Origin of the sequence: Segetibacter sp. 3557_3 (genome assembly GCF_004354985.1) — a bacterium.
Taxonomy (GTDB): Bacteria; Bacteroidota; Bacteroidia; order Chitinophagales; family Chitinophagaceae; genus Segetibacter.
In genome coordinates this window covers 57,672-250,075 of the sequence record NZ_SMSK01000008.1, presented here as the reverse complement: position 1 = coordinate 250,075, position 192,404 = coordinate 57,672, and the positions used below count along the sequence as shown (strand labels likewise).

The 192,404-nt window shown below is 45.7% G+C and carries 151 protein-coding genes and 2 pseudogenes (1 of these 153 only partly in view); 58 read left to right on the top strand and 95 right to left on the bottom strand.

From position 1 onward, the window contains the following. Together EXU57_RS14325 and EXU57_RS14320 are read right to left on the bottom strand one after the other, a co-directional pair. Positions 1 to 1,952 (bottom strand): DUF6531 domain-containing protein (locus tag EXU57_RS14325; protein WP_243745599.1); only part of this gene is annotated, 1,952 nt, incomplete at its 3' end. Between the two features lie 696 nt (positions 1,953 to 2,648). Then, complete coding sequence (locus tag EXU57_RS14320) at positions 2,649 to 2,879, bottom strand: hypothetical protein (RefSeq protein WP_133268904.1); 231 nt, start codon at positions 2,877 to 2,879, stop codon at positions 2,649 to 2,651. Positions 2,880 to 3,351: 472 nt separating this feature from the next. Between EXU57_RS14320 and gcvT the strand changes: the two genes are divergently transcribed. From gcvT to EXU57_RS14305, 3 genes are read left to right on the top strand one after another with little or no spacing between them, the layout of a single operon-like run. After that, the gene (gene gcvT / locus EXU57_RS14315; protein WP_133268903.1) at positions 3,352 to 4,437 is read left to right on the top strand and encodes a glycine cleavage system aminomethyltransferase GcvT; all 1,086 of its coding nucleotides are present in this window, start codon (positions 3,352 to 3,354) and stop codon (positions 4,435 to 4,437) included. Positions 4,438 to 4,483: 46 nt separating this feature from the next. Then, positions 4,484 to 4,957 (top strand): SRPBCC family protein, encoded by a 474-nt coding sequence (locus EXU57_RS14310; protein WP_133268902.1) that lies wholly within the window; start codon positions 4,484 to 4,486, stop codon positions 4,955 to 4,957. A 54-nt stretch (positions 4,958 to 5,011) separates the two neighbouring features. Then, a complete protein-coding gene (locus EXU57_RS14305; protein ID WP_133268901.1) occupies positions 5,012 to 5,419 on the top strand; it encodes a septal ring lytic transglycosylase RlpA family protein in 408 nt (135 codons plus the stop codon). On the opposite strand, the gene EXU57_RS14300 is transcribed toward EXU57_RS14305, so the two are convergent. The 3 genes from EXU57_RS14300 to EXU57_RS14290 form a co-directional block, all read right to left on the bottom strand. Then, entirely contained in the window at positions 5,396 to 7,216 is a 1,821-nt protein-coding gene (locus EXU57_RS14300; protein WP_133268900.1) for a UvrD-helicase domain-containing protein, read from the bottom strand. The genes EXU57_RS14305 and EXU57_RS14300 overlap by 24 nt on opposite strands. Before the next feature lie 472 nt (positions 7,217 to 7,688). Beyond that, positions 7,689 to 8,414 carry a 2-phosphosulfolactate phosphatase gene (locus EXU57_RS14295; RefSeq protein ID WP_133268899.1) on the bottom strand — a complete coding sequence of 242 codons (726 nt, stop codon included), beginning with the start codon at positions 8,412 to 8,414 and terminating at the stop codon, positions 7,689 to 7,691. Positions 8,415 to 9,051: 637 nt separating this feature from the next. After that, positions 9,052 to 9,387 carry a single-stranded DNA-binding protein gene (locus EXU57_RS14290; RefSeq protein WP_133268898.1) on the bottom strand — a complete coding sequence of 112 codons (336 nt, stop codon included), beginning with the start codon at positions 9,385 to 9,387 and terminating at the stop codon, positions 9,052 to 9,054. Positions 9,388 to 9,562: 175 nt separating this feature from the next. On the opposite strand from EXU57_RS14290, the gene EXU57_RS14285 reads away from it, so the two are divergent. From EXU57_RS14285 to EXU57_RS14235, 11 genes and pseudogenes are all read left to right on the top strand, one after another. Beyond that, a complete protein-coding gene (locus EXU57_RS14285; RefSeq protein ID WP_133268897.1) occupies positions 9,563 to 9,937 on the top strand; it encodes a hypothetical protein in 375 nt (124 codons plus the stop codon). A 1,559-nt stretch (positions 9,938 to 11,496) separates the two neighbouring features. Continuing rightward, positions 11,497 to 15,639 (top strand): annotated as a pseudogene (locus EXU57_RS14280) (FG-GAP-like repeat-containing protein); the annotation flags it as partial. A gap of 1,744 nt (positions 15,640 to 17,383) precedes the next feature. Then, positions 17,384 to 21,142 carry a DEAD/DEAH box helicase gene (locus EXU57_RS14275; RefSeq protein ID WP_133268895.1) on the top strand — a complete coding sequence of 1,253 codons (3,759 nt, stop codon included), beginning with the start codon at positions 17,384 to 17,386 and terminating at the stop codon, positions 21,140 to 21,142. Positions 21,143 to 21,195: 53 nt separating this feature from the next. Next, positions 21,196 to 21,909, top strand: coding sequence for a 5-oxoprolinase subunit PxpB (pxpB, locus tag EXU57_RS14270; protein ID WP_133268894.1), 714 nt, complete (start codon positions 21,196 to 21,198; stop codon positions 21,907 to 21,909). Continuing rightward, positions 21,906 to 22,883 (top strand): biotin-dependent carboxyltransferase family protein, encoded by a 978-nt coding sequence (locus EXU57_RS14265; protein WP_133268893.1) that lies wholly within the window; start codon positions 21,906 to 21,908, stop codon positions 22,881 to 22,883. Before pxpB ends, EXU57_RS14265 begins: the two co-directional genes overlap by 4 nt. 209 nt (positions 22,884 to 23,092) lie before the next feature. Further along, positions 23,093 to 23,851: a 5-oxoprolinase subunit PxpA gene (locus tag EXU57_RS14260; protein WP_133268892.1), complete on the top strand. Its 759-nt coding sequence runs from the start codon at positions 23,093 to 23,095 to the stop codon at positions 23,849 to 23,851. Continuing rightward, entirely contained in the window at positions 23,814 to 25,013 is a 1,200-nt protein-coding gene (locus tag EXU57_RS14255) for an NRAMP family divalent metal transporter (protein ID WP_243745598.1), read from the top strand. The genes EXU57_RS14260 and EXU57_RS14255 overlap by 38 nt, the downstream gene beginning before the upstream one ends. Before the next feature lie 73 nt (positions 25,014 to 25,086). After that, complete coding sequence (locus EXU57_RS14250; protein WP_133268890.1) at positions 25,087 to 25,560, top strand: Mut7-C RNAse domain-containing protein; 474 nt, start codon at positions 25,087 to 25,089, stop codon at positions 25,558 to 25,560. Between the two features lie 266 nt (positions 25,561 to 25,826). Continuing rightward, positions 25,827 to 26,603, top strand: coding sequence for a TIGR04290 family methyltransferase (locus EXU57_RS14245; RefSeq protein WP_133268889.1), 777 nt, complete (start codon positions 25,827 to 25,829; stop codon positions 26,601 to 26,603). Positions 26,604 to 26,617: 14 nt separating this feature from the next. After that, a complete protein-coding gene (locus tag EXU57_RS14240) occupies positions 26,618 to 27,505 on the top strand; it encodes a glycosyl hydrolase (protein ID WP_133268888.1) in 888 nt (295 codons plus the stop codon). 46 nt (positions 27,506 to 27,551) lie between these two features. After that, the gene (locus EXU57_RS14235; protein ID WP_133268887.1) at positions 27,552 to 28,475 is read left to right on the top strand and encodes an ADP-heptose--LPS heptosyltransferase; all 924 of its coding nucleotides are present in this window, start codon (positions 27,552 to 27,554) and stop codon (positions 28,473 to 28,475) included. 434 nt (positions 28,476 to 28,909) lie between these two features. On the opposite strand, the gene EXU57_RS14230 is transcribed toward EXU57_RS14235, so the two are convergent. Next, positions 28,910 to 30,292 carry a Coenzyme F420 hydrogenase/dehydrogenase, beta subunit C-terminal domain gene (locus tag EXU57_RS14230; protein WP_133268886.1) on the bottom strand — a complete coding sequence of 461 codons (1,383 nt, stop codon included), beginning with the start codon at positions 30,290 to 30,292 and terminating at the stop codon, positions 28,910 to 28,912. After that, on the bottom strand, positions 30,289 to 31,407 hold the full coding sequence (locus EXU57_RS14225; RefSeq protein WP_133268885.1) for a polysaccharide pyruvyl transferase family protein: 1,119 nt from the start codon (positions 31,405 to 31,407) through the stop codon (positions 30,289 to 30,291). The genes EXU57_RS14230 and EXU57_RS14225 overlap by 4 nt, the downstream gene beginning before the upstream one ends. A 325-nt stretch (positions 31,408 to 31,732) precedes the next feature. Here EXU57_RS14225 and EXU57_RS14220 point away from each other — a divergent pair, with 325 nt between their 5' ends. Then, positions 31,733 to 32,335, top strand: coding sequence for an MSMEG_4193 family putative phosphomutase (locus EXU57_RS14220; protein ID WP_133268884.1), 603 nt, complete (start codon positions 31,733 to 31,735; stop codon positions 32,333 to 32,335). 842 nt (positions 32,336 to 33,177) lie between these two features. Next, positions 33,178 to 34,500, top strand: a complete 1,323-nt coding sequence (locus tag EXU57_RS14215; RefSeq protein WP_133268883.1) for an inositol-3-phosphate synthase — start codon at positions 33,178 to 33,180, stop codon at positions 34,498 to 34,500. A gap of 223 nt (positions 34,501 to 34,723) precedes the next feature. On the opposite strand, the gene EXU57_RS25135 is transcribed toward EXU57_RS14215, so the two are convergent. From EXU57_RS25135 to EXU57_RS14165, 12 genes are all read right to left on the bottom strand, one after another. Next, positions 34,724 to 34,894 carry a hypothetical protein gene (locus tag EXU57_RS25135; RefSeq protein WP_165958144.1) on the bottom strand — a complete coding sequence of 57 codons (171 nt, stop codon included), beginning with the start codon at positions 34,892 to 34,894 and terminating at the stop codon, positions 34,724 to 34,726. A gap of 154 nt (positions 34,895 to 35,048) precedes the next feature. Continuing rightward, a complete protein-coding gene (locus tag EXU57_RS25775; protein ID WP_262708555.1) occupies positions 35,049 to 35,174 on the bottom strand; it encodes a hypothetical protein in 126 nt (41 codons plus the stop codon). A gap of 61 nt (positions 35,175 to 35,235) precedes the next feature. Beyond that, positions 35,236 to 35,379 carry a hypothetical protein gene (locus EXU57_RS25130; RefSeq protein ID WP_165958143.1) on the bottom strand — a complete coding sequence of 48 codons (144 nt, stop codon included), beginning with the start codon at positions 35,377 to 35,379 and terminating at the stop codon, positions 35,236 to 35,238. A 156-nt stretch (positions 35,380 to 35,535) separates the two neighbouring features. After that, complete coding sequence (locus EXU57_RS14205) at positions 35,536 to 36,627, bottom strand: glycosyltransferase (protein ID WP_165958142.1); 1,092 nt, start codon at positions 36,625 to 36,627, stop codon at positions 35,536 to 35,538. Next, positions 36,624 to 37,712 (bottom strand): glycosyltransferase, encoded by a 1,089-nt coding sequence (locus tag EXU57_RS14200; protein ID WP_133268881.1) that lies wholly within the window; start codon positions 37,710 to 37,712, stop codon positions 36,624 to 36,626. Before EXU57_RS14200 ends, EXU57_RS14205 begins: the two co-directional genes overlap by 4 nt. Before the next feature lies 1 nt (position 37,713). Beyond that, positions 37,714 to 38,826 carry a glycosyltransferase gene (locus tag EXU57_RS14195; RefSeq protein ID WP_133268880.1) on the bottom strand — a complete coding sequence of 371 codons (1,113 nt, stop codon included), beginning with the start codon at positions 38,824 to 38,826 and terminating at the stop codon, positions 37,714 to 37,716. Positions 38,827 to 39,135: 309 nt separating this feature from the next. Next, positions 39,136 to 40,257 carry a glycosyltransferase family 4 protein gene (locus EXU57_RS14190; RefSeq protein ID WP_133268879.1) on the bottom strand — a complete coding sequence of 374 codons (1,122 nt, stop codon included), beginning with the start codon at positions 40,255 to 40,257 and terminating at the stop codon, positions 39,136 to 39,138. Beyond that, positions 40,241 to 41,236, bottom strand: a complete 996-nt coding sequence (locus EXU57_RS14185) for a Gfo/Idh/MocA family protein (RefSeq protein ID WP_243745601.1) — start codon at positions 41,234 to 41,236, stop codon at positions 40,241 to 40,243. Before EXU57_RS14185 ends, EXU57_RS14190 begins: the two co-directional genes overlap by 17 nt. 19 nt (positions 41,237 to 41,255) lie before the next feature. Further along, entirely contained in the window at positions 41,256 to 42,209 is a 954-nt protein-coding gene (locus EXU57_RS14180; protein ID WP_133268877.1) for an MDR/zinc-dependent alcohol dehydrogenase-like family protein, read from the bottom strand. Between the two features lie 219 nt (positions 42,210 to 42,428). Beyond that, positions 42,429 to 44,447, bottom strand: coding sequence for a GDP-mannose 4,6-dehydratase (locus EXU57_RS14175; RefSeq protein WP_133268876.1), 2,019 nt, complete (start codon positions 44,445 to 44,447; stop codon positions 42,429 to 42,431). Between the two features lie 55 nt (positions 44,448 to 44,502). Next, entirely contained in the window at positions 44,503 to 45,621 is a 1,119-nt protein-coding gene (locus EXU57_RS14170; protein ID WP_133268875.1) for an SDR family NAD(P)-dependent oxidoreductase, read from the bottom strand. Between the two features lie 818 nt (positions 45,622 to 46,439). Beyond that, the gene (locus EXU57_RS14165) at positions 46,440 to 47,939 is read right to left on the bottom strand and encodes a hypothetical protein (RefSeq protein WP_133268874.1); all 1,500 of its coding nucleotides are present in this window, start codon (positions 47,937 to 47,939) and stop codon (positions 46,440 to 46,442) included. Between the two features lie 159 nt (positions 47,940 to 48,098). Here EXU57_RS14165 and EXU57_RS14160 point away from each other — a divergent pair, with 159 nt between their 5' ends. The 7 genes from EXU57_RS14160 to EXU57_RS14130 all read left to right on the top strand — a co-directional run bounded on the left by EXU57_RS14160 (position 48,099) and on the right by EXU57_RS14130 (position 59,233). Beyond that, on the top strand, positions 48,099 to 48,653 hold the full coding sequence (locus tag EXU57_RS14160; protein WP_133268873.1) for a DUF1003 domain-containing protein: 555 nt from the start codon (positions 48,099 to 48,101) through the stop codon (positions 48,651 to 48,653). A 377-nt stretch (positions 48,654 to 49,030) separates the two neighbouring features. After that, positions 49,031 to 51,412, top strand: coding sequence for an ABC transporter permease (locus EXU57_RS14155; RefSeq protein WP_133268872.1), 2,382 nt, complete (start codon positions 49,031 to 49,033; stop codon positions 51,410 to 51,412). An 810-nt stretch (positions 51,413 to 52,222) separates the two neighbouring features. Continuing rightward, on the top strand, positions 52,223 to 54,658 hold the full coding sequence (locus EXU57_RS14150) for an ABC transporter permease (RefSeq protein ID WP_133268871.1): 2,436 nt from the start codon (positions 52,223 to 52,225) through the stop codon (positions 54,656 to 54,658). Between the two features lie 799 nt (positions 54,659 to 55,457). After that, positions 55,458 to 57,029, top strand: a complete 1,572-nt coding sequence (locus tag EXU57_RS14145) for a patatin-like phospholipase family protein (RefSeq protein ID WP_133268870.1) — start codon at positions 55,458 to 55,460, stop codon at positions 57,027 to 57,029. 33 nt (positions 57,030 to 57,062) lie between these two features. Then, positions 57,063 to 57,743, top strand: a complete 681-nt coding sequence (locus EXU57_RS14140; RefSeq protein WP_133268869.1) for a hypothetical protein — start codon at positions 57,063 to 57,065, stop codon at positions 57,741 to 57,743. A gap of 197 nt (positions 57,744 to 57,940) precedes the next feature. After that, positions 57,941 to 58,420 (top strand): DUF4126 family protein, encoded by a 480-nt coding sequence (locus tag EXU57_RS14135; protein WP_165958141.1) that lies wholly within the window; start codon positions 57,941 to 57,943, stop codon positions 58,418 to 58,420. A 42-nt stretch (positions 58,421 to 58,462) separates the two neighbouring features. Then, a complete protein-coding gene (locus EXU57_RS14130) occupies positions 58,463 to 59,233 on the top strand; it encodes an SDR family NAD(P)-dependent oxidoreductase (protein ID WP_133268867.1) in 771 nt (256 codons plus the stop codon). A 546-nt stretch (positions 59,234 to 59,779) separates the two neighbouring features. Here EXU57_RS14130 and EXU57_RS14125 read toward each other — a convergent pair. Both EXU57_RS14125 and EXU57_RS14120 read right to left on the bottom strand, forming a co-directional pair. Continuing rightward, entirely contained in the window at positions 59,780 to 60,418 is a 639-nt protein-coding gene (locus tag EXU57_RS14125) for a trimeric intracellular cation channel family protein (RefSeq protein ID WP_133268866.1), read from the bottom strand. Between the two features lie 69 nt (positions 60,419 to 60,487). Then, a complete protein-coding gene (locus EXU57_RS14120; protein ID WP_133268865.1) occupies positions 60,488 to 60,979 on the bottom strand; it encodes a DinB family protein in 492 nt (163 codons plus the stop codon). A 186-nt stretch (positions 60,980 to 61,165) separates the two neighbouring features. On the opposite strand from EXU57_RS14120, the gene EXU57_RS14115 reads away from it, so the two are divergent. After that, positions 61,166 to 61,390, top strand: coding sequence for a hypothetical protein (locus tag EXU57_RS14115; protein ID WP_133268864.1), 225 nt, complete (start codon positions 61,166 to 61,168; stop codon positions 61,388 to 61,390). A 695-nt stretch (positions 61,391 to 62,085) separates the two neighbouring features. Here the strand turns inward: EXU57_RS14115 and EXU57_RS25895 are convergent. The 3 genes from EXU57_RS25895 to EXU57_RS14100 form a co-directional block, all read right to left on the bottom strand. Next, entirely contained in the window at positions 62,086 to 62,424 is a 339-nt protein-coding gene (locus EXU57_RS25895) for a DUF3427 domain-containing protein (protein ID WP_133268914.1), read from the bottom strand. A gap of 681 nt (positions 62,425 to 63,105) precedes the next feature. Beyond that, on the bottom strand, positions 63,106 to 63,486 hold the full coding sequence (locus EXU57_RS14105) for a hypothetical protein (protein WP_133268863.1): 381 nt from the start codon (positions 63,484 to 63,486) through the stop codon (positions 63,106 to 63,108). A gap of 298 nt (positions 63,487 to 63,784) precedes the next feature. Beyond that, the gene (locus tag EXU57_RS14100; RefSeq protein ID WP_133268862.1) at positions 63,785 to 64,801 is read right to left on the bottom strand and encodes a hypothetical protein; all 1,017 of its coding nucleotides are present in this window, start codon (positions 64,799 to 64,801) and stop codon (positions 63,785 to 63,787) included. A 458-nt stretch (positions 64,802 to 65,259) separates the two neighbouring features. Between EXU57_RS14100 and EXU57_RS14095 the strand changes: the two genes are divergently transcribed. The 3 genes from EXU57_RS14095 (at position 65,260) to EXU57_RS14085 (ending at position 68,472) form a co-directional block, all read left to right on the top strand. Then, positions 65,260 to 66,210, top strand: coding sequence for an energy transducer TonB (locus EXU57_RS14095; RefSeq protein WP_133268861.1), 951 nt, complete (start codon positions 65,260 to 65,262; stop codon positions 66,208 to 66,210). Between the two features lie 275 nt (positions 66,211 to 66,485). Further along, the gene (locus EXU57_RS25415; RefSeq protein ID WP_133268860.1) at positions 66,486 to 67,235 is read left to right on the top strand and encodes a hypothetical protein; all 750 of its coding nucleotides are present in this window, start codon (positions 66,486 to 66,488) and stop codon (positions 67,233 to 67,235) included. Between the two features lie 406 nt (positions 67,236 to 67,641). Beyond that, the gene (locus EXU57_RS14085) at positions 67,642 to 68,472 is read left to right on the top strand and encodes an alpha/beta fold hydrolase (protein WP_133268859.1); all 831 of its coding nucleotides are present in this window, start codon (positions 67,642 to 67,644) and stop codon (positions 68,470 to 68,472) included. 425 nt (positions 68,473 to 68,897) lie between these two features. On the opposite strand, the gene EXU57_RS14080 is transcribed toward EXU57_RS14085, so the two are convergent. From EXU57_RS14080 to EXU57_RS14050, 7 genes are all read right to left on the bottom strand, one after another. Then, the gene (locus EXU57_RS14080; protein WP_133268858.1) at positions 68,898 to 69,587 is read right to left on the bottom strand and encodes an alpha/beta hydrolase; all 690 of its coding nucleotides are present in this window, start codon (positions 69,585 to 69,587) and stop codon (positions 68,898 to 68,900) included. Between the two features lie 252 nt (positions 69,588 to 69,839). After that, on the bottom strand, positions 69,840 to 70,841 hold the full coding sequence (recA, locus tag EXU57_RS14075) for a recombinase RecA (RefSeq protein ID WP_133268857.1): 1,002 nt from the start codon (positions 70,839 to 70,841) through the stop codon (positions 69,840 to 69,842). A 1,691-nt stretch (positions 70,842 to 72,532) separates the two neighbouring features. Then, positions 72,533 to 73,609: an iron-containing alcohol dehydrogenase family protein gene (locus tag EXU57_RS14070; protein ID WP_133268856.1), complete on the bottom strand. Its 1,077-nt coding sequence runs from the start codon at positions 73,607 to 73,609 to the stop codon at positions 72,533 to 72,535. A gap of 268 nt (positions 73,610 to 73,877) precedes the next feature. Continuing rightward, on the bottom strand, positions 73,878 to 74,621 hold the full coding sequence (gene kdsB, locus EXU57_RS14065; RefSeq protein ID WP_133268855.1) for a 3-deoxy-manno-octulosonate cytidylyltransferase: 744 nt from the start codon (positions 74,619 to 74,621) through the stop codon (positions 73,878 to 73,880). A 40-nt stretch (positions 74,622 to 74,661) separates the two neighbouring features. Further along, a complete protein-coding gene (locus EXU57_RS14060) occupies positions 74,662 to 75,489 on the bottom strand; it encodes a sterol desaturase family protein (RefSeq protein WP_133268854.1) in 828 nt (275 codons plus the stop codon). 90 nt (positions 75,490 to 75,579) lie between these two features. Then, on the bottom strand, positions 75,580 to 76,695 hold the full coding sequence (gene dnaN, locus EXU57_RS14055) for a DNA polymerase III subunit beta (protein WP_133268853.1): 1,116 nt from the start codon (positions 76,693 to 76,695) through the stop codon (positions 75,580 to 75,582). A gap of 108 nt (positions 76,696 to 76,803) precedes the next feature. Next, a complete protein-coding gene (locus EXU57_RS14050; RefSeq protein ID WP_133268852.1) occupies positions 76,804 to 77,226 on the bottom strand; it encodes a response regulator in 423 nt (140 codons plus the stop codon). A 100-nt stretch (positions 77,227 to 77,326) separates the two neighbouring features. Between EXU57_RS14050 and EXU57_RS14045 the strand changes: the two genes are divergently transcribed. Together EXU57_RS14045 and EXU57_RS14040 are read left to right on the top strand one after the other, a co-directional pair. Continuing rightward, on the top strand, positions 77,327 to 77,827 hold the full coding sequence (locus tag EXU57_RS14045; protein ID WP_133268851.1) for a regulatory protein RecX: 501 nt from the start codon (positions 77,327 to 77,329) through the stop codon (positions 77,825 to 77,827). A 560-nt stretch (positions 77,828 to 78,387) separates the two neighbouring features. Then, a complete protein-coding gene (locus EXU57_RS14040; RefSeq protein WP_133268850.1) occupies positions 78,388 to 80,838 on the top strand; it encodes an outer membrane beta-barrel protein in 2,451 nt (816 codons plus the stop codon). Between the two features lie 193 nt (positions 80,839 to 81,031). On the opposite strand, the gene EXU57_RS14035 is transcribed toward EXU57_RS14040, so the two are convergent. The 5 genes from EXU57_RS14035 to EXU57_RS14015 form a co-directional block, all read right to left on the bottom strand. Beyond that, positions 81,032 to 81,877 carry an AraC family transcriptional regulator gene (locus EXU57_RS14035; protein ID WP_133268849.1) on the bottom strand — a complete coding sequence of 282 codons (846 nt, stop codon included), beginning with the start codon at positions 81,875 to 81,877 and terminating at the stop codon, positions 81,032 to 81,034. Positions 81,878 to 81,940: 63 nt separating this feature from the next. Beyond that, on the bottom strand, positions 81,941 to 84,193 hold the full coding sequence (locus tag EXU57_RS14030; protein ID WP_133268848.1) for a helix-turn-helix domain-containing protein: 2,253 nt from the start codon (positions 84,191 to 84,193) through the stop codon (positions 81,941 to 81,943). 661 nt (positions 84,194 to 84,854) lie between these two features. Further along, the gene (locus EXU57_RS14025) at positions 84,855 to 85,586 is read right to left on the bottom strand and encodes an esterase family protein (RefSeq protein ID WP_133268847.1); all 732 of its coding nucleotides are present in this window, start codon (positions 85,584 to 85,586) and stop codon (positions 84,855 to 84,857) included. A gap of 13 nt (positions 85,587 to 85,599) precedes the next feature. Then, on the bottom strand, positions 85,600 to 86,130 hold the full coding sequence (locus EXU57_RS14020; protein WP_133268846.1) for an ABC transporter permease: 531 nt from the start codon (positions 86,128 to 86,130) through the stop codon (positions 85,600 to 85,602). Positions 86,131 to 86,142: 12 nt separating this feature from the next. After that, the gene (locus tag EXU57_RS14015) at positions 86,143 to 86,886 is read right to left on the bottom strand and encodes a ParA family protein (protein ID WP_133268845.1); all 744 of its coding nucleotides are present in this window, start codon (positions 86,884 to 86,886) and stop codon (positions 86,143 to 86,145) included. Positions 86,887 to 87,039: 153 nt separating this feature from the next. On the opposite strand from EXU57_RS14015, the gene EXU57_RS14010 reads away from it, so the two are divergent. Continuing rightward, positions 87,040 to 88,008 (top strand): c-type cytochrome, encoded by a 969-nt coding sequence (locus EXU57_RS14010; protein WP_133268844.1) that lies wholly within the window; start codon positions 87,040 to 87,042, stop codon positions 88,006 to 88,008. A 251-nt stretch (positions 88,009 to 88,259) separates the two neighbouring features. Here EXU57_RS14010 and EXU57_RS14005 read toward each other — a convergent pair whose 3' ends face one another. The 9 genes from EXU57_RS14005 to EXU57_RS13965 all read right to left on the bottom strand — a co-directional run bounded on the left by EXU57_RS14005 (position 88,260) and on the right by EXU57_RS13965 (position 100,781). Beyond that, positions 88,260 to 88,460: a hypothetical protein gene (locus EXU57_RS14005; RefSeq protein ID WP_133268843.1), complete on the bottom strand. Its 201-nt coding sequence runs from the start codon at positions 88,458 to 88,460 to the stop codon at positions 88,260 to 88,262. Between the two features lies 1 nt (position 88,461). Continuing rightward, positions 88,462 to 89,928, bottom strand: a complete 1,467-nt coding sequence (locus tag EXU57_RS14000) for a hypothetical protein (RefSeq protein WP_133268842.1) — start codon at positions 89,926 to 89,928, stop codon at positions 88,462 to 88,464. A 194-nt stretch (positions 89,929 to 90,122) separates the two neighbouring features. Further along, complete coding sequence (locus EXU57_RS13995) at positions 90,123 to 90,512, bottom strand: group III truncated hemoglobin (protein ID WP_133268841.1); 390 nt, start codon at positions 90,510 to 90,512, stop codon at positions 90,123 to 90,125. A gap of 245 nt (positions 90,513 to 90,757) precedes the next feature. Then, the gene (locus EXU57_RS13990; protein WP_133268840.1) at positions 90,758 to 91,414 is read right to left on the bottom strand and encodes a DsbA family protein; all 657 of its coding nucleotides are present in this window, start codon (positions 91,412 to 91,414) and stop codon (positions 90,758 to 90,760) included. Between the two features lie 67 nt (positions 91,415 to 91,481). Beyond that, positions 91,482 to 92,153, bottom strand: a complete 672-nt coding sequence (locus EXU57_RS13985; protein WP_133268839.1) for a uracil-DNA glycosylase family protein — start codon at positions 92,151 to 92,153, stop codon at positions 91,482 to 91,484. A 30-nt stretch (positions 92,154 to 92,183) separates the two neighbouring features. After that, positions 92,184 to 95,036, bottom strand: coding sequence for a DNA polymerase I (gene polA, locus EXU57_RS13980; protein ID WP_133268838.1), 2,853 nt, complete (start codon positions 95,034 to 95,036; stop codon positions 92,184 to 92,186). A gap of 358 nt (positions 95,037 to 95,394) precedes the next feature. Beyond that, complete coding sequence (locus tag EXU57_RS13975; protein ID WP_133268837.1) at positions 95,395 to 96,708, bottom strand: amidohydrolase family protein; 1,314 nt, start codon at positions 96,706 to 96,708, stop codon at positions 95,395 to 95,397. Between the two features lie 72 nt (positions 96,709 to 96,780). Then, positions 96,781 to 99,807, bottom strand: a complete 3,027-nt coding sequence (locus EXU57_RS13970; RefSeq protein WP_133268836.1) for an amidohydrolase family protein — start codon at positions 99,805 to 99,807, stop codon at positions 96,781 to 96,783. Between the two features lie 383 nt (positions 99,808 to 100,190). Continuing rightward, on the bottom strand, positions 100,191 to 100,781 hold the full coding sequence (locus EXU57_RS13965; RefSeq protein WP_133268835.1) for an adenylate kinase: 591 nt from the start codon (positions 100,779 to 100,781) through the stop codon (positions 100,191 to 100,193). Positions 100,782 to 100,981: 200 nt separating this feature from the next. Between EXU57_RS13965 and msrB the strand changes: the two genes are divergently transcribed. The 3 genes from msrB to pdxH all read left to right on the top strand — a co-directional run bounded on the left by msrB (position 100,982) and on the right by pdxH (position 103,084). After that, positions 100,982 to 101,476: a peptide-methionine (R)-S-oxide reductase MsrB gene (gene msrB, locus EXU57_RS13960; protein WP_207955480.1), complete on the top strand. Its 495-nt coding sequence runs from the start codon at positions 100,982 to 100,984 to the stop codon at positions 101,474 to 101,476. 168 nt (positions 101,477 to 101,644) lie between these two features. Next, positions 101,645 to 102,355, top strand: coding sequence for a UMP kinase (pyrH, locus tag EXU57_RS13955; protein WP_133268833.1), 711 nt, complete (start codon positions 101,645 to 101,647; stop codon positions 102,353 to 102,355). Between the two features lie 87 nt (positions 102,356 to 102,442). After that, entirely contained in the window at positions 102,443 to 103,084 is a 642-nt protein-coding gene (gene pdxH, locus EXU57_RS13950; protein ID WP_133268832.1) for a pyridoxamine 5'-phosphate oxidase, read from the top strand. Between the two features lie 44 nt (positions 103,085 to 103,128). On the opposite strand, the gene EXU57_RS13945 is transcribed toward pdxH, so the two are convergent. The 7 genes from EXU57_RS13945 to ybeY all read right to left on the bottom strand — a co-directional run bounded on the left by EXU57_RS13945 (position 103,129) and on the right by ybeY (position 108,639). Next, on the bottom strand, positions 103,129 to 103,248 hold the full coding sequence (locus tag EXU57_RS13945) for a 30S ribosomal protein THX (RefSeq protein WP_133268831.1): 120 nt from the start codon (positions 103,246 to 103,248) through the stop codon (positions 103,129 to 103,131). A gap of 204 nt (positions 103,249 to 103,452) precedes the next feature. Continuing rightward, on the bottom strand, positions 103,453 to 103,743 hold the full coding sequence (locus EXU57_RS13940; protein ID WP_262708557.1) for an HU family DNA-binding protein: 291 nt from the start codon (positions 103,741 to 103,743) through the stop codon (positions 103,453 to 103,455). A gap of 264 nt (positions 103,744 to 104,007) precedes the next feature. Further along, positions 104,008 to 104,313 (bottom strand): DUF4286 family protein, encoded by a 306-nt coding sequence (locus tag EXU57_RS13935; RefSeq protein WP_133268829.1) that lies wholly within the window; start codon positions 104,311 to 104,313, stop codon positions 104,008 to 104,010. Between the two features lie 85 nt (positions 104,314 to 104,398). Then, entirely contained in the window at positions 104,399 to 105,436 is a 1,038-nt protein-coding gene (gene dusB / locus EXU57_RS13930) for a tRNA dihydrouridine synthase DusB (RefSeq protein WP_133268828.1), read from the bottom strand. A gap of 136 nt (positions 105,437 to 105,572) precedes the next feature. After that, positions 105,573 to 107,441: a tRNA uridine-5-carboxymethylaminomethyl(34) synthesis enzyme MnmG gene (gene mnmG / locus EXU57_RS13925; protein WP_133268827.1), complete on the bottom strand. Its 1,869-nt coding sequence runs from the start codon at positions 107,439 to 107,441 to the stop codon at positions 105,573 to 105,575. A 55-nt stretch (positions 107,442 to 107,496) separates the two neighbouring features. Further along, complete coding sequence (locus EXU57_RS13920) at positions 107,497 to 108,195, bottom strand: CAP domain-containing protein (protein ID WP_133268826.1); 699 nt, start codon at positions 108,193 to 108,195, stop codon at positions 107,497 to 107,499. Between the two features lie 3 nt (positions 108,196 to 108,198). Next, a complete protein-coding gene (ybeY, locus tag EXU57_RS13915; RefSeq protein WP_133268825.1) occupies positions 108,199 to 108,639 on the bottom strand; it encodes an rRNA maturation RNase YbeY in 441 nt (146 codons plus the stop codon). A gap of 54 nt (positions 108,640 to 108,693) precedes the next feature. Here ybeY and EXU57_RS13910 point away from each other — a divergent pair, with 54 nt between their 5' ends. Together EXU57_RS13910 and nadD are read left to right on the top strand one after the other, a co-directional pair. Further along, positions 108,694 to 108,921 carry a ferrous iron transport protein A gene (locus tag EXU57_RS13910; RefSeq protein ID WP_133268824.1) on the top strand — a complete coding sequence of 76 codons (228 nt, stop codon included), beginning with the start codon at positions 108,694 to 108,696 and terminating at the stop codon, positions 108,919 to 108,921. Between the two features lie 4 nt (positions 108,922 to 108,925). Further along, the gene (nadD, locus tag EXU57_RS13905) at positions 108,926 to 109,492 is read left to right on the top strand and encodes a nicotinate (nicotinamide) nucleotide adenylyltransferase (RefSeq protein WP_133268823.1); all 567 of its coding nucleotides are present in this window, start codon (positions 108,926 to 108,928) and stop codon (positions 109,490 to 109,492) included. Here nadD and chrA read toward each other — a convergent pair. The 3 genes from chrA to recQ form a co-directional block, all read right to left on the bottom strand. Further along, a complete protein-coding gene (chrA, locus tag EXU57_RS13900; protein WP_262708556.1) occupies positions 109,489 to 110,682 on the bottom strand; it encodes a chromate efflux transporter in 1,194 nt (397 codons plus the stop codon). The two genes, nadD and chrA, sit on opposite strands and share 4 nt — an antisense overlap. 64 nt (positions 110,683 to 110,746) lie before the next feature. Next, a complete protein-coding gene (locus EXU57_RS13895; RefSeq protein ID WP_133268821.1) occupies positions 110,747 to 111,691 on the bottom strand; it encodes an isopenicillin N synthase family dioxygenase in 945 nt (314 codons plus the stop codon). A 279-nt stretch (positions 111,692 to 111,970) separates the two neighbouring features. Continuing rightward, positions 111,971 to 114,277: a DNA helicase RecQ gene (gene recQ / locus EXU57_RS13890; RefSeq protein WP_133268820.1), complete on the bottom strand. Its 2,307-nt coding sequence runs from the start codon at positions 114,275 to 114,277 to the stop codon at positions 111,971 to 111,973. A 323-nt stretch (positions 114,278 to 114,600) separates the two neighbouring features. Between recQ and EXU57_RS13885 the strand changes: the two genes are divergently transcribed. From EXU57_RS13885 to EXU57_RS13875, 3 genes are all read left to right on the top strand, one after another. Next, positions 114,601 to 115,566 (top strand): SIS domain-containing protein, encoded by a 966-nt coding sequence (locus EXU57_RS13885; RefSeq protein ID WP_133268819.1) that lies wholly within the window; start codon positions 114,601 to 114,603, stop codon positions 115,564 to 115,566. A gap of 55 nt (positions 115,567 to 115,621) precedes the next feature. Then, a complete protein-coding gene (locus tag EXU57_RS13880; protein WP_133268818.1) occupies positions 115,622 to 116,704 on the top strand; it encodes a mannose-1-phosphate guanylyltransferase in 1,083 nt (360 codons plus the stop codon). Between the two features lie 124 nt (positions 116,705 to 116,828). Continuing rightward, positions 116,829 to 117,596: a hypothetical protein gene (locus tag EXU57_RS13875; RefSeq protein ID WP_133268817.1), complete on the top strand. Its 768-nt coding sequence runs from the start codon at positions 116,829 to 116,831 to the stop codon at positions 117,594 to 117,596. Positions 117,597 to 117,720: 124 nt separating this feature from the next. Here EXU57_RS13875 and EXU57_RS13870 read toward each other — a convergent pair whose 3' ends face one another. Then, a complete protein-coding gene (locus EXU57_RS13870; protein WP_207955479.1) occupies positions 117,721 to 118,326 on the bottom strand; it encodes a fasciclin domain-containing protein in 606 nt (201 codons plus the stop codon). A 180-nt stretch (positions 118,327 to 118,506) separates the two neighbouring features. Between EXU57_RS13870 and EXU57_RS13865 the strand changes: the two genes are divergently transcribed. Beyond that, positions 118,507 to 119,847 (top strand): M23 family metallopeptidase, encoded by a 1,341-nt coding sequence (locus EXU57_RS13865; protein ID WP_165958140.1) that lies wholly within the window; start codon positions 118,507 to 118,509, stop codon positions 119,845 to 119,847. Between the two features lie 28 nt (positions 119,848 to 119,875). After that, positions 119,876 to 120,973 (top strand): magnesium/cobalt transporter CorA, encoded by a 1,098-nt coding sequence (corA, locus tag EXU57_RS13860; RefSeq protein ID WP_133268815.1) that lies wholly within the window; start codon positions 119,876 to 119,878, stop codon positions 120,971 to 120,973. 21 nt (positions 120,974 to 120,994) lie between these two features. On the opposite strand, the gene EXU57_RS13855 is transcribed toward corA, so the two are convergent. The 3 genes from EXU57_RS13855 to EXU57_RS13845 form a co-directional block, all read right to left on the bottom strand. After that, the gene (locus EXU57_RS13855) at positions 120,995 to 121,324 is read right to left on the bottom strand and encodes an MmcQ/YjbR family DNA-binding protein (RefSeq protein WP_133268814.1); all 330 of its coding nucleotides are present in this window, start codon (positions 121,322 to 121,324) and stop codon (positions 120,995 to 120,997) included. Next, the gene (locus EXU57_RS13850) at positions 121,325 to 121,831 is read right to left on the bottom strand and encodes a DUF2480 family protein (protein WP_133268813.1); all 507 of its coding nucleotides are present in this window, start codon (positions 121,829 to 121,831) and stop codon (positions 121,325 to 121,327) included. Positions 121,832 to 121,989: 158 nt separating this feature from the next. Further along, positions 121,990 to 124,101, bottom strand: coding sequence for a peptidylprolyl isomerase (locus EXU57_RS13845; RefSeq protein ID WP_133268812.1), 2,112 nt, complete (start codon positions 124,099 to 124,101; stop codon positions 121,990 to 121,992). Between the two features lie 573 nt (positions 124,102 to 124,674). On the opposite strand from EXU57_RS13845, the gene nadA reads away from it, so the two are divergent. Beyond that, positions 124,675 to 125,682: a quinolinate synthase NadA gene (gene nadA, locus EXU57_RS13840; RefSeq protein WP_133268811.1), complete on the top strand. Its 1,008-nt coding sequence runs from the start codon at positions 124,675 to 124,677 to the stop codon at positions 125,680 to 125,682. Between the two features lie 97 nt (positions 125,683 to 125,779). Here the strand turns inward: nadA and EXU57_RS13835 are convergent, their stop codons facing one another. Then, positions 125,780 to 126,781: an MBL fold metallo-hydrolase gene (locus EXU57_RS13835; RefSeq protein ID WP_243745595.1), complete on the bottom strand. Its 1,002-nt coding sequence runs from the start codon at positions 126,779 to 126,781 to the stop codon at positions 125,780 to 125,782. A gap of 278 nt (positions 126,782 to 127,059) precedes the next feature. Between EXU57_RS13835 and EXU57_RS13830 the strand changes: the two genes are divergently transcribed. Next, positions 127,060 to 127,617: a hypothetical protein gene (locus tag EXU57_RS13830; RefSeq protein WP_133268810.1), complete on the top strand. Its 558-nt coding sequence runs from the start codon at positions 127,060 to 127,062 to the stop codon at positions 127,615 to 127,617. Between the two features lie 85 nt (positions 127,618 to 127,702). Here EXU57_RS13830 and EXU57_RS13825 read toward each other — a convergent pair whose 3' ends face one another. From EXU57_RS13825 to EXU57_RS13805, 5 genes are all read right to left on the bottom strand, one after another. Beyond that, positions 127,703 to 128,443, bottom strand: coding sequence for a phosphatase PAP2 family protein (locus tag EXU57_RS13825; protein WP_133268809.1), 741 nt, complete (start codon positions 128,441 to 128,443; stop codon positions 127,703 to 127,705). An 87-nt stretch (positions 128,444 to 128,530) separates the two neighbouring features. After that, on the bottom strand, positions 128,531 to 129,346 hold the full coding sequence (locus EXU57_RS13820; RefSeq protein WP_133268808.1) for an N-acetylmuramoyl-L-alanine amidase: 816 nt from the start codon (positions 129,344 to 129,346) through the stop codon (positions 128,531 to 128,533). Positions 129,347 to 129,775: 429 nt separating this feature from the next. Further along, a complete protein-coding gene (locus EXU57_RS13815; protein ID WP_133268807.1) occupies positions 129,776 to 130,555 on the bottom strand; it encodes an enoyl-CoA hydratase/isomerase family protein in 780 nt (259 codons plus the stop codon). A 331-nt stretch (positions 130,556 to 130,886) separates the two neighbouring features. Then, a complete protein-coding gene (gene paaZ / locus EXU57_RS13810; RefSeq protein ID WP_133268806.1) occupies positions 130,887 to 132,932 on the bottom strand; it encodes a phenylacetic acid degradation bifunctional protein PaaZ in 2,046 nt (681 codons plus the stop codon). Between the two features lie 163 nt (positions 132,933 to 133,095). After that, positions 133,096 to 135,543: an AsmA-like C-terminal region-containing protein gene (locus EXU57_RS13805; protein WP_133268805.1), complete on the bottom strand. Its 2,448-nt coding sequence runs from the start codon at positions 135,541 to 135,543 to the stop codon at positions 133,096 to 133,098. A 269-nt stretch (positions 135,544 to 135,812) separates the two neighbouring features. On the opposite strand from EXU57_RS13805, the gene EXU57_RS13800 reads away from it, so the two are divergent. Beyond that, entirely contained in the window at positions 135,813 to 136,460 is a 648-nt protein-coding gene (locus tag EXU57_RS13800; RefSeq protein ID WP_133268804.1) for a DNA-3-methyladenine glycosylase family protein, read from the top strand. A gap of 242 nt (positions 136,461 to 136,702) precedes the next feature. Here the strand turns inward: EXU57_RS13800 and EXU57_RS13795 are convergent, their stop codons facing one another. The 7 genes from EXU57_RS13795 to lptB all read right to left on the bottom strand — a co-directional run bounded on the left by EXU57_RS13795 (position 136,703) and on the right by lptB (position 144,025). Next, entirely contained in the window at positions 136,703 to 137,368 is a 666-nt protein-coding gene (locus EXU57_RS13795) for a carbonic anhydrase (protein ID WP_133268803.1), read from the bottom strand. A gap of 113 nt (positions 137,369 to 137,481) precedes the next feature. Further along, positions 137,482 to 138,120: a carbonic anhydrase gene (locus tag EXU57_RS13790; RefSeq protein WP_133268802.1), complete on the bottom strand. Its 639-nt coding sequence runs from the start codon at positions 138,118 to 138,120 to the stop codon at positions 137,482 to 137,484. A gap of 4 nt (positions 138,121 to 138,124) precedes the next feature. Beyond that, positions 138,125 to 139,684, bottom strand: a complete 1,560-nt coding sequence (locus EXU57_RS13785; protein ID WP_133268801.1) for a SulP family inorganic anion transporter — start codon at positions 139,682 to 139,684, stop codon at positions 138,125 to 138,127. 280 nt (positions 139,685 to 139,964) lie between these two features. Next, positions 139,965 to 140,354, bottom strand: coding sequence for a hypothetical protein (locus EXU57_RS13780; protein ID WP_133268800.1), 390 nt, complete (start codon positions 140,352 to 140,354; stop codon positions 139,965 to 139,967). A gap of 18 nt (positions 140,355 to 140,372) precedes the next feature. Continuing rightward, positions 140,373 to 141,128, bottom strand: a complete 756-nt coding sequence (gene fabG / locus EXU57_RS13775; RefSeq protein ID WP_133268799.1) for a 3-oxoacyl-[acyl-carrier-protein] reductase — start codon at positions 141,126 to 141,128, stop codon at positions 140,373 to 140,375. A gap of 475 nt (positions 141,129 to 141,603) precedes the next feature. Continuing rightward, a complete protein-coding gene (locus tag EXU57_RS13770; protein WP_133268798.1) occupies positions 141,604 to 143,109 on the bottom strand; it encodes a GH3 auxin-responsive promoter family protein in 1,506 nt (501 codons plus the stop codon). A 76-nt stretch (positions 143,110 to 143,185) separates the two neighbouring features. Next, a complete protein-coding gene (lptB, locus tag EXU57_RS13765) occupies positions 143,186 to 144,025 on the bottom strand; it encodes an LPS export ABC transporter ATP-binding protein (RefSeq protein WP_207955478.1) in 840 nt (279 codons plus the stop codon). Positions 144,026 to 144,354: 329 nt separating this feature from the next. Here lptB and EXU57_RS13760 point away from each other — a divergent pair, with 329 nt between their 5' ends. After that, complete coding sequence (locus tag EXU57_RS13760; RefSeq protein WP_133268797.1) at positions 144,355 to 145,308, top strand: methylenetetrahydrofolate reductase; 954 nt, start codon at positions 144,355 to 144,357, stop codon at positions 145,306 to 145,308. A 79-nt stretch (positions 145,309 to 145,387) separates the two neighbouring features. Here EXU57_RS13760 and EXU57_RS13755 read toward each other — a convergent pair whose 3' ends face one another. Together EXU57_RS13755 and EXU57_RS13750 are read right to left on the bottom strand one after the other, a co-directional pair. Then, on the bottom strand, positions 145,388 to 147,319 hold the full coding sequence (locus EXU57_RS13755; protein ID WP_133268796.1) for a peptidylprolyl isomerase: 1,932 nt from the start codon (positions 147,317 to 147,319) through the stop codon (positions 145,388 to 145,390). 16 nt (positions 147,320 to 147,335) lie between these two features. Continuing rightward, positions 147,336 to 148,820 carry a TlpA family protein disulfide reductase gene (locus EXU57_RS13750; RefSeq protein ID WP_133268795.1) on the bottom strand — a complete coding sequence of 495 codons (1,485 nt, stop codon included), beginning with the start codon at positions 148,818 to 148,820 and terminating at the stop codon, positions 147,336 to 147,338. A gap of 291 nt (positions 148,821 to 149,111) precedes the next feature. Here EXU57_RS13750 and rlmD point away from each other — a divergent pair, with 291 nt between their 5' ends. The 5 genes from rlmD (at position 149,112) to cysS (ending at position 155,358) form a co-directional block, all read left to right on the top strand. Beyond that, positions 149,112 to 150,512 carry a 23S rRNA (uracil(1939)-C(5))-methyltransferase RlmD gene (rlmD, locus tag EXU57_RS13745; protein WP_207955477.1) on the top strand — a complete coding sequence of 467 codons (1,401 nt, stop codon included), beginning with the start codon at positions 149,112 to 149,114 and terminating at the stop codon, positions 150,510 to 150,512. Between the two features lie 41 nt (positions 150,513 to 150,553). Continuing rightward, positions 150,554 to 151,381, top strand: coding sequence for a rhomboid family intramembrane serine protease (locus EXU57_RS13740; protein WP_133268794.1), 828 nt, complete (start codon positions 150,554 to 150,556; stop codon positions 151,379 to 151,381). Positions 151,382 to 151,415: 34 nt separating this feature from the next. Beyond that, positions 151,416 to 152,339, top strand: a complete 924-nt coding sequence (locus tag EXU57_RS13735; protein WP_133268793.1) for a rhomboid family intramembrane serine protease — start codon at positions 151,416 to 151,418, stop codon at positions 152,337 to 152,339. Between the two features lie 242 nt (positions 152,340 to 152,581). Continuing rightward, the gene (locus EXU57_RS13730; RefSeq protein WP_133268792.1) at positions 152,582 to 153,688 is read left to right on the top strand and encodes an endonuclease/exonuclease/phosphatase family protein; all 1,107 of its coding nucleotides are present in this window, start codon (positions 152,582 to 152,584) and stop codon (positions 153,686 to 153,688) included. A gap of 155 nt (positions 153,689 to 153,843) precedes the next feature. Then, positions 153,844 to 155,358, top strand: a complete 1,515-nt coding sequence (gene cysS / locus EXU57_RS13725) for a cysteine--tRNA ligase (RefSeq protein WP_133268791.1) — start codon at positions 153,844 to 153,846, stop codon at positions 155,356 to 155,358. A 242-nt stretch (positions 155,359 to 155,600) separates the two neighbouring features. Here the strand turns inward: cysS and EXU57_RS13720 are convergent, their stop codons facing one another. Then, on the bottom strand, positions 155,601 to 155,993 hold the full coding sequence (locus EXU57_RS13720; protein WP_133268790.1) for a MerC domain-containing protein: 393 nt from the start codon (positions 155,991 to 155,993) through the stop codon (positions 155,601 to 155,603). 111 nt (positions 155,994 to 156,104) lie between these two features. Here EXU57_RS13720 and EXU57_RS13715 point away from each other — a divergent pair, with 111 nt between their 5' ends. Together EXU57_RS13715 and EXU57_RS13710 are read left to right on the top strand one after the other, a co-directional pair. Next, positions 156,105 to 156,734: an SCO family protein gene (locus EXU57_RS13715; protein ID WP_133268789.1), complete on the top strand. Its 630-nt coding sequence runs from the start codon at positions 156,105 to 156,107 to the stop codon at positions 156,732 to 156,734. A 35-nt stretch (positions 156,735 to 156,769) separates the two neighbouring features. Then, the gene (locus EXU57_RS13710; RefSeq protein ID WP_133268788.1) at positions 156,770 to 157,189 is read left to right on the top strand and encodes a Fur family transcriptional regulator; all 420 of its coding nucleotides are present in this window, start codon (positions 156,770 to 156,772) and stop codon (positions 157,187 to 157,189) included. A 70-nt stretch (positions 157,190 to 157,259) separates the two neighbouring features. Here EXU57_RS13710 and EXU57_RS13705 read toward each other — a convergent pair whose 3' ends face one another. Continuing rightward, on the bottom strand, positions 157,260 to 157,571 hold the full coding sequence (locus EXU57_RS13705) for a GNAT family N-acetyltransferase (RefSeq protein WP_133268787.1): 312 nt from the start codon (positions 157,569 to 157,571) through the stop codon (positions 157,260 to 157,262). 309 nt (positions 157,572 to 157,880) lie between these two features. Here EXU57_RS13705 and EXU57_RS13700 point away from each other — a divergent pair, with 309 nt between their 5' ends. The 3 genes from EXU57_RS13700 (at position 157,881) to EXU57_RS13690 (ending at position 160,300) form a co-directional block, all read left to right on the top strand. Next, positions 157,881 to 158,951 carry a hypothetical protein gene (locus tag EXU57_RS13700; protein ID WP_243745594.1) on the top strand — a complete coding sequence of 357 codons (1,071 nt, stop codon included), beginning with the start codon at positions 157,881 to 157,883 and terminating at the stop codon, positions 158,949 to 158,951. 84 nt (positions 158,952 to 159,035) lie between these two features. Continuing rightward, positions 159,036 to 159,719 (top strand): guanitoxin biosynthesis heme-dependent pre-guanitoxin N-hydroxylase GntA, encoded by a 684-nt coding sequence (gntA, locus tag EXU57_RS13695; protein WP_133268786.1) that lies wholly within the window; start codon positions 159,036 to 159,038, stop codon positions 159,717 to 159,719. Next, positions 159,716 to 160,300 (top strand): DUF1989 domain-containing protein, encoded by a 585-nt coding sequence (locus EXU57_RS13690; protein ID WP_133268785.1) that lies wholly within the window; start codon positions 159,716 to 159,718, stop codon positions 160,298 to 160,300. Before gntA ends, EXU57_RS13690 begins: the two co-directional genes overlap by 4 nt. 490 nt (positions 160,301 to 160,790) lie before the next feature. On the opposite strand, the gene EXU57_RS13685 is transcribed toward EXU57_RS13690, so the two are convergent. The 3 genes from EXU57_RS13685 to uvrB all read right to left on the bottom strand — a co-directional run bounded on the left by EXU57_RS13685 (position 160,791) and on the right by uvrB (position 165,313). Further along, complete coding sequence (locus EXU57_RS13685) at positions 160,791 to 162,509, bottom strand: M3 family oligoendopeptidase (RefSeq protein WP_133268784.1); 1,719 nt, start codon at positions 162,507 to 162,509, stop codon at positions 160,791 to 160,793. Between the two features lie 83 nt (positions 162,510 to 162,592). Beyond that, positions 162,593 to 163,180, bottom strand: a complete 588-nt coding sequence (locus EXU57_RS13680; RefSeq protein WP_165958139.1) for a DUF5606 domain-containing protein — start codon at positions 163,178 to 163,180, stop codon at positions 162,593 to 162,595. 99 nt (positions 163,181 to 163,279) lie between these two features. Beyond that, positions 163,280 to 165,313 (bottom strand): excinuclease ABC subunit UvrB, encoded by a 2,034-nt coding sequence (uvrB, locus tag EXU57_RS13675; protein ID WP_165958138.1) that lies wholly within the window; start codon positions 165,311 to 165,313, stop codon positions 163,280 to 163,282. A 998-nt stretch (positions 165,314 to 166,311) separates the two neighbouring features. On the opposite strand from uvrB, the gene EXU57_RS13670 reads away from it, so the two are divergent. Further along, complete coding sequence (locus EXU57_RS13670; protein WP_133268783.1) at positions 166,312 to 166,578, top strand: hypothetical protein; 267 nt, start codon at positions 166,312 to 166,314, stop codon at positions 166,576 to 166,578. A 73-nt stretch (positions 166,579 to 166,651) separates the two neighbouring features. Here EXU57_RS13670 and EXU57_RS13665 read toward each other — a convergent pair whose 3' ends face one another. Further along, complete coding sequence (locus EXU57_RS13665; RefSeq protein ID WP_133268782.1) at positions 166,652 to 168,277, bottom strand: hypothetical protein; 1,626 nt, start codon at positions 168,275 to 168,277, stop codon at positions 166,652 to 166,654. 52 nt (positions 168,278 to 168,329) lie between these two features. Beyond that, positions 168,330 to 169,559: a hypothetical protein gene (locus tag EXU57_RS13660; RefSeq protein ID WP_133268781.1), complete on the bottom strand. Its 1,230-nt coding sequence runs from the start codon at positions 169,557 to 169,559 to the stop codon at positions 168,330 to 168,332. Positions 169,560 to 169,903: 344 nt separating this feature from the next. Between EXU57_RS13660 and EXU57_RS13655 the strand changes: the two genes are divergently transcribed. Then, positions 169,904 to 170,533 (top strand): hypothetical protein, encoded by a 630-nt coding sequence (locus EXU57_RS13655; RefSeq protein WP_133268780.1) that lies wholly within the window; start codon positions 169,904 to 169,906, stop codon positions 170,531 to 170,533. A 919-nt stretch (positions 170,534 to 171,452) separates the two neighbouring features. On the opposite strand, the pseudogene EXU57_RS13650 reads toward EXU57_RS13655, so the two are convergent. The 11 genes and pseudogenes from EXU57_RS13650 to EXU57_RS13605 all read right to left on the bottom strand — a co-directional run. After that, positions 171,453 to 174,014: pseudogene (locus EXU57_RS13650) on the bottom strand (glycosyl hydrolase family 28-related protein); the annotation flags it as partial. Positions 174,015 to 174,726: 712 nt separating this feature from the next. Then, positions 174,727 to 175,950 carry an acyltransferase family protein gene (locus EXU57_RS13645; protein ID WP_133268778.1) on the bottom strand — a complete coding sequence of 408 codons (1,224 nt, stop codon included), beginning with the start codon at positions 175,948 to 175,950 and terminating at the stop codon, positions 174,727 to 174,729. 307 nt (positions 175,951 to 176,257) lie between these two features. Further along, positions 176,258 to 178,852, bottom strand: a complete 2,595-nt coding sequence (locus EXU57_RS13640) for a BamA/TamA family outer membrane protein (protein ID WP_133268777.1) — start codon at positions 178,850 to 178,852, stop codon at positions 176,258 to 176,260. A gap of 224 nt (positions 178,853 to 179,076) precedes the next feature. Next, on the bottom strand, positions 179,077 to 179,523 hold the full coding sequence (locus tag EXU57_RS13635) for a VOC family protein (RefSeq protein ID WP_133268776.1): 447 nt from the start codon (positions 179,521 to 179,523) through the stop codon (positions 179,077 to 179,079). A 119-nt stretch (positions 179,524 to 179,642) separates the two neighbouring features. Then, positions 179,643 to 180,677: an L-histidine N(alpha)-methyltransferase gene (locus tag EXU57_RS13630; protein ID WP_133268775.1), complete on the bottom strand. Its 1,035-nt coding sequence runs from the start codon at positions 180,675 to 180,677 to the stop codon at positions 179,643 to 179,645. A 6-nt stretch (positions 180,678 to 180,683) separates the two neighbouring features. Beyond that, positions 180,684 to 181,841 (bottom strand): ergothioneine biosynthesis protein EgtB, encoded by a 1,158-nt coding sequence (gene egtB, locus EXU57_RS13625; protein WP_133268774.1) that lies wholly within the window; start codon positions 181,839 to 181,841, stop codon positions 180,684 to 180,686. A 288-nt stretch (positions 181,842 to 182,129) separates the two neighbouring features. Then, positions 182,130 to 183,701 carry an ABC transporter permease/substrate-binding protein gene (locus EXU57_RS13620; protein WP_133268773.1) on the bottom strand — a complete coding sequence of 524 codons (1,572 nt, stop codon included), beginning with the start codon at positions 183,699 to 183,701 and terminating at the stop codon, positions 182,130 to 182,132. Beyond that, positions 183,694 to 184,656, bottom strand: coding sequence for an ABC transporter ATP-binding protein (locus EXU57_RS13615; protein ID WP_133268772.1), 963 nt, complete (start codon positions 184,654 to 184,656; stop codon positions 183,694 to 183,696). The genes EXU57_RS13620 and EXU57_RS13615 overlap by 8 nt, the downstream gene beginning before the upstream one ends. 6 nt (positions 184,657 to 184,662) lie before the next feature. Next, positions 184,663 to 185,184 (bottom strand): FAD-dependent oxidoreductase, encoded by a 522-nt coding sequence (locus tag EXU57_RS25770; RefSeq protein WP_262708554.1) that lies wholly within the window; start codon positions 185,182 to 185,184, stop codon positions 184,663 to 184,665. Next, positions 185,156 to 186,046 (bottom strand): FAD-dependent oxidoreductase, encoded by an 891-nt coding sequence (locus tag EXU57_RS13610; protein ID WP_262708553.1) that lies wholly within the window; start codon positions 186,044 to 186,046, stop codon positions 185,156 to 185,158. Before EXU57_RS13610 ends, EXU57_RS25770 begins: the two co-directional genes overlap by 29 nt. Before the next feature lie 6 nt (positions 186,047 to 186,052). After that, positions 186,053 to 186,334 (bottom strand): DUF427 domain-containing protein, encoded by a 282-nt coding sequence (locus EXU57_RS13605; RefSeq protein ID WP_133268771.1) that lies wholly within the window; start codon positions 186,332 to 186,334, stop codon positions 186,053 to 186,055. Between the two features lie 194 nt (positions 186,335 to 186,528). Between EXU57_RS13605 and EXU57_RS13600 the strand changes: the two genes are divergently transcribed. Both EXU57_RS13600 and EXU57_RS13595 read left to right on the top strand, forming a co-directional pair. Continuing rightward, a complete protein-coding gene (locus EXU57_RS13600) occupies positions 186,529 to 187,698 on the top strand; it encodes an AI-2E family transporter (RefSeq protein WP_133268770.1) in 1,170 nt (389 codons plus the stop codon). A gap of 267 nt (positions 187,699 to 187,965) precedes the next feature. Continuing rightward, positions 187,966 to 189,894, top strand: a complete 1,929-nt coding sequence (locus tag EXU57_RS13595) for a sensor histidine kinase (protein ID WP_133268769.1) — start codon at positions 187,966 to 187,968, stop codon at positions 189,892 to 189,894. Between the two features lie 144 nt (positions 189,895 to 190,038). On the opposite strand, the gene EXU57_RS13590 is transcribed toward EXU57_RS13595, so the two are convergent. The 3 genes from EXU57_RS13590 to ligA form a co-directional block, all read right to left on the bottom strand. Then, positions 190,039 to 190,716 carry a hypothetical protein gene (locus tag EXU57_RS13590; protein ID WP_133268768.1) on the bottom strand — a complete coding sequence of 226 codons (678 nt, stop codon included), beginning with the start codon at positions 190,714 to 190,716 and terminating at the stop codon, positions 190,039 to 190,041. A 64-nt stretch (positions 190,717 to 190,780) separates the two neighbouring features. Continuing rightward, positions 190,781 to 191,446 carry a DUF2461 domain-containing protein gene (locus EXU57_RS13585; protein WP_133268767.1) on the bottom strand — a complete coding sequence of 222 codons (666 nt, stop codon included), beginning with the start codon at positions 191,444 to 191,446 and terminating at the stop codon, positions 190,781 to 190,783. A 17-nt stretch (positions 191,447 to 191,463) separates the two neighbouring features. After that, on the bottom strand, positions 191,464 to 192,404 hold the final stretch of the coding sequence (ligA, locus tag EXU57_RS13580; protein ID WP_243745593.1) for an NAD-dependent DNA ligase LigA. Its footprint extends 1,258 nt past the window's final position; 941 of the gene's 2,199 nt are visible here — the last part of the coding sequence; the start codon falls outside the window, past its right edge; its stop codon occupies positions 191,464 to 191,466.

The following is a 192,404-nucleotide window of genomic DNA, read 5'->3' as shown; positions in this document are numbered from 1 at the left end:
TCTACCCTGTCCAGCTGATCGTAGTAGTAGCGTTCAGTGCTGCCTGCAGGATTGATTACCTGGGTACACCGTCCCCAGTTGTCGTACCCGTATCGGGCACGTGCACCCCCGGGCTGCACCACCGCAGTGAGGTTATAATCGGGATCGTATTCAAACAGGGTTTGCTGGTCCTTTTCGTTGCTGATTGCTGCAACCAGGTTATTGGGGTTGTACTTAAAGGAGGTCACGCTTTTGTCCGGTGAGGTAACCGAGGATAGTAGCCCCTGTTTGTTATAGGTGTATACGGTTACCTGATCCTCTGCATCCATTTTCAGCTGCAGCTGGTCATCCCTATTGTACAGCCAGGTGGTGGTGGACCCATCGGCCCCTTCCATTGTTGCCATGTTACCCCTGTCATCATAGGTATAGCCGGTGATGTTGTCTTCGGGGTCCACCTCGCGGTAGAGCTCCATATCGGGGGTATAAACATACTGGGTTGTTCCGCCAAGGGGATCGGTGAGGCTTGTACAGAGGTTTAGTTCGTTATAGGCGTAGACCGATGTTTCGCCAAGAGAGTTGGTGACCCTGTTATGATCCTGGTGGTAGGATATCCAGCCTTCCAGCAGTCCCCCATCTCCCCAGGTGTGCACACACCGGGCACCTGTTGAAAGGGCGTCGTATTCCCAGTAGAATGCCTGGCCATTACGGTCGGTCTTTTTTACCATCAGGTGGTTACGATAGACAATATGGGTGGTTTTACCCAGTGCATCGGTAATGGCACACAGGTCCCCATCGTCGTTATAATCATACCGGACCAGCTTTCTTGTTTCACCACGGTATACCGCAACAATCTCGGTGATCCGCTGCTCTTGATCAAGGCTGATCAGGATATCTCTGCCTACAGGGTCTACCATCTTTTCCAAAGTGCCTTGGGCATTATAGAAGAAAGCGATGCTAAAGCCTGCCCTGTCAAAGAGCCTTGTTGGCTTATAGAGATCTGGGGTTACAGGTTCAAATACCCAGGTCCGCTGTGCCTTATGGTCCGTCAGCTCGTAAGTCTTTCCCCGGCGGGTGAGGGTAAGTTTTTCAGGGCGGTTGTAAGTGCTTTGTCCATCGGGGATCAGCGGGAAAGCCGTTTCTCTGCCATCTGGGAGTACCACTGCGACCTGTTGTTCAACTTCGTCTGCAACCAGCGACAGGTCGTAGCAGCAGTGGGTACCATGGCCCATTGGTCCTTCATAGCCCGAGTCGGAGTACCAGCTTCTTTGCCAACTGACCGGCAGGGGACCTGCAAGTTCAAAGTCGCTACCCTCATAGATCACCCTTCCGGTAACCAGGTCAACGGGTTCAAAGCCCGTTTTGCACAGGTGATCGGCAAGTCCCCTTGTGCAGTTGAACCTCCGGCTGATCTTGTTTAGTGCCCTGCCTGCACCTTTAAGCAGTGCACCAAAGCCAAAGGACATGGCAAGCGTTCGCTGCATACTTTCAAAGTCGGGCACATAGGGTCCGCCTACCATTACGGGATTACCTGCAGGAATGGGAATGACCGTAGAAGTGGGCAGGTACAAGTGGGGCACAAGGTTCCATAGCTTCTTGCCTGGAGATACCGTAAGGGGCAGACCAATATCGCTGCAACTCATCACCATATAGCCCGCTGCACTAAAGAGGGCATCCTGCGCCTTTACCGTCAGGCTGCCAAAGAAGTTTACCGAATCATGTCCGATCAAAAAGGGCATTGCAAAGGGTCCACCCATGGGTATATGCGCACGAAGTGCAAGCATACCACTAACCGAGGAGTTACCCCTGGGCAGGCCATTGACGTTGATGGTGGAACCGATAAAAGGAATGTAGTCCGATATATCCAGCACCAGCCCGATAAAGGGATAGGGAACCGGGACAGGTACACCCCCGATCAAAACAATGTGTATGTCGATGCCGATAACAGGAAGGAGGTGTCTGTTGGCAGGAAGCATACACGAGGGTTTGTGGTGTATAGTAAAATACAAAAAGGGCTGAGAAATGCAAGAGCGTTAGTTTATGTTGAATGTTGTATGTTGAATGTTGTATGGGGCCTCCGAAGAGAAATGTGATATGAGCTGCGATTAGATTGCTGTTGAACGCAAAACCTTAAATGAGAAATGTCGAATGCCAATGTATTCTGTTTATGAACCAATCACACCCAACCCTGAAGGGGTTGAATTTGAATAGCCCCGGATGAAATCCGGGGAATAGCAAAAACATTTTTTACAATTGGGTAGGGGTTGAATTAAAAAAGCGTAGATGGAACGAGGTGGTATCAGTTAAGATTCGAGCATTATGAGTCGTCGTGTTATATTGAATGCTAAACCTGCATGCTAATGTGTTCGAGTTATGAATTAATCACACCCAACCCTGAAGGGGTTGCACTTCAATAGCCTAGGATGAAATCCGGGGAATAGCGCGGAACAATTTTTACATCGGGGGAAGGGTTGAATTAAAGGCGTAGAAGGAACAAGGAGTTATCAGTTAAGATTTGAGTGTGGATAGAGCGTATGATTTAGGTGGTAGACAAACACCATCAAATTGATGAATGCACTTCGAATTGGCACTGTTATAGACAAAAAAATCCGTAGTTAAATACTACGGATGGCCGGCTTCAAAGCCGTAAAGAGATGACAGATTTCCGACGATTAGATCACTTCTGTGGTTTTTAACCAAAATGTGCGAAGAGCATTTAATTGGTCAAAATCCAGGCCTTCCTCGATCTCGTCACGCGACCGGTCGTCTTCTACGTATACAAAGTTGTCGGCAACTTTATCGGTGTTCAATAACGAAAATGCATAGGTGCCCGGATCAGTTTGCGTTACTTTAACGTGGGTACCGCTTTCGAGCGTAAACTCCATCGGGAAGTCGTGTTTCATATGTGATTTTGTATCTAAGTTATAAAACTAATGTCCATGATCCAATTTGGTATGTGTAAAATCTATACCACCATACGCCGAAATACAAGTTTACTTAGGCCGGGTCAAACATCTTCGCTGACCCAATCATTAACAACAAACAAGTTGCTTAAGCCGCTGTTCCGGGCAGTTAACTTCATGACAGCACCGGATCTGATCCTCAAAGAACGGTCGTTGAACGGAGCGTCGCAAGCAAAGCTTCATCAGTGCTTTACTGCCGGTCACCAAAAGATAAAACCCAGGTTTAGCTCGGTCTTCAGTTACCTAGCAACCTGCTCTTCCCATTTAAACAATCGGCGTTTTGCTGCACGGTTAATTGTATCAGGCGCCTGGACACCAGCAATGATCATGTGTTTACACCCTGAACAATGATTTCATGAAAGCAACCATGCTTGCTAATTCTTTCTCCTATTTTTGCCCAAACATCGTTACTATGAAGAATACTCCGTTTACGGATAAACATATTGCTGCCGGCGCTAAGATGGCGGAGTTTGCCGGACACTATATGCCCATTAGCTACAGTGGAATTAACGATGAACACGCCACGGTGCGCAACAATGCCGGCGTTTTTGACGTGAGCCATATGGGTGAATTTATTTTGAAGGGCGATAAGGCCGTTGACCTTATTCAAAGAGTAACAACAAACGATGCGTCTAAGTTAACCTCGGGAAAGGCGCAATACAGTGCACTCACTAATGAACAGGGCGGTATTGTAGATGACCTTATCGTGTACTGTGTGGAAGAAAACAAAGTGTATATGCTTGTGGTTAATGCAAGCAATATCGACAAAGACTGGAACTGGATCAGCAGTTTTAACCACGACAAAGTTGAAATGCATAACATCAGTGAAAAGACATGTCTTTTGGCAATCCAGGGGCCTAATGCAACCCGGATTTTGCAGCCGCTGACCGACATGGACATCATGAATCTTAAATATTATACGTTTGTCAAAGGCAGGTTTGCAGGGGTTGAAAATGTATTGGTAAGTGCAACCGGGTATACCGGAAGTGGCGGAGTTGAAATTTACTTTGAAGATAAAAACGGGGATGCTGAAAAAATCTGGAACGCCATATTCGAAACGGGTACACCACAAGGATTGAAGCCGATCGGTCTTGGTGCGCGTGATACCCTTCGGCTTGAAATGGGTTATTGCTTATACGGCATGGATATCGACGATACTACCAGCCCGCTAGAGGGCGGTCTTGGATGGATCACTAAGTTTACAAAAAATTTTACCGCACGCGATATTCTGGAGCAACAGAAGGCACAAGGTGTCAGCCGTAAACTGGTTGGCTTTGAGATGCTGGAAAAAGGGATTCCGCGTCATGGCTATGATATTGTAAATGCTGCGGGCGAAAAGATTGGTGTGGTGACCAGTGGAACCCAGGCACCTTCACTGTCGAAAGCAGTTGGCCTCGGATATGTAACAAAAGAATATACCCCTATAGACGCTTTGATCTATATAAAAATCCGGGATAAGCAGGTGCAAGCGAGGGTAGCCAAATTTCCATTTGCTTAGCCACTGGCTTTTTACTTTTCCGTTCTAAAGATCATGGTGAACCCTTATGCCAACCATCAGGTTATCTACCCATATTAATGCTCCAATGAGTGTTGTATTCGACTTATCGCGCAACATCGACCTTCACCAGCGTAGTATGCGCCATACATCAGAAAAAGCCATTGGCGGAATTACCACGGGTTTAATTTGGCTCAATGAAACCGTTACCTGGCAGGCGAAGCACCTTTTTAAGCTGCGGACATTTACCAGCAAGATAACGGCATTTGATCCTTATGATTACTTCGAAGACCGGATGGTCGAGGGTGACTTCGTATCCGCTTGCCATGGGCACTTTTTCTCCAAAACACCTTCCGGCACGCTGATGAAGGACGTTTTTACATTTACAACGCCGTATGGTGTACTCGGACAAATCGCTAATGTTCTCTTTCTCCGTAGATATATGCGCAACCTCCTCAAAACCAGGAACCGGGTAATTAAACAATATGCAGAATCCGACAAGTGGAAGGAGTTACTTTGGTAACCAAGCCCCGGGGGAACAAACCCGGGCTCTTCTTTTCTAAATACTTATACAATCATGCGGGTAGCTGCTAACCAATCACTGCACATATTTGCTCTATTATTCTTGTTGATACTGGTATCGTCATGTGGAAGATCAGTGGTACAAACGGGACGGGCTTCGTATTATGCCGACAAGTTCGTTGGCAGGAAAACCGCAAACGGTGAGATTTTCCGCCAGCGCAAGAGAACGGCTGCACATCAAACCCTTCCTTTTGGAACGAGGGTTAAGGTCAAGAATCTTTCAAATGGCAGAACAGTAAAGGTTCGCATCAATGATCGCGGACCATTTGCAGGTGGTCGCATTATAGACCTGAGTAAAAAAGCCGCCCGAAAGCTGGGCATGGTACAAAAAGGGGTCGAAAACGTGCGCCTCAAATACAAAAAAAGAAAGGCAGGTTCCTTAATCTTCAGCCTGGTCTTTTAAGCGTAATTTTTTGATTCTTGCATTGATTGAACCATGGGTACGGCTTAGCCATTTTGCAATGCTGAATATACTTTCTCCCGACAGGTACATATTCGTTAGTTCTGCATCATCCGCTGCTGTCCAGGGCTGTCCGGCACTATTTTCTTTGCCCTTCGGAGTTCCCGTTTTATTTCCTTTGATAACCTTAAACTTAGGTGTTCCCAATTCTCTCTTTGTATAATAACTATTCTTGTCATAGCTATCGTACTCATAAGTCACATTCGATTTTTTCCGCTCTGGTTCAGGTTTCTTCAACACATGGATATCAGGAGAGGCTGAAACGTAGTTGTCCGGCAAAAGTGCTTCCGGAATATGTAGTATTTTCCGGGTTCGGGTAATGGCAACATATAACAAGTTCACTTCTTCCCGCAGACGGGCTTTGTTATTTTCTTCTTTGTTTTCGTTTACTGCTTTTTCCAGCCGCTCTTCGGTGATGAAATCACTTACGAGTTGCACCGCATCATACTCCATTCCCTTACACCGATGCACGGTGGTGAAGATCATCTCAGCTTTTTCCTTCTCATCGTTTGGCACATGTTTCTCTTTTATGTTCCTGATGATTTGCGGTATTTCTTTAACATACTCTTTTACGATCTCCACCATCATTCCCAGCTGAACATCTTCGGTTTTTTCGATGTATTCTTCAAGTTCATCCATGTTGCCCATTGCTTTAATGAGCTCATCTCTGATAAGGTTTCGTGAGCCGGTGTGCAGGTTTAGCACGTCGTAGAGCGATGCCCCTTCATCGGCATAGGTGTAGGAACTTATGTTTCCTTCGAAGTAAAGGTGTTTAAGGTCCTTCCGTTCGGTTGTGTATTGGATGGCCTTAAGCAGGACGCCCAGGTTGGTTCTCCCCAGAACCGCTTTAGTTTGTGCAGAACTGCTATTGCCACTACCCGTAATTGGAATCGGTCTGTAGTCTTCGAGGTGCGATTTCCAATTGAGAACCGAAGCAGCCAGATCTGCGATATCCTGCCTGAAGCGGAAACTCGTTGTTAGGTTATAGGTTTTGAAGTCAACTTTTTCAAGTGAGTTAACGGCGTACCGCCAGCCATAAATTTGTTGATGCGTATCGCCTACAATAACTTTTGTGGCGTCCTGTTTTAGAAAGATGTCCAGCATTGCAGAAGAGGCATCCTGGCCTTCATCAAAGAGAATGTATTCGTACGGTAGGGCGGGGTTTTGAAGTTGAAATTTCTTCAGGTAAAAATCGTGTGTGATCTCAATTTCCTGTTTTTCCATTTTAGCCAACAGTATCCGCGCCTGTCGTTCAATATAACTATAGAAAGCAGATACAAAGATGCGTGCTTTGGCATCTGATACGACATCAAGGTAATTCAACTCGCTTACGCGTTGTTTATCGCTGTTGCAGAAGTATGTAATAAACTTACTGATGTGATTAGCAGCGATGTACTCAGCATGTTTTTCACCGGTTCCTTCAAGGCCAAGCAGACCCGCAATTTCATGGGTTCGATAACCATGCGCCCTCACCTTGTAGTTGCTGCGGGCGACAACATACCTGAATGCTATTGAATGAGCCGTTTCAACATGCACATTAGTCATTCCCAGCTCGGCAAATTTTTTGGCAGCCTCTAGTTTCACCGATTTATTAAACGCGAGATACAATATGCGGGCGCTTGCCGGACGAGATTTGGCGTATTGAATAATCGTTGTTGTTTTGCCTGATCCCGCAACAGCATTGATCTTAATGTTGCCGGTGGAGTTAACGATTGCTTCTTGTTCTGCAGTTAATTTCATTTGCCAATCGCTACTATATTACCTCATTTTTACTGCAAGGTGGTTAGAAAACTTGTTCATTGTACTTAGAATCTTGACCTGGCAAAGAAGCGCAGCTTCAACCTGGTAAACGTACATTCTGTTTAAATACATGCCAATGTGGTTCCGTTTTTTGGTCCAATGCCCAGGCAATCTGTTTAAGCGTCCCGGTAGCTGCGAAATCATTGGTGCGCTGTCCGAAACTGATGGCTATTCACTGTTATCTACTTATCTATCCATGCATTCTTTCCTGGATCGAACAAGAGTCCAGTGCTACCTTCTGGTTTTTTTTGCTAGCCAGCCAGGGAACAATATTGGGCTCCGGTTGTCCGCCCGGATGAACCAGTTCGGTCGAGTGTCACTCACTTGTACGCTATAACCTTATTGCTCCTTTAACCAGTGCCAGTTTCCCGTGTGTTGCGTGCTATGCAAAGTTCTGCTTTGAATTTCGAAATTACAAAGCAAGGAGTTCACCGTCGCGATAAATGGGCACAACGTTGGCGATGTCGGGAGTCACACAATACTGAAGATCCTTTTCGAGTCCGTATGCAGAAAGCCGGTGCCAGTGGGTTGTTTTTTGAATAAATTCGAACATGTCATCTTTATGCCGATCGTACATGCTTTCTGCCATAAGGCTGCTATCGCAATGAATGGTAAAGTGTTCTTTTACTTCGCGGATGACTGCTCCTGCGAATAAAGTGTCTTCGAGGTTAAAACGATCTTTCCAGCCTGAACAGCCCAGTACAACATTTTTGTTCTCCTTCAACAAATGGGCGCAAACAGCAGAAAGGTTTGGGAAAGATCCTGTAATCACCTCTGAGCAACCGCTTTCCAGTGCCATATGCAACAGCTTGGTTCCATTAGTAGTAGTTAGCACAAGTGTTTTTCCTTGAATGAAGCTTCGCGGGTATTCCGCCGGTGAATTACCATATTGCAAGCCTTCGATCACCTTACCATCTCTTTCACCTGCCGTAATGCTGCCCACGATCTGCTTACCCATTGCGATGCAGTTTTCAACACCTGCAACTGGTATTACCTTAGCTGCTCCATTGTACAACGCGGTACAGATGGTCGATGTCGCCCTAAAAACATCGATGATCACGACGATTGAGTCTTTAAGATCATACAGGTGCAAAAGTGCAGGCGTAAGCGCGGTAAAAAGGGTGGGTTTGTTATTCATAAGCTGGCAAAGATAGGACCACGGGTTGAACCGTAAAACCATGATGATCCCCGTTTAACGCTCCTCTTCTCGCGGTCAACCATCATAGCACAACTATCGTGTCTCAAGATGTAAAGCTCACTATTCTTATCCTCGCTGGTCCAGATGCAATGTATGCTGCATATGGAGTGTTTCCGTCATTGCCGGAGGTTGGACATCTCGCAGGAAGGAGTTACGGCAGGTTCCATATTTACCGCCTTAAAAGTAAACGGCAGGGTGGCGGCAAACCAGCCACAAAAAGGGTTTTGGAACAGTAACTCCATTAACTAAAATGCGCCCACATCAGTGAGCCCCGATCGACAGCCCGGAAAGAAGGCACCCGCCGCACTAACCAAGTTTTGGGAATAAGGATCCTCTCTGCCCAGCAGCCCTTCAGAACACCAGACGCCTGTAATGCTTTGACGAAAACTAATTCTAGCTTTTCAACATCACCATCAGATCATATGCATGGATTTCCGTTACATACTTTTTGGCGCCGATCGACAGCCAGGAAAGAAGGGAACTCGCCGCCCAAAGCCGGTTTTGGGAATAAGGGCCGCCTCTCCGTAGCGGCCCTCAGAATACCAGACGGCTATAATGCTTTGCCTGAAAAAGGATACTATTTTTTCGACAACACCATCAGATCATATGCATGGATTTCGGTTACATACTTTTTATTGCCTTCTTTATCCTCGTAATTCCGGTTCACCAGTTTGCCTTCGATAATCACCTGTTGACCTTTATTGAAATACTTTTCCGCGATTTCTGCGGTTTTACCCCAGGCGATTATGCTGTGCCACTGGGTTTCCTCCACTTTTTCGCCCTTTGCGTTACTATAGGTTTCGTTAGTGGCGAGGTTGATTTTTGCAAGCTTTTTCCCGCCTTCAATGATTTTGATTTCAGGTCTTGCACCCAGGTGTCCGATCAGTTGTACTTTGTTCCTCATCGTGTTCATAATGGTAGATTTTGAATGATTTACGTATTTGTTTGTCAACCCTATGCAAAGCTGCGATGGGCGAGAAGGCAAAGACGGTTTTTAACCATTTAATCCCGTATCTAGGTGTTTGTAGGCGTTTGTAAATGGTTAATAGATTGTGTACATTGACGTGGAAACGCATAAATAACCGTGTATGCAGGAGGAACCAAAGCTTTGCCGGGAATGTGGCAAAACCTTAAAGGGTAGAACAGATAAGAAGTTTTGTGACGACTTCTGCCGGAACAGCTACAATAACAAGTTGAACAGCGACTCAAACGCTTATGTCCGCAACCTGAATAACATTCTTCGAAAAAATCGTCGGATATTGGAAGAACTCCTGCCAGGATCAGAGGAGATGGTAAAGACAACACGCAACAAATTATTTGAAAAGGGTTTCATATTTAAATACATCACCCATACCTATACCAATAAAAAAGGCAACACGTATTATTTCTGTTATGAATACGGCTATTTGCCACTCGAAGCCGATTGGTACCTGCTGGTGAAACGTAAGGAGCCGGGGTTATAACTTTGGAATTGGTTGAATACTGTTGACAAGGGTATCTGATGTTCCTGAATGTTTATCTTTATTAACAGCTCGTTCCGGAAAACCACTGATACCTCCGGGCCTTCGCTGATCTGCACTTCTCCATGATCCAACTTCTACCATCCGCAAAGCCCTACCTGATACCTCCCCTCACCTGTTAAACAACCACCTCGGAGCAACCTCTCCCTCTCCCTTCTCTGCAGTTCAAATCCGCAATCCGCCAATCCGCAATCCGCAATCCGCTCCCTCAATACCCAATACCTCAATACCTCTCTCCGTTCCGCAAATACGTCATATGGCAATACCACCCAACTCCCGTCCCATCCGGTCATTGCAAAAACTTCAACGCTTATATACATACTATAACGCACCGTAGTTTTGTCCCATCCAATTATCCTTTAGCCTTTCTGAAAGACCATATCCAACTATCCAAAACCACGTGTTGCCTTTGCCGCTGAAAACCAATAGCAACCGAAACACAAAAGATTGATCCCGCCTAACCGCGGGATATTTTTATTTAGGGTAAGCCCCAAAACATTAGTTCCCTTCAGCTTTTTGAAATCATTTGAAATTCGCAATTCGCCATCCGCAAATCCGAGTCAGCTTCAAACAACCACCTCCGCGCATCCTCCTTCTCCCCCTTCTCTGCGGTTCAATCTGCAAATCCACCAGTCCGCTCTCCCTTAATACCTCAATACCTAACTCAATCGCAATCCACCAATCCGCTCATCCTTAATACCCCAATACCTCAATACCTAATTCACTCCGCAAATACCTAATACGTCAATACACCCAACTCCCGTCCCATCCGGTCATTCCAAAAACTTCAACGCTTATATACATACTATAACGCACCGTAGTTTTGTCCTATCCAATTATCCTATAGCCTTTCTGAAAAACCATATCCAACTATCCAAAACCACGTGTTGCCTTTGCCGCTGAAAACCAATGGCAACCGAAACACAAAAGATTGATCCCGCCTAACCGCGGGATTTTTTATTTCGGTAAGTCCGAAACCCCCGCGAATCCCCTTGCTTTTCAAATCATTCGCCATCCGCTAATCCGTAATACGCTAATCCGCAAATCCGAATCAACTTCAACCAACCACCTCTGCGTATCCTCTCCTTCTCCCCTTCTCTGCGGTTCAAATCCGCAATCCGCAAGTATCCTCCCAAACAATCTTTTAAATACCAGCTCAACACCATAGGAACATACCTTTATTTAGGTATATTTAAACCCGGCAAGACAAACATGGTAGGCTAACCCTGTTTGCGACAGGAATTTCCACATCAGCAAGGTTACCTATAAAGGTCATAACACTCCCGCCGCTTTTATCCAATATCTTTCAGAACTGCTCTCCCCAGAGAAATCATCATTGCAATTCTTCTGTCCTGCGGTTACCCGTATGCTGCCCCCATGCACCGTACCCGCCATTAATCCATTTGCGTGTCCTCTCAGCCAGGCCTAAGAGCCTGCATTGCCGGGATATTATTGAAGAACTCCCGGAACCGTAACCCTTTACCGCTCAGCAAACATGTAAAATGTACCATATGAAACGCAACCCTTTACTCTTAGTGTTTTTTCTCACGGTTTTTCTCAAACCCACTTTTGCTCAACACTGGACAGAAATGATGAAAGATCACCGTCGATTTACTTTTCGTGAGGTGGTGCAGGCATTTGAAAAAGAACAGGCAAGGGTCGCCGCCGATAACCTCACCGTTCGCAAATCCGGCCCTGAAGGCAAGGAAGATGGCGAAGGAAAAGGTGGAGAAAAAATCTTCAGGCGCTACAAATGGTTTTGGGAACAACGCGTTGATCAAAACGGAAACTATCCCGACGAGCAAAGAGCGTTTAAGGAATGGAAGGCTTTTGAACAAACCAGTAATGGCGCAGCAAGGGGTATGGCAAATAGCCCTGCTTTTACTTCAAAGGGGCCAACCTCTCACCCGGGTGGCTATGGGGGACTAGGGCACATGAGACAAATTGCATTTCACCCAACGAATCCAAATATTTTCTATGCAGTTTCCAATGGAGGTCACGTATGGAAAACCACCAACGGAGGATTGAATTACGTCTCACTGACCGATTTTCTTCCGGCCATGTATATCGTGAAACTCATTGTGGACCAGCAAAATCCCGATAGGCTGGTTTTCATCAAGAATACGGGCCGCGAGATATATGAGTCACTGGACGGCGGTGCTACCTGGCACATCATCGACTCGCCATGGGTGTCTGGCTTTCAAGACCTCTACCAAAACCCCGACAAACCGAACCAATGGTTTCTGGTGGAAAACAATCATCTGCACCGAAGTGAAGATGGTGGAAGAACATACCTCAGGTCAGGTCCGATTGGCCCAAATGTAAACGGTGGAATAACCAACCTAATGGTCCGGCCCGGGTCAAACGGGAAGGTGCTGTATGGTACATTAGGGTGGGACCCCCTCTATTTCGTACGCAGTATTGATGGGGGCCTTACGTGGACGGCTACGGCGCAAATTGCTGTTGGGTCCGCTCGTGTGGCTGTATGCCCAACCGCCCCCAACCTGGTAATGGTTTGTGTATCAAACGGGGCGGCACTGGAGGGCATTTACAAGTCAACCGATGGGGGTTCCACATTCGCTAAAACTTATACCGCTACGCCATCGGGTAATTTATTCAGTCCCGATTATCCATCATTTAGTATGAACGGACAAGCCTGGTGGGGATTTACGTATGAAATCAATCCACTCAACCCAAACCAACACTTTTGTGGTTCCATCAATAACTACCGCAGTAACGATGGAGGCTTGACCTGGCAGATACTTACTACCTGGTACAATATGAACGTTGGGGCATCGGTAACCCATGCTGATAAACACTTCCTGAAGTACAACCCATTCGACCTCACAAAGCTGTATGAATGTAATGATGGCGGGATCTACCGGAGTTTAAATAACGGAACTACCTGGACGAACATCAGCAATGGACTGGTTACAAGCGAAATCTACCGGGTAAGTACGCCACATGCAAATGCTACAAATCCTTACCACATCATCGGTACCCAGGATAATGGCACAAAGATTCTTCAGGATAATGGAAACTGGTTTGATCAACTGGGCGGCGATGGAATGGATAGTCAGATTGACCCGGTAAACAGCAATACCTGCTATACTTCGTACCAGAACGGGGTTTTCGTGAGATCAGACCAGGCGAATAATAATTACGAGTATATTTCTAACAACATTCCCGGCGGCCGCCCAACGGGTGATTGGGTTACCCCGATCGCGCTGGATACGTCGTTTCGAACCTCTCCAACTCAGCCGGCAAGCGTATACCTGGGGTATGCCAATGGCATTTGGAAGTCGATGAATAAAGGCACGACCTGGCGACGCCTGCCAAACAACTATCCATCTATTATCCCTAAAATCTTAACTGTTGTTGACTCATCAAAAATCATTGTATCCGATGGCTACCGTTTTCTAAGAACCACCAACGGCGGAAACTCATGGGTGGCGGCAACCGGGCTGAACCAGGAACTCATGTGGCGGTTCGCATCCGTAGTGGTTGATCCTACAGACTTCGACAAAATGTGGGTAACCAATGGACATCCATATAATGGTAAAGTGTTCTTTTCGGATAACGGGGGAGTAAGCTGGCAGGATATCAGCTATAATCTTCCTTACGGAACGTACAATTCAATCGTAATCGATTTTGAGTCGCCTGCAAAAACAATGTACGTATCATCAGATAACGGGATTGCATACAAGGCCTTGAGTGATAATAGCTGGTCGGTTTATGGAACAGGTCTCCCATACGTGGGGATTAATGAAATTCAACTCGATCGCTACCATAAGCAATTGGTTGTTGGTACTTATGGCCGGGGCTTTTGGAGCGTTCCGCTGCCTGAACCACAAAATGAAAAACCCATACTCACGACTTCCGCAGGTATCACAAATTCAGCAGCCACAAACCTTGTTGATACCCTGGTTTCGATTGCTGATGTCAACAATACCACGCTTGCTTCGGCAACAATCGCTATCAGTAAAAACTTTTCAGCCGAATCCGACCAGTTGGGATTTGCCTATGGCGGTACCAATTTGCACGGAAATATTACATCAACTTATAACAGTGGATCGGGTGTGCTTTCACTCGTTTCAAACGGGGCCACGGCCACCCTGGTCCAATGGCAAAATGCCTTAAGATCAGTTTACCACCAATCTATTACGATAAGTCCCGCCGCCCGTCAGCTTACCATGAGCTTTGTGGTGAATGATGGCCATGCAGATAGCGATACGGCGTATAAAATATTTGAACTTGCCCCCGGTATCCTCGCCGAGGCCCCTGTGATCACCTCGGTTTCTCCGATCGCAGCTCCGAAGGGTACAAGCATTGAAGTATCCGGCACAAACTTCAACCAAGCAACCTCGGGGAACGTTGTGTATTTCGGGGCTGTTAGAGCACACGTAAGTAACGCCTCGCCAACAAGTTTAACAGTGTCCGTACCAACCGGAAGCATCCATAAACCCATTACTGTTCTCAACCACGATAATGGGCTAAGCGGCAGTTCTACCCGGTTTTTTGTGCCAACATTCAACAACCCTTTCACCACCGGTTTACCGGCGAATTTCTTCCAACCTAAATCAGATCTGCTAACCGGGTCAGACCGGTCGGTTGCAATTGGCGACCTCGACGGCGACGGCAAAGCAGAAGTTGTAACCCTTGGCTCAGGTGCGGTAAGAATACTTCGCAACATCACTACTGCGGGTAGTACTACACTGGGTGCGTCCGCTTTTGAACCTGCTGTGAACTTCCCGGTAAATTACAATGTTAACTACCAGAACTTATTCCTTGCCGATGTCGACGGCGATGGTAAGCTGGACATTATCGTTGGAAACCACAATGACGCAAGAATTGCGGTATTTAGAAATACCTCTACCCCGGGCGGAATAACCCCGGCTTCATTTGCTGCAAAAATTGAATATCCGGTTAACGGCAAGGTGGAGGCACTCGCCGTTTCAGACCTGGATGGAGATGGCAGACCCGACATTGTGGCTCTAACAAGAACAACCCTGTCGGTATTCAGCAACCGTACAATTAAGGGCTTAATAGACCCGGGTTCTTTTTACGAACAGATCATTTTCTCCGGTTTGCCTTTGAATGAGTTATGGAGAGCGGTCACGAAAGTCACCGATGTTGATGGCGACGGCAAACCCGACATTATCACTCATACGGGGGTCGTAAATGTGTTCAGGAACAACTCCGTCCGGGGGGTGATAAACGCTACATCTTTCCAGCCACCGGTCAATCTGAACCTTACCAGAGTAAAGAGTTTTGATATTGCTGATGTCGACCAGGATGGTAAGATGGATTTTGTTTGTATAACAGATTCCAGGCTGTCCCCCGATGGCCAGATCAGTGGCAGAATCCTCATTTCCCATAATGTTGCATCACCGGGCAACATTACTACGGCGTCCTTTTCTCCGCCTGTTGAATTTTTTACGCCTTATGAGCCCTGGTCATTCACCTTCGACGATTTCGATGGCGACAGTAAACCAGATCTTGCGATTAGCTGCAATTCAAAAATTGCACTTATGCGAAACACCTCGGTACCAGGGTCCATAACAACCAACTCGTTGGCTTATCCGGTAGACTTCAACGCAACCGTGTCAACTTTAGAAAGTGGTGACGTGGATGGGGATGGCATTCCGGAGCTTTTCTCAACAACGTGGATACCACAGGAGCTTCATGTTTACAAGATCAATAATGCCGCTAATGCCATCACCTTCAATGGCAAGGTGTTCCTCCAGGGCAATTTCAATGCGCTCACCGGTAACATGACCAACTCGCTGAATACACTAGGCATCTTAGCCGACTCCGCAAAATCACAGCCTTTTAATGATATGCTATTGAAATACTCCGGAACAGAGCATGCTACCCCCGACGTTTTTAAAGCGAGACCTGGCATTGTAGACTGGGTGCTGGTAGAGCTGAGGAGCACTTCAAGCCCTTCATTAGTATTGGGCAGAAGAGCTGCGCTTTTAACACAAAACGGAACCCTTGTAGATATCGATGGAGTTACGCCGGGCATTACCTTCCAGGGCTTTCTGCCCGGTGAATACCACGTTTCCATAAGGCACCGGAACCATTTGGGCATTCGCTCCGCAACTCCTCTTGATTTTACTTCAGGCTCTGCCGGTTACGACTTTACAACTGCGGCAGATAAGTGCTTTCAAAATCAACCCTATACTTCAACCGTGTCTATGGCTGGCGTATGGGCAATGCGGGCGGGTAATGCTAACGGAAACAACAACGTAAAATACAATGGCCCACAAAACGACCAGGACCGTATCCAGAACATCAAATTGGGCGGATCACTGAGCCTGGTTCAGAATCGTCAATACGCGCCGGAGGACATCAATCTCGACGGGACCATCAAAACAAATGGCCCCGCTAACGACCAAAACTTTTTGCTAAATGCAATACTTACGGGTTTGCTAAGCAGCATTTATACCGAACAATTGTAACAACATTGCCCGGGCCTGGTCCTTTTGCACAGGATTAGAATGCTAATTATTCACACGCGGAATAACATGAGTGATGTTGCCGTCCAAATGGGGTAATGTTTTTTGGGCGCATCCCCAAGCTGCGCAAGGGGTCGGGCTTTCCGCTCTTACTCCGCCGAAGGCCCAAACTGCAGTCCCCGTCGAGCGGGCATCCGGGCGGGCCTTCAGCGGGGTAACCGCTTCAATCCCTTGCGCAGCAATTCAGCCAATAAAAAGTGCTCAGCCTAACTAAGGCAAACAAGCAATTTAAAAAATATTCTACCCGCAGGCTGCGTTGTTAAACAGCCGTCCTGTACCGGTTTTAAAGTTCTTTGCCGGACTCCAGGTCAAAGCAACGGAACGCAGTTACAAAAAAGAGCAAGTTAGCCGCAGGAAAACCAACTGTACGGCCTTATTAAGCAAGGAATTGAGCGGTTTATTCGCCTGCTCTAGCCCGCAGATAACCATCAACCGTCGGTTGTTCAGGGTTCATCTCCCTTCACAAAAGGGTCCAATTTCCTACCAACTTAATGTGAAAAACGATTGGAGGTTAACTAAACAATTTCTTACACGTGCTTATCCGTCCTTCTCTACACTTGTTTTTAGCTACGCGATTTTAGGGCTATATTGCCCAACAAGTGTCTATTCGCGAAAAGCCGCTGCAACCCATGTTATAACAATAAGCCAGGGCAGGATTACGTCCCTTACTACTCCTTACTGTTTTCCGGTCTTATATGCGCACGTAAATAACCTCCAAAGCTTAACAAACTCTTCATTTCCCGCCCTTTTTTCTCCTCCAATTTGGCCGCTTTTCCGTTACTTTTGCAAATTGACCTTTTCTGAACGTTTGCCGGTTTTAGTCTGAAATATTACTTGTCCGGTACCCGATTTCAACAGTAAATATTTTATGGCTTTACCACACCTGATTAAACACGTATACAATAACGGAACCGACGAAGTAATACGACGCGGGAAAAAAATTCACTCGACCGGCAATGTTGAACTCATTGAATACGACGACCTTCTCGGAGCAGTTGTTTTCAGGGTAAAGGACGATATGTACTCCACCTACTACAAGGTGCAGATTAACAAATTCAAAGAAGCCAATAACCTCTCCATACGCTGCTCCTGCCCTTATAACCTGGGCGAAATATGCCGGCACGAAGCTGGTGCGCTATTCCAACTCCAGGAAATGCTCGACCGCAACATGCTGGGCGAAAAAGAAGTCGTTTACGACCAAAAGCATACGGTGGTGAAGATGAAACAGCTTGATCTTAAAATGATCAGGCTATTGGCCGCACAACAGTCCTACACCGATGCTGAAGAATACCTCCGGAACAATCAACCCACCATTCTTGAGGCTAAAGACGAGAAGGTTAAAGCTGAACTAACGTACGACAACGAGTTGTACAAGGTACTGATACAAAAAAACGAAGAGCGGAATTTCGATACCAGCTGCAATTGCAACAGCGATGATAAACACCCGCTATGTGTTCATAAAACGGTATTGTTTGTATACCTGCTCAGCAAATACGGGGTAAGCTACTTTGATAGTATTCGCAACTGGGATAAAGAAAAAAACAAATTGCTTGAAGCTTATGGCTTTTCTTTAACCGACGATTTAAAAGGGAAATTCGAGTTTGCCTATAAAGACAACAAGCCATTTTTAAGGGTTCTTGATACTTCTATCAAGCGGATTGCACCAACCATGAACGGGCTGCGTCCGAAGCCTGTCGAAGTGCCCGTAGCATCCACTATTGCTGAAGAAGAAGAGCTGCCCAAACCTGCAGCCATGCAATTGGGTTTGGTGTTCACCGAAAACGACGAACAGTACCCATTTATTTCCGTTGAAGCCGTTCAGGGTCAAACCAACGACGAACAAACTGCTTATGTGGGTAAGATAGAAAGGCTCGACCTGGGCAAATACATCAATACCGACGTCTTTAGCGAGGATGACAAAATGATGGTGCAGCAGCTCCGGAAACTGCAACCAACAGAGGTAAGCCGCTACTTAAACCGCAACTCTCCTTTCAGTGGTATCTGGGAAAACATCATTCAGCAACACAACGATGAGTTGCCCGAAGAGACCCGGCACCTGATTGTTGAATACCTGCACCCCAAGTATAAAAAGATCATCACGGAGGCAAACACCCATTTTGCATTTTACCTGCCGTTACGGAAGCCTTTTAATACCGCCAACCTGCAGGATGTGCACATGTCGCCCGACCCTGCGGTGGTTAACATCAACATCATTTACAAAGATGGGCGCTACGAGGTAGAATGTTTTGTAAAAGTAAACCACGCCGAATTGCCCCTGGGTGATAATGCGAGCCACACCTCTCTCCTATTCCTGTACGATAACACTTACCACCTCTGGCAGAACCCAAAAGATATTCTGCTGGTAGAGAAGTTTATGCCTACCGGCAAAATCGTAATAGAGGAAAAAGAGTGGGCCCAGCAGCTGCAGAAGTTCATACTGCCGCTTGCAACGGAATACAACGTACAGTTCAACAACGTTAAGCGCGAGGAAGTAAAGGACCTGAAACCCGACGTAAAACTCATGTTGCGCGAAAAAGGCGAATACCTCCTTTTTCAACCCATTTTTATATACAACGGCTACGAGATCAAGCCTAACGATAAAGAAAAAATTATTATTCCCCAGCAGGACAGGCTGTTGGTAATCCAAAGAAACCAGGAGGAAGAGAAAGCTTTTATCGACAAGATCGAAAAGCTGCACTCCCAGTTTATGCACCCCGATGATTCAAACAGCCTGGTGCTAAAGGGAAGTGATGTACTAAAGAACAACTGGTTTTTCCTTTTCGTTGATGCAATGAAGGAAATGGAGATCCCGGTTCATGGCTTTGAAGCACTGAAGAATTTTCGCTTTAACACATCTAAACCCTCCACCAAAATTTACATCAGTAGTCACACCGACTGGTTCGATGCAAAGGTGGAGATCCATTTTGGTGAGCAAAAGATTACGGTTGCCGACGTAAAAAAAGCGCTTGCAAACAAACAACAGTTTGTGCAATTGCAGGATGGCTCCCTCGGTATCTTACCAGAAGAATGGATCAAAAAATATGCACTCCTGTTTAGGGTTGGAGAAGGCAAGGCTGAAAAAATGAAGCTAAGCCGTTACCACTTCAGTGTCATCGAAGAACTTTACGAAGCCCGTGATGAAGAGGAACTTTTTTTCCAGCTTGAAGAACGCTACGATAAGCTCAAAGAATTCAGCAAGATTGAGCCTATTGAAGCTCCTGCACACCTTAAGCCCATTTTACGTCCATACCAGGAGTCTGGTTTTCATTGGCTCAACTACCTTAGCGAGGTTAAATGGGGCGGTATCCTGGCCGACGACATGGGTCTTGGTAAAACCATACAGGCGCTCTCATTTTTACACCACCTGCGGCATACCAACCACAGCCTGAAAGCGCTGGTTGTTTGTCCAACCACACTGATGTACAACTGGGAAAATGAGATCAAGAAATTTACACCCACGCTCACCTATTATATTCACCACGGCGGCGCACGTACTCGCGATACCGTAAAAGATCCGGCTGTAGACGTGATCATTACCACGTACGGCACCCTGAGGAGCGACATCAAAGTATTTGTAGATGTCGAATTTGACTACATCATCCTCGATGAAAGCCAGGCGATAAAAAATCCGTCAAGTAAGGTAACCAAGGCAGCAAGTCTTTTGCGCGCAAAAAACAGGTTGTGCCTCAGTGGTACTCCGTTACAGAACAATACTTTCGACGTATTTGCCCAGATGAATTTTCTAAACCCGGGCATGCTGGGCAGCATGGAGTTTTTTAAACAGGAGTTTGCTGTTCCGATCGACAAGTTTGGCGAACAGGAGCAGAAAGAACACCTTAGAAAATTGCTATACCCGTTTATACTACGCAGAACAAAGGAACAGGTTGCCAAAGACCTGCCGGATAAAACCGAAATGATCCTGTTCTGCGAAATGGGCGACGAGCAGCGAAAAATCTACGATGCTTACCGCAACGACTTCCGCGACAAGATCCTGGGTGTTGTAGAACAGCAGGGTATTTCAAAATCGCAGCTTACCATCTTGCAGGGCCTTATGAAGCTGCGCCAGATTTGCGATAGCCCCGCCATCATGAAGGAACAGGAGAAGTTTCCAAATGTATCCATCAAGCTGGATGAACTGGTAAGGGAAATCACCGAAAACATCAGTAACCATAAAGCACTCGTGTTCTCACAGTTTCTTGGAATGCTTGCACTCATTCGCGAGCGTTTGGAAGAAATGGGGATCAAATACGAATACTTTGATGGTAGCACTACGGCCCCGGACCGTGAGAAGGCGATCCAAAGTTTTCAAAACGACGATAGCTGCAGGGTATTCCTTATCTCGCTTAAGGCTGGTGGTGTTGGTTTAAACCTTACTGCAGCAGACTACGTTTACATCGTCGACCCATGGTGGAACCCTGCTGTTGAACAACAGGCGATCGACCGTACACACCGTATTGGCCAAACAAAAAACATCTTCGCTTACCGGATGATTTGTAAAGACACCGTTGAAGACAAAATATTAAAACTGCAGGATAAAAAACGTGCGCTCGCAGCCGACCTTATTACCGATGACAGTGGGTTTGTTAAGAACCTGACGAGAGAAGACCTTGAGTACTTATTCAGTTAGGGAAACAGGGTGGGTATTGCTAAGGGTTTTCGATTTTGCAATAGTGATATGCTATGACATTGACTAACCCTTATGAAATCTTTCAGGTTGGCGATCATGCCATCACTGTAGCATTTGGCAATGAGATCGATGCCCACATAAACGGGCTTGTCATCAACTTTTTCGATGAGCTTAAGGCAAATCCCATCCCATGCGTAGTCGACCTCATTCCGGCTTATGCTTCTTTAACCATCGTGTACGATATCGTAAGCATATGGCAGGTTCAACAACAACGTTCCGCAAGCGAATGGATCAAAGCTGATGTGCTCAACCGGTTAAGTCACCTTACCGATGCATATCGCCCTGCCGGTTCACTCAAAAGAATACCGGTTTGTTATGCCCCATCTTTAGCCCCCGACCTTGACTATGTTGCAAGCACCCATCAACTAACTACCAACGAAGTTATTACCCTTCATACTGCCCACGTTTACCGGGTGTATATGCTTGGCTTTCTGCCGGGTTTTCCCTACCTGGCAACTGTTCATCCCAAAATTGCAACTCCCCGGAAAGCACAGCCCCGAAAGCTCGTACCAGCCGGAAGCGTCGGCATTGCAGGTGAGCAGACGGGCATCTATGCGCTGCCTTCGCCCGGTGGCTGGCAGCTGATCGGTCAAACACCGGTTCAGATGTTTAAACCAGACGGCGAGCAGCCCGTAGCCTTGTCACCTGGCGACCAGGTGCAGTTCTACTCCATATCACTGCAGGAATTCAACCACCTGAAAGCATGAGCCTCCGCATCATTAGAAAGGGCCTGCTCGATACCATCCAGGATGGGGGCCGGTTTGGTTTCCAGCATCTGGGTATAAATCCGGGTGGCGTTTCGGACCCGGTAGCACATTATGTTGCTAATGCTCTGGTTGGAAATGTTGCAGGAGAACCGGTACTTGAAATGCATTATCCCGCGCCGCAAATTCAGTTTCTGACGGATTGCATGATAGCTATTTCAGGCGCAAACTTTACCCCTTTGCTTAATGATACTGACGTTGAAAATGATTGTACGATCCTTATAAAAGCAGGAAGCATACTCAGGTTTGCCGGGCAGGTTTGGGGAGTGTGTGCCTGTCTTGCGGTAAGGGGCGGGTTTGCCGTAAAGCCTTGGTTAGCGTCTAAAAGCACCAACCTGAAAGCAGGTGCAGGTGGTTTTGCCGGCCGGGCACTCCTTACCGGCGACGTTCTCCCCTTTGCTAATTCCTTGCCGAACCACCTGGGCGGCAAGTCAGGCGCGGGTTCCTGGCGTGCGAACGTTTCAGCATTGTACAACAGGGGCAACATCCGGTGTGTAGCAGGAGCCGAGTATGATTTGCTTACCCCTGCAGCCAGGCAAAACCTTGATCGGGGTTCATTTGCCATTACCGGGCGAAGCGACAGAATGGGTTACCAGCTTGAAGGCCCTCCACTTTCAGTTCAAGTAGATACCAGTCTCATCTCCACAGGTGTAACAGGGGGAACCATTCAACTTCTTCCAAACGGCAGGCTGATTGTACTGATGGCCGATCACCAGACAACAGGTGGCTACCCAAGGATCGCCCATGTGATTAGGGCCGATTTGCCCTCCCTCGCACAAAAGCGTGCGGGTGAAGCGGTTCAGTTCGAATTTGTGGACATCGCCACGGCTGAACAAGCTCTTTTAATTCAACACCGGCATTTGTTGCAGCTCAAAAATGCCTGTAACTTCCGGCTGGCAGCGGCATTTGGAAATTGAAGCTCAGGCAAACGCATTCGGGACTTAGGATTGCCTTTAGAACAGCACCCTTCGGCTACCGGGTCGTTGTCCATATGGATTGGGTTTACCTTTTGGGCCCCAGGGCATGCAGGCCGAATAATGTGTTGCCGTACAAGCGAGCGTGGCAACGATGCTGCCATGCCTACCACTGCTGGTAGCAAAAAAAAACCTCAACCAAAACAGCACATATGATATCAGTAGACATCAACTGCGATATGGGTGAAGGCATGCCGAACGATGAAGCGCTTATGCCGTACATCAGTTCGGCCAATATTGCCTGTGGTTACCATGCGGGCGACGAGGCGCTGATGCAGAAAACGGTTGCGCTTGCATTACAACACCAGGTGGCCATTGGTGCCCACCCCGGTTTCGACGACAAACAAAACTTTGGACGAACCGAAATCCGGCTTTCGCCTGCAGAAATCTATGAACTGGTTTCTACACAGGTGCAGCTAATGCTAAAGGTTTGTAGCGCGGCAAACGCAACGTTATGTCACGTAAAACCACACGGGGCCTTATATAATATGGCGGCAAAGGATGCTGACACAGCAAGGGCAATCGCCGCTGCGGTGTTTAACATTAATCCGGATCTCGTGTTCTACGGGCTAAGCAATAGTGAACTGGTAAAACAAGCTGAAGCAGCGGGTTTAAAAACATTCAGCGAAGTTTTTGCCGATCGAACCTATGGCGACAACGGCTTGCTTACCCCCCGCTCGCAACACAATGCCCTTGTAGAGGACGAAGACAGTGCCATCCGGCAGGTGCTGCAGATGGTGAGCAGCGGAGTGGTAACCAGTTTGTCGGGCAACCTGGTTGCGATTAAGGCAGACACGATTTGTGTTCATGGCGATGGCACCCATGCAGTGGCTTTTGCAAAACGCATCCATACTCAATTACAACAACAGCATATTGAAATCAAATCAGCCTGCAAAAACCCCGTGGACTAGTGTTGGTCTTGGTGCCGCATTTCTCATGGCAACTTCCGCAATTGGGCCGGGGTTCCTGACGCAAACCACCGTGTTTACCAGTCAACTCTATGGTAGCTTTGGCTTCGTTATCCTGGTGTCGATCCTGCTTGATATCGGTGCGCAGCTAAACATCTGGCGCATTCTTGCGATAACGGGTCTTAAGGCCCAGGACCTGGCAAACTCCATGCTGCCCGGGCTCGGCTATGTGCTTGCAACCCTGATTGTAATGGGCGGGCTCGCGTTCAACATCGGCAACATGGGGGGCACGGGCCTGGGATTAAATGTGCTCACGGGTATAGAACCAGCCTGGGGTGCAGTCATCAGTTGTGCAATTGCCATCATGGTGTTTTGGATGAAAGAAGCAGGAAAGGCAATGGACACGTTTGCAAAACTCCTGGGCATGCTCATGATCCTGGTAACCATTTATGTATCGATAAGCTCGCAGCCACCCATGTTAACCGCCATAAGGCAAACCTTTGTGCCGGATCAGATCAGCACTGCGGCAATTATCACGATTGTAGGTGGTACTGTGGGAGGATACATCAGCTTTGCAGGGGGGCACCGGTTACTTGATGCCGGTATAAAAGGCCAGGCAGCTCTACCCCAGGTAACCCGGAGCGCAGTTACAGGTATTCTGATAACTTCCATTATGCGATACATCCTGTTTCTCGCTTCTTTTGGAGTTGTTGCAACGGGGGTGTTGTTGAACGCAAAGAACCCTCCTGCCGATGTATTCCGCATTGCAGCAGGAAATATGGGTTATTACTTTTTCGGGCTTGTCATGTGGTCCGCAGCAATTACTTCTGTTATTGGCTCTGCATACACTTCGGTGTCGTTTTTACGAACCCTTCATCCATGGGCCAACCGCAACTACCGGGGGCTCACTACGGCTTTCATTTTATTTTCTACAATGGTTTTTGCCCGGATCGGTCAACCGGTAAAAGTGCTGGTTGCCGTTGGTGCCATCAATGGACTCATCTTGCCGATTGCACTTTCGGTTATGTTGGTTGCTGCCTATAACAGGCGGCTGGTGGGCACTTACCGGCACCCAATCTGGATGACCATTGCCGGATGGCTGGTTGTTGCATTAATGGTTGTGCTCGGGTACAAAACCATTGTTGATACGCTGCACAAATTGTAATACACCTGTCGATAGATTACGTTAATGAACAACTAAGCGCCAGGCGCCAGACAGCCTGGTAATCCGAAAGCCGGTGGAAAATTTAAACCCATCATTTATTGCAGATGTTCATCTTGGCAAGCTCTCCCGACTTATGCGAATGCTGGGCTTTGATGTGTTGTATGACAAGGATAGTTCGCCGCATACCCTGGCGCAAACCTCGGCCAGCGAAAACAGGATCTTGCTTTCAAGAAGTGGATCACTTTGTGGGTCTGTTGCGCCAAGCCTGCGAATCATTAGTGAGCAACCGGACGAACAGGTAAAGCAGGTGCTGCATGGTATAGGCCTGATCCCTTTAATTGCGCCGTTTACAAGGTGCCTGGTTTGTAATGGCAAACTAATCTTAGTGCCGGTGGAAAAGATATTGAACGTGCTTCCGGCAAACACGGCCAGGTACATGAACACATTTTGGGAATGTAGCCATTGCTGCAGGCATTATTGGAAAGGCTCGCACTACAACAGGATGGAGAAGCTCGTAGAAGAACTGCGAAGTGAGCAGCCCGATTAATAAAGCATCAGTCCTGAACCACAGATTTATGCCCTGGCATATTAAGGAACAATCATTTGAACGGCTACATTTGCAACCCTGAGGTTGGTACGCGTACCCGGGAATAATTTTTATGGTACCACCAGCAGAACAATAAGTAAACAGCGCCGGTGCCCACGCCTAGCTTTTTGGCGGGCTACTCACGGGAGTTTTTGAGCATAGTAGACCAAGCACTTGCTGCTTGCAGAAACGGGAAGATTTGTAGATCACCAAAATTAACTTGTAAAATGAGCACCCCACTTAATGCTATTACGGCGTTAACTGCTGACGAGATTAGCGCAACTGTTCAGAAACTTGGTAAATGGTTCCATAATATTGATTTAGGTGGGGTACAAACCGCGCCTGATCATTTTCTAGGCGACTACCCGAGGGTGAAGTTCCAGGGATTCGCGAATGCGATACCGCAGGACCTCACCGGCAAAACAGTACTCGACATAGGCTGTAATGCCGGTTTTTACTCCATCGAAATGAAACGCCGTGGTGCTGCCAGGGTCGTTGGTATCGACTCCGATGAGCGTTACCTGGCGCAGGCGCGGTTTGCGGCAGAAGTGCTCGGGGCAGAAATTGAGTTTAAGAATATGTCGGTGTACGAAGTGGCCGGCCTCAACGAAAAGTTCGACGTAGTGATCTTTATGGGTGTATTGTATCATCTTCGACATCCTCTTTTGGCACTTGACCTCCTGTACGAAAATGTTGTGAAAGATGTACTCATCTTTCAATCGATGCAGCGTGGCAGCGACCAGGTTGATACACTGGAATATGACTACGACTTTTGGGAGACCGACATTTTTAATAGTCCAGGTTTCCCGGTGATGTATTTTATCGAAAACCGCTACTCTAACGATCCAACCAACTGGTGGATACCAAACCAGGCCGGTATGGAGGCAATGCTCCGCAGCGCCGGTTTCGAGATTACCGCCCACCCCGAAAAGGAAGTCTACATTACCCGGAAAGGCGAGATAAAAGACAAACAGCCCCGCGCCGTATACCCACCAAAACAATAAGCAAAGCGTAAAATATGATTGAAGCAGTTAAGTTCTGGAACGAACCCAATAACAAATCGCACTGGATTTTTGAAGCAGACCCTGAGTGGAAAATTTTCGGGGAAATGGTTAAGGTAGCCGCAAAAGCTGTTAAAGCTGAGAGTCCCGATATTTTGCGCGTGCTTGGCGGTATATCGCCGATTGATCCCACTTTTATTAACCGGCTTAAATCTTATAACGCACTCGACGACCTGGATGCGGTAGCTGTACATGGCTTCCCGCTTGACTGGAACCTGTGGCAAATTCACGAATGGAGCGATAAGATTGCCGAGATAGAGGCTGTTACGGATTTACCGGTGTGGGTAACCGAGGTTGGGGTTTCATCTTTTGGCGCGGAAGAGGTGCAGGAGTTTGGTCTTCGCCGTACTGCTGAACTGCTTACGGGTCGTGTTGATCGCATCCATTGGTACAGCCTGTACGACCTTCCAAAAGCATGGGAGGCTACCACCCGCCACCGCGAAGCGGAAGGCTCTTCTTATTACCGTCACTTCCATATGGGATTACTCCGCGAAGATGGTTCACCAAAACTGGCGGCAAAAATCTTTGCCGATTATACCCCCGAGTTTGGCATTTGCCAGTGGTTTCATTTCGAAGATCATCGCCTCGACTCCGCTGTTGAGTGGTTGCGTAAGCTGGGCGTCAAGCGCTTGCGTACAGGCTTAAGCTGGGCCGACTGGTACCGGCCAAACGCTGAGCAATGGTTCGACCGTATGATGAAAGCACTAGCTGAATTCGACCTTACCATAACCTTTTGTTTTACACCAGAGGCTAAAGGCATAGAACCACACCACACCAGCCCCCCGAAAGACGTGAACGAGTTTGCCGATTTTTGTGTAACCATGATGCGCCGGTACGCCAGGTGATAACCCATCTTATTGTAGCTAACCAAAGTGAATTAAAGCCATTTGCATGCGCAGCGAACAACAGGTAGAAACGCGTCCCGACTGGATGACGTATATGCGACGCGGGCAATTCGAAGAAGCGTGGAAGTTTAGCGATGAAGTTTTACAGTCGCGGGCAGGTACCCCATGCTGGCACCTGCCGCGGCACCTGCAATATGTTTGGGATGGCTCCTCACCTGAGGGTAAGCGCGTATTGGTCCGCTGTTACCATGGGCTTGGCGATACCATACAGTTTATCCGCTTTATGCCCATGCTGAAAAGCGTTGCAAAAGAAGTGATTGTTTGGGCGCAGCCTGATCTGATCCCCTTATTACAAACAGCCCCCGGCATCGATCAACTATTGCCCTTACACAATGGCAGCCCTGAAGTTGCTTATGATATGGATGTTGAAATTATGGAGCTCTCGCACCTCTTTCGAACCAACATCAATAGCTTACCTGCTGCCATTCCCTACCTGCACGTTCACCCCACGGACTTACCAGGTAAAAATGGGTTTTCTGTCGGACTGGTCTGGAAAGCTGGTGACTGGGATCAACGAAGAGGTATCCTGTTTCAAGCACTTTCTCCCCTTGCGGAAATCCCCGGGGTGGACCTGTATATTCTTCAGGGCGGTGCCGCAGACGCAGGTTGGCGCGAGGGCTTCGGCATAAACCCAGGTTCGATGGACCTTTTTAATTATGCCCGGTTCATTCGTAGCCTCGACATTTTGATTACCGTTGACTCTATGCCGGCGCACCTTGCAGGCGCAATAGGCACCCCGGTATGGAACCTGTTACATACAAAAGCCGACTGGCGGTGGATGGATGATCGTGAAGACAGCCCGTGGTACCCGACCATGCGGATATTCCGGCAAAGAACAGCAGGCGACTGGGATGAAGTGATCAGTCGTGTTAAGGTTGAACTTGATGATCTAAGTTCGAAGGCATATTGATGCAGGTATATGCTTAATCTCGGTCTAAAAAAGGATGAAGTAAACGTCAAAGGAGTGCTGTAAGGATGCCCTTGCTTCGATTATGGTACGGTGGTGATTGTTTGGGCGCAACCCCAAGCTCCGCAAGGGGTCGGGCTTTTCGCTACTACTCCGCCACAAAGCTATACCGCAAGGCTTCAGCGGGGTAGCCCCCGTCCGACTGGCGCGGCCGGGCGGGGGCTTCAATCCCTTGCGCATGACCTACGAAAAAAATAAACGCTCAACAACTAAAACAGCCGGCGACAAGAAATAAACACTAGTGGTAGAACCCGTCAGCAGCCTGGCTGGCTTGAACCATTGAAGCCGGTGTTACCACGTAGCATGAAAATTTCAAATTTTGCATACGGAATCCGCAAATCCGCTGATCCGGAATTCGCAAATCCGGGATCCCGGCGTTAAAACCTGCCGGTAAACCGCTTGAATATTTCACCCCATTTACCCTTGTGATACGCCCAGCCGTAATAAACAGCCCCTGCCATTCTGCCCCAGAGAATATACACCTTTGGTTGGTTAACCGCACGTGCAAACCGGAACACACGGTGACCCCAGGCCGAAATCTGGAACCGTAAACGGTAGATCAACTTCCGTTGTCTTGTCGGAGATTTTGCGTCGGGTGCAACACGTTTGGGTAACCGGATCCCTTTTCGCCACCAGGTTAAGCGGTAAGCAAGGCCTTCGCGGCGCTGCCTGAACCCGGCAGCCTGTGTTTGCTCAACGAATTTTGCGTCTACATTTTCCAATTGCAGCCGCCCCTGTTGTATAGCGTCTTGTATAAAGTTTTCTATCACCGTCGAACGAACCACCACAACGTTGGTTCCTCGTGGATCAGAAGAATATGGTTCAACCCAGGCGTCACCAAAAGATATGTCGGCCGTTTCGCCAACGACATCGTCGCAAAAGTTACAGGCTGAATTCATAAAAAACCCGGCTCCCCAATCACCGTCGGCAAGGTTCCACCAATCTTTGTCAACCGTTTGTCCATTCCGCAGGGTGAGCTTGGCATTATACCAGTTTGCCGGCCGGTTTGGATCCTTTTGGCGGAACTCTACCCGGCTTACCTCGGTTACCGGAACATTCATTTGCCAGGCGAAGCTTTCCACAAATCGTGCGCTTTTCATATGCCCGCAAAAAAGACCCAGCGTAAAAGGTATACGTTCCCGGATGTTGGGGTCCTCGCTCCGAAGCAGGTGAATAGCTTTGATAAAACAAGGAATACCTACCACAGCATACCGGCCCGGAACAGCGCGGATTAGTGCAAGTATCTCAGAAAGGTCAATTGGATAGTAACGGGACTTGGCTCCTTCGCGAATATGGGCTTCGGTTCGCGAAATGCGATAGCGAAAAAAACGCCCATCCTCCTGGGGGTTTTGGGTTGCAACTACATGAGCAACCCCGTCGATTAAACCCTGGCGGAGCAATTCGGTGGCAACCCAGCTCACCATTCCACCCGAGCTACCGTGGGTTCTAAAGTCTTCTTCGGCAACATAACCTACATAGGCAGTCTGGTAGCGGCCAACAGCATTGTCCTTATGTTCTGCCCCCGGGAAATTCAACGCTGCCAGCTGGTCTTCGTTTTTCGCTCCCGGCGAAAACGGGCAGGTTTGCGTAAACTGTTCTGTACGCGATCGATACCACTCCGCCGGTCCATGCGGCTTTAGCTGGCCAATTGGATCAAAGTCCATGTAAGTACCCCGTACAGCGGCCTGGGCAACACAACTGCCGCATCCTATACACAAACCAGAGTCAACAATATCTTTAGGACTTACCAGTTTATTCATGCGGGTAAACATTCAAGCAGCCCCGCCTTTTGTAGGTACGCGTTTGAAGCTTGGCGAAGGCGATTAATCTGGGTTAATATTTCAGGGTTCAGCGGCTCACCCAAACGGGCCGCAAAGTTCGCTGCCGGTGCATCTTCTGGCAGCAGGTGATGTTCACCACCGATCTTTGACATCAATCCTTTTAGTTTATTGGTGCGGTAAGGTGTTGTTTCGCAAACAAAAGGTTTTGCATTACGCAGTGCAAATACACAACCATGAAAAAAGTTTGTTGCAACTACCTGTGCATTGGCCATAAAATGTGCAAAGTCATGCGGGTCAGCAGTGAGCCACTGTTCATCTGCCCAGTCATTTCTATAGCCAATACTTACTAACGGAAGTCCTTTATCACTGGCCCATGAACGTATCTGACGTGCAAAAGCGTCAGTAAAGTTATGGCCATAAACGGCTACATAGGGTTCCTGCAAATGGGTATGCTCACGTGGGTCGGGTGCAAAGTCGAACTGCAGGCATGGATCGAGCACCATCGGCGGATCAATGCCAAGTGCATCTTGTATGATTTTCTTTGAATTATCGTCGCGAACGGATATCAGGTCGAAGTTCCTGAGTTTAGCTGCCCATAACGGGTCAAGTCCGTAATCAGCCGGCTGGTTGCCAAAACTTGCAGCATACGACACCAGGCGTTTTGCTTTTAAGCCATCACCATAAAACAAGGGGCACTTGCCATACCAGGGATGGAATAAGTTCCATACCTCATCGCTTCCAACAACAACCACATCGTACTCTTCCATAGCGTCGGGGTGATCGAGTTCAAACCGGGGTGATAACGGCATTGTTTGAAAAGTTTTAAAAAACTTGATCACCTTTTCGCGGTAAAGCGGCCTGTCTGATGGCGGAACGGCTGTCGGCAAAACCGGTTGGAAAGCACATTTCCATTCGGCAAAGTTCACGCGGCGCGACTCATGGTCGAGTAACACCGCATGGTTTCCACCTGCCTGCAGGCCTTCTGTTAGAGCACGTGCCTGCCAGTAGCTGCCATAATTTATACACCTGTGAAAAGTAAGCACACCGATTTTAAGGCCGGTATTGTTATTTGAAGGAGCTGGTTCGTAGATCATGAAACTTAGATCGGGTTATATTTTTTCGTTAGGCTGTTCTTCCGGGTTTTCTTTGCACGGCAACCCTTTGTTATGGAGGGTCAGTTGGCTAAAGGATTGCATTCAATTGCGTAACCGTTTGCTGTTTACCCGGAGCTGCAATGCTTTGCTTCAAAGCATGCTAAGCAAAGCCTGGGTGTAGGCTTACTTAAAAGTCTGCTTTCGCTTGTGATTACATAAATAAGGTGCCATACCAAAGTCGTCTCCTGGTTTATCAACCGGGTAAAGAATCAGATAAGGGGCAATATAAAAGATAAACAGGAACCAACATTATAAAACGAAGCTGATGACCAAATTTGTACTGATACGACATGCTACAACCGATATGGTAGGCAAAGTACTGGCCGGGAGGATGGAAGGTGTTTCACTTAACGAAAAGGGTTATGCCGAGGCCGAAGAACTTGCTAACCGCTTAGCCGGCTTAGCAATAGATGCCATTTACAGCAGTCCTTTACAACGTACAATGGAGACCGCGCAAGCAATTTCAAGGCGTGTTGGGGTGCAAACGGGGGTGGATGAACATTTCCTGGAAGTCGATTTTGGCGAATGGACCGGGCGAAAGATCGAAGATCTCCGGGATGAACCTGTTTTCAAGCACTTCAATTCGTTCAGGAGTTGCACCCGGATACCTGGTGGTGAGCTTATGACCGAAGCGCAGGCGCGAATGATTGCAGGTCTTGAGCAACTAAGAGCCAAACATAGGGGCGAAACTGTGGCAATTATTAGTCATTCAGACCTGATAAAAGCCACCCTGGCCTATTATGCGGGCATTCATCTCGATATGTTTCAGCGGCTGGAGATCAGCCCGGCATCGGTGAGTATCGTGGAAGTTTACGATGAGACTGTACGGATACTGGTGATTAATCACACCGGATCGATCGCTGGCTGACGGGAAATAAAGTCAAAATTCAAAAGTAAAAGTAAAAACTTCCAACCAGAAAGTGGGTTTGTGAATTGAATAGCTCATTCCTCAATCTGCAGTTCGTTCATCCAAGAACCCCTCTGCGTAAACTCCGCTTCTCCCCTTCTCTGCGGCTTCAAAATGTAAAATGAAAAATGCAAAATTTAAAAAAGGAAAAGTAGGGTGCACTAAACGTTATTCCCGATCTAAAACTAATCCGTAATCCGCCATTCGAAATTCGTTCATCCAAAAACCCCTCTCGTAAACTCCGCTTCTCCCCCTTCTCTGCGGCTTCAAAATGTAAAATGAAAAATGGAAAAATTAAAAGGAAACGCAGGCTGCACTAAACGTTATTCCCGATCTAAAACTAATCCGCCATCCGCCAATTCACAATTCGTAAATCCAAAGACCCCTCTGCGTAAACTCCGCTTCTCCCCTTCTCTGCGGCTTCAAAATGTAAAATGTAAAATGCAAAATTTAAAAAGGAAACGGAGGCTGCACTAAACGTTATTCCCAACCTAAAGTAATCCGCCAATTCGAAATCCGCCAATCAAATACCTTAATACCCAATACCTCAATACCCAATAACTAATCCGGCATCCGCCAATTCGCAATTCGCTCATCCAACACCACCCAAGCATCTTCTTCTTCTATGTAGATGATTGAAAGACAATTGGTTATAAAATTGCTCAGTTTCGAATACGTGTGAAATCACTTCACCATATTGTCTGGGATTACATGGTGTTTTAGCTGGTACTTAGCTTGTAGCAAACAGGAATAAGTGGTGATTTTCAGAAAACCACATCCAAACATTCATCCAAACGACATCCATGAACAATACTGTAGCAAAAGCCGAAGGCAAATTAGGTATACTTATTCCGGGTCTTGGGGCTGTCGCCACCACGCTCATCGCAGGGGTGGAGGCCGTAAAGAAAAACCTTGCGCAGCCCGTTGGGGCTTTAACCCAGATGGGCAACATTCGCCTGGGCAAACCAATTGAAGCGCGAAACACTGCCATAAAGGATTTTGTACCCCTTGCAAGTTTAACCGACATTGTTTTTGGCGGATGGGACGTTTACAGCGATAATGTTTTTGAGGCCGCCATGAAAGCAAAGGTGCTTGAGCCGATGATGTTGCATGCCGTTCGTCAGGAACTCGAGGTTGTCAGACCCATGAAAGCGGTATTCGACCAATGGTACGTTGCGAACCTCCACGGCGACAACATCAAAGAAGCACCAACAAAAGCAGACCTGGCTAAGTCGGTTATGGATGACATCGAAACGTTTAAAGAAGCAAACGACTGCTCACGCCTTGTGATGGTTTGGTGTGGCTCAACTGAAAAATATTTAGAGTCATCTTCGGTGCACGAGACCATTGCAAACTTTGAGGAAGGCTTAAGAAACAATGATCCTTTTATCGCCCCTTCCATGATTTATGCTTATGCAGCGATCAAGCTTGGCGTTCCGTTCATGAATGGTGCACCCAACCTGACCTGCGATATTCCGGCCCTGATCGAATTGTCGATGCAAACCAGTACACCCATCGGCGGCAAAGATTTTAAGACCGGCCAAACGCTCATGAAAACCATTCTTGCGCCGGGCTTGCAGGCGAGGGCGCTTGGGGTAACAGGTTGGTTTTCTACAAACATCCTTGGCAATCGCGACGGCTACGTGCTCGACAACCCGGATAATTTTAAAACCAAAGAAGTTTCAAAGCTGAGTGTATTGGAAGACATCCTTCAGCCGGAAATCAATCCTGAGCTGTATGGTGAGATCTATCACAAAGTCAGGATCAACTATTATCCGCCGCATGGCGACAACAAAGAAAGCTGGGATAATATCGACATTTTCGGTTGGCTGGGTTACGCCATGCAGATCAAGATCAACTTCCTGTGTCGCGACTCAATACTTGCGGCACCACTCGTCCTTGACCTTGCTTTGTTTAGTGATTTGGCTAAAAGAGCGGGCATGTCCGGGATACAGGACTGGTTGTCGTTTTATTTTAAGTCTCCCCAAACCGCTCCCGGCCTGCGGCCTGAACACGACATCTTCAAGCAGCTGATCGTATTGCACAATACCCTTCGGCATATGATGGGTGAAGAGCTGTTTACCCCAGATGGTGCGGATTACCAGCAGGAGGTTGAAACTCTGTAGGTAGGGGTCAGGTTTTAAAGTGGTAGTTGGGAGCGCACGGAATAAATACTTTATTGTAGGTCGGTTGCTTCCTTCGGCAACGAAGCAATCCCTTGGTGGCACCGTCAATGCGAGTGCAACGAAGCAATCTCTTATTGTAGCATCGGGTACTTCCTTCGTCTAAAGCACGATGCGTGATCCGCACGGGATGATGTTTTCTCTTCCAATCCTTGGGATTGCTTCCTTAGTCGCAATGAAGGGGGATCCCGAATTGCATAATGTTTTGTCTTCCAATCGTTGGATTGCTTCCTTCGTCGCAATGACGAATGGTGATCCGTACGGGATGATGTTTTATCTTCCAATCCTTGGGATTGCTTCCTTCGTCGCAATGACGAAGCGCGATTTCGCATCGCATAGTGTTTTCTCTTCCAATTATTGGGATTGCTTCCTTCGTCGCAATGACGAAGTATGACTCCGCATTGCATAACGTTCTGTCTTCCAATCCTTGGGATTGCTTCCTTAGTCGCAATGACGAAGGGCGGTTCCGCATTGCAAAAATGGTTTGTCTTCTAACCATTGGGATTGCTTCCTTCGTCGCAATGACGAATGGTGATCCGTACGGGATGATGTTTTATCTTCCAATCCTTGGGATTGCTTCCTTCGTCGCCATGACGAAGCGCGATTTCGCAGCGCAAAGTGTTTTCTCTTCCTTTTATTGGGATTGCTTCCTTTGTCGCAATGAAGGGGGATCCCGAATTACATAATGTTTTGTCTTCCAATCGTTGGATTGCTTCCTTCGTCGCAATGACGAATCGTGATCCGCACAAGATGATGTTTTCTCTTCCAATCCTTGGGATTGCTTCCTTCGTCGCGATGACGAAGGGTGATCCCGTATTGCATGATGTTTTGTCTTCCAATCGTTGGATTGCTTCCTTAATCGCAATGACAAAGGGTGATCCCGTATCGCATAATGTTTTGTCTTCCAATCGTTGGATTGCTTCCTTCGTCGCAATGACGAAAGCTACAATCGTGATTTAGCATTGTCGTTGCCGGACATTAAACCCCAACCTTCATGGCCATCGCCTCTTGGTAATAAGACTCGAGTTCGGTGGCGCGATGGGCGGCGGTATGGTGGGCCAATACTTTCCGGCGTGCTTTCTCGCCCATGGCTTTTCGCTCCCCGTCGCTGATCGTAGTCAAATAGTTCACGGTATCCTCTGCAGTATAGGAAATCAGGATCTCGGAACCGATTTCAAAGATGCTCTCAATTCCATCCCAGTAATCACTCATGATCGGCGTGCCGCAGGCCGCTGCTTCAAACAGGCGCACACTTGGCGAATAGCCCGCTTTGATCATGTCGGCGCGTGTGATATTCATTGCAAATCGTTGGCTGTTGTAAAAAGCCCGGTGCTCCGATGGCGGCAGGTGTTCTATACGATTTACGTTTGCTCCCCACAAGATATCATTAGGATATTGCGGTCCCGCAACCACAAAGCGTTGTTGGGGCAAAAGTTTGGCTGCATCCAACATGAGCTTTTGTAACGGAGGCTGGCGATCATCACTATACGTTCCCAGGTAGCCCAGATCGCAATTCAGTTGTTGCGGCTCAGCGAAATAAAGCTCCGGGTCAAAAGAGCAATAAAACGGTCGCGCAGCGGGAGAACCATAATGTTGTTCGATCCGTTTCAGAGTTGGGCCGCCGGTAAAGGAGAGGTATAGGTTGTATTTAGCGATCAAATCGGGGTGAAGGTATTCGAAGTCGCCCCTTTCAATTTTTGCGAGGGTGACGGGGGTGTCGATATCGTAAAAGGCAGTGATACCCTGCGCTGTTGAGGTTACAAATTCGCCAACCTGGACACCTTCGGGTACATACGAACCAACAATCACGAGGTCAGCACCGGCGACCAGTGACCCATATTTGTTACTAAGCTCTTCGATGTTGCTGTAGAGGATCGTTGTACAGAAAGGAGGATTTGGCATGTCGCGGTTAGACGCATACCAGGGTACATCGCGCTCAAGAAAAGTGACCCGGTGGCCGTTTTTATCAAGTTCGCGAATGAGACCACGAAAGGTAGTTGCATGCCCATTGCCCCATGATGAGGTAACAGACAAACCAAGAATAACAATGTTCAGGTTCGATTGACTCATACCACGGCTGTTGCTAACACAAATTGGTTTCTTAATATGCGGTCCAGTTCTGCTGCACGATGGGTATACGTATGTTCAGCCAAGACTTTCTTTAGTGCGGCCTGCCCGATAGCTTCTGCCTGTTCCTTTGAAAGACCGGCGAGTATTTCTTTTACTTCGTCCCCGCTGCGTGCAACCAGGATCTCTTTACCGGGTTCGAAAAACGTTTCTATACCGATCCAATAATCGGTGATAATGCAGGCGCCGGCACCGGCGGCTTCAAATACCCGGGTTGCGGGCGAAAACCCATATTTCGCCATGCTGTCGCGGCTAATGTTTAGCACTGCTTTAGGCGAGCAGTTCAACGCGTTGTGATCCCTTGTAAATACGTGGCCGATATAGTTGATGTTTGCCGACATTGGCTTATCGTGCCAACCATTGCCGCCTAAAATAAAACGGCATTCAGGCATTTGCGCAGCAGGTGTAAGAAAGAAGTCTTCAACCCGTTTTTCACGGTCGGGCAGGCGGTTACCTAAAAAGGCAAGGTCAGCATCAAATCGTTCTTCGCGAACAACGGGGTGATGTGTTGAAGGATCAAGTGCATTGTAAATCGGGAAGCAGTTTTTTGCACCGAGTTTTCGGTAGGCGTTAACAACAGGGTCGCCCCCTCCATAAGTAAGGATCAGGTCATATTGTGGAATCAGCTCTTGAAAGTAGTCACCCGATGCGTCATTTACCCGGTCGAGGGTTGCCGGTGCATCAACATCCCAAAAAATCACATACTTGTTCTGCAGCTTAAACTTCAGCACTTCCTTTTCCAGCAACTCATCAAAAACGCCTACTCCACTTGTTTTTATAATTACGTCTGCATGCCTGGCATCTTCCAGGGCTTTATACATCTCGGCCTCTGTAGCTGCATACACTTTGATCCTGGCCCATTCTGGATCGTCCATATCGCGGTTCTTCTGCCGGTCGTATGCATCAGGTTCATAAAAGGTAATCTCATGACCCCTTTCCTGCATGGCCCGGATGATACCACGATAGTACGTAGCCGCGCCGTTCCAGTAAGCTGAAACCAGGCTGGAGCCAAAAAAAGCAAACTTCATATTAAGCAATGTTTTGTTGAGTTAAGTTGTTTACACCAAGCTCGCCGCAGATCTTATAGAGTTCATCTACCCGGTGCGAACAGGTATGCCTTTGCTGAATGCTTGTGAGACCATTTTGCTTGAGCTGGCTTACAAAGCCTTCATCCTCTAGCACCCTTTGCATCAGGGTTTTCATTTTTTCTTTATTCCGGGCAAACACAAAGTCTTTACCGGGTGTGAAAAGATTTTCCGAGTCGTTCCAGGGCGAAGAGAGCAATGGGATCCCACAAGCAAGGGCTTCAAACGGCCGGATGGTTGGGATGCCTGGCAGCGATCGCACGTATGGTCCGCGAGGTACGTGTGCGGTAAAGCGATAGCGCGCAAAAACTTCCGGAGCCTTGTAATTGGGTAACCATCCCCCATAAGTGATACCTGCCTCTTCTAAAGCTTTCAAGGCATGTTCCGGATAACGAACCCCGTATATGGTGGCCTTTAATTTTAGCTCTTTTACGGGCTCAATCAGGAACTCAAAAAGTTCTTTTGTTCGTTCCTCATCTCCCCAATTGCCTATCCAAACAAGGTCGCCTTCATAACCATTCGCGGGCATTGGCTTGAATATTCTTGTATCAGCAGCCTCATGCCAGGTCCAGGCTCTTTTTGTCCAGTTTTCCCTCAGATAGATATCACTGATTACCTGGCCATAGGCTAATACCCCATCGTAAGCTGAAAGGTCATAAGCTTTCATACTGTCGATTTCTGTAGCAGCCCGGTGATGGGTATCGTGAAAGAGTAGTTTAAACGGAAGTGATTTTCGTTTTTCGCCAATCTTTTTCACCAAGTCGTGTTCGCTCCATTCGTGTACGATTACCAAGTCGGCATCGGCTAAAGCAGTATCAAGGTTTAGGTCAGGATGATATTGTACCGATTTTAGGAGTGGGTAGTATTGGTAAAATTCTTCAATCGCTTGCTCACCTTTTTCTTTAATGAGATTAGCTAAACTCCAGCCACCTTTTGGTTCGTATATGGTAACCTGGTTTCCTCTTGAAATTAATTCTGTGGCAATTCCACGAAGAAAATGCGCATTGCCATGGTTCCAGTCGGACAGCAGTGAATGATAAAAAAGTACGATGTTCATTAGTTAGTTCCCAGGTTTGTGATTGATGGCTGCAATCCATCAGCTAAATAGTTAATTCTTGTTCTTAATTGTGATAATGAGTTTCCTGGTAAGTTAGTGCAAAGCGACTTTAGCCATCTGTTATTAACCTTAATGTATAATTGTTACTGATACTTGCCGAATAGCATTATTACCGTACAAGGGAGTGACGATGTTCAATTTTATTCCTCAGCTCGCCACCAAAACTTCCTTACCTAAAAGCCATAGCTTGTATAAACTCGGCTCAATGGTGCACTTATGTCCAATAAAGAATATCGTTCCATTTGAAACTTAGTAAGCCATTGCCGCAGCTGGCCTACTTACCAATTGTTGATATAGGTTGAAATACTTGCCACCCATAACCGATGCGGTATACTGTTTTGCCTGGCGCCTGGAGCGCTGGACATACTCGATACGAACGGCTTCATCCACCATAAGATAATTCACTGTGTCGGCAAGACCGCCCGCATCGCTTGTATCAACGAAGAATGCCGAGTCGTTCCAGATTTCTCTTAGCGAACTGATGTCACCTAATATCAACGCACAACCACTTAAGGCTGCTTCAAGTATGGATAAGCCAAAGGGTTCGTATTTAGCTGGCAGTACATACACCGCAGCCGCTATAAGTTGTTTTGCAATTACCGCTGATGACAACCGGCCCATGTAGGTAATGTTTGTGCCCGAACTTGCACCATGGTTGCCGGCGAAACTTGCATCTCCGGCCAGCTTTATGGGGTAATCAATCGCTGGTGCAGCAGCTACCAACAACTGTATATTTTTTGCCTGGTCCCATAACCGCCCCATGCTAAAAATATGACGCTCTTTATCGGCATCCGGAAAAAAGCTTTCTGCGCTTGTTCCGTTGTAAACTACCTGACCGGGCTTATTGATACCGTATAACTCGCGGATATACTTCATCATGGTTGCCGACGGAGCAACCAGGTAGTTTGCACCCATGAGACCTGACCTTACATTTTGATAATATTTATCCCATGATGCGGGCGGGGCGCTATTATTTACCGAATGCCACCATGAGTAGACATCCGAATGCGCTACCACAATTACCGGCGCCTGCCATGCAAGCGCACCATAAGCATAACAGTTCAAATGAATGAGGTCAGGTTGCAAATCCTTCTCCAATTGCAACAACCACTTACCACCTTCTGCAATGCTCTCCCAAGGTTCCTCCATCCACTCAAGTTGAAAGCCAGCGTCGTAAACAGTAACATTTGCCAGGCTCTCCGCTTCCAGTTTTTGGGAAGCCTGCATGGGAGCTCCGGTGGTGACCAGATGAAAGTGCACATTGGAATCGCTTAGTGATGAGCATAACTGAATTGCATAGGTCCACACGCCACCAACAGTATCGGCAGTCATCAGTATACGCAATGGTTTATGATCAACTGATCCGGCCATAAATTTTGTCGAGAACGGCTGCCGATTTTAGGTATTCGTCGGCTTCCCTGTTGTATTCGTTGGTGCGCGATAGCCGTTGGATGAAGTCAACCAATGCTCTTCCACCCCAGTCGTCAGGGGGTCCTGCAAGCACTTCAGTGTTAGTGCCGTAGTAACGGCTTGCTTCAAAATCGTAAAAAGAACCGGATACATTTTTGATGGAAACACCACCGTTTGTTCCAAAAAAAGAAGCTTCTATAACCGCTTCACAGCCTGCCGACAAGTTCCAGGAGCAGGCAAGTTGTGCTGTTGCGTCGTTGTCCAACTCCATGAAAACGTTTGCATAATCTTCAACCTCGTTTCTGCCTTTAACGGAAACCCCTTTTGCCAGCAGGCTGCGCGAAACCGTTTTTACTTCCGGGAAGTCAAGGGCAAAAAGCATTAGATCAATCAGGTGAATACCAAGATCGAGAACACAACCGCCACCCGAAAGTGAAAGGTCGTAGAACCATGGCTTGTCGGGCCCATAAGCATTATGAAATTTTAAGTCGACAGCAAATATTTTACCCAGCTCACCAGACTTAATAACCGTATGGATCTTTTGAAAAGCAGTAGTATACCGGTAAGAAAAGTCGGCACCCAATAACCGGTTGCTTTTTCTTGCTGCATCAACAACCGCCTTTACTTCTTCCAGGTTCCGCCCGAGTGGCTTTTGACAAAATACGGCTTTGCCACTTTCGAAAGCCGCTACGGCTTGTTGCATATGAAGGGCACTTGGAGTAGCAATTACAACTGCATCAAGGTTTGCGTCGGACACAAGCTCTTCGAACTCGGATCCGGTAACACTCCCGGGAGCGATTTTGAGGGCTTCGTCTAAACAGGTTTCCGAAGGATCGTTTAAGCGGCTTATGCTTGCAAGATCACTTTCTACAACAGCTTTCAACCTGCTTCTTCCGATCCAACCTACACCGGCAAATCCCAGTTTTGGTTTTGTTACCACTGTTTCCAATACTACAATTTTAAAATTTGATTAATGCCTTCATGAAACCATCGGGCCGGCTACGCGTCATTTCAAATCCTTTGTTCAGTTCATCAATCGAAAGAATATCGGTGTACAAAAGTTCAGGATCCATCTGACCGTTTACAACAGCTTCTACAGCGTCCTGCATTCCTGAAAGGTATTTTCTGGGGTCGCGTTCATGTGCGTTAATTACGTCAATGCCTTTCCAGTTCCATTTTTGAAGGTTCACCTGCCTGAGTCCGTCCTGGTGGTAACCAGCGATTATCATTTTACCACCTTCAGCAACAATTTCGGTAGCGATATCTATAGCCTCCTGTTTGCCCGTAGCTTCGATAACCCTGGAGCAAAAAGCGTTGCCGGTCAGTTCTGCTACTTTGTTTGCAACCTCCCAGGTGCTGGTTAGCGGGATTACCTCATCTGCACCATACTTTTCAGCAAAACCAAGGGAATAACTCCTTCGGGAAATGGCAATGACTTTCGCACCACGTTCTTTTGCCAACTGGCAAAGAAGTGCTCCCAGGAAGCCTATCCCAATGATTGCAACTACATCGTCTTTTGATATATCGCTTCGGTTGAAAATGTTTAAGGCACAACCAAGGGGTTCGCCGGGAAAGGGCTGGTTGGCTAATTGTGGCGGGAGTTTGACAAATGAAGACTCTTTTGCAACATCGTATTCTGCGTATGCATGAAAGGACAAAAACGCTACGCGATCGCCTTTTTTCACCTTTGTAATTTCGGTACCCGCTTCTTCAACAATACCCCATCCTTCATGTCCGGGGGAGCCTCCTTCCATTGGATAGTTAAACCATTCTCTGCCTTCCCAAACAGGTATGCTGGAAGCACAAATCCCACATCCCTCAACACGTATCTTTATTTCATCATTACTGATGTTGGGAATGGCCGTTTCTTTTATGATAAATGTTTTTGGTTTTTCCAGTACAGCTGCGATCATTGAGGTTACACTTATTTTATCGTTGGTCTTGGATAGGCTAACATGACTGTTGCTTCTTCAATTTTTAGCGATCATTGATTTAAAATGGAAAGTAGCAGCTACTTAGGGTTGCTAACAGGATAAAAGAACGCCGTCACTGGATTGCTGCCGTGAAATAGCGGCCAGGACTGAATGTTATATTCAACAGCCTGGCATTAACTAGCGTTCGGAATTAAGAACCTAAGCCGGGGTTATGATTTTTTGTTTCCTGGTTTTATTCACTACCGGAATACCCGCATTTTCTATCAGCCAGTGGTATAGGCGCTGAACACCTTCATTGCTGTCGATGTTTGGTGCCCAACCGGTTACGCCGTTGAACTTGGTAAAATCAGAAACATAATATTTTTGATCGCTCGGGCGCCAGTCGTCGAACCTGACTTCGGGCTTTTTACCGGCGATGTCTCCAATCAGGTCACACAACTCGAGCAGACTAACGGTATTGTTTACACCACCACCCATGTTGAACGCCTGGCCTGAAACAACGTCAATGTTATCCATAGCAAGGATGAAGGCATTTACCAGGTCTTCAACAAATAGAACGTCGCGAACCTGCTTTCCGTCTCCATACAAGGTTATAGGCTTGTTCTTCATAGCCTGAATCAGGAAATGGGCAACCCAACCCTGGTCCTCCGTTCCAAACTGGTGAGGACCGTAGATACAACTCATCCGGAACACCACCGTTTTTAAACCAAAGGTCCGGGCATAGTCTAACATATATTGGTCAGCAACACCCTTTGTACAGCCATAAGGACTGTGAAATTCAAGGTTCCTGTTTTCGCTAATTCCGTTCTGACGGTATAAGGTATTCTCCGGGTAATAACGGGTGCCGTTCATTACGATACCAAGATCATCCAGCCCACCATAAACTTTATTGGTTGAGGTAAAAACAACAGGAGGTTGATGGGTTGTGTTGCGTATCGCTTCAAGTAGGTTGAGGGTGCCCTGGGCGTTCACTTCAAAATCGTAAAAGGGATTTTCGAGGCTGGAAGTAACTGCGACCTGTGCAGCAAAATGGAACACCTGGTCGGCATTAGCTACTGCTGCATTTACGGCTGCCTTATCCCGGATGTCTGCAATCATGATTTGCAGGTTCTGCTTATACTTGTCTTTAAGCCAAAACAGGTTGTTCTCAACTCCTGAACGGGACAGGTTATCGAAAACCATCACCTTTTTTCCCTCACTAAGCAAACGATCTGCAAGGTTAACCCCAACAAAGCCAGAGCCGCCGGTTATTAATGTGTATTGATCGTTGTTATTACGTGAGGATCGGCCGATGACGTCTTCCGTTATCCATCCATATTCATCTATCAAATCAAGCCCTTTTGAAGCCAATAATGTATATAGCAGTTTCGGAGATCCGCTGCTGTCCTTCATGCCAAAATAATATTCACTCTTTGATACGTCACCCCCAAACAGCGCGGGCGAAACGTCGTTTAGCGCGTACCAGTATAACCTGTCGCATGGTGCATGCAGTGCTGCAATAAATTCGCGGACCTGAACTGAACCTGTCTTCTGCCAGGTTGAGCAGCCCGCCTCAGTAATCCATATTTGCGCAGGTGAATTGTAAAGTTCCAGCATCTCGCGAAGCCGGCTAACTACGGTGTTGATGTTTTCGCCCCGGTTTTCCAGGTCGTCTGCAAGAAACTGGAATCCCAAAACATCGATATACTGCATGAGCTTCTTACTAAATAAGCCCGGAAGCCAACCAAAGTTTTCTGCACAAATCCCACCCAGAACAGTCTTTTTTCCATTATTCCTGATCCGTGCCGCCGCATTTCCAGCTATCTCGCAAAAGGCATTGAACTTTTCATCGGCAGTATAATTATGAGGACCTTTTTTGTTTTGACCGTACCATAGTTCTAAGTATTCAAAATGATCACCATATTTTTCCAGCATCGAATCGATAAATTCAGCATAGTCTTTTGGCGTCTGTGGCTCGGCAGGGATGTTAGGTTTGGTTCCGGTAAAAGGCGTAGTATAAAACAGGCAAGGTAATATCTGAAAGTCTTTTGCTAATGTTGGGAACAACCAGTCATACCAGGTTTTCCCCCCTTCCGAACGCCAGTCGGCCCATGAAAAATTGGTTCGTATTGCTGTTAACCCTAATCTTTTAAAATCGCTGATTGCTTTTTCTACCGCCTCGTATTCGCCCACCTGGAACCACTGCACTAAACCAACTAGCTCTTTTTTGTCCTCCATTTTACGGTCATTAAAGGATTGATTTGCCACCATTGTATTTATTCGATTTCGTTTCTTAAACTGTAAGTCCTCTTACCGCCAATTCATTTCGCATCTCGCTGACCTTATCTTCTGCAGTTTGCCCTTCGAGCCACTCTGCAAGTTCAATCAATCCCTGCTCTAATGTAACTCTCGGTTCATAGCCCAGGATCTGCTTTGCCTTTGATATGTCGGATGAGCAATGCCTGATATCACCTACCCGGTACTTGCCACAGATATCTGGGAGAATGTCTTCTTTTCCAAGAATTTCTGCCATCTTTCCTGCTATTTCATTGATCGTGTAAGCATTGCCGCTTCCTATATTGAACACATCATAAGCCGCTTCAGGAGTCTCCAGTGCCAGCCTTGAAGCCCGGGCAATATCCAATACGCTAACGAAATCGCGCTTTTGATTTCCGTCTTCGAAAATTAGAACCGGGTTATTATTTAGTAAGCGGGAGGCGAAAATAGCTAATACCCCGGTATATGGATTAGATAACGACTGCCGGGTACCATAAACATTAAAAAAGCGCAGGGCTACAGTCGGTATCCCGTAAGCTTTGCCAATCATAAGGCTCATGCGTTCCTGGTCGTATTTCGAAAGGGCATATATGGAAGAGAGAGAGGGTGTTTTTGTTTCAGGCGTGGGATAAGGGGTTAGTACGTTGCCGTTTGCATCATACATTTCCCAGTCGCCGGTTTTCAATTGCTCCAGCGTACGTTCTACTCCGGCTTTAATAACACCATTGGAATCTTTGTATAAGCCTTCACCGTAAATACTCATACTTGAAGCAACAACCAATTTTTCAACCGGATTTTTGCTGAGTGCTTCGAGGAGAACAGCTGTTCCCATATTGTTTACGTCGGTATATTCCTTTATTTCATACATGCTCTGGCCAACGCCTACCATAGCAGCATAGTGATAAACAGCATCGATACCTTTCAAAGCTTCTTTCACCTTTTTAGGGTCTCTTACATCGCCAATCACCAGTTCAACATCGTCATTCAGATAATCTGGCCTGGTTACGTTTTTGCCATGAACCTGTTCACTAAGATTGTCGAGCACCCGTACTTCGTAACCATTTTCTAAAAGTTCATCTGCCAAATGCGATCCAATAAACCCGGCACCGCCGGTGATCAAAACTTTTTTCTTCATCAATGCAAGTGTTTAATAATGAAATAACTTTTACAAAAAAATTGTTCCACCGGGTACGAAATATCATATAAAACACACCGTTGCAACAAACAATCAAATCCCTTTGGTTGACCCTTGCACTGCGTTTTTTAAGCGCAGTTGCTGGTAAAACAACCACAATTCTCCAACCTGGACCCGCAATCGGGCAGCTACAAACCTGCAGCCCATTTGCGGCTTTCCCTCGATTAAAAAGCCTCCGGCAACTCCCAAATACCTCGAAAAGTGCCCGGAACGTTGGTTCGCACTCCGGGCAAAGCGACAAGCTACAACAAACCTGCAAAAAAAAGCATATGAGCAGCTACAAACCTCGTCGACAAGGCATTTATTATCAAATTACTTGTCATTATGTAAGAAAACTCACGCCAAAGCCTCCGTTATACTGTTTTTCCGTTCTTTACCTGTACTCTTCCTAACAGGATTTTGCCAATGGTACACCGAATGAATTTACAATACCTGTCTTCCAGGATGGAAAGCGCGTTTACCCTCACATAGATGTCAACTCCAACCTGCAAAACCTTAAGCCGAACCCGTAATTGATGATACACTATGGTAAGCCAGGAAACAACTAACACCCGCTTCAGTATAGTAAGCGCCAAAATGCCAGGAACAACCTATATCGTAAAAATACTATACTTGAGCATGCAGCGCTTCGCTTTTGGGGTGAGCTGTAATGGGTGTGGATAAGTTGGGGTTAGCGGGTCTACTGCGTAACACCGCGCAATTGTAAGCCATGCTTACCGGCGATCCGCTAGAAAATCATATCCTGTTGTTTGCGCTCTTTATATTTTGCCTGCATTTGCACTTATGGCAAACGCTATGTCGGTAACCAACGGCGGAATAGCAATACACAGGTGCTCTCCTGTTTCGTGTTGCACCTCGAAGGTTCTGATCACGTGGCCCCCGGCAGTGTCCCAGGCGGTGACCTGGTAGTGGCCATAGCTTAAGCCGGGAATGTGCACACAACCCTGAACAGGCTCAACATCGTGCCGGAGCATCCCGTTTTTGTCAAGGTTATCGGTGCGCAGAAGCCATAAAATCGCCTGCTGATCGTCGGCACAGCCGAAAGCAGCTAATCCTTGTATAGAGACTTTAATTTCCTCGTTCAGGTTTCTTCGTTCAAACTGTTTCCAGTTAATAAGTGGAAGAAATCTGTTCAATGCCAATTGCGCCTTTCGCATGCCCAAAGTAAGCGAATGCGGTTTTCGGTTTGGCCAACGCATCCCCCCGCCAGCTCCTCCGGATGCGAAATGTGCCCACTGCATGTGCCGGAAATATTCATCATCAAAAGGTTGCGGCAGCGTTTTATGGTGATCCTTGTAGGTGTGGATTGGTCCATGTTCGCTGTCGAAAAAAGGTCGGCCTGCAGTGGTATGCAAAATGGCTTCCCGGGTAAGTCTGCCCGTACTAATGGCAGCATCTACCGTATTTCGGGGATGATCAATGGTTCCGCTTTCGTAGAAATGGATAGAGGCAAAGTCAAGGGCAGGGTGCCGGAAAACTGAGTCTGCAACACCTGGATGGGTGCGCAACACCGGTCCAAATAGTGACACTGTTTGCGGATGGGCCCTACCATGCAAACGGACCTCTTCTTCCCTGAGAAACGAACCGATGTCATCAATAAATTCGGAGAACGTATCGATACTGTCGCCTGCATGTGCCGGATGTATTTCATTCCAGAGATCCCAGGCGAAAAGGGCACCACTAGAGCCCCACCTTTCCGTTGCAAATGCGAGACGCTGTTTGATCACCTTTCGCGTTTCGGCACACAACAACCATTGCGAACGTTTGCCGCAAGGGCCACCGTTGACCTTTTTGTATGGATGCTTTGACCAACGCAGCCACATCCAGAAAGTATCGTAAGGCGTGAGTAAAATTCTTAAACCGTATTTTTCGCATAGGGCAAACATGTCGTCCCAGAGCCGGATCATATTGGGCTGAAACCGGCCCACAGGTTTTTCGAAATAACGGCTTTCGCCATGGCAGTACTCAAGCATTAGCCTCAGGCAGGTTACGCCATGGTCTACCAGAAGTTTCAAATAACTTTCAACCGTAGCCATGTCTTTATTCCGGAATATACCTTCCAGGTCGGGCCATGTAATTGCATCATTCTGACCAATGGGGGTCCAGTTTGCACCATCTTCTGTGATGAAGTAAGGAGCGTTTGCGGCTACGCTCACCCACGGCATTCCCCCGGCAGGTTTTCGAACGGTACCAGGTTCTTCTCTTTCGAAGTTCATGTTGATCTGTATCCCGCCTGGTTGACTCAATGTTTCAAACATATCCATTCCTGATAAAACGCTAACTTAATTAAAACAGCCTAATCCTGTTTGCAAAAATGTTGCCCCGGGGTGCTACGCTTGAACTTCCTTTTTTATTCTTATATGAACAGACACAAGGGTGGCATGGTTCTCTTATAGTTTCAGGAAAGCAATACGGGCATGAACAACGAGGGTGCACATGGTGAAATGAAGGGAATGGCGAAAATTGTGGAAAGAAACATTGCTGCCCTGTTAGAGCGACAAACTGTTGCAGAGAAAAACAAAAAGCTTGAAGAAAAATTGGCCGACAAGGTCACCCGATTTACGGGAAGCATGTTGTTTGTTTACATCCACCTGGTGCTTTTTGGTGTTTGGATCATTTGGAACGTGGGTGTAATCGGTTTAAAGCCCTTCGATCCGTCGTTTGTGGTACTTGCCATGTTTGCATCCGTTGAAGCGATCTTTCTTTCGACCTTTGTGCTCATCAGCCAGAACCGGATGAATGCACAAGCAGATAAAAGGGCAGAACTCGACCTACAGGTGAGTTTACTAACCGAACACGAGGTAACAAGACTAATCACTATGGTCAGGGAAATTGCGAAAAAGATGGATATCAGTGAAGCCTATCATCCTGAGATTGATGAATTGGCACACGACGTTCGACCCGAAAAGGTTATGGATACGATGGAGCGACATAAAAAAGCAACCGCCGACAATCATCCAATAAAACCATAATGGTTCGTCCAACTACCTTGATGAACGTAACACGGGTTACCACTCCGTACGAGGCTATTTGATGTGACCTGGTTATTAACCCCGGTTGCCATGCCTTACTCTTCCGGCAATCCCCCGCCGATCTTTGGTCAACTCATGAAGCTCCCGATGCAGTGGTGCCATGTATCTAAAACACGCAGCCGGTGTATCAAAAACGTACATTCACTCCCACATTCTTGAACACTGCCGGTTGAAAGTCAAGCCGTTATGCGCATGGCATAAATTTCACTCCGTGATGTCCGATACTCACCGGCATAGTTGCAGATAGCTGATTGCTATTGCGGGCAAGTCGTCGAACATGAGCCGTTCCAACCTGCCGGGACTAAAACACTTGTAAGATGTTTAAGAATTATGTGAAGGTCGCCTGGCGAAACCTTACAAAGAATAAAGTTTTTTCGCTGATCAATATTCTCGGACTCACACTTGGCATCACGGTATGCCTGATGATATTCCTGTTTATTCTTAATGAATTCAGCTTCGACAAGTTTCATACCCGCCGGGATAACATTTACCGGGTTATGCGAGGCTTCGACTCAAAAGGCAAAAATGAACGCGTGCCCTACCTTTCGCCGCCCTATGCCACGGCGCTTTTAAACGATTACCCATCAGAAATAAAGTCTGCTGTAAGGGTGATGCCATCAAACGGACTGATTTCCTTTGGCAACGAAGCCTTCAACGAAAACAAACTCTACCTCGCCGATGCGGAGTTCTTCAGCTTGTTTTCCTTTCCGCTGATCAAAGGCAACCCGGCAACGGTATTGAAGGACCCTTTAAGTATCGTTCTAAGCGAAGCCACGGCAACGAAATACTTTGGCAATGCTGAAAATGCCATTGGTAAGTTCCTTACGCTTGACAAGAGTCTCCGGCTAACGGTAACCGGCATTGCACAAAATGTTCCGCCAAATAGCCACCTCGATTTCGACGCGGTCGTTCCACTATCCAACTATGCGCAATTCCCATTTTTTTCTGGATGGATGAATAATAACCTATTCACCTATGTACTGCTTAATCAAGGCACTTCCAAAGCAGGGTTGGAAAAGCGGTTTCCACAGTTTATGGATAAATACCTGGGCAGCGTTATGGCGCAGGTAGGAACCCGTTTTGACCTTGCACTCACCCCGCTCACAGATATTTACTTCGAGCCGGCGTCGGCTTTCGACAACGTAAAACATGGCAATAAAAACGTGGTGTATATTTTTCTTTCGATTGCTGTGCTTATCTTATTGATCGGCTGTATCAACTTTATGAACCTTTCCACCATCAGGGCAGTGGAACGTTCAAAAGAGGTTGGCTTGAGAAAGGTTCTTGGCGCCCTTCGCAAGTTCCTGGTCTGGCAATTTATCGGGGAGTCTATCTTAATCACGCTGATCAGCTGTGCTCTTTCAGTTGCTTTAATGCTGATGTTGTTGCCGGTCTACAATGAATTGTTGGGCTATAGTTTACTGGTCTCGTGGACAACCTGGCCGTTATACTTATTTCTCCTAGCAATTATTATCATTGTCGGCTTTTTGGCCGGAAGTTATCCTGCATTTTTCTTGTCTGCATTTTCACCCATTGAAGCCCTCAAAGGCAAGCTTCGGCTGGGTAAAGGCGGTTCATTATTCAGGCAGGCACTCGTGGTGGTTCAGTTCAGCATTACGGTTTTTCTTATTATTGGAACCATCGTTATCATGAACCAGATGCACTATGTAAAGTCGAAAGCGTTGGGTTACGACGATGAGCAAACCCTGATCATCAAGCTTAATAACGAAGACATTTTCTCAAACCGAAATGCATTCAAAAACAACCTGCTTAACAACAGCAACATCGCTGCGGTATCGTTGATGTCGGGCGAGCCAGGTGGCTTTTTCGACGTTCAAAATTTTGAAGCACAGGGAAAAAGTGAAGTTATGCGGTTTCGAACCGAATTTGCTGATTTCGATTTTGTAAAAACACTGGGATTAAAGCTCACTGCCGGCCGCGACTTTTCGCAGCAGTTTGGAACCGACAGTACAGAAGCAGTATTGGTAAACAGAACTGCGGTAAATAAACTGGGGTTGAGCCCGCAACAGGCCCTTGGCACCCCGCTCCGTAATGCCATACGCGACAGCTTACCGCGAAAAATTGTTGGTGTAGTAGAGGACTTCAACTTCCTGTCGCTAAAAGAAAATATGGATGCGCTTGTGATCTCGCCCTTACAAGACAGGCGGGTGGCCGTAATTAAACTTAAACCTGGTAGGATTGAAGATGGTGTAAAAGCTGTGCAAAGTGCCTACAGCAAGGTAGCGCCTGTATACCCGCTGGAATATACGTTTCTCGATCAAAAATTTGAGACAACTTATAGAACAGATATCCGGCAACAAAATATACTAACCATATTTTCGGGCCTCGCAATATTTATTGCCTGCCTGGGCTTATTTGGACTTGCGTCGTTTATTGCCAATAAACGGACAAAAGAAATTGGGGTGCGTAAAGTTCTCGGATCAAGCGCTAACAATATCGTGTTGCTGCTGTCGAAAGAGTTACTAAAACCAGTATTGATTGCAACCGTAATCGCGATACCATTGGCCTATTATGCCATGTTCAATTGGTTGCAAAATTTTGCCTATCGAACAAGTCTCGATTTTTGGGTCTTCCTGGTAGCGGCACTTGTAACCTTTTTCATTGCGTTGCTTACGGTTAGCCTTAAAGCCGTGAGCGCCGCACTGGTTAACCCGGCGCAAAGCCTTAGATCGGAATAAGTTTTTATGAAGCAATGTCGTTTCGTCAAGCTTTTGCAGTGCACTAAAGTTGCGTATTGTAACCATAGTACAAGAGTGCGACCGCCCGACCCCGGTTCATCCGGGCTGGACGATGCTTAATAGGAACACTGCAGTTTGGCAAAAAAAAGGTTCTTAACTAAACGACATTGAATGCAGAGTTATGAATGATGAAGTATGAATGATGAATGCGGAAGTTTGAATGATAAATACAGAGTCAATGTCGTTTAGTTAAGCCGATTATGTAATTAGTTTGCCCAGCTACTTTCAATCGTACAAGAGTGCGACGCAACGATGTCCTATAGAATTCCTGTGGCCGGGTCCATAAAAATTTGCTTAAGTAAACGGCATTGAATGCAGAGTTATGAATGCAAAATGATGAATGCAGAATTACTGTCGTTCGGTTTGGAGCTTTTTGGTAGCGAACGGAAGATCTTCATTCGACATCGTTGCCCGCCCGGATGAACTCCGTTCGGACCGGTGTCACTCCCTTGTACCGAATAACTTCATTCACCGGACTTCCGGCAACAAGCTTAAGTAAACGACATTGAATTATAATTCTTGATGTTCCTGATGATAAGTAGTGTTTGGAAACCATCAAGGGAATAAAAACATTAAGGCTATTCTATTATCTAAATATTGACTCATAAGCCTGCAATATTTTTCAGGGTCTGAAATAATATAACCTCCTGTAATTGCTATTGCTAAAGTGAGTGATCTTGTTTAAACCGGTTCATTCGTGCGTTCAACCGGAGACAATAAGACGCCTGCTGGCTACTAAAATATAATCACATGTTTCGTAACTATTTGCTTATTGCAACACGACTGCTGATAAAGCAAAAAATGTATTCCGCAATTAAGATCGGCGGACTTGCCTTAAGTATTGCTGCCTGTTTGCTCATTACTTTATACATAAAAAATGAATTGAGCTACGATCGTCATATCGAACACGGTGATCGGGTGTTCAGGCTGGTGGGTGAAATTAAACGGCAGGGGGTCGCAAACAAAGGTGTAAGCTTCCAGGCACCGATGTCAAAAGTGTTGTTAAACGATTTTTCGGAGGTTGAAGAAGCTGGTCGGATTATGCCGAATACCTTATTTGCCGGTGCCGGAAGCAACCAGTTAAAAAAGGAAGGATATAACGAGAACACGTTTGAGGATGGCTTTTGCTTCGCCGATCAATCAATCATTGACATACTGGAGATTCCGATTGTACGTGGCGATAAAAGTCATGCACTTACAGAACCCAACAGCATGGTCGTTTCAAAAAGCGTTGCTGATAAGTACTATCCAAATGAGGAGCCTGTGGGCAAAGTTGTTTACCTCGATAATAACATGAATACCCCCATAAAGATTAGTGCAGTAATGGGAGACTTTCCTGAGGCATCGCACCTGCAATACCGGTTTTTTCTTTCTCTTGCCGGAGTGTCGTTTTGGGAAGGTGAGCAAGATACCTGGCAGGCCAGCAACTATGGCGTTTATGTAAAATTAAGGCCGGGTGTTAACGTGGAACAATTTGAGCGAAAGCTAACCGCAACAGTGCTCCAGAATTATATTGTGCCGAGCATGAAGCAGGCGGGTAGTACGGACATTCAAACCGTACTAACATCTGCGCGTTTATTACTGCAACCGGTCACAGCTATACACCTGCAATCATTCGACATCCGGGAAAGTTTTACCAAGCATGGCGACATGCGTTTTGTATGGTTGTTTGGTTCCATTGCGTGTTTTATCCTCGTAATCGCATGCATCAATTTCGTAAATCTCTCCACGGCAAAATCAGCCAATCGCGCAAAAGAAGTTGGTCTTCGAAAAGTCGTCGGTTCAGTCCGAAGCAGCCTTATACACCAGTTTCTAACGGAGTCTTTCGTGTTTAGTTTGCTATCCCTTGCTTCGGGTATTGTGCTAGCCTGGCTACTATTGCCGTATTTCAATGAGCTTGCTGCAAAATCATTAACGATACCATGGGATGAATGGTGGTTTTTCCCCGGCATGGTTGCAGCTGCAATTGCCATCGGGTTTATTGCAGGACTTTACCCGTCGTTTTACCTTTCAGGTTTCAAGCCCATTAACGTACTTAAAGGGCAGTTGAGTCGCGGCAGCAAAAGTTCGGGCCTAAGAAACGGCCTGGTTGTTTTCCAGTTTACCACATCGATTATCCTGATTATCGGCACGTTTGTGATATACAACCAAATGCAATACATACTAAACAAAAAACTTGGTTTCGACAAGGAGCAGGTTTTGATCGTGGAAGGTGCAAATTCACTTGGTAAAAATGTACAACAGTTTAAATCGGAACTGCAAAAGCTCACACAGGTGAAAAGTGTAAGCATAAGCGATTACCTGCCGGTAGAAGGTTCTAAGCGAAACGGAAATGGTTTCTGGAACGACGGAAAGGTCACAACGGAAAGCGCGGTGAACGGACAATTTTGGATTGTTGATGAAGACTATTTTAAAACACTGGGTATTAACCTGGCGGCAGGTAAAAATTTCTCGCCGCAGATTGCATCCGACTCGCAAGCTGTGGTGATCAACCAGACACTCGCAAATAAGCTCAATCTTAAACAGCCTGTTGGTAACCGAATAACCAATGGAGGCAATGTATTTACCATAATCGGGGTTGTTGAAGACTTCCATTTTCAATCCATGCGAAACAATATCGAGGCGCTTTGTATGCAGCTTGGCAGCAGTTCTTCTGTTGTTTCCATAAAGACCAACACCGGCGATATGAGCAGTATGCTGAGTGCCGTATCTGCCCTTTGGAAAAAGTTCGTTCCTGGTCAGCCAATCCGCTATACATTCCTGGACGATAGCTTTGCGGCAATGTATGCTGATGTACAACGGATGGGCCGGATCTTTACCAGTTTTGCCTTGCTGGCCATTGTGATTGCCTGTCTTGGATTATTTGCATTATCGGCCTTTATGGCTGAACAGCGACGCAAGGAAATCAGCATACACAAAATATTGGGTGCATCAGTTGGCCAGGTGAGTACGTTGCTGTCAAAAGACTTTCTGAAACTGGTAATCATCGCGTTTGTGATTGCTTCCCCGATTGCCTGGTGGGCAATGAACAAATGGTTGCAGGATTTTGTGTACCGGGTAAACATTAGCTGGTGGATATTCCTCAGTGCGGGTGTTGTTGCAATATTGATTGCATTGCTAACGGTGAGTTTCCAGGCCATCAAAGCGGCACTTGCTAACCCCGTGAAGAGCTTACGAACCGAGTAAATGGATCAGGAAACAATGGAACACGGATGAACGGATCCAATGGATGTTGACGGATTGAATAGCCGGGGCCAGATATAGATGTGGAATAAACAGTTTACGCCCGGAGTAATGATGTTCTTTTTAAAACAGAACACGGATGTAGGGATCGAATGGATGTTTATGGATTGGATAGACGGGGGCCGGATTTAGATTTGGAATAAACAGTTTATGCCCGGAGCAATAATGTTCTTTTTAAAACAGAACACGGATGAATGGATCGAATGGGTGTTTATGGATTGGATAGGGCGGGCTGGATTTAGATGTAGGATAAACAGTTTATGTTTCGATGAATAATGTTATTGTTTACAGTGGAACACGGATGAAGTGATCGATTGGATGTTTATGAATTGGTAGGCGGCGGCTGGATTTAGATGTGGAATAAACAGTTTACGCCCGGAGTGAATGTTATTGTTTAGAATGGAACACGGATGAAGGGATCGAATGAGTGTTTATGGATTGATAAGCAACGGCCGTATTTAGATGTGGAATAAAAGGTTTACGCCCGGAGCAATAGTGTTCTTGTTTGAAATGGAACACGGATGATTGGATTAAATAGACTTTGATACTTGGATTGAGGATACAGGCGGACCGGAATGTCTCAATGATGGAGTCCCGGTTCCCAACCCAGCCAATGGAGGTCTTGAATTCCTACCGGAAATATCTGCTGCTTTCAGCCAAATTCTTCGCGGAGTTTGGCTGTTTTCATTTCTGATGGCCCTACTATTTTCTGCTGTATATTTCCGTAATATTCAACATTTCTATGGCTAAGACAACAGGTTTATCTGTTGAGCGTTTTACGGAGCATCAGGCTGTGCAGGAATGTATCCGAAAGCTGGAAAACAAGTTTGGGCAGGGCGGAAAAAATCTGATCATTTCAGATGTATTGGATACCGATGGCCATCAATATGTTGACCTGGTTCAAAAAGGTGGCGGAGTATTGGCGATAGCCCTGGTGGGTTACACCTATATACTGGAAGCGATGGGTATACGGTTTATCCGCCACGCAGGTACCAGTGCCGGAGCCATTAATGCTGCACTGATGGCTGTGATTGGTTCAAACCCCGCAACGGGTGAAGAGCTTTCACTCACTGGACGTACCATCAAGGGCAATAAAAAGATCGCAAAATCAAACCTGATCTTAAAAGCGATCTGCGAGCTGAATTTTTTTGATTTTGTGGATGGTCACCCTGTTGCACGTTGGCTGATCAGGAAATTTATTTCGCACAAAGATTTTACCGCAAAGCTGGCTTCCTGGATCACCGGTGGGATCTTCATCTTGATTGCTCTCCCGGTAATTGACCTCTTCTTATTTGGACTTCATCACCAGCTAGCCTGGGCATCAAGACTGTTGCAATTCTTTTTTCTACTTACCGGCTTTGCTTATGTTACCGCTACTATACTCATCTTTTACTTCCGATTTCTACTAAAACGGCTAAAGGACTCGGGCTTTGGAATTAATCCTGGCGACTACCTCTACAATTGGGTGGAGGCGCAGATGAAAGAACATCACGTACACACGGTTTCCGACCTGGTTAGCGCTGCATCTACTCCTGTTCCTGACCTGTATCTAAGAGCTGATCACCCTGAAAAAACAAGGGGGCTACAAGGCGACGTCACTTTCATTGCTTCCGAATTGGTAACACAAAACAAAATCGAATTTCCAAAGATGTGGCCCCTGTTTGCCAGGCACATCGACCAGTTGCAGCCAGCCGGATTTGTACGCGCGTCTATGTCAATTCCATTGTTTTTTGAATCCTATTTTATCAACAACATTCCCTGCGACGAGCCTCAAGTTAAAAAAGCATGGCAGGCACTTGGAACAACCGAGCCGCCCTGCATCGCGAGGTTTGTTGATGGCGGAATCTTATCCAACTTTCCAATTAACATCTTCTATAACCCAAATGTTACGATACCGAGGTTGCCGTCAATAGGTATTGACCTTGATGATGCGTTAGCGCCGGAGAAAGTGTTGGATCAACCCGTCAATCCTAATCTCGAAGCAAAAAACCAAACGGGAATGGTTGTTGACGACACCAGTACCAATGCACTCAACTGGAGTCTTGGGGGATACCTGTTGAGAATGTTCAATACCATCCGGTTTTACTACGATAAAGACTTCCTGATCAAAAATGCTTTCTTTAAAAAAGGAATCGGAACAATACCGTTAAAAGGCTTCGGCTGGCTCAATTTCTTCCTCAGCGACGAGGATAAAATAGAGATGTTTGTTTTGGGTGCAAAAGCGGCGGAAAAGTTTCTTGATGCATTTGACTGGGAGCAATACAAGCAGGAACGAGTTGTTATGAAACAGGAACTTGAAGCAGCGAAAACCTAATGGACTATCACCATCTCACCGGAAAGATCACTAATGGAATACCTTGTTTATAACTGGTACTTTTTCAACTTTGTTTTTGGAGTGTTCCAGGTACTGGGATTTATAATGATCGGCCAGAGCAGGCGCTTCTATACCAAGGAACTGGTTGTTCGTAAGTTCAGCATTATGGAACTAAAGCTACCAGCAACGCCTGCATCGCTATACAACGTGATTGCAGGATTGTTTCAACTTGATGCAAGGCAACGGCGGATTTCAATCGAGGCGGTAAGAAGACAACTGTTTACGGATTTCTTATTTATGCCGCTGACTTATGCGATCGTTTTTATGTTATGTTGGCGTGTAGCCGATAAGATATCGCTAGAACCGGCGCGCCAATTTTACACCTTCCTCGGTTTGCTTCAGCCCCTATGTTTGCTGGTCGATATGTCGGCAAATGTCTTTCTCCTGCGTAAACTTAAACCAAACACTCAGCTTCCGTCCAAAGCAAATCATCGCATCTATCTTCGGCTACAATTATTGAAATGGATCATATTTGTTGTCGCCTCGGTGTGTTCAATTGCGGCGATTTGTTACTTCTGGCTTGTAGGGAACTATTCCGGTGCTGCCTTCAATTCGCTGCTGATGGTGTTAGGCCAACTGCTTGTTTTTTGCATTGCTGTTTTGCTCCTACCACAACAACCCCCGGCAGCCGAAGTGACAAGTAACCGGCACTAACATTATCCCAGCCGGGTAACACATTTCGAACAACCCGTTAGCGGGCTGGTTCTGCTTTGGCACCTGTCATCATACTCTTACACTGCTTCACCCGCCTTTTGCTGAAATCCAAACCTGATGTGTATATGATCGTGTGGCCCGCTGGCATAGTAATTATTAGAATCAATTGGAAGAATGATCAACAAAACGCTCTTACTATGTTAAAAAAGAATACAATTTTAAGCGTGCTTGAGCTCGGCATGGTAGCCGGAATGCGCGCAATGATGCCAGTTGCGTTACTCAGCCATCAGCTCAACAACAGGAAATCGGAACGTCTTAAAAGTTCACGCCTGAAGTTTATCCAATCGCCATGGCCTGCCCGGGTTATGAAAGTGTTGAGTGTGGCCGAGCTTGCCGGCGACAAAGTTCCGGGTGCACCCGACAGGATTGAAGTTCCACAACTTTTAGCTCGTATGGCCTCAGGTGCATTTGCCGGAGCTGTTGTATTTAAAGCCGATGACAGGAACCCTGTTAATGGAGCACTGATCGGTGGGGCCGCTGCGCTCGCTTCAACTTACGCGTTTTTCTATTTGAGGCTGCAGGTCGGTCGCTCAGGAAAAGTGAAAGACAGTATTAGCGGAGGGGTTGAAGATGCCATTGCACTTGCAACCGGCAGACATGCGGTGCAAAACCTTTAGCAGGCTGATGATCAATATTCGAAGTACGTTAGTTAACAAAAGATGGAAAATACAGCAGCAACAAAAATAGGGCTGGTAACCGGTGGTAGTCGCGGGCTTGGCAAGGATATGGCCTTACGATTGGCAGATCATGGGCACGATGTTATCCTTACATACCAAACCAAAAAGGAAGCGGCCAACGAAGTGGTAAGGCAAATTCAAGATAGTGGTCGTAAGGCTGCAGCGCTTCCTTTTGATGCCGCTGATTTTGGGTCGATCTCCACATTTGTTGAGCAAGTGAAGTCTGAACTCTCCTCCACCTGGCAAACAAACCGAATTGACTTTTTAATTAATAATGCCGGGATCGGCGCAACCATTCCCTTTGAACAGGTAACAGCGCACGACTTCGACTTATTCCTGAATATTCATTTCAAGAGCGTTTATTTTCTTACCCAAGCCCTTCTGCCGGTAATCAATGATCATGGGCGGATCATAAACATCTCCACGGGTACCACACGGGTGGGGGTACCTGGCTATTCGGTTTATGCTTCTATGAAAAGCGCGGTGGAAACGTTTACCCGTTATCTCGCAAAGGAAATTGGAGCAAGGGGTATAACAGCAAACGTTGTTGCACCGGGGCCTGTCGAGACGGATTTCAATAACGGTGGTAACCGCGATATTCCTGAGCGGAAAAAGTTCCTTGCTTCAATGTCGGCCCTTGGACGGGTAGGCAAACCGGAAGATATCGGCGGTGTAGTCGCATTCCTGTGCAGTGATGATGCGGGCTGGATTAATGGACAGCGAATCGAAGTTTCAGGAGGCATGAGTCTCTAACCAGAAAGGTCCTCCTGGCAAAGCTTTGTTTGGCGCGTAATAACAACTACATGATCCACGTCGAGGAGAACAGGGTGGTGATCCTGGGCGTTAATCTTTATTGCCAATTATTTTACTAGCACAAGGAACATAGTCTGAACGTACACATAAAGCTCAGCTCATCACAATTAATTTCTTAGTCGATTTCCCGTATTTGACATGCAGTATTCAACATAATTCTTCACGTCTCATCACTTGACCCATTAAACATTTAACATCCAATGTCGTTTACTTAAGGTGAGTGGCAAAAATTGGAGAATAAAGTGATGCGGTACAAGGGAGTGATACCCCCGTCCGAACCGGTTCATCCGGGCGGGCGTCCGAACGGGGTTCATCCGGGCGGGCAACGATGGCAAATAGAATTCCCACAGCTGGTCACCAAAGATTTCTCTTAAGTAAATGACATTGATTCAACAATTGAAATAACCCATCACGTCTAATCACTCATATCTCATCATCATCACAAGGCGTAACACATACAACATTCATACAACCTTCAAAATAATTCTACGTTTCACCGCTCTTTTCCCGCTTCGCTCCATCGATCCCGGGGAGTGCGAGCCGGTAATGAACAGCAATCATTCGGATGGCAAATATTCCACCAATGCAAATTACCTCCAGCCAATCCCGTTGCAGGCCCGTTTTTAATAACAGGAAGTACACGACACCACCAGTGATACAGGCTGTGGCGTAAATTTCTTTTTGAAAGATCAGCGGAATATTATTCAGTGCGATGTCGCGGATCACTCCACCAAAACATCCGGTCACCATTCCGATGGCAACACAAATGCCGGGATGTAAGCCAAATGCCAATGCTTTTTGTATACCCAGGACAGTGAAAAAGCCAAGCCCGAGGGAGTCGAACACCAGCAAGGTTCGATGAAGGTTCCTGATGGTTTTATTGAATACCATTGCTATTACCGAACTGACGAGGATGATAATGCTATAGTTGATGTTTCGGATCCAGCTAACCGGAAAGTCGCCGATCATCATATCCCTTAGTGTTCCGCCACCAATTGCCGTAATAAACGCGATGATGAGGATGCCAAAAACATCCAGTCTTTTTTGCATGGCTGCGAACACCCCTGAAATGGCAAATAATACCGTTCCCAGCACATCAATAAGTTTGAGCAGTTCGTATGTCATAGTGCGATCATTTGCCCGGGATAATCACCGAACTTTACAAAGGAAAATATTATAGAACCTTTAGGCTAATTATTGCTGCCAATCTTGTAACAGCCTGCGTAAGATTACCAGTTGGCCTAAGTGATAGCTGTTATGGTCAGCGATCAGCAGAGCTTCGCGAAACAGGTTTTGCCCAGAACCGTGTTCAAAAGGGGTGTAAAGGTCAACATTGGGCTCGGTAAGCAGGCTTATAAAAGTGTCGCGATCCCGTTTGATCATAGCGATAGCATAGTGCCAGGTTTGCTCATCAGTTGGAGCGGTTTCAGCCGGCCAATATTCATCCGGCCACTTAGGTGATTGATGCTTGGCATCTCTCGAAAACTCAAGTATGTCCCATTGTGCGATACGGATGTGTTCAACAAGTTGCCAGATGCTATACGGTAAACCATCAGGTACAATGCCGGCATGTTCAAACGGCAGATCCTTTAAGATGTGTTCGATAGTTGCATGCGCCTGCCCTTCGGTGAGCAAGGAAATGAGTTGCTGAACAACCGGATTGTGGGAAGATGGATTTGTTCGCATAAAGCAGTTTCTACAAAACTAAGCCGGCTTCAAGTACCAATACCAGAAAGAACACCGGCGATGAAGAGTTAATTATGTAATCGCCGGCCAGGAGAAATTGTCCGCACCACCATAAAACCCTAACTTGTTTAAGTTGTTCATTGTGGCGAAATTCCTTTAAAGCAACTCATAATAACCAATTTAAAAATGGCACATATTATCACCATTCACTACCAGGAAGAGCAAGTAACGATAGAGCCCATTATTGCAGACGGCGACGTGCAGTTCAGGGTGAATTTTGACCAGCCGGTTTTGCTTGAAAAAGAGTTAAACGAAGTTGGTGAACAATATTGGATTGAAGTTGGTGCAGGTGCAACAGTAAGGGCGCAGGAACTTGGTGCACTGATTGACAGGCACCCGGAATTGATTTAGTGATCACAAAAGAGAACGGGAGAGGCTGAGGATGTTAATTAGCGTATTACGGATCAGCGAATTGCGGATTGAGGGGACGGGTATTAAGGTATTGGGTATTGAGGTATTGGAAAATCGGAAACGCTCTTTAACTTTTCGGAACGGGTTTCTCATTTTATCCATTATTTCAGCGCAACAGACACGCTACTTGCGGAAGTTCGATTGTGACTTTTGTTTTCTTTACCGCAGAGAACGGGACGGGCAGAATGATTCAGCGGGTTTGAAAGGGGTATTGAGAAAACCGGGTCACGCCCTTTTACATTTTCTTCCACCGCATCGTAAGAGAAAGGTTGATCAGTTTATTTGGTCAACGGTACTACACGTATCAGAACGGGTCTGCTGTAAACTTTGAATTCTTTTTTTGTACCCGGCAATAGAGCTACTATGAAGCAGCCGTTGCGTCGCACTCTTGTACCTTGGGGGCGCTATTCGGCCTAATTGAACAGGGGTCAAAAGAGTAAGCTTTTTAAACATCAAGTAAGCAAGAACTGAATTCAATTTTAACAGCAAGGACGAGCAAAGCACATCATTATTACATTCATTAAGAAAGGCTATACGCTGTTCCTCCGAGTTCGAGAAAGTAAGACGGTTATGCTCACACGATATAATCTTGTTATTGTATTTGCGCCTTCATATTACAAGTATGTATTTCTTCATTAAGCTACAGCCATTTTCGCGGTGTCTTGCCATAGATAAGCTGGGATTGGCTCATTCAATTGCCATTTAATATTCATGGGCTTTGCACCTTCATGCGCTAAATAATTTACTTCGCCTAAAAAGACATAACCCATTGTATTGTTATATTCATCATTGTTTCTTTCTCTAACGAACAATAAGATCTTTTTTCCATTATGTCGCTGGTCAACATATGTCTTTCCCTTTCCACTATTTGCGCTTGACGAATGCTGAGACTGCCAATGAAAGATGTAATCATTAACAGCATAATCTTGGTACAAAGTTGTCGGCGAGTAATCAGCTTCGGATTTCTCTAATATGGTAAATAATAATTCAGCATTCTATTGTGGAACGTTACAAACATTACCGGACAAACGCGGGAACAATTAATCGAATGATTTATAGTGTACCAAGCACTTGTCGGATTGTGCATGTAGAGGTACCTTATACTTATTGCATGCACAAAACAAGAATCGCGATTATGCAATCCCGGTTTCCGCAGTAGAAAAACTGGTGGACAGCTGAAGTTTCGGTGATAACGGAAGCTCACTGAATGCGGAACCATGTTAATGAATAATCGACGTCATAAAGATAGGCTTATGTCCTGCACATTGGAGTTGAGTCAAACACGTTTATAAGCTAATGCTTAATGACGAGTCGATCACTTGATATCATTATAACCAAGACTTGAACTGAGCCCGTCCGAATGGCCCGCCGGGAGGACGTAGCAACGATGATTCACCAAAGCTATGCGGCTGGTCAACAACAAAAAGTTTTTCTATAACAACAGGGTTGTCCGGTGTCGGAATGCTCTTTACTGCATAGCTTGTTCCCTTACCTATTTTGCCCGGAATTGCTTTGCGGATGTATTATTGATTCTCCGGTGCTTAGCCGCAGCCAGCGCTTGTTTTAAATTACTGGTGTAAAGTGTCCTGTTCCCCTTGTCGCATGAAAATTGTAGATCGACCCGAACAAGGACAAGCAATCTAAAACCATCAGCATTATTGTTGCTCCCCAAGCACAACCCCCTTTACCCCTTCGCAAATTTTTTTAACTCTCAGGTAAGCCGTGCGGGAATTATCGTCTTTGTTTAACTTAATGTGTAGGCTGCCGGGAGACTTCTTCATGTAAAAGCGGGTATGATCGTCGAGCGAGATTGTCGCATCGATGCGTGTACTGGACAAGGAAACATTGCTTCCCGGACCAAATTCCCGATCAATATAGCGTTCGACTGCTCTTGACTTTGCCCTGTTGAATTCTGCTCGCATCAGGTAATAATCGTCGGTTTCGTTGTAAGAGATATCAACATTATTGTTATGCCGCATGCAGGAGGTTGCTGCGATACACAGCAGCACATAACATGAAGCCCGTAGCTGTTTCATTTCGGCGTTTTTTGTAGTTTAATTGCCAGGCAATTATCGGTTTGATAAACCTGTTGTTCCCGTGAATGGTTGAAGCGGGGGAAATAGTTGAAGCAGACAACTAAACTAATCAATTAACGGCAAAGTTGATGCTGTTTATACAAGCGGTTTGAGTAGCGCATGAACGGATCTTCCCGTTTTGAAAGTTGACGCTGATGCCTAACAAAGCGACCTAAAAAACCGGGGTGGTTACCCGGTAGCACCCAAAGTTTGTGTAGATGATCACGTTAATTTGCTGTATGTATGCAGTTATACCAGGTTAATCCACCCGACCCGTTTCCATATTTAGTGCCAGCAAATATTTCCTGGTAGTTGTGGCATACCTCCTTACCATGTATACGGTTACAAAAAACTCGAAACCATTACCAACCCGAATAAGCGGGGCACAATAAGCACCCCTGAACACCCATAAATCGGAGCCGTCTGAGAAGCCAAATACATGCGAGATGGATTGGCCCTGATCGTCGTACAAAAGAACTTTTGTGCCCTCTTCTTTAATCGTGAATTCCCTAATTGACGGGGCATGATTGATGAACTCGTTGAAGCTTCTAAATACCCCCCTTTTATAAGCTTTGGTTGTAAGAATGGGAAGGTTAAACCTGCTTTGGTAACGCTCCTTAATTTCTGCTGGTTGGTAAGCTTTTCTTTTTTTGATCTTTTCCGGATCGATTGTTTCGAGTTTTTCAAAAAGAGGCTTCAACAGGTCCTGTATCAATTCGGGAAACTCCTTTTTCAACCGGCCGATGCTTTCAGCATAAGAAGTATCTATTCTTAAGGCAGGGTATAGGGTGTCGCCCGTTTTGTAATAGCACTCTACCTCCAGGTTAATCTTGTTAATGCTCTCCCCGGGTCTACTATTTTCAAGTAAAGTATCCTTGAAACCAATATGCAGCTTTTTTATATAGCAGAACACTGATGCATCCGTGTTGCTGTAATTTGTTTTGAAATGCCTGTCTACGTAATTGTTCAAACTCTTCTCAAGTCCACCAGTTAAATTGAACTTGGTATTCTGATTGTTGGCACCCAGTTGAAATTGTTGATTGGCCTGCCAGCTGATGGCTATAAAACTTGTGTCGTACCGAACGTCGAAAAACAGCACCCGGCCAAAGGGCAGTTTGGTGGGGTGATTACTTTTTGAACTGGAGTCTAAATTGTACCATTTGTGCGGCACACCAATTATCCTTACACTATCTCTTTTATTGAACCGCGTTTCTTGCGCGTGCGAAGCATGGTAACATACCAGGAGCACTAATACAATCAAGGCTTTTATAATCATCGTTTTTGATTGCGTGAACGGATTAACAGGTTATCTGCTAAAACTTGGACTAGATCCAATGAGATTAAATCCTAAGATAAATACCAGAGCCTAAGTATCAATATCAACGAAAATTATCATCGTCTCAATATAATCGCTTGCAGCATTCGGAGTAAATAACTTAATCGAGCTTTAAACATTAGCCCCATAGCAGTTTACTAAGTTGTACCCGGGTCGATAAACTTTTACGCCAAATTGAAGATACTGCACTACACCAATTATTTATACCTTCTTTTTTGTCATCCGTTCCCGGACTTTACATTACCACTTAGAGAAGATTAAATTTTTTTTCAAAAAAGTCTAACCACCATATTTCCATTCTAGAAATCTGATTAACGAAATTAGGTAGCCGGTCACTTCACTATATTTTACGTGAAAAAAACGCTATTTTTCTATGTCCTCCTTTTTTAAGTTGTGTTATGAAAACAGTTTCTCTTTTCCTGCTTTTAATCACTCCTGTTTCATTGGGTGCACAAAAAGTTGAGCAATTTTACGATTGGCAATGGCAAAGATGCGAGCCCGCGAATGCACGTTTTATTACCATCCTCGAGAAAAAAGATGCACTTTGGGAACGAAAGGATTATTTCCTGAGAGAAAGGCGCTTACATAGAAGCGGGTTCTTCACCGATACTTTCTTCAAGGTGCAACAGGGTAATTGCTTCTACTATCACCCGAATGGTGTTCCATCGTCGCATGGCAATTATTTCAACGGACAAAAAGAAGGTCTGTGGCTATCGTTCTACCCTGATGGCAGCATGTCTGACTCTGCTGTTTTCACCGGCGGCAGGGTGACGGGGACACGGTTCACTTATCATAAAAACGGCTTTTTAAGCGACTCCATAATCTACAACCCGGATGGAAGCGGGGTGGAAGTTTCGTGGTTCGAAGATGGCTCTCCGTCATCTGCCGGCCGGTACGGACCCGGGCGTAGAAAGCAGGGCAAGTGGCAATATTTTCACCGAAATGGTAAGCTTAGTGCCCTCGAGGTATATGAAGATAACAGGCTCCTCTCAAAACAACATTACAATGAAGAAGGTCACCACTTATCGGATTCCTTAAAACCTGATCGGCCAGCCATGTTTATGGGTATGAAAGGCGATTGGCAGCGCTACCTGCAAAAGCAATTGTATTTTCCATCAAGGTATAAAATTGTAAATGGGGACCAAGCCGTTGTGGTAGTGAATGGTGTAATTGATGAGGAAGGTAAGATGACAGCAGTAGAGGTACACACCCCGTTTCACCCGCAGTTCGACCAGATCGCCGTGATGGCAATGAAAAACTCCCCAAAATGGATGCCCGCAATCTCTCACAACCGGAGGGTTAAATTCTCCATCCGGCAGACCATTACATTTCACCAGCAATCGGATTAAACGCTGCTGATTATGAGGATCCCGCACATTTTTTTGACCTGGCGACTTTAAATAACCAGATGATGATTGTAGAAAAGCATAACGGGGATTAGGCCTTTTATTTAAGTTGCCTAACAAACCGGCTTCCTACTTCAAAGCTCGAGTTTACAATTTCCTGGGGACGAAATCGTTTTTAAGAAATCCTGAAACCGAAGTTTCTTATCAACAATTATTTATTACTGAATCTTTCAATGTTCAGAAAACATAGCTATTTTAAGTTACCCTAACCTTCTTATATGAAGCACCTGATTGTACTCTCTTGTATCTTTTTTACCAATGCTATTACGGCATTTGCACAACAAGACACCACAACTACCTACCTGAACAAATTGTGGCAGCCAACCAGTTCCCCCGATTCTGCATTTCTATATACCCAGCTTTACCAACAAAACGGGTTATGGACAAAGAAAATGTTTTGGGTGAAAGGAAATGTACTTAAGTCAGAAGGAAGTTACATCGACAAAGCCTGCAAAATTCCACAGGGGACTTCTAAGGCTTACAACGAAAACGGAACCCTCAGGAGCATCGTAATTGCAGAAAACGGGCATGGTAAAACTGCAGACTACTTTTACGAAAGCGGCAAGAAGATGGGCCACATCGACTACACCGCAAAAGGTGCCAAACAAACAGGCTGGGACGAAAACGGGGAGCTGATTCCGAATTTCGTTGTCGAAAAGGAAGCCGTTTTTCCGGGTGGTCCCGAAGCGTGGCGGTCTTACCTCGAAGAAAACCTTGATGCGAGTGTGGCCGCAAGATCAAAAGCCAAACCTGGTATCTATACTGTAAAAGTTCAGTTTATCGTTGACAAAGACGGCAATGTTTCAAACGTAAACGCCATTGAAGTACCAAAGGATTGTTCAAGGTGTGGCAAAGAAGCCGTGCGCGTAATTAAGCAAGGACCGGGATGGGAACCAGCTGTACAATACAACCGACGTGTAATCTACCAGGCGATACAACATATCTCTTTCCAGGTCAGCGAGGAGTAACGTTCTGTCAGGGCACAAGTGTAACAACAACAAGGTTTACGCTGCTGAAACGACAATAGCATTTGCAGGTAGAAACCCAAAAACCAAATACATAATAGCCTAATATTACTTTGTAGCGGCTCTGCTGCAATTACGAATTACAGCTTCTACAATCTCTTACTCCTTTTATTCATGTTGCATAAAGTTGTGTGTACGCAAAACGGCATACATGTTGGCTTCTTGCACAGTATTACTTAAGGTGGCTCAAAACCATCTCCGAAATGACCATACAACAGGTTAGTAGTACACCCGCTGGGTATCCCCAAACATCGGCCAGATACATTCTCCATTTGGACCCAATCCGGCTGGCATAATTATAGGACGCAAAAATGCAATCACCAATCTTTTTGCCCGTAAATATTGCCTTATGGAACTTAACCACATTCGCTTTGGAATTGGCAAACCCCTATTACTCATTCACGGAATTGGCGGAAGCTGGCGCTCTTGGGCACCTGTGTTGGAAGGCCTTTCTAAGCATCGTGAGGTTATCGCCATTGACCTGCCCGGATCAGGTAAGTCGCCACGTTTAAAAACAGTTTCTACCATCTCCACGCTTGCTGATGCAGTAACCGGTTTTCTTGAACAGGAGGACCTGATTGGGGTTGACGCGGTGGGCAGTTCAATGGGTGCACGCCTGGTACTCGAACTGGTGCGAAGAGGAAATATCCTGGGCAATGTAGTTTCGTTGAACCCGGGCGGCTTTTGGCAGGGAATTGAAACCCACTTATTTTATGGTTCAATTGCGGTTTCTATACGATTGGTAAGACTACTGAAACGACTCAACCTCCTGCCACGTTTGCTAAAGAGCGATATCGGCCGCTCCTTGTTGTTTGCACAGTTTTCAGCCGCACCATGGAAATTACCGCATCGTCTTACGTTGGATGAGCTGAATAGTTATGCAACCTGTTCGAACTTTGATGAACTACTATACAATCTTGCGTATGGCGAACGCCAGCAGGGATGTATACCGGGCACGGTTCGCCAGGGTTTGGTAATTGGCTGGGGCCGCCAAGACAGGGTATGTTTTCCCAGCCAGGCAAAAAGAGCCGTAAACTTATTTCCCGATGCGACCTTACATTGGTTTGAAAAATGCGGACATTTTCCACAGTGGGATCAGCCACAACAAACCATCGAACTGATACTTAAAACCACTGACCAGGAGGTAAACAGCACTTCCAACAGGTTTACCAGGAACTGACAGGATCTACATTCATCATCTAGCGTGATAGTCAAAGCAATCATTTGCCGAATTGACCAATTGAAACCAAGAGGAGGGTTTATGCCGGCAGGCGATCCATTTTCAACTGGCGCATTGATATTCTTTTCGTTGCCAGCCGAAGCTCATCTATTCAGCTCTGGTTGCCAAGTCGGCTATTTACGCTGCAGGTGCTACGACTTACATTCAAGCAGCGACAGAACAATTTATTGCCTTACTCAATGTTAGTGTTGAAACTCAGCGAGATTGACGCATCTTCAACGAAGAGTAGGGCGTAAACCATAAGTGCCGATACCCATTTTTATACTCCGGAGTTCGCCATTTAATGCAAGTTTAGTCCGGCGGAAGTAGCACCAAATCCGGTTGCACCAAATCGATAAAGCGATTGACTGAAAAATTCAATTCTACTATTCGAGAAACCAGCTTATTGCTGTTTCTGAGATCTGCAGAGGTATAATGTGCTCCCCATCGAACTCCATGTATTTAACAACGTGCTGGTCTTTCTCAAGCTGGCGTACAATGCGCCTGCTGCAGGGATCTATGGGAAGAATATGGTCGTGAATGCCATGAGAAATAAAAACCCGTGGTTTGCCTTGCTTTTGTGCAGTAAAGAAGAAGCCGGGGGAAAAGGCGAGCACATGTGTAAATAAATCTCCGTTGCTTAGGCCGATCGAACCTGCATACGAGGCACCATCGGAAAAGCCGCCAACCGCGATTTTCTTCGTATCAATGCTAAACTGCCTGAAAACAAATGCAAGCGCCTGGTCGATAAAGATGACGTCGTTTCCAAAAGCATTGTCTTCAATGATGTCCCAGGTTACACCCCTTGAAGGCGGGGCAAGGAGGATGAAGTTGTGTTCATCCGCATAGTTCCTGAGTATGGATAAGCCATGGTCAGCCTGGCCTCCTGCACCGTGTAGCATAAGCGCTAGTGCAGCTGGATAGGTGCTTCTATATGCTGCGGGAATATATACGAACCCATCTCTTTTTCCAGCCAACTGTAAAGGGTGCACCCCACTCGTCAGGGCGCTCGCTTCATTTAGTATTTGAGGTCTTGCGGTAAGCCGACCGGTTCTGAAGATTCTCCTGGATAACATTGCTCAGTTTCCGGAATCGAAGCAAGTGATGTACCATATTAAGGCTACTTATCGATCCGCTTCCGGGTCTGCCCGTTAGATCAAATCCCTGGTGAAAAGCACTTAGAACTGATAGCAGCGACCGTTTGTGAAGGAGGGAATAATCATTGAGTGCCTTGTTCGATTACGTGCACGCCGGGGCTCACACTTCCCTATGCTGCAAACAAAAAAGCCACCGTTTCCGGTGGCTCCTACTAATTAACCCTATAGAATCTATTCAGCTGCAAGTTCTGAAACCTTTGCCCTGATTTTTGTTTCCAGCTCATTGGCAAGTTCCGGATTGTCGGTTAGCAACTGCTTTACCGTATCCCGTCCCTGCCCAAGTTTGTTGTTGTCGTAGCTGAACCAGCTACCACTCTTCTGGATGATCTGCAATTCTACACCCATGTCGATGATCTCCCCAATTTTGCTGATCCCTTCTCCATATATAACGTCGAATTCTGCGGAGCGAAATGGCGGAGCAACTTTGTTCTTAACCACTTTTACTTTAACCCGGTTTCCGATTGCTTCGTCACCATCTTTTATCTGTGCCTGTCTGCGAATGTCTAACCTTACGGAGCAATAAAACTTAAGGGCATTACCACCGGTTGTTGTTTCCGGGTTACCAAACATTACCCCGATTTTCTCCCGAAGCTGGTTGATGAATATACAAACCGTTTGTGTCTTATTAATGGTTGCAGTAAGCTTACGGAGTGCCTGGCTCATCAAACGAGCCTGTAATCCCATCTTGCTGTCCCCCATCTCACCTTCAAGTTCACTTTTCGGAACGAGGGCGGCAACGGAGTCAATCACCACAACGTCCAAAGCACCGGAGAGGATCAGCCGATCGGCAATTTCCAAAGCCTGCTCGCCATAATCTGGTTGTGAGATTAACAAGTTATCGATGTCGACGCCAAGCTTTTGTGCATAGGAGCTGTCAAAAGCATGTTCAGCATCGATGATGGCGCACATGCCACCTTTCTTTTGTGCTTCGGCTATAACGTGAATGGCAAGTGTTGTTTTACCACTACTTTCCGGTCCATATATCTCTACAACCCTTCCTTTTGGTAATCCGCCAATGCCAAGGGCGATGTCTAGACCAATAGAGCCTGTAGAAATCACTTCCAGATCAGCAACACCCTTTTCATTCATCATCATCACACTACCCTTGCCATAATCTTTATCGATCTTATCCATTGTAAGCTTGAGGGCTTTCAACTTTGCTTCGTTACTCATTTGGTATTTTTTATCAAAATTATTGAATGGGTAAAGGTATAATAATTAAGTTATTAACACTAATAATTTTAGTAATATACACTAATAATTTTGGTTTGCAAGTACGATTTACGAATTACGGATCGGCGGATGGGGATTGGGGTATTGAGGTATTGGGTATTTTGGATTTTCGGATGGCGGATTACGGATGGCGGATTAGTTTGCGATCGGGAATAGCGTTGAGGACACGACCCGTTCCTTTTAAATTTGACATTTTTAATCTTGCATTTTCCTGGGTCGGATTACGGATGGCGGATTAGTTTTGCGATCGGGAATAGCGTTGAGGACACGACCCGTTCCTTTTAAATTTTACATTTTTAATTTTGAATTTTCTTCTACCGCAGAGAATGGGAGAAGCAGAGTTTACGCGGAGAAAGAGGGCATAATTAGCGGATTGCGAATTGCGGATTGGAGATTAGGTATCAAGGTATTGGGTATTGAGGTATTGGGTATTGAGGTATTGGGTATTGAATTGAATGAAGATGGGAATCACATCAGTGCACCTTGGTTTTCTTTTACATTTTACATTTTTAATTTTGCATTTTCCTGGGTCGGATTACGGATGGCGGATTAGTTTGCGATCGGGAATAGCGTTGAGGACACGTCCCGTTCCTTTTTACATTTTTCATTTTTAATTTTGCATTTTCCTGGGTCGGATTACGGATGGCGGGTTAGTTTGAGATCGGGAATAGCGTTGAGAGCACAACCCGTTCCTTTTTAATTTTACATTTTTAATTTTGAATTTTCTTTTACCGCAGAGAATGGGAGAAGCAGAGTTTACGCAGAGAGAGAGCGCATGATTAGCGCATTGCGAATTGCGGATTGGAGATTAGGTATTAAGGGATTGGGTAGTGAGGGATTGGGTATTGAATTGAATGAAGATGGGAATCACATTTAGTGCACCTTGGTTTCCTTTTACATTTTGCATTTTTAATTTTGCATTTTCTTGGGTCGGATTACGGATGGCGGATTAGTTTGAGATCGGGAATAGCGTTGAGGGCACAACCCGTTCCTTTTTAATTTTACATTTTTAATTTTTAATGTTCTTCTACCGCAGAGAATGGGAGAAGCAGAGTTTACGCAGAGAGAGAGGGCATGATTAGCGCATTGCGGATTGCGAATTGCGGATTGGAGATTAGGTATTAAGGTATTGGGTATTGAGGTATTGGGTATTGAATTGAATGAAGATGGGAATAACATTTAGTGCACCTTGGTTTCCTTTTACATTTTGCATTTTTAATTTTGCATTTTCCTGGGTCGGATTACGGATGGCGGATTAGTTTGCGATCGGGAATAGCGTTGAGGACACGACCCGTTCCTTTTAAATTTTACATTTCTAATTTTTAATTTTCTTCTACCGCAGAGAATGGGAGAAGCAGAGTTTACGCAGAGAGAGAGGGCATGATTAGCGCATTGCGGATTGCGAATTGCGGATTGGAGATTAGGTATTAAGGTATTGGGTATTTTGGATTTTCGGATGGCGGATTAGTTTGCGATCGGGAATAGCGTTGAGGGCACAACCCGTTCCTTTTTAATTTTACATTTTTAATTTTGCATTTTCCTGAATCGGATTACGGATTAGTTTGGGATCGGGAATAGCGTTGAGGGCACAGCCCGTTCCTTTTGAATTTTACATTTTTAATTTTTAATTTCTATAATTTCTCATAAAGGCTCCTCAGCTTCTGCCTGGTCATTACCTGCTCCCAGTTTTTTCCAAGTGCATTTTCCCATAACGGCTTCATGCCTAAACTTACATCGATCATTTTATTAAAATCATCATCACTAAGGCCACTACAGATCCCTTCCGGCAGCGTAATCCCGTTTTTAGCCACCATATATTTAAACTCAACCACCGCCTCTGGGTAATAATCTTCGAGGTGGTTCATAACGATGCAATTTCCAATCCCGTGTTTGGTGCCCAGTAGATAACTGAGTCCATAACTCACCGCATGTGCAACACCCACCTGGCTGTACGCAATGCTCATACCGCCGGCATAACTTGCCATCATCAACTGGTTGTCGCATACTTCGTCCCAGCCTTCTTTCTCTACAAATACTTTGCGGCAAAGCTCCAACGCTTTCTCGCCATAGCTTTTGCTGAACTCGTTAAGATAGGTTCCCTGTAAACTTTCAATGCAATGAATGTAGCAGTCCATGCCCGTATAAAACCGTTGGTTTACCGGGGCATTTGCCGTAAGCTGCGGATCGAGTACAATCTGGTCGAAAGGGGTATAATCGCTGTTCATACCCAGCTTTCGCGTAGGGCCTGTGAGCACCGTCGTGCGCGATACCTCTGCACCCGTTCCGCTTAAGGTGGGTACACCTACTTTGTACACACCAGGATATCGCACCAGGTCCCAACCCTGGTAGTCGGCAGACGAACCCGGGTTGGTCATCATCAACGATACCGCTTTTGCAAGGTCCAATGTAGAACCCCCACCGATACCAATGATGCCACTGACCGTGCCATATTCGTCTTTGAGTTGTTGGGCCATAGCGTCAACAACTTTCGTTTTGGGTTCATAAGTTACGTCGGCGAATAGCACCCGGTCGCGACCTTTTAATGGGATCTTATCGACAAGGGGCTTGCCTTCAAAGAAATGATCGACCAGGAAAATCATGGGTGCATCACGTTTCCGGTGAGGAGTAATGATTTCGTCGAGCTGGTCAAAACTTCCCCTGCCGTAAATCACATAACCGACCATCTTAAAGTTCCGGAACTTACTCATGACGCATTTTGTTTTGTGTATAAACGATTGAATTTAGCACCACGCTATTCTTCAAAAAACAGAAACTGCCGGTGTTGTAGCCTTCATTAAATTCTTACTCGTTTCTTCTATCGTTAGCTAATGGTGGCGTATTAATTTCGCCGAATAGTATTGTTGCCGTACAAGGAAGTGACACCCGTCCGAACGGAGTTCATCCGGGCGGGCAACGATGTTGAATAGGGGTTTCCTGCTGGCCACCAAAAAAAACCTTAATTAGCCGGACATATTCCTATTGTACTTTCTGTTCTGCAAGCAGGGCTTCTGCTTTTTGCAGGTCTTCAGGCATGTCGATTTCAACACCCATGTATTCGGTAGTAATCATCCGTATAGACACTCCGTTTTCAAGATAACGAAGGCATTCAATATTTTCTGCCGACTCAAGGTTGCTGATCGGCCAGGTTGCAAATTCGGCCAGTACTTCTTTTCGGAAAGCATACACACCAATGTGTTCGTAGTAATTAATCAGCAGGTCTTTATTACGCGGATAAGGAACCACCGAGCGGCTAAAATAAAGCGCATTCATTTGTTTATCTACAACCACTTTTACGTAGTTGGGATCATTGATGAGCGACTGCCTTTTTAGTACCTGCATGAGCGATGCAACATGAACCTTTTGGCCGGCTTCACCTTCGAAGACCTGCAGTAATTTTTCGAGTGGCGCTTTTTGTACAAATGGCTCATCGCCCTGTACATTCACTACGATGTCAACATCAATTCCGGCAACTGCTTCCGCGATACGGTCGCTGCCGGTGCGGTGTTCCTTTTGGCTCATTACGGCTTCGCCGCCATTATTTACAATTTCGTCGAAGATGATATCGCTATCCGTTACAACAAATACCTGGTCGAAAAGACCGGTAGCAACGGTGTTATCATAGGTGTGCCTGATCACGGATTTGTTCCCAAGTGTTTGCATGAGTTTAGCAGGAAAACGGGTGGCAGCATAACGTGCCGGTATCAGCGCAACTTTTTTCATCGAAGAGGAATTTGTGCAAAGATGAGAGAAAAAGCCACTTTCAATCGTAAATATTTTCAAACGGCTTCTTCATTAACAACACAAAGTCTTCATCCTTTTCGTTGGGGTAATAACGGTCGAGGCCGTACCGGATTTGGTGTGGTTCCAGTGTCATAAAGGTGCCAAGAAGGCGATCCCAGATGGAGAATACCGCCCCATAATTACTGTCGGTATAAGGTTGTTTCCAGTGGTGATGCACCTTATGCATGTTGGGCGATACAAGCACATAACTGAGCAGTCGATCAACCTTGCGGGGCAACCGGATGTTGGCATGGGTAAACTGTACAAAAAGCACCAATACGGTTTGGAAGATCATTACTGCGTACATGGGCGCACCAGCGACTACAACACCTGCCAGGAAAAACACCCCCCTTAAAACACTTTCAACGGGGTGATGGCGAAGACCTGTGGTTACATCCACATTGTTATCGGCATGGTGTACGATATGAAAGCGCCATAGCCAGGCAAACTTGTGCTCTGTAAAATGAACAAGCCACCCCCCAAAAAAGTCGAGGGTTAGTATGGTAATAAGAATAGCCAGGCCGATGGATGCGTTCAGCCAGTGAATGAGCCCAAAATTATTTGCCTTACACCAGTCGGAAAGAAGAATGATCAGTACCGCAAAACCTGTATGAATTATAAGGTGAATAGTTGTAAAAGAAAAATTGATGGCTGCATGGTTAAACTTGTTGCGGCGATAGCGCAGCGACAACAGGGGAATGGCACCTTCGATTGCCCATAATACCAGCATGCCGAATACCAGGAAGAGCAGGCGTTCAAGCGGGCGACTTTCCAGGGTTTGGAAATATGCGATCAGGTTTTCAAACATATGCAGGCAAGCGCGTGACAGCGTTCACTAAATTAAAAAAACCCTCCGTAAGGAAGGATTTTAGTTTATTAAAAATTACTTATGATGTAATTAGTTGTTGAGCATCAGTGGCATCACCAGCATGAGCAGGTCTTCGTTCTCTTCTGCTTCGGTGGGTTTGATGATCCCGGCCTTTGTTGCCGTTGCAAGTTCAACTTTTACGTCTTCGGTTTCTGCAGCATTAAGCATTTCGATAAGGAAACGTGCATTAAAAGCAATTTGCAGGTCTTCTCCGTCGTACTGGCAATTCATCCGCTCGTTGCCTTCAAAGCTAAAGTCAACATCCTGTGCTGCCATTTGCAGTTCGCTTCCGCTAATGGTTAATGCAACCTGGTTGGTACTCTTATTACTAAATACGCTTACCCTACGGAGTCCGCTTTGGAAGTCGCCTTTATTAACCACGAGCTTGTATGGGTTATCCAGCGGTATCACGACTTTATAATCCGGGAAGCGTGCATCAATCAGCCGGCAGGTAAGTTGTGTGGTGCCATGGCTGACAAACAGGTGATTGCTGTTGTACGACAACGTAAGCTCATCATCGTTATCGGGCAGTGCATTCTTTAAGAGGTTCAACGGCTTTTTGGGTACAATAAAGTTTTCGGCTTTAGGGCAGCTAACGTCGGTACGTTTATACCTTACGAGCCGATGCGCATCGGTTGCCACAAACTGGATGTAATCACTATTTAGCTCGAAAAATACACCTGTCATAGCTGGACGAAGATCGTCGTTGCTTACCGCAAACAGGGTTTTATTGATTGCCGTTACGAGTGCACTGGAAGGCATGGTAAACGCTGTGGTATCATCGGCCGCGGGCTCTTTTGGAAAGTTGTCTGGATTTTCACCCATCACTTTATACTTTCCGTTGTCGCTGGTAATCTCAACTGCGAAGTTCTTATCTATATTAAAAGTCAGTGGCTGGTCAGAAATGTTCTTTAACGAGTCAATTAATATTTTTGCAGGTATACAAACTCTTCCGTCGGTTTTGCTTTCAACATCCATTTGAACCCTCATGACAGTCTCAAGGTCAGTTGCAACAATGTTCAACTTTTTGTCCTGGATCTCAAAGAAAAAGTCCTCTAATATGGGTAGTACCGTGTTCGCATTTATAACCCCGTTGATCTGCTGCAAATGCTTGAGAAGAGACGAAGATGATACAATAAACTTCATGAGTGTGTCTGTTTGGTCTTAAAGAAACAAACCTACAGTAAAAAGGTTAATTGCACAAAGATGTGTGCAAATGCCGGGGGATGGGGAAAGTGAAGGTTTTTGAGCCTGTTATTGCTGCTTGTGTGTGTCTGTAATCGTCTTTAAAAGGTCTTCAAATTTCTCGCGGCTCACGGGTTTGTTAACGTACCGGCTAACCATGCCGAACTCTTTTGAACGCCTGATGTCGGACTCGTCGACCGACGAACTTACCATAAACACGGTGACAAGCTTACCCAGCTTTTTGTATAAGTCGCTAAAGGCTTCCAGGAATCCCCAGCCGTCCATAACGGGCATATTGATGTCGAGAAAAATAACGTCTGGCAGGTCTTCTGTTTTGTAGGAGTTTTGTTGCAGGTAGCTGATGGCTTCTTCGCCATTCGAAAACACCTTTACGCCATCAACTTCTTCAATTGTTTCGATAATCTTACGGGCGGTAAACTGGTAAATGCGATCATCATCAACCAAACAGATATTGAGTCCTTTCTTGTTCATTCAGTTTTTTATACTATTGGATGGGTTGCTACAAATTAATTAAGTTTAGCGCAACAAAACAATTTTTTACGGGTATTTACCAAATGGGTAAGCAAATAGCATGTTCAATAACAAATCGATAACCCCTGAAGCGGCGTTGCAGAAAGCAAAAAGCTTTTGTGCTTACCAGGAGCGTTCGCACCGCGAAGTACGTGATAAGTTGTATGCCTTCGGACTGCGGAAGACTGATGTGGAGCAGGTGCTTACTGCACTAATCGAGGAGAACTATCTTAACGAAGAACGCTTTGCTACCCAGTTCGCTGGTGGTAAGTTCCGGGTAAAAGGCTGGGGAAAAATTAAGATCAGGTACGAGCTGCGGCAAAAAGGGGTTAGTGCATATTGCATCAGCCATGCACTCGCAGCGATTGATTCGGAGGATTATACTGCAACACTGCACAAGTATGTGCGTGCAAAAGCCGCGCAGTTGACCAATGAGCCGGTTATCAGCAGAAACCGGAAAATACAGGCTTACCTGTTGCAAAAAGGTTATGAGCCGTTGTTGATTGCTGAAGCGATTAAGGGGCTTGGTAGCGGTGAAGCAGGCGATCATGTTGGATGTTAAATGTTGAATGTTGGATGAGACGGATCTGAGTGATGAGATGAAGGATTATGTTGGATGTTAAATGTTGAATGTTGTATGAGTGGTCGAAGTGATGAGATATGAGTGATGAGATATGAGACGTGAAGATTTATGTTGGATGTTATATGTTGAAGGTTGTATGAGACGGGTCGAAGTGATGAGATGAAGAATTATGTTGGATGTTAAATGTTGAATGTTGTATGAGACGGGTCGAAGTGATGAGATATGAGTGATGAGATATGAGACGTGATGTTTTATGTTGAATGTTAAATGAGACGGGTCGAAGTGATGATATATAAGACGCGAAGATTGCCCTTTCGTAAAGGGATCTGTATGGTACCCGACCATATTGACGCCATTGTAAATGGTTGCTTCGCCGGCAATGGCCCCTCCTACCTACCCTCCATCAAACATGTAAAAATACGACAACTTATTCTGCGCTCATCGACGGTTCTACCCGCTCATTAAACTCCCGCAACAGCTGGTCATAAGCGCAACTGCTAACCTATAGCAGCTAAGGAAATTTGACAAAAGACTTTCCTATGCGCAGCTGTTTTTTCCTTTTCTGCCTGTTTATTACCGCACCGTTATTTTCACAGGGGTCGGCCGGTACCATGGTTAGCATCACTGTTTCGAATGTGCCGGGTAAAGCACTTGAAGGTGCGACCATCATACTGTTTTCCGGTAAGGACTCGCTTCCAATAAAAACCGAAATATCAGATCAGTCGGGTATAGCGCGTTTCGAAAACATTGCTGTTGGCGAATATTATATAAAGGCCACGATGGTTCAATACCGGGCATATCAGTCAAAAGCTTTTAAAGTAAATCAAAGTGCCGTCTCAATTAACGTAATACTGAATGAGCTTGATATTAAAAACCTGGATGAGGTTACGGTAACAGCAAAAAAACCGTTTATTCAAAAGCTAACCGATCGCATCGTGGTTAATGTGGAAAACAGTATCGTGAATGCCGGAAGCACAGCGCTCGAAGTTTTGGAGAGATCGCCCGGCGTAACAGTCGACCAAAATGACAATATTAGTCTTCGGGGTAAATCGGGTGTTATCGTTATGGTTGATGGCAAGGTAACGCCAATGACCGGCGCGGATCTCGCAGGCTACCTGCGTGTTTTGCCTTCAAACGCCATTGAACGAATTGACATTATTACAAACCCTTCTTCGAAATACGATGCCGCGGGCAATGCCGGGATCATCGATATTCGTTTGAAAAAAGATCAGCGGCTGGGAACCAATGGCACCTTGACCGCCGGGTACGGACAAGGCGTGTACCCAAAGGCTAACTCAGGTGTTAGCTTAAATTACCGGAATAAAAAGGTAAACGTTTTGGGGAGTTATAATTACAGTTATCGCAAAGGCTTGAATCACCTGCTGCTCGAAAGAAACTTTTTCCGTAACGGGCAATTTGTTGGCGGTGATGAAAAGGACAATTTCACGCGAATTCCTACGCATACGAGTGTTGCGCGAATGGGCGCCGATTTTTCGCCAAATAAAAACACCATCGTGGGTTTCGTAGTAAGCGGCACCTATAACAATTCGAAAACAACCAACAACAACAACTCGATTGTTGTCGATAATACAAAGCAAGCGGCAAACACTTTTACAACGGGTCTGCTTAACAACAATCGATTTGGGAATACATTGGTCAACATCAACTTCCGGCATACATTCGACACTACCGGCAAAGAGCTTACTGCCGACGCAGACTATGGTGTATTTACATCACGCTCAAGAGCTGGAACAACAACACGGTATTTCTTTCTTGATGGAACACCACAGAAACCCACTTACATCCTGCAAGGCGACCAGGATGGCAGGCTAACGATAAAAACAGCAAAAGCCGATTATGTAAATCCATTAGCAACGGGCGCAAAAATCGAGGCAGGTATTAAAACCAGTTTTGTATCGTCTGATAACGACGCCAGGTTTTTCGACATTAGTACTTCCATTTCACAGGTTGATACCACTAAAACAAACCGTTTCAAATACAATGAAAACAACAATGCGGCTTATATAAACTACAGTAAAGATTATAAAAAATTCAGCCTGCAGCTGGGTTTGCGTGGCGAAGCAACAAACATCAACACTTTGCAGGAAAAGGGCAACACGGCATATGACTCGGCCTACTTTCAGTTATTTCCAAGCGCATTCCTGAACTACAAGCTTAGCCTAGACAAAACACTTGGCTTATCAATAAGCCGGCGTATCGACCGGCCGGGATATGCACAACTCAATCCTTTCCTCTTCCTGATTGATGTAAGCACCTATAGTACCGGAAAGCCTGGTTTGTTGCCGCAGCTCACCTGGTCATATGAAATGAGCTATACATTAAAACAACTGAACTTCACGCTTGGATACAGTCATACCAGGGACAACCAGAATATTGTAATAGTGCCTTTTAAAGATGTGTTTCCACTGATCCCCTTAACCGATACAAATGTAACGGTGCAGGTACCGGTTAATCTTGAGTCGTTTGATTATTACGGGCTCACCATCTCGGCACCGGTAAGGTTTAGCAAGTGGTGGAACTTGCTCACAAATGCCAATCTCTTCTACAACAATTTTAAGGGCAACCTCGCGAATACCCCACTAAACAATGGAACACCTGCGGCAAATATTACGGCAAACAATACGTTTGTGGTTGGAAAAGGCTGGACGACCGAACTCAACCTTTCTTACAACAGCCGGGTACGTAGTGGGTATATGATCTTCAGGCCACAATATGGGGTCTCGGCTGGTGTTCAGAAAACCTTAGGTAAAAATGGAACACTGCGTTTAAACATAACAGACATCTTTTGGACCAACCTTCCGAGGGCAACAATAACCTATACCAACTATATTGAAAACTGGCGGGCGTACCGTGAGACCCGGGTAGCAAACCTCAGCTTTACCTACCGCTTTGGCAACAACAAAGTTGCCGCCGCCCGAAGGCGTACAACAGCTTCTGAAGAAGAGCGGCGTCGTGCCGGTGGTAACTAGATCACCTGCGACACCGGTTCAATAATGTTATGCTCAACGCGTTGCGCGAGAAAGCAAAGGGACAGCGTAAACCTTTCGGAACAGCGTTGTACCTAATAAGCCTACATAAACACCTGGATGCGGGTCTGAGCCAATTGTCAAGCTGGAAGATGTCTGCACGCCTCCGGGGAGCACCTGCTGTCTTGTGTACAAGCTACAGCAGTTTTTGGTTTGCTCGTATCGCGCGCGGACTAAACAGGCCTATGTAACGTTCACCGGTAAACTGTAGCAGGTGTTTGTAGAAATGGCTGTAATCGTAATAGCCAAAATCAGTTATACGGAACAACTCCGGCGATGATGTAAGTTTAATTACGGCTTGCCGGATGCGAATGGTTTGCAAGGCTTGTTTGCTGCTGAAACTGGTAGTTGCCCTAAAGTATCGCTGCAGGGTTCTGACACTTATTTTGTTTGCGATTGCAGCATCTTCAATCGAGATATTATACCTGTTGCTTTGGATGCACTCCTGTAAAATCGCAGTCACAACCTGTACGTAATTCAGCCCGCCTTCATACCGGTCCAACAAACTTTCATAGTGATCAAAGATAATCCGCACCCTTTGGTTGAAGCTCGAGGCTTTCTTAACCAATTGCACGACATTACGGTCGATTAGGTAAGCAAGTGGATAGATGTTCTCGCGGTATTCTGAAAAGTCAACATCCTTTTCGAAGACAATAGGACATACCTTAAACTTTATACCGAATAACCTGTTGCCTATTGTATGATGGCAGGTGATGTAAGCGTGTCGCGGAAGAAAACCTTCAGATTTTACTTCGAACTTGTTGCTTCCTAGTTGCATCACAAAAGGGCTACCCAGGTTGATGAGGTAGGTATAGCCAATGTTGGGAAACAATACATCTGAAAAACCCGCATGCTGGTTAAGCAAAGTTTCAAAATCGGTTTCCCAGCAGAAATCAATATACCTGCTTAGGTTCCCTGTTGCCCACTTGCGGTGATAGTTCAATTCAAAGTGATCCTTATCAATAAACTCAAGGTGCTCCATCTCATCATGTCTTATTAGTGTTTGGGAAACCGCATTCTTTCAATAAAAAAGCAGCGTAAAGACCTACCTGGCTTGATTAGCGGTGATCCCTTGCTCACTAACCTCCTGCCACACAAGGTGATTGATAACTGCTTTAATGGCTGCATACGAAATGTCATCCCTAACCCGCTGTTTTATATCTGTTGGACTTAACCCTTCAGCTTCGGCGATAACTGCTGTTATTTCCTGCAGTTCTTTCTCATTCACGAGTTCCGTAACCTTCACCTCGCCGGTGAGTATAAATGTTGCAAGGTGGCCTTCAATGGTACTGGCGGCAAAGTTCCGTTCGGTCGCTATTTCCCCGATTGTACGACCAGCCCTGAACATCTGCAATGTTATGTTTCTGGTTTCACCTTTGACCAGCTTTCCTTTTTGCCCAATTGCAGGCTGTATCGATTCCGCAATCTGCTTAGGCTGTTGTTGCACCAGTTCAAGCAAAACGGTCGTCTCTAAAGATTGACGTAAAGCTTCAGCAAGTTTTACTGCCTGGTCCAGTTCTGCCTTTTTGCGTTCGAAGTGCACGATCAAACCTTTTACCTCACCCAAATACTTTTTAACCTTCGGCTGCCCTTTTAATTCTTTCACGTGGTTTTCGAGCGACGCAATAACAACCTCATTGATTGATTTTGTAAAGTATGTAGCCGCCGATTGTACACGGCTATAAAGTTGCTGGTACCCATCTGCTTCGCAGCCAACAAAAAGCTGTTCTAGTTGGCGGGTAAACTTTCCGGCGACTTCCTGTAATTCGGTTAAGGTAGTCAGTAGTCCCTTACTCCACATGGCATGCTTCACCTTGTCGGGTATCTGCCGGTGTACATAATGTTCATCATGAGCCCGGACTGCCTGTAACGGCTTTTGCCAGTCGAAGCTATTTGCAAGCGACTGACGAACAAATCGTTTTTGCTCTGCTTCAAGCAGTTCTTGTAACTGCTCCTCCGTTCTTTCCTTTCTAGAGAAGTCGACTACGCGTTGGTCGGTACTAATACTTGAAGCAGGAATACGACTTAGTAGCACGAGACCATCGAGGCTCACCAGCCGGCTTAATGAAACATAAACCTGGCCGGGTGCAAATGAGTCACCCGCATCGATGACTGCCCTTTCAAACGTAAGCCCCTGGCTTTTGTGAATGGTTATCGCCCAGGCCAACCTAATGGGGAACTGGGTAAAGCTACCCAGCTCTTCTTCTTCCAGCTTGTCGTCTTCAGAATTATAGTTGTAACGAATGTTTTTCCAGGTCTCCTGTTCAACTTCAAGTTCTTCTGGTTCTCCCGGGAAACGTACAAAGATCTTTCCGTTTGCCAGCCTTGATATCGTACCAATTTTTCCATTATAAAAGCGACGCTGCTCACCCTTATCATTTTTTATAAACATGATTTGGGCACCTGTTCTGAGCTCAAGGGTTTTATTTACAGGATACGATGATTCATAAAAGTCCTTATCTACGTTTGCTTCAAAGAATACTGACTTTGCCGGAAGCTTTTCAAGCTCCTGCCGGTTGATCGCATCTGCTTTAGCGTTGTGCGATGTAAGCGTGATATAGTTTTCAGAAGCCTTAGGTACAAAGCCGGGTTTGTAGTACCGGTGCAGCAATTCAAGATCTTCGGGTGTGCAGGTGTTATTCCTGATGTTATTTAAAAGTGCTATGAATACCTGGTCTTTCTGCCGATAAATTTTACGTAGCTCAAGGTAGAGGGGAAAGGCGTGTTCCATCACCTGTGCGTCGAAGAAAAAAGGACTTTTATAATGCTCTTTTAAAACATCCCATTCCTGGTTTTTAGCCACGGGCGGTAACTGAAACAAATCGCCAATGTATAACATTTGCACTCCGCCAAATGGCAACAGTGGTTGTCGCCGCACATGTCTTAACACCGTATCAATCGCATCCAGCACATCAGCCCTAACCATTGATATTTCGTCGATCACCAATAGCTGAAGTTCCCGAATGACTTCCAACCTGGTATTGTTCAATCGCAAACCCGACAATAGGCTTGAAGGGGTATGAACCTCGCTTCCAGAGGGTGTAAGTCTGCCGCCTTTTGGAAGGAAAGCGCCAAATGGCAATTGGAAAAAAGAATGAATGGTAACACCTCCTGCGTTTATAGCAGCAACCCCGGTTGGGGCAACGATGGCCATTTTTTTAAAGGTGTTTTCCTGTATATATTTCAAAAAGGTTGTTTTTCCGGTGCCTGCTTTGCCCGTAAGGAAAAGGTGCTTTCCGGTTTGGTTAACAAAGGCAACAGCTTTCTGAAAAATGGTATTGTGTGGATCTGGTTGCAAAATCGTTGTTTAAATAGTTGCTGCACAAATTTAAGCTGAAGAGTGTGGGTTCAATTTACCGGACAGCCTGAAACACGTGAACGTTATGCTATATCATGGCTCATTTCAAAATCACTTAGTTGCCGTTTCGAAAGCCGGGTCTTCTACTACCACGACTATCATACCCTTAGACAACGGTGTTTACCTTACCGCATAACTGTTTACCACATTAGCATTGACCAGGTCTGTTTTAACGCAGCCCACCAACACAGCTGGTAAACCTTACCTTAACCCAACTTCCGTTCGGCTTTAAAACAATATAACTGTTTGAACGGGCATTCACAAGTGGTTATTAAGGACGCTTTTTGCTGAATAGGGGTTTGTGGTAAAGGTGTGCGTCGCCGGTCCGACTGCGGAGCGGGCGGGCAACGATGTGGAAGAACGCGCGTTTTTTTGGTACCGGCAGCAGATACTTTGATGAGGCTTTGCTTGCGACGCTCCGTTCAACAGCAAAAACATGGCAACTTTTTTTTGTACATTAGGGTAGCATAATTGCTTTTTGAATACTATAACGAGGCAGCCTTCAAGGAATGCATATTGTTCAAATGACTCGTGAACGAATCAATTGCCGGGTACAAAAAGAAAAACCGGAATAGTTATCCCGGTTTCATTATGGTAGCATTTAAAACTTTGTTCCGATGATATGCGGTAACATCTTCCGCCAGGTTGGCCAATCGTGTATAATGTCGTTTCCCCATACATCCAGGTCGTTCCAGATGCCTTTATCATACAAAAGCTTCGAAAAGCGGCGTGAAGAGTCAGGGTCTTCATAAGCACCACTTCCCGTATAGATGTGAATGTGATGGCTTGCCTTGATTTTATCAAGGTACCATTGATCGGTAAGATTTGGTACATAGTGCATCGGGCTGTTGTAGTAAACCTGCTGGTCCCAAAATCCACGGGTGTATTCGGTAAGGTCGTAAACACCACTCATGCTTATAGCACCATTCAGCAGGTCGGGCCTTTTCAGAAACAGGTTCATCGCGTGCAGGGCTCCAAAAGAAGCTCCACAGGTATAGATCATGGTTTCGTTGCTCGTAGCGTTGCGGATAAAGGGCACTACCTCGTTAAAAACATATTCATTAAACTGGTTATGCCGGATGGCTTTGTGTTCCGGTACCATCGCATGATTCATCCAACTTTCTTTGTTCATGCTTTCAATACTAAACACCCGCATTTTACCCCCATCGATAAACGGGGCGAGCGCATCCAATAATTGAAACCGCTCATACTCGAGATAGTCTGCAGCAGCTGTTGGGATAAGCAATAGTGCAAAGCCGTAATGGCCATAAGATGCAATTGGCATATCCCTGTTTACTGCAGGGCTGTACCATGACGTAAGATTTCTATTCATTAATGCGTTTTGGTTATAACGTTGTGGCCCTGTTTACAATTCGTACCCTAAGGTCAGGCTTTTCATTCAGGGGCACAATGAAGATAACATTCTCTGTAACAGTTTCACCAACTCCGAGGTAATAACCTATTTGTACCTTCTGACTTTCTGTTATGTTTTTACCTGCATTGTCGCGTGTACTTACCCGTGCAGTTACGTACATGGGCTTTGCAGTTACGCTGCCTGTTTTGGATGTAAGCCGCGCCCCTGTTGCATTCAGGCAATCAAACTGCACGAGTTTGTTCATATCGCCTTCGTCGCGACCAAGGCTCTGGCTAAATAAAATGATCCGGCTACACTCGCTTTTGTTTGTCGCATAAAGGCTAACCTCGTAGCGACTGAAGTCTTTATTGCTTACTTCGCGGGTACTTACGTTACGGATGCTGTAGCCATATTCTACGCCTTCGGTAACAAATGGTTTATCTTCTGCAACAGTATTAGCCGACTGTGCAAAGGAGAATAACGGGCCTGCTGCAATTAAAAGCAACAGAAAACATTTTTTCATTTTTTTAGGGGTTTAGGAGAGGGACACCTTCCTTACCTCCTTCCAAAGATCCCTGAAACTCTGTGCGGCATAACTACTGGGTGCATAAGTTTCAACAGGAGCGAGCTGCTGTCCCATTTTTTCAACATCGCTGAGGTAAGGAATGTAGTTTTTAAAAAAGGATTTATTACGGTGAAATTGGTTAACAATTTCGTGGTGCAGGTTTTTGCGGTGATCAACCATGTTAAAAAAGGCTTTTACCTTTTCTTCGGGCAAACCGTTTTCACGAAAGTGTTCGATAGTGGTTTCGAAGCTGCGCACGGAAAGCGTAGTAGGAATGTTTGGCATCAGCACCCAGTCGGCTGCTGCAAAAATGTTGTCGTGCAATACAGATAAACCGGGCGGACAGTCAAGAATTACGACATCGTATTTGTTTTTTATTCCGCCTAAAGCACTTTTAATTCTTCGCTTTCCCTGCTTTAATTCTGCAATAACGACGTCGCCGTTGCGTGCTGACAAATCTGAGGGAATTACATCAAGGTTTTCGTAACCCGATTCCTGGATAACATTACTCAGTTCGACTTCGTTGCTAAGCACTTTTCGCGCTTCGTTTTTGCCGCCGGTTTCTACCTGGAAGTAAAATCCTGCGGCTCCCTGGGGGTCCAAATCCCAGAGGAGAGTTCTATTACCTTCTGCTGCAGAAATGTAGGCTAAGTTGACGGCGGCCGCTGTTTTTCCGACTCCTCCTTTCAAATTATAAATCGCTAATACTGTCATAGAAATAAAAATACAAAAGTTTTACAAAGGACTGTCGTTGCCATACAATTCAGTGAGTGCAAGTTATATCAATCATATAGAGCAAAAAACACATGTTCATGTGGCTGTGGTTGAGCTGAACGCCTGTTACTTTTATGCACCAAAACAAACCTTATGAAGAAGTTCTTTAAATGGACAGGTATTCTGATTGCCGGTATTCTTATACTGATTTCGGGAATAACATTCGCGCTACAATTCAAAACCTATGAGGCCCCTTACCCGGATATAAAGGCCAGTAAAGACCCAGTGGTGATTGCCCGCGGAAAATACCTTGCACTTGGTCCGGCGCATTGTGCCGACTGTCATGCCCCGGAGAACAAACAAGCACTTGTAGCAGCAGGACAGGATGTGTCTTTAAGCGGCGGCAGGGTATTTAAATTTCCGCCGGGCGAATTGTATGCGCCAAACATTACTCCTGATGCGGAAACGGGAATTGGCAAACTCTCCGATGCTGAGCTGGCCCGGGCACTTCGCTATGGGGTTGACAGGCATAATAAAGCATTGTTTCCTTTAATGCCTTTTCAGAACTTAAGTGATGAGGACCTTACGGCCATAATCTCTTATATCCGGTCTGCACCAGCTGAAAAGAATGTTGTTCCGGAAAAGAAGCTGAACGCTTTGGGATATGTTGTAAATGCTTTCCTGATTAAGCCGGTAGCGCCAACTGCTACCCCATTAAAATCGGTTAAGCCGGATACTACAGCGGCTTATGGTGAGTACCTCGCGAACAATATTGCAAATTGCAAAGGTTGCCATACCAACCGCGATCTTAAAACGGGAGAATTTACCGGCGAGCCCTTTGCCGGGGGATTGGTTATAGAGAGTGTAAAGGACCCTTTGCATTACTCACTGGTAACTCCCAATATAACGCCTGATCCGGAAACGGGTAGAATGAGTGGATGGACACAAGAACAATTTCTCAACCGGTTTCGGATGGGCAAATTAAATGAACACAGTGTAATGGCCTGGGGTCCTTTTAGCCGTATGCAGGATAATGATCTGAAAGCAATTTATAAGTTCCTTCAAACCGTAAAACCAGTGAAAAAAAATACGGGTCCGGTACTGATAGAAAACAAGATATAAGAGATCGTAAAACAGCATTGACTAAAGTAACAAGCGGGCCAACTGAGGTTGTTTTAAAACTCTTGAACAAAAAAAGCTGTCATTAACTGGCAGCTTTTTCTATTGATGTTGATACTGCGAATCAGAATGAGTCGCTGATGGTAAAGGATTAAAAGAGGGTATGTTTAAATAGTCTCGCCCGACTAATTGTATACGTGTAATGGGGTAACTGGGGCAGTAGTTTCGGAGAGCGCTAAAGGTAACTTCGGAGATCAGGCGTTGATCACAAGCATGCTGAGATCCTGGACAGCCTTAGCAATTCTTTCTTTCTTTTGAAGGTCGAACTGTTCCATTTTACGTTCTACTTCGTTGTTGATCTTGTGCAGCATTTCTGGCTTAACGTTCCCGTTTTCTTTTTGATTTAACAGCTTTTGCAGAACCTGGGAAGAGCTAGTGTTTGGTGTGCCGGCCATATCAAAACGGTTTAAGATTTTTGTGAATGCTAAACGGCGACAAAGGTATAGAATATTGGCCAGAACTGCCGTTCGCTGGTCCAATATAACTATTTTCCAACAAATATGCCAGTATCGCTGGTTTTTTTGGTTCAGTTGCATCCATCAATATTAGCCCGGTTGCTTTTTCATCAGCCATCAGGTCTGGCGGACCTACCTCTGCAATCCAAACGAACTTAGGCATCTTAATATTTATGATAAGGGTTTTAACTACAAGATCAAGTTCTTCGTTTAACGACACCGTATGTTTGAATGTACGGCTTGAACTTAGCAGTACCCTAAGAACCAATGACGGGAGATGTGCCCGCTGATCATGTGATTTCAGGAGCTGAATGGCAACATTTCGTGCACGATCTGCCTCCATATAAATCCGGAAATATAAGGGCACGATTGCAGCAGCGATCGTGCAATTCTGCCAGATAGGGTTGGTATAGTTGCAGGCCGGATCACTTAGTGGTATCACTCCATAAGGGGCCATGTTATCATCCACAACCAGGTAGTTTGCCGGTTGCTCATAGTAGTCGTAAAGTTCTGAGCCATTCGAAAAAACTTCGATTGGGGTATATTGAAAAGTTCCACCAATTTTCAGGTCGGTGCGACCAACGATATTCATTACATGGCCGATACCATTTTGATTGGTAATGGCAACGATTGTAGGAATACCCGACTCAACATACATCTGGATCATCCGGTAGAGTTCTACCCCGGGGTAACTGTTAGCGGTATAGAGCTTTACCCCGAACCCAAATTCTTTTAGTGCATACGAAATCTGCAAGCCGGTTAACCCTGCCGAAGGCACCTGGCGTTGCATGCTCAGCTGCGAAAGCACATTGTGAATAGTTTTTGGCAGTACCGGCTTGTACTCTGCGTACCGGTTGGAGAAATATTCCATCAACGACCAGATCGTTGTTTCTGCACATACCATAAACTCAGCATCCTGCGAAGAATGCGGGAACCCTTCAACTTCCAGTTTAATACCATTTACTGCCGCACCAAATCTTGCAAACGAGGTATGGTATATCGTGTTCTTTACGAAGATGTCGGGACGAAGCACGTTTCTGCCGATAATGTTTGGCGAAGTTGGCCGGATGATAATAAAACCCATAAAGTGTTCCTGCAGCTTCTGAGCCCCTTGTACCGAGTAAAAATCAGAAAGGCTTATTGCAGTGCTGAAAAAAGAAACCCGGATGCAGTTTCGCTTGTACTCTTTTAGTTTAGAACTGTAGTAATGGTAATAGGCGTCACGGTAAAGTTTGTCGATGTAAAAAGACTCGACACCTACCACAAGGTCAGGCCTGAACTTTTGAATAAAAGTATCCAGCTTTTTAATTGAATCTGCCAGTTCCGCACTGTCGAATTCAAAGGCACTTTCAAGCATTCCCCCCAGGTGCGTGGAAAGGTCTTTTATATCAATAATCTCGAAGTTCATTTTCGTCGGTTGAGCACTGATTAATATAGCCTTGTACTTCGGTTCAGGAGCAAAACACCTTTGTGGCGAACCCCGCTAAACCAGCACAAAGCTGCTTTATTCGATAATTTGTTTTATGTGCCGGAACGCATTCCCGGGTGTATTGCAAATGTGAGCAGCAGAGGTTTGGGATGATTGCGTAGTAAGCAGTTTATTTAAGCCGTACCGGTTGATGTTTGTTGCGCCATTTTGATTTTCATCATAGTAGCGATACTAAGGGCACGTTGTTTAGCAAGTTCAGCCTTGTCACCGGCAAACAGCTCATCAACCGTTTGTTTGAAGTAAGATAACCAGGTTTCGAAATGATGGTCGGATAGTGGCGACTGCGCGTGCAATGCAAGGTGCAACTGCATTACGTTTTTACGGTAGGTATCAGCCTGGAACAAGATCATATCCCAGAAATCCACCAATACCGGAAGGTGTTCAGGCAAGTTGATACGTGCAACATCGGTAAACAGGTAGCTTATGGAGTGGTCGGAAAGCAGCTTTTTATAAAAGCACTCTACTAATGCAGCGAGGTCTTCACGGGTTTCGATATCAGCCATACTTCAGCATTCAAATATACATCATAATCTACACCTTTCCGCCATTCAGGGGACAGTTAGAAGTTCCTGTATTGTTTTCGGACACCCCGAAATATGAGATGAATCTCCTATTGTTTTCATCCCCCGTTCATGGAAGAAAAACGAGCTGATGATGGCATTGTTTTGCAATGGGGTATCATAGTGATTTATAGCCCCGCAGACCCGAATGTAAACGCTTCGGTGACCGGGTACAAAGCCTAAATTCTTTAAGTTTCCTGGTTTGCACCGGCAAGTACTTCATCGATGCGCTCCTTTAAGGTTTCATAATCGGTATAGCCTTTTGCAACAACAAAAAACTTTAACTCTCCCGTTTGTATGAGCACAGCCGGGTAACCGGTAACCTGGAGCTGCCTTACCAAAGAAAATTCATAATGTGCCATCTCCTTGTATTCTTCGCTTTCCAGTTTTTCGTAAAAAGCATCAGGATGTATACTGTATTTTTCAACCAGGTGGCGGTATGCTTCATTGTCGGTCAGGTCGCGGCCCTCATAATGTAAGGCATACTGCAGATCGGCTGCAAATTCAACAACCCGCTCCGGGTAATAATCTTTGAAAATACACAGTGCAATTGCTGGCTTTTCTGAATTCGGGTACCAGTCGCTTTCCTCGGGGTTAAAGATGTGCCAGAGGTAATCCTGGCCAAAGCGTGTACCGGTTAGGTCTTCTACCGTTTTATGGGCCTTTTGAATGTATCCTGCTGTTGCGCTGATGTGTACGGGCTTTTCTGGTAATATCATTCCCCCCGATAATACATCTATATCCATGACCTCCTTATATTCCTTGTCGATGCTTTTGATTACCTCACTAAATCCATAACACCAGCCACAGTATGCATCGTAGCAATAAACGAGTATCGGTTTCATGCGGCAAAGGTAAGTGCAAGCCTATAATTAACGGGGGTATTTTGCCCTTGCTGTGGGTGCTTTGCAGTTATTCAATTTGCTGAAAAGCTTCAAGGTACTTTACGATATATTGTTCTTTTTGTTTCAGGCGGTACTGCATGATAAACCGGGGATGCGGGAGAGCAATGATCTTGTCGAAGAGCCGATATTCATTGTTTAGCTTAGAGAGATATTTGAAATTTGTTCCTTCACCGAGGCAGAAAGCCACAGAAGCGTGGAGGCCCCACGAAAGCTGCTCGCGAAAGCAGGCAACCGAGAAGGGCTTTATGTTTTGCAGTAAAAGTCTGTTGTCGTAATAATTCAGGTTTTTGCCGCTGGCGGTAAAGCCGAGGGGACTGATCGCGGTAATATAGAACTTTTTGTAAAAGGCCTCTACCCCGCCAAATGCTTGCACCAGATCATACACAAAAACCGATGACAGCTCCTGCCGGGGTGGCCACTCATTTGGAATACCACATTCATGTGCTAATCGAATTGGGTCGGTAAAGGGAACCCCCGTAACCCCTCCCCCAAACCGTCCCGGGTTGATCCCGATGATGCAATACCGGGGTTGATCATCGGCATAGAACTTCTGGTAAAAGCGGGTACACGTTTCCATTGCATAAGCATCAGCAAACGGGTACAATACCTGTACATCGGGCGGCAGTTCAAAATTGAGCCGGATATTTTGTAGAAAGCCAAGTATACGGTCTGCTAACATGCCTGAAGTGTTGAGCCTGCTTTCATTTAATTAGTGTGCTTCAAGCCAGTTAACTCCCGACCCGATTTCTGCGCTCGCGGGAACACCATTTGGTAGCGCAAGCGCGGATTGCATACAATCGATTATAATCGGCTTAATGGTTTCTACTTCGTCCATGTAGGCGTCGAATACAAGTTCGTCGTGTACCTGCAGGATCATCTTAGATTTAAAATTCCGCAGTTTAAACTCCGCATCTATTTTGATCATTGCCAGTTTGATCATGTCTGCGGCGGTACCCTGTATGGGCATATTAATCGCGTTACGCTCAGCATAACCCCGTACCGTAAAGTTGTTGCTGTTGATGTCCTTCAACCAGCGCTTTCTGCCCAATAAGGTTTGCACATAACCATTTTGTTGTGCAAACTTCATCTGTGCATCCATGTACTGCTGAATATTTGGAAACTGCTTTTTATAGTTTTCTATAATTTCCCGCGCCTCACTCCGACTGATCTTCAGATTTTCAGATAGTCCGAAGGCACCCTGTCCGTAGATGATTCCAAAGTTTACACTTTTAGCTTTGTAACGCATTTCCTTGGTTACGTCTGCTTCTTCGATGCCGTATACTTTTGCAGCAGTTGCGGTATGAATATCTTTTCCTTGTTTGAATGCATCGCACATATTTGGATCCCCGCTTATTGCCGCTACAATCCGGAGTTCAATCTGGGAGTAATCCGCACTTACCAACAGGTGCGACTCATCCCTTGGTATAAAGGCTTTCCGGATCTCCCGTCCGCGTTCGGTACGTACCGGAATGTTTTGCAGGTTAGGATTGTTACTGCTTAAACGACCGGTAACCGCTACCGCCTGGTTGTAACAGGTATGCACCCTACCGGTTTTGCGATTGATCATGGTGGGCAGTGCGTCTACATAAGTATTCTTCAGTTTTACCGTCTCGCGGTAATTGATGATGTCTTCTACGATTTTATGCTGGCTTGCAAGTTTGTTCAGCACGTCTTCGCCGGTAGCATACTGGCCGCTTTTTGTTTTTTTTGCTTTAGGGTCAAGCTTCATGTGTTCAAACAGCACTTCACCCAGCTGTTTTGGCGAACCCAGGTTAAACTTTAAACCGCAGCAATCAAAAACCCGTTGCTCGGCGGCACGTGCTTCTTCATCCAGTTGTTTTGAGTAATCGGAGAGAAAATTCATATCAATCCGTACTCCTTCGTACTCCATATCGAGCAGCACTTTTACAAGAGGGGTTTCTACATCGTCAAAAACTTTATCAACAGATCTTTTCTTAATGAGCGGTACGAATGCCTCTTTCAACTGCAGGGTAATGTCAGCATCTTCCACTGCATACTCTTTTGTTTTGGCGACCTCAACGTCGCGCATTGTCAATTGATTTTTCCCCTTTTTACCAATAAGTTCTTCTATGTGTATGGGTTCGTATTGCAGGAACTGTGCGCTCAACAAATCCATGTTACGGCGCCCCTCGGGTTCGATCAGGTAATGCGCCAGCATGGTATCAAAGAGATTACCTTTTAAAACTACCCCGTACCATTTGATCACAATCAAATCGTACTTGATGTTTTGGCCAATCCAAAGCTTGTTTTCGTCATCAAAGAGTGGCTGAAAAAACTTCAGGGTAGTTTTAACCCCTTCGCGATCTTTCGGACAAGGCACATAATAACCTTCCCCTTTCTTGTACGAAAAGCTTAGTCCAACAAGCTCTACATCGTGGGCATATGTGCCGGTGGTTTCAGTATCGAAACTGATTTCGCGCAGCGGCATCAGTTCCTCAACCAGCGCCCTGATCTGCTCTTCGCTATCCACCAACGTATAATTATGCGGGGTGTTATTGATGTTTTTGTCTGCAATTAAACCCAACGGAAGTTCTTCGGAAGCTTCGTCTGACCCGATCGGCACAATCGTACCCTCTTCGGCGGTTGTTACGAGTTCGTCGGCAGTAAACAGGTCCATCTGGTCGCCTGTAGACACCACTTTAACCGTTTTTTCATAAGGGTTATAACCTTCGCCCAATATCCTTTTTCCAAGTGCCCTGAATTCTAGTTCAGTAAAAACATCTTCCAGTTCAGGACGGTTCCATTCCTTTAAGCGGTAGTCTTCTTCGTGAAAGTTTACGGGTACATCGGTAATAATTTTCGCGAGCTTCTTGCTCATGATTGCCGCTTCCTTACCGTTGCGAATCTTTTCGCCAAGTGCACCCTTTATGCTATCGGCATTTGCAAGTACGTTCTCAAGGGTATCATATTCCTTTAGCAGTTTACAGGCGGTTTTTTCGCCAATCCCCGCAATACCCGGGATATTATCTACCGCATCGCCCATGAGCCCAAGCATATCCACAACCTGCTCTACCCTGGAGATGCACCACTTATCGCATATTTTTTGAGCATCAAGGATTTCCATGTCGCCACCCTGGTAGCCGGGTTTATATATGTACACACCTTTGTGGATCAACAACTGTCCATAGTCTTTATCTGGTGTAACCATGTATACGTCGTAGCCTGCATCTGCTGCCTGCCAGGCAACAGTCCCGATAACATCGTCTGCTTCAAAACCGTCAACTTCAACAACGGGAATATTAAAAGCCCGGATGATCCTTTTGATATCAGGCAAAGAGCCAAGCAGGTCTTCCGGGGCCTCCTGCCGATTGGCTTTGTATTCAACAAAGTCAGTATGTCTTTCTGTTGGCGCAAATGTGTCGAAGCACACTGCAAGGTGGGTAGGCTTTTCCTTATTGATCAGGTCCATCAGCGTGCTGGTAAAGCCAAACTGCGCATTGGTATTACGGCCCTTACTGGTGAGCCTGGGATTACGAATCAGCGCATAATATGCCCGGTAAATCAGCGCCATTGCATCAAGAAGAAAAAGCTTTTTTGCCATATCACGAAGGTAGGAAATGCAAAATGCAAAATTGTAAATGCGACACTAACATGTGCTTGTTTGGAATAGCGGCCCTTAAGACCCTCCTATCTCATCACGCGTTGACAAACCCTGCAAGCAACAATAAAAAAGCCCCGCATTGCTGCAAGGCTTCAATAACCTATTACATAATGTGTCAAATCAAAATTGTTTTTATAGAGCCTTACATGCCATTCTACTACCAATCTTAACATTCAACATACCGTTGTGTTGCAGTGCCTTGCTCTATCTTTGAGCGTTCATCGTTCAACAATGCATTGCCGATAAACTGAGCGTAGCAACGATGAATCATCAGCGAACCATTGCTCGTCCCAAAAAATTAATTGCCATCGGTAAACCCGTACTTTTGTTTATACCGCTCGTACAACTGTTTTTGTTTATTGTCGAGGTTAATTGTCCTGCCCTGGATAAATGCATCGGTAACCATGCTGCTCCGCATATCGAGGATATCGCCGGTTGAAATTACAAGGTTCGCATCTTTGCCTACTTCGATACTGCCCGTTTTATCTGCAACACCAAGAATTTTTGCGGCGTTTAGGGTTATCGCCTGCAATGCTTCTTCTTTGGTTAAACCATAAGTGGCTGCCGTTCCCGCATTAAATGCAAGGTTTCGTCCGCGGGTTTGACCATCATCGTCGGTGATGCTGAACAACACTCCCGCTTTCTGCAGTAAGGCCGGGGTTTTATAGGGCTGGTCAATATCATCGTCGTCGAGGATAGGCAGGTTATGCGGTTGACTAAGGATGACAGCAACATTATTTTGCTTCAGCAAGTCAGCAATTTGCCAGCTGTCACTCCCACCAACAATCACCATATCAACACCCAGGTCTTTTACAAAATCAAGCGCAACCAACATTTGTTTCACTGTATTGGCGTGCACATACAACTTTTGGGTTTTGTTGAACAAGCCTTTTACAGCAGCGAGCTTGAGGTTTACCTCACTGTGGCTTTTCAGGTTGTTGTAAGTTTTCGCCTGCATCAAAAATTGTTTGATTTCATCTACCTGTTCAAGCCCGCGCTTCACGGGGTCAATCTGAGGTTGCTGCGAATTACTTTGAGCACCAAAGCCGCGCGGCCGTGGAATAAGCGATGGCATATTAAAATGGATGCCCTGGTCCATACGGTAAGCCGCATCTTCCCAGTTCCAGGCATCCAGCTGTACAACTGTGGAAGAACCGCTGATCAGTCCTCCCTCGGGGCATACATTGGCGAACAATATTCCGTTTGCCCGAAGTGTATTGATGACCTTAGAGTCGGTGTTGTAAGCAACGATCGACCGTATGGATGGATTGAGTTCACCAATTTCGGTGAGGTCATTTGTTGCACGCACACTGGGCACTTCAACCAGGCCGAGATTAGTTGCCGACAAAATAAGGCCGGGGTAAACATGTCGACCCTGCCCATTAATCACCTTTGCGCCGGCTGGTGTTGCTACAGTTGTTCCTACTGCAGTAATTTTTCCGTTTAGAAATACCACTGTGCTGTTATTGAGCACCTGGCCATTACCTACATGAACGGTTGCGTTTGTAATGGCTATCGCCGCAGTTTGGGTAGAAGCCGGATACACCGTCTCCTGTGCATACATCCCAATGCCCTGGAGCATAAGCGCTATAAGGAGTTTTGTTTTTTTCATTTTCTTATTGTTTTAGCCGGTCAGTCGGAAAGCACTGCTTTACGATTTAACGGGTCATCATATTATTGTATACTAATTGTCGCCGCTTTGAATGCTTAGCAAGCCATGGCTATGGTAATGATCGTCGCAGGTTTGTACAACCTGGTAGCTGGGTTGTGCAGGCTGCACGGGGGCGCCTGTTCGTTTGTCGCCAATCATCCGGCGGATAATGCGTAAGCGTTCTGCAGCCACCTGCTTTCGAAGCTGGATGTCCTTTTCACGATCAAAGTAAACGGTTCCGTCTACTACCGTGTAAAGCGACTTTGCATATATGCTCAGCGGGTTATCGCTCCACAAAACCAGGTCGGCATCTTTCCCCGTTTTAATACTGCCAACTTTGCTGTCAATGTGCATCATCTTAGCAGGATTGATGGTAACCATCTTCAATGCGTTCTCCTCGCTCATGCCGCCGTACTTGATACTTTTAGCCGCTTCCTGGTTCAGGCGTCTTGCCATTTCAGCATCATCCGAATTAATCGCCACGTTCATTCCCTGCTGTTGCATCAACCATGCATTGTACGGAATAGCGTCTACAACTTCCATTTTGTAATACCACCAGTCCGAAAAGGTGGAAGCTGCGGCGCCATGTTGCTTCATTTTGTCGGCAACCTTGTAACCTTCAAGAATATGGGTAAAGGTGTTGTACTTATATCCCATTTTTTCGGCTACCCGCATTGCAGCCGTGATTTCGCTTTGTATATAAGAGTGACAAGTGATAAACCTCTTTTCGTTTAGGATCTCCACCAATGCATCCAGCTCAAGGTCCCTTCGAACACTGCCCTTTTTCCCGCTTGCTTTCATCGCATTTTCATAATCATGGGCACGGGTAAACGCATCCACCAGCACTTCCTCTACCCCCATACGCGTATCCGGAAAGCGGTTGTTGTTCGAATTGTTTCCAATCGCAGAGGGCGAGCGCTTAACGTTTTCGCCAAGTGCAAACTTTATAAAAGGGTCAGCTCCTTTAAACTTGAGGTCTTCATCGTTTGCGCCCCAGCGTAGTTTAATCAACTGTGTTTGACCGCCGATCGTATTTGCCGAGCCATGAAGAATATGCGAAGTGGTAACCCCACCACTTAACTGGCGGTAAATATTGATGTCGTCCGGATTGAGGTTATCACCGATCCGCACTTCGGAGGTTATGCTTTGCCCGCCCTCGTTAATAGAACCGGCAGCAATGTGCGAATGTTCGTCGATTACGCCCGCTGTAAGGTGTTTGCCGGTGCCATCAATTACCCGGGCCCCCGTTGCTGACAGGTTTTTGCCGACGGACGCTATCTTTCCATTGCGCACCAGTACATCCGTGTTTTGCAGCACACCTTCTTTTTCACTGGTCCATACCGTTGCGTTTTTAAATAATAGCGTTTCTTGTTTTGGCGCCTGTGTTTCGTCCCAGCCGAAGGGCTCAAATGGGTAAGTAACTTTTCCAAGCGGCTCAAGTGGACGTTTGCGCGCACTGTCGGCTTTTTGAACGCTGGGCTGATCGTAGGTTGCTGTCCATGAAAAGCGGTTTCCCGAACTGTCTTCGCCATAACCTGTCCAGGCGTTGTTGTTTACAATCCCACTCAGTCGCAGGTTTTCGCCACCTCTTCGCTCAGGTGCTACGTTAATGCGAACCTGCCTGCCGTCATAATAAAACTTCGAGGTAACGGTATCCTTGCCAATAAGGCTCGCTGCCGTATTGCTTTTGAAATCCAGGGTATAATTTACCGGTCCTGAACTGGTGTTTAAAACCAGCTTGTAAGTACCCCTGAGGTCTTTCCAGGTATCGTCTTTTATGCTAAACTTATTACCCTGCACCCAGTTCTGAAAAATGGTGGTCCGTTCATTAAAAACGTTGCCCGATGTAATCAGAAAGTTAGCCCATTTACCTGCATCCAGGCTACCAACCTGGTCGTATAAGCCTAGCACGGTTGCGGGTGTCTTCGTCAGCGCATTTATAGCCGCAGTTTCCGTCAAGCCGTAATTCAACGCCGTTCGCAGGTTGGTCATAAATTGTTTTACGTCGCGCAGCTCAGCAGTGGTAAGGCAAAAAGGAATGTTCGCTTTTTCCATTACCGATGGGTTCGTGGGGGCGAGTTCCCAGTGTTTCAGGTCGGTTAGTGACACAAACCGGGCGTCATTAGGATCCTCGACGTCCTGGGTTTGCGGAAAATTCAGGCCCAGGATATAAGTAGCCCTCGTACCTGCAATTTCTTTGATCCGCTGATATTCGTTGCCACCACCTTTAATAATGTATTGTACCCCAAATTCGTCGCCAATACGGTCCGCTCGAAGGTCGTTCCACTTATCACCCGCATCAATGATCTGTGGAAGTGCCTGGTTTTCGTTCCAGGACTGAAGACTCAGGTTCAGGCCCTCCTTTGCAGGTCGGGTCTTGTACCATTGTGCATCCAGAAAGGTTTGGCGCAATAGCGCAATAATACCCATCATCGAGTTAGGATAACTCTGCGTTGAGCTTCCTTTGCTTAGGGCGTAGTGAGCCGATGCTTTATCCTTGATTACCAGGAGATTTTCTTTTTCGTTTCCCAGCGAAACGAAAGTTCCTGTTCCGCGTGCAATTCCGTCCTTTACGTGGGTGAGTACAGCGCCAAAACCGCTTTCGCGCAAGCCCTTTGCTTTCGAATCATCTGCCGTAAACAGTTTGTATGCATCCGTTTCACTTTTAATTGCCTGGTTCCAGCCATAAGCACCTTTTGTACTACTGGTAAGCTGCGCCTGTGTTCCCCCTCCAAAACCACGCGCTCCAACTGCGGAAGCCGGGGTCCCATAGTCGCTGTAGATATCTATAAACGAAGGATAGATGTACTTGTCCTTACAATCGATGATAACCGCATCTGCGGGAATATTTGAATTGCCCCCTGCCGAAACGATCCTGCCATCACGAATCACCAGGGTGGCGTCCTTTAAAGTGGTTTGTGCATCCTTCACGATAGTTGCATGGGTAAAGGCAAAGCAACCTGCTCTCTTATCTGCCACACCATTCACCGGAAAAGTTTCCTGTGCCGTTGTGCATTGTGCAAGCCAAAGCCCACCCATTAACCATAGGAGTTTTTTCATTTGCTATAAAAGTTTTTGATTAATTGAAACAAAGAAGGCTAAAGCTACTGAAAAACGCCATCGCTTGCCGATCGCCGGTGCACGGCACCTAAGTATTTTTTGGTGACCGTCATATGTTAATAATGATTCATTCTTGCCACGTCCGCCCGGCCATCCATTCGGACGGGCTCGGTTCAACTCTTGGCTTTTCATGGCATCGTGCTCCGTGCTGGTTTATAACCATACTGCCGGGCTAAGCAATGGATGCTGCAACCGTAGCAGCTTACCGGTTGAAGCTCCAGTAATTTCATGCTGTCAATTAGCCTGGCAAAACATGGATCCTTTTAGCAATAAATAGAAAAAGCCTCCGGGTGGGGAGGCTGTTGCAGGGGGTTTTGGTTTACTTATTGCGTAACGGGTTGATTGCGCTGGTCTATTTCTGATGTTAAGAGTTCAAAAATCTCGTCTACCGTGCCTTCGCCTTTTACGTATACAACTTTGTCGAATTGCTTGTAATACTCTGCTACAGCTGACGTTTTTTGGTGGTATTCTACAATCCGCGCCCTGATGACCTCTTCATTATTGTCATCAGGTCTTCCGCTGGTTAAACCGCGGTTTAAGAGCCTTTTTATCAGCTCATCTTCTGTAACGATCAATGCAAGTACTACCCCTATTTCAGTCTTCTTCAGTTTTAGTAATTTGTCCAGCGCTTCTGACTGCGCTTCAGTGCGGGGAAAACCATCAAATAAAAATCCGGGTACGTGTGGGTTGGTATCAAGTGCAGAGCTAATCATCCCGATTACTACCTCATCAGGCACCAATTGTCCTTTGTCCATAAAGTTCTTTGCCTCAAGGCCCAGCGGGGTTTTTGAAGCAATTTCTGAACGAAGAAGATCTCCTGTGGACAAGTGCTTTAAACCGTATTTTTCAATCAGTTTTTCGCTTTGAGTACCTTTACCACTTCCCGGAGGGCCAAACAAAATGATGTTGAACATGCTGGTCAATAACCTTGGATGAACAACAAATATAAGGCTATGGGTTTAAAAATCATTTAACAAAAGGGAGAGGGTATAAACTACTATTTTATTATATGGCCGTTTGGCTGAGGCAAATACAGGTTTTCAAACCTTCGGTTCGTAAATTCGTAATGCCGTATTACTGCTGTTCAGCACCAGGTATACTTAAACCATGCATCATGGAATCCACCAATCCAGTTAATCCGTTTTACAATCCATCAGCTAAAAACCCTGTTGTACTTAGCGATGCGAAGTGGAAACAAGTGCTTACACCCGACGTATACCACATAGCCCGGGAAAAAGGCACAGAGGAACCTTTTAGCAGCAGGTTTGAAAACTTCAACGAAACAGGAACTTACTACTGTGCTTCATGTGGGAACCCGCTATTCAGGAGCGATACAAAATTTGAGAGTGGATGTGGATGGCCCAGCTTCTATGAACCCGTTGGCCGAGGGGCAGTACTGTACACCCCCGATCATGCGTATGGCATGGAAAGGACGGAGGTACAATGCGGCCGCTGTAAGGCGCACCTCGGTCATGTATTCGACGATGGACCTGAGCCTACTGGTCTCCGCTATTGCATCAATGGGGTTGTACTCAATTTTGAAGAGGCTGCTGAGGCAGCTAAACAGTACGATAAAAACACAGGTCAGGATTACCCGGATGCTGGTTAACAGCATTAAGGGGATTACTTCTGATCTGTGAATACTAAATAGTATTTCGTTAGTTCCGTGTCAACCGGTGCTAAGTAGTTAAAAGCCAGCCCGCGATGCGATTTCCGGTGTAAAGGATTATTTTTTCAACCCTTACATTTTAGTTTTCTTTGCACCGAAACTTAAGATATGCTCCCTCAATACAAAAGAATACTACTGAAGCTAAGCGGTGAAGCCCTGATGGGGAATAAGAACTTCGGACTTGACGCGGCTGTGATTGCGCAGTATGCGCAAGACATTAAGCAAGTGATTGATCTAGGCGTACAGGTTGCTGTTGTAATTGGCGGGGGAAATATCTATAGGGGGATGAATGAGGCGGAAACGGGTATCGAACGGGCGCAGGGAGATTATATGGGAATGCTTGCGACCGTAATTAATGGTATGGCGCTCCAGGCCGGTTTGGAGAAAATTGGCGTTTATACGCGCTTACAAAGCGCCATTAAAATGGAACAAATAGCGGAACCCTACATTCGGAGAAGAGCAATCAGGCACCTTGAAAAAGGAAGGGTCGTTATTTTTGGCGCCGGAACCGGTAATCCCTATTTCACAACCGATACCGCGGGCTCACTACGGGCAATTGAGATAAAAGCAGATGTAATATTAAAGGGAACCCGTGTTGATGGAATTTATACTGCCGACCCGGAAAAGGACCCAACCGCAAAAAGGTTCGAGAAAATTACATTTTCCGATGTTATTGCTAAGAAGTTGATGGTAATGGATATGACCGCGTTTACGCTCTGCCAGGAAAACAATCTGCCCATCATTGTTTTTGACATGAATACTCCGGGAACGCTACTGCAGGTGGTTGAAGGAAAAAATGTTGGAACCTACGTAAGTTAACAGCTCCTGACCTATAATCTTGAAGCGACCAATTGGTCGCTTTTTTTTGCGGCTACGAACCGTGTACTTTTGCTAAAACCACAACCGATGCGAAACAATATTGCGGATATCAGGAAGGACTATAAACTGCAGACCCTATTGGAAGACAATGTTCACCAGGATCCTAACGAACAATTTAGCGTTTGGTGGAATGAAGCATTGGCAAGTTCGATAGAAGAAGTTAATGCAATGACACTTGCAACAGCAACAAGGGGAGGCCAGGTATCTGCGAGAATTGTTTTGTTGAAAGGTTTTGATAAAAACGGCTTTGTTTTTTTTACCAATTACAATAGCCACAAAGGAACAGAACTCGACGAAAATCCGAATGCTGCGCTTGTTTTCTTTTGGAGAGAACTGGAGCGACAAGTGAGAATTGAAGGAGTCGTTGAAAAGATTAGCGAAGCAGAAAGCGATGCCTACTATCATTCCCGGCCCGAAGGAAGCAGGATCGGGGCATGGGCATCACCGCAAAGTCAAATTATGTCCAGGGCCGAACTTGAAGAGAAGTTTGAAGCTTTTAGGCTTCAGTTTTCAGAAGCACCGATTTCCAGGCCTCCTCATTGGGGCGGATACCGGGTAAAAGCTCATCGGGTAGAGTTCTGGCAAGGTCGGCCAAGCCGGCTTCACGACCGTATACTTTATGAAAAGGACTTTCAGGGTAATTGGAAAATTGAACGCCTGGCGCCGTAGCCATTAAATAAAGAATGGTGACCCTATTGAACCACCATTTCTTTCTAAGCTTCTTTTTTCTCAGCAGCAACTTTATCAGTTCTCGGCTGGCGGGCAGGACGGCTTTTGCCAAATGAGCCCTTGAAAATCTTACCTTTTTTGGTTTTTTTATCACCTCTTCCCATAATTATTTTCCTTTAGTGGATTGCAAACGTACATCAACTTGCTTAATTGAGCAAGCATGTTATCGAGAAGGTTCAGATGTGATCGATTTAGCCAGGTCCGGGAGTGAGGTTTAACAAACTAGCGCATTGCAATTCGCAAATTCCGGAGAATCGAAAAGCAGGAATACTTTCCTGCTTTTATGACATTTTAAATATTTATGAGCATTATATTCTTGCAGAAAGCTCTTTACCAGCTTTGAACTTTGCAACTTTCTTCGCTTTAATCTTAATTACCGCACCTGTTTGCGGGTTACGTCCATTCCGTGCCACGCGTTTCGAAACGGAAAAAGTACCAAATCCTACAAGGGTCACCTTTCCCCCACCCTTAAGGGTTTTGGTCACTGCGTCTACAAAAGAGTCAAGAGCGGCATTAGCCTGTGTTTTAGTAATATCAGCATCCTCCGAGAGCCGGGCGATCAATTCAGCTTTGTTCATGTTAAAGAGTTTAGTAGTTATAACGAACAAATTTATTTGCTTTTGCTTATTTCCAAAACTATAATTGGTTCCAGAAGCACTCGGGGCTCGCTCTGAAACCCGCCAGCAGCAAGCCTTTCGTCATTATTATGTGATAAAACCAAACTGAACCCTGGTCCTCTAAACGCCACAACCCACGTCCAGCAAGGCTTTCGCTTTTTAAAGACCCGCCTTGGGCGTAAGTAATCGTCATATGGACAAATCTGAAATGTGTAGAATTAAGTCGATAGACCCCTACTTTCCACATCAAACAACGATTTCCATCAGGGATCGGAACGCAATAAACTTGTTTTCCCATCGCTCGATGGCCTGCTTTCTAAATTCCGCCGAGTAGCGGGTGATATATTCATCATATTTATGCCGGCTTGAAGCGTAATATTGAATGGCATAAGTGGGTCCCTCCTCATCATCTACATCCAGAAGGCGCGCGAGTTGATGTTTCTCGAAACAACCCGTTCCAAGAATTTCTGGTACATGCTCGTTCAGCATCCACTCAAGCCATAATTCGGCAACAGACCAGTCAACCTTGGTCGTTATATTATAAACTAACATAATGTGTTTGCTTTGTGCGCTTTACGGTGTTAGGGCGATGACTTCCTCGTATGATCCATGATAGAGACTAGTGGGATTGGTTGTTCTAAATAGCGCAGTGCTCATGATAATTTTCCAACACAATTTCTGAACGCTCGAATGAATAGCCCTGGTAATGCGCATACACTTCATCAAGTACAGCTTCAACCTCTTCAATTGTTTTCAATGTAACCAGGCGGTTTCTATACTGCTTTATGTCAGGTAGCCCTTTCAGGTAGTTTGCATAATGCCTACGCATTTCATTTATGCCGACAACGGCGCCTTTCCACTCCACCGATTTTCTCAGGTGACTTTTACTTACGCTTATGCGCTCTTCAAGTGTAGGGGCAGCCGCCAACTCACCATGTTCAACAAAGTATTTGATTTCACGAAATATCCACGGATACCCGATTGCTGCCCGACCGATCATGATCCCATCTACACCATAACGGTTTTTGTATTCAAGTGCCTTACCCGGGCTGTCGATATCTCCGTTTCCCAAAATAGGGATCTTGATACGCGGGTTATTTTTAACTTTAGCGATAAGGGTCCAATCTGCCTGACCCTTATACATCTGGCTGCGGGTACGTCCATGAATGGCAAGTGCCTGGATGCCTACATCCTGTAAACGTTCAGCCACTTCCTCAATATTTTTGGTATTCTCATCCCAGCCCAGCCGGGTTTTCACCGTAACCGGTAGTTTGGTTGATTTTACTACTGCGTCGGTCAATCTAACCATCAGATCAATGTCTTTCAACACCCCTGCTCCTGCACCTTTGCACGCCACCTTTTTTACTGGGCATCCAAAGTTGATATCCAGCAGATCAGGGTTTGTCACATCTACAATTCGGGCCGCCATAGCAAGGCTGTCCTCATCCCCACCAAATATCTGGATGCCAATCGGACGCTCATAATCAAAGATGTCCAACTTCTTCCTGCTTTTTATGGCATCCCTTATCAGACCCTCACTGCTGATAAATTCAGTATACATCAGATCTGCTCCGTTATCCTTACATACTGCACGAAAAGGCGGATCACTTACATCCTCCATTGGTGCAAGTAAGAGTGGAAAGTCCGGAAGATTTATATTGCCAATCGTAACCATGTTATTGTTTGTGTTAGTTCAATCAAAAAAGCACCCCTGTGAAACGATCCTAGAAAGGTTGGTCCATCATTTTGAGGCCACTATCAACTGTCCAGGAGCAAGTCCATTCTTTAACCTTAATATGCAGCCCGTATGGCTAGCGACCCATATACACCATTAAGATTTGTACATCACTAGGGTTCACCCCGCTGATCCTGCTTGCCTGGCCTAATGTTGTTGGACGAATTTTAAGAAACTTCTGCCTTGCCTCATTCGAAAGCGAAACAATCTTGGCGTAATCAAAGCTATCGGGTATAATCAATTGATCGAGGGTATTCAGCTTATCTACCAACTCTTTTTCTTTAGTAATATAGGCGTCGTATTTAACCTGTATTTCTGTTTGCTGAAGGGTATCTTCATCGTAGGGCTCAAGTAGCTGGTCCAGTTTGTCTGAAGCTTTTTGCATTGCACTTAATCCTACACCTGGTCGCAACAACAACTGGTTGATACGTTGTTTTTTAAGTAATGGTGCAGATGGAACAGTCTCCAGGTAGGCATTTATTTCCTCTGGTTCTGCAAAGTAATCCTTCAAAATGCCCTTAAGCAATTCAACATTACTCTGTTTGGCTGCTACCTTATCCATTCTCTCCTTTGAAGCCAGTCCGATCCTGTAACTCCGTTCTGTTAACCTGAGGTCAGCATTGTCTTGTCGTAATAGTGTGCGATACTCGGCCCGGCTGGTGAACATGCGGTACGGTTCGTCTGTGCCTTTGCTGATAAGATCGTCTATAAGTACACCTATATAAGCCTCACTTCTTTTCAGGATAAAGGGTGCCTCTTCCCGAACTTTCAGGTGAGCATTTATACCAGCCATCAATCCCTGGCAAGCCGCTTCTTCATACCCCGTTGTGCCATTTATCTGGCCAGCAAAAAATAGGTTTGAAACTCCTTTTGTCTCTAATGAATAGGTAAGCTGTGTTGGTGGAAAATAATCGTACTCAATCGCGTATCCTGGGCGGAACATCTTACACTGTTCAAAACCAGGCACCATTTTCAACGCGGTATGCTGAACCTCCTCGGGCAAGGACGTCGAAAAGCCATTTACATATATTTCAACGGTGTTAAAGCCTTCCGGCTCGACAAATAGCTGGTGACGCTCACGCTCAGCGAAACGGTTAATCTTGTCTTCGATACTAGGGCAATAACGTGGGCCTACACCCTCAATTCTTCCCTGGTACATCGGGCTTTTGTCAAAGCCGGTTTTGAGCATATCATGAACTTCAGGGTTAGTGTACGTTATAAAACAGCTACGTTGTTGCTCAGGTGTAATCTTTTTGGTATCCAGGAAGGAAAATCCCACCATCTCCTCATCCCCTTTCTGCTCTTCCATTTTACTGTAATCCAGGCTCCGTCCATCAATTCGTGGGGGAGTTCCGGTTTTTAGCCGGTCACTCTCAAAGCCAATCGATACAAGTTGCTCAGTGATTCCGGTTGCTGCTTTTTCCGCCATTCTCCCTCCCCCAAACTGCTTCTCACCTATATGAATTACACCATTCAGGAAGGTTCCACTAGTAATTACAACAGCATCTGAAGCTATCTCATGCCCGAGGCCGGTAACAACACCACAAGCTCTACCACCTTTGATCATAAGACTACTTACCGTATCCTGGTAAAAGTCAACATTAGGCGTATGTTCCAGCATCTCACGCCACTTATTCGCAAATAAGTTCCTATCGCTTTGCGCACGCGGACTCCACATTGCAGGACCCTTGCTTTTATTCAACATTCTAAATTGAATCATGCTTTCATCCGTCACAATCCCGCTATACCCACCAAGTGCATCTATTTCGCGAACGATCTGACCTTTTGCAATCCCTCCCATAGCTGGATTACAGCTCATTTGTGCAATTGTCTGCATATTCATCGTGATGAGCAGAACCTTGCTGCCCAGGTTTGCGGCAGCAGCTGCAGCTTCGCAACCAGCATGACCGGCTCCCGCAACAATCACATCATATTTTTGGAACATCTAATTTATTTAGGACATCAAAGATACACACACGAAAATGTTTCCACGTGGAACATCACTTCATGGTCTGGGGACAGGCGAAATCCTGCACAACCACTACATTTCCATCTTTATACCTCGCAAGACCTATTCCGACCTCAGTATACCGGGGGTTTAGTAAAGCTTTACGGTGACCCACATCGGGTATACCCTGGTCAAGAAGAAGAAAGACCAGGGACATGATAGTATTCATCGCGCCAACGCTGATATTCTCACCAGCACACTTTAGAATGCCTGCCCGGGTCATACGATCATCAAAAGTAGCGCCGTTGGTAGAAGAATGAGAAGCACGAGCATTGTTAGAGGCAAGATCACGGGCGTGTCCGAAAGCAAGGTCGAGCAATTTACTATTGGGAGTTAACGGAGGCAGGTTTGTAGCCTGGTATAGATCCTGTTTTAAGCTTTTTGCGTATCCCGTATTTAAGTTAGGGTAAATCTTGAGTATGGGCTCAATTACACTGTCCCACATTGCTCGCGGCCTCAAACGGGTATAATTTGTCCAATAATACCATTCCTTAACATCGGGTGATAATGAAGAGAAAAGCGGGCTGGAAACATAACTAGCTTCTATTACTGCTTGCTTTGAAGGAAAGGCCGGTAACGGTTTCACCTCGATACGAGCAGTACCGAAATGTTGAGCAAACGTACAAGTAGTAAACACAAACAAGCAAGCGCCGAACAGTAAAGGTTTCACGTGGAACAAAATGCTTTTCATCAATCAGTTTAAAGCAAAGAGACGCAAATAGTAGTCCTCGCGTTCCCTAATCCCTGTTATTTCACTTTTCGTTTTGTCTTTATAACCACATAAATGAAGCGACCCGTGAAAGATCACCCTCAACAGCTCATGCTGAACATCGCAATTAAGCAGACCAGCGTTTTCTACAACCCTGTCAATGCTGATGTATAGCTCCCCTATAATAGGACTCCCGGACGCAGCCGAAAGATCGAACGTAACGATATCCGTATAATAATCGTGATTAAGAAAGGAGCGGTTTATGTCGAGGAGGTACTCGTCAGAACAAAAAATATAATCTAACCTTTCTAAACCCTGTCTTTCACCTTCAAAAATCCTCTCAATAAAGGATTTGAGTTTTGCCGACTTCGGTAGCCTACTCCTTTTGTACGGATGATGGAAATGTATTTTAGCCAAAGAAAACATTTACTCCAAATTTCGTAAGTATTTACGCTATAGAGCAGATACTTTTGGAGCGAAATGAAAAAGTTGTCAGAGGTACAAGTAGGACATACGGTAGTAATACACTCCTTCGAACAAGATGAGATTTTTATTAAATTGATGGAGATGGGCTGTATACCGGGAGAAAGGGTGAAGGTTGAGCAGGTAGCTCCCCTTGGTGATCCCATTTCTATTTCTGTTGCAGGGTACAACCTGAGTTTGCGCCTGAATGAAGCCGAGTACATTCTTGTAGAAGACGAAAAATAGCAACATGCGAATAGGCCTGTACTTCGGCTCCTTTAACCCCATTCACCAAGGCCACCTTATCATTGCAAGCACAATTGTTGAAGCGGGGCATGTACAACAAGTCTGGTTTATCGTCTCCCCCCAAAATCCTTTGAAGAAAGCAGGTAGCCTTTTAAACGAATACCACAGGTTACACCTGGTGAACCTGGCAATAGAGGGCGATAATCGCCTGAGAGCCTCAGACATCGAATTCAAACTTCCCAGGCCCTCTTATACAATCGACACCCTCGTTTATCTACACGAAAAATATCCCCAACACCTCTTTTCTGTTATTATGGGTTCTGATAGCTATCAAAACATTGATAAATGGAAAAATGCTGAACTCATAAAAAAGGACTACAATCTCCTTATATACCGGCGCCCTGGCTTTACAGTTGAATCGAACCAGGAAAATGTGCAGCTACTCGACGCCCCATTACTCGACATCTCCGCAACGTATATCAGGAGTGCCATAGCTGCTAAACGATCAGTCAGGTACCTGCTCCCCGATAAAGTCTTAAATGAAATTGAAATCAACCGTTACTACCACTAAAGTAGCCAGCCCAGCAGCAAAGCAGCAAGTACAATAAACGGGGATGGAAAGCGGGTAAACTTCAGTAAACAAAAAGTAACCACAACGCCAACAAGATTTGACCATACAAATGGAATAGAAATCGATTTGAACAAGAGTATAGTAGCCGCCCACATAATTCCAACAACAACTGCGTTAATCCCCTCCATTGCTCGAAATACGATGACGTGTTTCTTTAGGATTTGCCAAATGGGGTAAAAGAAGAGTACCAGCAATAAGCTGGGAAGAAAAATGGCAACACTCCCGATGACAGCTCCCAATACCTGGTATTGCGGCCCCATATCCCTTAATACCATCCCACCAACAAAGGAGGCTATCGAAAAAACGGGACCTGGAAAAGCCTGTACCATGCCTGCGCCCGTCAGGAAGTCTCCGGCCGTGATGTAACGTGTTTGCGGACGGTTAACATATTGCTCAAACATCATTGGGATAAGTACACTACCCCCACCAAATACAAGGCTGCCAAATCGATAAAAGTTTTCAAAAAGATTGATCGGCTTCCGCATCTCCCATTGGTGAATACGCGCAACTTCACTGATGATACCGGCTATAACAAACAGTGCGACAAACAGCGAAAGGTTCCCCCACTTGATGGGCTTTGGCTTTTCAGCCGGCTTTGGAATCCGCTTGTCGCTAAAGTTGCTGATGACGCTTCCCAGTATAATGAGTGTAGGGAAAACCCATGGCGACTTAATCAATACCGTAACCACCATGGCCCCCAGCATAATCAATAAGGTCGCCTGATGCTTGATGGATATTCGTGAACTTTGAAAAGCAGAATAAACCAGAAACCCAACCGCCATTGCAGGAATAAACTGGAAGATGTTATTTCCCGTTGGGTTGACGTCGAGATAAAGCAGTAAAAAGCTTAGCGCAGCCATCAAAGTGCAGGCAGGTAGTATCCAGATAGCCAATGTAATAATTGCCAACCAAACACCACCCCTCCTGTACCCAATAAGTGTAAGGGTTTGGCTGCTGCTGGCGCCCGGGAGCAACTGAACAAATGCATTAAGCTCAAGTAGCTCATCTTCCGAAATATAACGGTGCTTTTGTACAAACAGCTTATGCATTCTAACAAAATGCATCTGCGGACCTCCAAATGCTGTAAGGCTGTGTTTTAGAACAGCCCTGAGAAAAGGAATATGGCGCAAAAGAACCAATCGATGTGTGCGTATTTAGCCTTTGACAATTGACTTACAACCAACTACAAGTTAGCTATTTTTTTAAACCGATTTCGCGCAAGCGCTCATCAAGGTACTCTCCTGCTGTCGCATCAGGGTAAGCTTTAGGGTGCTCAGGAGTAATGCAGTGTTCAAGACAGGCCAGACTCATATCCATTTGCGGATGTAAAAAGAAAGGCATCGAAAATCTTGACGTATGCCAAAGATCACGTGAAGGATTTACTACACGGTGGGTAGTACTTTTCAACTTGTTATTGGTAAGCCGTTGAAGCATGTCACCAACATTCACAACAATCTGATCGGGTAATGAAGTAACCCCAACCCATTGGTTTTGTCTGGAAAGAATCTCTAATCCATCAGCCGAAGCACCCACCAACAGGGTTATCAGGTTGATATCCTCATGCTGTTCCGCCCTAAGTGCACTTGCAGGTTCTTCGGTAATTGGCGGATAGTGGATACAACGAAGAATGGAATTGCCATTATGGATATAGGCATCAAAATAGAACTCGTCTAAACCAAGATACAGAGCGATTGCCTGCAACAACGACCTTCCGCTTTTTTCAAAGTTCCGGTAAGCTGCATAAAGGGTTTCATCAAAGCCTTCCACCTCAGCAACCGATACATTAGGCGGGTATTCAGCGCCAACGGGATCACCGTCTTCAACCTTCTGCCCATATTGAAAAAACTCTTTCAGGTCAGGTGCCTCGCTACCCTTTGCATGTTCCCGTCCGAAACTGGTATAACCTCGCTGACCTGCCAAACCAGGGATCTGGTAACTGGCTTTCTGTTGTAACGGTAAAGAAAAAAATTGCTGTACATATTCGTACAAGTGCGAAATGAGTGGATCAGGGATTCCGTGGTTTTTAACAGCAACGAATCCAACGTCTTCATAAGCCCTGCCAAGTTGTTGTACAAAGCCTGTTTTTTTCTCAGGATCCACACTTGTGAAATCCTGCAAGTCCACTACTGGAATAGACATAAACGATAATTTGATGAGAGAGCACAAATGTACGCAGTCGAAAAAACCTGCAAGTGATTTGTGCGCAACTCTAACGCACAAGAATAAATAAAAACATACGTCTGATCAAGAGAAACCGGCGAAACCCCAAACATTACAAGTGGGCCAACAAACAATAGCACAATTAAATGGCCATAAAGAATGCAGGTAATCTCAAGCAGTCCTTATCCAACAAAAAGGAATGTCCCGAAACAGGAGGCACACTGGCAACAAAAAACCCACCGACCGGTGGGTTCTAACTTAGTTACCATATTCACTTAAAAACTTAATACGCATTATCTTCAACTGTTCCCACTCATAGCCACTATCGGCCAACTCCTCCTGGGCCACCTGTAACGACGATGTCTCACAGGTTCTAAAGTAATCGATAATCTCATCCTGCTCTTCTTCGTCCAACATATCATCAATCGCGTAGTCAAGGTTTAGCTTGGTTCCACTCGCAACAATAGTCTCCATTTCTTCGAGCAACACTTCTAACCTCAGGTCCTTATTCTTCGCTATTGTTTCAAGCGACATACGCTTGTCTACGTTCTGAATAATGAAAATCTTATTGTTGCTTTTATTCGCAACACTCTTCATTACAAAGTCGTCCGGCTTTTCGATATCGTTTTCTTCTACATATTTAGCTATAAGTTCAACAAAAGGCTTACCGTACTTAATGGCTTTGCCAACACTTACCCCCTGGCACTTTTCAAGTTCTTTCAAGGTTGTCGGGTAAAGAATCGACATGTCCTGGAGTGAATTTTCAAGGAACAAAACAAAGGGCGGCAAACCCTTTTTCTTGGCTTCCTTTTGTCGTAATTCCTTCAACATTTCAAACAACGTGTCATCAGCTGCGGCAGGAACATTGTTGTTGGTATTGTCCGACTCCTCATCATCTTCTGCATTTGCATCGTCGAACTTATTATAAAGCGCAATCTTAAAGCTTGCAGGCTTTTTCAGAAAAACCTCTGAATTATCCGTAAACTTAAGCAACCCATATTCTTCAATGTCTTTACGAATAAAGTTCTCAAGCAACATCTGGCGGATTAAGCTATTCCAGTAGTGCGCATCTTCGTCGCTGCCAATCCCAAAAACATTCAGCGCATCATGACGGTACATCTTGATCTGTGGAGTAAGCTTACCCATCAGCACGCTTACAACATAATCAATTGCAAAACGCTCGTCCAGGGCCTTCACCGCTTTGAGCACTTTCACCACATTATCTTTCGCTTCAATCTTTTCTTTCGGCATACAGTTGTCGCAGCCGCCGGTATTTTTACATCCGTTGGTGTCCCACTCTTCACCAAAATAATGCAATAGTATTTTTCTTCTACAAACACTGCTTTCGGCATAGCTCACCGTTTCGTTGATCAACTGTGCACCTACCTCCCGTTCGCTAAGCGGCTTGTCCCGAAGAAAATGCTCCAGCTTCGAAACGTCCTTATGCGAGTAATAAAGAATACACTTTCCCTCCATACCATCACGACCGGCACGGCCAGTCTCCTGGTAATAATTCTCTATCGACTTAGGTATGTTGTAATGAATCACAAACCGGATGTCGGGCTTGTCAATCCCCATTCCGAAAGCAATTGTTGCAACAATTACCTGGGTATCTTCCTTTAAAAACAAGTCCTGTCGTTCAGCCCGTAACTTGGAGTCAAGCCCCGCGTGGTAGGCAACTGCTTTAATCTTATTGGCTACTAATATTTCGGCAAGTTCTTCAGTGGTCTTCCGGTTTAGCGTGTAGATAATGCCGCTTCCTCCCTTGTTCTGCGAAATGAAGCGTACGATGTTTTTTATGGTCTGGTCTTTCTTAACCTTTGGCTGTATTTCGTAGTAAAGGTTAGAACGGTTGAACGAAGAGATATATACATTAGGATTCCTCAGTCCCAGATTCTTAAGGATATCACTTTGTACTTTAGGAGTTGCCGTAGCAGTAAGTGCAATTATGGCAACATCCGGGTTGATGATCGTCATCATTTCTTTCAGGCGGCGATACTCCGGCCTGAAATCATGTCCCCATTCGGAGATACAATGTGCCTCATCAACGGCGAAGAAAGAAATTTTCAGGTCACTAAAAAAGTCAAGGTTCTCTTGCCTGGTAAGTGTCTCCGGTGCTACGTACAATAGTTTGGTTTTACCATCAACCAGGTCGGCCTTTACTTCTTTTTGTTGCGCTTTGGTAAGAGAGGAATTTAAAAAATGCGCTACATGATCCTTTTCACTATAACCGCGAACCAGGTCAACCTGGTTTTTCATTAATGCAATTAAGGGGCTAACTATAATCGCACAGCCTTCCATGATCAGGGCAGGGAGCTGGTAGCACAAACTTTTACCGCCACCAGTAGGCATAATCACAAAGGTATCCTTGCCGTCAAGTAAACTGTTGATTGAAACTTCCTGGGTTCCTTTAAACGCGTCAAAACCAAAGTGATCTAAAAGCGCTTTATGTATGTCGTATTTGTGGGTGGATTCGGGTTCTGCCTTTGTAATCTTCTTTTTAGGGGATGCGGCAGCTGTTGATGCGGGTTTCTTTGTTGCAGGTTTTTTGGTAGTTGGTGCCATTTGTCAATGTTTCTTGCTTCTCCACAATCGTGGCCTCTTCAGATTATTTCGTTAAGATATGTGATTTTATAGGGTAGCAGGCAGTGGAAATACGAGGGAACAGTGGTTGCGACGCTCCGTTCAACAGCATAACCTTCTGCAGCATTTTTTTAAAAACCGAGGGCAAATCTACTAAAAGCCAACAGCTTTGAAAAGGTTCCGGTGTTAAAGTTCCAATTACGGGGCACTTGCACGGGTTATTGCCCCAACAGTAAATTAGCAAACAATTTTTGATTTCAATAAGTTATTACCGGCACAAGAAAACGCATGTACTTTTGCGACGCATGAAATCTTCCATTCTACAAACTGCCATTCGGACGATTGAACTCGAAGCTTCGTCCGTTACGGGTTTACTTGCAAACCTTAACGATGACTTTGAAAAAGTGGTAGAACTGGTACACCAATCAAGTGGTCGGCTAATTGTAAGTGGCATTGGTAAAAGTGCTATCGTAGCGCAAAAAATTGTGGCAACGCTAAACAGCACAGGAACAGCAGCTTTGTTTATGCACGCGGCAGACGCAATTCATGGCGATCTTGGGATGATCCGACCCGACGACATTGTTATGCTTATGAGCAAAAGCGGGGAGAGTGCTGAAATAAAGGTGCTCGTGCCACTAGTTAAAGGGTTTGGCAACCTCCTGGTCGGCATGGTCGGTAATATGAACTCCTTTTTAGCACGGCAAAGCAATTATGTAATAAACACTACCGTTAGTAAGGAAGCTTGTCCAAATAACCTGGCTCCAACAAACAGTACCACAACCCAAATGGTTATGGGAGATACCCTGGCTGTTTGCCTGATGGAACTCAGTGGCTTCACGGGCAGTGACTTTGCAAAAATTCATCCTGGAGGCAACCTCGGAAAGCGATTATACCTCAAAGTACAGGATCTCTTTGGCGAAAACACGAAGCCAAAAGTATTGGAGGATTCCACGTTAAAAGAAGTAATTGTTGAGATCACGCGGAACAGGCTTGGTGCAACGGCAGTAGTTGATAAGGATGACACGCCGATTGGTATTATTACCGATGGCGACCTAAGGCGAATGCTTGAAAGAACCAGCAGCCTTGAAACAATAACTGCCCGCGACATCCTCACCCTAAATCCGAAAACGATTTTGGCGGATGAACTTGCGGTAAGTGCACTCGACTTGTTGCGAAAGCACGACATCAGCCAGTTGATTGTTTTAGATATTCATGGGCGATACGCCGGTGTCTTACACCTGCACGACCTTGTTAAAGAAGGTATTGTATAAATTAAATAGCGCAGAAAGGGGCTGAAAGCTACATTTGCGCACCTTACAGATAAGTATGAACAATAATCATTATGTAGCCATTATGGCTGGCGGAATAGGAAGTCGTTTTTGGCCAAAGAGCCGGGTAAATTATCCTAAGCAATTTCTGGATATTTTAAATACCGGTAAGTCGCTGATACAATGGACCTACGAACGTTTCGCAGCGTTTATTCCTGTTGAAAACATTTTCGTGGTAACCTCAGAAGAGTACACCGATATCGTTAGCGAACAATTGCCCGGTCTGCTCGTGGAAAACATTGTTGCGGAACCCAGTCGCAAAAACACGGCGCCCTGCATTGCTTATATATCATTTAAGATCGCTCAACAAAACCCCAATGCATCACTTATTGTTGCCCCGGCTGATCACCTCATATTAGACAATCCTGGATTTCAACATATCTGTGCGCATGCAATTGAGTTCGTGGAAAGAAATCAGGCATTGGTAACCCTCGGAATCAAACCCACCTATCCAAATACCGGATATGGCTACATCCAGCACGAAACAGAATCAGTAGAAGACAACGTTTATCGTGTAAAAACCTTTACAGAAAAACCGAACCTGGAGCTTGCTAAAACATTCATCGGAAGCGGCGATTTCCTATGGAATGCCGGTATATTCATTTGGAAGATCGGTTCTATCCTGGTTGAGTTTGAAAAACATCAACCGGAGATGTTCGAACTTTTTGCGGCAGAAAAAGATAAGCTAAATACACCCGGGGAGAAGGCTGCCATAGACCAGATATACCCCCTTTGTACGAGTATTTCCATTGACTATGCCATCATGGAAAAAGCAGATAATGTTTACGTGATACCGAGCAGCTTCGGCTGGAGCGACCTCGGCACATGGGCAAGCGCCTACGACAACCTGGAAAAAGATTACCTCGGCAATGCAATAGCGGGAAATAACATTCTGGTGATTGACTCCACAAAGTGTATGGTATCCGCACCCCATGATAAGTTACTGGTGCTCCAGGGCCTGGACGATTTTATCGTTGTCGATACAAAAGACGTACTGCTCATCTGCAAACAAGATCGCGAACAGGAAATTAAAGAATACGTTGCAGAGGTAAAACGGAATAAGGGAGACAAGTTTTTGTAACGGTTTAAGGGATAACTAGTTGGAGTTCAGATGAAAGATCTGTCTGCAAAAACGTAGTTAAATCAATTAACGTTGCGCAATAGGTGAATGCGGTAGCTTAATATTACACCAGAAATAAAACTGGTTGGTTAAACATTACGCTTTAAACTTTGCTGTTCTCCTTGCCTGCTTAGCAGCCGTAAACGGCGCTAAAGGCCAGCTGGCAATTAGTGGAACTGTTTACGATATCTCGAAAAAAAATCCAATTGAGGCGGTAAGTGTACTAACAACTTCAGGACGTGGTACCATTACCGACTCTGTTGGTAGATATAGTATTGTTGTAAGAGACTCCGACTCGATCTACTTTTCCTTCCTCAACAAACCTACCCCCAAGTTTGCGGTAAGAAACATTCAAACCCCGGACAATTTTGATATTTCCATTATGGTCAAAGGCACAGAACTGCCTAATGTAACCGTTAAGCAAAAAAATTATACGCTAGACTCGCTTGAAAACCGAAGCACGTATGCAAAGGTTTTCAATTTCAAAAAGCCGGGCCTTAGTACAACAATGAACCCTCCTGCGGGTAATTTTGGTGTCGGCCTCGACCTTGATGAGCTCATTAGTATATTCCAGTTTCGAAAAAACAAAAGAACCCTGGCTTTTCAGAAGAGACTACTACAACAAGAACAGGAGAATTTTGTAGATCACCGGTATAGCAAAAGCCTGGTACGAAAATTAACCGGTCTTTCCGGCGCCAACCTCGACAGTTTTATGGTTGCATTTCGCCCAACATATGAAATCACCCTTCTCCTAAACGACCTTGAATTCGGTCATATGATCCAAATTGCCTATCAAAAATACAGGGCCAGTCATCGGGCAAGCAATGGTCAATTGCGGCTCAATAGAGAATAATAAGAAAGGTGGTGCGGCTCACTACGACCTAAACCTTAATGATGAAAAGTAACGAGTGCACTGGTTATAAAAAATAAATGCGACCGAGGCCGCATTTATAACACTCAACAATGAAACCGTCTACCTATTTTTTCGGCATCAATACACCGTCAATAACATGTATAACCCCATTGGAGGAGATCAGATCGGGCGAAGTTACCCGGGCGTTGTTTATGCTTACAGTACCGTCCTTCACACTCACTTTCAACGATGCGCCCTGAATAGTCTTTAACATCTGGCCGTCTTTTAAGTCGGCAGATTTGATGGCACCGGCAATTACATGATAGCTTAAAAGCGACACGAGTTCATCTTTCTTTCCCCCATTCATTAATCCATCAACAGCACCAGCTGGCAAACCGCTAAACGCCTGGTTTGTGGGTGCAAATACCGTGTAGGGTCCCGCTCCGCTTAATGTTTCTATAAGTCCCGCAGCCTTAAGTGCAGCTACCAGCGTAGTATGATTGCTTGAATTAGATGCATTTTGAACAATGCTGCTCCCTGCAGACATTGCTGAGCCAGTCTGCGAGTTCGCGGTTATTTGAGATGATGTATCTGTTGCAGGAACACCCTCATGATTGGTAACACTTGGCATGGTATCCTTTGTAATCTCCTCAGATGAGGACGTGCTACCACAAGCAACAGCTAAAAACAAACTACCGGCAGTTAATAGAACAAAATGTGACTTCTTCATGAATATTGCTTTGGAGAGATATCAGGATAGTGTAACAGGCAAAGCCCAAAATAGTTCACAAGATCCCGCTTGACAATTGTCTAAATAAATAAAACATTAAAAGCTTGCCAAAATCAATCCGCCCCTTATGAGATGGTGGAGAAGGCAATACTATGGCGCAATTTTGGAAACCGCATCTGGATGTACACTTCCCTTATAAGCAAAACTTGTATAACGGCTGCTGTCGGTATACTGTTGTGCTCGTGTGGTACACAAGGCCCTGCGGGTTTGTTTGGAAAGAAAACAGCACACGAGCAATATGGTGACCGCATCATCCAGGCAGGCCTGAGAGAAACTGCAATGGGACAACAGTGGTTCGAAGCTGCAGACAAAAGCCTTGCTAATCCAAATCCGGTAACATTACCCTATAGTGAGACCGGCTACTTTGCAGCTGAACGACCATCAGCAGTTGGCTTAAAGTTTATTGCTAAACGTGGTCAGCTCCTGAACATTACTTTGAATAAAAAACCGGTAAGCGGCTTCGCCGTATATTTTGAATTGTGGGCGCCGGCACAACAACCAGGCAATAAACCGAAATTACTGTCTGCAGCTGATACAGCCTCCAATGCCATACGGTATGAAATTAAAGATGATGGTGATTATTATATCCGTATTCAACCAGAGCTATTGAAAAGTGGTGAATACACGATCAGCCTGACCACCGGACCCTCTCTGGCTTACCCATTTCAGCCAAAGGCTAAGGCAGCTATTGCAAGCTTTTGGGGGGCAGCACGGGATCGTGGTGCAAGAAAACATGAAGGAATTGATATTATGGCGCCTTTTCGTACGCCCTGTCTTGCAACAGCGAACGGAACAATCAGCAGGGTAAATGAAAATAAGCTGGGAGGCAAAACAGTCTGGCTAAGACCTTCGGGTAAAGATTATGTGGTGTACTACGCCCACCTTGACGAACAACTCGTAACGGATGGTCAGCAGGTAACTGTTGGAGACACAATCGGGCTGGTAGGCACAACAGGTAACGCGAGAGGAGGTGCACCTCACTTACACCTTGGTATTTACACCAATGCAGGGGCTGTTGATCCGCTTGCATTTATCGATCCAGTGGTGAAAACCCCTGCTAAAATCGTCGCAGCTGAAGAAGTGGTCGGCAAACTTGTACGCACAAATGCCAGGGGAAGCAAAATATATGCTGAACCAGGAACCGCCATGCCTGCGTTGCTAAGCCCTGAAGTAAATACCATTCTTCGCGCAGAAGCCGCAACAGCCAACTGGTACAGGGTTGTGCTACCCGGCGGCACAACTGGCTATATAAATCATAATCACGTTGATACCTTAAGAAATCCTGTTCGCTCAGGAACAACACCTGATCCGATCGCGCTTTTGGAGTCACCCACACCTGACGCGCCGAGAAAACTTATTATAGAAAAAGGCCGGCAAATAAAGGTGCTGGGCACATCAGGTAACTACTATTTTGTTGAAGTGGCAAGTCAAAACGGGTGGCTAAACAAAGCCACGCTTTAAGATAAAGACTGAATGCCTAATTTTAAGCATGCGACCAGACAGATATCTCAAGCAATTTATTTTTCCCGAACATGATACGCACCGAACAGCAGAGATTTTTATCGTAAATCCAACTGTTGCGCCTATGCGGCAGGAGGCGGACCGAAGCCGGCTTTATGTATACGACTACGACGCGAATACAATTGATCATAAAGAGCTTGCAGACACTGGAAGCTGCTACATATATAAACACAACAATCGCACAACCTGGCTAAACATTGATGGGATCAGGAAGCAGGATGTTGAAGAAATAAGTCGTCAATATGGAATCCACAATCTTTTGGTGGAAGATATCCTGAGCATAGGTCAACGACCCAAGGTTGACGAAATTGAAGGTATCATGTATTGCTTGCTGAACATGCTATACTTTAATGAAGAAGAGTGCGCAGTTGAACAGGAACAGGTAAGCATTGTATTGGGAGAAAATTTTGTAATCACTTTCCAGGAAGATGAACACCGCGACGTCTTCAACCCGGTGCGTGAAAAGCTTAAACTTCACACAAGCAAGATCCGGCAGCGAAGTGCGGATTATCTCTGTTATGCCCTGCTGGACATGATTGTAGATCAGTATTTTGTAGTGATGGAGAAATTGGGGGAAAAGATAGAAACACTCGAGGAAGATATCATCAGGCATGGAAACACCAGCTCCTTCGGGAAAATCAATGACCTCAGGAAAGAACTCATTGTGCTCAAACGAAACGTTTCACCGGTTCGTGACCTGGTAAATGGTTTCATTAAAAGCGAAACGGAACTAATCGACGACAATACAACAAAATACTTTAAAGACGTATACGACCATATCGTTCAAGCAAACGATTTTGTTGAAAACTATCGTGATATGATGACCAACCTACACGATTTGTACATCAGTAAGGTGAACCTAAGAATGAACGAGGTAATGAAAGTATTGGCGATCGTTACTTGTCTACTTGCTCCGGCAACAGTAATAGGGGGCATCTTCGGGATGAACTTCGACGTTATACCTTACGCCCACCAGGTGTGGGGATTCTATGCAACGGTGATACTGATGTTGGTCATTCCACTTGTAATGTTGATCATCTTCAAAAGAAGGGGCTGGTTTAATTAACCCATTATTGATAAACAACGATCAGCTTTGAGCTTTTCGGGCAACAAGGTTATAGGAGTTAGTGATCATTTCTTTCAGCAATTGAATGGGCAAACTGCCGTCTACGACAATGGTATTCCAATGCCTCTTATTCATATGATAACCGGGCAGAATGCTTTGGTATTGCTCACGTAAACCAATGGCAACTTCAGGATCGCACTTGACGTTGAAACTTAAAGGGTTTGAGTCAAGAGAACATAAGGCAAACACCCGGGTATCTACTTTAAAAACCAGGGTACCCGGTCCGAAAGGAAAGCCTTCTTCAACACGCGGGAAAGAAAGGCAATAAGCCCGAAGTTCCTCAATATTCATCTAACGCTTTTTAAAGATGGGAACCGTGCTACAAGGTTCGCCATACATTATGCTTTTAACGTAAGGACGCAACTTACTGGTAATCTCCACATAGGCAGCTTCGGGAATATTGATATCGCCACATCCTTTTATGACGACACGTTTGTCGGTATATGCGGAGCCATCAACCCTTGCCAGGTTTTTTAAGAAAAGGGTGGCCACCAGGTTATCCCTATTTCCATAAACAATGGCCTTTGCAACAGGCTGTAAATAACTGGTGATAAGCATATATGCCCACATCGGAATAATGGCATCATTCGAACACGTTATACCTACGTTTTTGTCGCGGTATTGCTCCCAATCCAACTGGACTAATGCGTTTCTAAAATCTTTCTCCCTTAACAGTAATTCCCTGAATAGGTAATCTTTGATGTCGAATATAGCAATGGCATCACCCGGGTGAAACTCAGCGAGATCGATGGTAATCAATCCACTTTCCGAAACTTTATTAACAAGTACATTCTCCATAATCCTCAACCGGCATTGATTTGTTACCGCCGGACCAGCAAAGTTAATATAGCAAAAGTTAACGGAAACGCATGGTATTGCCCAAAACTCCACCCGGTAAAATGGTGTAAAAGAAAAACCCCGCATTCACGGGGTTTTCAAAATGGGTAGGAATATTATTAATAAAAATCAAATCGATTGTCTTTGATGTCGGCGGCTTTCCTTAGTGCTTCTATCGCACGGTAAGCACCCATTTGTTTTTGCTGCATTTCCATTTGACGACGTTGATCATCAACATTAACGGCTGCATTTGGAATAGCAGAGATCGATTCGCCTTTAATTACAAATACTCCGGTGTTACCTGCAACCGGCGCACTTACCTTGCCTTGCAAACCTTTGTTGAACGCCAGCCCCGTAATTTTTGGCTCGTTACCGATCTTCGGAATGAAGGGCTGAGCAAAGCTAACACTGTCGGCAGCCTCTATTGTTTGACCGGCAGCCTGGGCCGCAGCTTCCAACGTTGCCGGGTTACTTTTGAACTTAGTGTCGATGATCATGCTGGCTTTCTTCTCATTACGTACAAAAGGTTCAGCCATTGCCCTTGCCTTTGTAACACTCATCACACCTTTTTCATCAATTGATGTGATCATCGCAACTACATACTTATCGCCGAGGTCAAAAGGCTCGCTAACTGAACCTACCTTATTTTCATAAATCCAGCGAACAAGGCTGCGGTTTTCACCAACGCCATTGAGGCTAAAATCATTTTCTTTTACATCAGTGGCGGTCATAGGCAACAGTCCTGCTTTCTTTGCGTTTTCTTCAAAAGCTTTACGATTACGGCTATTCGAAGAAAATTGTCCTGCAGCGGTGCTTGACGTATTAATCGTTTCTGAACTCGCGTTAATGGGTCGTGCCAGGTAGGCTACATTATAAGCTGGACCTATACCCTTCTGCTCCATGACCTCTATGTAATGGTACCCGCTATACCCGCTATTTTCAACCTTTACCGTTTTTTTGTCTCCTGTTCTGCCATAAAATGCAACCTCCGCAAATTCACGGCTCAACCCACTGAATTGCGCAGCTGCAAACTGGTACTCACCTTGGGTTGCTTTACTGCCCTGGTCGTCGCTATACTTTAATACCATTGCATTAAAATCAGCACCGGATTGTATGGCTTTTGCAATACTATCAATACGGGCAGAAGCTACGCTATCAGCTAAGGTGGGTTGTCCAGCTTCGCCTGTCTTAATCAGTATATGACGAACCTTAACGCTATCGGGCATGGTACGCCGACCAACCATTTTCGCCAAAACATAATTTTGTCCATCAAGGTAAGGCCCAAACACCTGTCCATCCGCGAGGGATTTAATTGAGTCTGCGTTAGGCATTTGCATTTGGGAACCCAAAACATATCCATCGAAATAGGGTGTTTCGGTTGAAACCCGACTAAGGTATGATTGAACATCCGTAGCTGCAGCAAATTCAGATTTGGCGGTTTGTACCTGGGCCAGCACCGCTGCCGAGTCAGCAGAAGAAGGGGAAGCATTAAAAGTTACATATGATATGCTGCGGCTTGACTCCTCTTGTCTGAAATCCGACTTATGGGCATCAACATATTTCCTGATGTCGTCATCGCTTACTTTAACCGCGCTATCCGAAATAGATGCATATGGAACGGAAACATATGAAAAACGTGCTATTGCGTTTTGATCCGCGATAAATTTCTCAGCCATCCACTTTGGTATATATGAACTTTGGCTTAAAAGTGCCATGTACTTGGTACGCAGCTGGTTATTTATTGTCGGAACAATCAGGGCATCGTTTACATTTTGTGCATCTCCACCTTTTTGCTTCTTCAACGCAGCAAAGGACTGCTTTGCCTTAGCAATATCCACATTACCCTTTCCATCACCGAAATATTGAGTCATCCATTGGGGCGGATTAGCGCCGAACAGCAGATCATTTAATTCCCGGTCAGTCATTTGAAGACCAAGCTTTTCGTACTCCTGCTCCATAACCATATCGTCGACCGTCTGGCTCCAAACCGCATTCACAATCTGGTCTTTCTGAGCCCCCTGCTGACCCTGCTGCTGCAGGTTTACCATATTGTCGAACCTGCCTTTATCTATCTTTTCCCCGTTTACCTTTCCCAGGGTAGAACCGGAAGTATTTCCACCCCGTGCTCCACCTACAAAGGCATCCATCAATATAAATGCAACCAAACTCAAGGCAATCAATGTAATAACCAATGCCGCATACTTGTCGCGGATCTGTTGAATAACCGACATATCGTTATATAACTTTTAAAAGTGGATGGCAAAAATAGGGGAATATATGTTTCAACATATGTGGATAACGCCTGAAACGCGGTACAGGCCTAAAGTTTCTGGACGTTGGCACGATCATTTCCACCATAAATTTCAAGGCTAAGGAAATCAGGCATAACAATAGAAAAAAATCTCTCCCCACCTGCTTGTTTAAAACAACTGATTTGTGTGTATAACCATCCTTTTCTCATGGCAAAAACGGGGGAAATTGGGGTTTAACTTGCCATGTCATACCGGGTTGCTGGTGATTGCCTTAGTAAAACCCAATTTGCTAAAACCTTATTAACAGGTTTAAAGTATCCCAATCCTGATCTCTTTTTACAGTCCACCGGTAATCCACCAATGTTAGTAAGCAAGGCAAATCCTCAATGATATTATAAAGTACACTGTGGATTGGGTGTTAACAACAGTGAATAAACCAGCTTTAGCTAAATTTGCAAATAACCTGGTAAAAAGTTATCCCGCTATTCACACCACTAATAGTAGTAGCTATTTTATAAAAAAGATTAAACTATATATAATACTACCATAATTATGAACATAGTTGAAGCAAAACAAAGTGTAGGTCACAAAGGTTTTCTCGATATTGATATCGACGTTAACATTGACCTGTTTGCTGAAATTGAACGCCTTAAAAAAGAAAAGAATGCTATAGTGCTTGCGCACTTTTACCAGGAGCCCGATATTCAGGATGTTGCAGATTTTATAGGAGATAGTCTGGGACTCGCTCAAAAGGCCCAGAGCACCGAAGCAGATATGATTGTTTTTGCGGGTGTTCACTTCATGGCAGAAACCGCTAAAATCCTGAACCCGACCCGGAAAGTTGTATTACCAGACCTTAAGGCCGGCTGCTCGTTGGCCGACAGTGCACCTGCGGAGCTCTTTAAGGCCTTCAAAGAGAAGCACCCGGACCATTTGGTCATAAGCTATATAAATTGCACTGCCGACATCAAGGCGCTTAGTGACATCATATGCACCAGCAGCAATGCGGAGAAGATCATCGAGAGTCTTCCGCCAGAACAGAAAATCATTTTTGCTCCGGATAAAAACCTCGGCGGGTACCTGCAGAAGAAAACAGGTCGGGAAATGTTGCTGTGGAACGGGGCTTGTATGGTTCACGAAATTTTTAGCCTCGAAAAGATTACCAAACTCAAGGTTAGACACCCTTATGCTAAAGTGATTGCTCATCCTGAATGCGAGGAGGCGGTTTTACGGGTTGCAGACTATATTGGTAGCACTACCCAGTTACTCCGATTTGCTACCACAGATCCGGGCAATGAGTTTATTGTAGCTACCGAAACCGGGATACTGCATCAAATGCAAAAAAATTCTCCAAAAAAGACCTTTATACCCGCGCCTCCAACGAATTCGTGTGCATGTAACGATTGCCCTTATATGAAGTTAAACACGTTGGAGAAGCTTTACCTGTGTATGGAATACGAAACCCCGGAGATACTCATGGATGAGCAACTCAGGCTTGCGGCAAAAAAGCCTATCGACCGGATGCTCGAAATCAGCAAAGCGGCCGGACTCATCGGCTAGCTTGAATTCAGCGGAAAGCCGCAGCTTTAGTTACGCGATTATAAACGAAAATGCCGGTTCGAACTGAACCGGCATTTTCTATAAGAAAAGACCCTGCTTAGAAATTGTACTCGATATCCAACAGGTTCTTATTTAATTGATTCTTTTTTTTCTTTTTCTTTTTGTCTGAAAATATTAGCGCAAGCACAAACACGGTTGTAACTGCCACTACTTTCAGGGCAAGCGCATTCCTGTCGAACCTATCTTCAGGCAGGTACACCACACCGTTCGGGTCTGTTATCGCTGGTTCGTCAATATAACGGCCTTGTTCGGGTACTGCACGCTCATCAAAGTGTTGCGACAAGGAAAGCAGGGCGTCGCGAAGTTCTACCCCGTGCATAGGCTTACCATGGCCGGTGGCTGCAACTTTCGGGTTTAATGCGGAAAGTTCAAGAACTGAGCTTTTTGCACTTTGCCAATCGTAGGTAAAATACTTTGGGGGCCCCTGTATCGTTTTCTTCTGTGTCATCACAGAAAATGCCGACTCCTGGTTTGTGGTTACGAATGCGTCTCCCGCAATGATAACCTTGTCTGACTGCCTGAACAAACTAATATGGCCGGGAGAGTGCCCTGGTGTATGAATATAGCTCCATTGTTGCAACACAGGTATTGTGCCGTCGGCTGGTAGCACATTTATCCTGTTCCAAACATCAATCGGTCCATTTGGATAAACCCAAGACATCCAGGCCATCATGCCTCCGCCCACAGTTGGATCGGGCGGTGGATAAGACGACTTGCCCGTTAGATAAGGTATTTCTAAAAAATGTGCATAAACCGGCACGTCCCATTCCTCGGCAAGCCGTGCCAGAGAACCAACGTGATCAAAATGGCCGTGGGTTAAGATGATCGCTGAAGGACGATTATCGGATCCAAAAAGGTAATCGGCCATCTTCTTTATCTTTCCCGCAGACCACTTTAAACCGGTATCGACCAGGACCCAATCAGCGGACTCTTCATCCTGGATCATATAAAAGTTTACAAATACGTCTTTCATGCCCCATATGCCGGGAGCAACGCTAAACATGTTCCGGGGAATGCGCTCATTCTGTACTGCTTTCATATTTATGCTGGAGTTTTCTTTTGAAGATGACTGAATTGTTTATCGGATGAAGGTTTTCGTAATAAAAACATGCCACGCATACAATACTGCTACGTGCTGACAAACATCCTGTTTTGAGCAAATTTTAGTTCAAAAGGTTCAAACATGGCTTCCGAAGTAGTATGATAAACAAAGTGCTATCCAGATGGGTAAAAGCAATTACTATGCTTCAAGATTCATGTACACCTTGTACTTGCGGTTGCGGCACAGGATTTTTAGAACTAAACAAAAACCAGATCATGAGCAAAGAAAAAAGGACACCGGAAACCGACAAAGAAGAGCAACCAGACCCTATTAATAAGCCTGAAGAAGTGCCCGAGTCAAACGATGAAAAGATCGACCAGGATTTTCCCGGTTACCCCCACTATCCTGCTAAAGACGACATTCTAAATCCAGAGAACAATACCGAACGGGTAGACGTTGACGTGGAAAATATCACAAGGTCAACAAACAAAATTCGTTTTATTGAACGGGACGAAACACAACGTCCCAATTCCGGCGAAGATGCAGCAGCTACCGAAGAAGACGATGAAATTGGTATAGTGGCCGGAACAGAGGCGGATGTAACCGAAGATGATCTTTTAATATTGGAAGCTACAGACGGCACTATTGGCCGTAATATGGAGGAAGAACTTACCGCAACAGATAGTCTGAAAGACATAATGGCCGACGATCTTGATTTACCCGGCACAGAGATGGACGACAACAATGAAGCGTTGGGCGAGGAAGACGAAGAAAACAATTATTATAGCCTCGGTGCTGACAAAGAGGATATCCTTGAAGACATCAATGATTAATGGGTGGGAAATTATTTCCGCACCTACAGGAGATAATAAAACATCGTAGAACGGGACCTTTACTTTTAACTACGGGTGGCCAGGCTTACTTCAAACCGGTAGGAACCGTTTCAGCGCTAGGAATAACTTTTACCTTCCGGCTGCTGAAAACTTCAATCTTCTTAAGTATCCAGATAGATAACATCAGCCACATCAGGCCGAGGCAAAATCCTGCAATCACATCACTTGCATAGTGTACACGCAGGTATACCCTGCTTGCACCCACACAAACAATTAATAAGCTAAGCACCGTTATACTAATTATTTTAACTGTACGGTGAATGGTTTCACTCCGATAAATCATGTAGATCAGCAAGCCATAAAATGAACAACTCATGGTTGCATGGCCACTCGGAAAACTCATTCCCCTGGCTGCTTCGAGCAATGGCATTAAGGGACGCTCCCGCTTAAAAAAAAGTTTCAGCAGAAACATCATACACATGCTGCTTAGTGCAATAACAGGTACCCTAATGGAATACCATCGATGTTTACGTATGAAGGCAAAATAGAAAACGAGTATTAGATTAGCGGGAATTAGAAAATAGTGGGTACCAAGCAGAGAAAAGAATTCCATTATCTCTGTACTCCTATAGCTTACAATCGAGTTCATAAACCGGAAGGCCCGCTGGTCAAACTCTTCGCGGTTTTGAAAAAAAACCATCCTGATTAAAAAAACAAAAACCAGCATTGCACCGAAAAAAGCAATAAGGGTAACGAGCAATTCAACAGACACCAGGGTAACCGTTGCCCAAAATTTCTTAATGCCCTGTCTTACCCTTTTTATCATTTAATCAGTTTATTTTTTGTGTCAGTTGCGGGACAGAGGCATATAGCCAAAACCAGAATACACAAAAATTGGTGCCAGTATTTTGACCTAAAGTATACTCTTTCGCATGATATCGTACAGGATCTTTTGATCAGCTTCATTCCATGATCTTGTGGTATCCTGTAGGAAGTGTCGCTTAAAAGCAAGCTTTGCTGCCGAGCTATCACGTACATCGTAGCCTACAATTTTCAACCCCAGTATAGCATTAAAATTTTCGGGAACAAAAAGGTTAGTGGTATCGCTGTACCAAAGTCCGAACCCACGTTCTGAAAGCATTCTCCACGGGAACGTGACATTCGGATCGTTTTTACGGGTAGGCGCAATATCAGCATGGCCGATGAAATTGTTTACGGGTATTGCATACTTAAACTTTAAAGTATCCAATAATACCAGTAAGCTGTTGATCTGCGGTTCAGTAAACGTTTCAAAACCGTTGTTGTCGATTTCAATACCGATGGATGAAGAATTTATATCGGTTAGTGAACCCCAACGTGCCGAACCTCCATGCCATGCGCGCAGGTAATCGTTAAGCATATGATGCACCATACCATCCTTACAAATTACATAATGTGCACTAACCTGGGTACGTACCAGCGTAAAGGTTTTTAATGTTTGCTCACAACTATTTTGGGCAGTGTGATGGATAATGACATAGTTTGGCTTACGAAGGTTGAAGTTGGTTGTGCCCACCCATTGCGTAGGAACCTTGTTTGTTGCTGCAAAAAGACCAGGTTTTTGCCTCAATTGTTTACTAAGTTCCTTTGCCTGTCTTTTATAGTGAAGATTGGTTTCGTGATATGGATGATGACTACAGCCAGCTACAAGCAAAACCATACAAAGCATAAAAAACAAAAGGGATCGCATGCTGTAATTTTTGCACAATTAAACGATTCTTTACGAAAGGTAGTTTAGGTTATCGCAGGCATGAAAAGATAGTAAAACCTAACCAATGCAAGTGGAGGACCACTTTGATATCAACACTGCTGCGGATTTTCGCTGAAAGTGCTCTCTCAGCAAACGGCATTATGCCCTTGAAAATGGGTCAGTGTACTTTAACCGGTTGCCTGAGCCGGATGGGCGGTATTGCCGGCATATTGTGGACATCTTCGATTGGTGGGGTCGTATATTGGCCTACCCGCAACCTGTTATTGGTGACACCCGGTTGGGTCTGAGGCCGAGAATTGATCGGGGCTCGCCTGTTACTTTCCGCCACAGGTGAGCGACGGTGAATACAACTATAAACATATGGTTGAACTTCGGCTATAAAAAACGGTACTAAAGCACAATCCCCGACTATTCTTTTATTTTCAACCTGAACTTTTCGATGGCATTTTTGCTGTGATCGCTAAGTATCAATTTGCCGCTGATTGCTGCCCGCTCGCTAAGCATATCATCCCAGTGTTCTGTGCCTTTCCAAAAAATTCTTTTTAGCTCTTTTGTTGCTGCGGGGCTACTATGGGCCAGCGAGTCGGACAATCGTTCAATCGAGTCGTCCATACCAGTAGTTTCTGCGTGTAGTTCGGCATAAAGTCCCTTCCTTCTTGCCCAATCGGCGGTGCGCCACATGGCTGAATCGATACTGAGCTGGGTGAATGCTGAAAGACCAAGTTTACGTTCAACAGCCGGACCTACTACAAAAGGGCCGATGCCAATCGATAGCTCGCTAAGCTTAACGTCTGCTCCTTCCTTTGCAATGGCATAATCAGCCGCTGCTGCAATACCCACTCCTCCACCAACGCACTTACCATGTATTCTTGCAATAACAAACTGGGGTGTTTTACGCATTGCATTTATGACCTTGCTAAATCCAAGAAAAAACTGAAAGCCTTCCTGCTCGTTAGTGATAGCAGCAAGCTCCTGGAACGAAGCACCGGAACAAAAAGTAGTATCGCCGGTTGACCGTAATACAATCACTTTTGTATGACTATTTAATCCCTCACTATGGATTGTTTGTGCAAGGTTTTCGAGCAATTTGGCGGGCAGAGAATTTCCCTGTGGATGATGAAACTCAATGGTGCAAATACCATGTTCGGTTTCCGTTTTTACATAGCCTTCTTTGATTTCGGTAATCATATAGCATTTGTTTGGTGTAATAAAGATCAGGTGGCCCGATTTTCCGGAAAGACGGATCTCATGCAATTCTGTTTACCAACGCAGTTGCTTAGTAAGCTGAATATTGAACATTGAGTACAAGAGTGCGACGCAACGATGTTGATCTAAATCATCACCGCCGGGCCCAAAAAAAAAGACCGTAATTGAGCAACTACCGATTACTAACTCCCGCAACATGGTTGATCAGGTAGTGAATTTAAACGAATACGAGATGACTTGCAACAGGTAATTTTCGCAACCGGTAAATCAAGACATTATTCTGCAGCATTCATTTTAAACTTGCGTATTTCGGTCAGCCTTCCCTTTTCTTGACCATGGTTAAAATGGTGGCTACCGCTACCTGCTCGTTGTCCTGATCATAAACATCGACGAACCATTTAACGATCCCCTTTCCGATCTCGCTTTCGTCGCGTTTATCCTTATCAATCTTTTCCTTTACCGTTAACCTGACACCGATGGTAGTACCTGCATACACAGGTTTTGTAAATCGCAGTTCATCTATTCCATAATTCAGTAATACCGGTCCTTTTTCTGCATTTACAAATAAACCGGCAGCTGCACTTAGTATGAAGTAGCCATGTGCAACCGGTTTTTCGAAGAGTGTACCTTGAAGGGAAGTATGGTCGGTATGTGCATAGAAGTGGTCCCAGCTAAGATTGGCAAAGTTTGATATGTCGGCTTCGGTGATTGTTCGCTTTGCTGTCACCAGCGTGTCGCCTACTTTCAATTCTTCGAAGTACTTTTTAAATGGATGTTTTTCCTCCTGAACTTGTTTTGCACCGGCCTGGTAAACGTTTGTGATTGCAGAGATCATTGTAGGTGATCCCTGTATGGCAACCCGTTGCATATAATGTTTTACACCGCGGATGCCGCCCATCTCTTCGCCTCCCCCGGCCCGGCCAGGTCCGCCATGAACGAGGAGTGGAAGTGGACTACCAAAACCGGTATGCTCTTTTGCGCATTCGTTATCGAGCACGAGTATGCGACCATGATGGGTGGCTGCCTGTAAAACAAAGGTTGATGCAATCTTTGGATCGGCAGTGACTACAGAACAAACCAGGGAACCTTTGCCTTTTTTTGCTAACTCAACCGCATCGCCGATGGTTGAATATGGCATAAGGGTACTGACCGGTCCGAATGCTTCAATGGTATGAACGTCCTCTGCTGAGAAAGGATTAGTATTCATTAAAAGCATGGGCGACAGGAATGCGCCAACATTATAGTCGGCATCGACAAGGTCGGCATGATCCAGGCTCCCATAAACAAGTGAGGACGAACGGAGCAATTCTTTTACATGGTTTCTAACCTCTTCAACCTGCCCTTTGCCGGCCAGGGCTCCCATTTTAACCTGTTCATTGGCGGGATTACCAATGACTGTTTTTTGAAGTGCAGCACCGATAGCAATCTGCACATCTTCGAGTTTGTTAACCGGTACAAATATTCTCCGGATAGCAGTACACTTTTGCCCTGCTTTCGCCGTCATCTCCCGTCTGACTTCTTTTATAAACAGGTCCCATTCGGGCATACCGGGTTCCACATCAGTACCCAGCACAATACAATTGAGGCTATCCGCCTCCATGTTAAACGGAACATTTTCCTCGAGAATTCTCTGGCGCGATTTCAACTTTTGGCCGGTAACGGCGGAGCCGGTAAATGTGATCACATCCTGGGAACAAACAAGATCTAATAAGTTGCCGGTGCTGCCGCAAATGAGTTGAAGTGCCCCTGCCGGCAGTATACCTGACCGATGGATCTCTTTTACTACGGCCTGGGTAAGATAACAGGTGAGTGAAGCAGGTTTAACAATGGCCGGTACCCCTGCCAGCAAGTTGACCGCAATTTTTTCAAGCATGCCCCACACCGGGAAATTAAAAGCATTGATGTGGATTGCGACGCCCTCTTTTGGTACCAGGATGTGTTGACCCACGAACCCTCCTGTTTTGCTGAGTTTGTGGCTCTCACCGTCGAGACAAAAGGTTTCATTTGGAAATTTCCTGCGGAGTGAAGCGTTGGCAAACAGGTTTCCTATACCTCCTTCTATATCGATCCAACTATCTGATCTTGTGGCACCGGTTTGATAGCTGATGTTGTAAAACTGTTCTTTGCGATCGGATAGATATAATGCAAGCGCCCGTAACATTCGACCCCGCTCGTGGAAGGTCAATTTGCGGAGCGCAGGGTTTCCGACTGTACGCGCAAAGTTGAGCATGGCTTCGAAGTCAAGCCCGTCGGCTGTTGCAATTGCAACCGGGCTGGCAGTAACGGCGTTTACCAATAACTGGCCGTCGCCATCGCCTGTAACCCATTTATCCAGAACAAAATTTTCCAGTTTTTGCATAAGCACCTTTATTGAACAAAACTAACAATTGTTAGTAAAATCGTGTCTGGAAATAATACGATGATGTATTACCATGCAGGGGATTGTTATGAGAACTTTGGGCCGCTGTGCGGAAGGATTAGATAGTATGAAAAAGAGATTTTGCAGGCTTACACGACTCGTGTTAATCCTCATTATCGCGGAACTTTTTAAAGAGATCGTAGCGGAATTTGATGTTTCCATCAGGGCCCGGTGTTCCGCGGATATAAACGCTGGTGCCGCCTTTCTTGTCCGTGCCCACATTCTCAGGAGTATAATCTTTGTCCCTTTTTTTGAGGTTGCTTAGGGGGATCTGGATGGAGAGATCGGTAGTTTTCTTCATGCTGTAGACCCCTTCCACAAACATTGATAGTACGCTGGATTGGATCTCCATACGTTTGATTTTAACCTCCTGGTTTTTGATCTCAAGCGTGTCTTTCAATTCGGCGAATTGTATGTTATCAAAATCGCGATTTTTAAAGAGAAAATTCTGGAGCTTTTTAACGGGTTCATAATTTAGAAGCGCACCGTTCTTTAATGAAAAAACCACGAGGCCGTCGATTGTTGATGGGTATACGTTGCCATTGTCGTCAAGACCAACATAGAGGTTTACCTCGGAGGTTAGCTGCCCCCGCAGGCTTTCACTTGTAATACCATCCTGGCCGAAATTGTCGAAGGCGCCAAAGACCCTACTCACGTCCATATTTGTGAGGGATATGCGCGCTTTTGCATCGTGATAGTTAACGTTTTTGTCTTTTAATGAGCCAGTTATTTCCATTTGACCACCGGCATGGTTGAGGCTGATCTTTTGTAGAATCCAGCTGTCCTGCAACATGTTGATCAACCCCGTAACGTTTGTTGCCTGGAACTTTTTGTAGATGAGCTTATCGGCACGAAGACTAACATCTATGCTTCCCTTTTCAAGTACTTCATCCAGCTTTCGTGCGGCGCTTTCAATTTGGTTGCCAATGCCTTTTTTGGCTACAACGTTCTGCCGTTTTTTGAGCAACGACGTAAAGGCAGCAAGATTTAAGGAGGGCGAATAAACACTCCAGTCAAGCACCACTTTATTAACCTGAGTGTTGACGAGGGTTAGCACGTTTCGGGCTGTTCCCTCCATGATGATACTATTATTTAAGACCTCGCATTGGAGGTTTTGCACAAAGACATCCGAGTTGCGAAATACAATCTTGCCATTAACATTCTGAAGTGGGATGCCGCGAGGGTTATAGTTGATTAAACCATTGCGGATGTTGATCACTCCATTGACAAAAGAGTTATTTGTCGTGTTTCTTTGCAGAGGACCCTTATACTTTAAGTCGGCTTCTGCCTGCCCGGAATTAAGCGTGATTGAAGCGCTGTTTAAAAGGCCATTAAGCGTTGTGAGTGGAAACTTTGATTTGAGATCACAGGTCAATAAGGGCTTGTACAAATCATTGATAAGAATGTTTTCGGATGTAATTGGCAGACCCTGCCACTTACCTGTGAACTTGCGGATTTCAATTCGAGAATTCGGATCTTTCCTGGGCAAGCCGGCAACTACTTCGTTTGTATAACTTCCTGCAAAAGAACAGTCGTTGAATTCGATAAGGGGGCTTTTAATGTCGTTGTTTTTGGTTAGCCAGGATGCATGTATTAGTGGCTCTCCTTTTAACGGACCCTGAACCGAAACAGATACACTGAGCTTGTTACTTGCCTCTACTATGGAAAGGGCTTTAGAAATTTTTTGTGTAACCAGGGTACGTGCGAAATTGTAGCCAATGTCGCGGGTGTGAACACGCAATAGCATTTCGGGCTTTCGCCCTTCGATGGGCGATAGATCAAACCTGCCTGTAAGATTAAAGGGATGTTTCGCAATACGCACATCGATGCTGTCGAACTGAAGTTGTTTCAAGTCTTTGTTGTAACGAAGCGCATAGTTGCCCTCGAACGATTTTTCTTTGATGAAGCTTCCGCGCGGCAAATAAAATGCAAGGCTGCGTACGAAGATGTTGTTGTTTACATCCATCGACAAAACCGAACCCTCATCTTTGATATCCGCTTTGAGTGACTGAACCGTGAAGTCGATTAGCTTTTGTTTTTCCAGGTCGTCGATTGTAACAACGAAGTCGTTGAGACTTACATCGCGAAGTTCACTGTTTTGTGAAACCGATGCAGGTTTTTTAGCCTGGGCTTTTTGCTTTAGCAGGTAACTGTTGCTATAGCCGGTACTGTCGGTAAAAAGATATAAACTCCCTTTACGAATCTGGATACCCGTAAGTGCCGACTCTTTTTTTATGAGCTTCCAAAAGCCAACACGCACAAATACCTGTGCTGCCTGGAAAAAGGTGTGTTGATGTTGCTGAAACAAGGTGTCTTTTACAGATATATCGCGAAGTACCACCGACACACTGGGAAAACTCGTGAAAAAGCTTAAGTCGACATCCCGAATGGAGACATCGCCTTCAATCCTTTTGCCGATTTCCGTGGTAATTTGACTGACTATTGACTTCTTGTTGGTAGTCACATACACATAAACGATTATATACAACACCAAAAGAAAGCCCACCAGAAAACCAAAACCCTTAAGTGTGTTTTTAAGATATTTGTTCAAGAAGTGTAGTTGTATATCATATAGACAAATTACTATGCCAACAACTGCGTTCGGAAAGCGAAATTTGACCGAAGCCGGATTTTTAGAGGTATGTGCCTGTTGTATGCCGGGGAATTACACTTAGTTACCGGGGTACTAAGTGTTTAGCCCGCAAAGTTGTAATGTAACCAGGCAGAAGCGCAATAAGAATTCGCCCTAAACATGGGATACATCCTAAACTTTTTAGACACGCGGGTTTTGTTGTTATTAACCGTTTAGCCGCCAAGGTTATGAATATCTCAGAAAAGTTTCTTCCGGTGAGTTTTAAGCAAGATTTTCACGGGATTTGTGATCAGCTCGCGGGGATAGACCCGGAATTGTGCGCGATAACCGGGTTATATGGTTACCCGCCATTATGGAGCCGTGCACCCAGCTTCAAAACAATTATTCACTTTATCCTGGAACAGCAGGTTTCGCTGGCCTCAGCAAAGGCTGCCCTGAATAAGCTGGAAGACCTTATTCCTGAATTTACCCCTGAACGATTGCTGGAACTTTCGCCTGAAGACCTGAGAGCCTGTTATTTCAGCCGGCAAAAGGCGGGTTATGCGCGGGGAGTAGCCGAAGCCATTGTTACGGGGGACTTAGTAATCGACGATTTGCTGTGTATGCCAGATGTAGATATCCGGAAAACACTAAAAAACCTTAAGGGTATCGGAGACTGGACGGTAGACGTCTTCCTGATGATGTCGTTACATCGTTGCGATCTGTTTCCCATCGGCGACGTTGCCCTGGTTACAAGTACAAGAGCAGTAAAACACTTAGGGAAACACGCGGGTAAGGATGAGATACTACAGACTGCCGAGCAATGGCGGCCTTACCGTTCGGTTGCCGCTTATATGCTGTGGCATGCCTATCTTCAAAAAAGAAAGAAGCCCTGAATATTAAAACTGTTTCCAGCGGGGTTTAACCCGATTGGATGCGTGTTATCGTTTCAGGTCGTGCGGAAGGGATTGCAGCGTGGACTTGTAGCGGAGTAGTAGCGGAAAGCCCGACCAAAGGGTCACGCCACGACAGAAAAGTACCACGGGGCCGCTGCGTATACTAACACCAAAAAATAATAGAATCGAAAAGGGCTTCCTTCGATAGTTTCGAAGAAAGCCCCTCCAACATATATCCTGGTCTACTTACTTACGATGTCGGAAGACAAGGGAGTAATCTCGGTATAACGATAAATCGGGTCGATGTTTTCGCTGGTATTGTGAATGACAGCAAGGTCCTTGATAATACCCGAATTCATACCATAAACCCAGCCATGCAGGTGCAGTTCTCTTTCGGCCCATGCACGCTGAACAATAGTAGTTTTTGCAAGATTTCTCACCTGTTCGATTACATTGAGTTCAGTTAAGCGGTTTGCCCTTTCCGTGTGGTCCGCTATCGCATCGAGTTCTGCGCTGTTCTGGTGGTACACGTCTTTAATGTTCCGAAGCCAATTATCCACGTATCCATGATAGGTGTTTGTCATCGACGTAATTACCCCACCACATCCGTAGTGACCCACGACCATGATGTGTTTTACTTTCAGGTATTTTACGGCATACTCCAACACGCTTAACAAGTTTGTATCGGTATGCACCACCATATTGGCAATGTTGCGGTGCACGAATATTTCGCCACTCTCGGTATTTGTAATCTCATTCGCCGGAACCCGGCTGTCACTACATCCGATCCACAGGTAGTCCGGCTTTTGCCCTTTAGACAGGTTATTGAAGTATTCAGGATTTTCTGAAAGTTTTCTTTCAGCATATAATTTGTTTCCTTCAATAAGTTTCAGATAAGAATTTTCCATTCTAATTTGTTTTAACGCTTTAAGAAATGTTTTGAAATGAGATGACCTAAAAACAGGTAAACGACCTGGTTTCATTCATCATTAAGCAGCCTATACTTATGTGATAACCTGTTCTAGTGAAAGTTACTGTAAGCGAAAGCGGGATCCACCTTTGATCCAGCTACCATGTCGAAAACCGGATTGATCAATCCGTCAGCAAGATTATAAACCCATCCATGCAGGTGCGGCCTGTTTTCTTCCGCCCATGCCTTCTGCACGATCGAAGTTTTGGAAAGGTTAATCACCTGCTCCTGTACCGTAAGTTCGACAAGCTTGTTTAACCTTGGGTCACCTTCCGGTAGTTGCTCAAGTTCGTCGCGGTGTATCCGATAAACGTCTTTGATATTTCGAAGCCACATATTCAACACCTGCTTGTAGTCGTTGGTGGTGAGCGCAGCTTTGATACCACCACAACCATAATGGCCGCACACAATCACGTGTTTAACTTTGAGCACATCAACTGCATAATGTAAAACACTAAGCATGTTTACGTCTGTGTTTACAACAAGGTTAGCTATGTTCCGGTGAACAAATATTTCCCCGGGGTAAGTGTTGGTGATCTGGTTAGCCGGAACCCTACTGTCGCTGCAACCGATCCAAAGAAATTCAGGTGTTTGAATATGTTCTAACCTGGAAAAGAACTCAGGATCCGCTTTCTTCATTTCTTTTGCCCAGGCCTTGTTTTCGAGCAGCAATTTGTCGTAAGAGGTCATAACCTTAAACGTTTACAGGTTCGTTAACCAGGAGGTGCATCGTTTTATTCATGCTCTTTTTAATCTCCACGGTTATGTTCTTCAGGTGGGCGTGTTTGAGAAAATTATTGATTTCTTCGATGACGTCTTTATCGATAAAATCTGCGCGGGTAGCATCGATGAGGATGTATGAATTTTCCGGAACTTCTTCAAGTTTACGTTTGATGATCGGTTTATTTAAGAAGGAAACATCCTTACGAAGGCGAACAAGGTACCTGTTGTCGTCGTTTACAACAAGCACAGAAGATTTAAAGTTGCTGCGGACCATAAAGAACAAGCCTACCAGGATACCAATTACAATTCCCACCAACAAGTCGGTTAACAGGATAGCCAATACAGTAACCACGAACGGTGTAAACTGATCCCAGCCTTTCTTATAAAAATCCTTGAACAAACCAACTTTTGCAAGTTTGTAACCGGTAAAGATCAGGATAGCAGCAAGGGCCGACAGGGGGATTAGGTTTAGTACCGTAGGGATAAAGTATACTGAAACGAGTAGTAACGTTCCATGGGTGATGGTAGAAACCTTTGTTTTGGCACCGGCCATTACGTTAGCGGAGCTACGTACCACCACCGAGGTCAATGGTAAGCCTCCGATTAGGCCCGATACAAAATTGCCCACGCCTTGGGCTTTCAACTCACGGTTTGTTGGAGTTACCCTTTTGAGTGGATCCAGTTTGTCTACAGCTTCAATACCGAGTAAAGTTTCAAGGCTTGCAACGATTGCGATAGTGAGGCCGCTTATCCAAACCTGGGGGTTGGTGATGTGCGAAAAATCGGGAAATGTAAAAAACGAAATAAACATGCCTGCATTTTCAGCAATCGGTAGGGTAACAAGGTGTTTTTGCTCGAGGGCAAGATTTGGCGCACTGCCGGCAAAAAGAATATTTATAAACACGCCTGCCAGAACTACGACCAGCGGTCCGGGAACAAGTGACAGTATCCTTTTGGATTTAAAAAACTTTGTTTCCCATGCAATCAGAATGATCAATGATACCAACGCGATAATCAGGGCACCTGGTGTAATTGCATTGAGCGAGTGAAATATACCCGTAAAGGTATTTTCATCGTTACCCTGAACAAATGATTCATCACCAACATAGTTTTTGTCGTAGCCAAAAAAGTGCGGAAGTTGTTTCAATATCAGGATTATGCCGATGGCGGCCAACATTCCCTTTATCACGGAATTTGGAACGTAGTCGCCGATGATACCGGCCTTTAGAAAGCCAAGAATCAACTGTATGATACCGGCTAATACCACTGCAAGCAAAAAAGCTTCATACACCTGCAATTTTGTGATTGCAGCAACTACAATGGCTGTTAAGCCTGCCGCCGGACCACTCACGCTTAATTGAGAGCCACTTAAGCAGCCTATTACAATGCCGCCGACCATACCGGCGATAATGCCGGAAAATAGTGGTGCACCTGAACCTAATGCAATACCTAAACACAATGGCAAAGCCACCAAAAACACAACAATCGATGCAGGAAGATCAGCGCCGGCGTTCTGTAAGTATTTTTTCATTCTTCTTATTTTTTAAAAGGATACAGTACAAGATCAGGGTAAGATGATGCTTATACAAAGCAGTATTTGATCATTGAGACTGTAAGACGCACAATAATGCGGGAAACAAAGCTGTAGATCTGTAAATTTTGAAATTTGCGCGATGAATAACGCGGGCCGCTTGATGCAAAAAACGATCAAACAGTAGAGCAGGAATTACCGGGAACATTGGCAACGGCCACTAAACCCAGGCTAAAACAACAGCTATAAAAACGCGGGAAGCCGGGATTAGTTCCAGGAATTAACAACGGTCGGGTGGTGGAGATACCACATCCGTGGAGTGATTGGATGGTATTTGCTCCGAAATATGAATATAGATCAAAGCCTTAGAACATTCCTTGTTAGAGGTATGCGAAACAAACGGTGAAAAAAGCATAGCCTTTACAAAATGGCCATCTTCAGCGTGTGTCTCATTACCGTGGGGGATTTCTTCTGTCCATTGATTTTGGCTGAGCGCCTTACCAATCTTTTGCACAGGCACAATCTGAATCAACATCAGCATTGCTAAAACAATCGATATGATTTTAGGCCGTGGCATGTACGCAAATATAACGGCAGAAAATGTTCTGACCAAGCGACTCAACCGTTTAACAAATAAATGACAGATAGCCTTAAAGCTTAATCTTGTCATAACGACCACAATAGAAAATTATGTATTCAGTCCTCCACAAACACTTATCACCTGCCCGGTGACATAGCTACTTAAATCGCTGGCAAGGAATAATGTTGAGTCAGCAATTTCTTCAGCTTTGCCAAACCTGCCAAGTGGTATTTTTTCAAGAAAATTTTTCGAAGCATCACCCTCTTTTAAGTATTGGGTCATGTCGGTTTCGATAAAGCCGGGTGCTATGGCATTGCATCGGATGTTCCTGCTGCCAAGTTCCAGTGCTACGGATTTTGTAAAACCGATAATTCCCGCCTTTGAAGCGGCATAGCTGCTTTGACCGGCGTTCCCCCTGAGACCGATAATGGAACTCATATTAATTATGCTGCCTTTCCTGGCTTTCATCATCGGCTTTATAACCTGCTTGGTCATATTAAACACACTCTTCAGGTTCACCTGCATCACCTCGTCCCATTGCTCGGGTGTCATGCGCAACAACAGGTTGTCTTTACTAATGCCGGCATTATTAACGCAAATATCTATACTGCCGAATTCCTTAAGCACGTCATTTACAAAGGACTCGCACTCACCTATAATCGCCGCATTACTGCGGTATGCCTTTCCTTTAACCCCCAGAGCGGTAATCCTTTCTTCAACTGCTTTGGCTTTGTCGGCACTACCTTCGCTTACATACGTAAAAGCAACATGGGCACCATGGGCCGCAAGACGTTCAGCAATGGCAGCACCAATGCCGCGGGCTGCACCTGTAACGATCGCTACTTTTCCTTCGAGCAATTTCATGAGGTCAGTTTTAAAGATTAGGATCCGATGTCGTTTATTTAAGAGCTTTTTGTGGTGACCGGCTACCGGAATTCCATTTTGCCGTCATTGCCCGCCCGGATGAACTCTGTTCGGACGGGTGTCACTCGCTTGTACTGAATATCTTTATTCACCGAATTTTCCAACAACAAGCTTAAGTAAACGACATTGGATTAGGATCTCAAAAATATAGTATTCGGGGGCAAAGTAATCGTAATCAACAGCATATTAAAAAGGTTTATCGTTGATTTATCCCTTTTGCTGAGTTTAGGGCTTTGTTGGTCCTTCGGTAATAAGAAGGCTGCGGTAAAAAGTTAAGGTACAGAGGGAACACTGCGCGACCAGGGGTCATTTGGACCGGCATAAGGAGTTGCAGATCGTACACACGCCTATCCGATAAGGGACATGTGGGCGTAAGACTGTAGAAGGTGCTTTTTATGGAGGCTTTTTGTAAACCCTACATCAGTTCCGTAATTTCTTCGAGATAACTGCGGTCATTGCTCAGCCGCGGTACTTTGTGTTGACCACCAAGCTTGCCTTTGCTGCGCAGCCATTCCTGGAAAACCCCCTTTCGGAGGTTTCTAACCACCGGCATCCTTAAGGCGATATCTTTATGCCTTTTCGCCTCGTAATCGCTGTTCACGCTTTTAAGCGCACTGTCGAGCTCATATGTAAACAGGCCAAGGTCGGATGGCTCATTCTCGAATTCTATCAGCCACTCGTGGCTGCCATTCCCATAGTCGCTAAAGTAAATCGGTGCAGCGGTATAATCATTTACAACAGCGCCGGTTTTTTCGCAGGCCACCGCTATTGCGCGGTCAGAATTATCTACAATCACCTCTTCGCCGAAGGCGTTGATGAAGTGTTTTACCCTGCCGGTAACCTTTATTTTAAACGGAAAACGGGAAGTAAACTTTACGGTATCGCCAACAAGATACCGCCACAAACCACCATTTGTGCTGATAACAATTGCGTAGTTCTTATTTAGTTCAACCTTGTCGAGCCCAACTGTTTCTGGTGAAGCTTTGCCGTATTCTTCCACCGGCATAAACTCGTAAAAAACCCCATGTTGAAGAAAAAGCAACATACCTTCTTCATTGGGGTTATTCATAGCTGCAAAAAAACCTTCGCTTGCATTATAAAGATCGATATAATGAATAGGCGCCCCTATAAGTTTATCAAACTGTTCGCGGTACGGTGTAAATGATACCCCGCCATGAATGTATAGTTCCAGGTTTGGCCAGACCTCTTTTAAGTTTTGCTTCCCGGTGATTTCAAGAATCCGTTTGATTAACACAAGCGTCCACGTTGGAACACCGCTAATGCTGGTAACATTTTCGGGAATGGTCGACTCGGCTAGTCTTTCTATTTTTGTTTCCCATTCATCAAGCAGAGCGATGGATAGCTCCGGGGTTCGCAGCCAATGTCCCCAAAATGGTGTGTTCTGCATGAGCACGGCGCTTAGATCCCCGTATTGCGAGTCATCATTAAGCCGGTTTACCTGGTGGCTTCCGCCGATAACCAGACCCTTCCCGGTCAGCAGATCACTATCCGGATTGAAATTGTAATAAAGGGTAAGCACATCCTTTGCGCCCTGGAAATGGGTTTCCTGCAGACTTTCATCGGTAATAGGTATAAACTTGCTTTTGTCGCTGGTTGTTCCGCTGCTTTTTGCAAACCAGCTAACCTGTGTGTTCCACAAGAGGTTTTGCTCGCCATTCATGATCCGCTCGATATAGGGCTTTAGGTCGTCGTATTCACTAATGGGCACCGCCTCTTTGAAAGCAGACACGGTGAATAATTTATCAAAGCCATATTTCCGGCCAAACTCGGTGTATTGCGCAGAGGTAACAAGATGCTGAAGCACTTCTCGTTGTGCTTCCAGCGGATGATTAATCCAGTGTTCGATATGCCACAACCTTAATCTGGCAAGCCGGGAAATCGCAGGACTGAAAATTTTCATATGGTGCAATAATAGGTAAAAACCAGTTTTGTGAATAAATGGGCCAGGTGGCTGCCTTAGCGTAAACGTTGGCTTGTCACAGTGTATTCGACGATGTTGTTTCGGGATCGTTGGTATTCACATGGCTAACGGTGCTAACATAACCTGGTTGCGCGTTGTTACGGCCCATTTCAATAATCCAGTCTTTCCTTTTTAATTCAAAATTTGTTCCCAGGTACAAGCGACGTACCTGTTCATCCTGTGCAAGTTGTTCGGCTGTACCGGTTTTAAAGATTTTTCCTTCAATCAGGAGGTAAGCGCGATCGCAGATGGACAGTGTTTCGTTTACGTTGTGGTCGGTAATGAGTATTCCAATATTTCGGTATTTAAGCCGGGCAACCACCGTTTGAATATCTTCAACGGCAATGGGGTCAACACCGGCAAAAGGTTCATCAAGCAGTATAAACTTTGGGTCTACAGCCAGCGCACGCGCAATCTCGGTACGTCGCCTTTCACCACCGCTCAGGCTGTCGCCATTGTTTCTTCTTACATGGTGAAGGTTAAATTCATCAAGTAAGGCCTCAAGTTTTGCCTTTTGTTCTTTTCGCGACAACCGGGTCATTTCAAGAACGGCTTTAATATTATCCTCAACAGAAAGCTTCCTGAACACACTCGCTTCCTGGGGTAAATAGCCAATACCCATTTGGGCCCGTTTATACATGGGTAACCGGGTAATATCCAGGTCGTTCAGGAAAACCGCTCCCTTATCTGGTTTAATCAAACCCACAACCATATAAAAGGTGGTTGTTTTTCCTGCACCATTCGGACCTAATAAACCTACGATCTCACCTTGCCTGACGTTTACAGAAACATCATCAACAACCGTGCGGTTCTTATAGCTCTTAATCAGGTGATCGGTATGTATATTCAGGCTCAAACGGTACAGTTTGAAACAAAAATAAGTATATAGCCTATGAAAGTACAGCTCTTAACAGTTTGTTGAGCTGCCTGGCACATAAGAGGAGCTACCCTTGCGTTGGGCCAGGTCGCTGCTCTACCCTGCGGCAGCCGTGGTACTTTTATATGGATTGTTGATTTATGTTTCAATGCCATTTACTTAAGCAATTTTTATGGACCCGGCCACGGAATTCTATAGGACATCGTTGCGTCGCACTCTTGTACCATTGGAAGTAGCTGGGCAAACAAATTACATAATCGGCTTAACTAAACGACATTGATTTATGTTTGCAGAACAGATAATATATAATGACAGTTATTGATCACATAAACCAGGGAAAAGACACCCTGATCTCTTTTGAAGTGTTGCCACCTTTGAAGGGAAAAAGCATAAACTCCATCTACGATCACCTCGATCCACTGATGGAATTTAAGCCTTCCTGGATAAACGTGACTTATCACCGAAGTGAAACGATGTTTAAAAAAAAGCAAGATGGCACCTTTGACAAAGTAGAAGTAAGAAAAAGACCGGGAACCGTAGGCATATGTGCGGCCATCATGAACCACTACCAGATTGATGCTGTTCCCCATTTTATCTGCGGAGGCTTTAGTAAACGGGAAACCGAAGACGCCCTGATCGACCTGAACTTTCTTGATGTTGACAATGTACTCGTGTTAAGGGGCGATGCACCCAAAAATGAAACCGCTTTTGAGCCTGAACCCGACGGGCACCGATATGCAATCGACCTGCTGAAACAGGTTTCGAACCTTAATAATGGTATCTACCTCGACGAGGACATCCTGAATGGTGGTAAAACCAAGTTTTGTATTGGGGTAGCGGGCTATCCGGAAAAACACTTTGAGGCTCCAAATCTCGAGATTGACCTTCAGCGCCTGAAAGACAAAGTGGAAGCCGGGGCATGTTATATTATGACACAAATGTTTTTCGACAATAAAAAGTTCTTCCAGTTTGTAAACGACTGCCGTGCCATTGGGATTAATGTGCCGATCATTCCCGGCCTTAAACCCCTCACTACTAAAAAACAATTGTCGGTTCTGCCGCGTTTGTTCCATGTCGACATTCCTACGGATCTTTCGAATAGCATTATGAAGTGTAAAACAGATGCCGAATGCGAGATTGTTGGCGCGGAGTGGCTATTGCAACAAAGTAAAGAGCTTAGGGAATTTGGTGTTCCCGTACTCCACTACTATACCCTGGGCAAGCCAAAGGTGATCTGGAACGTGGTTAAGGAACTTGTATAGTTCCTGTTTCGCTGATCTTTAAAGCTCAAAATAAAAAGGCCAAACCGCAAAGGTTTGGCCTTTTCTATGCCGTGTTAGGTTATTTCAGGGTGTTAAAAACCGCCTGGTTAATCTTAACCGGGTACTTTTTCTTCAGCTGCGCCAGCCATTTTTCCTCCAGAACCTGCTGATAGTCGCTGATCACCATTCCACGCGCATCGTCGAACGACCGTTGTTGCTTGCCAGGGTAAAGCTTGAAGATGTAATTGAAACTGGTAGAATTGTCGCTTTCGTTTTTTACTGGTGCAGTTAAAAGTCCTTCCGAAAAATTTGTGCGATCGACAACAGGAAGCTGGCCCAGTTCATAACGGCCACTATCGGCAGTTACCAGGTTACCATATGATCCAGTAATCATCCGCCAGTTGGCAACACTATCCTTTAACCGTTTTGAAACTTGCTGGTAAACATCTTCCGCATCGCAGGAAACAATTAACGCATCTGCACTCTCCGACCACTGGTACTTTTGCTTATGCGAATTGTAATGGGATAACATGCCCGCGGTATCAACATTGGCCCTTGCCCAAACGTTTTTGTCCATAATACCGAACAACAGGTTGGCCTCCATAAACTCCTCTACCTGCTGTTTAAACGCCGGGTTATAGTCTTCCAGGTGGTTTCTATAATACTCACCCCCGGTAATTGCTACATACTCCTTCATTAATGCGGGATAATCCAGTTTCCCAAGTTCAGTTTGCGCAGTTCGAACTGCGCGGGCAAACTTCAGCCAGTCGCCAACCGTAATCTGCTGTTTCGCAAAAGAGAACAGAACCGTTTTCTCATTCAGGTTTTTGAATGATGTGATGTTTTTACCGGAAGCGCTGCTATCCGTAAATGACCAAAGTTGCTTTGCATCATAGGCTGCAGGTTTGTACCTGATGAGCGCAAGCCTTTTTGCCACGAGTGCTTTCCGGGATTGGTTTAACCTGTCGTCCTGCAGGGTTCTATCCCTGAAAGTTGCTGCAGTCTCCGGCTCATCGAAACTGTTACCCACAGGTTTGATTGCGATGAGCTTCAATATATGAAACCCATAGTTTGTTTCGAATGGCTTTGACACTTCCCCGGGTTTAGATAATGCAAAGGCAGCCTGTTCAAAAGGTTGACTAAATTGGCCTACGCCAAACTCAGCAAGTTGACCGTCGTTATTTACCGTTGAAACGTCTGCACTTACTTCGTGTACCAGGCTGGAAAAACGACTGGAGTCTTGATGTAGAAGATTGTAGACCGAGTCTGCTTTCCGGCGCGCAATCGACTTTTCTGCTTCACCCGAACCGGGTGGGTACGACACCAGGATTTGTGCTACCTGTCTTCTCCCCAATCCTTTCCGCTCTTCGAGGTTTTTGAAAATGTGATAGCCAAGTTTGCTTTTGAAAGGTGCTGAAAAGCTGCCAGGCTTAAGACTGTAGGCAACGTTTTCAAAATCGTAAGGCAAGGTAAATGCCGTAATGAACCCGAGATCGCCGGATGTTTGAATGGTAAAAGGGTCGTTTGAATACTCCTGTGCGATGGTCGAAAACTCCTTACCTGCTTTCAGTTGCTCATAAGCCAACCGGATTTTCCTAAAAGCTTCGGTACTGTCTTCTTTTTCGTTTAACTCAATAAATACCTGCGCCAGGTGAATGTCTTTCAGGCTGCGATTAAAGGCCTCACGCGACAGGTCCATTATATTCGCCTCTTCGTTGATGATGTTTTCCGCAACCTGCTTTTTAAAATTGTCGAGTTCGTATTTCTGGGTGGGATCTTGCTGCAGTTTAGCGTCGTAGGCGGCTTGTACTTTTAATTTGAAGTTGATGTACAGGTCCAGGTATTCCTTTAGCGATTGCTTCCGGTTATCTGATGGGGTTGGGTTTTTGTTGAATGCTTTTACAAATTCTTCTTTGGTCACCGTGTTCTTTCCATAACTAAAAATCGGTTGCGCGTTGGTAGCAACGATACACATTCCCAGTAAACCGGAAAGCGCAAATTTCTTTATCATCGTCTTTTAAGTTGAACTAGGGGGTTGATTTCCGGGCCTTCAATTTAGCCTGCAGAACGTCGTCAAACTGTTCTATAGTAAGCATTTTGCCTATGATCCGTTTTTGATCGTCCAACAAATATAATGTCGGGGTTTTGAAAACGTCATACAATTGCCTGAAGTTGGGCAGCCCCTTTTTCGACTCTTCGTCGCGCAGTTGTTTTGGCTGGTAAATGTGTTGCCACTCGGTAAGCTTGTTTTCTGCTATGAATTTTTTCCAGGCTTCATTGGCCGCTTCGTCGACGTTTACTCCAATCAACTTTACACCGAGCCCTTTCCACCTGGCCCGGTAAATTGAGTCTACCCTGGGGATAGTTTCCTTACAATGCCCGCAGTTTGGATCCCAAAAACTTACAAAAGTAAAAGGTGCCTTCACACCATACAGGGTAACACTTTTACCGCTCGTATCAAGCATGGCCAGGTCGGCAGCAGGTTCCCCGAGCTGGTTGGCCATAAGGCTGTATGCCCGGTCGAAAATGTACTGCCGTTGTTTTTGACTCAACCATGCGGTATCACCTTTAGTATAATATTTGTCGAACAGGTACAGGAAAACTTTTTCCTGACCCATATATTCAGGGTTAATGTATTTATCGGTGAATTTGCCCAACAGGTATTTAAACATTTCCTTACTGTTCCGGCTTACCAACAGCATGTAGTTTACTTCAGGAATTATAGAGTCGGCATCCTGGGGTACATAATATTTATAGTACTCCTCCAGTTTCGGTTCAAAAAATGGCGTCCGAACCAGCCGTTCATCATCGAACGACACACCATCCCACCAATGCTCTTTTACAAACCGGTACGGGTACGCCGAGTCGGCTGAACCATTTGCCAGCTTTGGAATTGCGGGGATCTCCGGCCGTTTCATCGTGTGAAAGAAACTTGCAAGCATCGACTTAGGGTGTTTTTTCAACAAGTCTTCCCGGTACGACTGCAGTTCTTTGTTGCCCTGGGCAAGTTCAGTTTTAATCAGGGTGGAATCCCGTTCGGTTGTTGCCGCGCTTAGTTGCCGTTGCAGCGCATTTAGCTGGGGTGCCTTTTCTCCGAGGTAACGTGTATATTCCTGGAACAGTTGATTTTCCTGCGACCCGGTGATCGTAACAACTTCCGGTTTAAGGGTATCGGCCTTTATGCTGAATCGTTGTTCATTGTCCATGAGCAGCTCAAACAGCAACACTTTCCTGGGGGATACTACAAAATAAATACCTCCTGGCAGCCTGGTTTTACCTTTAAAAACACCCTGGCTGTTTTTGTCGAGGTATGCGGAGTCTGCAAGATTCTTATATTGTCCGAAATGGCAGCCCAGGTATACCCAGCAGTCCTTCAGCGGGGTTAGGGTAATGGGAATATTATACCCGGTCGCCTGGGTAGCAGCAGGTTTTGCTTTGGTTGCAACCTTATTTTGAGCAGAGGTGGTTCCAACAACAAACACACAAAGCGTTGCAAGTACAAGTATTCTCATAGAAACAATATTTCGAACAAGAGTAAAAATATTCTTAAAAGGTCAAAACGGTTTTTTAAAAATGTTAATACAGTCATTAATATTAGCCCTCCCCTACCTTAATAACGCTGATTCAAGCATCAGGATTATGTTACCGGCAGTTGTACCATGATGATACATCGTTGCCCGCCCGGCTGGAACCGTTCGGACGGGCGATGCTCCGTTCAATTGCAAACCTTTGTGGATCATCCGCCCCTAATCATAAGGTTAAATCTTTTCTATAGCTTGTTGGTTGCGTTTACTTTTGTGGCCATGAGAGGTAAAAAGGTGGTACTACAAAATGTGCGGCTCGAAAATTACGCGGCAGAAGGTAAGTCTCTAGCGCGGGTGGATGGTAAGGTGATCTTTGTTGAGAACACTATACCAGGCGATGTGGTAGACGTTTTCCTGCGAAAAAATAAAAAAGACTGGGCAGAAGGTGTTGCGGTGCACTTTCACGCGTATTCAGATCAGCGGGTTACTCCGTTTTGCCAACACTTTGGCGTATGTGGCGGCTGTCAGTGGCAAATGCTACCTTATGAAAAGCAGCTGGAATATAAACAACAACAGGTTGCGGATAACCTAACCCGCATCGGGAAAGTTGCGCTCCCTCCTATTTTACCCATATTGGGGGCGACTGAAACACGGTACTATCGCAATAAAATGGAGTACACGTTTTCGCCAAAGCGCTTTTTACTCCCGGAGGAACTGCACAACCCAAATGTTTCCTCCGAAGAAAACGTTGCCGGGTTTCACGCCCGGGGGCTTTTCGACAAAGTCGTGCAAATCATCAAATGTCATCTACAGCCAGAGCCCACTAATGATCTAAGGCTTGCTGTTCACGACTATGCCAGGGACCAGCAGTTAAGCTATTACGACATTAAGGCGCATCATGGATTTCTACGCACTATGCAGGTAAGAATGGCAACTACGGGTGAAATCATGGTGAACATCGTTGTAGGTAGCAACGACAAAAAGAAAATCGAGGCCTTGCTCAACCACCTTGTTCAACGTTTTCCGCAAATCACTACCCTCCTATACACCTTTAATCCAAAGAAAAACGATAGCATATTCGACCTGGAGCCTGTTGTATATACCGGGAAAGGATACATTATTGAGCAACTCGAAAGCTATCGTTTTAAAATATCGCCAAAGTCATTTTTTCAAACCAATACCCGACAGGGCGAAGCACTTTACCGGGTTGCACGTGATTTTGCCGAACTTGATGGCAGCCAAACCGTGTACGACCTATACTGCGGAACCGGGAGCATCGGCATTTTCGTGAGCAGCAAAGCAAAAAAGATTATCGGGGTAGAGATGATCGATGAGGCCATCAGGGACGCCCGCGAAAACGCAACCATTAACAACCTTTCGGATGCGGTATTTGTAACGGGTGACGTGGTTGATATTTGTAACGACAATTTTTTCTACGAACATGGCCGGCCAGATGTCGTAATTACGGATCCCCCACGCGCAGGAATGCACGAAAAACTGGTAAATAAGCTGCTTGAAATTGAAGCCCCGACCATTGTTTATGTCAGCTGTAATCCTGCTACCCAGGCGCGCGACCTGGCCCTGCTTGATGAAAAATATGTTGTTACCAGGGTACAACCGGTAGACATGTTTCCGCATACCCTGCATATAGAGAACGTGGTACAATTAAAACGGCGCTAACTTTTGGCAACTTACTTTTGTTATTGAACGAATCCAATTTTATGATGCAATTCAGACCCTCGCGCTTCGAGGTGCTTCCCCTGGTAGTAAAAAACCTGGTTATTATAAATGTTCTTTTCTTTTTGGCGAAGATTACCGTGGGCAACTTCAATCCCTCAGCAATGCAGGATCTACTTGCCTTACATAATGTTCAATCGCCACTGTTTAAACCGTGGCAGATCATTACCCATATGTTTATGCATGCCGATTGGATGCACATTCTATTCAATATGATAGGATTGTGGATGTTTGGGGCCCCCCTTGAAAATGAATGGGGACCTCGCCGTTTTCTTACCTTTTATTTTTTGTGTGGAATAGGCGCTGCTTTACTTCACCTGTTTTTTTTGTGGTACGGCTCAAAGGATTTTATTGCCCAGCTCGATTACCTGCGCACCCACCTCACGTTTGAAAACCTTTACGCCTTTACCACGGGTGAGAGCGGGCTACGTGGATTAGTGACAGAAGAGGTTGCCGACAAAGTAAACACAGCCGGCAAATTCCCCGACAATCCAACTTATCTCACAAGTGCATTTTCAGCGGTACAGGAACGTGCCTACCAGGCCATCAGTCGTCCTACCGTAGGTGCAAGCGGGGCGGTTTTTGGCATATTGGCCGGTTTCGCGTACGTTTTCCCGGATGCCAGAATTTATCTTTATTTTCTTTTCCCGGTTAAAGCAAAATGGCTGGGAATTGCATATTTTAGTATAGAGCTTATTATGGCCTTACAAGACCGGGGCGATGGAATTGCCCGGTGGGCACATATTGGCGGTGCTATAGTTGGATTTCTGCTCGTTTTAACCTGGAAGAGAAATCGCCCGAGGTATTATTAACGTAAATCGTTTATAACATTGTAAAGTTAATTGTATGAGTGTGCTGGAACAAAATAGCAGGCGCAAGATGTTGCTGGGGCAGGATGGTAATGCACTTGTTCTTCTTTTAGCAATCAATGCAATTGCTTTTACAATTATTACCTTTTTCAAAATTCTCCATTTTCTTGATGGTGGCAACATCACCGGCTTTGTAAGCAACATCGTTCCCTACTTTGCCATATCAGCTGAAACGCCCACGTTTGTAGCAAGGCCCTGGACCATTCTGACTTACATGTTTAGTGAGTACCGCCTATGGTCGCTGATAACCAGTATGCTTTGGTTATGGTGTTATGGTTATCTTTTCCAGGATCTGGTTGGTAATAAGAAGCTTATACCTGTTTATCTCTATGGCGGGTTGGCTGGTGGCCTGTGTTTTCTACTCGCCGTGAACGTTATCCCGGCACTTAAGGCAGCGGCACCGACTATTCAACCTCTTGCAGGTGCTGGCCCGGCAATTATGGCCGTTGCCATTGCAACTACGACGTTTGCGCCCAGGTATAAGATCTTCCCCCTGATCAATGGCGGTATTCCGCTTTGGATCCTCACCCTCATATTTGTACTCATCAACTTTGCAACCGTTGGTTTTTCAAATCCTGGCTACGCCATTGCTGAAGTAGCCGCCGGTGTAATGGGCTATGTATTTGTTTGGCAGTTACGCCAGGGCCACGACTGGAGCGAGTGGATGGTTAATCTTGTTTCATGGACGGACAACCTGTTTAATCCAGCTAAAAAGTACCAAAAGAAGCCGGAGAAGCCTACCCTGTACTATAACGCTCAACAACGCCCATTTGTAAAAACCCCACATGTAACCCAGCAACGTATAGATGAGCTGTTGGACAAAATAAACCAGAAAGGTTACAACCACCTTACGGATGAGGAAAAGGACTTTTTGAAAAAAGCCAGCCGCGAAGAGTTGTAATTGCGGTTGAGTTAACCGCATCCAAATTTCCGGTAACCTCTGGACGGGCTGCCCATAATTGCTTACCGGGCGGTAACGGTATACTTTCTCTTGCATAGTCACCGACATTTATCCCTTTCGTATACTTAAACAGCCTGTTTGCAATCGAAATCTGCATTTCCGGCTGGTGGATCGGTTGCGCAGTTGTTTAAACCTGAACGTTTTAACGGGTCTTTTCTGAGGTAAAAAATTATATTTACAACATGGCAGTCCGGACGTTAAGAAGATTTACAAAAACAGTTTTCATTACTCTGAACAGCATTCTTGCACTTGTTTTCCTGTTGGCCTGCCTTGCACCTTACCTGGATCCATCGGTTTGGTGGTTTATGGGTTTTCTTGGCCTTGCATTTCCTTACCTTGTTATCTTGCTCATCTTCAGTATGTTCTTTTGGTGGGTAGTAAACTTCAAGTATTCACTTATTCCTATTCTAACCCTTTTGATAGGATTTAAACAGTTGCAGGTTTTATTCGGGGTAAAGCCGGGTACGATGTTTAAAGACCGCAAGGATACCTCCGCCATAAGAATAGTTGACTGGAACATCAGGAGCTTTGAAGGTCTTAGCAACAAAGCCGATAAGAAGCGCATCGACAGGCTTTCAATTGCCGAGGCCATTATGCGGAAAAATCCCGACGTGGTGTGCCTGCAGGAGTTTAACCATTCGAATGTGCAGGACAACTTTGCACTTTTTTCCAGCAAGTACCCCCATCATTATTTCTCCAAAGACTTCAAAAGACGAACTAATAACTACCAATCGGGAAGCGTGATTTTTTCGAAACACCCGATTATCGACTCAGGCAGGATTGAATACCCGGGACCCTACAACGAGAGCCTTATATTCGCTGACATCAAAGGACCGCACGGAACCATACGCGTACTTACCACACACCTGCAATCATTCAAGTTTAACAAGCGGGACTACGAAGGGATGGAACAAATTAAAAACACAGAGAACCAAAGTTTGCAAGCATCCAAAAGTTTGTTTCAGAAGATGCGGCTTGCCTTTACGAAAAGGAGCGAACAGGCGCGTATTGTGCGTTCCGTATTAGAGAAGGTGCCCTACCCTGCTGTTTTATGCGGCGATTTCAACGATGTACCCAACAGTTATACTTACGCGCAGATACGATCCAACTGGCAGGATGCTTTCCTGGCGACCTCAATGGGCATCGGGAGAACCTTTATCGATGTGGCTCCTACCCTTCGCATAGATTACATCATGGTTGAACCCCGTTTTGATATTCTACAGTTCGATATGGTTGATGAAGCCTTAAGTGATCACCTGATGCTGATCACGGATGTTGCTTTAAAATAGCACCATCATGCATTTGTAACAATTTATTACCTTCGGCGCCTAACGTCTTTTAACATGGAGTTTGTTTCCTGCCACACTGCCGGTTGTTGTTGCCTTTAGCTGAAAAGTTTCAGGCCATTTGCGTTTCTATTCTCTACAACTCCTTACTTTATCATATGTCGCAATTATCCGTTTACAATTCGTTAACCCGGAAAAAAGAAGTATTCACACCCCTTACGCCCGGCCACGTAGGCATGTACGTATGCGGACCAACCGTAAGTGGTGAAAGCCATCTTGGACATGCCAGACCTTACATCACCTTCGATGTGATTTTCCGATACCTTACCTACCTCGGTTATAAGGTGAGGTATGTACGCAACATTACTGATGCAGGCCACTTTGAGGAAGAGGGCAGGGAAGCAGAAGACAAGATCAGCAAGAAAGCAGTGGTGGAAAAGCTTGAACCCATGGAACTGGTGCAGAAGTATACCAACCGGTTTCACGACGCCATGAAGCGGTTTAACAATCTTGAACCCAGTATTGAACCTACTGCTACCGGGCACATTGTTGAGCAGATTGGTATGATCGAAAAGATCATCCGCGATGGCTACGCCTATGTTGTAAATGGTAGTGTTTATTTCGACGTAGAAAAATATAACAGTGACTTTTCCGCAAAAGGGCTACCCTATGGAATGTTGAGCGGAAGGGTTCTTGAAGAGCAGGTAGACAGCACGCGCGACCTGGACAACCAGGAAGAAAAACGCAACAAGCCGGATTTTGCCCTTTGGAAAAATGCGCCCCCGGAGCACATTATGCGGTGGAAGAGTCCATGGGGCGACGGGTTCCCGGGTTGGCATATTGAATGTTCGGCCATGAGTGCCAAATACCTCGGGGATGAATTTGACATTCATGGCGGTGGCATGGACCTGATGTTTCCACATCATGAATGTGAAATTGCGCAAAGCACCGTTTGCAACAACAAAACCCCAGTACGTTATTGGTTACACAATAATATGATTACCATCAATGGCAAAAAGATGGGAAAGAGCTACAACAATACCATTAAGTTAAGTGAGCTCTTTAGCGGCAATAATCCCATTCTCGAACAGGCATATAGCCCGATGACGATCCGGTTTTTCATTCTTCAAACCCATTACAGCAGTACGCTCGATTTTGGGAATGAGGCTTTAAAAGCTGCTGAAAAGGGTTTTCGCCGTTTATGGGAAAGTTATGAGTCGTTACAGAAGTTCCAGGTGGATGCGTTTGCTTTTAGTGAAGACCAGGTTGACCCGGAACTGAATAGCAAGGTAGTTCGATTACTGGGTGGTTTCGACGAGTTTATGAACGACGACTTTAATACGGCGAAAGTGTTGGCCAATATATTTGAGCTGGTACCCGTAATTAATTCGATACGCGACAAGCATATCCATCCCGGTGCATTGACCAAAGAAAACATGTCACTGCTTCAAACGCAGATGAAAGTTTATGTGGAAGATATCCTCGGATTGCAAAGTGAGCAGGCGGATAATACAAAGCTTGAAGGCGTATTGCAGGTGCTGATCGAGTTAAGAAAAACAGCTAAATCGAAGAAAGATTTTGTTACATCAGACGCAATCAGAAAACAATTGCTTGTACTTGGCATTGCATTGAAAGATGAGAAAGACGGAAGTATAAGCTACACCATCAATTAGTTTTAGTGCAGGATCGGTTGTTCCAGGTATAAGCTGTTTTCCGGGGTGCCGGAAGAAGTTATACTGTTGACGGGCAGGCGGATAGAAGTGGCTACCCCGCTGAGGGCTTGTGCATGGCCATGTGGCGGAGTAGTAACGGATAGCCGCAAATGTCGCTGATCGGGAACATTGGTTGAATGCCCAACATTTCTCTAAAGCTTTTATTGGATCGTGCCGGAACTGTTTCGGATGTACAAACCAGGCTAATGGTCGCAGTCGTCGGCGTGGGCGTGATTGTGCACCCGGCAGGCCTTGTAGTTGATGACATGGGCCGTAATGATGCCGGTTACCGCCGGAAGCAATAGCCAGAGTTCATATTCAATAAAAAATATCTTCAGTATCAGGAAGAGGAAGCCGATGGAAAAGATAACCATCGGAATAATACTATGGTGGTGCTTTCTGTAACCATGGTATAACGACCAGGTTCCTATGCAGAATGCGAGAGTGATCATTGCTGCTTCAAAAGCAGGATTCTCAATCAATTCCACCCCAAATATTGGCAGGCTTGTAATAAACAACGGTAAGAGGGCACAGTGTATAGCACAGGCCAGGGAGGTTGCTATACCAAGCGCGTCCAGGTTTAATTTTGATTTCATCAAGTTGGCAAAGCTAAATCAATGCAACAAAGTTGCAAAATGTTTGTTAGGGTAGGGTGCGGTCATGATTTTACCACCCGCAGGGTGTAAATTTGTACAACAAAAGATTATATGAACAAGAAGCTTGTAGGATATGGATTATTTTTCATTGTGCTGACCGGGGCATTCTTCTTTTTTGTGTTCAGGGGAACCGACAACTGGAGGAGGAAGATCCCTGTAATCAATTATGTAAAACCATTCGCATTTACCAACCAGGATAACCAGACCGTTACGGAAAAAGACATTGCCGGGAAAGTAACGGTTGTGGAGTACTTTTTCACAACGTGCAAGGGTATATGTCCGCGAATGAACACCAGCATGAAGACGATTTATGAGGAGTTTAAGGACGAGCCTGACTTTCTTATTCTTGCCCACACCGTACAGCCCGATACAGACAGCGTACCAAGGCTGAAATATTATGCCGATAGCCTGAAAGTGAATACCAGTAAATGGATTTTCCTGACCGGGGACAAAAACAAGTTGTACACTGCCGCTCGTGGAAGCTACTTACTCGACGATCCGAAAAATAGCGTTGACAAACTGGAGGATCAATTTATTCATACCCAGTTTTTTGCGTTGGTCGACAAAAATGGCCAGGTGAGGGGCGGGGCTTACGATGGTTTGAAGAAGGAAGAAATGAAAAAGCTAAGCAAAGACATAAAGGACCTTCTTCAGGAGAAAAAGCTGACGGCTGCACTGTAACAAACGCATTAATTAATCATCCACAATTCAACGACATGCAAGCCAGGATAATGGATATTCTCAAAAAGAACCAGCTCAGCGTTACGGAGAGCCGGAAGAAGATCCTGGAACTTTTCCAGGATAACCCGGGAGCCCTGGCGCATCATGATATCGAACTTAAAACGGGAGAGAAGTTTGACCGGGTAACTATTTACCGCACTTTGCAAACCTTTGTTGAGAAAGGAATTTTGCACACCATTCCATCAGCCGATAACTCGATTCGGTATGCGCTGTGTAAGGATGAATGCACAGAAGGCCATCATCACGACAACCACGTTCACTTTATTTGCGATAAGTGTGAAACCACGTATTGCCTCGAAGCAATCACGGTTCCAGAAGTCAAACTTCCCAAAGGTTTTGTACCCAACCAGATAGAAGTGGTGGTCAACGGCAAATGCAGGAACTGTGTAAAGTAACCTGGTTGCCCCATGGTTGATCATCCATTCATCGAACTCAAGTGGGCTAAGGAGCGGGACTAAGCTATCGTTAACCTTCGTACCCGGATTTTTCCTCCTGCCACAGATCGGCATATTCTGCCGGGTTTCGCTTAAACTGAATAAGTACAAACCGGCAAAGGGGTACAACTTTAAGGTTGTGTTCACGTGCATGTTCAACCATTACCCCCAGCAGCTTTTTTGCAAGCCCCTGGTCTTCGTAGGCCGGATCGACCTCGGTATGGTAGGCAATTAACTCATTACTTTTAACAGCAACTTCCATTTCGGCGATCTTGTTATTTGCTTCTTCGATAAAAAACAGGGCCTTACCGTCGGGGTAATTTTCAAATTGTACTTCTGTCATATTGGTTTGCTATTGATGGTATTTAGCAACAGTATGTGCGGTGCACATAACCGTGCCGTTAACGCTGATAAAGATAGTGCGTTGGGTGGTTGCAACATCAGGCTGAAAATAGACCTCTCAATCGAGGAGTTCCGGCGCGTTAGCACTTAACCTGCGCCGTTTAATTTACGCCCCCGAACCATACATTTTCCTGTCTCTATTGCTGTAAAGGAGTGTCCGGCAAGATACCACGGCGAACCATTTGGTTCTCCCACAACCTTTTTCGTGCAAACTTGTTGGTTTTTGTGTTTATCTGCTGTAAATCAATTAGTGCTTCTGTCATTGCAATTAAAGAACATCTATACTAAGCTCCGGTACTGGGAGAACTGGCCTTACCTTGCCAAGTACATCCCGCTTTCACCTTTTTGGTTCTGGTATTGTTTGCGTGCGCGATCCTTATGGTTTTTCACCCCTTCAAATCCTTCAATTACATTCGGCGGCTTCGAGGGTGAAGGCAAAAGAGAGATGTATGCACAACTACCCGAGGGTACATATCCACGGAGCATCTATGTTCAGCATGACGAATTATTTACCCTGGTTTTGGAGCGGGTTAAGGCCGCTGGTTTCGAGTACCCGTTTGCTGTTAAACCAGACGTAGGCATGATGGGTTTGATGTTCAGGCAAATCCATAACGACGACCAATTTAAACGTTATCATGAGTTGATGCCCTCCCTGTACATAGTTCAGGAAATGGTCAATTTTCCGCTTGAAGTAAGCGTGTTTTATTTCCGCTACCCATGGGAACAAACAGGGACAATTACCGGTTTTCTGAAAAAAGAGTTTTTGGAGGTAATAGGGGATGGCAGATCGACCTTGTTGCAACTTCTCGAAAGGTATGAACGAGTTACATTCCGGCTTGACGAAATGAAGGTTAAACACCGGGAAAAGCTAGGCGAGATTTTGAAAAAGGGAGAACGGTATTGCCTGAGTTATGCTTTAAACCTGAGCAGGGGAGGCAAACTCGTAAGTTTAGCGCACGAGATTGATGAACCTTTAACGGCCCTATTTGATAAACTCAGCCTTGAAACGGGCACATTTTATTATGGACGCTACGACATCCGTTGTGCCTCAATTGAAGCCCTGAAGCGTGGACGTGAGTATAGCATTCTCGAGTATAACGGCTGTGGGGCAGAACCTCACCACATCTATGGCAATGGCAATTCGCTCCTAAAAGCCTATAAAATCGTGCTTTTTCATTGGAAGGTGCTTTACCGGATTTCAAGGTTTAATCATGCAAATGGCCATCCAACATGGACCTATCGCCAGGGTTTGTTGTTTTTACGCGCCGCCCGAAAGCACTTTTCGCGGTTAAAACAGCTGGACAAGCTTCTTGAAACATAGATATAATTAATCATACTTTGAACGGTTTTCATCGGTTGCAATTAGGTGTGTGCACAACGGCATGCTTTTTAAATTTATGAACCCATGAACACACCAGTTATTAGCCCGGATGAAGGGGAGATTGTTGCTTTATACCGTCAATTGATTGCGGAAAAGACTTTTCCCTGTGTAGCAGCAAAAGCAGCGTTGAGCCGTGAACAAATTCACTGTTTCGTAGCCGGGCATATGGCTTGTCCTAAAGATGACGCGGCCATACTTGAATTCTTATATGATTTTATTGACTCCTACCGGAGTTCTGACCAGCTTTACCATAGCGCGAGCATCATATTCTCTGCACCCGGCAATTGTTCAGAAGTACAATTTGAAACACAACTCTGGCACCGGCTGCAGGCACTATCTGACCTGGATGCTTATAAATACCCGTATGACAAGAGGGTAGCAGCGGCCCCCGACCAGGTCGACTTTAGTTTCAGCCTTAAAGAGGAGGCCTTTTTTATTATCGGTTTGCATCCCAACAGCAGCAGGCTGAGCAGGCAGTTTGAATATCCCACAATGGTGTTTAACCCGCATGCTCAGTTTGGCGACTTGCGCGCTGCCGGCAAATATGAAGCAATGAAAGCTACGGTTCGGAAACGGGATATTGCAGTTTCCGGAACAGTAAACCCGATGTTGCGCGATTTTGGCGAAGCTTCGGAGATCTACCAATACAGTGGCAAAGTATACGACCAGTCCTGGCAGTGTCCCTTACACATCAAGCATAAGAAATGAACATCATAACCCCGAGAAGTGGTGTAGCCTTTGAATTAAAAAAAGGCGCATCCTTAAAAATTACCGATATCGAAGGGCAACAGGTTTCAGACCTTATCTGCTACAATTGCGATGACACAAGCGAATATTTGTCGGCAGGTCGAACCCTGGATTATACAGAAACCATTTACCTCAGCAAGGGACATCGCTTCTATTCTAACCGGAGCAATGTGATGTTCTCGATAACCGAAGATACCGTTGGTACCCATGACTTTTTGCTGGCGCCCTGTAGTGCGGAAATGTTCAGGATCACTTATGGAGACAAGGTGCCGCATCGCGGATGTTTTGGTAACCTGTGCGAAGCGTTGGAGCCATTTGGAATAGGGCCGGATAACATACCAACATGTTTTAATGTTTTTATGAATGTTCCGGTAGATGGGGCTACGGGTAAATTGGCTGTGCTGCCGCCTAAAAGTAAAGCCGGTGACTACCTAATAATCACGGCCGAGATGGACCTGGTCGTTGGTATGACCGCCTGTTCAGCCGGGATGAGCAACAATTTCTCCTACAAGCCGATAGGGTGGGAGATCTTGGAGGGTTGATGAGTTGATAGGTTGAGAAGTTGATAGGTTGATCAGTTGAGAAGTTGACAAGTTGATAGGTTGAGAAGTTGATTTATGGAGAAGTTGATTTGTGGAGAAGTTGACAAGTGAAGACGCCATTCGCAAACTTGAGACCCATCATTCACAGATCATAGTTCAATGTCGTTGACTTAAGAACTTTTTTTGGGAGCCGGCGTTCGGAAAACTATTGAGCATCGTTGTGTCACTCACTTGTACTTGCAGCTATTCTGTTCGGCTTTTTTTATCTGGTGCTTAAGGAAACGACATTGGATCATAGTTCATCGTTAACAAGAGATCCCTCGTTGCCTCGCGATGACAACACAGTTGATCAGCCTCGTAATAACAACCAACCTGAACCGAACAATCATTACGTCTCATCTCCCATATCTCATCACTCATAACTCTACACCCATAACTCTACACCCATAACTCTACACTCATAATTCTACACTCTTCACTCTCAACTCACTCACAGCTTCTCCATCTCCCAATTTACAAACTTCATCAACGTTTCTATATGGCCTGGTGAAAGATCAAACTTCAGTCCGGCTGCTTCATAAAGCGCGGGAAGCGTTTTTGTTCCGCCCAGACTAAGTGCCTGCATATAATTGTTCAACGCCTGTTCTTTGCTTTGTTTGAATTGCATCCACATCCCGATCGCACCTAATTGAGCAATCCCGTATTCGATGTAATAAAAAGGTACCTCAAACAGGTGAAGCTGTCTTTGCCAGCCAATTTTCCGGTATTCTTCCAGACCAATAAAGTCAACGGTATGGGTCGAAAACTCTTCCAGTATTGCTGTCCATTTAGCTGTCCGCTCTTCTAAAGAATGGGTTGGATTTTCGTAAACCCAATGCTGGAACTTATCGATCGTAGCGATCCATGGAAAGATGCTGATGGTACGCTCCAGCTGGTGCTCCCTGGCGCGTTGCAGATCTTCCGGCTTGTCGAAGAACACCTGCCAGTAGTCCATGCTGAAAAGTTCCATGGCCATGCTCGCAACCTCGGCAATCTCCATTGGGTATTCTTTAAAGGCGCTGAGTTCGAGGGGGTGCGCGAGAAAAGAATGGATGGCATGACCGCCTTCGTGAACCATGGTGGTTACATCGTGCATCTGGCCAGCCGCATTCATAAAAATAAAGGGGGCACCACTTTCCGCGAGCGGGCAATTGTAACCTCCCGGGGCTTTTCCTTTACGGCTCTCCAGGTCCAGGTGACCAATTGCCTTCATCTTCCGCAGGCAGTCTGCAAAAAACGGGTTAAGTTGCTCAAAGCATTGGATGGTTTTTTCGGTTAGCTCTTCCCCGGTTTTAAAGGGGTTTAGCGGCTCAACTCCTTCAGGCTCTGCTTCGGTATCCCATGGCCTTAACACATCAACGCCAAGTTTGGCTTTTTTCTTCAGGTTGATCTTTTCAACCAACGGCAAAACATGAAGCTTTACGGCTTCGTGAAACTTGAAACAATCCTCTTTGGTATAGTCAAACCGGCCCATTTCGGCAAACTTATAATCGCGGTAGTTTGCAAAACCGGCATTTAAAGCAACCTGGTGACGCTTTTGGATGAGTTGGGTGTATAAATCATTTAGGGCATCTTTATCCAACGCCCTTCTTTCATTGATCTTGCGGTACACTTCCTCCCGTAAGTTGCGGTCGTGGCTCTCCAGGAATTTAGCCGCTTGCTGCAGTGTATATTCCTGTCCATTTACCTCGATCGTCATCTTAGCCGAAATCACCCCGAACTGTTGTTGCATTACACTCAGTTCTGCCTGTAGCGGAATATTTTCTTCGCGGTACAGGTCAATACTTTTTTTAACGCTTCGCAGGTAGGTAAAATACTGGTTTTGGTTGAGTTCTTTGGTGTAAGGGTTGGAAACCAGCTTACGGTTCAGCAGGTCCGCATAGGGTTGCAATTTTGGCTGGATCTCCATGCAGAAAAAGTTGAACGACTCTTCCAGCGACTTATCGGTAGTATCACAAGTCATTTTGATTTGGCGCCAACAAGCATCTTCGCTTACCACGGCCTCCAATTCACTCATATCCCTCAACCATTTCTCCAGGTCGCCGGCAGAATTAATTGGCCGGTCAACCAGTTGTTTAAAAAACGGCTCAACAGCTTCCCAGTTGGTTAATTTAAAGTCAGCTGGTACAAAGTGACGTGGTAGCTTCTGTATGTCTGCGTTTAGCGTCATAAGGGGTACAATTTAAAAAGTCCGGGAACCAAGCCGAACCAGCGGGTTCGATCTCGATTACCGGACCTGAAGGATGCAATAAGTTATTCTTCTTCTGATTTCTTCTTTTTCGGCGCCTTTTTCTTTGCAGAACCAGGCTCTTCAGTTGTTTCTGCTGCTTCAACCAACTCCGAGTCTTCAGAAACGGTTTCAGCAGCACCTTCCGTGGTGGATGCCTCAACAGCTTCAAGCGGCTGATCAGTTACGTCAACATCTTCTGCTGCATCGTCTTCGGCTTCCTCAGACTGCTGGGTCAACTTAAATTCAACATCATTGGCGGAAAGTATAGTATACCATTTTACCATTTTCTTCATGTCGCTGGCATATACCCTTTCAAAATCCAGTTCGGGATATACTTTTTCGAAGAATGCTTTGATGGCGGCATTGTCCTTCTCCGATGGTGTAGCTTCACCGGACTGTTTAATAGCCTGCAGCACATCTACAAGGTTAACATTTTCACCAGTCGTGTAAACTTCTATGCTTTCCAGGTGAGAAAAATTATGTATACGCGAAGAAACAAATTTGGTTGATTTGTCTTCTAAAGAGCGAACGATTGCACCGTCTTTTTTACTTCCAACCAGCTCGAATAAACCCGCCATCCCGCTGATTGCAATGATTTTCCCATACTCCATAATGTCAAAATTTTGAGGGCTGCAAGATAGGTGGAAATACCGCTCCAGCAGGATACGGGTATAATTTTAGGCTTTTTATTTAGTTATGAATGCGTGCAACTATTTCACCGCTTCAAGTTCTTTTTGCATCTTAAACATTTGGTCCCGCAGCCTGGCAGCTTCCATAAAGTCCAGGTCACGCGCAGCTTTCTCCATTTGTTTTTTCACCTGTGTAATCGCTTTTTCCATTTGCGGAATGGTCTTGTACTCCTGCTGCTGTTCAGCTGCAACGAGGGGTTTATCGTCGATTAGTGAATACTCTACATTGTCGTCACTGCCCTTAATATCCAGTACAGACGTTTGCTTCATGATTTGCTCAACCGTTTTCCGGATGGTTTGAGGGGTAATCCCATGTTCCAGGTTATAGGCAATCTGCTTTTCACGACGGCGATTGGTTTCATCAATCGTCCGCTGCATACTTTCTGTCATTGTATCAGCGTAAAAAATTACGAGTCCGTCAACGTTTCGTGCAGCCCGGCCGGCGGTTTGGGTAAGTGATCGTTCATTGCGGAGAAAGCCTTCTTTGTCGGCATCAAGAATGGCGACCAGCGAAACTTCGGGGAGGTCAAGTCCCTCACGCAAGAGGTTAACACCCACCAGCACGTCTATTTCACCCAGGCGCAACTGCCGAAGTATTTCAATACGATCAAGTGTTTGTACCTCGCTGTGTATGTACTTACTTTTGATGTTGATCCGCGCCAGGTATTTATCCATTTCTTCGGCCATCCTTTTGGTTAGGGTGGTCACCAGTACCCGGTCGCCTTTGGTTACGCGTTTGTCAATTTCATCGAGCAGGTCGTCAATCTGGTTAACACTGGGTCTTACTTCGATCGGTGGATCAAGCAAACCTGTTGGTCTTGCAATCTGTTCAATTACAAAACCGCCGGTTTTTTCGAGTTCGTAGTCCCCGGGTGTGGCGCTTACAAACACGGTTTGGTCCAGTAACGACTCAAATTCATTAAAGTTTAATGGGCGGTTATCCAGCGCACTGGGCAACCGGAAGCCAAATTCAACCAGGGTAAGCTTCCGGCTTCGGTCACCTCCATACATGCCCGCAACCTGGGGTATGGTTTGGTGGCTTTCATCAACAATGCACAAGAAGTCTTTTGGAAAGTAATCCAGTAAGCAGAAGGGCCGGGTGCCGGGTTCACGCCGGTCAAAAAATCGGGAGTAGTTTTCAATGCCGTTACAAAACCCAAGTTCCCGGATCATCTCTAGGTCGTAATTAACCCGCTCGCTGAGGCGTTGCGCCTCAATGTATTTGTTGGTCGCTTTAAAATATTCTACCTGTGCCTGCATCTCATCCTGTATCTCGTACAAGACCTGTTGCATCATATCTTTTGGTGCCAGGTAAAGGTTAGCCGGAAAAATTGCGGCATCGTCTACTGTGCTAATCCGTTTACTACTCTGGAGATCAAGCGTCTCGATTGTTTCAATTTCGTCGCCGAAGAAAGTAATGCGGTAGCCGAAATCAACATAGGGCAGGTTAATGTCAACGGTGTCACCCTTCACCCGGAAGGTACCACGCGAAAATTCTGTCTGGCTGCGATTGTACAGGCTATTTACCAGTGAGTGTAAAAACCCTTGCCTGGAAATGGTCTCCCCTTTTTTAATTCTTACGATACCGTTTGCAAATTCTTTTGGGTTACCGATACCATAAATACAACTAACGCTGGCTACAACAATAATGTCCCTGCGTCCCGTTAGCAGCTGCGATGTAGCTTGTAAGCGCAGTTTGTCCAGTTCTTCGTTGATACTCTGGTCCTTTTCAATGTAGGTGTCGCTTACCGGCATATAAGCTTCCGGCTGGTAATAGTCGTAGTAGCTTACGAAGTAACCAACCGCATTGTCGGGAAAAAACTGCTTGAACTCGCCATATAATTGAGCAACCAGGGTTTTATTATGGGTAAGCACAAGGGTCGGCCGTTGCACGTTTTGAATAACGTTGGCCATGGTAAATGTTTTACCGCTTCCCGTAACCCCGAGGAGGGTTTGGTACCTTTCACCCTGGTTCAGCCCATCGGTTAATTGTTGAATAGCCGAGGGCTGATCCCCGGCGGGTTGGTAAGGTGAGTGAATATTAAACATCGACATACTGCAAATTACTGAATGTAGGGGTTTAGCACTTGCGGCAAACTGCCGGATTTCCGGATTTATGACAGAAATAAAGATTCACAAACCAAAGCAGTCCATTGCCTACAAGACATGCTTACCCGGGAACATATTTTCTTCTTTGGGAACCAGCGGAAGAGTCAGGGTTGAACATCGTTGCCCGCCCGGATGAACCTTGTTCGGACAGGTGTCACTCCCTTTTACTGCAACAATGCTATTCAGCGTAGAAAATTCAAAATTCAAAATTCAAAATCAGCTGCTCTGCGGTTTACCCAGAGACTCCTCTGCGAAACCTCAACTTCTCCGCTTCTCTGCGGTTCCCAATACGCAATTCGCCAATCCGCAATCCGTGAATCGGCTCTACCAATACCAAATACCTCAATACCCAAGCCTCAATCGGCTCTCCGAATTCTCTGCGCCAACCTCTGCTTCTCCGCACCTCTGCGGTTCCCAATACGCAATTCGCTAATTCGTAATCCGCCAATGGGCTCCAATACCTACATCCGGAACCCTGTTGCCATGAAAATCCGGATTTGAACGGAGCGTCGCAACCATCGCCTCATCCTTGTACAACAGCTGGTCACCAAAGATGCACACTAACGACACGCAATGGCACACGGATCACACGGCTTGAAGAGATATTAAGGAAGCGCTTAACATTTATAGATTAATTACCCAAAGACTCCTCTGCGCCCACCTCCGCTTCCCGCCCTTTGCGGTTACCTAATACGCAATTCGCCAATCCGCAATCCGTGAATCGGCTCTCCTAATACCAAATACCTCAATACCCAATACCTTAGCCGCAATTCGCCAATTCGTAATCCGCCAATTCGTAATCCGCGAACCGGCTCTCCCAATACCTCGATACCCAATACCTTAATACCTAACCCCAATCCCGCAATCCGCTAAAGAGCCCCCCATGGCATGTTAATTTCAATACTTATACCAGTACTACAATCCTCATTCTACAAACCCCTTTTATGAAAAAGCAACTATTTTTCCTTTTGATAACGCTCTTTATTTCAATCACCGGCTTCTCCCAGGTCGACAGTGCACAACTGAGAAAATCTGAAAAGCGGATCGAAAGCGATGCGAAAGACACCAAGCGCCTCGACAAAAAGATTGAACGCCGGGAACGCAAAATCAACAAACAGGAAAGACGACTTAAAAGACAGGAACACCGGCGGAATAAAAAGCTCAGAAGCATAGATAAAGAGCAAAGAAAGATCGAAAGTACCCAGCAATAAAAAAAGGCAAAACCAAGTTCTTCCCCTTTCCCGGATAAGTCTTAATGCGGTACCAGCCACGGTTGGTACCGCTTTAGTTTACCGTTTTATCAAAAGCACCAGTAAGTACACGGCCGTTTATCTTAACCTGTACCCACACCCGGTATTGCCCGGCAGCAGGAAAAGCATACGGAAACGACACCACGTTGTCGTGCTGCATCGTACCCATCCCGTTTTCGGTAGTACCCGCCGGCATATCCATTCCGCTCATAAGCATCCGATCCCGGGCAGTGTCGCTTAAGGTTGACAAGTAACGGACATAGCGGTCGATGCTGTCCCTAAAAGCTTTGGCATTGGGGTATTCGTAAACCCCTTTTGGTTCTGCAATCCTTTTCGACAGGTTTTGTTCTGCAGCCATTGAAAATGTACCTACCGGGTGCAGGTGCACATATACATTTCCGTCGTTACGCACCACCGCAGCATGCCCGCTCATTCCCAGGTACGGATCAAGTTTAGCCGGTTTTCCATCTGCAGCTGTCACCGAAAATTTCATCGTGTACAACTTCCCGCTTTGTAAAGGCGCGGTCGTCATGTCTTCCCACACCATAACGGATCCATCTTTCAACCTTGCTCCGGTACCGGGTTTTCCGCAGATTATAGTACTTTCCTGGTTGGTAAGTTGAGGGTTGTCAACCACGTCTGCCGGTAGGGCAAAGGCATAGGCGTCGTCCCTGTCAAGTTGATGAATCGTGTCTGTAAGCTGGCTGGTAATTTCGAAGGTATCCTTAACTGTTTCGGTAAAGCCACTCTGAAAAACCAGATCAGCAAAAGCCAGGTATTTTCCTGGAGGCAAGGCAGGTAAAATGGTCCGGTAATTAGCGCTATCAGTTCGTTCGGGATGCAGGTGTGCAAACGCGTCCATTGCGGGGATACGCATGATGAACATGTGCATCATTTTTCCATGATCAGGAACAACAAAGGAGAAAGATGTTTTGCGTTGTGAAGTGGTATCCAGCCCAAACCTTAACTCTGCGATCCCATCCTGCTGCACAACGGTCGATTTTGCTTGTGTTGGCTTGAACATATAGCGCTGGTAATTTCTTGCCCAGCTTTGCCACCATGCATTTCCGCCATAAACCACAAGAGAAGTCAATAGTGCTGAAACAATAAATCCCACAACCCTGATCCGCCTGCGTCGGGCATTGATTTGTTCCCCGGATTTAGCGAGTGCATCGCTGACACTCGCGCCAATAATGGTTACCATAAGTACAAACAGCAGTAATCCAAGCCCGGCCAGGGTCCAGCCTGTTGCGGCAGGCATCTCCTTTTTGGCGGTTGAGATGGCCACAACCGGAACAATCAATTCACCGCTTCCCTCGCGGCCACTCAGGTTGATCTGGACGCTTGACGATCCGCCATTCATCAGCCAGGTTTCACCCGTATACTGACCGGTTGCACCTTCTACAGCCGTCATCGGGTCAGGCTCGGGTGCGCCCTCATCACCGGATCTGAAATACACGGCCCGAAGCGTTATCTTATTTACCGGGCTTTGCAGGTAGACCTTTACTTTGGCCACTCCGGGGATCACGTCAGGTGGCATAACGCTGACCAATAGTTTATATGGTCCTGCAGTTCCCTCCATTACCACTTCAGGGCTGCCAACATGAGCAAAACCGTTTTGCGTCAGCACGACTAATAAGATCGTCAGAATTATTTTCATAAAAGGGTAGGGCGTCTGGAATAATTAGTGTTTTGTGAACGGTTTGCTGCTGTTAGCGCTGTATACTTTGAAGCCACTTTCCCCAACGGAGACTTAGCCGGCTTACCAGAATTCCAATTACGAAAGCAATCGCTACCCCTTTGAGCACCACGCCTACGGGCTGTAGCTCTTCCGGCAGAAATTTATACCTGTACGCCCAATTGGGGTCCAACCCGTAGTACCACGCTTCAGAACCAAAAAACCAATTTCTCGCAAGGGGAGATTCCAACAAAAACCCACTGAACGGGTATTGTATGGCGAGTAGTGCGGCAACAAATGCCAGGCTTATCAAAACTGCTTTGCCCCAGTCACCGCCTTTGAAATGGTGCATAACGAGGTCCATTAACACGGCAGGGACAACCAATACCAGGGGAAACTGGAACGGCTGAAAGTGGGTGACGGGATTTAATATCGGACCTAACTTCGGAACCGCCGGAAACAGCTGCAGGACCAAGTTACAACCGGCCATAATCACCATATAACCAAGTGCAACAGCGGTCATGCCCCATTTTATTCTCAAGCTTCGCCCAAATGCCGGTACGAAAAGCAATACTGCTATAGTAGCAACCTGGTAGAAGAGGGCTGTGCGTTGATTACGCGTGTCCAGGTATTCGTTTAATAGTGTGCAAACCATTGCTAAAAGGCTGGAGGCCGCAACTACAAATAAAAGTTTTAGAATCAGGTCTCTCCGCTCATCGAAAAACGACCCCCCCGAAATACTAGGTCTTTGGTGTAAATTCAGGTATTTCGAAATACTCACACAGGCGCCGAACTGCATAAACAGCATGCCTAAACCAAGCAGCACATGCGGTGGCGAAAGAATCACTACGTCTAGTCCGTAGGTATTGTGCCACCAATCGTCGAAAGGCGCAGAAGTGAGCATAGCTATTGCGCCCCATATGCAAAAAAGTGCACCGAGCGAACTGTAGAAAAACCCCCAGATTTTTACCAGTCCCTGCTTTACTACCGGAGGAGCTGAAAAAGTATTCACCAGAACTTGAATTCCGGAAAATAGTCCACCGAATATTGCCCCCAGATAAATCAGCAAGTGAGGTGGTGATAAAAACTGGTCCCTTCCAATAGTAGTATGCCAGCTGATGTCCCAAAGAATACCAACAATGGTAAAGAGCGACGCAAGTGATACAGCATATACGTATAATGGAATACCAAATACGGTAGTTAGCGTTCGATACGAACGCTTCTGCTTCACGTACTCAGCACCCGGAGACAGGGTTAAAGACATATTGTTTATTATTTTAAAAAGGAGATGCTGCCATGCATCACTGGTAAAATAAAAAATTTTATCAAATAAATGATATTGTCTGTAGCAGGGTAGTGATCGGCTACAGAAAAATTCTTTTCTGTATTTCCACAACTACGGGTTAACCGAATACCCGTGCAAAACTGCCGCAATGAAGTGGTAAAAGAACCCGCCCATTCGAGTCAGGATACTCAATACGTGTTAGGCGAAGATTTTTCACAGCTCTGCTTCCTTCATAAAGCACTCCCGATGCTTTGAAGATTAACGCATTGTAAGTACATTAACGGAGGCTTGTTTGTATTTAAGCATACGTAAAGCTGTTTGTAATGAAGTATCTGTTCCTGGTGTTTTTCCTTATATCAACGGCTACCCTGGCACAACGGGATTCACTGCATGGTGTTTATTCGCTGGAAGGAGTACAGGAAACAGCTTCCGTATTTCAATTAAATCCGGACTCCACCTTTGAGTTTTTTTACTCATATGGTGCTTTGGACCGGTATGGTAAGGGGAAATGGAGACTAGAGCAAAACGAAGTTGTTCTTACAGGAGAACCCTACCCGGGCAAAGACTTCAAAATGGTTGGCAGCAGCATGGCGCCGGTTAAGGGAATGGTGCTGCGGCTTAAAGACAAGAACCCCGTGTTTAATAATTTCTTTTACGCACGGGTAAAAACCACCAAAGGCGATACTATAATTAAGGCTGACCGAACCGGTACCATCAGGTTACCAAAGGTTGTTTCCACCATTGATCTTTTGTTTGAGTTAACACCCGAAAAGATCTCGCCGTTTACGCTTCCGAAATCAACACATAACCAGTTTACCTTTGCGTTTGAACCCTGGATTGCCGAGGTTTTCTTTTCCCGTTTTCGCTTACAAATGAACAACGGCGACCTGCAAGGCAAACATCCGCTTCTAACGGGAGAACGTTACCGGTACGGCAAAATCCATAATCAATGAGGCCTCGTTAGGTCGTAAATCTTCTTGTTTCTGCCTTAGAAAAAACCGTACAAGGGTAATACCTGGCCGACCTGGTTGATTTGGGGGGCAACCGTGAGTTCAATTAGTTTTCCCGCCTACGAAGTTGCTGCACTAAACGGGGAGTTATGGAAAGCTATAGTTGTTCAATATACATCGTACCGATAAAACCCCCCATGATGATGTTGAGCAGAAAACTTTGGTCATTAACCGGACCGTTTGATTTAACGCTTCCATCGAGATTCAGGTCCTCGCGGGCATAATGATTTGTAAGTACCAACGACAGTGAACCACCCAACGCATTATTCTGGATCTGGTCCTGGTCATTTGCCGGCCCGGTGAACCTGACATTTGTGTTCGCATTTGCATTTCCCGCCCTCATACAATAAACACTTCCCCATTTTACATTGGATGAATATGGTTGATTCTGGAAACAGCTACCCAACAAACTAAAGTCGATACTTCCTTGTCCCTGTCCGAAATCAACCGGGGTTGCCGATCTGACGGAGAGGTGGTTCCGGTGTTTTATCGTTACGTAGTACGAGCCGGGCGAAACACCCGGAAAAACAACGTTGGAAGATACCCCATTGGTATCGGTGATTGTACCATCCTGGTGTAAGAATACCGCCCTGCTTGCAACTACCGTGGCTGGTGCGTTTTGATCCCTAAGTTCCACCAGTAACCAGTCGACGATCGAAGTGTGCTGGTAGAAGAAGTCGGTTGGGACAGACTCGGCACCTGCGTAATTAAATGGAGAGAGTTGGTATGGTTGAGCCGGGGCTTTTGATTGTAAAATGCCCAACGTATTCAGCCCATTGTTCATCCTGCCGGTACTAAGGTTGTAAGCACCTTGTAAAAATACTTTTGCTGCCAATGAAATGCCCGATGCACGGGTGATGTTAATGATATAGGTATTTTGTACATCGCCTACGCTAACCTTCACCACTACAGGAGTAAGCCCGGGAGCTAAAGATATCGGTGCTGAAGCTGCCCCATTTGCCGTTACCACATCGTTGATGGTAATGATTGCATTATTATTGCCGGAGCCAGCAACTAAGGTTACACTGTTTACATGTTGACCGACTGTCGCAGAATATTCGAACCTGTTTTGCTGAAACAGGGGGCTTAAAGACGCCTCATTTAACCTGAGACTGGTAAGTAACGCTGCATCATCATAAACGGGATTTGCTGCTGCATTGATTTCAACACCCTGTTCTGCGCCGGAGCACCAAACCCGGTAGAACCGTACATCTGAAACATTACCTGGCAATGCGGTTAAAATTTCGGCATGCAGCGTACGGGTATCCTGGAGCATACCAGCGATGAATGTCGAGTCTGCAATGCCTGAGTTTGTCGCAGCCCTGCTACCCGATCTTGGGAAGACGGTGTTTGGATCCTGCACAATCCGGCCGTTCAGCAGGCGGACGTCCGCCGCTGGAGATGTGGTATTCTCCACATAAGTACTGCCTTTCGACAATACGCCAAGGCCAAGTATCGATGAGTTGCCGCCATTTCCACTGATCGCAATCCGGTCGTCCAGGTGAAGATTCATAAAGGTTGCCTTGCCTGAGAAGTCTTTTACATTCATAATGGGTACGGCAGTTCCGGAAGGAGATGCAAGACGACAACCTTCCGATACGAAAGTACCCGCACCCGTTAACTTCAGGTAGGTGGTATTCATCCAGCTTTCATACCAAACATCCCTTGTCAGAAGGTTTGCCCCGTTCAAAACCTCGTAAGTAAGTTGGTTATCAAATCCAAGCCCCGCATAAAGTACGGTACGTCCTGCGTGTGGGTTTCCGGCTGCGCTGATCGGACCACCAACAACACTAAGTGATTTGGCCGTGCTCTGCGAATACCGCGAGTTTTGTGCAAGCACAAGCGTATGATCAAGGCCATTTACAAGCAGGTTAGACTTATTGAGGTGAAGCTCTACCTGGTGCATGAAAAAGCGTGAGCCTACCTGGTCGACATTATTGATCCTGATATTAACAGCCAGGTTGTTGCCATTTACCGACAGGTCACGTACGGTAACTTTAGAGGGGCCCATTATGTCAATTACCGGGGCAGGAGAGGAGCCTGTCCAGGTAAGCCAGGTTGGCCTGAAGTCGCCATGCCCGTCACCCGTTAGCTGCATATCGGAGCCTGCAGGAACAACCAGCGTTTTAGCTACCTGGTAATTCCCATGCGCAAAGTGAACTACCGGCCTTTTTCCGCTTACCAATGCTGCCTGGTTGATCACTTCCTGTATCATCGCTGCATTTGCACCTGCGGGAACTTCAAACACCTGCCGGTTTAAAGATGGTTGAGTACCCGGTAGCACTGGTTCGATTAGGTTCAACAACGACTCTCTTGGTACAACCGGTTTATCAAACAGTATTTTGCGGCTGCTGGACTGTACGGCGTTGGTAACGGTATAGGTGTTTCCCATACAAAAGAGTTCACTGCTCGGGTCGCTGGCAACGATAACCACTGAGCCGGTAGCCCCCGCACGCGACCTGATTACATTATCAAACAGGGCAACCGGGCCATGATTACGAATGTTTATGGCGGCGGTCAACACGGGGTCAAGTATTTTGTTCCCCTGTATGGTAATCAGGGCAGGGTACCGTTTTAAGGTGGTCGTAATAAATGCCCGGGAGTTTATTGAAGTGTTATCACGGAAGGCAAACAGGCCGGTGTTGTCAATGGAAATGTCACTGGTAGTGGAGTTTTTGAAAACACTGTTGTACACCTGGAAGTTACCTGCACCAAAAATGTTTGTAATCCCAATATTACAATCCTGGAATACGGAACTCCAAACCCAGGCATCCAGCGCATTGAAGTTTCCGAGGCTTATTCCTGCGGAGGTGTTCCTGATAAAACGGCAGCGCATGATTGCCGTTTCTGCAAAGCCGTGTCCAAGAAAGCCTCCCCGGATACCTGTCGCTACGTCTTTAATAATGTCATCGGCATATTCGTTACCGGTATCGAAATAACCTTGTGAACCGTTGTAGGATTGGTCTATTGCGATACTGGCTAAGGCGCTGCCGTCCCAGGTAATGCGGTTAAATCGTGAGTAAGCCGTGCCACTAATGAACATCATTGTCCCGCCCGATGCGCCTGCCCACTTGATGGTTGTATTTGCCGGATCGGCGCCGATTACACTTACATTCATTTTGTAGTTCATCGCCAATTTTGCCGAGATGCGGTATGTTCCCGGGGGCAGGTATACCACACTGGCTTTACTGTCGGCATTGCCAACAGCATCGAACGCAGCCTGCAGTTCTTCGGTATCATCCGCAACGCCGTCACCGGCTGCACCGAATTGGGTTTTAACATTGATCCAGCTTGCAAACGGGCCAACAAATTCGTCGTCGCTCGTGGGGTGACCTGTTTGTGCAACCGCCTGCGTGAGCGAGCATACAAGTAGCGTTAGGAGAGACAAAATGAACAAAGGCCAGGGACGTAAATACGAACTCATCAATAATGGTTATCGGTGGTAAACTGAAATGCTTTCTATGGTTCCTAAAACGGTATGGATGACTTTAAAAGTATTACCAGGAACGCATTTAACAGGAGACCATTATCCGGGTTCTACCGGGTAAAACACGTAACGGTGCATCTCTTCAGCTATAGGCATCCCAGGTCAACGCTATTGATTGAACAAGGCTGATATCTGCAAAACAATGCAGCACTAATCTGGAACCTTTATATCCGGAACACTACCCCTTCTTATTATTTGCGCCAGCGCCGATATGCAACGAGTAAGCGTTGTTATTCGGTGTGGATAAACGATAGTAGGCGGTGTTACAATAGGGACGGCACAAGATCCAATAACGGAACGTACTGGCAGGAGGGAAAATAATCAAAAACCCGGAACAGGTGTACTGATAGTCAAATAAGATCGGTATATAGCAGCCTATGGCGGGAGGAGGTTGGACAAAATATTCTAGGTCAAAGCCGGAGCGCCAGACAAAATCCGTGTGGTTCGATGAGCCGCTTCAGCCTGATCCGGCTGTTAAATCCTTTTAACCATGCTTTATCAGGTGCCGATAAACACGGGTCCGCTTACAACCAGCAGCGTTGCAAGTCGCTTACAAAAGCGGGTTTTTTAGAGCGAAGTTCAAGAACAACAGAAAAAAGATGACGACAGTTCGCCACTCTCTAGATTATCTATTCTCGAAAATTCCAGGTTAAGCCTTCACGCGATTATCGGTAACCACCGGGATTGCAGCAGCTGTAGCTTTATGGGGGAAAAACTTTTCTTTCAGGTAGCGCTGGAATTTCTTTTCAAGTAACCATGAAAAGACCAGGACTAAGGTCAGCCACAGGATAAAATATAGTGCTTTTTCCCAAGGCTCCCGGGGGCGGAAGATTTCGCCCATAAGATACCCTATCGGCCAATGGATGATGTAAATCGAATAGGAAATGCCACCAAGCCAAGCGATATTTCTCAGCATATCGTATCGCTGTTTTACGAAAAACAAAACAGCAGCAAGGGCGAGCAGGACACCTGAAAGCTCCCAGCGAAAATTCTCGTGTATTCTGCCGGTAAAGAATAAGAAGCCGATGATCATGGCTGGGAATGCGAGTGCCGCAGCATATAGAGCCAGCAGCAACTTGCGGTTAATTGCAATATTTCCTGCTTCTACGATGATCAGAAAACACGGGATCATGTTGATGATATCTGCAGCAGATACCATGTCAATGTTGTTATTCTTAAGCCCGATTGCATTTAAGACAACTCCGCCCGGTGCAAGGTGGTTGTATACCATTGCCAGGAAAAAAAGGCAAAGAAGTGCGCTTTTCGAGTTGGTATTTGGGGTTGGGTTAAGTTTAGAAATATAAAGTCCGGTTAGCCAAAAAGCAAACCCACAAAAATAACCGCCGAAAATGGGGGGAACAGCTTTAAACACCCAAACTGCCATACCAAGAGCCAGGCACACGGCAGCCTGTATCGCTATGTTTTTTTTGGTTTTGCCGATAAATATGAACAGTATATAGAAGATGATCTCGTAATGGATGGACCATAGCACAACGTTGGTTACCAGTCGATCTGTCCAGCCTTGCAATAGAAAGATCGCACCGAGGATCTTTGACAAGTTCAGGTCCGGCTCGAAGCTGAAGCAAAAAAGAATGACCAACAGGTAGATAGGATAAATCCGGAAGATCCTTTTTACCAGGTAGTCTTTTTTGTTGAGGTGATCACCGGGATAATTCACACCTATAACATACCCCGAAAGCATAAAAAAGATCAGTACAGCAAGGTGTGCAAAATGACTGTACTCCAGGATTTGGTTGATCGTAGGAAAAAGGATCATGCCGGTTTGCACGTGTGCCAGCGCCACCGTTAAAGCGCAAATTCCCCTTAGGCCTTCCAGTGAATAATTGAATTTCCTGACCTTAACTTCAGTCATAAATGTAAATTGTAGAAAATCGGCGCATGATAGTTACTTTTTATAGATTAGGCAAATTACGCATCGTTCCAATTCCCGCATTTGTTACGGTGCTTAAGCGTACCGGTTGTGTAAACTGTCCCTCAAACTATTCATCACCAGTGGGCAATATTGCTGCCAAGCAAAAAAGCCTTCGTAATTGTATTACCGGCCACGACAGGGTGCAAATTGAATCTGCGTTAACCTGCTCCACCCGGCAAACCTGGCGAGAAAAATCTGAATTCATCGTTGCAATCGTGAGACCGACGGCAAAAACCGGACCTACGCATTACAGAAGTCTTCCTAACCTCACGTTCAGCCGTTGGTCCTCTTTTGAAAACGCGATTGTGCCTGTAACACTTATTTTGTTGAATGGCGCCAGCATTATCCCTCCTCCATACCCTACATGCCATTTATCGGAGGGGTCCCCTGGTTGCCACACCCGTCCATTGTCAAGTAGGGCGACAACACCCATTTTGCCATTGAATAAAAAAGATTTAACAGCGAAATTGTACTGTAGTTCGTTTTGATTGTAAACAGCAGTTTTGCCGTAAAAACGCCAGCGAAGAAAGCCCCTGAGTGTGGCCCCGCCACCAAGACGGTTCAATTGGTAGAATTCCGGGGTGCCGGAAAGTGTAGCAGCACCTGTTTTAACGGCAAGCGTCAGGGAATGCGCCAGCGGCACGTAAAAACCAAATTCACCGGATACCCGGGTTACGGTCTTTTCGGGTTCTTTAAGGTTTTGGATGAATTCACCTGAGCTCTGGAAGCTAATACCCCTGCTTGGAAACAAATTGTTGTCCAGCTTCAAAAATTCATACGAGACCTTACCACCGGCATAATGATCTGCATCAAAAAAACCTGCCGGCCGGTTTACCTCGATAAACTTGTCTTTGTTGTGCAATACTTTTACGAACTGGTAATATCCCGTCAGGGTCACCGTGTGATTAACCGAAAATGTCTGGTCCAGGCTAAGTCCGCCATAATACTCCCTCGTGCGCATACGATAGTAATTACGGTCGTCACTTTTTATCCTGGTGTTATTACCAACCCCGGGGAAATGCGCGTCCCTAACCTCATCGGCGTCGAGCATAATCCCGAGGTTCCATTTACCGACAGCTTGCGTGAACTGTCCGATATAAAGCGCCCTAAACCCCAGTTGCGTGATAGAATAGTTAAGGTGCAAGTCGTGTTGGTACCCAAATGGCGACTTTCGCCATTTTTGCTTCTGGAGGTGGTAAAACAACCCAACATACAATCGATCCTCGTTGGTATAACTAATTCCTGGTTTCAACCATCTTGAATCGTAACGAAAGGAATGGTAATCATAAGCATGTATATCCGGGTTTGTAGATAAGTATAGTTTAGCCCCTTTTGCCGTTGCAAACCCATTATCATGATTGTCGTAGATCTTTATCTTATCAGCCTGTGGTGCAGTGCTGATATTGAAGCTGTCTTTTTTCGGCCCGCCGATGAGCCTTATCTTGATAGCATCGCCAGGATTACCGGTAACGACGTATTTGTCTTTCCCGTTAAGACCATATATGCGTACTTCTTTGGTTTCGTGCGAGTAAATCCGTCGCGCATAATACGGTTGAGCCTTCCTGTTTCCTGAGCTGTCCTGGTCGTACACCTTTACAGAAAGTTCTTTCGGGTTAACCGCAGCAACCTCAAAAACTTCGCGCTGGTGGGTGCCCACTACATCAACACCCTTTGCAAGTAACCGGTAATATTCGGTTGCAAAGTCTACAAGGCTATTTCTTCGGGATTTAAGTTTCGCCTCGATGACCTTTCCCGAAATCGGGTATATTTCGGGAGGTAGTTGCTTTACAGCTTTTTCGATGATTTCATCGGTAAGTGCCTGCTTTAATTCTCTTGCAACGGATAGCCAGACTTCTTTTCCGGACTCATTGGCCATCAATCGGTCGAGGTGACGTGCCTGGAAGTTATACCGCTTGACATCTTTAATCCGGTAACCAAAGGACTGAAGATAACCAAGCTGCTCGCGGCGGGTACCCATGTTTACAAAAAGGCCATCAAACTTTGTAAAAACCTGGTCGCGGTCGCGCGGGATTGGCCGGTATACCTTGTTCCCGTTTTCTTTGAATACGGCCCAACGCCACTGGTCCTCATGCCGTCCCCAATCACTTACAAACATATCAAATAGCCGCGCGCGGATAAATGCTTTCTGATCGACATGGTGATCATTTTCTTCGAAAATTTTGTCAAGTACTTTTTCCGTTCCACTAATGTCTTCTGAGTTGCCGAAATTTATTGCATCAGCCTGGTTACCTGCAGGGCGTTCTTCAAACAGGTATAATTGGTTCTTAAACTCATCATTGTACTCGCCTAGGCCTTTTTGTGCGGGTACAAAAACAATCCGGGGGTTTGTATGAAAGATACCGGCCGCATCGGCAAGGAACGGCACAGCCAGCGAAGCGTAAGGATGAGCAATAGATACCTGGTCGTTAATCACGTTTTCCGAAAAAGTGCCGCGAAAAATTTCGGGTAATGCGCGCCCAAAAGTTTTGTCGATTGAGCGAAGCACATACTGTTTACCGTTCTTGTCTTCAAGCCGCAGCGTTCGTGTTTGCCTGCCGCCTCCTTTTAGAATGGGCTGCAGTCCGCCTGCAAGCGTATCGAGGTAGACAGCGTTAACCTTGACCGGCGTGGACCATTCTTTTCGATAATGCGAGCCCCAGAAGAAATCGTGAAAGGCGGTTTTGCGGTATTGTTTGCCTGCTACCACGATAGCATACGACGAATCCTTGGCAACTTCCAATATGGTGGTTTGTTGAGCTTTGCAAATTGCAGGATGCGACGCAACCAGGTAGAATAACAGGGGGCTTGCCATTGAGCAAAAGCAACGAAAAAGTTGTTGCATGGGGTTGTTTTTTAAGGATTGCTAAGGAAACAAGCATACGCTTAAGTGCAACAACAAAACATGGAAGTAACCTGCTTTTTTGCAGTTTTGGTAACGCCTGAACAGGCGGTAAACGATACCTGTAAGCCTGGCCGAAAAATTTTGATTTCGCGTCTTAGCCTGTTAAGGGCCAGTGTAACAGAGCTTACATTTTGGCGAGTGACTAAGTAGAATATAAGCTCATCTTATTGTCGGGCATCATTCATTTCTATCCAGTAACCGTCAGGATCCTGCAAGTAAATCTGGTGAACCCCATCTACCCGCGTGGTAACCTTCATCGGTTCGTCGCTTGCACTTACATAGGATATTTTGTATCGGGATAAACGTTCGATAAACGGCTGCAACGAGGGAACGCTAAAACAAAAATGATCGCTGCGGTAATGTTTTACGTTCTTTTCTGCTCCCTGTATTACATGCAAGGTTATCCGGTCTGCCATCTTAAACCAGGCATGTTTTTGATCTTTAAAGGGCTCAGGAACCTCTTCAAGCTGTAATACATTCTTATAAAATTCCGTACTCTTCTGAAGATTGTTTACGTAGATGGCAAGGTGATTAAAGGTTATCACGGGCTGAGCTGTTACGGAAGTGGCATATAGAAGTCCAATGCAGAATATACCAATGATTTTTTTCATGAATAACTTTTGGAGATGGCCGCGCCGATGAGCGCAACCCGGTTTGTAACTCCGAAAGTTATACAATTATCATGAGTTCTGCTAGTTGGAAATTGAGTTTATCCGGATCGAATTACGACTTATATACACTCCCAAACGGCATCAAGAAACCACTGCCTGGAGTCATAAAAATGAGCGGATCGCCTGAAACCACATTGGTGGGCAAGTTCATCTGTTTGGTCAGGGGTATACTTTTGGGATATTTCCATAAATACCGTTTCACCCTGCCTGAAGCGGATGGTTTCACCGGCGATATTTACTTCCTGGCTGATGTTGCATACCAGGTAACTTTTACAAGCCCCATTGGCTGGGTCATACGTTGGATAATGACTAAAGTTGTCGAGGTTGAAATTTGCCCCAAGTTCCCTGTTGATACGCTTAAGCAGGTTAAGGTTAAAATCCCGGGTAAGACCTGCTTTGTCGTTATAGGCACTTAAAATAACCCGGGGATCTTTCTTGAGATCGAACCCAATCAGCACGAGGTCACCTTTGGCAAGGTGTTCACGCATCTTGAGGCAGAACTGCCGGGCCTCTTCGTACGGAATGTTGCCTATGTTGCCACCAAGAAATAAAACAATCTTACGTTTTGCAGGGCGTTCGGTTGCTTTCGCCAGCATCTGGAAGTATTCGCCGTTCAGCCCTGTCACCCGGAGCCCGGGCAATCTCGCTGGTAATTGCGTTTGTAGGTTGTTGATTACGTTTGAAGAAATGTCGACCGGCAAATACGTAAACTTTTGATTCCGGCCCAGGATCTCTGAAAGTAAAAAGATGGATTTGGTTGCGTCTCCGGCACCTAATTCAATCACGTCAAAGTCTTCCGAGTCTGGAATGAGTGCTGAAGCGAGATACGCGGTTTGCCGGCTAAAAATCTCGTGCTCACAATCGGTTGGATAGTACTCAGGACAAGCCATGATCTGCCTGAACAATTCATCACCTGCCTCGTCGTAGAAATACTTCGACTCAAGAAATTTGCTTTTGGAGCAAAGGCCCTTCAATACGGACTGTAAGAAAGGACTGTCGGCTGTCAGCCGGACTTTCCCTGGTCCCGTGGAGAGCCTACCTGCCTCGGGAGTACATTCAGACAGTGTTTTGCTTGTTGCGGTGAGTTGTTCCATAATGAGCTATTGTGCGAGCCTTATGCCTGTATATTGCCAGCGAAGTTGCGGATGAAAAAAGTTTCGGTAGGTTATGCGACTATGCCCCGGTGAGGTAACTTCGGAGGCACCCCGTAAAACCTTTTGATTAACCATGAATTTTCCATTGTATTCGCCAATTGCCCCCGGTGCTTTGCTAAAACCCGGGTAAGGAAGATAAGCGCTTTCGGTCCATTCCCACCTGGTTCCCCAATTCAGCTGCGGGGCTGCGATTTCCCACTCAAACTCCGTTGGTAATCGCATGCCCTTCCAGGCAGCAAATGCGGCAGCTTCGTAAAAGCTTATGTGGTTTAAAGTACCGGCCTCGTCAAGCGGTTCCAAACCTCTTAGGGTAAAGTGCTGCCATCCGCCATTGACAAGATGCCAATACATCGGGCATTGAACCGCATTTGATTTGACCCAATCCCAACCTTCTGCATGCCAAAACCGGAAATCCCTGTACCCGCCGGCATTGATAAACGTAAGGTATTCCCCGTTTGTGACCAGCTCTTTAGCGATCTTAAAACCGGGCAGGTAAACTTTGTGCCTGCCCAGTTCGTTGTCGAAACAAAAACCGGTACCCTCAAAACCAATATCGTATAACCCTTCACTTACGCTCATCATGTTACCGGCTTCAACAGCCCCACCGGCGGATTTCGTTGCAGCATCATAGGGCGGAAACAGCGGGTTATGCCCAAGAATATATTTGATATCCGTCCATAATAATTCCTGGTGTTGCTCTTCGTGGTTCAAACCCAGGTTGATGGTATCGGTCAGGGTTTCAGGATAACCATCGCTAAGAAACTTTACCATGGCCTCATCTACATACTTGCGGTATTTGTAAACGTCATCAACCGTCGGGCGGCTAAGATTACCCCGGTCGGTTCGAATTACACGAGCCCCAACCGTTTCGTAATAACTATTGAAAACGTAATTGTAGTTAGGGTCATACTCCTTATAACCCATTGCATGTTCTTTTAGCAAAAAGGTTTCAAAGAACCAGGTGGTATGACCAATATGCCACTTTGGAGGACTCACATCGACAACCGGCTGCACTACATAATCTTCTTTCTGAAGGGGCCCGCAGATGGTTTCTGTTCTTTGTCTGACCGCTAAATACTTATCTAAAAGGGATGATGTGCTCATTTGTTTGTTTTAAGGACCATGGAGCTATCGCCGTAGTCATTTACTTACCAGGGGATACCCGCCGGAATACATTATCACAGATCAAACTGCCATTAGTACTGCTACACCAATTCCTGTTTTTTGTGAACAGCTATATTTTGAAGCCGGTAGCCTGCTGCTTATTGCACAGCCGTACAAGAGTGCGACGCCCGTCCGACTGGCGCACCTGGGCGGGCAACGGCCGTCACGGATATGCTCTGCCGCCTGGCCCAAAAAAGAATGATCCCCGTTTTTACCTGACCAACCCTTTTAGCCGTGTTGATCTATATACAACTTGAGGTCGGAAATGGTTCTAATCTGCAGCGCTTCAGCATCTTCTTTACGGATCATAAGCGCGTACGCGTTATTAAAACCAATGGGTCTTAGCCAATCGAGTTGGTACTGCCGGGAAAACTCACGGCTTACATAAGCGTATACCTTCTCTTTATCGGACATTATACGGTTAAGGGTTGCTTTAGTTGGTTTCAATAAAACCAGCAGCCCGGTGCCGGTATATTCCGGGTAAAGGTCGATCTCGTTATTTCGTATGGCATCAAAGCAAATTTTCGTTCCGCCGAGTCCGGTCTTTGTTTCCACTTCCAATTCGGTGTAACCCCTCAGCAGCATTGTATAGAGTTGCAAAAGAATGTATTGTTCGCCAAATATTTTTGATCCCATCCGGATCAGGCCCTTTTTCCCACCCCTTGGCGGCTGGTAAAGACCCCTGCTGACCAGGAAATCCTGCGCAACCTTTTCGGGACTTTGTTTCAGGTAGTCAACCTGGTAATTCATTTCGGTCATCAACGAGTCGTTGATTTTACCCGACAGCAGGTTGAGTGTGTTTTCGACTTCGGGGTACTGAACTAAAACTTCGTGCCGGACTACCGGGGCGGCGTAATATGGCGGAAAGATAGTTTTATCGTCGTCGAGTACAACCAGGTCGAATGCTTTCAGCCGCCCATCGGTGCTGTAGCCGCTGATTACATCAAGTTGTTTTTCGAAGGCCGCTTTATACATAACGGCATCGCTGATGACTACCGTTCGGATATCCAGGTTATACTTTTCTTTTAGTCCAAGGTAGCCATCGCTGCGGCCCATGAACTCGGGGGTAAAGCCGGCAAGCATACGGCTGCCCAGGACCGTGGGCAGGAGGTAAAACGATGAAAGCAGCACTAAAATGATCGGTAACAAAACCAAAGCTGCCCGTAGTTTCCGGATGTTGAGGTGTTGCGCAAGCGATAAAAGGAAGTCGAACAGGATGGCCAATAATGCCGCCGGGATGGCTCCTGCGAGTATCATGTGGGTATTATTTAAAGCGATGCCGCCGAATATAAACTCGCCGAGGCCGCCGGCGGCTATGTAGGCCGCCAGGGTGGCTACACCTACGTTAATCACGGTTGCCGTTCTGATACCCGCAAGCAAAACGGGCATGGCAAGTGGCAATTCCACCTTTGTAAGTACCTGCCAGCCACTCATTCCCATGCCACGTGCCGCATCGGTAATAGAAGCATTTACCCCTATAATCCCGGTATAGGTGTTACGTATGATCGGCAGCAGGGCATACAACAACAGCGCAACAATTGCCGGTTTAGCGCCAATGCCAAGCAGTGGAATCATAAAACCGAGCAGCGCAATGCTTGGAATGGTTTGCAAAACACCGGCAAAACCCAGGACCGGGGAGCTCCATTTTTTGTTCTTCGCAATCCAGATGCCCAGCGGAACACCGATAAGCACCGAAAGGAATAACGAAACGAAAGTGAGCCCGATATGCGCGTAGGTTTGTTCGAGTATTTTGCCCGATTGTTGCGCAAAAAATTGCCACAATGTTTGCGGTTCATCCATGGAGCCTGGTTTTGTAAAGGGTAAAAGCGCCCATTAACCGTGCGATGTCGAAATGTTTTGTCGCGCCAATGGTTACGACACCAATCTGATCAGCCCTGTGACGGGAAGCGAGCTGCTCCATGCTGCTCCAGAGGGTTGTTGCGGGTTGTATATTTAACCCTTCTCCCTCCATGTGACCTGGTGGCAGTAATGCAAAAACGTCGTTGAGGGTAAGGGCCTGTAATTCGAGCGACAACCTGTTGTTGTTTAAAAAACCGCTGACGAATGCATTTGCCGGTTTAAAAAGTAATTCGGCCGGGCTGCCTGTTTGTACAATCTCACCTTTATCCATCAGGCAAATGCGGTCGCCAAGTTCAAAGGCCTCCTGCACGTCGTGCGTAACAAGCACTATGGTTTTTTTTCGAAATTCTTCAAGCGCGCTAAACTCTTTTTTTATGGCCGTCCGGGTAACCGGATCCAGCGCACCAAAAGGTTCATCCATTAATAAAACGGGAGGATTTGCAGCAAGTGCCCGGGCGAGTCCAACCCGCTGTTGCTGACCGCCACTGAGCTGACCGGGGTACAACTTTCCATATTGCGCAGGTGGCAGATGTAATTTTTCAAGCAACTCATCGGATCGTTGCTGCGTTTTTTTCTTACTCCATTTGAGAAGGGTAGGAACAAGGCCAATATTCTCAGCTATGGTATAATGCGGAAAAAGGCCGTTATGCTGCAAAACATAACCAATGCCGCGTCGAAGGGACTCTCGTTGTTGGGCTCCGACATTGGTACCGTTTACTTCGATAATGCCAGCTGAAGGTTCAACCAATCGATTGATCATCCGAAGGGTTGTGGTTTTACCGCAGCCGCTGGTACCGAGCAAAACCATGTTTTCTCCTTCTTTGACCTCGAACGAAATGTTGTTTACAGCCGGGTTCCCGTTGTACAGCTTACTTACCTGTGTTAGCTTTATCAACCTTGATTATTTATCTAATTTCATAAAGAGGTTGTTCAGTGACTCGGCATACAGGGGATGTGCGAACATCATTTCACGAATGTTGTCGGCCGTAATGCCCCCGGCCATAGCAAGTTGCAATACAGACATAATTTCGCCACCATCCGTTCCGATGATCGCAGCGCCGAGGATTTTCCTGGTGTCGGTGTCAACAATCGCCTTCATGATGCCACGGGTATCCCCCATTTCAATTGCCCTTGCAACGTGCTCCATTGACAATACTGCAACCTCTATGTTCAGGCCGTGTTTTCTTGCTTCCGTTTCGGACAACCCAACCCTTCCGAGTTGCGGATCGGTAAACATGCAGTAAGGTACCACCCTGTTTTTAATCGAAACCTTTCCACCTTGTAAGATATTCTTCCACAACACCACATGGTCGTTGTATGCAACGTGCGTAAAGGCGGGCCCACCCTTAACATCGCCGATTGCGTAAACGCCTGGCTGCGATGTTTCGAGGAATTCATTTACTTCGATGTAATTTTTTCTCATTCACTTTTATACCAGCCTTTTCCACACCGAGATCAATTGTCTGCGGACTTCTACCGGTTGCCAAAAGAACATGGGAGCAGTTGAGTTCAATGGTTTCGTTACCGTGTGCTATTGAAGCCGTAATACCTTCATCGTTTTTTGAGAACCTTGCAGGAGTGGCATTCTTGTAAAAAGTAATTCCCTCTGCCGCCAGTATATTTTCGAGGCACTCGGCAACATCGCGATCTTCCTTGTGTAACAGCTGGGATGAAGCTTCTACCATCGTCACCTTGCTACCAAATCGCAGGAACATCTGGCCAAATTCCAGCCCGATATAACCCGTACCGATGATCAAAAGGTGTTCGGGAATAACTGGGATATCTAGGATGGTTGTTGAGGTCAGATAGGGAATGTCGGCGAGGCCCTGGATGTCGGGAACACGGGTGGTGGTACCAATATTAATAAAAATTTTTTCTGCAGTGATGGCAATAGGTTCAGCCCCGCCGCTGAATACGTTGATGGTTTTCGGGCCCGTAAACCGGGCTTTTCCAAAAAGGATTTCAAGGTTTGGCGTTTTCTCCAGCCCTTTTTGCGCACCATCTCTAAACCGTTGCACAATATCGTTTTTCCGCCGGACGATAGCCGGCAGGTCTACCTGGTAGGCCGGTATATTGATGCCAAGCTGGTGGCTTTCGGAAGCAAGGCGGGCCATCTTTGCAGAAGCAATCATTGTTTTCGTTGGTGTGCACCCGTCGTTAATACAGGTTCCGCCAATCCAGCGACTTTCAATTAAAGCAGTGTTCCAACCTGCATTTGCAAGTTTTTTGGATAACGGTGTTCCGGCCTGACCTGAGCCGATAATTATCGCATCGTATTTCTTCATGTAAACTTATTGGCTGACCCGAACACCTTTCCAAAAAGCAATGTATCCCCTGATGTTTTCCGCTGCCGGCTTTGGTTCAGGGTAAAACCATGCTGCATCTTTATTCGAGCTGCCATTTACTTCCAGCGAATAATAAGATGCCTTTCCTTTCCAGGGGCATTGCGACTCAGTGGAGGAAGGTTGCAGAAATTCCTCCTTTACTGAACCCGGCGGGAAATAGTGGTTATTCTCCACTACAATAGTATCATTACTTTCTGCAATCAGCTCGTTGTTCCAATATGCTTTCATAATTGGTCGTTATCAATGAATTGTAAAGTTAACCTGCTTAGAACAGCCGGAACAGGGAATTAGTTTTTAAACTTAGCATATAACCTTCGTGAATATCGTTGTATGAGAAGGTATTGCGCATCCTAACCTTTCTGGTTTGATTTTTTAAGCTTCATCAGTCAGGTGTTTCCCGCATTTTATAAGTAAATTCCATAATGAACGTTTCTAAGCAACCCTTCCTGGTCCGGTTTTCACTGGTTTTGTTTTGTCTTATTGCCTTTTCTTTTATCGTCTATATCGGCCAGGATGTAATCGTTCCGTTCGCTTTCGCTGGCTTGCTTGCGGTGTTGCTGCTGCCATTCAACCGTATGCTGGAAAAAAAGGGGCTGGGCCGGGTGCCGGCAACATTAATATCGCTCACCATATTCTTTATTGCACTGATCATTGTTGTATATTTTTTGTTTACCCAGATCGCAAGCTTCCTGGACGATTTTCCAACCATTGAACGAAAGCTGCAGCATCATGCCAATACTGCACAACGGTGGATCAGCCAGAATATGCACCTCAGCAAGAAAGATCAAAATGAAGTCATCAAAGAAAGCACCGAACAAATTAAAGAAGCAAATGGCGGAGGCGGGCTGATCGGGCAAACCTTTCTATCGGTAACCGAGTTCCTGCTGGTGATTGTTTTACTTCCCATCTATTCGTTCCTTATCCTTTACTATCGTGATATGATCCGCCAGTTCCTGATCGAACTCTTCCAGGATGGACATCAACAAAAAGTGATAGAAGTAATTAAAGAGTCAAGGGTGGTTGTATACAATTATATGCTGGGGTTAAGCATCGAGATGGCAATTATCACCGTTATCAATACCGTCGGCTTTTTACTCGTAGGCATAAAGTATGCTTTCTTTCTTGGCTTGCTGGCGGCCATCCTGAACCTTATTCCTTATGTCGGTATGCTGATTGCCTCAATTTTCTGCGCCCTGGTTACCCTCACCACATCAAACAACTTATCGGATATTATCTGGGTTTTGGTGGTGCTTACGGTTGTGCAGTTTTTCGACAATAACATCATTATGCCCAAAATCGTGGGCTCGAAAGTAAAAATCAATGCCCTTGTAACCATTATTGGTGTCATCGTTGGGGGAGCGCTTTGTGGGTTTTCCGGCATGTTTTTGTCCATTCCACTTATTGCAATTTTGAAAGTGATCTTCGACCGGATAGATGATATGAAACCATGGGGTAAAATGATGGGTGATGAGATTACCTACCTCAACCGGGGCAAGCTATACCGCCATTATACCGAAATGCGAAAAAAGCGAAGGGAGCCTGGCAATGAACCACGGATCATACCCCAGCCGGAGCAGCACAACCTTAACTGAGTAAACCGGCCGGTCTTAATTGCACTTGCATGCGTGCGGCAACCTGCTGCCCGTTAAGCTGTTGTGAGTTGCGCCATATCCTCAGCCCTTTCACCTAATAAATACACCAGCTAACCTTTTTTGGACTACATTAGACCCGTTTTAATCGATGTTCAAGAAAACATCGCATGAATTTCCAGGTAGCACGGCAAGCCTGCCCGTAGCGGCTTATTCAGGAAGGATTGCATTTTAAGGCGGCGATTTACTCTTATATGTAACCACATCATTATGGAAGGCGGCAAAGAAATAGGTGAAGTTTCAACGGCTGCAAAGAACGCAGTTGCCTATGGCGCCTTCAGAGGATCCAGGCAGCCACGCCTTTTTGGAAACTGGCAGTGGTGCATTGATGAGGCTCATGTTTATTGCAGTGCCGGTTTATTGCAGCTTTACGGGATAGTTCCCGGAGGCGAACACCATATCAGCTCCACAGCTTTCCTCGAATTTGTACACCCTGCTTTTCGCGACCTGTTCAACCAGCAACTTACGCTTGCAGAGGAGTCGGGAGAAGCCTTATTTGAGTACAAGGTAATATCTCCATCGGGGGAAGAAAAGACGATCGGTTGTTGGATGGGAAGCGTAAATGAACGTGGAGGGCGTGTAACCATTGCAGGCAATTGCTGGGACGTTTCGCGCCTTCACCGGGTGGACACTGGTACTCAGCCTGAGCCCTCGCATACGCACGCCGAAGCTGTTGCTAAACTTGCCAGCTGGCAGTGGAACTTCCGATTACAGGAGCTTACATTGTCTCCAAACTTTTTCGCGCTGCTGGCTTTGGACCGGGATCATTTTGAGCTGAGTTACAAAAGCTTTATCGCACTTATACAGATTGAAGACCGGTTTAACATGCTACCCGTTTTTGAACAGGGTACGGTAGAAAATGGTGCATTTGAACTGAGAATGATAAAGCACAGTAACACCCTGGTTTATGTCAAATGTATGTTTGAAACCATCCAATCTGAATCGGGTGACCCGGTGATCGTAGGAACCCTGCAGGATATTTCGGATGAAGTTGAACTACGGCGTGAACTCGAAGAAAAAAAGCTATTTGCCGAGTTGCTTTTCGATACCAGCATCGACCTGATCTCGGCCTATGATCAAAAGACACGTGTAATCGCCTGGAATAAGACCTGTGAAGAAAGATATGGTATTAAGAAAGAGGACGCAATTGGTAGAGAGGTAGTGGCGCTTTTCCCAAACATGGAAGGCGACCCCTGGCTCCACAACCTTACAAGAGCGCTTGAAGGCGAAATCATTTTCCAGACAAACCAGACCTCCTCATCACTTGAAGGTCATTTTGATTACTACCTGCTGCCACTGATTGCTGATGGTGGGGATATCCTTGGCGCACTCTCTATATCACATGACCTTACCGAGATGCGCAACGTAACCAAACGACTCGATGAACTTAACCGTACCCTCGAGGAAAAAAATGAAGAGCTCGAACGAAGTAACAATGAACTGGCTTCGTTTAGCTATGTGGCCAGCCATGATTTGCAGGAACCATTAAGAAAGATCCAAACCTTTAGCCAGCGTATCAGCGAAACAGAAGTAGCGAATCTATCCGAGAACGGTAAAGAGTACCTTAAACGAATGGAATCAGCGGCCAAACGCATGCAGGCCCTTATAGAGGATCTTCTGACCTTTTCGCGGACGAATACCGCCCTCAAGGACCTGGAAGCAACGGACCTGAACAAAATGGCCGAAGAAGTAAAGGCGGCCTTTAAAGACGTAATAGAAGAAAAAAGTGCTCAGGTGGAGATCGTCGATCTGCCGGTTGCCCGGGTGATACCTTTCCAGTTCAGGCAATTGCTTGAAAACTTATTGTCAAACGCACTTAAGTACAGCAAGGTTGACGAACAACCCCGCATCGTCATCAGGTCAGAACTGTTCACCGGGGTCCAGATCAAATTGCACGGGGTAAACATCAACAAAAAGTATTATAAAATCACCGTTACTGATAACGGGATCGGCTTCGAGCAACAATACGCTGAAAAAATATTTGAACTTTTTCAGCGCCTCCATGGCAAACATGATTATCCCGGCAGCGGCCTTGGCCTGTCCATCTGTAAAAAGATCATTCAAAACCACCATGGTTTCATATCCGCAAAGGGAGAGCCGCAAAAAGGTGCAACCTTTACCATTTACTTGCCCGAGTAAGATCCTTAATTAGAATCAAATAATCGTTAACATCGAGATACTGTGCAAATAGAAACAGGCTGCTTCTTAATTGAAACAGCCTGTTTTCGATCGTCGGGTTGACGGGGGATTCGATTCGCGTTAATCGCGCCGGGAACTCAGCAACTATGCTTTTTTCCTGTAAGGAAAATGTCGTGCGAAGTTGCCGGTGATATTTTCGATAACCTGGTTTGCCGGTGTGTTCCAATCGCTCTGTCTCTTGTAAGCATCGTTCCAAAGGGTTTCTCCATTACTTACAATTGAGCAGGTGGCCCTGATGTCGTTGGTCTTATTTACCACGGGAGTCGGAACAGGGTTTTTTACTACGGCTTCAAGAATTCTCCGGCCGGTGTAAATACCCGCTGAGGCAAGGTCGCTCATGAATCGTTCTTTTTGAATTGAGCTCCTTACAATTGCATCCACACCAAGAATTTGAGCAAGCTCACCGTCGTCTTTTGTCCAGGCTTCACGAACGCTGATGCTGTTTTTTTCAAGTAAGGCAAGGGTATTGGTATAAGGTTGAACAGAAACCATCAGGCTTCTTTTACCCTGGTTTGCCCGTTTTAAAATGTTGTTGTAAAGTGCTTCCTGGAAAAGTTTGCTTTCTTTTTCTTCCAATAATTCGATGTCAGCCTGGGTCATGGTACGCGGAAGATTGCCCGTAAGTACCATTTGCGGAGGCAAAATCGCAACCGTTTTATGTTTTGCGCTTTTCTCGGAAAATGAAGAAGAAGTGTAATAACGATGGCATGAACTAAAGAGTAAGATCATACACAAAGCGAGAAGGGTAGAGTTGATTTTCATTCGTTTAGGGGTTTGTTTGCTGGATGTTTTCAAACAAGATGCCAAACGATCAGCTCCTTTTTAGTTATTCGAGCGAACGGTTGATAAATCTGATCAGTGGCTTTAAAGCTACAAAGGCGGCAATAACCTTCTTCAACAGGCCTTTGTCTGTCAGTTCATCGTCCCTCAATGGTTTAATTGCCACAAAACTTTTCAGCTTGATATAGTCGATTGCAGGGTTGGTCTTATCATAACCCTTTGGTTCCCGGCTCAGGCTGTATTCGCCTTTTTGCATATCACCATATTCGGTAATAAACTTTTTGTCTGTGATTATCCGTTGCAGTTCATCCCAGCTATAATCAATTTCCTGGCGAACCTTTTTTAACGCGGGGGCTTCCGGCATCCACAATCCTCCGCCTACCATACTGTTATTGCCTGGTTCAAGATGGAAATAGTATCCTGCAAACCCCGACTTTTTACCACCCCTGTCGAAGCTTGCACCCATATGGTGCTTGTAAGGTGTTTTATCATTACTAAACCGGATATCACGATACTGCCGGAAAACACATTCCTTCACCGTTAAGCCTGCAACTTCTTCGTCTACAATGGCCATGTTATCCAACAACTGTTGCACCAGCAGTTCCCAGTCTTCCTTAGCTGCGTTAAACTTATTCCGGTTGCTTTCAAACCACGGCTTATTATTATTCTCCTTCAATGCCTCCAGGAACCGGAGGGTTTCAACCTTTAGCATACCTGCAAACTATTACTTTACGCCTGTACCAGGCTCAAAAATTCGTCTTCATTAATGATCCGTATCGTATTGATCTTTTTTGCTTTCTCGAACTTGCTTCCGGCATCGTCGCCTACCACCAGGTAGTTCAGCTTACTGCTTACACTACCCAATAGCTTTCCGCCTTTTTGTTCTACCAGCTCTTCGGCTTCACTCCGTTTAAGCTTGTTCAGCGTGCCGGTAAAAAGAAAGTTTTTACCCGTCAAAGCACCTTCGTGCACAACAGCGCGTTTTTCATTCGTCATTTTAACCCCAAGCGCTTCCAGCTCACGAAGCATAAGCCCATTTTGCTGGTTCTGGAAAAAGTGCACTATGCTGCCGGCAACCTTAACACCAATGTCCTCGAGTTGTTGTAACTGTTCTACGGTATAGTTCTGCAGGTCGAGCAGGTGATGAACCTTGTTGGAAAGCACCTTTGCGGTAGTCTCACCCACGAAACGTATCCCCAGTCCGAAAATCAACCTGTTCAGCGGTTGATTTTTGGAGGTCTCAATCGCTTCCTGCAGGTTCGTGATCGATTTTTTCCCGAAGCCTTCCAGCTTCGATACCGCACCATAATCAAGTTTATATATCCCAGGTATGTCTTTCAATAACCCCAGCTCGTAAAACTTCCGGATGTTTGCCTCTCCAAAACTCTTGATGTCCATGGCATTTTTGCTTACAAAGTGGATCATCTTTTCAACCACCTGCGCCGGGCATTCAATGTTCACACAACGCCATACCGCTTCGCCCTCTTCTTTAAAAAGCCTGGTTGCACATACGGGACAGCTGGTCGGAAAAATTACCCGCTGCTCTTTACCGGTCCGTAGTTCCGCTAACGACTTTACGATATAGGGGATCACATCACCCGCCCTTTCAACAAGTACGGTGTCCCCAATCATCAGGTCCTTGTCTTTAATGATGTCTTCATTAAAAAGCG

Excerpts from the sequence above, each read along its gene's own strand:
- EXU57_RS14320 (WP_133268904.1), bottom strand. The coding sequence starts at position 2,879 with ATGAAACACGACTTCCCGATGGAGTTTACGCTCGAAAGCGGTACCCAC.
- gcvT (WP_133268903.1), top strand. The coding sequence starts at position 3,352 with ATGAAGAATACTCCGTTTACGGATAAACATATTGCTGCCGGCGCTAAG.
- EXU57_RS14310 (WP_133268902.1), top strand. The coding sequence starts at position 4,484 with ATGCCAACCATCAGGTTATCTACCCATATTAATGCTCCAATGAGTGTT.
- EXU57_RS14305 (WP_133268901.1), top strand. The coding sequence starts at position 5,012 with ATGCGGGTAGCTGCTAACCAATCACTGCACATATTTGCTCTATTATTC.
- EXU57_RS14300 (WP_133268900.1), bottom strand. The coding sequence starts at position 7,216 with ATGAAATTAACTGCAGAACAAGAAGCAATCGTTAACTCCACCGGCAAC.
- EXU57_RS14295 (WP_133268899.1), bottom strand. The coding sequence starts at position 8,414 with ATGAATAACAAACCCACCCTTTTTACCGCGCTTACGCCTGCACTTTTG.
- EXU57_RS14290 (WP_133268898.1), bottom strand. The coding sequence starts at position 9,387 with ATGAACACGATGAGGAACAAAGTACAACTGATCGGACACCTGGGTGCA.
- EXU57_RS14285 (WP_133268897.1), top strand. The coding sequence starts at position 9,563 with ATGCAGGAGGAACCAAAGCTTTGCCGGGAATGTGGCAAAACCTTAAAG.
- EXU57_RS14275 (WP_133268895.1), top strand. The coding sequence starts at position 17,384 with ATGGCTTTACCACACCTGATTAAACACGTATACAATAACGGAACCGAC.
- pxpB (WP_133268894.1), top strand. The coding sequence starts at position 21,196 with ATGACATTGACTAACCCTTATGAAATCTTTCAGGTTGGCGATCATGCC.
- EXU57_RS14265 (WP_133268893.1), top strand. The coding sequence starts at position 21,906 with ATGAGCCTCCGCATCATTAGAAAGGGCCTGCTCGATACCATCCAGGAT.
- EXU57_RS14260 (WP_133268892.1), top strand. The coding sequence starts at position 23,093 with ATGATATCAGTAGACATCAACTGCGATATGGGTGAAGGCATGCCGAAC.
- EXU57_RS14245 (WP_133268889.1), top strand. The coding sequence starts at position 25,827 with ATGAGCACCCCACTTAATGCTATTACGGCGTTAACTGCTGACGAGATT.
- EXU57_RS14240 (WP_133268888.1), top strand. The coding sequence starts at position 26,618 with ATGATTGAAGCAGTTAAGTTCTGGAACGAACCCAATAACAAATCGCAC.
- EXU57_RS14235 (WP_133268887.1), top strand. The coding sequence starts at position 27,552 with ATGCGCAGCGAACAACAGGTAGAAACGCGTCCCGACTGGATGACGTAT.
- EXU57_RS14230 (WP_133268886.1), bottom strand. The coding sequence starts at position 30,292 with ATGAATAAACTGGTAAGTCCTAAAGATATTGTTGACTCTGGTTTGTGT.
- EXU57_RS14225 (WP_133268885.1), bottom strand. The coding sequence starts at position 31,407 with ATGATCTACGAACCAGCTCCTTCAAATAACAATACCGGCCTTAAAATC.
- EXU57_RS14220 (WP_133268884.1), top strand. The coding sequence starts at position 31,733 with ATGACCAAATTTGTACTGATACGACATGCTACAACCGATATGGTAGGC.
- EXU57_RS14215 (WP_133268883.1), top strand. The coding sequence starts at position 33,178 with ATGAACAATACTGTAGCAAAAGCCGAAGGCAAATTAGGTATACTTATT.
- EXU57_RS25135 (WP_165958144.1), bottom strand. The coding sequence starts at position 34,894 with ATGCGATGCGAAATCGCGCTTCGTCATTGCGACGAAGGAAGCAATCCC.
- EXU57_RS25130 (WP_165958143.1), bottom strand. The coding sequence starts at position 35,379 with ATGCAATACGGGATCACCCTTCGTCATCGCGACGAAGGAAGCAATCCC.
- EXU57_RS14205 (WP_165958142.1), bottom strand. The coding sequence starts at position 36,627 with ATGAGTCAATCGAACCTGAACATTGTTATTCTTGGTTTGTCTGTTACC.
- EXU57_RS14200 (WP_133268881.1), bottom strand. The coding sequence starts at position 37,712 with ATGAAGTTTGCTTTTTTTGGCTCCAGCCTGGTTTCAGCTTACTGGAAC.
- EXU57_RS14195 (WP_133268880.1), bottom strand. The coding sequence starts at position 38,826 with ATGAACATCGTACTTTTTTATCATTCACTGCTGTCCGACTGGAACCAT.
- EXU57_RS14190 (WP_133268879.1), bottom strand. The coding sequence starts at position 40,257 with ATGGCCGGATCAGTTGATCATAAACCATTGCGTATACTGATGACTGCC.
- EXU57_RS14180 (WP_133268877.1), bottom strand. The coding sequence starts at position 42,209 with ATGATCGCAGCTGTACTGGAAAAACCAAAAACATTTATCATAAAAGAA.
- EXU57_RS14175 (WP_133268876.1), bottom strand. The coding sequence starts at position 44,447 with ATGGAGGACAAAAAAGAGCTAGTTGGTTTAGTGCAGTGGTTCCAGGTG.
- EXU57_RS14170 (WP_133268875.1), bottom strand. The coding sequence starts at position 45,621 with ATGAAGAAAAAAGTTTTGATCACCGGCGGTGCCGGGTTTATTGGATCG.
- EXU57_RS14165 (WP_133268874.1), bottom strand. The coding sequence starts at position 47,939 with ATGTTTGAAACATTGAGTCAACCAGGCGGGATACAGATCAACATGAAC.
- EXU57_RS14160 (WP_133268873.1), top strand. The coding sequence starts at position 48,099 with ATGAACAACGAGGGTGCACATGGTGAAATGAAGGGAATGGCGAAAATT.
- EXU57_RS14155 (WP_133268872.1), top strand. The coding sequence starts at position 49,031 with ATGTTTAAGAATTATGTGAAGGTCGCCTGGCGAAACCTTACAAAGAAT.
- EXU57_RS14150 (WP_133268871.1), top strand. The coding sequence starts at position 52,223 with ATGTTTCGTAACTATTTGCTTATTGCAACACGACTGCTGATAAAGCAA.
- EXU57_RS14145 (WP_133268870.1), top strand. The coding sequence starts at position 55,458 with ATGGCTAAGACAACAGGTTTATCTGTTGAGCGTTTTACGGAGCATCAG.
- EXU57_RS14140 (WP_133268869.1), top strand. The coding sequence starts at position 57,063 with ATGGAATACCTTGTTTATAACTGGTACTTTTTCAACTTTGTTTTTGGA.
- EXU57_RS14135 (WP_165958141.1), top strand. The coding sequence starts at position 57,941 with ATGTTAAAAAAGAATACAATTTTAAGCGTGCTTGAGCTCGGCATGGTA.
- EXU57_RS14130 (WP_133268867.1), top strand. The coding sequence starts at position 58,463 with ATGGAAAATACAGCAGCAACAAAAATAGGGCTGGTAACCGGTGGTAGT.
- EXU57_RS14125 (WP_133268866.1), bottom strand. The coding sequence starts at position 60,418 with ATGACATACGAACTGCTCAAACTTATTGATGTGCTGGGAACGGTATTA.
- EXU57_RS14120 (WP_133268865.1), bottom strand. The coding sequence starts at position 60,979 with ATGCGAACAAATCCATCTTCCCACAATCCGGTTGTTCAGCAACTCATT.
- EXU57_RS14115 (WP_133268864.1), top strand. The coding sequence starts at position 61,166 with ATGGCACATATTATCACCATTCACTACCAGGAAGAGCAAGTAACGATA.
- EXU57_RS14105 (WP_133268863.1), bottom strand. The coding sequence starts at position 63,486 with ATGAAACAGCTACGGGCTTCATGTTATGTGCTGCTGTGTATCGCAGCA.
- EXU57_RS14100 (WP_133268862.1), bottom strand. The coding sequence starts at position 64,801 with ATGATTATAAAAGCCTTGATTGTATTAGTGCTCCTGGTATGTTACCAT.
- EXU57_RS14095 (WP_133268861.1), top strand. The coding sequence starts at position 65,260 with ATGAAAACAGTTTCTCTTTTCCTGCTTTTAATCACTCCTGTTTCATTG.
- EXU57_RS25415 (WP_133268860.1), top strand. The coding sequence starts at position 66,486 with ATGAAGCACCTGATTGTACTCTCTTGTATCTTTTTTACCAATGCTATT.
- EXU57_RS14085 (WP_133268859.1), top strand. The coding sequence starts at position 67,642 with ATGGAACTTAACCACATTCGCTTTGGAATTGGCAAACCCCTATTACTC.
- EXU57_RS14080 (WP_133268858.1), bottom strand. The coding sequence starts at position 69,587 with ATGTTATCCAGGAGAATCTTCAGAACCGGTCGGCTTACCGCAAGACCT.
- recA (WP_133268857.1), bottom strand. The coding sequence starts at position 70,841 with ATGAGTAACGAAGCAAAGTTGAAAGCCCTCAAGCTTACAATGGATAAG.
- EXU57_RS14070 (WP_133268856.1), bottom strand. The coding sequence starts at position 73,609 with ATGAGTAAGTTCCGGAACTTTAAGATGGTCGGTTATGTGATTTACGGC.
- kdsB (WP_133268855.1), bottom strand. The coding sequence starts at position 74,621 with ATGAAAAAAGTTGCGCTGATACCGGCACGTTATGCTGCCACCCGTTTT.
- EXU57_RS14060 (WP_133268854.1), bottom strand. The coding sequence starts at position 75,489 with ATGTTTGAAAACCTGATCGCATATTTCCAAACCCTGGAAAGTCGCCCG.
- dnaN (WP_133268853.1), bottom strand. The coding sequence starts at position 76,695 with ATGAAGTTTATTGTATCATCTTCGTCTCTTCTCAAGCATTTGCAGCAG.
- EXU57_RS14050 (WP_133268852.1), bottom strand. The coding sequence starts at position 77,226 with ATGAACAAGAAAGGACTCAATATCTGTTTGGTTGATGATGATCGCATT.
- EXU57_RS14045 (WP_133268851.1), top strand. The coding sequence starts at position 77,327 with ATGTTCAATAACAAATCGATAACCCCTGAAGCGGCGTTGCAGAAAGCA.
- EXU57_RS14040 (WP_133268850.1), top strand. The coding sequence starts at position 78,388 with ATGCGCAGCTGTTTTTTCCTTTTCTGCCTGTTTATTACCGCACCGTTA.
- EXU57_RS14035 (WP_133268849.1), bottom strand. The coding sequence starts at position 81,877 with ATGGAGCACCTTGAGTTTATTGATAAGGATCACTTTGAATTGAACTAT.
- EXU57_RS14025 (WP_133268847.1), bottom strand. The coding sequence starts at position 85,586 with ATGAATAGAAATCTTACGTCATGGTACAGCCCTGCAGTAAACAGGGAT.
- EXU57_RS14020 (WP_133268846.1), bottom strand. The coding sequence starts at position 86,130 with ATGAAAAAATGTTTTCTGTTGCTTTTAATTGCAGCAGGCCCGTTATTC.
- EXU57_RS14015 (WP_133268845.1), bottom strand. The coding sequence starts at position 86,886 with ATGACAGTATTAGCGATTTATAATTTGAAAGGAGGAGTCGGAAAAACA.
- EXU57_RS14010 (WP_133268844.1), top strand. The coding sequence starts at position 87,040 with ATGAAGAAGTTCTTTAAATGGACAGGTATTCTGATTGCCGGTATTCTT.
- EXU57_RS14005 (WP_133268843.1), bottom strand. The coding sequence starts at position 88,460 with ATGGCCGGCACACCAAACACTAGCTCTTCCCAGGTTCTGCAAAAGCTG.
- EXU57_RS14000 (WP_133268842.1), bottom strand. The coding sequence starts at position 89,928 with ATGAACTTCGAGATTATTGATATAAAAGACCTTTCCACGCACCTGGGG.
- EXU57_RS13995 (WP_133268841.1), bottom strand. The coding sequence starts at position 90,512 with ATGGCTGATATCGAAACCCGTGAAGACCTCGCTGCATTAGTAGAGTGC.
- EXU57_RS13990 (WP_133268840.1), bottom strand. The coding sequence starts at position 91,414 with ATGAAACCGATACTCGTTTATTGCTACGATGCATACTGTGGCTGGTGT.
- EXU57_RS13985 (WP_133268839.1), bottom strand. The coding sequence starts at position 92,153 with ATGTTAGCAGACCGTATACTTGGCTTTCTACAAAATATCCGGCTCAAT.
- polA (WP_133268838.1), bottom strand. The coding sequence starts at position 95,036 with ATGGCAAAAAAGCTTTTTCTTCTTGATGCAATGGCGCTGATTTACCGG.
- EXU57_RS13975 (WP_133268837.1), bottom strand. The coding sequence starts at position 96,708 with ATGAAAAAAACAAAACTCCTTATAGCGCTTATGCTCCAGGGCATTGGG.
- EXU57_RS13970 (WP_133268836.1), bottom strand. The coding sequence starts at position 99,807 with ATGAAAAAACTCCTATGGTTAATGGGTGGGCTTTGGCTTGCACAATGC.
- EXU57_RS13965 (WP_133268835.1), bottom strand. The coding sequence starts at position 100,781 with ATGTTCAACATCATTTTGTTTGGCCCTCCGGGAAGTGGTAAAGGTACT.
- msrB (WP_207955480.1), top strand. The coding sequence starts at position 100,982 with ATGGAATCCACCAATCCAGTTAATCCGTTTTACAATCCATCAGCTAAA.
- pyrH (WP_133268833.1), top strand. The coding sequence starts at position 101,645 with ATGCTCCCTCAATACAAAAGAATACTACTGAAGCTAAGCGGTGAAGCC.
- pdxH (WP_133268832.1), top strand. The coding sequence starts at position 102,443 with ATGCGAAACAATATTGCGGATATCAGGAAGGACTATAAACTGCAGACC.
- EXU57_RS13945 (WP_133268831.1), bottom strand. The coding sequence starts at position 103,248 with ATGGGAAGAGGTGATAAAAAAACCAAAAAAGGTAAGATTTTCAAGGGC.
- EXU57_RS13935 (WP_133268829.1), bottom strand. The coding sequence starts at position 104,313 with ATGTTAGTTTATAATATAACGACCAAGGTTGACTGGTCTGTTGCCGAA.
- dusB (WP_133268828.1), bottom strand. The coding sequence starts at position 105,436 with ATGGTTACGATTGGCAATATAAATCTTCCGGACTTTCCACTCTTACTT.
- mnmG (WP_133268827.1), bottom strand. The coding sequence starts at position 107,441 with ATGTTCCAAAAATATGATGTGATTGTTGCGGGAGCCGGTCATGCTGGT.
- EXU57_RS13920 (WP_133268826.1), bottom strand. The coding sequence starts at position 108,195 with ATGAAAAGCATTTTGTTCCACGTGAAACCTTTACTGTTCGGCGCTTGC.
- ybeY (WP_133268825.1), bottom strand. The coding sequence starts at position 108,639 with ATGTTTTCTTTGGCTAAAATACATTTCCATCATCCGTACAAAAGGAGT.
- EXU57_RS13910 (WP_133268824.1), top strand. The coding sequence starts at position 108,694 with ATGAAAAAGTTGTCAGAGGTACAAGTAGGACATACGGTAGTAATACAC.
- nadD (WP_133268823.1), top strand. The coding sequence starts at position 108,926 with ATGCGAATAGGCCTGTACTTCGGCTCCTTTAACCCCATTCACCAAGGC.
- EXU57_RS13895 (WP_133268821.1), bottom strand. The coding sequence starts at position 111,691 with ATGTCTATTCCAGTAGTGGACTTGCAGGATTTCACAAGTGTGGATCCT.
- recQ (WP_133268820.1), bottom strand. The coding sequence starts at position 114,277 with ATGGCACCAACTACCAAAAAACCTGCAACAAAGAAACCCGCATCAACA.
- EXU57_RS13885 (WP_133268819.1), top strand. The coding sequence starts at position 114,601 with ATGAAATCTTCCATTCTACAAACTGCCATTCGGACGATTGAACTCGAA.
- EXU57_RS13880 (WP_133268818.1), top strand. The coding sequence starts at position 115,622 with ATGAACAATAATCATTATGTAGCCATTATGGCTGGCGGAATAGGAAGT.
- EXU57_RS13870 (WP_207955479.1), bottom strand. The coding sequence starts at position 118,326 with ATGAAGAAGTCACATTTTGTTCTATTAACTGCCGGTAGTTTGTTTTTA.
- EXU57_RS13865 (WP_165958140.1), top strand. The coding sequence starts at position 118,507 with ATGTACACTTCCCTTATAAGCAAAACTTGTATAACGGCTGCTGTCGGT.
- corA (WP_133268815.1), top strand. The coding sequence starts at position 119,876 with ATGCGACCAGACAGATATCTCAAGCAATTTATTTTTCCCGAACATGAT.
- EXU57_RS13855 (WP_133268814.1), bottom strand. The coding sequence starts at position 121,324 with ATGAATATTGAGGAACTTCGGGCTTATTGCCTTTCTTTCCCGCGTGTT.
- EXU57_RS13850 (WP_133268813.1), bottom strand. The coding sequence starts at position 121,831 with ATGGAGAATGTACTTGTTAATAAAGTTTCGGAAAGTGGATTGATTACC.
- EXU57_RS13845 (WP_133268812.1), bottom strand. The coding sequence starts at position 124,101 with ATGTCGGTTATTCAACAGATCCGCGACAAGTATGCGGCATTGGTTATT.
- nadA (WP_133268811.1), top strand. The coding sequence starts at position 124,675 with ATGAACATAGTTGAAGCAAAACAAAGTGTAGGTCACAAAGGTTTTCTC.
- EXU57_RS13835 (WP_243745595.1), bottom strand. The coding sequence starts at position 126,781 with ATGAAAGCAGTACAGAATGAGCGCATTCCCCGGAACATGTTTAGCGTT.
- EXU57_RS13830 (WP_133268810.1), top strand. The coding sequence starts at position 127,060 with ATGAGCAAAGAAAAAAGGACACCGGAAACCGACAAAGAAGAGCAACCA.
- EXU57_RS13825 (WP_133268809.1), bottom strand. The coding sequence starts at position 128,443 with ATGATAAAAAGGGTAAGACAGGGCATTAAGAAATTTTGGGCAACGGTT.
- EXU57_RS13820 (WP_133268808.1), bottom strand. The coding sequence starts at position 129,346 with ATGCGATCCCTTTTGTTTTTTATGCTTTGTATGGTTTTGCTTGTAGCT.
- EXU57_RS13815 (WP_133268807.1), bottom strand. The coding sequence starts at position 130,555 with ATGATTACCGAAATCAAAGAAGGCTATGTAAAAACGGAAACCGAACAT.
- paaZ (WP_133268806.1), bottom strand. The coding sequence starts at position 132,932 with ATGCAAAAACTGGAAAATTTTGTTCTGGATAAATGGGTTACAGGCGAT.
- EXU57_RS13800 (WP_133268804.1), top strand. The coding sequence starts at position 135,813 with ATGAATATCTCAGAAAAGTTTCTTCCGGTGAGTTTTAAGCAAGATTTT.
- EXU57_RS13795 (WP_133268803.1), bottom strand. The coding sequence starts at position 137,368 with ATGGAAAATTCTTATCTGAAACTTATTGAAGGAAACAAATTATATGCT.
- EXU57_RS13790 (WP_133268802.1), bottom strand. The coding sequence starts at position 138,120 with ATGACCTCTTACGACAAATTGCTGCTCGAAAACAAGGCCTGGGCAAAA.
- EXU57_RS13785 (WP_133268801.1), bottom strand. The coding sequence starts at position 139,684 with ATGAAAAAATACTTACAGAACGCCGGCGCTGATCTTCCTGCATCGATT.
- EXU57_RS13780 (WP_133268800.1), bottom strand. The coding sequence starts at position 140,354 with ATGACAAGATTAAGCTTTAAGGCTATCTGTCATTTATTTGTTAAACGG.
- fabG (WP_133268799.1), bottom strand. The coding sequence starts at position 141,128 with ATGAAATTGCTCGAAGGAAAAGTAGCGATCGTTACAGGTGCAGCCCGC.
- EXU57_RS13770 (WP_133268798.1), bottom strand. The coding sequence starts at position 143,109 with ATGAAAATTTTCAGTCCTGCGATTTCCCGGCTTGCCAGATTAAGGTTG.
- EXU57_RS13760 (WP_133268797.1), top strand. The coding sequence starts at position 144,355 with ATGACAGTTATTGATCACATAAACCAGGGAAAAGACACCCTGATCTCT.
- EXU57_RS13755 (WP_133268796.1), bottom strand. The coding sequence starts at position 147,319 with ATGATAAAGAAATTTGCGCTTTCCGGTTTACTGGGAATGTGTATCGTT.
- EXU57_RS13750 (WP_133268795.1), bottom strand. The coding sequence starts at position 148,820 with ATGAGAATACTTGTACTTGCAACGCTTTGTGTGTTTGTTGTTGGAACC.
- rlmD (WP_207955477.1), top strand. The coding sequence starts at position 149,112 with ATGAGAGGTAAAAAGGTGGTACTACAAAATGTGCGGCTCGAAAATTAC.
- EXU57_RS13740 (WP_133268794.1), top strand. The coding sequence starts at position 150,554 with ATGATGCAATTCAGACCCTCGCGCTTCGAGGTGCTTCCCCTGGTAGTA.
- EXU57_RS13735 (WP_133268793.1), top strand. The coding sequence starts at position 151,416 with ATGAGTGTGCTGGAACAAAATAGCAGGCGCAAGATGTTGCTGGGGCAG.
- EXU57_RS13730 (WP_133268792.1), top strand. The coding sequence starts at position 152,582 with ATGGCAGTCCGGACGTTAAGAAGATTTACAAAAACAGTTTTCATTACT.
- cysS (WP_133268791.1), top strand. The coding sequence starts at position 153,844 with ATGTCGCAATTATCCGTTTACAATTCGTTAACCCGGAAAAAAGAAGTA.
- EXU57_RS13720 (WP_133268790.1), bottom strand. The coding sequence starts at position 155,993 with ATGAAATCAAAATTAAACCTGGACGCGCTTGGTATAGCAACCTCCCTG.
- EXU57_RS13715 (WP_133268789.1), top strand. The coding sequence starts at position 156,105 with ATGAACAAGAAGCTTGTAGGATATGGATTATTTTTCATTGTGCTGACC.
- EXU57_RS13710 (WP_133268788.1), top strand. The coding sequence starts at position 156,770 with ATGCAAGCCAGGATAATGGATATTCTCAAAAAGAACCAGCTCAGCGTT.
- EXU57_RS13705 (WP_133268787.1), bottom strand. The coding sequence starts at position 157,571 with ATGACAGAAGTACAATTTGAAAATTACCCCGACGGTAAGGCCCTGTTT.
- gntA (WP_133268786.1), top strand. The coding sequence starts at position 159,036 with ATGAACACACCAGTTATTAGCCCGGATGAAGGGGAGATTGTTGCTTTA.
- EXU57_RS13690 (WP_133268785.1), top strand. The coding sequence starts at position 159,716 with ATGAACATCATAACCCCGAGAAGTGGTGTAGCCTTTGAATTAAAAAAA.
- EXU57_RS13685 (WP_133268784.1), bottom strand. The coding sequence starts at position 162,509 with ATGACGCTAAACGCAGACATACAGAAGCTACCACGTCACTTTGTACCA.
- EXU57_RS13680 (WP_165958139.1), bottom strand. The coding sequence starts at position 163,180 with ATGGAGTATGGGAAAATCATTGCAATCAGCGGGATGGCGGGTTTATTC.
- uvrB (WP_165958138.1), bottom strand. The coding sequence starts at position 165,313 with ATGTCGATGTTTAATATTCACTCACCTTACCAACCCGCCGGGGATCAG.
- EXU57_RS13670 (WP_133268783.1), top strand. The coding sequence starts at position 166,312 with ATGAAAAAGCAACTATTTTTCCTTTTGATAACGCTCTTTATTTCAATC.
- EXU57_RS13665 (WP_133268782.1), bottom strand. The coding sequence starts at position 168,277 with ATGAAAATAATTCTGACGATCTTATTAGTCGTGCTGACGCAAAACGGT.
- EXU57_RS13660 (WP_133268781.1), bottom strand. The coding sequence starts at position 169,559 with ATGTCTTTAACCCTGTCTCCGGGTGCTGAGTACGTGAAGCAGAAGCGT.
- EXU57_RS13655 (WP_133268780.1), top strand. The coding sequence starts at position 169,904 with ATGAAGTATCTGTTCCTGGTGTTTTTCCTTATATCAACGGCTACCCTG.
- EXU57_RS13645 (WP_133268778.1), bottom strand. The coding sequence starts at position 175,950 with ATGACTGAAGTTAAGGTCAGGAAATTCAATTATTCACTGGAAGGCCTA.
- EXU57_RS13640 (WP_133268777.1), bottom strand. The coding sequence starts at position 178,852 with ATGCAACAACTTTTTCGTTGCTTTTGCTCAATGGCAAGCCCCCTGTTA.
- EXU57_RS13635 (WP_133268776.1), bottom strand. The coding sequence starts at position 179,523 with ATGAAAAAAATCATTGGTATATTCTGCATTGGACTTCTATATGCCACT.
- EXU57_RS13630 (WP_133268775.1), bottom strand. The coding sequence starts at position 180,677 with ATGGAACAACTCACCGCAACAAGCAAAACACTGTCTGAATGTACTCCC.
- egtB (WP_133268774.1), bottom strand. The coding sequence starts at position 181,841 with ATGAGCACATCATCCCTTTTAGATAAGTATTTAGCGGTCAGACAAAGA.
- EXU57_RS13620 (WP_133268773.1), bottom strand. The coding sequence starts at position 183,701 with ATGGATGAACCGCAAACATTGTGGCAATTTTTTGCGCAACAATCGGGC.
- EXU57_RS25770 (WP_262708554.1), bottom strand. The coding sequence starts at position 185,184 with ATGAGAAAAAATTACATCGAAGTAAATGAATTCCTCGAAACATCGCAG.
- EXU57_RS13610 (WP_262708553.1), bottom strand. The coding sequence starts at position 186,046 with ATGAAGAAATACGATGCGATAATTATCGGCTCAGGTCAGGCCGGAACA.
- EXU57_RS13605 (WP_133268771.1), bottom strand. The coding sequence starts at position 186,334 with ATGAAAGCATATTGGAACAACGAGCTGATTGCAGAAAGTAATGATACT.
- EXU57_RS13600 (WP_133268770.1), top strand. The coding sequence starts at position 186,529 with ATGAACGTTTCTAAGCAACCCTTCCTGGTCCGGTTTTCACTGGTTTTG.
- EXU57_RS13595 (WP_133268769.1), top strand. The coding sequence starts at position 187,966 with ATGGAAGGCGGCAAAGAAATAGGTGAAGTTTCAACGGCTGCAAAGAAC.
- EXU57_RS13590 (WP_133268768.1), bottom strand. The coding sequence starts at position 190,716 with ATGAAAATCAACTCTACCCTTCTCGCTTTGTGTATGATCTTACTCTTT.
- EXU57_RS13585 (WP_133268767.1), bottom strand. The coding sequence starts at position 191,446 with ATGCTAAAGGTTGAAACCCTCCGGTTCCTGGAGGCATTGAAGGAGAAT.